Source organism: Pseudonocardia sp. P-1, assembly GCF_058111925.1.
On the sequence record NZ_CM176614.1, the window covers coordinates 797,284 to 1,024,586 of the forward strand.

Sequence of the window (227,303 nt, forward strand, 5' to 3'; positions counted from 1 at the left end):
GCGACCGTCCGCTGCACGCCCGCGGCCGACGGGTCGTCGAGGACCGTCCGGGCCCAGGCCCGGAGGGTGCCGGCGTCGGCGGCCTCGCCCCACTCGTCGAGCCGGCCCAGCAGGAGCCCGATCACCGCGCGCAGGGTCCGCGCACCGGGCCCGACCGCCTCGACCGCCTCGACCGCCGCCGACACCCAGCCGGTACCCCCCTCGCGCGGGGTGTCGAGGTCGAGCAGCGCGCGCACCGCGTCCGCGATCTCCGACGGGCGCATCCCGCAGTCCCGGCCGAGCCGGACCAGGGCACCGGCGACCGGCGGCGGGGCGTCCGGCAGCCGGTGCAGCGCGCCGTGCACCAGAGCGGTCCGGTCCGGGTCGTTCTCCAGCCGGGTCACGATCCACGGCTCGATGCCGCCCCGGTCCAGCAGCCGGCGGGCGATCTCGGCCGGCCGGAGCTCGAACACCTCCGGGTGCGCCGCCGGGTCCGGCAGCACCGTGCGCAGCCAGTCGTGCGCCTCGTCCCGCAGGTCGCCGGGCTCCAGCGGACGGCCCGGTCCAAGCAGCCAGTACCGCACGCGCCGGGCCCGCTGGTGCTCGTCCGGCTCGACCCGGATCAGCGCGTCGGCCAGGGTCCGGCCCCAGCCGGGCGAGTGCGCCGGGTCCAGCGGTGGCGGGCTCAGCCCGGGACCGGTGTCGGTCCGGTCCGGTCCGGGCCCGTCCGCGATGCCGGTGAGCAGCGCGGACAGCACCTCGGCGGCCCGGTCGGGGCGTCCGGCGGGCGCCGCCGTGACCGGGCCGACCAGCTCCATCGCCCGCTCCGGGTCCAGCCCGGCGAACTCGCGCACGGTCACCGCGGAGTCGGCCAGCCGCTCCCACTGCTGCCCGTCCGCGACCAGCGCGGGCACGTCGGCCCGGTCGACCGGCAGGTGGTGCCGCACGACGTGCCGGACCACCTCGGCCAGCGACGCCGACCCGGCGACGACGGTGTGCGCGTCACCCTGCCCGGCCCGGCGGGCCAGCCAGGACAGCGCCCGCTCGGTGCGCCCGTCCAGCTCGTCCGGTGCGGGCGACGGCGTCGCGGCCCCGTCCAGCCAGCGGTCGACGCTGGCCGCCGCGTCCGGCAGGTCCCGGCGCATCCCGTCCGACCAGCCGCCGGTCACGAACGACGACCGGTCCGCCGGGCCCGGCACCGAGGTCAGGCAGGACGCCCACACCCGCCCGTCGACCAGCGGCGACGGCAGCGCCGCAAGCAGCGTGCCGATGGCGGCGGAGGCCTCAGCCGGGGTGCCGGGGATCCGCAGCACCGGCGCGTCGGGCCGCTGGTGCAGGGTGCGCAGCACGTCGGTCACCCGTGCCGTGGCCGCGGTGTCCGCGACACCGGGCGGTGTCCGCGGCCACAGGTCCGCGGCGTCCGCCAGGTCGGCGGCGGCGAAGGTGAACACGCAGCCACCGGCCCGCCCCACGTCCTTCCCGACGAGCTGCTCGGTCAGGCACAGGTGGCTGCCGTGGCCGCCGACCTCGACCCGGCGCAGCGTGAACAGCGGACCCGTGGCCCGGGCCGCCAGGCCCTCCGGCGGCTGCATCCCGAGCCGGGACGCGGCGTCCAGGAACGCCCGCGGCACGTCGCCGGTGCGTTCCAGGTCGGGCACGTAGCCACGGGTCCTGTCGCCGAACCACACCCGCACCGGCGCCGGGGCGGTCACGACCGCACCCCCGACACGATCGAGAGCAACAGCTGGGTGAGCCCGGCCGACTCCCGGTTGAGCACCGGGAACACCGCGGCCGAGTCCAACGGCATCACCGCGGGCCGGTGGTCGGCGCCGCCGCCGTCGAGCTGCGTCGGCACCTCGCCGAGCGGCGAGCAGAGGAAGATCCGTACCTCGCATCCGGGCTCGTCGAGCAGCACACCGACCGCGGCGGTGTGCTCCAGCGCGGTCAGCAGCCCGCACCCGATCGCCCCGGCGACGACGTCGCGCAGCTGCAGCTGCGAGCCGGCCCCGCGCTGCAGCGCGTCGGCCAGGTGGTCCTGCAGCGAGGGCACCCGCAGCGGCACCGACGGCGGTACCCGGCTGTCCGAGCCGCCGGGCAGCTCGATGGCGGCGGCCGCGCCGTCGTGCACCAGACCCCAGAACCGGTCCGCGTTGCCGTAGTGCCGGTACAGCGCGCTCACCAGGCGGTCGACCAGCAGGTCGACCGTGTCCTCGTCGCTGGCGCGCAGGCCGTCCAGCAGCTCGCGCAGGCCCGGCCCAGGGTGTAGCGGGACCCCGTGCCGGTGCGCGTCCGGGCCGGTGCGGTCCAGCACGTAGTGCAGGTACTGCGTCATGCCCTCGCGCACGGCCCCGCTGCCGCCGTCGATCTCGTCGAACCCGCCCGCGCCGGTGGTCAGCGCGATCCGGACCAGGTCCGCCTTGTTCACCGCCACCATCAGGACGCGGCGCGCGCCGTCGGTCCCGAGCGGTCCGTCGTTGCCGGCCAGCGAGAGTGCGATCTCGGCCTGCAGTCCCTGGTGCACGCTCTGCACCTGCCGCACGTCCGCGGTGTCGGACCGGTTGCTGGCCGCGATCACCGCCCGCGAGTCGGTCCCCCCGCCCCGGGAGTGCTCGCGCAGCGCGGCCTCCACCAGATCGGTCAGCCGCGTGTCGACGGCCGGGTCGACCACCCAGATCAGCCCGCCCAGGCTGGCGAGCAGCTGTTCCTGGTCCTCGTCGCCGACCCGGCGCCGGTGCATCGACTCACCGGCGAGGTCGGCGATCCCGGTCCAGCCGTGCTCGGCCGGGGAACCGTCCCGGGCGGACAGCTCGGTCCGCAGCACGACGGGCTGGCGGATCTGCATGCCCCAGCCGGCGGCGCCGGGCCGCTCCGCCGGATCCGCGACCCCGGCGACGTCGGCGTGCACCTCGGCCACGTGCACCGCGAGACCGCGGTCGATGGCGGTCAGCAGCCGGACCGGCATCAGGTCGTCGAGGTTGGTGGGGCTCATCGGCTGGGAGAAGTCCCGGGTGCGGTTGTAGGCGGTGCGCAGCGCGCGGCCCGGGCGGTCCTCGATGTCGTCGGTGACCGAGGGCACCCGGTACCGCAGCGCGGTGTCCGCGCCGCGCCGGCGCCGGGCGGTCAGCACCGGTGTCTGGGCGATCGTGCGCGAGATCAGGTAGCTCTTCCCGCTGGCCACCGACCCGATCGCGGCCACCACGTTGCGGAACTGGGTGCGGGTGTCCGGGCCGCCGTCGCGCCCGGAGCCGACCAGGAACAGGTGGCCCTCGCCACACAGGTGGTAGCGGCGGCGCACCTGGTCCGGGTCGAAGCCGTCGCTGACCCGCTGGGCGACCCCGCCCGCGGCGTCCGGGAACGTCCGGACCCACCAGCCGGACACCTCGTTGTCCCCGGCCAGGCAGACGTCGAGCTGCACGCTCGGCGGCCGCCAGCCGGCCCCGGCCGAGGGCGGGGTGCCCAGGTCCGCCGCGCAGACCGGGCACCGCCCGAACACCGCACCGGGGGCGCTCACCGCAGCACCGCCAGCACGACTGGGACGGTCAGCAGAACCAGCAGCACCACCGGCACGCTGCACAGCAGCCCGGTCACCGCGCCGTGCCACTTACCGGCCCGCTCGGCCCGGGCAAGCAACGCCAGCATCTCCGACTCGACCGCGTCGGCCGCGCCGCGGGCGGGGGCCGCGCCGGGAGAGGCCCAGTCGGCCACCGGGATCGCGAGGTCGCCGACGAGCCGGTCTACCCCGCACTCCCGGTCGAGCCGCTCGGTCAGCACACGGCGCCGCAGCGCGTTCATCGGACTCCTCCGGTCGGGGTCAGCAGCGCCACCAGCACCAGCACGGCGACCACGCCGAGCAGCAGCACCAGCGACGACGTGTACAGCGCGTACCGGCGGGCGGTGTCCTCGGCCCGCCTGCGGATCTCCTCGGTGAGCAGGACGGCGGCCGCCGCCGCGCGGTCGGCGGCGCGGACCTGGTCGGCCAGTACCGCCCGGTGGATCCCGCGCAGCGACGGGTCGGGCTCCCAGGGCTCCTCGGGCCGGTCCCGCGGTCCCAGCTCGGCGTGGTCGGCGGCGGCTCGGTCGGCGACCCGACCCAGCCAGCCGGCGGCCGACCAGGCACCGCGCAGCACCGGCTCCGCGAACGCCTCCTGCAACGCCCCGATCAGTGCCGGACGTCCGCCCGGCCACCGGTTCCACAGCGTCGCCCCGACCTCGCCGGGACGGTCGACCCGCCGCTCCGGTGGCCGGTCCGGTGAGCCGCCGGCCACCGGGACCGCCGGCCGGTCCACGGTCTCGACCAGGGCGTCGGTGAGACCCTTGCCCCCCAGCGCGGTGAGCACCAGCAGCGCGAAGCCGAACCGGTCGTGCTCGCCGGTGTGTGCCCCACGGTCCTCGTACCCGGCACCGGTGCCCGCGGCGGGCCCCCGCAGCGGGGCGGTGACCGCCGCCGCCGGGTCGGCGCCGACCACCGGCATCAGTGCCTCGCGCACCGCCTGCGACGCGTAGGCCCAGGTCGGGCGCAGATCGTCGACCCGGCCGGTGCGGACCAGCGAGTCCGCGTCCACCAGTACGTAGCGCCCGCCGGGCTGCCAGCAGACGTTCTGCGGCTTGACGTCGCCGTGCGACCAGCCCAGCTCGTGCAGCAGGTCGATCGCGACCCCGACCGGGCGCAGCTTGTCCAGCTGCTCCAGCCCGGGGGTGGCCGGGTTGACCGTCCACTCCACCGGCGCGAACCAGCGGGACACGGTCACCACCACCCGGTCCGGGTCGAGGTTGTCGCCCCGGGCGAACCAGCCGACGAAACCGCTGCCCGGCCCGCCGACCAGCGGCTCCGCGACCGGGCGGGCCACCGTGTGCTCCACCGGCGCCGCCTCGGACGGCGGCCGCGCCACGTACACCGGCGTCATCGCCAGCTGCTCGCCGTCCACCGCGCCCGTACTGCGGGCGCGGGCGTTGAGCCGGCCGATCGCCTCGGACCGCTCGCCGAGGTGGCTGCGCAGCCCGGCGGCGTGCTGCGCGGTCGCGCACAGGTAGAGCTTCACGTGCCAGCGCTGGGTGCCACCGACGGTCACCCCGGTGGTGGTGAGCTGGTCGGCGACCAGCCAGACGTCCTCCTCCACCCAGACCGGGAACTGCGGCCGGGCCACGTCCAGGGCCGCGGGCGGGTCGACCAGGATATCGACCGGCTCGAAGTCGGCGCGCACCCGCACCGCCTCCGGCTCCAGGTCGCCCTCGACGGTCGCGGCCCGGTGGTCCGGGCCGGCCGCGTCCGGGGCGAGGAGCTCGTAGTCCAGCAGCACCCCGGCGGTCCCGCGGACCGCGGTGAACCGTAGCGTGCCGGACTCGCCGAGCCGGCGCTGCCCGCCGTCCGGGGCCAGCGGGACGCCGTCCACGGTGACCTCGACCCCGTCCCGCTCGGCGGTCCGGCGCACCGCGTGCCCACCGCCGTCCGGCACGATGTCGAGCAGGTGCCCGCTGGGCACCACCGCGAGCCCCGGCGGGAGCCGGATCGCGTCCGGTGCGGTGGTGCCCGACGACACCGGGCGCAGCAGCGCCACCGGGCCGCGCAGCGGCGGCAGGTGGAAGCCGAGCTCCGCCCCGTCCCACACCAGGCGCAGGTGCCGGGCCGGCGGCGTCGGGCCGGTTGCCGGCCGCGGCTCCCGAACCGGCGACGGCGCGGGCGCCGGTCCCCCGTGCACCGGGCGGACGTGCGCGCTGACCGACCGGGTGGCGCCCGCCCGGAACAGCACACCGACTGACTGCAGCGGTGGCAGCGCCCGGGGCAGCCGCTGCAGCTGCTCGGTCACGTCGGCCTCCAGGGCGTGCCCCAGTGCGACCGGGGTGCAGACCTCCACCTCGATCCGGGTGCCGTCCGGGCAGCCCGCCTGGCGGTACCGGGTGACGACGGCGGTCGCCGCGGCCACGGCGGCGACGCCGACCGATTCGTTCTCGTCCGCTCCATGGCCGGTCATCGGCGTCCCTCCACGACGGCGTCCAGCAGTGCTTCGGTGATCGCGCGGGCCCGGGCCGCCCCCGCGGCCTCGTCCCGCGTCTCCAGTGCGACGGCGAAGGCGACCGGCCCGCCGCCGGTCTGCACGAACCCGGTGATCCAGGCGACCTGCCGGGCGAACACCTCGCGCGGCGGGTCGGTCCCGGGCGGGAACAGCTCGTGGGTGCCGGTCTTCACCCAGGCCCGCTCACCCGCCGGCCGGTCCCGCAGGGCCGCGGGCAGCCGCAGCCGGGACGCGGTGCCCGACTCGACCGTCGCCCCCAGCGCGCGGCGCAGCTCACCGGCCTGTTCCGGGGTGAGCACCCGGCGCCGCTCCGGCTCGGTGGCCACCGACGGGCCGGACGTCCCGCTCGCCCGGGCGCCGCCGACGATGCCGGGCGCGGAGGCCGTGCCGTCCGCGGCGACGGTCGCCATCACCGAGGCCATCTGCAGCGGGGAGGCCTGCACCGTGCCGCCGCCGAGGGCCAGGTTCGCCAGGCCGGACGCGTCGTCGTCGGGGACCAGCGATGCGGCGCCGAAGTCCGGCCCGGAGCGCCAGTCCGCGGCCCGGGTCGGGGTGCCGAACCCCAGGTCGACGGCGGTGTCCCGGATCGCCGGCCAGCCCAGCTCGGCGGCGAGCGCGGCGAAGGCGGTGTTGCAGGACACCGCGAGCGCGGTGCGCAGGGAGATCCGGCCGTCGTCGCCGGTGCCGGCGCAGGCGCCGCGGCCCGCGTTGCGCACCGGCGCCGTCCCCGGGCGGTCGACCTGCTGCGGCGCCGGGATCCGGTCCTCGGCCCCGGTGCCGGGGCGACGCAGGTAGGTCGCGGCGACGACCACCTTGAACGTCGAGCCGACGCCGTAGCGCCCGGCCGTGGCCCGGTCCACGCCGGCCGCCGGGACCGTCGCGTCCGGGTCGTCGCCGACGTAGCGGCGCAGCTCCGCGGTGTCCCCGGCCGGCCCGGCCAGCCAGCGCCAGCAGCGCTGCGGGTCGTCCGGGACCCGGTCGTCCCGGCACGCGTCGGCCTCGTCCGGGGTCAGGTCACGGATGCTGCCGTCCGCGCGGCGCTCCCCATCGCCCGGCCGTCGTTGACCGCGTCCCTGGCCTCCTGCCGGGCCGCCTCCACCGCCGGGTCGGCGGCGTCCTGCACCGCGGCCGGCACCGAGGCTGCGGCCAGCACGTGCCCGGTGCGGGCGTCCAGCAGGACGGCGCCGCCGGCCAGCGGGGGCCGCCCGCCTCGGCGTCCAGCGCGGTCGCCGTGGCGTGCTGGAGCGCGGGGTCCACGGTCAGGTCCAGCTGCACGTCCGGGGTGCCGGTCAGCACCGGCGGCACCAGCCGTCGCAGGACCGAGGTGACCGGTACCCCGCCCGCCTGCTCGACGACGGCGGCGTCGACCATGCCGCCCCCGCCGTCGTCCAGGATCCCGGCGAGGTCGGCCCGGGTCACCGCGGGCTCGCCGACCGGGACCCAGCCCGCCCCGGCCCGCTCCTGGCGGTAGGCGGGCACCCCGGCCAGGGTGACGGTCACCGCGGCCCGCGCGGTGCGGAACCGGTCGGTGGTGCACCGGTCGGGGTCGACCGGGACCAGCGGGTCCCGGCACAGCGGGAGGTCCTCGGCGTGCCCGGAGTAGGGGCGGACCACCACCCAGCCGGTCATCAGGACGCAGGCGGCCAGGGCCAGCGCGCCCGCGGTGGCCGCCGTCGTGCGCAGCGCCGGCCGGGCCGGGCGCGGGTCGGGTGCGGCGGGGCGGCCGCCGCGGTAGCCGGCCGCGACGGCGAGCAGCACCACCAGGGTCACCGCGAGCGTCGACTGCCCGCCGCGGGACAGCCACGGCGCGGTGATGCCGGAGTGCGGCACCACGTTCAGCGTCGCCGCCAGCACGAACAGGTACTGCCCGACGAGCATCCCGGCCGCGCCGGCGGCCAGCAGCCGTCCGGGGTCCCCGGCGCGGGCGCCCGGGCGCAGGTCGCGGTACAGCGTGACCAGCGCGACCCCGAGCAGCACGACCAGCACGGACAGCGCGAGGACGGCCAGCCCGCCGAGCTTGTTCCAGGTCACCGCGAGGACGAAGTCGGTCGAGCCGGCCGGGATCCGGCCGGTGATCGTGTCCGGCAGCCCGCGACCCCACAGCCCGCCGTCGGCGACCGCGGCGAGGCTCTGCGAGATCTGCGAGAGCCGCCCCGCGACGTAGGTCTGCAGCGCCTCCTGGCAGGCGACGCTGCCGTCCGGGACCTCGAACGGCGGCGCCGACCCGGCGGGCGGCGGCACGCACGGCGACACCCACGGGTACACCCACGGCTCCCACCAGGTGCGCACCCGGTTCGCGATGTAGGGGTGGGCGAGGACCGCGAGACCGAGCGCCGCCAGCGAGCCCAGCGCCGGGATCAGCAGCGGTCGCCCGGCTGCCAGCGCCTCGCGGCGGACCCGGCGTCGCCCGGCCGCGTCGTCCGGGGCGCCCGATCGCAGCTGCGCGGCCCGAGCCTCGGCGCGCAGCACCGACCAGTACATGGCGAGCATCCCGGCCAGCGCCGGGACCAGCGGCCCCAGGTCGGACCGCGCGGCGCTACCGAACGCGACGATCGCCAGCGGCACGATCGGCCGCCAGGTCGACCGTTCGCGGGCCCGCCAGCCCTGCGGCGGGTGGAACAGCACCGCCAGGTTCGCCAGCAGCACCGCCAGCACGAGCAGGTAGAGCGGCTTGGCGTACTCCGGGGTCGCGATCCGGGCGACCGTCAGGTTCGGCGATCCCTCGACCAGCGGTGCCAGCACCGCCACCAGCAGCAGCCCCTCCAGCAGCAGGGTGGACTCCCAGCGCCGCCCGGTGGAGGCCCGGCGGCGCCGGGTCACCCGGTCCAGCAGGGCCGCCGCCCCGCGGCGGACGACCCGCAGCCGTCCGGCGCGCACCAGCAGCAGCACCGCGCACACCGCGGCGACCACGGCGAACGGCAGGACCAGGGTCTCCACCGCGGTCCGCACCGTGGGTCCCTCGACGATCGCGGACGTCGCGGCGTCCGGGTCGGGCACCACGACCAGCCGCACCACCAGCAGCACGCCGGTGACGGCCAGCGCGGAGGTCGCCCCGAGGACGGCGAGCGCGGCCGGCGCGACCCGGTCCTCGCCGCGGTCCCGGTGCGCCACCCGCAGCAGCCACGACGCCAGGCCGGCGCACAGCGCGACGAGCAGCACCCCGATCAGCGACCAGGCCACGTCCGAGGCGCCGGAGGCCAGGAACCCGGCCGTCACCAGCGCGGGCCCGGCGACGAGCTGGGCGGCCCCGCCCCGCCCACCGGGACCGCGCGGGAGGACCGCACCGGCCGCGGCGACCGCGGGCGCCGACCCGGGCCGTAGCAGCAGCCGGGCCGTGACCCCGGCCGAGACGACCAGCCCGGCCAGCACGACCAGGTTCGCCGCGGCGCGGAGCAGCAGCTGATCCACGAGCCAGGTCAGCACGTGCCGCGGACCCCCGCCCCCGGACGGTCTGCCGGTCCTGCGTCGGAACTGTCGATCACGTTCGATACGTCGGTCCGCGCGACGATCCGTTACCGGCGTCCCGGCCGCCGCCCCAATACTGGGGACGAGCCGCCGTGCCGGCGGCTGCGCCGCGGCCCCCGGACCGGTCCGAGCCGCACGCCGGGCGGCCCCGGGGATCCGGGACCGTCGGCCCGTGCGGCCGGGACACCGCGAACGGCATCCTGGGTGCCCGACCCGCCCTGCCGGAGGACTCCATGAGGCTGCCGCCCGAACCGCCCCACCGGGGCCGGTGGTCCCGGTGACGAACTACGCACGGCTGTACCGCATGGGGCTGACCCCGTGGGAGCGCTACGGGCGGCTCACCGCGGAGGGCACCGGCGCCCGGCTGGACCGGGAGGAGGCGGAGCGGGGCCGCCCGCCCGGGCGAGCGCTCGACCTCGGGTGCGGCCGGGGCCGGGACACCGCCGAGCTGGCCCGGCGGGGCTGGGACGCCGTCGGGATCGACGCCGTGCCGGCCGCGATCGACGCCGCCCGGCGGGACACCGGCGCGACCTACGTCGTGGGCAGCGTGACCGACCTGCCCGGGGCCGGTCTCGGCACGTTCGACCTGTTCCTCGACGTCGGCTGCTTCCAGGGGTTCGGCCCCGACGACCGCGTGCGACCGGCCGCGGGGTGACCGCGCTGGCCAACCCGGGATCGACGGTACTGATGCTCGCGTTCGGCCCCGGCCGGTTCCGGTCGGTGGTCGGCGGTGTGTCCCGGGCGGAGGTCGAGGAGGCCTTCGACGGCTGGGACGTCGTCGCGGCCGAGCCGGCCGGCACCGCGGGCCTGGGCTGGCCGATGAGCCGCACGGCACCGCACTGGTACCGGCTGCGGCTGCGCGACCGGGAGGGTCGACCGGCCTCGGCGCACTGACCCCGTGCGCGCCGATCAGCGGGCCGCGCCGAGCCCGGCGTCCCGGGCGGTCGCCACGGCGGCCGACCTGCTGCGCACACCGAGCTTCGCGAAGACCACGGAAACGTTGTTCCGTACGGTCTTCTCCGACAGGTGCAGCCTGCGGGCGATCGCGGCGTTGGTCAGGCCCTCGGCGACGAGCCCGAGAACCTCGCGCTCCCGGTCGGTCAGGTCGGGGAACGCCATCCGGGCCGAGTCGGGCGGAGGCTCGGCCCATCGTCGGCGCACTCCGCCCGCGACGCCCCGGCCGACGACCACACCACCCTGCGCGACGTGCCTGATCGCCCGGTCGATCTCGGCGCGGTCGGCGTCCTTCAGCAGGTAGCCGGACGCCCCGGCGCGCAGCGCGGCACCGACGGTCTCGTCCTCATCCAGCATGGTGAGCGCCAGCACCGCCGGTCCCGGTCGTGCGGCGCACAGCGTTCGTGTGGCGTCGATCCCGTCCACACCCGGCATCTGCAGGTCCATCAGCACGACGTCCGGCGCGATCTCCCGGGCGAGCCGAACGGCCTCGGCTCCGTCGGCGGCCTCTCCCACCGGCTCGATTCCGGCCATCGTGCGCAGCGCGCCGCGCAGGCCCTCGCGGTAGAGCGGGTGGTCGTCGACTATCAGCACACGGACGGGTGTCGGCAGCCCGGACGGCCCAGCGGGCTGCCCGCTCATCGGAGCGGCACCGGTAACGCCGCCTCGACGATGGTCCCCGGACCCTCCCACACCTCCAGGGTGCCGCCGAGCCCGTCGACCCGCCGGCGCAACGAGTGCAGCCCCAGGCCCGGCGAGGCGCCCGCGGCCGCCCGGGTGCCCCGACCGTTGTCGGACACCCGAACCAGCAGGAAGCCCTCGCGCCGGTGCGCGTAGACCCGCACCCGAGTGGCGTCGGCATGCCGGCACGCGTTCGTGACGAGCTCGGCCACCAGCAGGTGGGCCGCGAGCTCGACCTCCGCCGGCAGCGGACCGAGCTCCCCCAACTCGACCTCGACTGCGCACGCGGGTGTGCTGGACCGGGCACCCAGCTCGCGCAGCGCACCCTCCGGCCCCAGCTCGTCGAGCAGCGCGGGCCTCAGGTCCCGGGTGATCGCCCGGACGTCGCGGACCGCGTCCCGCAGCTGCGCACCCAGCCGGTGCAGGACCGCGCGTCCCTCGTCCGGGGACTCGTCGATCAGGTCCCGGACGCTGTCCGCCTGGAGGCTCGCTGCGGCGAGGGCGGTGCCCACCCCGTCGTGCAGCCGGCGGCGCAGCCGGTCCCGCTCCTCCTCCCTGGCCGCGGCCGCCCGTTCGCGCTCCCGGCGGAGCTCGTCGGACAGCGCGAGGGCGTGCACCGCGACCGCGGCCTGGGCCGCGACGTCGGTCAGCGCACGCCGTTCGGACCGGGTCAGCCCGCCTCGCACCGGTACGGCGCGCAACACGCCCACCCGCCGTCCGGCGTGTCGCAGCGCCAGCTCCTGCACCGGACCGTCGGGGGGCGAGCCGTCGGGGAAGATCCGGCCGTCCGCCGTCTCCAGCGACAGGTGCCGCAGGCCCAGCGTCCTGGAGACCTCGGTGAGGATGTCCGGCAGGACCGACGACGCGACCTGGTCGGCGGGCACGGCCGCGCCGAGCCGCATCGCCAGCCGGGTGATCACCCGATGGGGGTCCTCCGGCGAGCCGTGCACCAGCCGGTTCACCACCCGGCGCAGGACGTGGTGCAGCGGCAGCACCAGCATCGCCACGACCGCGGTACCCACGATCGGGGCGCCGGGGCCCACCCCGATCGCCCCGCCGAGCAGGCCGACGACGCCGGCGTAGGCGACCGCGACCGCCACCGAGAGCCCGCCGTAGACCAGCGACCTCCCGACCACCAGCTGCAGGTCCCACAACCGATGCCTGCTCACGGCGATCATGCAGCAGACGGGCAGCGCACCGACCGCGAGGGCCGCGGCGAGGACACTCGCGGTGGCCATCGCGACAACCTCGCACGCGACCGTCACCGCGACGCCGTACAGCATCCAGGACAGCGCCCGGCGCCCGTCCGGCCCGGCCCGCCGCCACCGCGCCACCAGCCCGGCGGCCGCCAGCACGACCCCCAGCGCCACCAGCGGGGCGGCGACCCCGCCGACCAGGGCGGAGGGACCCGGGGAAAGCGCCAGCGGGTTCGGCCCGATCGCCGCGTCCGTGGCGGGGCCGTCCAGCAGCTCATAGGGGGTGGTCGCCCACCGGGTCGTCGCGACCGCGATCGCGCACACGCCGAACAGGACGACCGGGCGCCACCGCTGCGAGGGCAGGGTCCCGTCGGGCAACAGCAGCGGCACGACGACCAGCAGCGCGAGCAGGCCCGGCACCCACGACCAGGTGTGCGACCAGAACAGCCACCGGTCGGCCGGCAGGCCGTCGACGACCTGCAGGCCGTACACGCCGTACTCGCGGCCGAACAGTGACGCGGCCTGGCTCAGCGCCACGACGAGGAAGACCGGGCCGAGCACACCCGCGGTGCGGCGGGCCACCAGCAGCCCGCCGACGACGCCGTAGGTCACCAAGCCCACGACCTGCATGGGCCAGAACCCGCCCCGGCCACTGCTCGACGGGGCACCCGCCGCGACGTTGACGGCCAGCAGTACGCATCCCGCCCCGCCGACCGCCAGCACGACCGCCGCAACGGTGCAGGCAGCGACCACACGGCCGTCCGGCGCAGGCGCGGTACGGAGCCCGTGCGACGCGAGAGTGGCCATCGAACCAGGCTCGCCCACGGGTGTCCCGTCGTTACGGGACCGGAGGTCCCGGACGGGACGGGACGGACGGATCGGGTGTACGGGGCGGCCCCGAGGTCAGGATCGGGCCGTCCGCCCAGCAGCTCCGGAGGTAACGCCGTGACCGTCCCCGTACCGCCCGCCACCGTCGCGTCCCGCCGCCCGCCCGTGCCCGTCGTCGTCGCGAGTGTCGTCGTCGCGGTGCGGATGGGGTTCGGCGCGTTCGGCCTCGTCTACTTCGGGGTGCTCGCGCCGCCGGAGGTCAACCCGGACGCCGGGAGCCCCGCCGCCACCGCCTTCGCCGCCGTCGGGCTGACCACCGTGATCACCGCCTGGGCGTGCCTGCCCGGTGTGTGGGCCGGCCGGCGCGCGCCGTGGCACCTGCTCACCTGCGTCCTCGCGGCATGGGTCTACTTCAGCTGCTACAAGATCCTCGCCGAGGGCGAGACCGAGTCGATCGCGTTCCTGGTGGTCGACGTGCTGGTGGCCGGGCTGCTCTGCCTGCCCACGTCCCGGCGGCACGTCGCCGCCGGGGACCGGTCCGCCGGATCCGCCCCGTCCCCGGCCGGCACCCGCTAGCTTGCCCCTGACGACGACCAGGGGCGGCGATGGTGTTCAAGAAGCTCAAGGCACGGTTCGGTGGGGGCACGACGGTCGACACGGTGGTGCACACCCCGGTCGCGCAGCCCGGTGGCGTGTTGGACGGCGTGGTCGAGGTCGTCGGCGGCGAGTTCCTGCAGCGGATCAACTTCCTCGCACTGCGCCTGGAGACCGTGGTCGAGGTGGAGTCCGGCGACAACGAGTACCGCTCCACGACGTCGTTCGCCGAGCAGCGGGTGACCGGGGCGTTCGAGCTGCATCCGGGCGACCGGCGGTCGGTCCCGTTCCGGTTCGGGGTGCCGTGGCAGTCGCCGTTCACCACGGTGCACGGGCGGGACCTGCCCGGGGTCCGGGTGGGCCTGCGCACCGAGCTGGACATCGCCGGTTCGTTGGACAAGGGCGACCTGGACCCGGTGCGGATCGAGCCGACCCGTCCGCAGCAGACCATCCTGGCCGGGTTCGAACGGGCCGGCTGCCGGTTCCTGCGCTCCGACGTGGAGAAGGGCCGGGTCCCCGGTGCCGAGTTCGGCTTCTACCAGGAGATCGAGTTCGCACCGCCGCCCGACCTGGCGCGCGGCCTGAAGGAGGTCGAGGTGTCCTTCCTCGCCGGACCGCACGCGATGGACCTGCTCCTGGAGGGCGACCGGCGGGGCGGCTTCCTGGACGCCGGCGGCGACCGGATCGTCCGGTTCACCATCCCCTACGACGTGCTGGACGCCCACGACTGGGCGGCCGAGATGCGCGGGCACATGGCGGAGCTGGCCCGGCGGCGCGGCCTGTTCGGCTGACCCTCAGCGTCCGGGCGACGGGACGGGCAGCCCGGCCGCCGCGAACAGCTCCGCCCACCGCGCACGCGGCAGCCGGTCGACGGGGTCGCGGGCACCGGCCCAGGCCTCCGGGACCGCCGACGCCAGCAGCGCGGGCGGGAGCAGGCCCGCGTCGTCGAGCTCGGCCAGCAGCAGCGGCGCCCGGTCCCGGCCGACCCGGGCGGCCGCCGCGTCCCAGCCGGCGGCGGTGAGCGGGCGGTCCCGGTCCAGCAACGCGTTCACGGTGACCTCGTACAGCGCCTGGCTCACTGCCCCAGCGTGGCACGCCGGGCTCCCCCGCCCGGGGCACCGCCCCGCCGGACGGCGCCCGGCACTCGGTGGCCGGTGCGGGACGCGCGACGTGCGGCACCCGAGCGGGCGGGGCCGCCGGACCGCGCGGCACCCGCGCGCCGACCACGCACGGTCAGCGTGACGGAGCGACCGGCCGCCGTGACTGCGCCAAACGGCCGCTGTGCGGGCCGCAACCCTCACCTAGCGTCCGATCGCGATGAGCGCTCCCCACGCCGACGACCGTCCCCCGCACCGTCCCGATCGGCCCGACCGGCCCGGCTCCGGCCCGCCCCCGCCGGACGGACGGCCCCGCAACGGGTACCGGCCCGCGGACCTGCTGGACCGGGCCGCCGTCCCGCCGCCGCGCCGTCCCGGCGACGGCGGTGCCGCCCCGGGGGCGGCCGTCCCCGGCCCCGGCGCGGCGGGTGCCGGACCCGCTCCGGGGCCCGCGGCCGGACCGCACGGCACGGTCCCGGCACCGCGACCGCCCTGGCTGCCGGGCGCCGCCGCCCCGGCCGCCCCGCTCGCTGCCGGGGCCGTCCCGGCCGGGGAGCCGGGCGACGGACCGCCGGCATGGGGCGGGCCGCCACCCGGCGTCGCACGCCCCGCGGCGCCCGGCGCGCCGTGGGCCGGACCGGCGCCGACACCCGGTCCGTGGTCCACCGCGTCGTGGGGCCCAGCCGCACCCGTGCCCCGGGGCGCCGCGACCGCGCCGCCGGCCGGGGGCGGGCACCCGGCGTCGTGGGGTGCGCCCGGGCACACCGCGCCGCAGGCCCGGCCACCGTCCGGTCCGGGTGCCGGGGCGTGGGCGGCGGTCGCCGTTCGGGCCGGCGGCGCCGGGGACCGGATCTCGCGGGCGGTGACCGGGCTGGACGGCGCCCTCGGCCGGGCCCTGCCCGGCGGCGCCGGGCACCGCGGGGCGGCCCTCGCCGTCGGCGCGACACTGCTGCTCGCGGTCGCGGCCGCCGCGGGCGCCGAGTCCCCGGGTGCCGACAACGGCCCGGCGCCGGGCACCGCCGCCCCGGCCGCACAGGAGCCGGTGCCGGCACCCGCCGACCTCGTCGCGGGGACCGCCCCGGCCGACCCGGCGGCGTTCGCCGGGTCCGGATTCCGCTCCCCCAGCGGCAACATCACGTGCCGGATCGACGGCGCCGAGACCCGCTGCGACACCCGTACCCGAGCCTGGTCCCCGCCGGACGACCCGGCGTGCACGTTCCGCTCCGGGACCGGGCTGGTGCTGCGCGCCGCCGGGGCCGGGCCGAGCTGCGGCGGCGAGCGGGTCCGCGCCCGCGGCACCGCCGAGCTCGGCTACGGCACCCACCTGACCCGCGGCGACGTCACCTGCGTGAGCCGCCGGACCGGCGTCGAGTGCCGGGACGCGCGCACCGGGCACGGCTTCGCGACCTCCCGCGAGGCGTACCGGATCTACTGACCCGCGCCGCCGCGGCCGGTCCGCCACAGATAGCGTCACCGGCCGTGACGGCGGTCGTGGAGATCTTCACCGACGGCGCCTGCGTGCCGAACCCCGGCCCGGGCGGCTGGGGCGCGGTGCTGCGCTACGGCGAGCACGAGCGCGAGCTGCACGGCGGGGAACCGTCGACGACCACGAACAACCGGATGGAGCTCACCGCCACCATCCGCGCCCTGGACTGTCTGACCCGGCGTTCGGTGGTGCACCTGCACACCGACAGCACCTACGTGCGCAACGGCATCACCCGGTGGCTGCCGCGCTGGCAGGCCCGCGGCTGGCGGACCGCCGCCGGGGAGCCGGTGAAGAACGACGACCTGTGGCGCGAGCTCGACGCCGCCGTCCGCCGGCACGACGTCACCTGGTTCTGGGTGAAGGGGCACGCCGGGCACCCGGAGAACGAGCGTGCCGACCGGCTCGCCGCCCGCGGCTGCGAGGAGGCGGGCGGACGGGCGTCCGGGAAGCGGCCGTCCCGCACGCGGTGACGCCGGGGAGATAGCGTCGGCCGCGTGGCCGACTCGTTCCCCCGCCTGCACGCCCGCACCCGCCGCTTCACCCTCGGGGTCCCCCGCGGGTTCACCGTCGCCCCGGACGGGTCGCGGGCGGTGTTCCTGCGCAGCCGGTCCGGTACCGACCCGGTCACCTGCCTGTGGTCGGTCGACGCCGCGACCGGCGCGGAGCGGCTGCTCGTGGACCCGGCGTCGGTACCCGGGCTGCCGGGCGAGGAGGACCTGCCCGCCGCGGAGCGGGCCCGGCGCGAGCGGGTCCGGGAGCAGGCGGGCGGCGTCGTCGGGTACACCACCGACGCCGCGGTCACCCGCGCCGTGTTCGCACTGTCCGGGCGGCCGTTCACCGTCGCGCTGACCGGGGAGCCGGACGTGCGCCCGCTCGACGTCGGCGGGATCGAGGCCGTGGTGGACCCGCGGATCGACCCGAACGGGACCCGGGTGGCCTTCGTCGCCGCGGGCGCGCTGCACCTGCACGACCTCACGACCGGCACGACGACGGCCGTGCTCACCCCCGACGGCGACGACGTCTCCTGGGGCCTGCCCGACTTCGCCGCGGCCGAGGAGATGGACCGCCACCGGGGGTTCTGGTGGTCCCCCGACGGCGGCGCGCTGCTCGTCGCCCGGGTCGACGAGTCGCCGGTCGCACGCTGGCACATCGCCGACCCGGCGCACCCCGACCGCGTCCCGACCACGGTCCGCTACCCCGCCGCCGGCACCCCGAACGCTCGGGTGGGGCTGGTCGTCGTCGCGCTCGACGGCAGCCGCACCCCCGTGTCCTGGGACGACGAGACCTACGAGTACCTCGCCACAGCGGGCTGGGACGCACACGGCCCGCTGCTGTCGGTCCAGCCGCGCGACCAGCGCGAGGTCCGCACCCTGGCCGTCGACCCCGCGACCGGGCGGACCACCACGCTGCACTCCCAGACCGACCCGGTGTGGGTGGAGAACGTGCCGGGCGTCCCGGCGCGCACCGCGTCCGGGGCGCTGGTGCGGGCCGAGGACTCCGGCGGGGCGCGCCGGCTCGTCGTCGGCGACGCCTACCTGACCGGCCCGGAGCTGCAGGTGCGCGGGGTCCTCGGCATCGACGGCGAGACCGTCCTGTTCCGCGCCTCGACGGAGCCGACCTCGGTCGCCGTCTGGTCGGTGACCCCGGGGTCCGAGCCGGTCGCGGTGACGCCGACGACCGGGGTGCACGCCGTCGCCGCAGCGGGGGGCACCACCGTGCGCGTGTCCCAGGACCTCGCGACGGCGCCGCACGCCGTGCTCGTCACCGCCGCCGGGGCCGAGCACCCGGTCGCCGGGCACGCCGTCGACCCCGGGTTCGACCCGGCCCCGGTGCTGCACTCCTTCGGTGAGCGGGAGCTGCGCACCGCGGTGTTCCTGCCGTCCGGCCACGTGCCCGGTACCCGCCTGCCGGTGCTGCTCGACCCCTACGGCGGCCCGCACTCCCAGCGGGTGCTGCAGGCCCGCAACGCGCACCTGACCAGCCGCTGGTTCGCCGAGCAGGGTTTCGCCGTGCTGGTCACCGACGGTCGTGGCTCCCCCGGCCGCGGCCCGGAGTTCGACCGCGCGATCCACGGCGACCTGGCGGGACCGGTGCTGGAGGACCAGATCGCGGCCCTGCACGCGGCCGCGGAGGCCTACCCCGACCTGGACCTGGGGCGGGTCGGGATCCGCGGCTGGTCGTTCGGCGGGTACCTGTCCGCGCTGGCGGTGCTGCGCCGGCCCGACGTCTTCCACGCGGGCATCGCCGGCGCGCCGGTCACCGACTGGACGCTCTACGACACCCACTACACCGAGCGCTACCTCGGGATGCCGGGCGGCGAGCCCTACACCCGCTCGTCGATCGTCGACGACGCCGCGACCCCGCCGACCGCGGACCGGCCGCACCGCCCGCTGATGGTCGTGCACGGCCTCGCCGACGACAACGTCGTCGCCGCGCACACCCTGCGGCTGTCCTCGGCGCTGCTCGCGGCCGGGCGTGCCCACCAGGTGCTGCCGCTGTCGGGCGTCACCCACATGACGCCGCAGGAGGTCGTCGCCGAGAACCTGCTGCTCCTGCAGGTCGGGTTCCTCCGGGACGCGCTCGGCGCCTGAGCGCGAACACGTGTTTCACCGATTCCGACGATCACCGACGCCGGCCGGAACTGATCTACGGGCACCGCGTCGTCGCAGGTGAGGGCGCCGCGCGTCCGTGCGTGACCGGACGCGCGGCGGTCACCGGTGCCCGCGACGGGGCTCCGGGCCCGCTTGCGACCCCGCTCACACTGTGGCTCCCTGGGCCGGAGGGACACCTCCGCCGGACCCGGCCACGGGCCACCGGCGGGCGTGGGCGACGACGCCGTGGGGAGCAGCATGACGATGTCCGACCAGGCCACGCGGTCCCTGTGGATCTGCGAGCCGTGCGGGTTCGTCTACGACCCGGACGAGGGCGACCCGGACAGCGGCATCGAGCCGGGCACGCCCTTCGAGGACATCCCCGACGACTGGATGTGCCCGATCTGCGGCGCCGCCAAGTCGGACTTCCGCCCGTTGGAGCCGGGAGAACAGTTCCCGGGGTGAGGACACCGAGACCATGGTCATGATCGCCGGATACGACCACTTCGTCCAGCTGGCCGAGTCGCTGCAGTGGGACGAGACCGACCTCGACCTGGGCCCGGACCGCGACGCGTGGGCCCGGCTCGCGCCGGACGAGGCGGCGACCGTGCGCGGGCTCGTCGCCGGCTTCTGCATCGCCGAGGCCTCGGTCGCCGGGCAGCTCGGCTCGTACCAGGCGGCGGCGCTCGACGACACCATGCAGGCCGCGTTCCGCGCCCAGGCCCGCGACGAGGCGCGGCACGCCCGGTTCTTCGACCTGGTCGCCGCGCAGGTGCTGGGCGTCCCCGGCGACACCCCGGCCGACCGGCTGGACGTGCTGCGACGCGAGGTGAGCTCCGAGCTCGTCGACCTGTTCGAGCACCGGCTGCCGGCGACCGCCCGTGGGCTCGCCGAGGACCACACCGGACTGACCGGGGCGGTCGGGCTCTACCACATGGTCATCGAGGGTGTGGTGCTGCTGGCCGGGCAGCACGCGATGCTCCAGACCCTGGACCGGCTGTCCGTCCCGCTGCCGGGCGTGCACCGCGGGACCGAGCTGGTCCTGCGCGACGAGCGCTGGCACATCGGCTTCGGCGCGCGGGTGGTGCAGAGCGCCGAGCTGGGTGGCGAGGAGGCCGACGCGCTGCTCGAACAGGGTGAGACCGCGTCGAAGGTCTGGGCCGGGCTCATCACCCCCGAGGCCATCGCGCTCGCGGTGAAGCAGCACCGCCGTCGGCTGAAGGCGGCGGGCATCAAGTTCTGGTGACACCCCCACGCCGGTCGCCGCCTTTCGGGAAACATGTGTTTCATTCCTCCGGGGCCGGCCGCGTGGCCTGCACGGAATGGGCACGGACGGTTCCGCGGGCGGGGACCGCGGGTGTCCACACCGGAGCCCACGGCGCCGTCCCGGGCGCGGCGTCGCACGTCACGGCGGGGACGGCCGCCCCGGCCCCCGCGACGGTGCTTGTCGCCGCACCGACGTCACCGATCTCCGGCGGCCACGATTTCCGGGGCACCCGCCCGCATTTCCCACCATTTCCCGGACGACCCCACGGCACGGTCCGCAGAAGTGTTCCGATTGTTCCCGGACAATCGTTTCCGGGCAACGGGGCGGCCCCGCGCAGCCGGTCCTGACCTGCGGAGAGATCGTCCGAGCCGAGCCCGGGACCCTCGCGGGAGATCATTCCGCATTCGAGCTCGCGCGTTCATGATCGTCGGCGCAGAATTGATGGACGCACGGGGTTGACGCTTACCACCGTGCGGTGTGAAGGTGATCACGTACCCACCGACGAATTGCGCTCGGGAGGAAAGTGTCAATGACGACCACCGAAGACGAACGCGCGGAACAGCTGGCCGCCGCGGGTCTCGACGGGCAGAACCGGCTCGCGCTGGGTCGGCTGCTCGGCAGCGGGACCATCGGCTACGCCGAGGAGGGACCCGACGGCGTGCTCCGGGCGACCATCCGGATCCCGGAGGACGAGATCTGCTACGAGCCCGGCGTGCTCATCCTCCCGCACGGCGGTGACATCGAGCTGACCCTCATCAACGACGACAAGAACACCCACTGCGCGGTGCTGCCCAGCAACGGCGACCCGAAGTTCATCTGGCTGGTGAACCACTCCAAGGGCACGGCGAAGATCAACCTCGACGGGCCGGGCACGTACTACTACGGCTCCGCGAGCGGCAACGACGAGGGCCGCGGTCTCACCGGCTCCATCGTCATCGGGGGCGAGGTACCCGACCACGCCAAGCTCGACCGTCCCCCGCAGCCGCGACCGTAGGAAGGATCCCGAGATGACGGACTACGTCGACGCGGGTGAAGCGATCCCGCACGTCCAGCTCAGCAACGTCCGGGGCGAGGCCCCGGCCACCTCCGCGGTGGACTACGACCGGATCCGCGGCGCACGCTCCGAGCCGCAGAACTGGCTGACCTACTACGGCACCTACGACGGCCAGCGCTACAGCGAGCTCGACCAGATCAACAAGGACTCGATCCGCAGACTGTCGCCCGCCTGGGTGTTCCAGGCCGGCGCCGTCGGGATGCAGTCCGGTGCGTCCACCTACTCGTTCGAGGCGTCACCGATCGTCGTCGAGGGCGTCATGTACGTCTCCGGCCCCGACGGCCGCGCCTGGGCGATCGACGCGAGGACCGGCGAGGAGCTCTGGCGCTACAAGCACGCCTCGCCCTACGACGTGTCGCTGTGCTGCGGCAACGTCAACCGCGGGCTGGCCGTGGGCCACGGCAAGGTCTACATGTACACGCTCAACGCGCACATCATCGCGCTCGACGCCACGACCGGGAAGGTCGTGTGGGACACCGTCAACGGCGACGTCCGCGCCGGGGAGAGCGGCTCGGTCGCGCCGCTGATCGTCAAGGACCTGGTGATCGTCGGCAGCGCCGGCGGGGAGTTCGGCGTCCGCGGCCACCTCGACGCGTTCGACGCGGAGACCGGTGAGCGGCGCTGGCGCTGCTACACCGTCCCGAAGCCGGGCGAGCCCGGCTCGGAGACCTGGCCCGACGACGGCGAGGCCTGGCAGCGCGGCGGCGCGAACTGCTGGGTGACGCCCACCTACGACCCGGAGCTGGAGCTGCTGTTCCAGGGCACCGGCAACCCGGCCCCGGACTTCGACGGCGGCGTGCGCCCCGGCGACAACCTCTACACCGACTCGACGATCGCGGTCGACGTCAACACCGGCGAGATCAGGTGGCACTACCAGTTCACCCCGCACGACCTGTGGGACTACGACTCCACGATGGAGAACGTCCTGTTCGACGCGCCGGACGGGCGCAAGCTGCTCGCCCACGCGGACAAGAACGGCTACTTCTTCGTGCTCGACCGGACCAACGGCGAGCTCGTGCGGGTGTTCCCGTTCGTCGACCGGATCACCTGGGGCGAGATCACGCCCGAGGGCAAGGTGACGCCGAAGATCTACCCCGACGAGGAGGGCGTCCCGGTGCACTTCTGGCCGGGCCCGGCGGGCGGCAAGGAATGGACGCACATGTCCTACAACCCGCAGACCGGGTTGATGTACGTGCCCGTCCAGGAGGTCGGGGCGACCGCCACCCGGCGTCGCCGTGAGTTCAAGGAGTCCATCCCCTACTGGGGCGCCGGCGTCGCCGTCGACATCGAGGACTTCTACGGGTTCGTCGCCGCGATCGACCCGCTCACCGGCGAGGAGAAGTGGCGCTGGAACAACGAGTACCCGATGTGCGCCTCGACGCTCACCACCGCGGGCGGCCTGGTCTTCCAGGGGACCCCGACCGGTGAGTTCGTCGCGCTCGACGCCTCGACCGGGGAGAAGCTCTGGTCGTTCCAGTGCGGCAGCGGGCACCACTCCAGCCCGACCACCTTCGAGGTCGACGGCAGGCAGTTCATCGCCGTGCCGACCGGGTGGGGCGGCTGGGTCGAGGGGTTCCTGCCGGGCCTGCTCGGTGCGGCCGCGGGCGACGCGTTGTTCTGCTTCGCGTTGCCCGAGCAGTAGATCCGGCCGACCCCGGGGACCCGAACGCTGTGAGAAGGGAGGTGATCGCATGGAGTCGACCACCGAGTGGGAGGCGCCGGAGTTCGAGGAGATCGGCTGCGCGCCCGAGGTGACGATGTACATCGCCCGGACCGAGGCGTGAGGTGACCGACGGCCGGGGGCGCGCGCAGCGCGCCCCGGCCGTCGCCGTGGAACAGGGGGTGCCATGAGGATCCGGATCCTCGGATCGGCGGCGGGCGGTGGCTTCCCGCAGTGGAACTGCGGCTGTCCGGGCTGCCGGGCGGTGCGCGACGGGTCGCGACCGGCGACGCCGCGCACCCAGTCCTCGATCGCCGTCTCCCCCGACGGGCGGCGGTGGTGGCTGGTCAACGCCTCCCCCGACGTCCGCACCCAGCTCGCCGACGCTCCCGCGCTGCACCCGACCGGCGACCGGACGACCCCGCTGCAGGGTGTGCTGCTCACCGACGCCGAGATCGACCACACCCTGGGGCTGGTGCTGCTGCGCGAGGGCCGCGGGGTGTCGCTGCACGCGACCGCGGCGACCGAGCGGACCCTGCGCGAGGGATCCGGGCTGCTGCCCACCCTGGAGCGGTTCTGCCCGGTCACCTGGACCGAGGTCGTCCCCGGCGCCGACCACGACCTCGGCGGCCTCGTCTACCGCGCGTTCGAGGCGCCGACGGGCAAGCACGACCGGTTCGGCGTCGCCGAGGGCCTGCCCGGGCGGGTGGTCGGGTACCGGTTCACCGACACCGCGTCCGGCCGGTACGCGGTGTACCTGCCCGGCGTGCAGGAGCTGACCCCCGCCGTGCAGGACGAGATCGACGGCGCCGACCTGCTGCTCGTCGACGGCACGACCTGGCACGACGACGAGCTGGTCCGGCTCGGGCTGGCCGCGAAGACGGCGCACGACATGGGACACCTGCACGTCGGCGGCCGGGGTGGCAGCCTGGAGGTGCTCACCGCCCTCGGTGTGCCCCGGATCGTCTACGTGCACGTCAACAACACCAACCCCGTCCTGCTGGAGGACTCCGCCGAACGCGCCGCGGTCACCGCCGCCGGGGTCGTCGTCGGGTTCGACGGACTGGAACTGGAGGTCTGACATGACCGCTCCGGACACCGCGCTGGTGCGACGGCTGCGGGCGCACGCCGCGCAGTACCACTCGGCGCACCCGTTCCACGTCCGCATGAACGACGGCACCCTCACCCCGGACCAGATCCGCGGCTGGGTCGCGAACCGGTTCGCCTACCAGGAGGCCATCCCGGTCAAGGACGCGGCGATCCTCTCGAACTGCCCCGACGTCGGGGTCCGGCGGCGGTGGATCCGCCGGATCACTGATCATGATGGAGTCCACGACGGCCGGGAACCGGGCAGCGGGAACTCCGGACAGGGGGGTATCGAGGCGTGGCTGCGGCTCGGCGAGGCGTGCGGGCTGAGCCGGTCGGAGATCACCGACCACCGGCACGTGCAGCCCGGGGTGCGGTTCGCCGTCGACGCCTACGTGGGCTTCGCCCGCACGAGGCCGTGGGTCGAGGCGGTCGCGTCGTCGCTGACCGAGCTGTTCGCCCCGGACCTGATGGCCGAGCGGCTGGCGGCGTTCGAGAAGTACTACACCTGGATCGACCCGGACGGGCTCCAGTACTTCCGCAACCGGCTGTTCCAGGCTCCGCGGGACTCCGAGCACGCACTGGAGGTCGTCGTCGCGCACTGCCGCACCCCCGCCGAGCAGGACGCCGCCGAGGCCGCGCTGTCGTTCAAGTGCGACGTGCTCTGGGCGATCATGGATGCGATCGACCATGCCTACGCGTGACGGGTCGACCGCCACCGGCGCGGAACGGGTCCCGGCGCCACGACGCGGCGAACGGGCCGCCCGCACACCCGCGGTCACCGGGGACTCCCGGCCCCGGCTCGGCCGGCACGTGCGGATGCGGCCGGACCGCCCGACCGGCGGGTGGGTGCTGCTCGGGCCGGAGACCGTCGTCGTACTGAACCGGACCGGGCACGCGGTGCTGCGCCTGTGCGACGGCGAGCGCAGCGTCGACGACATCGTCGCGGCGCTGGTCGCGGACTTCGACGAGGCCGACGCGCTGGTCGTCGGCGACCAGGTGCGCGACTACCTGACCCGGCTCGTCGCCCGGAACCTGGTGGCGCTCGGATGAGCGCCCCGCGCCCGTTCGGGCTGCTCGCCGAGCTCACCTACCGTTGCCCGCTGGCGTGCGCCTACTGCTCGAACCCGATCGAGCTGGCCCGCTACGACGACGAGCTGTCCACCGCCGACTGGCAGCGCGTGTTCGGCGAGGCCGCCGCCATGGGCGTGCTGCAGTGCCACCTGTCCGGCGGGGAGCCGCTGCTGCGGCGGGACCTGCCCGAGCTGGTCCGCACCGCCTGCGACCTGGGTATGTACACCAACCTCGTGACCAGTGCGATCGGGCTGTCCCGGCCGCGGGCCGAGGCGCTGCGCGCGGCGGGGCTGGACCACGTGCAGGTCAGCGTGCAGGCCGACGAGCCCGCCACCTCCGACCGGATCGCCGGGATCCGCTCGTTCGACAAGAAGCTGGAGGCCTGCCGGCTCGTCCGTGAGCTGGGCTGGCCGCTGACGGTCAACGTGGTGCTGCACCGGCAGAACATCGAGCGGATCGGCGCGATCGTCGACCTCGTGGAGCGCCTCGGCGCCGACCGGGTGGAGCTCGCCAACACCCAGTACTACGGCTGGGCCTGGCGCAACCGGTCGTCGCTGCTCCCGACCCGCGAGCAGCTCGACCGGGCCGAGGAGGTCGTCACCGCCGCCCGGGCGCGCCTGGCCGGGTCGATGGAGGTCGTGCACGTGCTGCCCGACTACTACTCCCGCTACCCCAAGCCGTGCATGGGCGGCTGGGCGCAGCGCCAGCTCACCGTCGCCCCGAACGGCGACGCGCTGCCCTGCCCGGCCGCGCAGACCCTGCCGCTGCCGCGGGCCTCGGTCCGCGACAGCGGCCTCGAGGAGATCTGGACCTCGGCGCCGCTGTTCACCGCCTACCGCGGCGAGGACTGGATGCAGGAGCCGTGCCGGACCTGCGACCGTCGCGAGATCGACCTGGGCGGGTGCCGCTGCCAGGCGTTCCAGCTCACCGGTGACGCCGCGGCCACCGACCCGGTGTGCCACCTGTCGCCCGAGCACGGGCTCGTCGAGGACGTGGTGTCCGAGGCGAACCGGCCGGCGCGGGTGGACCTGGAGCTGGCGCCCCGGCCGCACCGCTGAGGCCGGAGCGGCAGCGGGCCGCGCCCGGTCAGCGCAGGTGCGCGGCGTCCCAGAAGCGGTAGGCCCGGTCCGAGGGGTCGACGACCGCGTCGTCGACCTCCGGTCCGGCGGCGATCAGCCGGCGCAGGTAGTCCCCCACACCGGTCCCGACCACGCGGCGCTCGTCCTCGTCCGGACCGGCGACGACGATCTGCCCGACGGCGCCACCGGGCTCCGGGACGGTGTCGACGACCAGGGCGTTCCCGCCGCCGTCGACGGCCAGCGGCCACCACCCCGCGTCCCAGTAGTGGGCCAGCACCGGGTCCCCGGCGCGCACGGTCACGTGGTCGTGCCCCATGTCGGCGACGACGTCGAGCCAGCCGCGGTACTCCCGCGTCGCCTCGGCCAGGGGCACGAACCGGTAGGTCGCGGGGAACAGGCTCGTCGCGACCTCGGGGTGCGGGCCGGGGGCGCGCGGGTGGTCGGCCAGCTGGCCGTCGGCGAGCGCGTAGAGGGCCCGCAGCGCGGCCGGGAACTCCCGGCCGAACACCGCCTCGGCGTCGGCCACCGCGCCGGGCTCCGCGGGCGCGCGGAGGTTGGACGAGGCCGGGATCCCGGCCCGTTCCAACACGTCGAGCCAGCGGGGCCAGTCGGTCGCGACGCCGTCGTCGGGGGCGCCGCCGGAGAGGTCACGGTCACCGGTCACGGTGTGCAGCGTGCCACGACGGGCGGGCCCGGGACGCACCCGCCGGCGGGTTCTGGCAGGGTCGTCGCGCACCCACGGCCCGCCCCCGCGGGCCGTCCCCGTCCGTGAGGAGCACGTCCGTGTCCGCACCGCAGAAGCCCGCCGTCGAGATCGTCGACGGCCCGCTGCCCACCGACCTCGTGACCGAGGACCTGACCGTCGGCGACGGCCCGGAGGCCAAGCCCGGTGACACCGTCGCCGTGCACTACGTCGGGGTCTCGCAGTCCACCGGCCGCGAGTTCGACAACTCCTACGACCGCGGCCAGCCGCTGCAGTTCGGCCTCGGCGCCGGCCAGGTCATCTCCGGCTGGGACAACGGCGTCGCCGGGATGAAGGTCGGCGGCCGCCGCCGGCTCGTGATCCCGCCGCACCTGGGCTACGGCGCCCGCGGCGCGGGCGGCGTCATCGCCCCGAACGAGACACTGATCTTCGTCTGCGACCTGGTGGGCGTGCGCTGACCGCGCTCCTGCTGATCTCCGACACCCACCACCCGAGCCGCGGGGCCGCCCACTCCGGTGGGCTCCCCGGGCCGGTGTGGGAGGCCGTCGACGCCGCCGACGTCGTCGTGCACGCCGGTGACTGGTGCTCGGTGGAGCTGCTCGACCGGGTCGAGGGACGCGCGGCCCGGCTGCTCGCCTGCTGGGGCAACAACGACGGCGACGAGCTGCGCGCCCGGCTGCCGGAGACGGCCCGGGCGACCCTCGACGGGGTCCGGGTCGCGGTGACCCACGAGACCGGCCCGAAGCAGGGCCGCGAACGCCGGGCGCTCGCCGCGCACCCCGACACCGACCTGCTGGTGTTCCGGCACTCGCACATCCCGTGGGACTCCGCGGCGGACGGGCTGCGTCTGCTCAACCCGGGGTCGCCGACCGACCGGCGCCGGATGCCGACCCACACCTGGATGACGCTGACCCTGCACGACGGCCGGATCGACGACGTCGTGCTGCACCACCTCTGACGCCGCTCAGCCGCCGCTCAGCCGTCGTCGTCATCGTCGTCGGGCTGCTGTTGCTGCTGCCCCGGCGCCCGGTCCTGCGGGGCCGGAGCGGCCGGGGCCCGCTGGTCGTCGTCGTCCACCCGGGTGGCCGACGGCGGGCCGCCCGCCGGGGCGTCGTCGTCGTCGCGGGCGCCCTCGCCCGTGCCGAACACGAGCACGAGGCCGACCAGCGCGGCCACGACGACGAGCGCCGCGGCCATCCGGTCCTTCGTGAGCATCGGGTCTCCCTGCAGGTGCTCAGTCGTCGACGGGGACGCCGCCGAAGACGGTCAGGCTGAGGACGAAGTAGGCGACGTAGAGCCCCAGCAGCACCACGCCGTGCCAGCGGCGGATGCGTCCGGTGCCCAGGAACACCGCGGAGAGCACGGTGAGCCCGAGCAGCACCGGCAGGTGCCAGACCAGGGCCGTCGGGTCGACCACGATCGCCCCGCCGACCAGCAGGATCACGCCGAGCTTGCCGGTCACCGAGAACACGACGCTGCCGAGCACGTTCGCGACGGCGATCTCGGGCGCGCCGCGCCGGGCCGGCTCGACGGTGATCAGGATGTCCTCGAGGGACAGCGCGAGCGTCGCGATGGTGACCCCGAAGACCGTCCCGCTGATCGCCCAGGTCTCGAGGATGCCCTCGGTGCCCTGCCCGGCGATGAGCGCACCGACGACCAGCCCGATCAGCGCGATGACGGCGAACAGGATGGTCCGCCCGGGCGGCTGGGCGCGGGCCTTGAGGAAGCCGTCGTCGACGCGCAGGTCCTCGGGCAGCCGGAACCCGGGGCTGCCGGCCGCCGCGTCGGTCCGGGGCGGGCCGCTCGGCGCGACCGTCGCCGTCGTGCTCCCGCCCGCGGCGACCCCGGCCTTCTCCAGCTGCTCGTAGACCTCGGCGTTGCGCCAGACGGGCCGACGGGCGGAGTACTCGCGGTAGGCGATCCAGCCGACGAAGGCGACGAACAGCAGGATCAGCACGACGCCGGTGCCGGCGGTGAGCAGCCCGCCGAGCGCGAGCAGGAACATCACCACCGGGGCGGCGACGTAGAGCGCGAGGTAGTCGCGCGGGACCTCGACCCGGGTCGGCGCGATGATCGCGGCGAGCGCGAGCACGATGCCGGTCAGCGCGATCGTGGTGCCGATGACGGCGCCGAGCGCGACGTCGCTGAGGTCCTCCATGTTCAGCACGACCCCGAACGCGAGGTCGTCGAACTCGATCCCGGTGAAGACGACGGCGATCAGGAACAGCGAGATCGCCCAGCGACTCGCCACCCCGACCAGGTAGCCGATGAGCTTCTCCGCGCTGTACACCAGCACGGCGACGCCCAGGACGAACTCGATCACCGGGATCATGCGTCAGCCCCTCGCTACGACGCCAGGATCACCCGATAGTGAACTGGACCACGTGGCGAAGCAACACTTGACAATCACCAGGCAGGACGTTTCGCCTGGTCACAGGCGCGGCGCGCCGGGCGGGGCGGGGCCGACACGGCCCCGCCCCGGTGTCCGATGCGGATCCGACGGGCCGGGGGCCTCAGTCGCGCGGGGGCGCGCTCACCCGGTGGTCGGCCTGCTCGTCCTGGGCCTCGATCTGCGCGGCCTCCTCCTTGGTGCGGGCCAGCGGCGGCGCGGTGATCCCGCTGCCCTGCTCGGCCAGCTCGGGCTTCATCCGGACCGCCACGAGGCTGACGATCGTGGTGAGCGCGAGGACGCCGACGATGACGCCGAGCGAGAGTCCGATCCCGACCTCGGGGACCGGGACCGGCTCCCCGCCGTTGATGAAGGGCAGCTCGTTCTCGTGCAGGGCGTGCAGGGCGAGCTTGACGCCGATGAAGGCGAGCAGCACCGCGAGGCCGTAGGACAGGAAGACCAGCTTGTTGAGCAGCCCGCCGAGCAGGAAGTAGAGCTGGCGCAGCCCCATCAGCGCGAACGCGTTCGCGGTGAAGACCAGGTAGGGCTCCTGGGTGAGGCCGAAGATCGCCGGGATCGAGTCCAGGGCGAACATGATGTCGGTGACGCCGATGGCGATCATCACGATCAGCATCGGGGTCAGCCAGCGCTTGCCGTCGATCTTCACGGTGGTCTTGGCACCGTGGTAGTCGTCGGTGACCGGGAAGGCCTTGCGGACCCACTGCAGGACCCGGCCCTCCTTCCACTCCTCGTCGTCGCCGCCGGCAGCCTGCTTGACCAGCGAGACGGCGGTGTAGATGAGAAACGCGGCGAAGAGGAAGAACACCCAGCTGAAGCGGTCGATGACCGCCGCGCCCGCGGCGATGAAGATGCTCCGCATGATCAGCGCGATCACGATGCCGACCAGCAGCACCCGGTGCTGGTGGAGGACCGGCACCTTGAACGCGGACATGATGATGAGGAAGACGAACAGGTTGTCGACCGACAACGAGTACTCGGTCAGGTAGCCGGCGAAGAACTCGCCGGCGTAGGTGCCCCCGGAGAAGAACCAGACCCCGCAGCCGAACGCGACGGCCAGCGCCACGTAGAAGACGACCCAGCGGGTGACCTCGCCCAGGGTCACGGCGTGCGGCTTGTGGTCGTTGAGCCACAGGTCCGCACCGATCACCAGCACGAACCCGACGATGGTGACCAGCCAGACCCACAGGGGTACGTTCACGAAGTTCCTCCAGACCAGGGCAGCATCAGACAGCCCGAGGTCTCTCCCGCCACGGCAGCCCGCTGCTGCGGCTGCCGAGCGTGGCCGGTGGTGCCGGGTCCGCTCGCGAACCACGCTCGCGACGACACCGTGCTGACGACACCACCGCGGTAGGGATACTCCCCTGCGGTAGGTGAAGTGTCCTCCCTGGTCCGTTGCATGGCGAGTCGGGGTGACCCAGGGCACCCGGTCGGGGCCGGAAGTCGTCCGGTGTGTCCGGTTCAGCGGCGCGCACGACGGCTGAGCCGGACCATGTCGATCTCCTCGCCGAGGTCGGAGATCGCGTGCACGACGAGCCGGGAGTCGGTGCCGCCGGAACCGGGGACCACCGAGCAGCGCAGGTAGGCGTAGCCGAGGTAGCGGGCCCGCGACCAGGTGACGGTCTCGGTCTGCTTCTGGTCGTCGGGACCGGCCAGGAAGCTCGTGACCGGCGCCTGCTCGGTCTCGTGGCCGCGGAAGCTGTCGGTCTCGCCGGGCTGCCAGCGGTAGCGGGGCCGTCCGCCGGAGCCGACGCACACGTAGGTGGTGCCGTCGGTCTCCGGGTGGACGGTGGAGCGGTCCGGCGCCGGACGGGTGGGGCGGCCGTCGCGGATGGGGTCGGTGCGCTCGTACTGGTGGTTGTGGCCCTGCACGCACAGGTCGACCCGGTAGCGGTCGCACAGCGGCGCCAGCGCCCGTCGCACCCCGGCGTCGGAGGCGTGCGAGCCCGAGGTGGCGAACGCGCAGTGGTGGAAGAACAGCACGATCCACTCGACGTCCGGGTCGGCGCGCCAGCCGGCCAGGGTCCGCTCCAGCCAGGTCAGCTGGGTCCCGCCGGAGTAGCCGGCGTTGGTCGGGATCTCGGTGGAGAGGTCGTTGGCGTCCACGCTGACGACCCCGACGGTGCCGTGGGTGAACGCGTACACCGAGGGGCAGCCGCGGGGGCCGGTCCCGGACAGCGCGAGCCGGGCGGCGTGACCGGCGTAGCCGTGCGCGGGGCCGTCGGCCCGGTTCAGGTCGTAGAGCGCCTCCATGTCGTGGTTGCCGGTGGCGAACATCCACGGGGTCGACGCGGCCGAGCGTTCGATCGCGGCGAAGTAGGTGCTCCAGACGGTGGGGTCGAAGCTGTCGTGGGCCTCGTCGTCCTGCGGGGCGCCGTTGCGGACCGGCCGGCCGGCGCCGGAGGGGTCGGCGTAGCAGATGTCGCCGGCGAGCAGGTGGAACGCGGGTGCCTCCGCGGCGACGAGCGCGGTCAGCGCCTCCGCGGGCGCCGGGCTGCGGTGGGTGTCGTCGGGCTTGTAGTGGTTCGGCTCCCCACCGGTGCTCACGCCCTGGTCGGCGAAGGCGGTGAAGGTGAACCGGTGCCGGGTGCCGCGGGGCGCGGCCGTGCGGAAGGTGCTGGTGGCGGTGGTCGCCGTGGTTCCGCCGGGGGCCTCGATGCGGAACCGGTAGACGTAGCGGCTGCCGGGGGTGAGGCCGTCGGCGCGGGCGTGGGCGAACCACTGGCGGGTGCCGCGGATGCTGCCGTCCACCTGCGGGACGAGGCTCTCCAGCGGGCGGACCTGCACCGGGAGCGTGAGCCCGAACCCGGAGTCGGTGCCGACGTCGACGACCATCCGCCCGGGCGGCGGGGCCGCGGTCAGCTCCCCGGAGAACGACATCGAGCGGGCCGGGTCGGGCCCGTAGGCCAGGTGCCGTCCGACGACGGTCACCGGCGCGGGTGCGGCGGCCGCGGCCACCCCGCGGGCCCAGGGCGACCCGGACGCCGCGAGGGTCGCCAGGACTCCGGCGCCGCCGCGCAGCGCGGTGCGCCGGCTGACGGGGTGGCGTCGCAGGAAGGCGGCGAGCCAGTCCTGCTGGTCGGCGATCGTCATGTCGACGGCGAGTGCCCGCGGGACTCCGACGCCGGGGGTCTCTCCGGTGGGGTTGACGCTCACACCCGGTGACGGTGCCGGGCCGCGGCTTCCGGTCGGCGTTGCACGGCGGAACGTCGGGTGAACGCCCGGCGACACCCCGGGGTCACGCGCCGTTGGTGCGGCCTTCATCCCGGGTGCCCGGTTCGCCGGGGCCGGTGCCGGTTCCCGTGCCGGACCGGTGCCGGGCGGCGGGCGTGGCGGGACGCACCCGCCGCCCGGCGACGCGGTCGCGGCGATCTGCGTAGTTTCGATGACGTGCACGTGCTCCCCCGGACCCGGTGGGTCCGTACCCCGATCGTGGCGACGACGGTCGCCGCCCTGGTGCTGGCGTTCGCCCCGGCCGCGTCGGCCGCACCCGGTGTCCCGGTCGCCGCGCCGGCGCCCGCCGCGGCGGCGGCCGACGACGGCGGCGCGGTCGCCGTGACCGAGGAGAAGGTCGCCGTCCCGGCAGGCCCCGGGCAGCCGGGCACGATCGACCTGGACACCTCGCTCTACGTCCCCGCCTCGGCGACCGCGGCCTCCCCCGCACCCGCGGTGCTGGTGGCGCACGGCTTCGGCGGCAGCAAGGCCTCCGTCGACTCCGACGCCCGCGAGCTCGCCGCCCGCGGCTACGTGGTGCAGACCTGGACCGCGCGCGGGTTCGGCGCCTCCGGTGGCTCGATCGGGCTGGACGACCCCGACCGCGAGGTGGCCGACGCGTCGCGGCTGGTGGACCGTCTCGCCGCGCGCGCCGACGTGCAGCGCGACGCCGACGGCGACCCCCGCGTCGGTGTGACCGGTGGGTCCTACGGCGGTGGCCTCGCCCTGCTGCTGGCCGGGTACGACCGGCGGATCGACGCGATCGTGCCGGTGATCACCTGGAACGACCTGGGCCAGGCGCTGTTCCCCAACAACGCCGTCCCGGCCGGTGCGACGCCGCCGGGCACGCCCGCGGCCGGTGCGGGCGCCGGCGACGGGGTGTTCAAGAGCGGCTGGGCCGGGGTGTTCTTCGGCTCCGGTGGCCGGGTGCCCGCAGGCGGGGACTCACCGGCGGGTGCCGCCGCCGGCTCCTCCGGCGGGCTCGGTGGCTCCGGTTCCGGCGGCTCCGGCGGTGGGGGCGGTTTCGGCTCGTCCTCGGGCGGGGCGTCCTCCTCCGACGGCACCGCGGGCGCGTCCGGACCGGACGGCGCCGGCACCGCGGGACCGGGCACCGCCGCCGGCACCGCGGCCGGCCCGGGAGGCGCCACGGCGCCCGGCGCGGCCACCGGCCGGGCACCGGACGCGTCGCGGCCGGCGTCGGACCCGATCTGCGGACGCTTCGCCCGCGACGTCTGCGCCGCCTACGGCGAGGCCGCCCGCACCGGCCGCGTCTCCCCGGAGCTGGCCGAGCTGCTCCGCCGCTCCTCCCCCGCGACCGTCACCGACCGGATCACCGCCCCGACGTTGCTGGTCCAGGGCGAGCAGGACACCCTGTTCGGTCTCGACCAGGCCGACGCGAACGCCCGCCAGATCGCCGCGAACGGCACCCCGGTGTCGGTGCTGTGGTTCGCGGGCGGCCATGACGGCGGCGGCCCCGACTCCGAGGTCCGCGCCCGCATCGCCGACTGGTTCGACCAGCACCTGCGGGGCCTGCCCGCGGCGGAGGGCACGACCGGTGGTCTCGCCGAGGCCCCCTTCGCCTACCAGGTCCGCAGCACCGTCCGCACCCGCGGCGACACCCCCACCGGCCGGACCGTCCTCGCCGGGGCCTACCCCGGCCTGACCGCGGGCTCCGGCCCCGCCCCGACGACCGCGCTGCCCCTGGACGGCGGCGAGCAGACCGTCGTCCACCCGCCGGGCGGGAACCCGTCGGCGCTCACGTCGCTGCCGGGCCTCGGCTCGGCGCTCGGGTCGCTGGGCTCGCTCGGCGGCCTGTCCGGCCTGACGACGCCGGGCCAGTCCGCCCGGTTCCTCACCGCACCCGTCGCCGACGCGATGCAGCCCTCCGGGGCGCCGCGGGTGACGGTGCGCGTCGCGCGGATCGCCGGACAGCCCGCCCCGGACACCGCGGTGCTGTTCGCGTCGCTCACCACGCTCACCCCCGACGGGCGCAGCACGCTGCTGGGCAACGCCGTCGCGCCGCTGCGGATCGCCGTCCCCGCCGACGGCTCCCCCGCCGAGGCGACGGTGACGCTGCCCGGCGTCGTCGCGCCGGTGCAGGCGGGCAGCCGCCTGCTGGTGCAGCTGTCGACGACCGACCAGGGCTACGACTCCGGCGCCGACCCGGCCGTGTGGCGGGTCGGGCTCGCCGGGGACACCGCGCTGTCGGTGCCCCAGGTGCCCGGCCGCACCGAGTCGGCGGGAACCGTCCCGCTGTGGCCGGTGCTCGGGATCGCCGCGGTGCTGGCCGCGGCACTCCTGGTGTGGCTGGTGGCGCGGCTGCGGTCGCGCCGGACCGAGCCCTCCGACGACGACGTGCCCGGCGACGCTCCGCCGCTGGTCGTCGGCGGGCTGGCGAAGACCTACCGCAACGGGTTCGCCGCGGTGTCGGACGTCTCGTTCACCGTGCCGCGCGGCGCGGTGCTCGGCCTGCTCGGCCCGAACGGCGCCGGCAAGACGACCGTCCTGCGCATGCTCATGGGCCTGATCGCGCCCACCGCCGGGACGATGACGGCGTTCGGCCGTCCCATCCGTCCCGGCGCGGCGGTGCTGTCCCGGATCGGCGCGTTCGTCGAGGGACCCGGGTTCCTGCCGCACCTGTCGGGCGCGGAGAACCTGCGGCTCTACTGGGAGGCCACCGGGCGCCCGCCGGAGCAGGCGCGGATGGAGGAGACGCTGGAGATCGCCGGGCTCGGCGACTCGGTGCACCGCCGCGTCGGCACCTACTCCCAGGGCATGCGGCAGCGCCTCGCGATCGCGCAGGCGATGCTGGGCCTGCCCGAGCTGCTCATCCTCGACGAGCCCACCAACGGGCTCGACCCGCCCCAGATCCACGCGATGCGCGAGCTGCTGCGCCGCTACGCCGCGGGCGGCCGGACCGTGCTCGTGTCCAGCCACCTGCTGTCGGAGGTGGAGCAGACCTGCTCGGAGGTCGTGGTCATGCACCGCGGCACGGTCGTCGCCGCGGGGACGGTCGCCGAGCTGATGGCGGCCGGGGGCGGCTCGTCGTTCACCGTGGACGACACCGGCCGGGCCCGGGCCGTGCTGGCCGCCCTCGACGGCGTCACCGACGTCGTCACCGGGGACCAGCCGGGCGTCGTGCACGCCCATCTCGACGGCACCGCCCGCGCCGACGCCGTCGCCGCGCTGGTGTCCGGTGGGGTCGCGGTCAGCGCGGCCGGGCCGCGTGGGCGGCTGGAGGACGCGTTCCTGGAACTGGTGGGCCCCGAGGGGCGCGACGTCGGAGGTACCTCGTGAGTGACGACCGTCAGCTCTCGACCCGCCGCGGGCACGTCGGCGACCTCGTGACCGGCCGGGCCGCGCCGCCCGCCGTCCCGGGACGGACCATGCCGCTGCGCACCGAGCTGGTCCGCCAGCTCCAGCGCCGTCGCACCCAGGTCGCGTTCGCGCTGGTGGTGGCGATGCCGATCATCCTGTGGGCGGCGTTCTCCCTCGGCGACGACGAGCCCGGCGCCCGTGGCCCGAGCCTGGTCGACCTGGCGTCGGGCAGCGCCGCGAACTTCGCGGTGTTCACGCTGTTCGCCTCGGCGAGCTTCCTGCTGGTGGTGCTGGTCGCGCTGTTCTTCGGCGACACGGTGGCCTCGGAGGCGTCGTGGTCGTCGCTGCGCTACCTGCTGGCCGTCCCGGTGCCGCGGGCGCGGCTGCTGCGGCAGAAGGCCGTCGTCGCGGGGGTGCTGTCGGTGGCGGCGCTGCTGCTGCTCCCGGTCGCGTCGCTGGTGGTGGGGGCGATCGCCTACGGCACCGGGGACCTGGTCTCGCCGATCGGGGAGTCGCTGCCGTTCTGGAGCGCGGCCGGGCGGGTGATGCTCGGCGCGCTGTACGTGACCGTGCAGCTGAGCTGGGTGGCCGGGCTGGCGCTGCTGCTGTCGGTGAGCACCGACGCCCCGCTGGGCGCGGTCGGCGGCGCGGTGATGGCCTCGATCGTCTCCCAGATCATCGACCAGATCGAGGACCTGGGGATCATCCGGGACTTCCTCCCGACCCACTACGGCGACGCCTGGTCGGCGCTGCTGGCGACCGATGTCGACTGGTCGGACATGACCTACGGGACGTTCTCCGCGGTCTGCTACGCCACCGGATTCCTGGGGCTCGCGGCGTGGCGGTTCCGCACCAAGGACATCACCAGCTGACCGCGGTGCCGGGCCACCCGCGCGGCCCGGCACCCGGTGGGCCCTCAGACCATGACCACCCCGCCGTCGATCATGACGGCCTGGCCGGTCATGTAGTCCGAGTCCGGGCCGGCGAGGTAGGAGACGAAGGCGGCGACGTCGTCGGCGGTCTGCACCCGGCCCAGCGGGATACCGGCCGCGTACTGCTTGAGCGTCTCGCCCTTCCCCGCGCCGCTGCGGGCGCCCATCTGCTCGTCGATCAGGTCCCACATGTCGGTGCCGACGATCCCCGGGCAGTACGCGTTCACGGTGATCCGGTGCGGCGCCAGCTCCTTGGCCGCGGCCTGGGTGAGGGCACGGACGGCGAACTTGGTCGCCGAGTAGTGCCCGAGGAGGTCGAAGCCCTGGTGCCCGGCGATCGACGCGGCACTGACGATCTTGCCGCCGGTCCCCCGGTCGATCATCACGCGGGCGGCGGCCTGCAGGCAGAAGACGACGCCGAACACGTTGACGTCGAAGATGGTGCGCAGGTCGTCGGGTGTCACCTCGAGCAGGGGCTTGACCTGGGCGATACCGGCGTTCGCGACCATCACGTCCAGACCGCCGAGCTCCTCGGCCACCTGGCCGACCATCGCGGTGACCGCGTCGGGGTCGGTGACGTCGGCCGGGTAGGCCACCGCGGTCCCGCCCGCCGCGCGGATCTCCTCGGCGACGGCGGTGGCGCCGTGGGCGTCCCGGTCGTTGACGGCGACGGCGTGCCCGTCCCGTGACAGGCGCAGGGCGATGCCACGCCCGATCCCGCGTCCGGCTCCGGTGACCACGGCGACACCCATGTCGGCCTCCCAGTTCGCTCGCGCGGGCCGCCGGGGTGGCGTCCCTGCCGCGGCGGGACGTTCCCGCGACCCCAGTCCAGCCGGTGACACGGGTCACGGACAGCGTTGCAGCCGGGTTGCAGCGACGGGGTCGCTCAGTCGCGACGCAACGCGGCCACGCCCGGTGCGATCGACTCCCGCACGACCCGGCTGCCGGCCAGCCCCGTCAGGTCCAGCTCGACCTCGGGGGCGATCCGGTAGGGGCGGGCCAGCAGGATCCCGCCCAGGTTCCGGCGCAGCCGCGACATCTCGGCGCGGACGGTGACCAGGTGCGCCCGGTCGCCGTAGAGCCCCTGGGACAGCGTGGCCGCGTCCAGCCCGCTCGCCCCCGCACGGGCGAGCAGCACCAGGACCTCGGCGTGCCGGGTCGACAGCGGGTGCACCCAGCGGGTCGTGCCCTCGATGACGGCCTGCGGCGGACGGCCGTCCAGGTCCAGGCGCAGCCGCATCCGCCTGCTCCCGCCGGACGCCGGGCGCAGCAGCCAGCCGCCGGGCACCGGCTCGGGCAGGCACGGCCCCAGCCCGTGGACGGCGATCAGGCGCTCCGGCACCGGTGCGGCGACCCGTTCGACACCGGGCAGCCCGGACGCGGCGGCGACCCAGCCGTGGTCGTCGACCACCAGGCCCGGCCCGGTGTCGCCGGCGAGCATCGGGGCGCCGATGGTGCGCAGCGCGTCGAGGCGGGCCTCGTGACGCTGCCACAGCCCGGCCTCGGCGAGCCGCACCGCGGTGTCGACGAGCGCGACGGTCGTCGGGTGGATGGTCTCGGCGGGCCCGGACAGGTCGACGACGCCGAGCAGCTCACCGCTGCGCGGGTCGTGCACGGGGGCCGCGGTGCAGGTCCAGCCGTGGTGGCTGCGCACGAAGTGCTCGGCGGAGAAGATCTGCACCGGCCCGCCCTCGGCGAGCGCGGTCCCGATCGCGTTGGTGCCGACCGCCTGCTCGGACCACTCCGCGCCCTCGGTGAACCCGAGCGCGTCGGCGCGGCGGCGGACGGCGGTCGAGCCCTCCCGCCACAGCAGGACCCCGTCGGCGTCGCAGACGACCATCACGTGCCGCGCGTCCTCGGCGACCGAGGTCAGCGCGGCACGCAGTGCGGGCAGCACCGGTACCAGCGGTGACGTCGCGCGGCGCTGCTCGACGACGGCGGCGTCCAGCGGGCCGGGCGGCTCACCGGCGTCGGGGTCCACGCCCTGGGCCCGTACCCGGTCCCAGGAGCGGGTGACCAGCCGACGTCCGCGCGCCGTGTCGTCGGGGCGCGCGTCGCCGGACAGCACCGCGTCGTGCAGCCGGGACAGCATCCGGGCGTGCCGACCGAGGTCGGTCCCCGGGCGGACGGCGCACACGCCTGCCCGGTTCCGGTCGTCGTCGACTGGCTCCACCGGCACCTCCGGCTCCCACAGTAGGCGGGTGTCCGTGACCCGCGCCATAGTCGCGGGCGGTCGTGCCCGGGCCGGACCCCGCCGGAGGGTCAGGATCCGACGTGACGCCGCTCGGGGTGCGGAGCCCGCGGACCGCCGGGACGGCCCGGGCCCCGGGTGACGTACCAGCAGCCCAGTCCGAGGGTCAGCGCGGCGGGGATGACGTAGCTGGCCCCGAGGACCTGCTCCCAGAGGCTCCACTTCATCTCGACGCCCCACACGTTGGGCATCCAGCGGAACGGCGCGATGTAGAAGATCGCGGCGATCACCGCGCCGACCGCGGCCCACCCGGCGCTGCGGTACCGCAGGGCGTGCGCACCGATCCCGATCAGCGCGGGCACGACCCACACCCAGTGGTGCGACCAGGCGGTCGGGGTCGCCATCAGCACGACGGCGGCCGTCGCCGACATCCCGATCACCGGCTCGGAGCGCCGGACGACCGGCACGGCCAGCGCCAGCAGGACCGCGACGATGCCCAGCCACAGGATGTGGAACCAGGGGTCGGGGACCTCCTGGCGGGCGAGCACGGCCTGCACGGTCTCGTTGGAGAAGAACGTCGAGCCGCTGACCCCGGCCGCCGGTCCCCCGACGAACCAGTACCGCACCGAGGAGTCGAGGTCGACGACGAACCCGAGGCCGGTCGCGAGGATGCCGGTGACGACGGCGACGCCCGCCGCCTTCCAGTCCCGCCGCACCAGGAAGTACAGGACGAACCCGCCCGGGGTCAGCTTGATCGCCGCGGCCAGGCCGAGCAGCAGCCCGCGCGGCCACCAGGTCCGCGGGGCCAGCAGGTCGACCAGCACGAGCAGCATCAGCACGAGGTTGATCTGGCCGAAGGCGAAGGTCTGCGCGACCGGCTCCATGAGCAGCGCCGCGGCCAGCACCGGCACGCCCAGCACGAACGGGGCCCGCCGCCCGCCCGCGGGCCACGCGACGCGGATCGTGAGCGCGATGCAGACCGCCAGCGACAGCACCGAGGCGACGAACTGGGCGGTGAACGCGACGGCGTAGGGCACCACGGTCAGCGGCACCATCGTGATCGCCGCGAAGGTCGGGTAGATGAACGGCAGCTCGGGCCCGTGCAGGGGCAGCGGGAGCCGACCGTACATGTCACCGCCGTCCAGCCAGACCTGCACGCCGATCCGGTAGACGTCGAGGTCGAGTGCGTAGTCGCGCAGCCGGAACCAGGACCAGTACAGCGCCGCGGCCAGCAGCGGCACCGTGACCACGAGTGTCCAGGGGGTGAGTGCCGCCGTCCGCAGCCGTCCGACGAGGACCGCGGCGGCCCCGCCGCGAGCGGCGGGCACGTCGGGGTCGTGCGGGGTGCGGGTGACGGTCACGCGGGCTCCTCCGTGTGCGGCCGGGCCGGACGGGTACGGGCCGCGCGACGGGCGGAGCCCGGCGGCCGCTTGGGGACGACGGTGGACCACGGTAGCGGGGCGCGACCCCGCGCCCCGCCGCGGGACCCGCCTACGACACCCCGGCCGCGTCCATCCCCCGCAGCTCCTTCTTGAGGTCGGCGATCTCGTCGCGGAGCCGGGCCGCCAGCTCGAACTGGAGGTCCCGTGCGGCGGTGAGCATCTGGTCGTTCATCTGCTGGATGAGGTCGGCCAGCTCGGCTCGCGGCATGCCCGCCGTGTCCTTCGCCGCCACCCCGGAGCTGCCCGCCGCGGCCGGACGGCCCTTCTCCCCCGCCGCCCGCTTGCCGCGCGAGGCGTTGCGGCCCGACCCGCCGACCGGGACGGCCTCGGTGTCCTCGGCCTCGCGGTAGACCTGGTCGAGGATGTCGGCGATCTTCTTGCGCAGCGGCTGCGGGTCGATGCCGTGCTCGGTGTTGTAGGCGACCTGCTTGGCGCGGCGCCGGTCGGTCTCGTCGATGGCGTACCGCATCGAGTCGGTGATCCGGTCGGCGTACATGTGGACCTGGCCGGAGACGTTGCGCGCCGCGCGGCCGATGGTCTGGATCAGTGACGTGCCGGAGCGGAGGAAGCCCTCCTTGTCCGCGTCGAGGATCGCCACCAGTGACACCTCGGGCAGGTCGAGACCCTCGCGGAGCAGGTTGATGCCGACCAGCACGTCGTACTCGCCGGACCGCAGCTGCCGCAGCAGCTCCACCCGGCGCAGGGTGTCGACCTCGGAGTGCAGGTACCGGACCTTGATCCCGAGCTCGAGCAGGTAGTCGGTGAGGTCCTCGGCCATCTTCTTGGTCAGCGTGGTGACCAGGACCCGTTCGTCCTTGGCGGTCCGGTCCCGGATCTCGGCGACCAGGTCGTCGATCTGGCCCTTGGTCGGCTTCACGACGACCTCGGGGTCGACCAGGCCGGTGGGGCGGATGACCTGCTCGACGAACTCGCCGCCGGTGCGGTTGAGCTCGTAGGGGCCCGGGGTCGCGGACAGGTAGACGGTCTGGCCGATCCGGTCGGCGAACTCCTCCCAGGTGAGCGGCCGGTTGTCCACCGCGGAGGGGAGGCGGAAGCCGTACTCGACGAGGTTGCGCTTGCGGGACATGTCGCCCTCGTACATGCCGCCGATCTGCGGCACGGTCACGTGCGACTCGTCGATGACCAGCAGGAAGTCGTCCGGGAAGTAGTCGATCAGGGTGGCCGGCGCGGTGCCGGCGCCGCGGCCGTCGATGTGGCGCGAGTAGTTCTCGATGCCCGAGCAGAACCCGACCTGGCGGATCATCTCGATGTCGTACTGGGTCCGCATCCGCAGCCGCTGGGCCTCGAGCAGCTTGCCCTGGTTCTCCAGCTGTGCGAGGCGCTCCTCCAGCTCCGCCTCGATGGCGCGCACGGCGCGTTCCATCGCCTCCGGGCCCGCGACGTAGTGCGTCGCCGGGAAGACCTTGATCTCGTCGACCTGCTCGACCTCCTCGCCCGTCAGCGGGTTGAGGTAGTACAGCGCCTCGATCTCGTCGCCGAAGAACTCGATCCGCAGCGCCAGCTCCTGGTAGGCGGGGATGATCTCGACGGTGTCACCCCGGACCCGGAACGTGCCGCGGGTGAAGGACATGTCGTTGCGGGTGTACTGCACGTCGACCAGCAGCCGCAGCAGCCGGTCCCGCTCGACCTCCTCGCCGACCCGCAGCGAGACGGACCGGTCGAGGTAGGACTGCGGGGTGCCGAGGCCGTAGATGCACGACACCGAGGCGACCACGACGACGTCGCGGCGGGACAGCAGGTTCATCGTCGCCGAGTGCCGCAGCCGCTCGACGTCGTCGTTGATCGAGCTGTCCTTCTCGATGTAGGTGTCGGTCTGCGCGATGTAGGCCTCGGGCTGGTAGTAGTCGTAGTACGAGACGAAGTACTCGACCGCATTGTTCGGGAGCATCTCCCGCAGCTCGTTCGCCAGCTGCGCGGCCAGGGTCTTGTTCGGCGCCATCACCAGCGTCGGGCGCTGCTGCTGCTCGATCAGCCACGCGGTGGTGGCCGACTTGCCGGTGCCGGTGGCGCCCAGCAGGACGACGTCCTGCTCGCCGGCACGGAGGCGCCGGTCCAGCTCGGCGATCGCGGTCGGCTGGTCACCGGCCGGGACGTGCTCGCTGACCACCCGGAACGGGGCCGTGCTCCGCTCGACCGCACCCACCGGGCGGTGCTCGGAGTGCGCACGCGGGGTGTCCGCCGGGGTGGTGCCCGCGTCCGGGTGTGCCTCGTCCTCCCGGGCACGGGAGTCCGCCGCGCTGCCCGGGACCTCGGTCGCGAATGCCATGACACCAGGGTACGAGCGACCCCCGACACTTTCCCCCCGTGCGCCCCGCCGGATCCTCCGGAGGAGGCAGGATGGGCGACCGTGCACCCGCCCAAGACGCAGACCTTCGACCCCGGACGGGGCGTCCAGATCGACACCAAGGGGACCCACCGCGAGATCGCCACACTGCGCGAGGAGACCTGGGGGCTGTACCTGTCCCGGCCCGTCGTCGCCCGGCCGAACGCCTGGTGGATCGAGACCTGGGTGCTCCCGGAACTGGGCGTGTGCCTGTCGGACTGGCGGTGGCGGCCGGGGCACGAACGCGACCAGGACGTGTACGTCGACGTCGCCGCGATCACCCGCGAGGGCAGGCGGCTGCACTTGACCGACCTCTACCTGGACCTCGTGGTCCGCCGCGGCCGCGGGACCGACGTCATCGACGTCGACGAGTTCGTCGCCGCCGTGGCGCAGGGGCTGGTCGGGACCGACCTGGCCGAGTACGCCCTGGAGCGGTCGCACGCCGTGCTCGACGGGCTGGTCCGCCACGACCACGACCACGTGGCCTGGCTGGCGTCCCTGGGGATCGACCTGGGCCCGCGGGACCGGCCGGAGGACGCTCGCGACTGACCGTCGCCACCGACCGGCGACGCGGGCGGTCCGTACGGCGCGCCCGGGGCACCGTCCGGCCGCGGCCGGACCGGCCCGGGTGGGTCAGAGCGCGGAGGACTGCGCCGGGCCGAGGCCGACGGCGCTGGTCGAGGTCTCCGGCGGCGTGCTCCCGGTGGTGGTCGTCGGGTCGGGCGAGGTGGTGGTCGGCGCGGCCGAGTTGGTGGTCGTCGGGACCGGGTCGGTCGTCGGCTCCGGGGTGCCCTCGTCGGTCGGCTTCGGCGTCGAGGTCTCCGGCGGCGTGGTCGGCGTCGGGGTCGTCGGCTTCGGCGTGGTGGGCCGGGGCGTCGTCGACGGCGGAGGCGTCGTCGGCTCCGGCGAACCCTCGTCGGTCGGCCGCGGCGGGGTCGTGTGCGACGGCGGGGACGGCTGACCGCCGCCGGTGGGCGGCGGCGGGACCACCGGCGCGCCGGGGGTGCCGGGCGCGGGGGCCGGACCGGGCGCGGGGGCGGCGGGCGAGCCGCCACCACCGGGCAGCGCGCCGCCCTGGGTCGCCGCGACGGTCGGGTCGAACGCCGGCGGGAGACCGCCCTGACCACCGGTGGCCGCGCCACCGGCGTCGCCGGTCCGGACCGGCTCCGGGGTCGGGGTCGGGCCGCTCTCCTGCGGCGCGGCGATGGCGAACGGCGGGCCGACGAAGCTGCCGCCGGGGGCGGCCGCGGTCGCGACGGCGGTGATGCCGCCCAGAGACCCGACGGTGAGCACCGCCGCGGCCGCGGCCGAGGTGGCCCGGCGCGCACCGGCGGCGCGGGAGATCACGTCGTCGACGGCGGGCAGCGGCACCGCCGCGGCCAGGACGTCGTCGAGCCGGTGGAACTCCCGGTCGATGTCGGCGAACCCGTTCATACCCGTCCCCCCTCGGTGGCGGGTGGGTACCCGCCACGCAGGTCGTACAGCGGCGCCCCGTGACCCGGCGGCGGTCCCCCGACCGCGTCACCCGCCGGTCCGATGATCTCCTCCAGCACCTCGGCCATGCCCTCGGTCACGACCTCGCGACCGCGGACGAGCCGGCGCCGCACCTCGTGCTCGGTGACCCGCTCGAGCTCGGCGACCGCGCCGGTCGACAGGCCGGCCATGTGGTGCAGCACCACGGCCCGGCGGTCGACGGGTGCGAGCCTCCCGAGCGCCTCCAGGAGCGCCCCGGTGCGCGGGTCGGTCTCCTCCGGCGACGGCCTGCGACGGCGGCGCAGGATCCGCCCCCGCATCGACGTGCGGATCGCGACCCGCCGGACCCAGCCGACGGCCGCGTCCTCGTGGTCCGGGCCCGCGGGCTCGGCGCGCAGCGCGGCCCAGCGCCGCCAGGCCCGCGAGTAGGCGTCCTGCACGGCGTCGTGCGCGTCGTGCGGGTTGAGTGTGATCGCGTAGAGCTGCGCGACCAGGCGCGGGTAGTGCGTCTCGAGGTGTGCGCCGAAGTCCGCACGGAGCTCACCGTGCGGGAGCGTGCGGTGCTGCTGGACGACCGCGCCGCTGATCGGCGGGGCCTCGTACTCGGCGCCGGTCCACGCGTCGTGGTCCGGTGCGCCCGGCTCCGGCGCACCGCCGTACTCGTCCGTGTGGGGGAACGCGGGCGCGCGCTCGGGCTCGACGAACTCGCCGTCCGCCCCGAAACGCTGGGCCACTGTGCTCAACCCCGTGTCCTCTCGTCGCCGTCACCGGACACTGCGGTCCGGTGCCGATCACCCCGGTGACCGGCCCGATCGACGGGTACCCGCAGGTACCGCGGCCGATCCGGGCAGGAACACCCTCTGCCCCGCCTGATCGACCAACGAGCGTGCGGCGTTACAGAAACGGGTTCGGCGCGACCCGATCGTCACGTTCCGCGTGATCGGCATCCCGGGACGCTCAACCGTTCGGGTCGGATCGCCACTCCGCCGTGTACGCACGGTAGTGGCGCGAGTCCGGGTCGTCGGCGTGCCGTTCCGCCGCCGCACGCTTGTGCGCGGCGTAGCCGGCACGGGCGGTCGCGTCGGCGCGCAGCCGGTCCCGCAGCTCGATCGCGTGCCGCCAGGCGGGCGAGCCGTGCACCCGCACGGCCACCACGGCGGCCCGCCCCGGGTCCGCCGAGCGGTGCACCCGCACCGTTCCCGTGGTCTCCTCCGGGGCGGCGGTGTCGACCGGGAAACCGGCCGCGACCAGGGCTTCGGTGATCATGCCGGCGTCGGCGGGCGACTCCACGGCGAGCTGCAGATCGAGTACGTCGCGGGCGGGGAGCCCCGGGACGGCCGTCGACCCGACGTGGTCCACCCCGCGGCCGGAACCGCCCGCAGCGACCGCGACCCGCTCGGCGAGCCGGTTTGCCTGCGCCACCCAGTCCGGGTCGTGCTCGACGAGCAGGGGCGGCCCGTCCGCGGCCGGGCGGCCCGTGCGCAGGTTCTCCTCGAACCCGGCGAGCCGTCCGTCCCACAGCGCGTCCACCCGGCGTCGGGTGTCGTCCGGTTCCCCCGAGTTGTCCAGCCAGACGTCGGCGACGGCGCGGCGCTGCTCGTCACCGGCCTGGGCGGCGATCCGGGCCCGGGCGTCCTGCTCGCTCATCCCGCGCGCGGACACCAGCCGCCGGACCCGCTCCTCGGCGTCCACCCCGACCACGACGACCAGCGGGAACGTCGGAGCCATACCGCCCTCGACGAGCAGCGGGATGTCCTGCACGACGATCGCGTCCGCCGGGGCGGCGGCGACGATCTCGTCGGACCGGGCCCGCACCAGCGGGTGCACGATGCCGTCGAGAGTGCGCCGTGCCCCGGCGTCGGAGAAGACGACGGCGGCGAGGGCGGGCCGGTCGAGCCGGCCGTCGGCGTCGAGGACGTCCCGACCGAAGGCCTCGACGATCGCCGACAGCCCCGCGGTGCCCGGTTCGACGACCTCGCGGGCGATCACGTCGGAGTCGACCAGCACCGCCCCGCGTTCGACCAGTCGCGTCGCGACCGTCGACTTGCCCGCACCGATTCCGCCGGTCAGCCCTGTCCGCAGCACGTGATCACCGTAGCGGGCCGTGCCGGGTCGCCCCGGCCGCGCTCAGGTGGTGCCGCGCGCGTTGCCCGCGGCACCGGTGCCGGCCTGCGGGGTGGTGGCCGCCGGCGGTGCGGCGGGCGTCGGCCGCGCGGACGGCGGCTGCGTCGGCGTCAGCGCCGGGATGATGCGCTGGGCCAGGTCGGGCAGGGTCTCGGCCGCGGACCGGGTCTGCCCGGGAGCGGCCACCGGCAGGGTGAACGTCAGCGTGTCGACGCCGTAGACCAGGGCGAGGGTGGTCTCGTCCGGCCGCTCGACGAGGACGCCGGGGACCGAGCCGACGGTGATGTCACGCGAGGCGGTGGCCGAGCCGCGCTCGGCGTTGGTGTTGAGCTGCCACTGGCGGGTCGCGGACGCGGTGTCGCCGTAGCGGCCGATGTTGAGCTGGAACAGCACCGGGCCGGAGTTGCGCGCCCCGCCGAAGGCCTGGGCCTGGCCGCCCGCGCGGTAGGTGCAGGCGGTGCGCTCGGTGCGGTTCACCGACGCCTCGGGGACGCCGCGGACCGACTGGACCGACACCGACCCCAGGACCTGCCCGAACAGCGCTCCGGCCTGCTCGGGGTCCATCAGCTGCACGCAGTCGGTGGGCAGCGCGATCGGGATCGGTTCCCGCCCTGCCTGGGCGGCGCCGGACTGCTCGGCCGGGAACGTCGGGACCGCGATCCCGGTGTCCCCGGACGCCGTGCCGCATCCGGCGAGGACCGCGGCGAGCAGGACGCTCGCGAACGCGGACCGCCCGCGACGCAGGAACGTGCGGTCGTGGGACAGGGACTCGCCGGAACGCGTCCGGCGGACGGTACGGCCGGCCATGAGCCCAATCTAGGCCGACCCGAAGATCGACTCCGGACCGGTGCGCGCGCCGTGACCAACCGCGGCCGAACCGTGATCTGCACCTGGCGTGTCCGCTCTGACACGCCGGGCGACGTGAACGGGCATCGACCGGGACCCGGAGGGCCCCCGGAAAACGGGCCGGGCCCCGGTGACCGTGGCGGTCACCGGGGCCCGGTGTGGTGCTGTCGCCGGTCCGCGTGGGACCGGCACGGGACCGTCAGGCCCCGCCGGAGAGCTTCTCGCGCAGTGCGGCGAGCTGCTCGTCGCTGGCGAGCGAGCCACCCGACTCGGCCTGGCCACCGCCACCGCCGGTCGAACGGTCGTCGTCACCGCCGGAGGAGTAGTTCGCCGGCGCGATGTCGTTGCCGCCCTCCGCCTCGGCCTCGGCGGCCTTGCGGATCTGCGCCATGTGCTGGTCGTAGCGGGCCTGCGCCTCGGCGTACTGCTTCTCCCAGGCCGCGCGGGCCTCGTCGAAGCCTTCCTTCCAGTCGCCGGAGTCGACGTCGAAGCCCTCGGGGTAGATGTAGTTCCCCTGGTCGTCGTACTCGGCGGCCATGCCGTAGCGGGTCGGGTCGAACTCGGTGTCGACCGTCATGCCCTCGTTGGCCTGCTTGAGCGACAGCGAGATGCGACGGCGGTCGAGGTCGATGTCGATGACCTTGACCATCGCGTCGTCGCCGACCTGGACGACCTGCTCCGGGATCTCGACGTGGCGCTCGGCCAGCTCGGAGATGTGGACCAGGCCCTCGATGCCCTCCTCGACGCGGACGAACGCGCCGAACGGGACGAGCTTGGTGACCTTGCCCGGCACGATCTGGCCGATCGCGTGGGTCCGGGCGTACAGGCGCCACGGGTCCTCCTGGGTCGCCTTCAGCGACAGGGAGACGCGCTCGCGGTCCAGGTCGACGTCGAGGACCTCGACGGTGACCTCCTGGCCGACCTCGACGACCTCGCTCGGGTGGTCGATGTGCTTCCAGGACAGCTCGGAGACGTGCACCAGGCCGTCGACCCCGCCCAGGTCGACGAACGCACCGAAGTTGACCACCGAGGAGACGACGCCCTTGCGGACCTGACCGCGCTGCAGCTGGTTGAGGAACTCGCTGCGGACCTCGGACTGGGTCTGCTCGAGCCAGGCGCGGCGGGACAGGACCACGTTGTTGCGGTTCTTGTCCAGCTCGATGATCTTGGCCTCGATCTTGCGGCCGACGTAGGGCTGCAGGTCCCGCACGCGGCGCATCTCGACCAGCGAGGCCGGGAGGAAGCCGCGGAGCCCGATGTCCAGGATCAGGCCGCCCTTGACGACCTCGATGACGGTGCCCTCGACCGGCTCGTCGGCCTCCTTGAGCGCCTCGATCGTGCCCCAGGCGCGCTCGTACTGCGCGCGCTTCTTGGACAGGATCAGACGGCCCTCCTTGTCCTCCTTCTGGAGGACGAGGGCCTCGACGAACTCGCCGACCTCGACGACCTCGGCGGGGTCGACGTCGTGCTTGATCGACAGCTCACGCGAGGGGATGACGCCCTCGGTCTTGTAGCCGATGTCGAGCAGGACCTCGTCACGGTCGACCTTGACGATGGTGCCCTCGACGATGTCGCCATCGTTGAAGTACTTGATCGTCTGGTCGATGGCGGCGAGGAAGTCCTCCTCCGACCCGATGTCGTTGATAGCGACCTGCGGCGTGGTCGGGGCGGCGGTGGTGTCGGTGGACATGTAGTGAGGTGCTCCGATGGATTTCTCTGGCATGGTCGGCCCGGTCGGCTCTGCTGCAGCAGCGCGCCCCGGTTCTGGTACGTGTAGCTGTGACGTTGTAACAGTCACCCTCTGGCGTCGATTCCCGTGGTCGGGAACATCGGTGCACGGACACCCGCGAGACCGGCGCTGGAGTGGCGCCGCGCGGTCGGCCGACACGTTGACCACGGTGCGGGAAGAATGCTACGCGGCCCGCAAACCCCCCGGCAATGCGGGTCCGCCATCCGCGGGCGCGCACGGGCTTGCGACGATCGGGTGGTCATGAGCAGCCGCGACGAGTACTTCTCCGCCGAGGACGCCGTGGGGACCGCCGGTGTCGCCCGGCGCCGCGTCGGCAGCGCCGAGTCCGAGGCGGCCGGGCGCCGCTGGTGGGACGCCGACGCCGACGACTACCTGGCCGAGCACGGTTCCGACATCGGCGACGAGTCGTTCGTCTGGTGCCCGGAGAACCTGCACGAGGACGAGGCGGGCCTGCTCGGCCCGCCCGCGGACCTCGCCGGGAAGCGGGTGCTGGAGGTGGGCGCCGGCTCCGCCCCGTGCAGCCGGTGGCTGGCCCGCCGCGGGGCGCACCCGGTCGCGCTCGACGTCTCCGGCGGGATGCTGCGTCACGCGGCCCGGCTGAACGACGCGCTCGGGCTGCCGGTGCCGCTCGTGCAGGCCGGCGCCGAGCACCTGCCGTTCGCCGACGCCACGTTCGACCACGCCTGCTCGGCGTTCGGGGCGATCCCCTTCGTCGCCGACCCGGGCCGGGTCATGCGCGAGGTGCACCGGGTGCTGCGTCCCGGCGGGCGCTGGGTGTTCGCGGTGAACCACCCGATGCGCTGGGTCTTCCCCGACGACCCCGGCGAGCAGGGGCTCACCGTCGTCCAGTCCTACTTCGACCGGACCCCGTACCTGGAGGTGGACGGCGACGGCCGGGCCACCTACGTCGAGCACCACCGCACGCTCGGCGACCGGGTGCGCGACGTCGTCGCCGCCGGCCTGGTGCTCGACGACCTGGTCGAGCCGGAGTGGCCGGAGGGCCACGAGCGGGTGTGGGGACAGTGGTCGCCGCTGCGCGGCGCGCTGTTCCCCGGCACCGCGATCCTCGTGACCCACCGGCCGGGCTGAGCCGTCAGACCTCGAGGACCGCGCCGGTCTCCAGGTCGTAGCGGGCACCGATGATCGTGAGGTGGTTGTTGCAGACCGCCCCCGACAGCGACGGGTCGGAGGTCAGCTGCGCGACGACCCGGCGGACGTTGGCGTCGACCGCGCCGGCCACGGCGCCCTCGCCCTCCCCCTCGCACACCGGGACGATGTCGCCGACCAGCGCACCCAGCGTCGACGGCGCCGGCGCGGGCTGCCCGGAGGCGACCGACACGGCCGCCTTCACCGCGCCGCACTGGGAGTGGCCGAGGACCACCAGCAGCGGGATGCCCAGCGCCCCGGCGCCGAAGGCCAGCGTGCCGAGCACCGCGTCGTCGACGACCTGACCGGCCGTCCGCACTACGAACAGGTCACCCAGACCCAGGTCGAACACCAGCTCCGCCGGGACGCGGGAGTCCGAGCAGGAGAGGATCATCGCGGCCGGGGTCTGCCCCGCCACGGCGGCGGAGCGTTCCTCCGCGGACCGTCGCGGGTCCTCGCGCTCGTCGCGCTGCCAGCGCCCGTTGCCCTCCAGCATCATCTGCCACGCCTGGGCCGCGGTCGGCCTGCTGTCGTTCGCCATAGGGTCTCCCTCGGTCGGCTTCTCACCGACCAAGATCGGCGAACGGGTCCGTGCGGGCAAGCATGCACGCCGCTGCACCCCTCCCGTGTGACGAGACCCGCACGGCAGGCGGCCCGGAGCGTCCCGAGCCGCTCCATCCGGCCGGTGGCCGGGTCCTGGCGGGCACCGGCGACCGGGACCACGGGGCGCCATGTCGTCCCGGGCCGCGGCGCGTCGTAGGGTCGGTGGGTGCCGATCACCCCCGACCAGCTGCCGGAGCTGAGCTCCGAGCACGCCGACGAGCAGCTCACCGACCGGATGGGCATCGAGATCCTCAAGGCCGACCTCGACGAGGTCGTCGGCCGGATGCCGGTCGCGGGCAACCGCCAGCCCTACGGGCTGCTGCACGGCGGCGCCAGCGGCGTCCTCGCCGAGACCCTCGGGTCGACCCTGTCCGCGCTGCACGCGCTGCCCGAGCGGTTCCCGGTCGGGCTGGAGCTGGCCTGCACCCACCACCGTTCCGCCACGTCGGGCTGGGTCACCGGGACCGCGCGGCCGATCCACGTCGGGCGGTCCACCTCGACCACCGAGATCGTCCTCGTCGACGACGACGGCCGCCGCGTCTGCACCGCGAAGCTGACCTGCCTGCACCGCGACACACGACCGCCGGTGACCTGACGCTCGCCCTGCGACACCGTCGCGTTACGTCTCGGCTACGTCCTGGTCCGAGACGTCCGTACCAGTTCTCTCCTCGGCTACGTTCGCCCCCATCACCCATCAGGGTGTCGCACAGAGTCGTGTCCGACGACCCCCCGAGGACGAACGTTGTCACCACCCCCGCTCCCGCGCCGACCGCGCGCCGATCGCGCGGCCACCCCGCCCGTCGGTGCGTCCCGGCCCTCCCCGATCCCCACGACCGCCCGGTGGCTGGTGGGCCTGCTCATCACCCTGCTGGGCGCGCTCGTCCTGTCCGGGACGGCCGCCGCGGCGACCGCCCCCGCCGGCCCCGTACCGGCCTCCCCCGGTGCCGTCGCCCCGTTCCAGCAGGCAGACGGCATCGACGTCAGCGGCACGCTGCGGAACCAGGACGGTCAGCCGCTGCCGGACGTACGCATCACCGCCGAGCGCGACGGTGCGCCGGCCGGTGAGACCCGTTCCGGGGCCAACGGCCGCTGGACCCTGACGGTCCCCGGCGCGGGCTCGTACCTGTTCCGGCTCGACGAGGCCTCGCTGCCGCCCGGCACCGAGGTCCTGCAGGGCGAGACCACCCGCGAGGTGACCGCCGGATCGCTGAACACCGTGGTGTTCCGCTTCGGCGCCGAGGTCGAGGGCGCCGACACCGGCGGGTTCGCGACCTTCCTGCGGCTGCTCGTCGACGGCATCCGGTTCGGCCTGGTCATCGGCATCTCGGCGGTCGGCCTGTCGCTGATCTTCGGCACCACCGGCCTGACGAACTTCGCGCACGGCGAGATGGTCACCATCGGCGCCGTCATCGCCTGGTTCATCAACGTCGGCGGCGGCGTGCAGCTGATCCCCGCGACGATCGTCGCGATGCTCATCGGCGCCCTGCTGGGCGCCGCGAACGAGCTCGGCATCTGGCGGCGGCTGCGCCGGCGGGGCGCCGGGCTGATCGCCCAGCTCGTCGTCTCCATCGGCCTGTCGATCGCGCTGCGCTACCTCGTGCTGATCATCTTCGGTGGCCGGTCGGAGTCCTTCGCCGACTACACCGGGCAGACCGTCCGGAACTACGGCCCGGTCGCGCTGACCGACAAGGACCTGTCGGCCATCGTCATCGCGATCGTCGTCCTCGTCGCGGTCGCGCTGCTGCTCCAGAAGACCCGGATCGGCAAGGCCATGCGCGCGGTGTCCGACAACCGGGACCTCGCCGCGTCGTCGGGCATCGACGTCGACCGCGTGGTGCTGTTCGTCTGGATGCTGGGCGGGGCGCTGGCCACCCTCGGCGGCGTGCTGTTCGCGCTGTCGGAGCTGTCCTCCACCGTCCAGTACGAGATGGGCTTCCGCCTGCTGCTGCTCATGTTCGCCGGCGTCATCCTCGGCGGCCTCGGCACCGCCTACGGCGCACTGCTCGGCTGCCTGATCGTCGGCATCCTGGTGCAGCTCTCGACGCTGGTGCTGCCGCTGGATCTCAAGTACCTGGGCGGGCTGGCCGTGCTGATCGTGATCCTCGTGTTCCGGCCGCAGGGCCTGCTCGGGTCCCGGGCACGGATCGGCTGAGGGGGCGGACATGATCGACTTCGGACAGCTCCTCACGGTCGGGCTCTCGCAGCTGATCGGCCCCTCGGCCATCTTCTTCGCGCTGCTGGCCCTCGGCCTCAACATCCACTTCGGCTACACCGGGCTGCTCAACTTCGGCCAGATCGGCTTCGCGCTGGTCGGCGCCTACGGCATGGGCATCTCGGTCGCGAACTACGGCGCCCCGCTCTGGCTGGGCGTCCTCATCGGCATGGCCTGCGGGGTCGCGCTCGCCCTGGTGCTCGGCATTCCGACGCTGCGGCTGCGCGCGGACTACCTGGCGATCGTCACGATCGCGGCGTCGGAGATCCTGCGCCTGATCACCCGGTCGACCTCGCAGACCGGGTTCACCGGCGGCACCCAGGGCCTCACCGGGTTCGCCGACTCCTTCGCCCGCGCCAACCCGTTCGGCACCGGCACCTACGACTTCGGGGTGCTGTCGCTGCGGGGGCCGGACCTCTGGTCGATCCTCGTCGGCTGGACGGTCGTCGGGCTGTGCGTGCTGCTCACCTGGCTGCTCGTGCGCAGCCCGTGGGGCCGCGTGCTCAAGGCGATCCGGGAGGACGAGGACGCAGCCCGCGCGCTGGGCAAGAACGTCTTCGCCTACAAGATGCAGGCGCTCGCCCTCGGCGGGGTGTTCGGTGCGCTGGGCGGCATCGTGTTCGCCCTGGCGACCCAGTCGCTGACGCCGGACTTCTACTCGCCGCCGCAGACCTTCTTCGCCTACGCCGCGCTCATCCTGGGCGGCGCGGGACGGGTCTTCGGCCCGGTGGTCGGCGCGATGGCGTTCTGGTTCCTCCTCTCGGTCGCCGACGCGTTCCTGCGCCAGGCGACGGCCGGGGAGTCGCCGCTGCTGCCGTTCATCTCCTCCCAGGACGTCGGCGCGATCCGCTTCGTGCTCGTCGGCCTGTTCCTGGGGCTCATGATGGTGTTCCGACCACAGGGCATCTTCGGACGCCGCAGGGAGGTGCTGGGCGATGGCCGCTGAGGACACGACCCCCGACCCGACCGTGACCGACCCGGCCCGCACGCTGACCGGCGTCGCCCCGGAGCCGGGCGTCGCCAAGCCGGACCCGGTGCTCACCGTGGACGGCGTGACCCGCACGTTCGGCGGCCTGAAGGCCGTGGACGTCGCCCACCTGGAGTTCCAGCGCGGCGCCATCACCGGCCTCATCGGCCCCAACGGCGCCGGGAAGACGACCCTGTTCAACCTGCTGACCGGCTTCGACCGGGCCGACACGGGCTCCTGGATCTACGAGGGCAGCCCGCTGCAGAAGCTGCCGCCGCACCGGGTGGCCCGTAAGGGCGTCGTCCGCACGTTCCAGCTCACCAAGGCCCTCGCGGGCATGACGGTGCTGGAGAACATGAAGCTCGGCGCGGTCGGGCAGCGCGGCGAGAGCTTCCTCGGCGCGCTGTTCACCGGCTGGGGCGCGCAGGAACGGCGGATCACCGAGCAGGCCCGCGAGCTGCTGGCCCGCTTCAAGCTCGACACCAAGGCCGAGGACCTGGCCGGGTCGCTGTCCGGCGGGCAGCGCAAGCTGCTCGAGATGGCGCGGGCCCTGATGATGGACCCGAAGGTCGTCATGCTCGACGAGCCGATGGCCGGGGTGAACCCGGCGCTCACCCAGAGCCTGCTGGGGCACGTGAAGTCGCTGCGCGACGAGGGCATGAGCGTCGTGTTCGTCGAGCACGACATGGACGTCATCCGGGACATCTCCGACTGGGTCGTCGTCATGGCCCAGGGGCAGGTGATCGCGGAGGGGCCGCCCTCGGCGCTGTCGTCGAACCAGGCCGTTGTCGACGCCTACCTCGGTTCGCACCACGACCAGGTCCTCGAGTTCGACGAGCACGGCAACCCGGCCGGGCAGACCGCGGAGATCGTCGCCGAGATGGAGGCCGCCGAGAGCGAGGGCGCCCTCGCCGACGACGGCACCGGCCCGGCCCGCCCGGATCACGAGGGGAAGCGCACATGAGCGAGCAGGCACCCGGTGCCGACCGGGCCATGACACCGGAGCAGGCCGCCACCCCGGAGGTCCACCGCGCGCTCGCCAAGGGCGCCGTGCTGCGGGTCGACACCCTCGTCGCCGGGTACGTGCCGGGCGTCGACATCCTGACCGGCAGCGACTTCTTCCTCCGCGACGGCGAGATCGTCGGCATCATCGGGCCCAACGGCGCCGGCAAGTCGACGCTGCTGAAGGCCATGTTCGGGCTGATCCCCGTGCGCAGCGGCACGGTCCGGCTGCGCGACGCCGAGATCACCGGGGCCAAGGCGCACGCCCTGGTCACCAAGGGGCTCGGGTACGTCCCGCAGCGCGACAACGTGTTCCCCTCGCTCTCGATCGAGGAGAACATGCAGATGGGCGTGTTCCTCCGGCCGAAGACGTTCGCGAGCCGTTTCGACGTCGTCGCGGACCTGTTCCCGATGCTGGGGCAGCGCCGGAAGATCAAGGCGGGGTCGCTGTCCGGCGGTGAGCGCCAGATGGTCGCGATGGGGCGGGCCCTGATGATGGAACCGTCGGTGCTGCTGCTCGACGAGCCGTCGGCGGGCCTGTCCCCGATGCTCCAGGACGAGGTGTTCGTCCGTTGCAAGCGCATCAACGCGGCCGGGGTCTCGGTCATCATGGTGGAGCAGAACGCGCGTCGCTGCCTGCAGATCTGCGACCGCGGCTACGTGCTCGACCAGGGCCGCGCGGCCTACACGGCGGGTGGCCGGGACCTGCTGAACGACCCGAAGGTCATCGAGCTGTACCTGGGGACGCTGGCCGGCAGCAGCGAGAAGAAGTGACCTGACGCGCCGGTCCCGCGACGGCCCCGCCCCCACCCACGGGGGCGGGGCCGTCGTGTTCCCGCCGCCGGTCCACCGGGGCCACCGCGCCGGTGCGCTCCGGGTGCCGCCGGGGCGTCATGCCCTGCGTCGCGCCGGGTGCCGGGCCGGTGCATCGTCCCGGTGGGGCGTGGCCGGTCCCGGGGACGACGAGGGGGCGGGCCGTGGCGGCCCGCCCCCTCGTGTCGGTCGTGTGGTGCGGTGTGTCAGCCCTGGGCGCCGACCCGGACGTAGGTGGTCGCCGCCTCGTCGATCTTGTTCTGGGCGTTGAAGGTCTGGACCCCGTACGACCCGGATCCCGGCTCACCGGCGTCGGTGAAGTCGAGCGTGCCGGTGGCGCCGTCGTAGTCGACGTCACCGCCCCGGTCGAGGATCGCCTTGCAGCCGGCGAAGTCGGTGCACTTCTCGCCGCCCTTGGTGATCCCGTTGATCTGGGTCGCGATGTCCGCGCCGTTGGTCGACTTCGCGGCCTCGGCGGCCAGCGCCGAGACCACGACGGCGTCGTAGGACTCGGCCGCGTAGTTGAAGTCGGTCAGGCTCGGGTCCTGCGCGGTGAGCCGCTGCCGGAAGTCACCCGACAGCTCGGTGAGCGGCAGGGTGCCCTTCATCCCGTTCAGCAGGCCCGCGGGCAGACCCTCGCCCAGGGCGTTGCCCATGTTGCCGTCGGTGCCGTACACGGCCTTCTGGGCCGGTCCGATCTGCACCTCGCTCATGCGCGACAGGATCCGCTTGGACTCGTCGAAGCCGATGACCGCGACGGAGTCCGGGTTGAACTGGGCGACCTGGTCGATCTCGGGGTTGAACGACGCCGCGTTCGGGTCGTAGATGATCTTGGTGATCTGGTCCTGCGGGATGCCGGCGGAGACCAGGTTGCGCTCGGCGCTGTCCGCCAGGCCCGAGCCGTACGGGTCGTTGCGGGCGAGCAGCGCCACCCGCTGGCCACCGTCGGAGGTGATCAGCTGCGCGAGCGCCTGCCCCTGCAGGACGTCCGGCGGCGCGGTCCGGAAGTACAGGCCGCGGTCCTGCCAGCAGGTGAACTCGTCGGAGGTGTTGGCCGGCGAGAACTGGACGACACCCGCACCGGTGATCTTGTCGATGACCAGCTTCGACACACCCGACGCGGCGGCACCGACGATGACCTGCGTCCCGGCGCCGAGCTGCCGGTCGACGGTCTGGTTCGCGATGTCGGTGGTGTCGTCACCCGAGTCACCGCGCAGGTGCTGGACCGGGTTGCCGAGGACTCCCCCGGCAGCATTGATCTCCTTGACCGCCACGTCGACCCCCGCGAACTCGGGCGGACCGAGGAACGCCAGGCTCCCGGTCTCCGGCAGCAGGGAGCCGATCTTCAGCGGCGCGGTGCTGGGATTGCCGGTGGCCTGTGCCTGCGGCGGGGTGCATGCCTGCCCCGCGGCGGCGGGCTCCTCCGAGCCGCCGGTGGCCCCCCCGGAACCGGTGTCCCCGCCACCGCATCCGGCCAGTACCAGCGACGCCGCCCCGGCGAGGGCGGCGAGTCGCCACGTCGTTCGCGTCATTCGAATCCCCTTCGGTTCTCCGCCCGCCCGAAGCAGCGCGGGAGGATGGCGGAAAAGTAGTACGCCCGAACCAGGAAAGGGGACACCGTCACCACTCGTGACAGGAATGTGATCCGCGGACACCAGCGTGACACAAGTGGATCTTTTCCGGTGCCCGGACGGCCACATTCGGTAACCGGAATTGTCTCGTGATGCATCGGAACGGGGGGGGCGCCGGTCCCGTCCACGGACCGTCGGCCCTCGGGGCCCGGCAGGGTGACCCGCCGCCCGGCACGGACGACGCCGGCCCCGCCGCGCGGTGCGCGACGGGGCCGGAACGACGGTGCCGGGCGGCGGTGGTCGACCGCCGCCCGCGCCTCAGGAGGACTTGGCCGGGGCCAGCCCCTCGACGACCGCCTCGGCGACGGCCTTCATGGTCGTCCGGCGGTCCATCGCGGTCCGCTGGATCCAGCGGAAGGCCTCCGGCTCGGACATCTTCTGCGCGGTCATGAGCAGGCCCTTGGCCCGGTCGACGACCTTGCGGGTCTCGAACCGCTCGTTGAGCGAGGCGACCTCGTCCTCGAGCGCCTTCTTCTCGGCGAACCGGGAGACGGCGAGCTCGATGGCCGGGACCAGCTCGTGCCGCGCGAACGGCTTGACCAGGTAGGCCATGGCGCCGGCGTCGCGGGCGCGCTCGATCAGCTCGCGCTGGCTGAACGCGGTCAGCATGACCACCGGCGCGATCTTCTCCTCGACGATGGTCGACGCCGCCTCGATGCCGTCCTTCTTGGGCATCTTGACGTCCATGATCACCAGGTCGGGCCTCAGCTCGCGGGCCTGGGTGATGGCGGCCTCGCCGTCGCCGGCCTCACCGGCGATGCGGTAGCCCTCCTCGGAGAGCATCTCGGCCAGGTCCATGCGGATCAGCGCCTCGTCCTCGACGACCAGCACCCGCCACCCGGGCTGCGGGCCGTCCTCGGCCGGCTTCTCTGCGGGAACGTTGTCGGTCACCGGAGAACTCCTTCATCGGTCAGTGGGGTGTCCGGAGCGCCCAGGCTACCGGCGGTATGGGTGCACAGCCGAACCACTTCGGCCTTTCGTGTGCGGAAACACGATCCGCCGACCGCATTACCCGTCCGATCGGGCAGGAGCGGCGGTGCTCGGGTCGTCGGGCCGATCGCGGCCTCCGGCGCGGCGACGGCGTCACGTCACGCGACCGACGGCGAGGTCGCGTGCGCCGGCCGGTGTGCGATCCCCGGCCGGTCCCGGGCCGCCGCCTCGGCGTGCCGCACGATGTCGTCGGAGGTGGTGCCGAGGAACCGGCGCACAGTGGCGTACTCGCGCAGGGAACCGTCGGACCGGCGGGCCCGGACACGGTTCGTGGCGCGACCGTCGTCGGAAGGGGGACAAGCCGCGCGGGAAGCGGTCGGGGTGGGCGTCGACGGTGTGGCGCCGCCTTTGCCGAGCCGGACCGGGAGGGTGTGCCCACCACGTCCATCCGGAGGAACATGCAGGCCAGACGGCGAAGGCACCCCGGGACGCGGGTGCCCGGAGCCGTGGGCCGACACGTCGGACGGATCGGCGAATGGTGCCCCCGGTGGGATTCGAACCCACACTGTACGGTGTTTGAGACCGCTTTCTCTGCCAGTTGGAATACGAGGGCGAAAGCAATTCACTGCATTCTGTGGTGAACCGATCCTAGCGGGTTCCGGGCAACCCGCGGCAGCCGACCCGCCTCACACCGGCCAGCTCAGGAACCGGCTGCGCGGCGGCCCGTCCCCGAGCACGTGCAGCACCCCACCCGGCGCCGGGACGGGGTCGCTCCCCCCGGTCCCGGGCACGTCCGGCCAGCGCAGGGCGGGCGCCACCGACGGGGCGACGACGAGCGGGTGCTCGGCGAACGTCGTCGCCAGCGGGGTGTGGACGTGCCCGCACACCACCAGCGTCGGGTCGCTGCGCGCGGCGAGCAGGGCCTCGAACACACCGGCCTCGAGCAGCCGCATCCCGTCGAGGACCGGGTGCCCGACCGCGACCGGCGGGTGGTGCAGGGCGACCAGCAGCGGCGCGGGGTCCCGGACGGCCTCGGCGAGCAGGGCGACCGCGGCGTCGGACAGCGCACCGTGCGGCGCCCCGGGGACGAGGGTGTCGAGCAGCGCGACGGTGGTCCCGCCGGTGCGGTGCAGCCGGTCGCCCACCGGTCCGACGGCGTCGGCCATCGCGGCGCGGTCGTCGTGGTTGCCGGGCACGTGCAGCGCGCCGAGGCCGTCGAGCAGCCGTGCCGCGGAGGCGTAGGACTCGGGGGCGCCGTCGTCGGCGAGGTCGCCGGTGACGAGCACGACGTCCGGCGCCGGGTCCAGCGCACGGACCCCCGCGACGGCGCGGGCGGCCCGGCCGTCGGTGTCCGGGCGGCCGAGGTGCAGGTCCGACAGCTGGACGACGGTGGTCACCGCGGGATCCGCTCCAGCAGGGCGGCCGCCTCCATGTGGTGGGTCATCGGGAACGCGTCGAACGCCCGCAGCGCGGCGGTGCGGTACCCGGCGGCGGCGAACAGCGACAGGTCCCGGGCCAGCGCGGCCGGGTCGCAGGCGATGTGCACGATCCGCTGCGGGGCGCGGGCGGCGAGGTCGCGCACCGCGGCCTTCCCGAGCCCGGCGCGCGGCGGGTCGGTGACCACGACGTCGGGGTCGGGGCCGAGCCGGCTGATCTCGCGCTCGGCGCGGCCGCGGACGAACTGGACCTGCGGCAGGTCGGCGAGCGCGGAGGCGCCGTCGGCGACCGCGGACGCGGCGGACTCGACGACCAGCACGGTCCCCGACTCCCCCACCTGGCCGGCGAGGACCGAGCCGAGCAGCCCGACGCCGCCGTAGAGGTCCCAGGCGACGCCGCCGGTGGGGGCGTCGGCCCAGTCGCGCACGACGGACGCGAGGGTGTCCGGCAGCGCAGGGTGGACCTGCCAGAACGTGCCGGCCGACAGCTCCCAGGTGCGGTCCGCGGCGTGCACGGTCGCGCCGGAGCCGACCCGGGCGGCGCCGTCGCCGACGACGGTGACGTCGAGCTCGGAGTCGGGCCGGAAGCGGCGCTCCAGCACCGGCGGCAGCGCGCCGGCCGGGACGAGCGGGCAGTCGCCGATCTCGCACACGTCGTGGCTGCGGTGGGCGCGCAGGCCGGGGACGCCGTCGTCGTCGACGGCCAGCCGCACCCGGGTGCGCCAGCCGAGCGGACCGCCGGGGAGCTCCTCGACCTCGACGGCGGCGAGGTCGGCGGTGGCGACGACCGCGGCGCCGGCGCCGAGGCGCTCCAGCTGCTCGCGCAGGACCGTCGTCTTCAGGGCGCGCTGGGTGGCGTGGTCGGTGTGCTGGAAGTCGCAGCCGCCGCAGCCCCCGGGACCGGCCCACGGGCAGGCGGGCTCGACCCGGTCCGGGGACGCCTCCAGCACGGCGACGGCGTCGGCGCGGCAGAACGCCCCGCCCGGGTCGTCGGTGACCACCGCACGGACCAGCTCACCGGGCAGTGCGTGCCGGACGAACACGACCCGGCCACCGTCCCCGTCGCGGGCCACGCAGTGGCCGCCGTGCGCGACGGGGCCGACCCGCAGCTCCAGCATGCGGTCGGTCCAGTCGGTCGCCGTGTCGGCGTTCACCGGTTCTCCTTCCTCGTCACCCGGGGTGCGGACGGGGTGCCGCCACCCGTCCCGACGCCCGCGCCGTCGCGGCGTTCGCCGGGCAGCTGCTCCATGCCCGGGTAGCCGCGCCGGGACGCCCCCGGCGCCTGCAGCGGCGACAGCGCCCGTGTGCGCGACGACGACGGCAGCTGCCACGGCACGCTGGTCACCATCACCCCCGGCTGGAACAGCAGCCGCGTCTTGAGCCGCAGCGCGCTCTGGTTGTGCAGCACCTGCTCCCACCAGTGCCCGACGACGTACTCCGGGATGTAGACGGTGACGACGTTGCGCGGGGAGTCGGTGCGGATGCGCTTGACGTAGTCCAGCACGGGCCGGGTGATCTCCCGGTAGGGCGACTCGACGACCTTCAGCGGGACCGGCAGGTTCCGCTTGTGCCACTGCTCGACGAGCTTCTTGGTCTCGGAGTCGTCGACGTTGACCGTGACCGCCTCGAGGATGTCCGGGCGGGTCGCGCGGGCGTAGGCCAGCGCCCGCAGGGTCGGCTTGTGCAGCGTCGAGACCAGGACGACGGCGTGGTTGCGCGAGGGCAGGACGTCGTCGGACTCGTCGGCGACCAGCGCGGCGGCGACCCGGTCGTAGTGGAGCTGGATCATCCGCATCAGCACGAAGAACCCACCCATCGCGACGATCGCGATCCAGGCGCCGAGGGCGAACTTCGTGACGAGCACCGTGACCAGCACGACGCCGGTCATGCAGGCGCCGAACCCGTTGATCGACTGGGCGCGGCGCATCCGGCGGCGTTCGGACGCCGAGGGGTCCAGCGCGAGCTCCCGGTTCCAGTGCCGGACCATCCCGGCCTGGGACAGCGTGAACGACACGAACACGCCGACGGTGTAGAGCGGGATGAGCCGGGTGACCTCGGCCTGGAACCCCACGACCAGCAGGATCGCGAACAGCGCGAGCGCGACGATGCCGTTGGAGAACGCGAGCCGGTCGCCACGGGTGTGCAGCTGACGGGGCAGGTAGCGGTCCTGGGACAGGATCGAGCCCAGCACCGGGAAGCCGTTGAACGCGGTGTTCGCGGCGAGGACCAGGATCAGCGCCGTCATCACGATGACGAAGAAGTAGCCCGGCGGGAAGTTGTCGAACACGGCGTCGGCGAGCTGGGCGATCATGGTGTGCTGCTCGTAGCCGGGCGGCGCGTCGGGGAACTGGCGGGCCGGGTCCTCGGCGATCTGGACGTGGGTGAGCTGGGCCAGGGCGATCAGCCCCATGAACAGCGACACCGACATCACGCCGAGCAGCAGCAGCGTGGTGGCCGCGTTCCTCGACTTCGGCTTGCGGAAGGCGGGCACCCCGTTGGAGATCGCCTCGACACCGGTCAGCGCGGCGGCGCCCTGGGTGAAGCTGCGCAGCACGAGCAGCACGAGCGCCAGGCCGGTGAACGCGTCGCCCTCGGCGACCAGGCGCAGGTCGGCACTCTCCGCCCGCACGGAGTCGCCGAGGATCAGCACCCGGGTCAGGCCCCAGATGATCATCGTCGCGACGCCGATGACGAAGGCGTAGACCGGGATCGCGAAGGCCGCGCCGGACTCGCGGATGCCGCGCAGGTTGATCGCGGTGAGCACGACGATCGCCGACACCGCGAACAGCACCTTGTGCTCGGCGACGAACGGCACCAGCGCACCGATGTTGGCCGCGGCCGCGGAGATCGAGACGGCGACGGTGAGGGTGTAGTCGACGAGCAGGGCGCTGGCGACGGTCAGTCCGGCGTTCTTGCCGAGGTTCACCGTCGCGACCTCGTAGTCGCCCCCGCCGGAGGGATAGGCGCGGACGTTCTGCCGGTAGCTGGCGACGACCGTCAGCAGGACGACGACGACCGCGAGACCGATCCACGGCGACATCGCGTACGAGGCGACACCGGCGACCGACAGGGTCAGGAAGATCTCCTCGGGGGCGTAGGCGACCGACGACATGGCGTCGGAGGCGAACACGGGGAGGGCGATCCGCTTCGGGAGCAGGGTGCTGGTCAGGCGGTCGCTGCGCTGCGGTCGTCCGACCACGAGCCGCTTGAGAGCGACGGCGAGCTTGGACACGGGGCGCAGCCTATGCCCCCGCTCCGTTGCGCTTCGCGATAGCGTTCACTCCGCGTCGTCGGCGTCCGCGTCGCCGCGTACAGAAGGAACGAACCGTACATCCCGGGCCCCCCACCCGGCGGAAGGACCCCTGACGCCATGCACGTCGTGATCATGGGATGTGGCCGCGTCGGCGCGTCCCTGGCCTCGGGCCTGGAGCGGCTCGGCCACGAGGTCGCGGTGATCGACCGCGACCCGCAGGCCTTCCGCAGGCTCGGCCCGGACTTCCGCGGGCGCCAGGTCGTCGGTTTCGGCTTCCACCGCAGCGTCCTCGACGAGGCCGGGCTGGAGTCGGCCGACGCGTTCGCCGCCGTCTCCTCCGGGGACAACTCCAACATCATCGCCGCCCGGGTGGCGCGCGAGAGCTACGGCGTCGGCAAGGTCGTCGCCCGGATCTACGACGCGAAGCGTGCCGCGGTGTACGAGCGCCTGGGCATCCCGACGGTCGCGACGGTCCCGTGGACGACCGACCGGCTGCTGCGCATGCTGCTGCCCGACGGCGTCGCCACCGCCTGGCGCGAGCCCACCGGCACCGTGGCCGTCCTGCCGCTGCCGCTGCACGGGGACTGGGTGGGGCGCCCGATCCGCGACCTGGAGCGGGCGACGAGCTCGCGGGTCGCGTTCATCGTGCGGTTCGGCACCGGGGTGCTGCCGACCAAGGACACCACCGTGCAGCACGAGGACACCGTCTACGTGGCGGCGGTCTCGGGCACGGTCAGCGACGTGACGGCGGCCGCCGCGGCGCCGCCCGAGGAGGACTGATGCGGGTCGCGATCGCGGGGGCGGGCGCCGTCGGGCGGTCCATCGCGCTGGAGCTGGTCGAGTCCGACCACCGGGTCATGCTGATCGAGCGCGAGCTGACCCACATCGACCCGAACGCCGTCCCCGAGGCCGAGTGGGTGCACGCCGACGCCTGCGAGCTGTCCTCGCTGGAGGACGCCGGCATCGAGGGCTGCGACGTCGTGATCGCCGCGACCGGCGACGACAAGGTCAACCTGGTGGTCTCGCTGCTGGCGAAGACCGAGTTCGGGGTCCGTCGGGTGGTGGCCCGGGTGAACGACCCGCGCAACGAGTGGCTGTTCGGCGAGAACTGGGGCGTCGACGTCGCGGTGTCGACGCCGCGGCTGCTGGCGGCGCTGGTCGAGGAGGCCGTCGCCGTGGGTGACCTGGTGCGGCTGCTGACGCTGCGTCAGGGGCAGGCGAACCTCGTCGAGGTGACGCTGCCCGAGGACACCCCGCTGGCCGGACGGCCGGTGCGGGTGCTGGAGCTGCCGACGGACTCGGCACTGGTGACGATCCTGCGCGGCGGCCGGGTGATCGTGCCCCAGCCCGACGACGCCCTGGAGGGCGGCGACGAGCTGCTGTTCGTGGCGACGACGGCGGTCGAGGAGGACATCCGCGCCGCCCTCATGTGACCCTGCCCGGGACCGGCGCGCGGACGTCGCGCGCCGGTGCGGGTCAGGCGGTCGCGGTGCGGGCGCGCTCGGCGCGCCGCACGATGAGGATCGTGGCCAGGATCGCGATCCCGGTGAGCGGGTAGCCCATCGCGAGCCGCGCGACGCCCAGCCAGGTCTCGGAGTCGGCCAGGTACAGCCCGCCCTGCACGACGACCTTCGCGAGGAAGGTCGTCGCCCACACCGCGGTGGCCCAGCCGTAGGCACGGACCAGGTGGGGGTCCCGGCGCCACTCGGTGCCGTGTCCGTTGATGCCGTGCCAGATCACCCCGGCCAGCGGCCAGCGGGCGATGATCGAGATCAGCGCGACGATCCCGAGGGCGCCGCTGTAGAGCAGACCGGGTAGGTAGAAGCCGCGGGCCTCGCCGGTCCGGCTCGCGACGAGCGCGCACACCCCGACGCCGAGCAGGCCGGAGATGGCCGGCATCACCGGGTCGCGCCGGACCAGGCGCCACAGGAGCACCAGCACCCCGGCGCCGAGCGCGGCGTACAGCGCGGTCCGCAGGTCGCCGAGGACGTTGGCGACGACGAACACCACGACCGGGATCGTCGAGGCGACGATCCCGGTGACCCCGCCCATCTGCTCGAGCAGGGTGGGGCCCGGAGCCCGGCCGCCCGCGTCCGTCGCCGGTGCCGCCGCGGACCCGGTCCGGTCCGGCTCGGGCCCGGCGGCGTGCGCCGGTGCCGTCACCGGCCGGCCGAGGGGCGCGGCCCGGTCCTGCGGGTCCACGTCGGGGACACGCGGGATCCGGGTGGTCGGGGCGTCGTGGTGGTGGTCGTTCAAGCCGGTCCGATCCGTCGGCTCAGGAGCAGACCGCGCGGGTCCCGCGGGTCACTGCGCCTGGCAGATCTCGTAGTACGGGTTGTAGAGCACCTTGCGACCGTCGCGGACCGAGATCCGGCCGCGGACCCGCATGGTGCGCCCGGCCTCGATGCCGGGGATGCTGCGCCGGCCCATCCAGACCAGGGTGACGCCGTCGGTGCCGTCGAACAGCTCGGCCTTCAGCGTGGCGTCGGCACTCTGCGGACAGAGGTCGACGCTGCGGATCCGGCCGAGCATCGTGACCTCCTCGCCGCAGGCGCAGTCGCGGGCCGGGCGTGCCCCGGTCTCCTCGACGTCCTCGGCGAGATCGCGCGCGTCGAGCTCGTCGACGTCGCTGGTGAGTTTGCGGAGCATCCGGCGGAACGCTCCGCCATCCGTGCTGCCCATGTCTCTCCTCGGCCCGCATCCGGTACCGGCCCGGGGTCACCGGACCCTCCGGTGACCCGCACTCGCGTGGCGACCCGACAGGGTGTCGTGGTGGCGCCGAGAGCGTAACGCGCGGACGCTCCGGTTTGTGCCCGTGGCGGCCCTGACCTCCCGGTCACCGCCCCGCCGACCGGTTCCCGGGCCGCGCCCGGTGGTCGGCGGGCGGGCGCGGGCCGGGCGTACCGGACACCCGCGCCCACCGCGCTCCGGCTCAGTCCCGGCGGTGCCGTCCGAGGTCGCGGGGACCGGTGCCGCCCGCGCGCCGACCGGACGACCACTGGCCGGTCAGCCCGGACCCGCCCGCCGCACGGCCGGCGTCGAGCGCGTCGGGGACGTCGTCGGTGTCGTCGTCCGCGGTGCGGGCCGGGTCCGCGTCCGCGGGGTCCTCGGCGGCGCGGGCCGCGGCCCGTCCGGCGGCGGCCCGGCTGGCCCGGTAGTCGGCCAGACCGGTGACGCCGCCGTGCCCGTTGCTGCGGTCGGCCCCCCGCCCGTCGGCGTCGGGTCCGCGGTCGGCCGACGCGCTGCGGAGCAGGTCCTGCAGAGCGCTGCGTGCCTCGTCGGCCGAGGTGGGACCGCCTCCGTGCCAGGGTCGGCCCGCGTCGCCCGCGGCCCGGAACAGGTCGTCCCCGCCCGGGCCCGGTTCGGCCCGGCCGTTCGTACCCGGCTCGGCCCGGCCCGATTCCGGCCGGCCCGGTCTCGCCGGGTCGTCCGTTTCCCGGCCGGACGGGCCCGGCGCTGCGGGGCCCGGCACTGCAGGGCCCGGCGCGGCGGCGTTCGCCGACCCGGGGCTCGCCGACCCGGGGTTCGGCGACGCGGGGACGGCGGGCGCGGGACCCGCGGTGCTGCTCCCGGCGTCGGGGGCGGCGTCGGGTTCGCGGCGTCGTCCCCCGCCCGCGGGGGCGTCGAGGGCGACGGCGGCGAGCAGGTCGGCCACCGAGGTGCCCGCCCCCGCTCCATGCCGGCCGGAGCGGCGGCTGGCGGCGATCTCGGCGGACAGCCAGCCGTCGTCGTCCGGGGTGGGGTCGGCGGGTGCCGTGTGGCCGGGCGCGTCCGCGGTGGGGCGGGCGCCCCGCCGACGACGGGTCGCCGCGGGCGCGGCGGGCTCCGGCGGGGCCGGGAGCCGGTCGAGCGTGGCCTCCAGCAGCGGCACGTCCGACAGCGGGATGTCCTCGATGGCCCCGGTGGGCTGCGCCGCCGGTTCGGGGGTGGCGGCCGGGGTGTCCCGGGTGCGCCCGGCGAGCAGGTCCGCGGCGTCGACACGGGTGGCGTCGGCCGCGCGGTCACGCCGGGAGCGCCGGCCCGCCCCACCGGTGCCCGGTACGGCCGTGCCCGCGGCACCGCCGGCGGTGGTCGCGCTGCCACGGGTCTCGCGCCCGTCCGCGGCGTCACCGTCCCCGAGGCCGGTACCGGTCCCGATGTCGGTACTGCCGCCGAGGGCCGAGCCGACACCGGGAGCCGTGCCGGGGTCGAGAGCCGTACGGCCGTCGAGGGCGGTGCCGGACAGGGGGGCGCCGTCGTCGAGGGCGGGGGCCGGCACGGGGGTGCCGGTGTCCAGGATGTCGCCGCCCGACGCGCCCCGGCCGAAACCGGTGAGCGGGGTCGCGGACCGGTCGTCCTCGGCACCCGCGAGCAGGTCGGCGACCGACAGCGCGGTCACCGCCGGGTCCCGGCGGGCCGGGGTCTCCACCGGCTCGGGCTCGGCGGCCCGGACCGGGGCGGCCGCGGACGGCGCCGGGTCCGGTGCGTGCAGCGGCGCCGGGGCGTGGATCGGCTCGCGGCCGGGCAGCGGGCGCGCACCGGTGTCGGCCCCGGGCCGGGCCGGGCCGGCCGCGGGGGCGACGCCACCCGTCGTCGGGATCGCGCCGGTCGGGGTCGCGCTGCCGGGGACGCCCCCGGCCGGGGCGCCGCCGAGGCGGTTCGCGCCGGTCCGGTCGGGCCGGGCCGGACGTCCGCGACGGCGGCCGGGCCGCGCCTCGGCCCCGGGGGTGACCAGCGGGCCGCCGGTCAGCGCGGTGCGCTCGGCGGGCGACTCGTCGGCGCGGACGGCGGGGGTGAGCTCCGTGCGCTCCGCGGGCAGCTCGGCCGGAGCCGCCGCGGCGGGGCGGCGGACCTGCGGCAGCGCGCGGGTGCGCGGGTCGGCGTCCTCGACCGACGGGCGGGGGCCCACCGGCCCCGCGGGGGGCTGCGTGGCCCGGGCCGCGGGGGCGGCGGGCGCGGTGCGGCGCGGACCGGCCGGGCGGGCGGGCTCCACCGGCGTCGCCGGTTCCGCGGAGGCGGCGGCCGGCACCGGGCGGGCGCCGGTCGCCGGGCCGGACGGCACCGGGGTCGCGCCGGTGCTGCCCGACGGCACCGGGGTCGCGCCCGTCGCGCCGGTGGGGGCCGGGACGGAGACGGTGATGCTGGGCTTCTGGGGCGCGACCTCGGGCTGCTGCTCGCGCAGGTGCTCGGGCAGCTCCAGCGGCAGGACCGTCCGCGGCGGGTACGGCGACTTCCCGCGGACGACGATGATCCCCCGCAGCACGCGGCGGAGCTCGACGTCGAGGGCCTCGACGGTCTCCAGCGACGCCGTCGCCACGCCGTAGACCATCCAGCGCGGGCCGTCGCAGCCGACGAACACCGAGGCGGCGTTCTCGGTGCGGGCATGGAGCTCGCGGCCCCAGTCGCCGCGGGCGTTGCGCACCCGGGCGCCGCCCTTGCGCAGGGACTGCTCGATCTCCGCGGACAGGTCCGCCCACAGACCGGACGACCGTGGCGCGGCCAGCGCGCTCACCGCGATCCGGCCCTCGGCCAGCAGCAGGTGCACGGCCTGGGGGCGCTCGGCACCCGTGGGCTCCAGCTTCAGCTCGGCGCCGTAGGGCACCGGGACCTGCAGGGCACCGAGGTCGACGCGGGCGAGCGCGTCGGTCATCGACGGGTCGAGCTCCTCGACGTCGGCCGGGCCCAGCGGGCGGCCGCCGCTGCCGGGCGGCGGGACCGAGAGCGGGGCGTCGCCGACGCCGTACTCGTCCTCGTCGTACTCGTCCTCGTCGTCGTAGTCGTCGTACTCGTCGTCGAGGTCGTCGGACGGCGGCGCGGAGGGGCGCCGGCCCCAGGACGGGTCGTCGGGGTCGCCGCCGTCGAAGCCCTGCGGGGTGCGGTCGCGGGCGTAGGCGAGTTCGTCGTCCTCGGCCCGGTGCGACAGCAGCGGCGGCTCCTCGTCGTCCCAGCGGCCGTCGGGGGCGACCCGGTCGTCGTGCGCAGCGGGTGCGGGATCGGGCAGGCGCCCGGAGGCGCCGGCGGCGGGCGGGCGGCCGGTGGTGTCGCGGCCGACCGCGCGCACCGCCGTCGTCGCCGCGGCGGGGCCGTCGGGGGCGGGGACGGCACCGGTCCGCGGGCCGGCCGGGCGGCCGTTCGCCGGTACCGGACGGGGACCGGCGGTGGGCACGGAGCCGTTGCGCCCCGGCGCGGGCGGCCTGCCGTTCGGCGCAGCGGGTCCGGAGCCGTTGCGCGGGGCCGCGCCGTTCACCGGCGGCGCCCCGCGACGGGCGTCCTGCTCGGCGTAGTGGTCGGCGTAGTCGTCGTAGTCGTCGATGTCGGAGTCGCCGTAGCCGGGATAGCCCGGATAGGCACCCGTCCCGGTGTCCTCGACCCCGTCCTCGGGACGGATGTCGAACATCCGACCGCGTGCGCGTCCCGGCATCTACTGGTCCCCTCCCCCGGCGACGAGCGCGGCGTTCCCGCCGGTCGAGCCGTGACCGGCAGCGCCGCGTACCGACGCGGGCAGCGCGGCCACCTCCACGAACCGGGCCGTCTCGACCCGCTGCACCACCAGCTGCGCGATGCGGTCCCCCCGGCGCAGCTCCACCGGCGTGTCCGGGTCGGTGTTGACCAGGCACACCGTGATCTCGCCGCGGTACCCGGCGTCCACGGTGCCGGGTGCGTTGACGATCGACAGCCCGCAGCGGGCCGCGAGGCCGGACCGCGGGTGCACGAACCCGGCGTAGCCCTCGGGCAGCGCGATCGCCACCCCCGTCCCGACGAGCGCCCGGCGCCCGGGCTGGAGGACCACGTCGGTGGTCGTCACGAGGTCGGCCCCGGCGTCCCCCGGCCGCGCGTACGCAGGGTGGGGGACGCCGGGGTCGAGCCGCGTCAGCAGGACGTCGACGGACGCTGCTGCCGGCGGCTGGTCCGGGGGAGCGGGCACGGAACCGGGCACGGCGGGCGACGCTACCCTGGGCCCCGTGAGCGAACGGGTTCCGGAGACCGACTCTGCGACGGCTGGCCCTGCTGCGTTCGACGAGCGGTTGTCCGTCCCGGTGTGGTGGTACCTGCTCGCCGTCGGGCTCGGTGTCCTGATGGGCGCGCAGATCCACATGGGCTATCCCGGCCTGCGGGCGTGGCTGGGCTATCTGGTCATGGTGCCGCTGTGCGTCGGCGTCCTGTGGTGGATGGGCCGCAGCCGCACCACCGTCCGCGACGGCGTGCTGATCTCGAACGGCCGGGAGCTGCCGCTGTCCGCGGCCGGGGTCACCGACACCGTCGCGCGCGCCGACAAGCAGCAGGCGATGGGCCCCGACCTCGACCCGCAGGCCTACGTGCTGCACCGGGCGTGGGTGGGGCCGCTGGTGCGGGTCCAGGCGACCGGCCGCGAGGAGCCCTACTGGGTGCTCAGCACGCGCCGTCCCGACGCGCTGCGGGCGGCGATCGCCGCGCAGGCGCCGCACCCCCAGCAGAGCTGACCCCGCGGACGCACGACGGGCCCCGGCGGAGTCCGCCGGGGCCCGTCGTCGTGGTCCCGCAGTGCGGGCCCGGTCAGGCCGCGCAGTCGCGGCAGAGGAACTGCCCGCCCGAGGTGCTGGCGAGACGGCTCCGGTGGTGCACCAGGAAGCAGCTCGCACAGGTGAACTCGTCCGCCTGCTTCGGCAGGACGTTCACCGTCAGCTCCTCGCCCGACAGGTCCGCGCCCGGGAGCTCGTAGCTCTCCGCGGTGTCGGTCTCCTCGACGTCGACGACCGCGGACTGCGCCTCGTTGCGGCGCTGCTTGAGCTCGTCGAGCGAGTCCTCGGCCATCTCGTCGGCCTCATTGCGACGTGGGGCGTCGTAGTCGGTCGCCATCAGGTCTCACCCTTGCCTTACGTCCGTGCTGCTCGATTCGGCCCTCGAACAGCGGTACTTCGCATCGGTTGGTCGTCGCGTGCCGCTGAGGAACGTCGCGGGAAGCGGGTTTGTGCCCGGCGCCCGGAGTGACGCCGGTCTCACCTTCCCCGGTGGTCCGGGTGGCTCGTCCGCCGTGCGTCCTGTCGCGGCCGGTCCGGCACCGGCGGCGGGGAGGGTAGCCCAGCGTCCGGCGGGCGTCGCAGCGAGTCCCCCGATCACGCCGGGTGTCGCCCGGGCGCGGGCGCCGCCGGGCGCACTAGTGTCGCCCGGTGTGACGACGAGCGCCCGCACGCCCACGCCCGGTGCCGACCCCGCCACCGTCGGCGCGTGGCTGTCCACGGCCCTCGGCGACGAACGGTGGCGCGAGGCGCAGCTCACCTCGATCGGCGCCGGGCGGTCCAACCTGACCTATCGGGTCTCCTCCCCCGCCGGCGCCGTCGTGCTGCGTCGTCCGCCGGTCGGCGAGGTCGCCGCGACCGCCCACGACATGGGCCGCGAGCAGCGCGTGATCTCGGCTCTCGGGCCGAGCGCCGTGCCGGTCCCCGCGGTGCTGGCCGCCGACGACGGCGACGTGCTCGGCGCCCCCTGCTTCGTGATGGAGCTCGTCGACGGCGTCGTGCCGCTGGACGACCTGCCCGACGGCTGGGCGTCCACCGCGGCGCAGCGCCGCGCCGCGGGCGACGCACTGGTGGACGTGCTGGCCGCGCTGCACGCCGTCGACCCGGCCGCGGCGGGGCTGGGTGACTTCGGTCGCCCGGACGGCTTCATGGAGCGCCAGATCCGCCGCTGGGGCACGCAGTGGGCCGCCGCCCGCGACGGCGACGACCCGGTCCCCGTCGACGCCGACGAGGAGTCCGAGCTCACCCGGCTGTCCGAGCGGCTGGCCGCCGACGTCCCCGCCGCGCAGCGGCACACCGTCGTGCACGGTGACTACCGGCTCGACAACTGCGTGTTCGACGCCGAGGACCCCGGCCGCATCCGCGCGGTGCTGGACTGGGAGATGTCCACCCTCGGCGACCCGCTGGCCGATCTCGGGCTGCTGCTCGTCTACTGGAAGCAGGACGGCGACGACGCCGTCTGGTCCGCGGCCCAGCCGCTGCCGAGCCCGACCGGCCTGCCCGGCTTCCCGACGCGGCGCGAGCTCGTCGCGGGCTACACCGCGCGGACCGGCCTCGACGCCGGTCCGCTGCCCTGGTACGTCGGGTTCGGCGCGTTCAAGCTGGCCGTGGTGCTCGCCGGGATCCTGGCCCGGGTCCGGGCCGGGTCGGTCCCCGAGGAGATGGCCGAGGGCCTCGACGGGTCGGTCGGCCCGCTCGTCGCGCTGGGGCACCACGTCCTGGACGGAGGGTCGTTCTGATGCTTCCCACCCGTACCCGCGGCGACCGTCCCTACGAGCGGCGCAGGACCCGCCCCATCCTGGTCACCACCGCGCTGCTGGCCGTGCTGGCCGTGGCCACGTGGGCGGTCGTGCTGGGCACCGCCTCGGACGGCTCGGCGTCGACGAACTGCCCGGCGCCGTCGTCGGGGACTCTGGCGGGCTCGAAGGTCGACCGCACCGAGCTGGAGTCGGCCGCCCCGACCGCGCCGGACGACGTCCGGTTCCAGGTCCGCAACGCCGGCGGGCAGCGCGGCCAGGCCAACCTGGTGTCGGCCGAGCTGAAGGATTTGCAGTTCGGCGAGGCCGGTACGCCGGGCAACGACACCGTGTTCCCCGACGGCGACCTGGACTGCATCGGACAGCTGCGGTTCGGCCCGGACGGTGCGGCGTCCGCGTCGACGCTGGCGCTCGCGCTGCCGTGCGTCGAGCTGATCCGCGACGACCGGCAGGGCGCGGTGGTCGACGTCGTCGTCGGGTCGGCGTTCACCGACGTCGCACCGGGCCGCGCGGCCCGCGACGTGCTGGACCAGCTGTCCGCGCCGGGGACCGAGGGCGGCCCGCGGGCGGACCCGGGCCTGCTGGCCCAGGCCCGCGCCGCGGTCTGCTGAGCCGCGACCGTCCGGGCGGGGGGTCCGGACCGCTCAGACGGTGTCGGCGCCGCTGCGGCGGGCCAGTGCGGCCAGGTCGGCGGCGACCCCGGGCGCGGCGGCGAGGGTGACGTCGGCACCGAGGGCGTCGCCGTCGACGGGACCGCGGACGCCGGGGCTGCCCGCGACGTGCACGACGGCGCCGGCCTCGGTCGCGATCAGCGCACCGGCCGCCCAGTCCCACCAGTTGCAGCCGTGCTCGAGGTAGCCGTCGAGCCAGCCGGCCGCGACCGCGCACAGGTCCAGCGACGCCGCGCCGGCCCGGCGCACGTCGCGGACCTCGGGGAGCATCGCCGCGACCATCCGGGCCTGGCGGGCGCGCCGCTCGGCACGGTAGGCGAACCCGGTGCCGACGAGGGACTGGCCCAGCTCGGTCGTCGCCGCGGCGCGCAGGGGGCGCCCGTCGAGGGTCGCGCCGAGCCCGCGCCCGGCCGACCAGAGCCGTCCGGAGGCGGGCTCGGACACGGCACCGGCGACGCCCTCCCCGTCGAGGACGGCGGCGATCGAGATCCCGTACCAGGGCAGCCCGTAGAGGTAGTTCACGGTGCCGTCGATCGGGTCGACCACCCAGCGCGCGGCGGCGGCGTCGCCCGCACCCTCCTCCCCGTACACCGGCTCGCCGGGGCGCAGCTGCGCGAGCCGGTCCCGGACGAAGCGCTCCACCGACGCGTCGGAGGCGGTGACGACGTCGGTGGGCGAGGACTTCGTCGTGACGCCGTCGTCGTGCGGTGCGGGCAGGCCGCGCAGGTGCTCCGCGGCCTCGGCCGCGACCTGCTCGGCGACGGCGCGCAGGGTGGCGGGATCGCTGCTCTCGTGCGGGCTCACCACCCCATCCGACCACGTGCGGAGCCACCCGGACGCGCGGGGCGGCGTGAGGTGCGTCCCCCCGGCCGGTACGCAGTTACAATGGAACGCGTACCCCGTCTCCGGGACGCGCGGCGACCACCATCGACGCCGGCGACCGAGGCGGTGGCAGGACAGGACATCCCGGCCGTCGTGGCCTCGTCTCCCCCGACGAGCGCGCCGCGACCGGGCCGCGTAACGACTCCAGCGCACGTAGCGAGAGGGCCCAGGTGGCAGCCGCAGACTCCGCAGCACGCAGCGACTCGACCGTCGAACCGACGTCGGGTACCGCATCCCGCAGCCGCCGTACTTCCGGCACCACGAGCACCGCGTCGGCGACGACCGGCACCGCCAAGAAGCCGGCCGCACGCACCCGCAAGCCCGCCGCGGCGGGCGGCACGGCGACCAAGGCCGCGCCGAAGACCGGCCCGCGCAAGGCCGCCCCGAAGAAGGCCTCCACCAAGAAGGCCGACGGCGACGAGCCGGACGCCGACGGCGACGAGGTCGTCCTCGAGGACGGCGAGGTCGACGCCTCGGACATCGAGGCCGATCTGGCCGAGGCCGCGAAGGAGGAGACCGCCGACGAGTCGTCCGACGACGACGATGACGACGACTCCGACGACGAGACCAACACCGGCAAGAACCGGGTGGCACCGACCACCCGGGCGTCGCAGCAGAAGTCGGCGGACTTCGTCTGGGACGAGGAGGAGTCCGAGGCCCTGCGCCAGGCGCGCAAGGACGCCGAGCTCACCGCCTCGGCCGACTCGGTCCGCGCGTACCTGAAGCAGATCGGCAAGGTCGCGCTCCTCAACGCCGAGGAGGAGGTCGAGCTCGCGAAGCGCATCGAGGCCGGCCTCTACGGCGCCGAGCGCATCCGCAAGGTCTTCGAGTCCAACGAGAAGCTGTCCCCGCAGCTGCGGCGCGACCTGCGCTGGATCGTGCGGGACGGCGAGCGCGCCAAGAACCACCTGCTCGAGGCGAACCTCCGGCTCGTGGTCTCGCTGGCCAAGCGCTACACCGGCCGCGGCATGGCGTTCCTGGACCTGATCCAGGAGGGCAACCTCGGCCTCATCCGTGCGGTCGAGAAGTTCGACTACACCAAGGGCTACAAGTTCTCGACCTACGCCACGTGGTGGATCCGGCAGGCCATCACCCGCGCGATGGCCGACCAGGCCCGCACCATCCGCATCCCGGTGCACATGGTGGAGGTCATCAACAAGCTCGGCCGCATACAGCGTGAGCTGCTCCAGGATCTCGGGCGCGAGCCCACTCCCGAGGAGCTCGCCAAGGAGATGGACATCACCCCGGAGAAGGTGCTGGAGATCCAGCAGTACGCCCGGGAACCCATCTCCCTGGACCAGACCATCGGCGACGAGGGCGACTCGCAGCTCGGTGACTTCATCGAGGACTCCGAGGCCGTCGTCGCGGTCGACGCGGTGAGCTTCACCCTGCTGCAGGACCAGCTGCAGTCGGTGCTGGCGACGCTGTCCGAGCGCGAGGCGGGCGTCGTCCGGCTGCGTTTCGGTCTCACCGACGGCCAGCCGCGCACCCTCGACGAGATCGGCCAGGTCTACGGCGTGACCCGCGAGCGGATCCGCCAGATCGAGTCGAAGACGATGTCGAAGCTGCGGCACCCGTCGCGGTCCCAGGTGCTGCGCGACTACCTGGACTGAGCACCACCCGTCGCACGACGAGGGCCCCGCCGGACGATCCGGCGGGGCCCTCGTCGTCCGTGGTCAGAACAGGTCCGGCGTCGCGGGTGCGGCGTCGTCGAGGAACGCGGTGACGGCCGGCACGAGGGTCGCCGTCTCCCCCACCAGGCCGATGTGCGAGGTCGCGGGCAGCACCATCAGGCGCGCACGGGGGACCTCCTGCAGCATCCCGGTCGCCGCGGCCCGTTCGTCACCGCCGCCGAGCAGGCGGAACATCTCCACCGCGTGCTCGGGCCGCACGCCGTCGGCGTCGCCGACGATCACCATGGACCGGGCCGTGATCGCACGCATCCGGTCGTCGGGGATCTCCTGGTCCTCGGCGTTGAGGACCTTCACCTTCTCCACCCAGGCCGCGAACGCGACGGGGTCCGGCGTGTGCTCCAGGAAGGCCGTCTCGACGGGCGAGCCGGCCAGTGTCGTCGCGTCCATCCCGGTGATCGCGGCGTGCACGGCGGGGTACCAGCCGTCGCGGCGGAACGTCGCGGCCATCACGACGAGCGTGCCGACGAGGTCCGGATGCCGGAGCGCCAGCTGCAACGCCACGCCGCCGCCCTGCGAGTAGCCCATCACGTCCGCCCGGTCGACGCCCAGGCCGCGGAGCAGCGCCGCGGCGTCGTCGGCGAACTGCTCGTAGGACAGCGCACGAGGCACGTCCGGTGTCCGGCCCTGGCCCTGCATGTCGGCGACGACCACGGTGCGGTCGCCGGCGAGCCCGGCCGCCCACGCCGCCATCGAGCCGGCGGCCATGAACGCGCCCGGGAGCAGGAGCAGCGGTGGCGACGTCCCGAGCTCGCCGTACACCTCGTGGTACAGGTCCACGCCGTTCACCGACAGGTGCCCGCTCGAGGTCGGCGACAGGGTGGTGGTGGCTGCTCCGGTCATGGTGTCTCCCGCGGTGGGTCGAGGGCCCGTCCCTCTACCGACCGTGCCGGGGCCGCGGACTCATCGGCCCCGGCAGCGCCGTCAGCCCGTCTTGGACAGCTGTCCGCGCACCGCGCCGGTCCGGTACTGCTCGGTGTGGGTGTCGACGAACCAGGCGGCCGGGTTGGCCTCCAGGTCCTTGACCGTGAACCCGGTGCCGGTGTCGAACCCCGCCGACGACCACACCGGTGGTGAACGGCCCCTGCAGGCAGCCCTTGCTGGTCATCGGGCCGCCGGGCGGGCCCTGCGGGTCCGGGAAGACCATCCGCGGGTTGCCGGACTCGTTCGGCTGCCCCTCCTGCAGGTGCGTGGCGGTCCGCGCGGGGCTGCTGAACGGCGGGGTGACCCCGGTCATCCGGATGTCGTAGCAGACGATGTCCTGCTGGCTGTTCAGGCGCAGGGTGAACTGTCCGGTCGCGCCCTGCTGGCCGGGCACCGGTGCGCCGTCGTCGGCGCGGACCGCGTCCGGGGTCAGGGTCGCGGTGAGCGTGCTGGTGAACGTGGGGGGCTCCGGTACGGGTGCGTCCTCGGCCAGCGCCGGTGACGCGGTGAGTGCCAGTGCCGCCACCGCGCAGAGCGCGCCCCCGGCCCACCTGGTCGACCACGGTCCCATCGGTTCCCCCTCGTGTTCCACGCGTCGCTGCGGGGCCAGCATGCGGACACCGGGGCCCGGACGCGCCCCCTCGGGGCGTTGTCGACCGCTTCGTGTGGGGCACCGCCCGATCCGGTTTCGACCGGCCGATCGGGGGCAGGGCCGCCGAAAACCGGGCGATTCTGTCGGGGGTCGCGGTTAACGTCGATCACCGACGGCGCCGGAGATCCCGTAGCGCGGTCTCGTCGGGGGTGTCGAGGGTGCGCGCGCTGTCCTGGCGTCGGCTGGGTGGACCGGTGTCGGTCGTGGCGGTGGGCGCCGCGGTGGTGGCCGCGGTCGCGGAGGCGACGGCGGCGACCGTGGTGGGGGCGGTGGTGAGCGGGCCGACGGCCACCCTGGTCGCCGTGCTGGCCGCGCTGCTGCTGGGCGCCGCCCTGCTGGACACCCTGGGCCGGGTCCTGTTCTCCGGGGTGGTCGGGCGCGCGGAGGGAAGGCTCCGGTCGGACCTCGTGGGGTCCGCGCTGGCGCAGCCGCTGCCCGCGCTGGAGGACCAGGCGGTCGGTGAGCTCCTCGACCGGGTCGACGACGACTGCCGCCAGCTCGCCCAGCTCATCCGGCGGATCGGCTGGGAGACGGGCCGCTCGCTGCTGCGCTCGGTCGTCGCGTGGATCGTCGCCGGACTGGTGTTCTGGCCGGCGTTCGTCGTGTTCCCGCTGGTCGCCGCCGTGATCGTGCTGGTGGCGCGGCCGTTGACGCCGCAGATCGCGCGGGCCAAGGTCGCCGAGGAGACGGCCTGGTCGGACCACGCGGCGCAGCTGGAGGAGGCGGTCGCCGGGCAGGACGACGTGCGCACCTCGCTGGGCCAGCCGCACGTGGTGGCCGGGTTCGCCCGCCGGGCCGCGACGGTCGTCGCACGCACCCACGAGGTGTGCCGGATCGCGACCCGGCTCGGGCTGCGGACGGGCACCGTCGCGCACGCGCTGCTCGGGGCGCTCGCGCTCGGCGGGGTGTGGCTGGTCGCCGGCGACCCGGGCGGGATCGCCGCGCTGGTCACGCTGTGGCTGCTGGTCACCGCGTTCGTCGGGCAGATCGACGCGGTCGTCGACCGGATGCCCGACATCCAGGCCGGTCTGGGCGCGCTCACCCGGGTGTCGTCGCTGCTGGAGACCGAGCGGGAGCCCGAGGGCGGCCGTCCGCTGCCGCCGGGGCCCGCGGCGGTGGAGCTGCGCGGGTTGACCGCCGGGTACGACGACGGGTTCCGCCTGGGCGGGATCGACCTGACCGTCCCGGCCGGGACGACGTGCGCGCTGCTCGGCCGCACCGGCTCGGGGAAGTCGACGGTCACCAAGGTGCTCTCGCGCGCCGTGGAGCCGCCGCGCGGGCAGGTGTTCCTGGCCGGGGTCGACGTGCGCGATCTCGACCTGGACGGGCTGCGCCGCGCGGTCGGGGTCGTCACCCAGCGCACCGAGATCCTGGCGGCGACGCTCGCGGAGAACATCACCCTGTTCGACCCCGCCGTCCCGCGCGGCGCGGTCGAGGCCGCGACGGCCGCGCTGGGTCTCGACGAGTGGGTCGAGGCCCTGCCCGACGGCCTGGACACCCGCCTCGGCACCGGCGGGATCGCCCTGTCCTCCGGCGAGGAGCAGCTGGTGGCCTTCGCCCGGCTGCTGGTGCGCGACGTCGCCGTCGTCGTGCTGGACGAGGCCACGGCGCGGATGGACCCGCGCACCGAGGAGCGGGTGACCCGCGCGTCGCGGGCGCTGCTCGCGGGCCGCACCGGGATCGTCGTGGCGCACCGGCTGTCGACGATCCGCCGCGCCGACGCCGTCGCGGTGCTGTCCGACGGCCGCCTGGTCCAGCACGGTGCGCGGGAGCAGCTGGCCGCCGAGCCGGGCCGCTACGCCGACCTGCTCGCCGCGGACCGGTCCCTGCCCGGGTCCACGGGCGCCCCCGGGGCCGTCCGGATTGGGCCCGCGGCGGCGCGGCGCGACGGTGCGGTCGCCGTCGCCGACCCGGGGTCGCCGCTGCTGCACCGGGCGGTCCGGCGCGCGGTGCCGCCCGTGGACCCGGTTCCCGCTCCCCCGTTGTGGCGGGTCGTGCTGCGGCTGGCGCTGGCCCACCCGCGCTGGGGGCTGGCCGGCGGGTCGATGTTCACCCTCGCCACCCTGGGCTCGGCCACCGGTGTGCTCACCGGCTGGTTGTGGGGGCTCGTCGTCGCGGCACTGGAGGGCGGCGGCACGCCGTGGGGGCCCGCCGTCGCGCTGACGGTGGTGCTGATGCTGTTCCCGGTGTGGATCGCCGTCGCGTTCCGCACCTACCCGCGCTGGTGGTCCGCGACGACGCTGCGGCTGCGGCTCGGGGTGCTGCGCGGGCAGACCATGCAGCGGCGTGGTCCGCGCTCCCCCGCGGGCGAGGTCGTGGCGCGGGCGCTGGACTCGGACCGGATGATCCTCTACGTGGACCGCTGGGTCGACGTCACCAACTCGGTGGTCGTCGTCGTGGTGGCCGGGCTGGTGGCGGCCGACGTGCGCGCGGCCGCCGTCATCGGCGGGTTCCTGCTGGTCTGCGCGGGCGTCGCGGCGATCGGGGCGCCGTTCGTGGGGCGCTCCGGGCGGATCGCGGCCGACGCACGGGCCCGGTTCGGCACTGCCCTGGGGTCGGTCCTGGAGTCGGTGCGCACGGTGAAGCTCGCCGCCGCGACCGGCGCGCTGCGGGCCCACCTCGGCGCCGTCGACGGCGACCGGGTCCGGGCCACGGTCCGCGAGTACCGGGTGCGCACCCTGCTCGACGGCGTCCCCGGTGTGCTGCTGCAGGGCGCGGTGGTGCTCACCTGGTCGCTGTACCTGGCCGGGACCTGGCCGCTGGCGACGGCGCTGCTGGTGTCGACCACGCTGAACGGGACCGGGTTCCTGGGGCAGGTGTGCGCGGCCGCGGTCACCGAGGCCCCGATCGCACGGCGCTGGCTGCGGGCCGTCGCCCCGTTCGCGGGTCCCGCGGACCTGACCCGGCTGCCGCCGGGGGTCGACCTGGCCACCGGGGCCGCCCCGGCCCCGGAGCCGGTGGAGCGCGAGCCGCTGCAGCGACTGAGCCTGGAGAAGGTCGCCGCCGTGCACGACGACGGCACCGTCGGCGTCGAGGGTGTGGACCTCGACATCGACGCGGGCTCGCTGGTGCTGGTCACCGGCCAGGTCGGGTCGGGCAAGTCCAGCCTGCTCGCGGGACTGGCCGGGCTCGTGGGGCACGAGGGCGTCATCCGGTGGAACGGGCGCGCGGTCGAGGATCCGCAGACGTTCCTGCGTCCCGGGCAGGTCGCCTACGTCGGGCAGGTCCCGCGGGTGCTCTCGGGCACGTTCGGCGACAACATCGCCCTCGGGCACGACCGGCCGGTGCAGGACGCGGTCGGCGACGCCCGACTCGACCGGGACGTGGCCGCGGCGGGCGGGCCGGACGCCGTCGTCGGACACCGGGGCATCCGGCTGTCGGGCGGGCAGGTGCAGCGGGTCGCGATGGCCCGGGCGCTGGCGACCGGCGCCGAACTCATCGTCGCCGACGACGTGTCCTCCGCGCTGGACGTCCGCACCGAGATCGAGCTGTGGGCCGCGCTGCGCCGCCGCGGCAGCACCGTGGTCGGCGCGAGCACGAAGCGGGCGGCGCTGGCCCGGGCGGACCGGGTGGTCGTGCTGGACCGCGGGCGGGTCGCCGACGAGGGCACCTGGGACGAGCTGTCGGTGCGGTGGTCGCACCTGGCGGGCTGAGCCCGGTACCGCGGGCCCGGCCGGCTCAGCCGGGCGGGAGCGGGTGCCGGACGAGGAACGTCAGTACCTCGTCGGTTGCGCGCCGCTCCAGGAAGTAGGCGTGCCGGGCCCCGGGCAGCACGACGAGTTCGGCGCCGGGGATGCGCCGGGCGAGGCGGAGCCCGTTGTCGGGCGGGGTGAGCTCGTCGTCGCCGCCGTGCAGCACCAGGGTCGGGGCGGTGATCGTGGCGACCGCGTCCCACGCGTCGTGCCGTGCGCTCGCGCGGCGGTGGCCCGCCCGCGCCGCCGGACTCATCGTGTCGTCGCCGAGGACGGGCAGCGGGTCCGGGATCCGTGGGCCGGCCATGAGGCGGCGCAGCTCGCCGGCGTGGGTCGACGGCTCGGCCAGCCGGCGCGGCACCTCCGGGTCGGGGGCGACGGTGCCGGGTCCGCCCGCGGTGGTGCAGCCGAGCACCAGCGCGCCGACCCGGTCGGGGTGGTCGGCGGCCACCCACTGCGCGACCCTGCCGCCCATCGAGGTGCCGTAGACGTGGGCGCGACCGATCCCGGCCGCGTCGAGGACGGCGACGACGTCGCGGGCGAAGCGGCGGGTGCTCCAGTCGTGGTCGGCCGCGTCGTCGCTGGTCCCGGTGCCGGCGGTGTCGACGGCGACGGTGCGGTACCCGGCGAGGCCCTCGCGTACGGTGCTCCACCAGTGCCGCGCGTTGGCCTGCCCGGCCAGCAGGACCAGCGGCTCGCCACTCCCCCGGACGTCGAACCCGATTCCGGTCCCGTCCGGTGCGACGGCCCGTGCACTCACCGGACCACCCCCGGCTCGGGCCAGCCGATGCTCGGGGTGTGGCCACGCATGTTCCGCAGCCACCAGGCGTAGTCGTCGGGGACGAGTGAGAACGGGTCGTCATGGCCGAGCTCGCGGGCGGCCCACACCGGCCAGTGCGGGTCGGCCAGCGCCGGCCGCCCCAGCAACACGACGTCCAGGGCGCCGGACCGGACGGCCTCGTCGGCGGTCTGCGGTACACCGAGGTTCCAGCTCGCCGCGACCGGGATGCCGATCTCCGCACGGATCCGCCGGGCCCGATCGACCCACGCGCCCTGCTCGCCGCGCATCGCGTCGCGCGAGTCGGGGGTGTTCCCGCCGAAGGACAGGTCGGCCAGGTCCAGGCCGTGCTCGCGCATCCAGCCGATCGCGGTGACGGCGTCGTCGAAGGTGGTGCCGTCGGGGTGCAGGTCGTCGGCGCCGAGCCGCATGGTCAGCGGGTACTCCTCCGGCCACGCCCCGCGGACGGCGTCGAGCGCCTCCAGCAGGAACCGCGCGCGGTTCTCCAGGCTGCCGCCGTAGGCGTCGGTGCGGCGGTTGGAGATCGGCGAGAAGAAGCTCGACCCGAGGTAGCCGTGGGCGAAGTGCAGCTCCATCCACCGGTAGCCCGCCTCGGCGGCACGGCGGGCGGCGTCGGCCCACGCGCGGTGCAGACCGTGGATCTCGGCGACGGTCAGCTCGTGGACGGCGTGGTCGTGCTTCGGCCCGCCGAACGGCACCGGCGACGGTCCGGAGGTCAGCCAGCCGTCGGGATGCTCGGGCGGGAGCTGGGCCTTGCCCTCCCAGGGGAGCTGCTCGCTGCCCTTGCGGCCGGTGTGGGCCAGTTGGATCCCTGCGACCCCGCCCATCGCCTCGACCATGGCGACGGTGCGGGCGTGCCCGGGGACCTGGTCGTCGCGCCAGAGCCCGGCGCAGTGCACCGAGGTGCGCCCCTCGGCGCTGACGGCGATCTGCTCGCCGAAGACGAGTCCGAACCCGCCCGCCGCCCGGGCCCCGAGGTGCATGAGGTGGAAGTCGCCCATGTGCCCGTCGTGCGAGCGGTACATGGTCATCGGCGACATCGCGATGCGGTTGCGCAGGGTCACGCCCTGGAGCGTGTACGGGCTGAACAGGTGCGCCATTCCACGGACTACCCCGGGCGGCGGTGGATCACCGCGGCTCAGCCGCAGTGGTTCTCGTGCCCGGTGTGCGCGGCGTGCTCGACCTGCAGGGTGGAGTGGTCGAGCCCGAACCGCTCGCGCAGTTCGTGCCCGGCGCGGTCGAGCACCGAGGAGTCCCCGCAGTGCGCGGAGACCTCCTCGTCGACGACGACGTGCGCCGACATCGCGGGGGTGCGGTCGTTGATCGCCCACACGTGCAGGTCGTGCACGTCGGCGACTCCCTCGACGGCCAGTAGCGCCGCCTTGACCTCCTGGGCGTCGATGCCCTTGGGCGCCCCCTCCAGCAGGACGTGCGCAGCCTCGCGCAGCAGCGACACCGCGCGCGGGAGGATCAGCGCGACGATGAACAGCGAGGCGACCGTGTCCGCGTAGGGCCAGCCGGTCGTCATCAGGACGACGGCGGCGGCGAGCACGCCCACCGAGCCGAGGGCGTCGCCGAGGACGTGCAGCATGGCACCGCGCATGTTCATGTTCCCGCGGTCGCCGCCGGCCAGGACGGCCAGCGACACCAGGTTGCCGACCAGGCCGAGCACGCCGATGACCAGCAGCGGCAGGCCCGGGATCTCCGCGGGCACGAACAGCCGCTGCACCGCCTCGACGCCCACCCACGCCACGACCGCGACGAGGGTCAGCGCGTTCAGCGCGGCGACGAGCACCTCGGCCCGGCCCATCCCGTAGGTCCGCGACGTCGTCGCCGGTCGGGTGGCGAGCACGCTGGCGATCAGCGCAGCGACCAGCGCCCCCGCGTCGGTCAGCAGGTGGCCGAGGTCGGCCAGCAGCGCGAGCGAGCCGGTGTACACCGCGCCCGCCGCGCCGAGGACCGCCGTGACCAGGGTGACGCCCAGTGCCGTCGCGAGCCGGCGGCGGTCGGTGCCCGCCCCGGCGTGCCCGTGGCCCGACCCGCCGCCGTGTCCGTGTCCGTGCCCCATGCCGCCACCATACATGCATACATTCGCATGTGAATCGTGCGCGGACGGGTTCAGCCGGTGGGGACCGCCACGGACTCGATGCTCAACGCCCCGGCCTCGACACCGACCCGGGCGGTGCGGCCCGCGCCGATCCGCCCGTCGAGCAGCATCGACGACAGCGGGTTGTCGAGCTCGCGGCGGATGGTGCGGCGCAGCGGACGCGCCCCGAACTCGGGGGCGTGCCCGTGCTCGGCGAGCAGCGCGACGGCGTCGTCGCTGATCTCGAAGCCGATGTCCATCCGGCCGAGCCGGTCGCGGGTGTCGTCGAGCAGCAGCCGGGTGATCCGGGTGAGCTGCTCGGCCTCGAGCCGGCGGAAGACGATGGTCTCGTCGATCCGGTTCAGGAACTCGGGCCGGAAGACCTCCCGCAGCCGCGGCATCAGCCGGTCGCGCAGCACCGCGTCCTCCCGCTCGGCGGGGGTGGTGCCCGGACCGGCGGCCGGGCCGAAGCCGAGCGTGGTGCCGTGCCCGGTGATCAGCTCCGACCCCACGTTGGAGGTCATGATGATCACCGTGTGCCGGAAGTCGACGGTGCGGCCCTGGCCGTCGGTGAGCCGGCCGTCGTCGAGGACCTGCAGCAGCGTGTTGAACACGTCCGGGTGCGCCTTCTCGATCTCGTCGAGCAGCAGCACCGAGTACGGCCGCCGGCGCACCGCCTCGGTCAGCTCGCCGGACTCGCCGTAGCCGACGTAGCCGGGCGGGGCGCCGACCATCCGCGCGACGGTGTGCTTCTCGCCGTACTCGCTCATGTCCAGGCGGACCATGCGGTCCTCCTCGCCGAACAGCGCGACGGCCAGGGCGCGCGCCAGCTCGGTCTTGCCGACCCCGGTCGGGCCGAGGAACAGGAAGCTGCCCACCGGGCGGTTCTCGTCGCCGAGCCCGGAGCGCGAGCGGCGGATGGCCTCCGCCACGGCGGTGACCGCGGCGTCCTGCCCGACGACGCGCTGGTGCAGCTCGTCCTCCAGCTTGAGCAGCCGGTCCCGCTCGGCCTCGGTGAGCTGGGCGACCGGGATGCCGGTGGAGCGCGCGACGACCTCGGCGATCTCCTCGACGCCGACGACGGGTGCGCGGCCGTCGGGGTCGGTGGGGTCGGCGGCCAGCTCCTCGCGGGCGGCGGTGATCTCGTCGCGCAGCTGGGAGGCCTTCTCGTAGTCCTCGTGCGCGACGGCCTGGTCCTTGTCGCGCTGCAGCGCGTCGAGGCGCTGCTCGACGGCCCGCCGGTCCACGGTGGGGGTGCGGGTGCGCAGCCGGACCCGGGCCCCGGCCTGGTCGAGCAGGTCGATCGCCTTGTCCGGCAGGAACCGGTCGGTGACGTAGCGGTCGGACAGCTCCACCGCCGCGCGCAGCGCGTCCGGGGTGTAGCGGACCTGGTGGTGGGCCTCGTAGCGGTCGGCGAGGCCGCGCAGGATCGTGACGGCGTCCTCCACCGACGGCTCGGGCACCAGCACCGGCTGGAAGCGGCGGGCCAGCGCGCTGTCGGACTCGATGTGGCGGCGGTACTCGTCGAGCGTGGTGGCGCCGATGACGTGCAGCTCGCCGCGGGCCAGCGCGGGCTTGAGCAGGTTCCCGGCGTCCATCGCGCCGCCGTCCCCTCCCCCGGTGCCCGCGCCGACCATCGTGTGCAGCTCGTCGATGAACACGATCAGCGCGTCGCTGTGCGACCGGATCTCCTCGATCAGCGTGCGCATGCGTTCCTCGAAGTCGCCGCGGTACTTGGTGCCGGCGACCACCCCGGCCAGGTCCAGCTGCACGACACGGCGTCCGCGCAGGGTGTCGGGCACCTCGCCGTCGGCGATGCGCTGGGCGATCCCCTCGACGACGGCGGTCTTCCCGACCCCGGCCTCCCCGATCAGCACCGGGTTGTTCTTGGTCCGGCGGGACAGGACCTCGACGGTCTGCTCGATCTCGTCGGCGCGGCCGATGACCGGGTCCAGCCGGCCGCCGCGGGCGGCCTCGGTGAGGTCCTGGCCGTACTGGTCCAGGGTCGGGGTGCCGGTGTCCGCGACCGCGCCCGGGTCCGGGGTGCCCGTCGCGCCCGGCCCGGCGGGGGCCTGCGGGGTCATCGCGCCGGGGCTGAACCGGGAGCGGGCGAGCAGCCGGCCCGCGGCGGAGTCCTCGTTGGCGGCGAGCGCGAGCAGCAGGTGCTCGGGTCCGATGTAGCTCGACCCGAGCGAGCGGGAGATCTGGTGCGCGTCGAGCAGCGCGCGCTTGGCCGACGGCGTCAGCGACGGCGGCCGCCCCGCGTCGTGGCCGCCGCCGGGGCGTGGCAGGCGCTCCTCCAGGATGCGGGCGATCGTGTCCGGGTCGCCGCCGGCCCGGGCGATCCAGCCGCGGGTGGAGTCGGTGCGGGCGCAGGCCAGCAGGATGTGCGTGGCGTCGAGGTCGGTGTCACCGCGTTCCGCGGCCTCCTGGGCGGCCCGGGCCATGATCTCGCGGGCACCGCCGCTCAGCAGCCGCGTCAGGTCGATCCGGTGCACCGGGCCGCGGGGGTCGCCGGGGCCGAAGAAGTCGGTCATCGTCCACCTCTCGTCGGGTCGGGGCGATCGACTGCTTTCCCGGTGCCGGGCCCGTCGAAACCGTCCGCCTCAGGAGGTGGCGAGCACGTCCGCGGCGACGTCGCGGCAGACCTGCCAGCCGTGCTCGACCCCGAGCCCGCCCGGGTAGGTGGTGAGGACGGCCAGCGCGCGGTCCTCCCAGGCCAGCACGCAGTGCACGTTCCAGCCGTCGCCGCCGTGCAGGGTCCAGCCGTTCTTCTCCGCGACGGCGCCGGACAGCACGGGCCGGATCCCGGACCGCCCGTCCGGGGTGACGGCGTCGAGGTCGGCGAGCAGCTCGGGTCCGCCGGGCAGGGCCGGGGCGCGCTCGCGCACGCAGGCGAGGACGCGGGCGGCGTCGAGCGCGCTGACCTGTGTGTACGACCACCACCCGGGCCGCGACGTCGACACCGTCACCCCGCACTCCGGGCCGAGCCGCGCGGTGCTCGCGTCCCGGCCGAGCGCCCGGTAGAGGCGTTCGGCGGCGGCGTCGTCGGAGGCGCGGACGGCGGCGGCGATGTCGGCACGTACGGCGGGCGGGACCGGGAGGCCCCGCTGCGCGGCGGCCCGCAGGGTGTCCAGGGCCAGCCAGGCCTTGATCGTCGACTCGGCCTCGCTGCGGCGGGTCGCGGCGCCCGCGGAACCGGTCCAGCGGCCGTCGCCGGTGTCCAGCAGCGCCCAGGACACGGCGAGCCCCTCCTCCCCCTCCCGGTCGACGGCGAGCGTGCCGGGCGCGAGGTCGAACGGGTCGGCCGTCGCCGACCCGGTGATCGCCGCGAGGAGCTCGCGCAGGGTGCCGGGCGGCTCCGCGTCGGCCGCGGGGGCGTGCTGCAGCCGGGCGACGGACGGGGGTGTCTCGGCCGGGCCTGCCAGGGCCGTCGACACCGGCCCGGCGGCCCTGGCGGCCCCGGCGGCCCCGGCGGCCGGAGCCAGCACGAGCGCGGCGACGACGGCGAGCACCGCTCCCCGTGCCGCCCGGGACCGTCGGCGTCCCGGCCTCCGCTCCACCACGGCTCCTCCGGTCGTGGGCACCCGGTCGGTTGCCCACGACCGACATCGTGCCCCGATCGTGGCCGACCCGGACAGGGAGAACAGAACGTTCACACGGGATTATCAGGATCGTCGACGCACCTCGTGCGGCGCGTCGTCACCCGGCGTCATACCGTCACGCAACGACCGGTCGACCGACGACGAGTGGGGGTGGCGGAGTGGGCTGGACGCGCACGATGCCGGTGGAACGGATCCTGGCCCGGAGCGAGCACGGGGACGGGGGTGCCGACGGGCACGGGACGCCGCTCAAGCGCACGCTGAAGGCCCGTGACCTGGTCGGATTCGGTGTCGGCATCATCATCGGCACCGGCATCTTCACCCTCGCCGGGGTCGAGGCCCAGCAGCACGCGGGCCCCGCCGTCACGCTGTCGTTCCTGATCGGTGCGGTCGTCGCCGGGCTCGCCGCCGTCTGCTACGCCGAGCTGGCCTCCTCGGTCCCGACGGCGGGCTCGGCCTACACCTACGCCTTCGCCACCCTCGGCGAGGTCTTCGCCTGGATCATCGGCTGGGACCTCCTGCTGGAGTTCGGCCTCGGCCTCGCCGTCGTCTCGCGGAGCTGGTCCGGCTACCTGGCATCGCTGTTCGGGCTGCCGACGGCGTGGTTCGGCGAGGACGCGACGGTCAACGTCGGCGCGGTGCTGATCATCGCGCTGCTGACGGTCGTCGCGGTCGCGGGCATCCAGCAGTCGGCGCGGCTGACGAACCTGCTGGTGCTGGTGAAGCTCGCGGTCTGCGTGCTGATCCTGGCCGTGGGCGTGTTCTACATCGACCCGGCCAACCTGCAGCCGTTCATCCCGCCGGCGCAGGCACCCGAGGACGGCGGCTCGGTGTTCACCCAGCCGATCATCTCCGGGGTGTTCGGGCTCGCACCGACCGTGTTCGGCGTGGGCGGCATGCTCACCGCGGCCGCGGTGGTCTTCTTCGCCTACACCGGGTTCGAGGCGCTGGCCAACCTCGGCGAGGAGGCGAAGCGTCCCAACCGCGACCTGAAGATCGGCCTGCTCGGCGCGCTCGCCATCTGCGCGGTGCTCTACGTCGGTGTCTCGATCGTGCTCACCGGGATGGTCCCCTACACCGAGATCGACACCGGCGCCCCGCTGGCGTCGGCGTTCGCCGGCGTCGGGCTGCCGTGGGTGGGCGCGCTGATCGCGCTCGGCGCGGTCACCGGGCTGACCTCGGTGATGATGGTGGAGCTCGTGACCATCGGCCGGATCGGCTTCGCGATGGGTCGCGACGGCCTGCTGCCGAAGGCCATCGGCACCGCGCACCCGAAGTGGGGCACCCCGCACCGCATGACCATCATCGGTGGTGTCGTCTGCGCGGTGATCGCGGCGTTCACCCCGATCACCGCACTGGCCGACATGGTGTCGATCGGCGCGCTCTCGGCGATGATCATCGTGGCGATCGCGGTGCCGGTGCTGCGCCGGACCCGCCCCGACCTCGACCGGCCGTTCACCGTGCCGTTCTCGCCGGTGGTGCCGGCGATCACCGCGATCGCGTGCCTCTACCTGATGCTGAACCTGAACCTGGACACGTGGATCCGGTTCGTCGGCTGGCTGCTGCTCGGCCTCGTCGTCTACGCCGTCTACGGGCGGAAGCACTCGTTCCTCGCGCGCGAGGAACGGGAGGGTTCCGGGGCCGGGCGGGACCGGGCCTGAGCCGGTCCCGCCGGGCCGCGGGTCAGCGCTGCAGGGCCTCGCGGGGGGTGATCTCCCCGCGGGCCAGCGCCCGGCGGACCCGGCGGGCCGCGGTCAGCCTGCGACGGACCTGACGGACCGGCTCGACCTGCGTCGCGCGGTGCAGACGCTCGTTGAGCCGGCCCTGGTCGTGCCGGCGGTCGAGCAGCGACCAGGAGAAGGCCAGCGCGTCGTCGGCGCCCTCGAGGCGCTCGGGGACGGTCTCGAACCACTCCATGCTGGCCCGGGCCATCCGCTGGATGGGCGCCATCGCGGCGCGGCGACGCGCGTCGTACCCGGCGAGGGCGGCCTCGACGTCGTCGGTGCCGCGGGTCCCCCGCGGGTACAGCTCCTCGGCCAGCGCGATCGAGTCGGCGACCGCGAGCACGGTGCCCGAGCCGATGGCGAAGTGCGTGGTGTGCGCCGCGTCGCCGGCGAGGACGACGTTGCCGTCGCGCCAGGACATGTTCCGGACCTCGCGGAACTGCAGCCACGGCGAGGACCCCATGCCGGGCGGGGCGATCAGCGAGTGCCCGTCGAGCGAGCGGGCGAAGACGCCCTCGAGCATCCGCATGGCCTCGTCGGGCGCCGTCGTGTCGAGCCCCAGACCCGTCCACGTCTCCGGCGTGCACTCCACGATGCAGGTGCTGACGCAGTCCGCCGCGGGGTAGGCGTGCAACCAGATCCAGCCGGCGTGGGTCTTCTCGAACGCGAAGGTGAACGGTCGGAACGGCTTGCTCGTCCCGAACCACACGTAGCGGTTGGCGCCGTGGGCGACCCGGGTGCCGAAGACGTCGGCCCGGGCGGCGCGGATCGCGGACCCGACCCCGTCCGCGGCGACGACGACGTCCGCGTCCGCGGTCAGCGGGTCGCGTGCGGTGTCACCGTCGGCGGCGACGGCGGTGTCGAACATGAGCCTCACGCCGACCTGGCGGGCCCGCTCCGCCAGCACCTCCAGCAGTCGCGCACGGCCGATGGAGTAGCCGTAGCGCCCGCCGAGGTGCACCGGGCGCCCGGACACCTCCACGACCTGGGAGTCCCACACGTGCGCCGCGGCCCGCACCTTCTCGGCGCCGAGGGGGTCGGTGCGGAAGAGCTCGTCGAGAATGTCCTCACCGAGCGTGACCGCGAAGCCGGAGGCCGTGCCGGGCGCGTTGCGCTCCGCCAGGACGATCTCGTCCTGCCCACCCGACCGGAGCCGGGCCAGGATCGAGAAGTACAGACCGGCCGGTCCACCACCGACGACCACGATCTTCACACCGGACCTCCATCGGATGTCATCGATCTGGGACGCAACGACCCTACGAACGTGGCGGACCTGTGTGGACATCGGGTCCGGCCACGATCGGTGACGGTGCGCATGCCGGCGGCGAGCGGTTTCGCGGCGGAACTCAGCTCTGCCGACCGCGCAGGGCCGACCGCCGGACGCGGCGGGCGGTGGTCAGACCGCGCCGCACCTGACGCAGCGCGGGCACCTGGGTGGCGCGGTGCAGGGTGCGGTGGATGCGGCTCATGTCGCCCCGGCGGTCGGTGAGCGACCACGCGAACTCGACGGGGTCGGTGACCTGCTCGAGCTGACGACCGGCCTGCTCGAACCACTGCATGTTGCGCCGGGCGGCGTCCTGGACCGGGCCGACCTCCGCACGCCGGCGGGCGTCGTAGGCCGACAACGCGGCGCCGCGGCCGTTCGGGCAGGTCAGGTCGGCCGCAGCCGTCCGGCCCGCGACGCCGTAGAGGGCGTCGACCAGACCCATCGAGTCCTGCATGGCCAGCACGGTGCCCGAGCCGATCCCGAAGTGCGTGGTGTGCGCGGCGTCGCCGGCCAGCACGAGGTCGCCGTCGCGCCAGGTCCGGTTGCGGACCTCGCGGAAGCGCAGCCAGGGCTTGTCCCCGAGCCCGCCGAGGGGCTCGATGAGCCGGCGTCCGGCCAGCGTGCGGTGGAAGACCGACTCGACGAGCCGGACGGCCTCGGCCCCGGACATGTGGTCCAGGCCCAGCGCCTCCCAGGTGACGGGCTCGCACTCGACGATGCAGGTGCTGACCCCGTTCGACGAGGGGTACAGGTGGATCCACATCCAGCCCGCGTCGGTCGGCTGGAAGTCCCACACGAAGGTGTCGGAGTCGCTGTCGGCGCCGAGCCAGACGTAGGGGTTCGTCCCCTCGTCGACGGTGGTGCCGAAGTGCTCGGCGCGCGCGGTGCGGATCCGGCTGCCGACGCCGTCGCAGGCGACGACCAGGTCGGCGTCGAGGTCCGCGCGGTCGACCGGGGAGCCGTACTCGATCGTCACGCCCAGCTGCTCGGCCCGGCGCGCCAGCACGTCGAGCAGGTCGACGCGGGCGATCGCGTAGCCGTACTTGCCGCCGACGTGCACCGGGCGGTGGTCGCCGACCCGGATCTCCTGGGCGTTCCACAGCCGCGACGCGCGACGCAGGGCCTCACCGCCCTCGGGGTCGTTGCGGAACGCATCGTCGAGCATGTCCTCGCCGTAGGTGACGGCAAACCCGTGGGTCCGCCCCGCCTCGTTGCGTTCGTGCACGACGACCTCGTCGCGTCCACCGGACCGGAGCCTGGCGAGGACCGCCAGATACAGACCGGCCGGTCCCCCTCCCGCGCAGGCGATACGCACGCGAGCCCCCTTCGGTTCATCAAGTCACCGGAATGGATGCACCGTAGCGCAGCGATTGCGCGCCACGACGGGGTGTGTATGTCCGGGGTGTCCGACCCCGGCCGGTGCCGGGCCGTCCGGGCCCCTCCCCCTGGTAACCGGGTGGTCGACCCCTGGTTAGCGTGGTGGTGTGCACGCACTCAGCGGGACGTCCCGCGCCGCCGTCCGGTGGTGCGCGCGATGAGCGTCGGGGAGATGGTCGCCGGCCGGGTCCGCTCGGTCCGCCGCGAGATGGGCAACCCGCTCTACCGCAACGCGTACGCCCTGATGCTCAACACCGTCGTCAACTCCGGCTTCGGGTTGCTCTACTGGGTCTTCGCCGCGCGCGTGTTCAGCACCGAGGACGTCGGCCGTGGCAACGCCATGGTCAACCTGATGATGCTGATCTCGGTCCTGACCTCGCTGAACTTCGGTCAGGCCCTCATCCGCTTCCTCCCGACGGCCGGACGCGACTCACGGTCGCTGGTGCGGCTCGCGTACGGGATCAGCGCCGCCATGGCGGTCGTCGGCTCGGCCGCGGTCATGACCTACTGCCACGTCGCATACGCCCCCGGCGACCCGCTGCACGTCTCCCCCGGCTTCGCCGCGTGGTTCGTGGTCTCGACCGCCGCGTGGTCCATCTTCAACCTGCAGGACCAGGTCCTCACCGGGCTGCGCTCGGCGATGTGGGTGGTGCTGGAGAACGGCGTCTACGGCGTCGTGAAGCTCGGGCTGCTCGTGGTCGTCGCGTTCACCTCGGTGTCCGACGGCGTGTTCACCTCCTGGAGCGCGCCGGTCATCGCGCTGCTGGTGCCGTTCACCCTCCTGATCTCGCGGCGGCTGCTCCCCCGGCACACCGCCGAGACCGCGGACCGCGACGACGCGGGCGCCCCGGACCGCGCCACGCTCGCCCGCTACATGGGCGGCGACTACCTGGGCCAGGTGTTCAACCAGGCCATGTCGTCGTTCCTGCCGGTGCTGGTGGTCATGACGATCAGCCAGGCGGCCAGTGCCTACCTGCTGCCGGCCCAGACGGTCTTCCTCGCGATGAGCATGCTGTCGATGGCGATCACCTCGGCACTGGTCGTGGAGGGCTCCCGGAACCCGGCGCACGCGCACGTGTTCGCCCGGGCGGTGCTGCGGCGGATCTGCCTGCTGGTGTGGCCCGCGTCGCTGGTCATCGCGCTGGCCGCGCCGCTGCTGCTGTGGTTCTACGGGCCGCAGTACGTCGAGAACTCCACGACGCTGCTGCAGCTGCTGATGGCCTCGATGTTCCCGCGCGTGATCGTGACGATGTGGATGACGAAGTCCCGTCTGGCGAACCGCACCTTCCCCCTGGCCGTCCAGCAGCTCGTGCACTGCGCGATCGTGCTCGGCGGGATCCCGCTGCTGGCCCCGATGCTCGGGGTCGACGCCGTCGGCTGGATGTGGCTCGCGGGCGAGCTGGTCCTGGCGATCGCCTTCCTGCCGTCGGTGGTGCGCTGGCTGCGCCGGCCGGTCCCGCCGCACCCGCCCGGCGACGGCGGCCCGGACGGCCCCGCCGGCCCGGACGTCCCGGACGGCCCGGATCCCCTCGCCCGGGACGACGACACCCGGCCCATCGGCGGGCCGGAGGCACGGACCCACGAGTTCCCCCGCGTCCGCGACTGACCCGCGGTACCGCGGGCTCCGGCGCTCCCTCCGACTCAAGGGCCTCGGGGCTCCGGAGGTCCCGGGGCTCGGATCCACCGAGCTCCGGGCTTCCGGGCCTCCGATTCACCGAGCTCCGGGCTTCCGGGCCTCCGATTCACCGAGCTCCGGGCTTCCGGGCTCCGATTCACCCGACCTTCCGGCATCCGGAGCTCCGATCCGGCGAGCTCCGGGCGTCCGGGCGACAGACCGGCCCGCGGTCCGCCGGCCACCCGGGGCACTGGCCACCCAGCGCTCCTACTCGCGGGCGACCACAGCCGCGACGCCGCGGCCCGGCCCGGCCCGGCACGCCGGCCCCGGGCCCACACCTGCCCCCGGCTCGGCGGTCCCGTCGCACCTCGGACGAGGTCGTCGCACCCGCCGCATGGGGTGCGACGACCCCGTGCGGGGTGCGGCAGGTCGCGCGGGGGAACACGTCGGCTGCTTCGATGCGGCGTGCGCCCTGCCGAACCCCGCGGTCGTCCGCACCCCACGGAATCGCACGCCGCGCGACGAGGGTGGTCCTCACCCACGCTCCGACGAGCGCCCCACCGGGCGACGTGCGGGACAGACCTGTCGATCAGTACCTGAGTGCTGTCCGACCAGGCGCCGGCAACGCTCAGGTACTGATCGATCGGCGGCGGGCGCCGTCGTCGCACGCTCTCCGCGGCTCGCATCCCGGTTCCGCCCCGACGACCGCCAGGACAGCACCTCGGGGACCGGCGTCGGCGGCACACCGTCCCGACGCGACACCCCTTCGCGGGCGGCCACACCTGTTGCAGGGGGTGTGGCCGCCCGCGAAGGGGTGTGGACGGGGCGGCGACCCGCGACGACGCACGGCGGCCGTCGCGTGGTGTGCCGCGGCCGGCGGCGGGTCACCACGGGGTCGTCGGGGATCGGCGCGGCGGACGGGTGGGGCGGAGGGTGTGGCGCGGCGAGGGCGGCGCAGGACCAGGGGCTGCGCGAGAGCCCGGTCAGGAGCGCTGGATGAACTTCTCCGGGATCGGGGTCCCGTTGCGCCACAGGTTCCCCAGCGCCCGGTCGAAGGCGCGGGGCCGCAGCCGGACGAGCCCGCCGCCCGGGTTGTGGGTGATCTCGCCGAAGTAGACGTGGCCGTCGACGTCGTAGAGGTCGACGCGGGCGAAGGTGAAGTCCTTGCCCAGCGCGCGGGCGATCTCCAGCATCCGCTCGTAGGACGCGGGCTTCTCCGGCAGCGCGTCGGCCTGGGAGAAGCGCCCGGAGATCCGGAACGGCACCCAGTCCGGGTGCAGCATCGTCGAGGTGTGGGCGACGAAGCGGTCCTGGTCGATGACGACCATCGCGGGCTCGCCGTGGAAGACGAAGAACTTGTAGTCGGCGGGCGGTTTGGTGCCGTCGCCGATCATCTCCTCGACGACGGCGCGCGGGGTGAGCCCCTCGTAGGGGCGCTCGCGCCAGCCGTGGGTGAAGAAGTCGGTGCGCAGCCAGCGGGCGACCGTCGACCGGATCTTCGCGTGGTCGGCGGCGGCCGGGTGGCGCACCAGGATCGTCATGTCGCAGCCGTGGGTGCCCTTGACGACGTAGGGACCCGCGGGGGCCTCCAGGTCGAGGTCCTCGGGCCGTTCGACCACCTGGATGAGCGGGATGAGGTGCTGGGCCCCGATCCGCTCGGCCACGTGTTCCCGGACGGCGTACTTGTCCGCGGTGACGTGCACCAGCTCGGGCTGGTCGTCGAGGTTCTTCTTCGCGAGCAGCTGGGACCAGGTCCGCGGCCGCCGGAACGTCGTCAGCTCCCCCTGGAACAGGGCGTGGTGGGCGATCGCGAAGGCGCGGTGCGGCAGGAACCGGAGCCGCCGGGACAGCATCACCCGTGCGTCGAACGACATTCTCCGGACGATAGCGACCCTCTCCCACCACCCGGCGCACCGGCCCCGGACCGGGTGGCCGGCCGCCCGGGGCAACCACGGATGCCGCACGGACGTCACCAACAGTGCGCAGGCTCGTTGCCATTCGCGAGGAATGCCCGCAGCACGGCCTCGGTCGAGGGCGTGCCGAATGCTCTGCGTCACCCCTTACGGTGAAGGCGGGGCCGACGGCGCCGAAGACCGGCGCACCCCGGAAGGAGCAGGCGACTGTGCCGATCGTGCGGAACCCCCACGTTCTCGTCACCGTGATCACCCCGGCCTACAACGTCGGTCCCTGGATCGGCGAGGCCATCGACTCGGTGCTCGCGCAGACCGAGTCCCGGTTCGAGTACCTCGTCGTCGACGACGGGTCGACCGACGACACCGCCGACGTCGTCCGCTCGCGCGCCGAGCGCGACCCGCGGGTGCGACTGATCCAGGTGGAGAACGGCGGCTCGGGTGCCGCGCGCAACCGCGCCCTGGCCGAGAGCGCCGCCCCCTTCGTCGCGTTCCTGGACGGCGACGACCGCTGGCACCCCGAGTTCCTGTCGCACATGCTCGAGACCATGCACACCGCCCCGCCCGGGGTCGGGATGGCGTACTGCCACACCCGCGTGATGCTGGAGTCCGGGCAGGTCGTGGCGCTGCGCTGGCAGCCGTCGGGCAAGGTCGACATCGACAAGCAGCTGGTGGAGAACAACCCGCCGCACAACGGCAGCTCGCTGATGATCCGCCGGGCCTGCTTCGACCAGGTCGGCGGCTTCGACTGCTCGCTGCCCTCCGCGGTCGACTTCGAGATGTGGCTGCGGATCGCCGCCGGCTCGAACTACCCGCTGATGTGGGGCACCCGCCGCTGGCTGCTCGACATGCGCCTGATGCGCACCGGGTCGATCAGCTCCAACCGGCAGCGGCGGTTCGAGTGCCTGGACAAGGTCATCGCCGACTACGCCCCGCGGATGGGCCGCCAGCACCCGGGCATGGCCTACGTCCGGCCCGCGGTCTTCGCCTACCGCGACGGGCTGGACGACTTCGGCGACCGGTGGGCGCTCCTCGCCCGCGAGGCGGGCGCGAAGGAGCTCGCGAAGGACTCGTGGGGCCGGTCGCTGCTGGCCTGGAGCAGCGCGGGCCGCGAGCGTCGCGCGCAGCTGCGCAACGTCCGCGACACCGCCCGCAACGGTGCCTACAAGGGGATGTCCGGGGCGCTGCGGACCGCGGTGAAGATCAACTCGCTGCGGGGATGATCCCGGCGCGCGGCGGGTATCCCCCGGCGTGCGACTGACCAGGGCGATCCCGTACCGCGGCGGCCTCACCCGTCGTCGTCGGGGGCGGGGGTTCAGCTACCACGACGCGACCGGCGCCGCCGTCGCCGCGCCGGTGCGGGCCCGGATCGAGGAGCTGGTGATCCCGCCCGCCTGGCGGGACGTGTGGATCTCCGAGCGGGAACGCGACCACATCCAGGCCGTCGGCTACGACGACGCGGGCCGCCGCCAGTACGTCTACCACCCGCGCTGGCACGCCGACCGCGACACCGAGAAGCACGACCGCGTGCTGGAGCTCGCCCGCAGGCTGCCCCGTTTCCGTGAGCGCGTGCAGCGCGCACTCGACGGCCGCGGGACCGGCCGCGACCGGGTGCTCGGCGGGGCGATGCGCATCCTCGACCTCGGGGTGTTCCGTACCGGCGGCGAGCAGTACGCCGAGGAGAACGGCACCTTCGGGCTGTCGACGCTGCGCCGCGAGCACGTCCGGCTGCGCGGCGGCGGGTGCGAGTTCTCCTACACCGCCAAGGGCGGCATCCACCGGCGCGTCCGGATCCGCGACGACGGCCTGGTCCGCCTGGTCCAGGCACTGCGCCGGGCCCGCCCGGACGGCGACCGCTTCCTCGTCCACCGCGACGGGCGGCGCTGGCGCGAGATCCGCTCCGACGACGTCAACGACCACTTCCGGTCGCTCACCGACGCCGCGCACACCGCAAAGGACCTGCGGACCTGGAACGCCACCGTCGTCGCCGCGGTCGCGTTCGCCGAGCACGGCTCCGCCGGTGGCGCCGAGCTGTCCGCGACCGCGCTGAAGCGGGCCGAGGCCGCCGCGATGCGCCAGGTCGCCCGGGCACTGGGCAACACCCCGGCCGTCGCCCGCAGCAGCTACGTCGACCCGCGTGTGGTGCGGGCCTTCGAGGAGGGCCACACGGTCGCGGCCGGGCTGCGCCGCATCCCGCGCGGCGCCGACGAGCACCGCAGCCGGGTCGCCGTCGAACGGGCGGTGCTGCGTCTGCTCGAACGCCACAGCTGACCCCGCGGCCCGCCGGCGCCCGCCGGTCGGCGCATGATGGGGCCGTGGTGGCAGTCGAGGCGGGCCGGACGGAACGACGGGCCCGGGCGGCGGTGGCCTTGGTCTTCCTCACCAACGGCCTGGTCTACGCGAACCTGCTGCCCCGCTTCCCGCAGATCAAGGCCGATCTCGGCCTGTCCAACACCCAGCTCGGGCTGGCGGTGGCCGCGATGCCGTTCGCGGCGCTGCTGGCCGGGCTGACCGCGGGCCCGCTCATCGCCCGGTTCACCTCGGCGAGGGTGGCCTCGTTCGGGATGGCGGTGATCGCGCTCGGTGTCGTGCTGGTGGGGTTCGCGCCGTCCTGGGCGCTGTTCGCCACGGCGATGCTGCTGGTCGGGGCGTCCGACGCCGTCGTCGACGTCGCGCAGAACGCGCACGGCCTGCGGGTGCAGCGCCGCTACGGCCGGTCGATCCTCAACGGGTTCCACGCGCTCTGGTCGGTCGGGGCGGTCGCGGGCGGGCTGATGGGCTCGGCCGCCGCCGGGATCGGGCTGGCGCTGCCGGTGCACCTGGGGCTGTCCTCGCTGCTGTCGGTGGTGATCGCCGTCGCGGTGTACCCGCTGCTGCTGCGCGGCGACGACGGTGACGACCGCCCGGCCTCCGACGCGGTCGACGGTGCACCGCCGCGGCGGCCGTGGACCGGGCTCGGCCCCCGCACCGTGGCGCTGCTCGCCGTGTTCGGGCTGGTCGCGATCTCCGGCACCCTGGTCGAGGACTCCGGCGCCACCTGGGCGGCGGTGTACCTGCAGGGGCTCGGGGCCGGCGCGGCCGTCGCCGGCCTCGGGTTCGTGGCGCTGCAGGGCTGCCAGTTCGTCGGCAGGCTGATCGGTGACCGGATGGTCGACCGGTTCGGCCAGCGCGCGGTGGCCCGTGCCGGCGGTGGGCTGGTGCTCGCCGGGATGGGGCTCGCGCTGGCGTTCCCGACGGTGCCCGGGACCGTCGCCGGGTTCGGTCTCGCCGGGTTCGGGGTGGCGACGCTCGTCCCGGCCGCGATGACCGCCGCCGACCACCTGCCGGGGCTGGCCCCGGGGACCGGGCTGACGATCGTCACCTGGCTGATGCGGGTGGGGTTCCTGGTGTCCCCACCGGTGGTCGGGCTGGTCGCCGACGCGACGTCGCTGCGGGTCGGGCTGCTGGTCGTCCCGGTGGCCGGGCTGGTCGTCGTGCTCGTCGCGGGGGTGCTGGCCGGTCGTCGCGCCCGGATGTGAGCGCCGGTCGACACGATCACGACGGGAACGGACAGGATCTCCGGTGCGTCTCGACACGAATCGGACGACCCCATAGCGTCACCGCGCATGACCTCCACCGTCCCGCCGGCGTCGCCGGGACCCGCACTCCGGTCCTCCCGCAAGGTCGCCACCGCCAGCCTGGTCGGCACCACCATCGAGTGGTACGACTTCTTCATCTTCGGCACGGCCGCGGCCCTGGTGTTCAACCGGGTGTTCTTCCCGTCGGTCGACCCCGTCACCGGAACCCTGTCCGCGTTCGGCGCGTTCGCCGTCGGGTTCATCGCCCGCCCGCTCGGCGGGGCGGTGTTCGCGCACTTCGGCGACAGGGTCGGCCGGAAACCGATGCTCGTCTACTCGCTGCTCCTGATGGGCGCGGCGACCGTCGGGATGGGGCTGCTGCCCGGCTACGACACGCTCGGGGTCTGGGCTCCGGTCCTGCTGGTGACGCTGCGGTTCCTGCAGGGGTTCGGCGTCGGCGGCGAGTGGGGCGGTGCGGCGCTGATGGCCGTCGAGCACGCCCCGTCGCACCGGCGCGGGTTCTACGGCAGCTGGCCGCAGGTCGGCGTGCCGCTCGGCCTGGTGCTGGGGACGGCGACGTTCGCGGTGCTGTCCGCGACGCTGACCGACGAGCAGTTCCTGGCGTGGGGCTGGCGGGTGCCGTTCCTCGCCAGCATCGCGCTGATCGCGGTCGGGATGTGGATCCGGCTCGGCGTCCACGAGTCGCCGGTGTTCCGGAAGGCGATGGACGAGAAGGCCGCGAACCGGATGCCGGTGCTGGAGGCGCTGCGCACCTACCCGAAGGAGATCCTGCTCGCCGCCGGGTCGTTCCTGGCGACGAACTCGACGTTCTACGTCTCCTCGGTCTGGCTGGTCACCTACGCGACGCAGTCCCTGTCCTACGACCGCACGACGATCCTCGCGGCGAACTCGGTGCTGTCGCTGTCGGACATCCCGCTGATCATGGCGTTCGGTCTGCTGTCGGACCGGATCGGGCGTCGTCCGATGTTCGTCGGTGGGATGGCGCTGCTCGCGGTGTTCGCGGTGCCGTACTTCTGGCTCGTGTCGACCGGCAGCATCTGGCTGTTCCTGCTGGGCGGGCTGGTCGTGCAGGTGGCGCGCTCGGCGGTGTACGGGCCGCAGTCGGCGTTCTTCGCCGAGCAGTTCTCCACCAGCATGCGGTACTCGGGGGCGTCGCTGGCCTACCAGATCGCGTCGATCCTGGGCGGTCTCGCGCCGCTGCTGTGCACCGCGCTCGTCGCGCTGACCGGTTCGCTCTACGCCGTCGCCGGCTACGTCGTCGGGATCGCGCTGGTGTCGATGGTCTGCTCGTGGCTGATGACCGAGACGCTGCGGTCGGGGCTGCGCGAGGACACCGCCGCCGTCGCCCGGACCTGACCCCTACCGTCCGCCGGTCGCGGTCACCGGCGTGCCCCGTCCGCGGGCACGCCGGGCCGCGACCAGGTCGGTGACCCCGAGCACGAGGGCCAGCGCCACCAGCCCGACGGTGATGAGCAGGCCGTGCGAGATGGCGTCCGCCCAGTCCCCGCCGGACGCGGTGAGCCTGCCGAAGAACACCGCGCCGACCGCGGACAGCCCGATCGCCGTCCCGATCCGCTGCCCGGTCTGCAGCACCCCGCCCGCGGTGCCGCCGGAGGTGTGCGGGATCTCCGACAGCGCGAGGGTCTGGTTCGGCGCGATCACCAGCCCTCCGCCCGCCCCGGCGAGCAGCAGCGGCCCGGCGATCGCGAGCCCGGTCCACGGGCTGTGCGCGGTCGCGGCCAGGACCAGGTCGGTGACGCCGAGCCCGACCATCACCGTCGCCAGCCCGACGACGATCATCGGCTGCCCGAACCGCGCCACCAGGCGCCCGCTGAGTGCGGAGGTGACGGCCGAGCCGAGCGCGAACGCCGTCATCGTCAGCCCGGTCTGCAGCGGGGTGTAGCCCAGCCCGTTCTGCAGGTAGAGGGTGAGCACGAAGAAGATCGAGGTGAACCCGGCGAAGTAGACGGTGCCCAGCGAGGCCCCGACGGCGTAGCTGCGGGTCCGCAGCAGCGCGAAGTCGATCAGCGGGTGCCCGTGGACGCGCTTGGCCCGACGCTCCCACGCCACGAACGCCACCAGCGCCGCGACCGAGACCGCCACCAGCCACCACGGCGCCGACGCCGGGTCCCGCTCGGCGAGCACCAGCGGCAGCATCAGCGCGACGACGGCGACGCCGAGCAGCACCGAGCCGCCCAGGTCCAGCGGGCGCCGCTCCCCCGTGGTCACGGTGTCGGCGGGCAGCAGCCGGAACGCCGCGACCAGCGCCGCGGCGCCGATCGGGATGTTGATGAAGAAGACCCAGCGCCAGCCGTCGGCGTCGCCGGCCCAGGCCAGCAGCAGCCCGCCCAGCAGCGGGCCGACCGCGGTCGAGATCCCGACGACGGCGCCGAACATGCCGAACGCGGTGCCCCGCTCCGGGCCGCGGAACAGGTCCTGGATGAACCCGACGACCTGCGGGGACAGCAGGCCGGCCGCGACGCCCTGCACCAGCCGGACCGCGACGAGCACCTCCGGGTTCGGGGCGAACCCGGCGACCGCGCTGGTCAGGGTGAACAGGGCGAGGCCGGTGACGAACATACGGCGGCGGCCGCGGTCGTCACCGAGACGCCCGGACGCGACCAGGACCAGCCCGAACGTCAGCGCGTAGCCGGACACGATCCAGGACAGCTGCGCCGCCGAGGCCCGCAGGCCGGCCTGCATGGCGGGCAGCGCGACGTTCACGATGCTGACGTCGAGCAGGCTCATGAACCCGGCGACCAGGCAGACCGACAATGCCCGCCAGCGTCGCGGGTCGGGGGTGTACGCCTCGGGCGCGGTGCGGTCGTCGCTCACAGTCCCTCATTCCGCGTCCGGGCGATGCGGGCCGCAACTCGAACCCGGGTCCTGCGGACACGCGTCACATCGTGTGGACTCACCGGCATGTGGATCGAAGAGATCGGGAACCGGTCGTGAGGGGCGCCGAGGCGCTGGTCGGGTCGCTCACCGCGGCCGGGGTCGACGTGTGCTTCATGAACCCGGGGACCTCGGAGATGCACTTCGTGCAGGCGCTCGACGCGGTGCCGGAGATGCGCGGGGTGCTGGCCCTGTTCGAGGGCGTCGCAACCGGTGCCGCCGACGCCTACGCGCGCATCGCCGGGAAGCCGGCGGCGGTGCTGCTGCACCTCGGGCCGGGGCTGGGCAACGGGCTGGCGAACCTGCACAACGCGCGCCGGGCCGGGACGCCGCTGCTGTGCGTGGTCGGCGGGCACGCGACCGACCACGTCCGCTTCGACGCGCCGCTGGAGTCCGACATCACCGCGGTGGCGCGGACCGTGTCCGGGTGGGTGCACACCAGCGGCGACGTCCGCGACGTCGCCGCCGACGCGATGCGCGCCCTCGCCGCGACCGGCGAGCGCGGCGGGCAGGTCGCGACGCTGGTGCTGCCGGCCGACGTGTCCTGGTCGGAGGGCGCGTCGCCCGCCCCGCCGCTGCCGGCCGCCGGGCCGTTCCCCCCGGACCCCTCGCGGATCGCCGCGGCCGCCGACGCCGTCCGCGCGCCCGGTGCGACGCTGCTGCTGGGCGGACCCGCCCTGAGCGCCGCGGGGGTCGACGCCGCCGGGCGGATCGCCGCGGCCACCGGGGCCCGGCTGCTCGTGGAGACCTTCCCCCGGTGCTGGGAGACCGGCGCCGGCCGGACCCGCATCGACAAGCTCGCCTACTTCGCCGAGCAGGCGATCGCGCAGCTGGACGGCACGTCGTCGCTGGTGCTGGCCGGGGCGCGGTCGCCGGTGTCGTTCTTCGGCTACCCGGGCGTGCCCGGGGACCTGGTGCCCGAGGGGGCCGCCGTGGTGGGGCTGGCCGACCCGGCCACCGACGCGACGGCCGCGCTGGAGGCGCTCGCCGACGCCGTCGCCGGCGACGCGGCCCCCGCGCTCGCCCCGCACGAGGCGCCGGAGCCCGCACCGGGGGCGCTCGACGTGCGGGGGCTGTGCGCCGCCGTCGCCGCGACGCTGCCGCAGGACGCGATCGTGGTCGACGAGGCGCTGACGGCGGCGGCGTCGCTGGCGATGTCGTTGCAGACCGCGCCGCGACACACCCAGATCGCGCTGACCGGTGGCGCGATCGGGATGGGGCTGCCCGCCGCGGTGGGTGCCGCGGTCGCCGCGCCGGACCGTCCGGTGGTGGCGGTGCAGGCCGACGGCAGCGCGCTCTACACCGCCCAGGCGCTGTGGACGATGGCCCGCGAGCGGCTCGACGTCACCGTGGTGCTGATCAACAACGCGGCGTACTCGATCCTGCGGGTGGAGCTGGCCCGCACGGGGGCCGGGGAGGCGGCGCACTCCGGGCGGGCGGGCCGGATGCTGGACCTGTCCGACCCGACGCCGGACTTCACCGCACTCGCGACCGGGCTCGGGGTGCCCGCCGAGCGGGTCACCACCACCGAGGGCCTGCTCGACGCGCTGCGGAGGGCACAGGCCGAGCCGGGCCCGCACCTGGTCGAGGCGATCGTCCCCGCCCTGGGCTGAGCCCCCTCGTCCGGAGGGCGCAGCCGGACGCCGCACGGGCCCGCGGTGCGCCGCACAGGTTCTTCCCTGTGCGGCGCACCCGGAGCCCGTGCGGCGCGGCGTCAGAGGGACAGCAGGCGGTCGAAGAACTCGCGGTAGCGGGTGAGCGCCTGGCGCAGGTCCTCGGTCGAGGCGTCGTCGCGGGAGAACTGGGCCTCCAGGTCGTCGCGCTGACGACGGAACAGCGACTCCATCTCGTCGAGGATCTCCCCCACCAGCGCGTTCGCCCCGTGGACGGCGCGGCGGGGCTCGTCGACGAACTCGCCCTTCAGCGTCGACCAGCGGTCCTGGTACTCGCGGGCCCGGTCGGCCGGGAGCAGCGACGAGCCGCCGGTGGCGGGGTCGGTCGCCGCCGGGTCGGCCCCGGGTCCGGTCGCGCCGCTCCGCGGGTCACCGGGGTCGCGCAGGTCGTCGTGCCCGCGGCCGGGTGTCGCGTCGTGGTGACGGCCGCCGGGCGCGCCGTCCTCCCGAACCGGTGCGCCACGGGTGGTCGCCGCGGCGGCCACGCCGGCCGCGGTCCCGCCTGCGGCCGCGGCGGTCCCGGCACCGCCCGCGGAGCCGGGCGCCGCGTCGTGGGGCGGTGCGCCCGTCCCCGGTGCGACGTTCCCGACACCGCCGCCGGGCGGGACCCCGCCCGCGTCGGCCGGTCCGCGGCCGCCCGCCGCCGCGGGGTCGCCGAGGCTGTCGCGCCGTCCGGCTGGGCCGGCGTCGCGCGGGTCGGCACCCGGTGCGCCCGGGCCACCGTGGGGGTCGCCGCCGGGCAGGTGCCCGCCACGGGGGTCGGCACCACGCGGGTCCCCGCCCCGTACGTCCGCGCCGCGCGGGTCGCCACCGCGCAGGTCGCCGCCCCGCGGGTCCCCGCCTCGGAGGTCCCCGCCGCGCGGGTCGCCGTCCCGGGGGTCCACGCCGCGGGGCCCACCGGCACCCGGGTCGGTGCCGAGCGGGCCGGCGCCGCGGGGGTCACCGGCCCGCGGGTCCCCGCCGGGGTCACCGGCACGTGCGGCCCGCGGGTCCCCGCCGGCCGCACGGTCCTCGGCCAGTCGTCCACCGGGGGCGTCGCCCGGCCCGGCCCCGGGGCCCGCCAGCGGCGGGGCGTCCGGGTCGCCGTGGCGCCGGCCCGGGACGCCCGCGTCCTGCTCGGCCGTGCCCGCCGCCTCACGGCGCTCCCAGCCTGCGTCGCGCTCGTCCTCGCTGCGGCCGGTGAAGGCGTCCTTGATCGAGTCGGCCAGTCGGGCCGCCTTGCTGCTGCCCTGGTGCTCGCTCATGCCGTGGTCTCCCGTCGGGTGTCCTGGTCCGGTCCGCCCTGGCGGTGGCGGCCGTCGTTCTCGGGACGGCCACCGGAACCGGTGCCGTCGCCGTCGTCGAGCAGGGCGTCGATCAGCGCGCGGTAGCTCGTGACCGCGTGCCGGAGGTCCTCGGTCCCGGCTCGCCCGGCGGAGTGCTCACGGGAGATGGCCCGCGCCTCGCGGTAGCGCTGCGTGACGACCGGGTAGGCGACGGACAGGTCCTCCTCACGGCGGTCGACGTCCTCGGCGGGGTATCCGCGGGCCGCCATGACGTCGGCGACCAGCGCGTCGGCGTCGTGCACCGCCCGGGACGGGTCGTCGACGAACCCCTCCTGCACCTGCTGCCACCGGCGGCGGTAGCCGTCGCGCTCCTGCGGGTCGAGGGATCGCAAGGTCAGCGCGTCGTGGCGCTTGCGGCGCTGCGCGAGTTCCTTCTCCGCGTCGCGGGGGTCGTCCGCGTCGCGCACGGTGCGCTCGTACTCGGGTCCGAACTGGTCCCGGAGCTCGGCGGAGCGACGACGGCGCAGCATCGTCGCGGCGGCCACGGCGAGTACGGCGACGACGATCACCACCACGGCGACGACGATGATCGTTGTGATGTCGGTCATAGCGCGGGATACCCGATCGCGCGAGCCGGAAACACGGAGCGTGGTTGTTGATCACGAATGGTGATCACTGAATCGACTTGACCTGCACCGGGGTTCAGGGAGCAGGGTGGCGCCGTGGTCGAGGCGCGGACGGACGGGACGGGGGTCTGGTCCCACGGGCGCGCCCCGACCACCGTCGGCATCCTGCTGCTGATCAGCCTGACCGCGTTCGAGGCGATGGGCGTCGGGACCGCGATGCCCGCGGTCGTCGCCGACCTGGGCGGGGTCGCCCGCTACGCCTGGCCGTTCGTGCTGTTCCTGGCCGCGGCGGTCCTCGGCACCGTCGCCGGCGGCCGCTGGTGCGACGTCCGGGGCCCGCGGGTGCCGCTCGTCGCCGCGCCGGTCCTGTTCGGGGCGGGCCTGCTGGTCGCCGGGTTCGCGACGACGATGACCGGGCTGCTCGCCGGCCGGGTCCTGCAGGGACTGGGCGCGGGGGCCCAGGGCGTCGCGGTGTACGTGCTCGTCGCCGAGGTGTACCCCACGCGGGCGCGCCCGGTGGTGTTCGGGCTGATCTCCTCGGCGTGGGTGCTGCCCGCGCTCGTCGGTCCCCCGCTGGCCGGGCTGGTGACCGAGCACCTGTCCTGGCACTGGGTCTTCCTGGGACTGCTGCCGGTGGTGGGGCTGGCCCTGGTACTGGTCACCCCGGTGGTGCGCGTCCTGCGACCGCCCGCCGGACCGGCGGTGGGCGGCCACGGGGCGGGCCTGGTCCCCGCGGCGCTCGGTGCCGCGGTCGGCGTCGCCGGGCTGAGCTGGGCGCTGGAGAACCTCGACCCCGGCGGCGCGGTGGCCGGCGTCGTCGCCGTCGCGGCGCTGGTGCCCTCGCTGCGCAGGCTGCTGCCCCGCGGGACCGTCCTCGCGCGCCCGGGCATCGCCGCGGTCGTCGCGGCCCGCGGCCTGGTCGCCGCGGCGTTCTTCCCGGTCGTGTCGTTCCTGCCGCTGGTGCTCACCGCGACGCACGGCTGGTCGCCGACCGCCGCCGGGACGCCGCTGATCGTCGCCTCGCTGGGATGGTCGGCGGCGGCCGCCTGGCAGGCCCGCCGGCCCGGCAGCGACCGCTCGGTGATGCTGCGCGCGGGGTTCGCGACGACCGCCGCGGGCCAGCTCGCACTGGTCCCGGTCGCCGCGGGACTGCTGCCGGGCCGGCTCGCCGTCGGGTTCTGGGGCGTGTCGGGGCTCGGGATGGGTGTGGCGTTCTCCGCGATCGCCTACCTGCCCCTCGCCCACTCCGACGCCCACGACGTCGGCTCGCGCTCCTCGGCGGCCCAGCTGCTCGACCAGCTGGCGACGGCGGCGTTCGTCGGCCTGGGCGGCGCGCTGCTGGTGGCGCTGGGGTCACCGGCCGTCGCGCTGCCGGTGCTGCTGGTCGTGGTCGCGGTGCCCGCGGTCGCCGGTGCACTGACCGCGTCGCGGACGCGGGTACCGGGGCCCTGAGCCTCAGATCCCGGACGGGCGGGCGAGCAGCTCGGCCACGGCGGCGTCGATGAAGGCCGTGTCGACCGGGTTCCTCCCGCCGCCGGCGAAGTGGCCCCACACCCCGGGGATGACCCGCAGCTCGGTGCCGGCCCGCATGTGCGACACCGCCCAGGCCTCGTCCTCGGGCGGGAAGTACAGGTCCTTCTCCGCGGGCATGACGATCGCCGTCGCCCGGATCGAGGCCAGTGCCTCCTCGGTCGAGCCGGCGCCCGGGGTCGCGCCGACATCGCCGTGCCACCAGGTGTCGAGCATGGTCAGCAGGTTGTTCGGGTCACGACCGTCGAGGAAGAAGCCCTCCCAGAAGTCGACGACGAAGTCCTCCAGCGAGGTGTTGCCCAGCCGTCGCCACTCCTCCTGCAGGTAGAACGCCTGGGAGAAGCCCCAGCCGGCGTAGATCCGGGCGAACGCGCGCAGCCCCTGCGCCGGCGGGACCGTGTAGCGGCCGCCGTCGAACCCCACCGCGGCCATGAGCGCGGCACGCAGCGAGTCGAGGAACACCTGGTTGTGCGGCGCGGTCCGCGGCGACCCGCAGAACGGCAGGATGCGCTGCACCATCTCGGGGTGGCTGACCGCCCACTGGTAGGTCTGGCCCGCGCCCATCGACCACCCGAGCACCAGCGGCAGCGTGCTGATCCCGAAGCGCTCGGTGACGAGCCTGTACTGGGCCTCGACGTTGTCGCGCACCCGGACCGGTGGGAACGACGGGCCGTCGTGCGGCACCGGGGCGTTCGACGGCGAGGTGGACAGCCCGTTGCCCAGCATGTTCGGCACGATGACGAACCAGCGGTCCGGGTCGAGCGCCATCCCCTCACCGATCAGCCACTCGTTGTCCCAGTGCCGTCCGGAGTACCAGGTCGGGTAGACGATCGCGTTGTCCTTCGCCGCGTTCAGCTCGCCGTAGGTGCGGTAGGCGATCCGGGCCGGGCGCAGCGTCCGCCCGCAGTCGAGCGTGAGGTCGTCGATCTCGAAGACCTCGTAGGGCTCGTCGCGGCCGTAGCGGGGCCGGGCGATGGGCTCGGGCACGGGGATCCTCCGGGAGCGGCGACGGTCGACAGATGGTTTCCCAGGAAATATGTTCCTGGGAAACCATCGGTGTCAAGGCCGGAGGGTCCCGCGGCTCAGCCGTCTCCCTCGATGTCGCCCTCGGACTCCAGGTAGGCCTGGCGCAGCGCGTCCAGCGTCGCGGACTCCGGGCTCTCCCAGAGACCACGGTCGACGGCCTCCAGCAGCCGCTCGGCCATGCCGTGCAGCGCCCACGGGTTGGACTCGGCGAGGAACTTCCGGTTGTCCGGGTCCAGCACGTACTCAGCGGTCAGCGTCTCGTACTGCCAGTCCGCGATGACGCCGGTGGTGGCGTCCCAGCCGAACAGGTAGTCGACGGTCGCGGCCATCTCGAACGCGCCCTTGTAGCCGTGCCGGCGCATCGCGGCGATCCAGCGCGGGTTGACCACGCGGGCACGGAAGACCCGGGCGGTCTCCTCGTGCAGGCTGCGGGTACGCACCGCCTCCGGACGGGTCGAGTCCCCGACGTAGGCGGCCGGCGCGGTACCGGTCAGCGCGCGCACCGTGGCGACCATGCCGCCGTGGTACTGGTAGTAGTCGTCGGAGTCGGCGATGTCGTGCTCGCGGGTGTCGATGTTCTTCGCCGCCACCGCGATCCGCCGGTAGGCGTTCTCCATGTCGTCCCGGGCGGGGACGCCGTCGAGGCCGCGGCCGTAGGCGTAGCCGCCCCAGGTGGAGTAGACCTCGGCGAGGTCGGCGTCACCGCGCCAGTCACGGGAGTCGACGAGCTGCAGCAGCCCGGCGCCGTAGGTGCCCGGCTTGGAGCCGAAGATCCGGGTGCGGGCGCGACGGTCGTCGCCGGTGCGCTCGCGGTCGGCGTCGACATGGGCGCGGACGTAGTTCTGCTCCGGGGTCTCGTCGAGCTCGGAGACCAGCTTCACCGCGTCGTCGAGCAGGGCCAGGACGTGCGGGAACGCGTCGCGGAAGAAACCGGAGATGCGGACCGTGACGTCGACGCGCGGGCGGCCGAGCTCCGCGAGGTCGATGACCTCCAGGCTGCGCACGCGACGGCTCGCGTCGTCCCACACCGGGCGGACGCCGAGCAGGGCGAACACCTCGGCGACGTCGTCGCCGGAGGTCCGCATCGCGCTGGTCCCCCACACCGACAGGCCGACGCTGCGCGGGTACTCGCCGTGGTCGGCCCGGTAGCGCTCGACCAGCGACTCGGCCATCGCCTGCCCGGTCTCCCAGGCCAGCTTCGACGGGACCGCCTTGGGGTCGACGGAGTAGAAGTTCCGCCCGGTCGGGAGCACGTTGACCAGCCCGCGCAGCGGCGAGCCGGACGGGCCGGCCGGGATGAACCCGCCGTCGAGGGCGTGCAGCACCCGGTCCAGCTCGTGCGCGGTGGCGTCGAGCCGGGGCACGACCTCGTCGGCGGCGAAGCGCAGCACGGCCGCGACCGCGTCCACGTCGACGCCCGGGAGCCCCCCACCGGTGCCCCCAGGGGAACTTTCGTGGCTTAGAGCGCTACGAGAGTTCCCCTGGGGGCCACCGGGGACGGGGGCCAGGTGCTCGGCGACCACCGCGGGGACGGCGGAGGGGTCCCAGGAGCGGGCCTCCATCGCCGAGCACAGGGCACGGGCGACGGTCTCGACGGCGTCGGTGCGGGCGTTGGACTCCGAGCCGTCCTCGGTCAGGCCGAGCGCCTGGCGCAGGCCCGGGACGGACTGCTCGCCGCCCCACATCTGCCGGGCGCGCAGCACCGCGAGCACCAGGTCGACGCGCCGCTCCCCCGCCGGTGCCTGGGCCAGCACGTGCAGGCCGTCGCGGATCTGGACGTCCTTGATCTCGCACAGCCAGCCGTCGACGTGCATCAGCATGTCGTCGAAGACGTCCTCGTCGGGACGCTGCTCCAGGCCCAGGTCCTGATGCATCTGGGCCGCGGTCATCAGCGTCCAGATCTGCTGGCGGATCGCGGGCAGCTTCGCCGGGTCGAGCGCGGAGATGTTCGCGTGCTCGTCGAGCAGCTGTTCCAGCCGGGCGATGTCGCCGTAGGACTCGGCGCGCGCCATCGGCGGGATGAGGTGGTCGACCAGGGTGGCGTGCGCCCGGCGCTTGGCCTGGGTGCCCTCCCCCGGGTCGTTGACGAGGAACGGGTAGACCAGCGGCAGGTCGCCGAGGACGGCGTCGGTGCCGCAGGAGGCCGACATGCCCAGCGTCTTGCCGGGCAGCCACTCCAGGTTGCCGTGCTTGCCGATGTGCACGATCGCGTGCGCGCCGAACCCGCCCTCGGACTCGGGCGCGGCCAGCCAGCGGTAGGCACCGAGGTAGTGGTGCGACGGCGGCAGGTCCGGGTCGTGGTAGATCGCGACCGGGTTCTCCCCGAACCCGCGGGGCGGCTGCACGATCAGCGTGACGTTGCCGCGGCGCAGAGCCGCGACGACGATGTCGCCGTCCGGGTTCTGCGAGCGGTCGACGTAGTGCTCGCCCGGCGCCTCGCCCCAGTGCTCCTCGACGCCGGACCGGAAGTCCTCGGGCAGCGTGTCGAACCAGCTGCGGTACGTCGCGGCGGAGATCCGCACCGGGTTGCCGGCCAGCTTCTCCTCGGTCAGCCAGTCCGGGTCCTGCCCGCCGGCCTCGATCAGGGCGTGCATGAGCGCGTCGCCGTCGCCGGCCTCGACGCCCGGGAACGCCGCCTCGCCCTCGGTGGCGACCGCGTAGCCCGCCGCGGCCATCGTCCGCAGCAGCGCCACCGTCGACGCCGGGGTGTCCAGCCCGACCGCGTTGCCGATCCGCGCGTGCTTGGTCGGGTACGCCGACAGCATCAGCACGATCTTCTTGTCCGCGTTCGGGACACGGCGCAGCGTCGCGTGCTTCACCGCGATCCCGGCGACCCGGGCGGCCCGCTCGTCGTCGGGGACGTAGACCGACAGGCCGTCGGCGTCGGTCTCCTTGAACGAGAACGGGACGGTGATCAGCCGGCCGTCGAACTCCGGCACGGCGACCTGGGTGGCGACGTCGAGCGGGGACATCCCGTCGTCGTTGGCCTCCCAGGTGGCGCGGGAGCTGGTCAGGCACAGGCCCTGCAGGATCGGGACGTCGAGCGCGGCCAGCTCGGTGACGTCCCACTCCTCGTCCTCGCCGCCGGCCTGGGCGCCTGCGGGCTTGGTGCCGCCCGCGGCGAGCACGGTGACGACCATGGCGTCGGCCTCGCGCAGCCGCTCCAGCAGCGCGGCCGGGGCCTGGCGCAGCGACGCGCACCAGATCGGCAGCGCGCGGGCGCCCTTCGCCGCGATCTGCTCGCAGAGCGCCTCGATGTAGCGGGTGTTCCCGGCCAGGAACTGGGCGCGGTAGAACAGCACCGCCACCGTCGGTCCGTCGACCTCCGTGCCGGGCAGGGACAGCTCGCCCCACTCGGGCAGCTCCACCGGCGGCGCGAACCCCTCGCCGGTGAGCAGCACCGTGTCGGACAGGAACGCGTGCAGCTGCGCCAGGTTCTCGGTGCCGCCCTGCGCCAGGTAGGTGTGGGCCTCGGCCGCGACGCCCGCGGGCACCGAGGACAGCTCCATCATCTCCGCGTCCGGGGCCATCTCCCCGCCCAGGCAGACCAGCGGCGTCGCGCGGGCCCGCAGCAGGTCCAGCCCCTCCTCGAAGTAGCGGTACCCGCCGAGGACGCGGACGACGACGACGTCGGCCGCGTCGGCCATCTCCGCCAGCTCGTCGTGGGTGACCCGGTTCGGGTTCGCGAGCCGGTAGTCCGCGCCCGAGGACCGGGCCGAGAGGAGGTCGGTGTCCGAGGTGGACAGCAGCAGGATCACCGGACGGCTCCGGGGGCGGCGTGGGCGCGCGTCATCGACGTACCTTCCTCGGGATCCTCGTCCCGGGTGGGGTGGCGCGGCGAACGGGCGCAGTGTCTGGCTCCCCCTCGCCGGGGCGAGGGGTCACAGTGGCGGGACCGCGCCGGACTCGCACCGGCTTCCTGGGGTTCCGCTCGCCGTCTTCGGTTGTCGTGAGTCACCATCGGTGGCGCCACCGGGTCACGTCAAGGAGCGCTCGACCAGGGTGGTGATCCGCACGTGCGACGGCGTGGCGGGGGCCGAGCCGAAGCCGAACCGGACCGGCGGGACGACCGCGGCCAGCCCGCCGCAGTCGCCGTCGTCCCAGCGGGCCCAGGCGGCGGCGACCCTGTGCAGGTCGCGGGCCCCGTAGTACTCGCGCCGGCCGCCGCCGGCACTGCCGACGGTCCGTACCCCGGGCACGGCCCTGCGGGCGATCGGGTCGATCACCCGCAACCACCAGGGGTGCACCGCGAGCGGTCCCGGGACCGCGCGCAGCAGCCTGCCGAGCAGCGGGCGGCCGCCGATCCGCCAGCTCACCTCCAGCGGGCCCGCCACGACCCGTCGCCGGTCGTCGTCGACGGTGTGGGTCACCGGCACGACCCGGACCTCGTCGAAGGTGTAGGTGGCCGAGACGAACTCCGCGACCTCCTCGCTCGGGGCGAGCAGGGTGCGGTGCCCGTCGGCGGACTCGGTCATGACGTCGGTGAACGACCCCAGCGGGGTGTCCGGCCAGTGGCCGACCACGATCCGTCTGCCCGAGGTCGTGCCCAGCCCGCAGATCCAGCCGTCGAAGCGGTCCAGGACGGGGGATCCGGCGGTGGGCACCCCGCCATCAGAGCCGATCGGCGCCGTTCCCGCCCGGGGAGACCCCGTCCGTACCGGCCCGTCCGAGGTCACGGGCCTGCAGGGCGAGCCACAGCTCGTGGCGGTCCTGGGCCGCGGACAGGCGTCGTCCGCTGACCTGCTCGGCCGCGGTGATCCGGTTCCGCACGGTGTGCCGGTGCACGCCCAGCGCGGTCGCCGTCGCCTCCCAGTGGCCGTTGTGCTCGACGAACGCCGCCACCGCGCGCAGCAGCGCGGGGCCGTGCGGGTCGGCGTCGCACGGGCCGAGGACGGCGTCGGCGAATCCGCCGAGCCGCGCGTGGCCGAGCAGGGCGAGCAGCATCCGGGCTGGTTGCGATCGTCGCGGCCCGCTCGCAACCCGCCCCGTCGACGACGGCGTCCGCACCGGCTGGGACCGGCGGGTGGGCGCCGCCGGGGGCCGGGACTGAGGGACCCGGGCGGCGGCGCCCGGGCCGTCAGCCCAGCCGGGCGCCGTCCGCGGCGAACAGGTGGGTACGCGCCGGGTCCGGTGCCAGGTGCACCCCGGTGCCCCGCGCCGGGGGCCGGCGCCCGTCCACCCGGGCGACCATCGGGTGCTCGACGCCGTCGAGGCGGGTGCGGCCGTAGACGTAGGCGTCCGCGCCGAGCTCCTCGACCAGGTCGATCTCCAGGGGGATGCCGTCGTCGGCGAGGTGCAGGTCCTCGGGGCGGACCCCGAGGGTGACCGTGTCCCCCGCCCCGCGCGGCACGGCGACGTCGACACCGCCCAGCCGGACGCCGTCCGCGGTCACCGGCAGGCTCAGCAGGTTCATCGCGGGCGAGCCGATGAACCCGGCGACGAAGGCGTTGGCCGGGCGGGCGTAGAGCTCGCCGGGGGCGGCGCACTGCTGCAGCAGACCGTCCTTGAGCACGGCCACCCGGTCACCCATCGTCATGGTCGTGGGTGACGTAGACGGTGGTGACCCCGAGCCGGCGCTGCAGCGAGGCGATCTGGGTGCGGGTCTGCACGCGCAGCTTGGCGTCGAGGTTGGACAGGGGCTCGTCCATCAGGAACACCTGCGGCTGGCGGACGATCGCGCGTCCCATCGCGACACGCTGGCGCTGCCCGCCCGACAGCGCCTTGGGCTTGCGCTCGAGGTAGGCCTCCAGGTCGAGGATGCGCGCGGCCTCGGCGACCCGGTGGGCGATCTCGGCCTTCGCGGTCCCCGCCATCCGCAGCGCGAAGCCCATGTTCTCGGCGACCGACATGTGCGGGTAGAGGGCGTAGTTCTGGAACACCATCGCGGTGTCGCGTTCCTTGGGGGCGACGCCGGTGACGTCGCGCTCGCCGATGCGGATGCGGCCGCCGTCGACGTCCTCCAGACCGGCGAGCATCCGCAGCGAGGTGGTCTTGCCGCAGCCCGACGGCCCGACCAGCACGAGGAACTCGCCATCGGCGATCTCGAGGTCCAGGGCGTCGACGGCGGCCCGGGTCGACCCGGGGTAGCGCCGCGTCACCGCGTCGTAGGTCACGCCGGCCATGGTGGTGGTCCTTCCGGTGGGGGATCGGGCTCGCGGTACAGCGGCGGCCTGCGGTCGCGCAGGACGTGGTTGTGCGCGGTGAGGCGCTTGTCGCGGGCGGCGGCCGGGTCGAGCGTGGCCAGCAGCACGCCGGGCTCCCCCGGCGGCGGACCGCCGGGCCCGGCGAGCAGGTCCCCGTCGGCGCCTGCGATCACCGGCGCCCCGAACCAGGCGACCCCGCGCTCGGTGCCGCAGCGGTCCGCGGCCACCACGTGCACCCGGTACGCCCCGGCGACGGCGCGCACCTTCGCCACCTCCAGCGGGTGCTGCCCGCCGGGGGTCGGGCGCCACGGCCAGTTCACCGGCGCGGCGACGATCTCGGCGCCGTCCTGCGCGGCCCGGCGCACCCACTCGGGGAACTCCAGGTCGTAGCAGACCATCGGGGCGATCCGCCCGGCCGCGGTCGCGACCACCGGGGGTGCGGCGTCGCCGGGGGTGAACAGCGTGTGCTCGCGGTCCCAGAGGTGGACCTTGCGGTAGACCGCGCGGCGCACCCCGTTCTCGACGAGGACGGCGCTGTTGTACACGCGGCCGTCGTCGCCGAGCTCGGCGAACCCGGCGACGACGACGCAGCGCAGCTCCGCCGACAGGGCCGCGAAGCGGGCGATGGTGGGACCGTCGGCGGGTTCGGCGGCGGCCAGCGCCTCGGCGGCGTCGGCGAAGGCGTAGCCGCAGACGGTGAGCTCCGGCAGGACGACGAGCCGGGCCCCGCCGGCGACCGCCTCGCGCACCGCGCGCTCGGCGACCGCCGGGTCCGGGGCGTCGATCCGCGCCGGGATCCGGCACGCCGCCACCGTCACCGCACCGGCGGCACCCGGCACCACCGGTCCGGGCGCCGCCCCCGTCGGCCCCGTGGGTCCCGTCCGCGGCATCGGCCCGTCCTCAGTCGTCCTCGGCCGCGAACGCCAGCACGGCGGCCGGGGCGAGGTAGCCGTCGGCGTCGAGGACCCGGCCCCGGTCACGGGCACCGGCCACGACCTCGGGCGCCCACTGGTGCCGGACCCGGCCGTCGCCGCCGGTGACGACCAGCAGCTCACCGGTGCCGGGGGTGGCGGTCCGGCCGCCGTCGGCGTCGAGCGCGGTCATCGACCGCCAGGCGCCGGGCGGCACCGACAGGGTGTCCCGCGGGCCGAGCTCGACGGTGCGCGCGTCGTCGCCGGTGTTGAGGGTGACCGCCCAGTGCCCGGCCTTCACCGTCAGCACCTGGGTCGCGTCGTGCCGGTGGGTGAGCACGCCGTCCCCGGGCAGGGCGCGCAGCCACGCCAGCGCGAACCCGTGCGGGTCGAGCAGCCGCGGTGCCGCGGCCCGGCTCTCCGCGGTGCCCCAGCCGATGACCGGGGCGAGCTCGGCGCCACCGCCGGGCAGCCGCGAGCACAGGTAGGGCTCGGCGACCCACGGCCGGTCGGCGGCGTGCACCACGCGGCCGCGGAACTGCTCGGCGGTGTAGACGTCGAGCCGGTCGATCTCGGCCTGGTCCATCGGCCGGATCAGCGCGACGTCCTCGGGCAGCGGGTCCCCGGCGACGGTGTCGATGAGCCGGTTGTCCGCGGTGAGCCGGCCAGGAGCAGAGCCAGCACCGTCACGACGGCGGTGGTGATCCGGTGGGGGCGCACCGCACCATGAGAACCCACCCGTGTGGGCGGGGCCACTCCACCCGTCGTGGTGACCCGGCGGTGTGGCTGCTTGCCCCGGCCCATCCGGCTGTCGAGAGTCCCCGCCGTGCCCCGTGTCCTGTCCGTCCTGTTCGCCGCGGTGCTCGGCTGCGCCGTCCTGCCCGCGGCCGCCCTGCCCGCGGCCGCCGACGGACCGGGGCGCACGTTCGTCGCCGTGTCGGTCGCGACCGTGTGGACCTCACCGGACAGCCCGCGCCCGCGGGACCGGGCCGCCGTCGCCGCCCCGGCCGACCCGGCCGCGTGGATGGGGTCGATGAGCAGCGCGGACCGCCGCGAGCTCACCACCGCCTCGCGGACCCAGACCCAGGCGCTGCTCGGCGCCCCGGTGACCGTGACCGAGCGCCGCGACGGGTGGGCGCGGGTCGTCGTGCCCGGCCAGCCGTCGGGCAAGGACGGCCGCGGCTACCCCGGCTGGGTCCCCGCGGCCCAGCTCGTCGACGACCCCGCGTTCGGCGCGCTCGCCGCGGGGGCGCCCACCGGCACCGTCGACGGGGTCGCGACGGCCTGGCTGTACCGCGACCCGGCACGCACCGAACGGCTGCGCGAGGTCAGCGTGGGCACCCGGCTGCCGGTCGTCGGCGAGGCGGGCGACGCGGTCCGGGTCGCGCTGCCCGGCGGCGACCAGGCGTGGCTGGCGGCGGGTGAGCTGCGCGGAGGGGCCCCGCCCTCCCCGACCGGGGAGGGTCTGGTCACGACGGCGCGGCTGTTCCTGGACCGTCCCTACCTGTGGGGCGGGCGTTCCGGGTTCGGCCCGGACTGCTCGGGGCTGACCGGGCTGACCTACGCCCTGCACGGCATCACCGTCGGGCGGGACGCCTCCGACCAGTCCCGCGGCGGGCGCCCGGTCGACGACCCCGCCGACCTGCGTCCCGGTGACCTGCTGTTCTGGAACTCCCCGGCGACGCACGTCGCGATGTACGCCGGCGACGGCACGATGATCGAGGCCTTCGACGCGGCCACCCCGGTCCGGGTGACCCCGGTGCGGTTCGACGCGGCCTACTCCGGTGCCCGCCGGTACCTGCCGTGACCTGAACACCTGACGAGGTGTGACCGCCGCCCCGGGCGGGTCCCCCCACCGGTCGTGGATGCCTACAGTGTCCGGCGTGCCGTCGCCGACCACCCGTACCCGCGCCGACGCCTGCCCCGGCGTCGTGTCGCCGCACGCGGCGGCGGACGGGGCCCTGGCGCGGGTCCGGCTGCCCGGCGGGACGGTCACCGCGGCGGCGCTGCGTGCGGTCGCGGCGCTGGCCCGCGACGCCGGCGACGGCGCCGTCCACCTGACCTCGCGCGGGAACCTGCAGCTGCGCGGCCTCGACCCGGCCGACCCGCGCCCGGTGGAGCGGCTGACGGCGGCCGGGCTGCTGCCGTCGAGGACCCACGAGCGGGTCCGCAACGTGCTGGCCTCCCCCTGTCGGGGATCGACGGCGGCCTCGCCGACGTCCGCGGCCTGGCCACCGTGCTCGACCGCGGCCTGTGCGGGCGCCCCACGCTGTCGGCGCTGCCCGGCCGGTTCCTGTTCGCCCTCGACGACGGCCGCGGTGACGTCGCCGCCGAGCGCCCCGACCTGTGCTGGCGGGCGCGGGGCTCCGACGGGGGCGAGCTCGTCGTGGCGGGCGAGCCGACCGGCCTCTCCTGTCCCCCCGCCGAGGCCCCCGTGCTGCTGCTCGACGCGGCCGCGGCGTTCCTCGACCTGCGGGCCGCACACAGCGCCGACCCGGCCGCGCGGGCCTGGCGCGCCGCGGAGCTGCCCGGAGCCGCGACCGGGATCGCGGCCCGGCTCTCCGGCCGCAGGACGACGCCCGCGCCGGGACCCGGAGCCCGGTCCGCGGGCGACACCGGTGGTCGATCGGCACGTTCCCGCCGCGCGGAGGGCGGGAACGTGCTCGTCGGCGTGTCCGACGGCGGAGCACTGGGCGTCGCGCCCCTGCTCGGGCAGCTCTCGGCCGCGCAGCTCGACGTGCTCGCCGATGAGGCCCCGGGGCTGCTGGTCACCCCGTGGCGCACCCTCGTGCTGCCCACCCCGGCAGCCGGTGCCGCCGACCGGCTGGCCGGGGCGGGACTCGTCGTCGACCCAGGGCACCCCGCGCTGCGGGTGAGCGCCTGCGCCGGGTCGCCGGGCTGCGCGAAGTCCCTGGCCGACGTGCGTGCCCATGCGCTCGACCTGATCGGCCGAGGCGGCCCGCGGACGGGCGCGGGGCCGGACATGCTGCACGTCGTCGGCTGCGCCCGCCGCTGCGGCGCCCCGCACACCGCGCACCGCGACGCCGTGGCCACCGGGCCGGGCACCTACGTCATCGACGGACACACGATCACGACCGAGGAGCTCCGCTGAGCGGGTACGACTACATCACCGACGGCAACGAGATCTACCGCCGCTCGTTCGCGACGATCCGCGCGGAGACCGACCTCTCCGGGCTCCCGCCCGGCGTCGACGACATCGCCGTCCGCATGATCCACGCCTGCGGCCAGGTCGACCTCGTCGACGACATCGCCGCCTCCGACGGCGTCGTCGCGGCCGCACGCGCCGCGCTGCGGGCCGGTGCCCCGATCCTGTGCGACGCGATGATGGTCGCCTCCGGGGTGACCGCCGCCCGGCTGCCCGCGGACAACGAGGTGCTCTGCCTGCTGCGCGACGCCCGGGTGCCCGACCACGCGCGCCGGATCGGCAACACCCGGTCCGCGGCCGCGCTGGAGCTGCTCGCCGACCGCTTCGAGGGCGCGGTGCTCGCGATCGGGAACGCCCCGACCGCGCTGTTCCACGTGCTGGACCTCATCGACCGCGGCGACGCACCCCGCCCGGCCGCGATCATCGGCATCCCGGTGGGGTTCATCGGCGCCGCCGAGTCCAAGGCCGCCCTCGCCGAGCGGACCGACCTGGAGCACCTCGTCGTCCACGGCCGGCGTGGCGGGTCGGCGATCACCGCGGCGGCGCTGAACGCGTTGGCCCACGAGCAGGAGATCATCGCGTGAACGAGCGTGCGAGTGCCGCGCAGCAGCACGGCGTGACCGGCACCCTCTACGGCGTCGGCCTCGGTCCGGGCGACCCCGAGCTGACCACGATCAAGGCCGCCCGGCTCGTCCGCGACGCCGACGTGATCGCCTACCACTCGGCCCGGCACGGCCGCTCCATCGCGCGCCGGATCGCCGAACCGCACCTGTCGGGCACCGCGATCGAGGAGGCGCTGGTCTACCCGGTCACCACCGAGGCCACCGACCACCCCGGCGGCTACCAGGGTGCGATCGACGCGTTCTACACCGAGGCCGCCGCCCGGCTCGCCGCGCACCTCGACGCGGGCCGCGACGTCGTACTGCTCGCCGAGGGCGACCCGCTCTTCTACGGCTCCTACATGCACATGCACAAGAGGCTGGCCGGGCGCTACCCGACCGAGGTCGTCCCGGGGGTCACCTCGATCAGCGGCGCCGCCGCGGCGATCGGGCAGCCGCTGGTGGAGCGCGACGAGGTGCTCACCGTGCTGCCGGGCACGCTGCCCCGCGAGGAGCTCGCGAGGCGGCTCGCGGGCACCGACTCGGCGGCGGTGATGAAGCTCGGGCGCACCTTCACCACGGTCCGCGGGGCGATGGCCGACGCCGGCGTGCTCGACCGGGCCCGCTACGTCGAACGGGCCACGATGGAGGGCCAGCGGACCGGCTCGCTGTCCGACGTGGACCCCTCGGACGTGCCCTACTTCGCGATCGCCCTGGTCCCCGGTGAGGTCGCCGCCTCGGTGCCCGAGGAGGCCGTCGCGTCCGTCGTGGAGCCCGGAGGTGCGGCGGCCGAGGAGCGGTCGGTGCGCGGGCCGGGTGAGGTCGTCGTGGTCGGGACCGGTCCCGCCGGGCGGGACTGGCTGACCCCGCAGGTCGCCCGCGCCCTGTCGGAGGTGGACGACCTCGTCGGCTACGGCCCCTACCTGGACCGGGTGCCGCCGAACCCGCGCCAGGCCCGGCACGCCTCGGACAACAAGGTCGAGTCCGAGCGGGCGGCGCACGCGCTGGACCTGGCCGCGTCGGGGCGGCGGGTCGCCGTCGTCTCCGCCGGGGACCCGGGGGTGTTCGCGATGGCGACCGCGGTGCTGGAGGTGGCGGCGGAGCCGAAGTACCACGACGTCCCGGTCCGGGTGCTGCCCGGCATGTCCGCGGCGCAGGCCGTGGCGGCCGCCGTCGGTGCCCCGCTGGGGCACGACCACGCCCTGATCTCGTTGTCCGACCGGCTCAAGCCGTGGGACGTGGTCGCGGACCGGCTGCGTGCCGTGGCCGCGGCGGACCTGGCGATCGCGATCTACAACCCACGCTCGAGGGCCCGGCCGTGGCAGGTCGGCGCGGCCCGTGACGTGCTGCTGGAGCACCGTGCACCGGGGACCCCGGTGGTGCTGGGCCGCGACGTCGGCGGCGCCGGGCAGCGGATCGTCGTCACCACGCTGGGCCAACTGGACCCGGAGCAGGTCGACATGCGCACCCTGGTGGTGGTCGGCTCGTCGACGACCCGGGCGGTCGAGCGCGGCGGCACGACCGTCGTGTTCACGCCCCGGCACTACGGCCCCGGCGGCACGACGACCGACTGACCACATCCGCCGGTTGTCGACATCCTGACGGATGCCGGTTCCGCGCTAGCGTCACGCCGTGCAACTGCAGGTGCGGCGCTTCGGCCCCGACGACTGGGAGCCGGCCCGCGCAGCCCGGCTCGCCTCGATACGGGACGGCTTCGGTGAGGACAGCGACTTCTACCGCGAGCAGGCCTCCATGGAACCGGCCGCCTGGCGGGCGGTCCTGGCCGAGCACGTCCGCTTCGGCGCCTTCGACGGCGACCGGCCGGTCGGCACCGCCTGCTGGCGGACCGGTGACGACGGCGACGGGCAGCTCTACGGCATGTGGGTCCATCCCGACGCGCGCGGGACCGGGCTGGCCGACGCGCTCGTCGACGCCGTCGTCGCGGCCGCGCGCGAGCTCGGCTCGGCCACCCTGTCGCTGAAGGTCGAGCCGGGCAACGCCCGGGCGATCGCCTTCTACCTCCGCACCGGGTTCGTCGCCGACGGCGACCCCGGTCCGGGGCTGGTCGTCATGACCCGACCGGTCTGACCGCGTCGGCGGGCCCCGGCAGGGCCGTCAGCCCGGTCAGGCCCGCTGGGAGGATCGACCCATGCGAGCAGTACGGATCACCGCGTTCGGCGCGCCGCCCGAGGTCGTGGACCTGCCGGACCCCACCCCGCCCGTGGGTGGGGTGGTCGTGCGGGTGGAGGCGACCGGGCTGTGCGCCAGCGACCGGTTCGCCTGGGCCGGGCACGACGGCGACGTGACGCTCCCCCACGTGCCCGGCCACGAGCTGGTCGGGCACGTGGTCGCGACCGGCGCCGGGGTCACCCGGTTCCGGGCCGGTGACCGGGTCACGACGCCGTTCGTCTGCGGCTGCGGTGCCTGCCCGGACTGCCGGGCGGGCCGCGCGCAGGTCTGCCCGCACCAGCAGCAGCCCGGGTTCACCCACGACGGGTCCTTCGCCGAGCTCGTCGCGCTGCACCACGCCGACCACAACCTGGTGCCGGTCCCCGACGACGCCGACGCGGCCGGCGCCGCGCTGCTCGGCTGCCGGGTCGCCACCGCGCACCGGGCGCTCGTCGGGCGCGGCGGGCTGACCTCCGGGGAGCGGGTCCTCGTGCTCGGAGCGGGTGGGGTCGGGCTGGCCGCGGTGCTGATCGCGTCGGCGCTGGGCGCCGAGGCGGTCGTCGCGGACCCCTCGCCCGCGGCGCGGGCCCGGGCGGTCGAGCTGGGCGCGGTCGCGGCGGTGGACACCGCGGACGGCCCGGACGCGGTGCGCGGGGCCGTCGGCGACGGCGGCGCCCGCCTCGCGGTCGAGGCCGCGGGCCGCGCGGACGCCCTGGACCTCGGCGTCCGGTCGCTGCGCAGGCACGGGACGCTGGTGCAGGTCGGTCTGCTCACCCGGGAGCCGGTGGTGCCGGTGCCGCTGATGATCGCGCACGAGCTGACCGTCACCGGCAGCCACGGCATGGCCGCGGCGGACTACCCGGAGCTGATGGCGCTCGTCGCCGACGGGCGGCTCGACCCGGGCCGGCTGGTCACCCGGCGGACCGGGCTGGACGCGCTCGCCGAGGCGCTGGCCGCGGCTCCCGAGCCGGGCGGGATCCTCGTCGGCCTGCCCCGGGACCCGGCCGCGGACCGCTCGGCCCTCCCGGTGCAGCCGGTCCCCGGGTGATCAGTCCCCGAGCAGCCGGGCCAGCGCCGCGTCCACCGTGGGCTCCACCGCGACCCCGCCGGGCAGCGGCGGCCGGTCGACGACGAGGACCGGCACCCCGCGCTCCCGGGCGGCGGTGAGCTTCGGCGCGGTCGCCGCACCGCCGGAGTCCTTGGTGACCAGCACGTGCGGGACCACGGCCCCGAACAGGGCGCGCTCGTCGTCGAGGGCGAACGGGCCCCGGTCGAGCAGCAGCTCGTGCCGGGCGGGCAGCGGGCCGTCGGGCGGGTCGACCGCGCGGATCCAGAACGCCGCGTCGACAGCCGCGAAGTGCGCCAGTCCCCCGCGGCCGGTCGTCAGCAGGACCCGCCCGGCCGGGCCGGGGAGCAGGCCGGGCAGCGCGGCCGCCGCGGCGGCGACCGAGGCGACCCGGTGCCACCGGTCCCCCGGACCGGGCGTCCAGCCCGGCCGGCGCAGCACGACCAGCGGCACCCCGGTCCCCGCGCAGGCGGCGGCCGCGTTCGCGGTCATCGTCGAGGCGAACGGATGGGTCGCGTCGAGCACCGCCGCGACCCGCTCGGCGCGCAGGTGCGCGGCCAGCCCCTCGGCACCGCCGAAGCCGCCGATGCGGACCTCGCCGTCGGGCAGGGCCGGGCTGCGCACCGCCCCGGCCAGCGACGACACGACCCGGACGTCGTCCCGGCCGGCCAGCGCGGCGGCCGCGGCCCGGCCCTCGGTCGTACCGCCGAGGACCAGCACCGTGCGGGGAGCGCTCACACCCGTCAGGGTAGGGGGATGGCGATCACGACCGTGGTGTTCGACGTCAACGAGACCCTGTCGGACCTGACCCCGATGGGGGCCCGGTTCGCCGCGCTGGGCGCTCCGGAGGAGCTCGGGCCGCTCTGGTTCGCCGCGACCCTGCGCGAGGGCATGGCGCAGGCCACCGGTGGGGAGCTGACGCCCTTCGCCGAGCTGGCGACGGCGACCGCGGCCGGGCTGCTGCGCCGGCACGGCGTCGCCGACCCCGACGCGGGCGCGCGGCACGTCGTCGACGGCTTCCTGGAGCTGCCGGTGCACGACGACGTCCACGGCGGGGTCGCGGCACTGCGGTCCGCGGGGCTGCGGCTGGTGACGCTGTCGAACGGCGCCGCGTCGGTGGCCGAGCGGCTGCTCGGCGACCACGGCCTGCGCGAGCAGTTCGACGCGGTGCTGTCGGTGGAGGACGCCGGGATCTGGAAGCCGGCTCCCGCCTCCTACGCGTACGCGCTGCGGGCCTGTGGGGTCGACGCGGCCGAGTCGGTGATGGTCGCGGTGCACCCGTGGGATCTCCACGGCGCCGCCCGGGCCGGGATGGCGACGGCCTGGCTGGACCGCCACGGCGACACCTGGCCCGGGTACCTCACCCCACCGACCTTCACCGTCGGCGCGCTGCCCGAGCTGGCCGGCCACCTGGCCTGAGCCCGCGGGACGCCGGGAGCGGTGCCGTCCGGCCCGCTCCCGTCAGACCGCCGCCAGCACCGGCTCGAACGCGATCTCGGCCGCGCCGACCAGCGCGCCGTCGCGGCCGAGCGGGGAGACCGCGAGCCGGGTCCCGCCCGCGGCCCGGCTCACCAGGCTGCGCCGGCGCAGCTCGGACCCGATCCGCTCGACCACCGAGGGCGGCAGCGCGCCGAACAGGTCGCCCAGCACGACGAGCTCGGGGGCCAGCATGTTCACCACGGTGACCAGCCCGGCGGTCATCCACCCGGCGTAGCCCTCCAGCAGCCGGTCGGCCCGGCCCGGCACGACGGCCAGGTCGCGCAGCTCCGCGACGAGCACCCCGCGCGGGGTGTCCTCGGGCAGGCCGAGCGCGCGGCACAGCGCGGGCTCGCCGACCTCGGTCTCCCAGCAGCCGTGCGAGCCGCAGAAACACTCCCGCCCGTCCGGGCGGACCATGAGGTGGCCGAGCTCGCCGACGTAGCCGCCGGTGCCGCGCAGCGGCTGCCCGCCCGACACCACGCCGCCGCCGACGCCGACGTCGGCCGAGAGGTAGACCATGTCGGCGACGTCGCGGCCGATCCCGCGCAGGTGCTCGGCGAGTGCGCCGGCCTCCGCGTCGTTGGCGACCTGCACCGGCCGGGCGAGGACGGCGGCGAGCCGGGCCCCCAGCTCGACGTCGCGCCAGCCGAGGTTGGGCGCCTCGTGCACGAAGCCGTCGGAGCGCCGCACGACGCCGGGCACCGAGACCCCGACCGCCTGCTCGGCGACGCCCAGCTCGTCGCGCAGCAGGGCGGCGGACTCGGCGAGGTGGGTGATCACCTCGCCGGGCAGCCGGGTGGTGCGGTGCAGGTTCCAGCTGTGCCGGCCCAGGATCTGGCCGCCGATGCCGACCATCGCCAGCGCGACCTGCTCGACCCGGATGTCGACGGCGAGCACCACCGCCGCCTGCGGGTCGGGCAGCACCAGCAGCGACGGCCGCCCGGCCCCGGAGCGCTGGGCCGGGACGGCCTCGGTGACGACGCCCGCCTCGGCGAGCCCGTCCACCACCGCCTTGATCGTGCTGCGGTTGAGGCCGAGCTCGCCGGCCAGCGTCGCGCGGGTGCAGGGACCCTCGACGTGCAGCCGGCGCAACAGGACGGCCCGGTTGTGCCGGCGCGCGTCGTCGGGTCGGGTCCCCGATCCGGGCTGGGTCATGTCACCGGCCGCTGGCCGCCGCCCGGCGCCGTGACGCCACGTCGACACCGGCCGCGAGCAGCAGCACCAGGCCGGTCACCACGAACACGACCGCGGCGGGCTGCTTGAGCAGGCCCAGACCGTTCTGCACCGTGGCGAGCACCGTGCCGCCGATGACGGCGTTGCTGATGCGGCCGCGGCCGCCGAACAGCGACGTGCCGCCGATGACCGCGGCGCCGACCGCGAACAGCAGGGTGTTGCCGCCACCGGCCGCCGGGTTGACCGACCCGATCTTCGACGAATAGACGATCGCGCCGATCGCGGCGAAGGCGGTGGAGATGACGAACACCGACGCCCGGATGCGGGCGACGTCGATGCCGGCCCGGCGCGCGGCCTCCCGGTTGCCGCCGACGGCGTAGACGTGACGGCCGAACCGGGTCCGGTCGAGCACCCAGGTGCCCGCGACGAGCAGCACCAGCACGACCGGGACGACGTAGGGGATCCCGGCGATCGCGATGACGCCGGGCGAGCGGTCCTGCACGAGTGCGAACGTCACCAGCCCGCCGAGCACCACCACCGCTCCGATCTTGAGTGCGACCAGCCCCGTCGGCGGCGCGACCAGCCCGCCGCGGAGCCGGGTCCGCAGGCGCACCACCTGGACGGCCGCGTAGCCGCCGGCGACGACCACGAACAGCACCCAGGACGCCGTGACCGAGAGATTGCCGTTCGCCACGGCGTTGATCAAGGGGTCGCGCAGCGCGATGGTGCCGCCGTCGCCGATGAGCTGCAGGATCACGCCCTGCCACGTGATGAACAACGCCAGCGTCACGACGAACGACGGCATCCCGATCCGGGCCACGAGGAACCCGGTGAGGCAGCCGATCACCACCCCGACGCCGACGGCGAGCCCCATCACGGTGAACGCGTTCGCCGGGACCCCGATCACGAGCACGACCGCGGTGAGCAGGCTGATCACCGACCCGGCCCACACCCGGACCAGCGCGGCGAGCACGGCACCGGCCAGCATCACCGCCACGAGCAGCACGAACACGGTGGTGCCGGTGGCGCCGAGCACGTTGCCGTCGCTCATCAGGTGCAGCGCCATCAGCGCCGCCGCCAGCCCGGACGCCGTACCGGCGGCCAGGTCGATCTCCCCGGTGAGCAGCACGAACACCAGGCCCATCGCGATGATGGTCGGGCCGGCGCCCTGCTGGAGCAGGTTCGCCAGGTTGAGCAGGCTCGGGAAGGTGCCGCCCGAGTCCAGCACGCTGAACAGCACGAACAGCGCGGCCAGGCCGAGCAGCGCCGGCAGCGAGCCCAGGTCACCGCCACGCAGGCCGCGCAGGTACGCCGTGATCGCCTCGCGGGTGGTGCGGGCAGTGGTGTCGATGCCGAAGTCGGCGGCCCGGTTACCGGGGTTCGCCCGGCGGGCCGCGCTCTGCTCCTGCTCGGGCGCGGGCGTCCGTTCGGTCACGGTGTCTCCTCCCGGGCCGGCGGGGCCGGACGGATCGGGGTGGGGGGCCATCAGGTCACCGCCTGCTCGGGCCGCGGCAGCCCGAGCTCGCCGGAGCGGCCCGCGGTGATGAGCTGGACGACGTCGGAGTGGGTGACCTCGCGGGTCGGGACCTGCGCGACCATCCGGCCGAGGTAGAGGCAGGCGATCCGGTCGGACACCTCGAACACGTCGGCCATGTTGTGGCTGATGAGCACGACGCCGAGGCCCTGCTCGGCCAGCCGTCGCACGAGGTCGAGCACCTGGCGGGTCTGGGCGACGCCGAGCGCCGCGGTCGGCTCGTCGAGCAGCACGACGCGCGAGTCCCAGAGCACCGCCTTGGCGATGGCGACGGTCTGGCGCTGCCCGCCGGACAGCGACGCGACCGGGGTCCGGACCGAGGTGACGGTGCGGACCGAGAGCGACGCGAGGGTGTCGCGGGCGGCCTGCTCCATCGAGCCCTCGTCCAGCATCCAGGAGCGGCCGCGCTCGCGGCCGAGGAACATGTTCTGGACGATGTCGAGGTTGTCGGCCAGCGCGAGGTCCTGGTAGACGACCTCGATGCCGAGCCGGGAGGCGTCCGACGGCCCGGCGACGGTCACCGGCGCCCCTTCGAACAGGACCTCGCCGGAGTCGATCGGGTGGATACCCGCGACGCACTTGACCAGGGTGGACTTGCCCGCGCCGTTGTCGCCGACGAGCGCGGTGACCTCGCCGGCGCGCACGGTCAGGTCGACGTCGTGCAGGACCTGCACGGCGCCGAAGCTCTTCGACACACCGCGCAGGGAGAGGATGGGGTCGGCCACTTCGGGCACCTTCCACGTGGGCGTCGGCCGGGCCGCGGCGGGGTCTCCGCCGCGGCCCGGTCCGGCTGCGGGTCCTACTTGATGCCGAGCTGGCCGCAGGCGGCCTGGGTCTCGGCGTTGCAGATCTCCGAGGCCTTGACGTAGCCGGCGTCGGTGACCTTCTTGACCGAGTCCTTGGTGATGAGCTGCGGCTCGAGCAGCACCGACTTGACGTCGCGGTTGCCCTTCGGGTCCTCGACCGTCTGGGTGGCGACGCCGTCGGCGGCCGCGGTGTCGCCCTTGGCCAGGGCACCGGCGAGCTTCGCGGCGGCCTCGGCCTCCTGCTCGATCGGCTTGAACACCGTCATGTACTGGTCCCCGCGCAGGATCGCGGCGAGCCCGTCGGCGGTGGCGTCCTGGCCGGTGACCACGACCTTGCCGTTCAGGCCGTACTTGGCCAGCACCGTGACGATGGCGCCGGCGAGGCCGTCGTTGGCGGCGACGACGCCGTCGACCTTGCCGCCGTTGCCTGTGAGGATCTGCTCGAAGGTGGTGCCACCGACCTGGTTGTCCCACTTGTCGATCTTCTGACTCTGCACCAGCTTCAGCGCCCCGGACTCGTACTTGGGCTTCAGCACGGTCTGCTGGCCGTTGTAGAACAGGGTCGCGTTGTTGTCGGTCGGCGCGCCCTCGATCTCGATGACCTGGGCGCCCGGCTTGTCGCCGATGCCCTGGACCAGGCCCTCTCCCTGCAGGGCGCCGACCTTCTCGTTGTCGAAGGAGACGTAGTAGTCGCTGACGCCGCCGAGGTTGAGCCGGTCGTAGTCGATGACCGGGATGCCCTGGGCCTTGGCCTTCTGGGCGACGGCGGTCCCGCCGTCGCTGCTGATCGAGGCGATGATCATGACCTTGACACCGCTGGAGATCATGCCGTCGGCCAGGGTGGAGAACTTCTGCTCGTCGCCCTGGGCGTTCTGGATGTCGGGGTCCATGCCCTGGGCGCGCAGCGCCTTGTCCAGCATGGGCTTGTCGAAGCCCTCCCAGCGGGCCGAGGAGTCGGTCTCGGGGAGGATCACCCCGACCTTCACCCCGCCGCCGGAGCCGCCGCCGGCGGCCTCCCCGCCGCCGCCGGCGCTGTTCTGTCCGCAGCCCGCGACGGCCAGCAGCAGGCCGAGACCCGCCGCCGCGACCGCCCGACGCAGCCGGGGACCGCGCCCCGTGTTCCGTGCCCCCATCGGGGTCTCCCTCCACCACGTTGTGGACCGCTCGCATGATCACGAACGGGTGAATGTTGCGAGCGCCAACGTATTGGGCGGAACCGGTTCCGCGACAGCTTTCTGAATCGAGACAGTTCCCGTTTCGTCATCACAATCCGGTCACGAACATCGACTTTGTTGCCCTGCGGCACGATCCGGACGGCCGCCACGGCACCAGAACGCGCCGTGGCGGGCGGTGACCACCGCTCCCCCGCCCCCGGGGTCGGGCCCGCCTCAGCCGCGCAGGGTCTCCAGCAGGTCCGCCTCGACCGCGGCCAGGGTCGGGTCGGTACGGCTGCGCGGCCGCCCGGCGTCGACGACGACCTCCCGCACCACGGTCGCCGGGCGCGGCGAGAAGACCAGCACCCGGTCCGAGAGCAGGACCGCCTCCCGCACGTCGTGGGTGATCAGGACCGTCGTCCAGCCGTAGCGGGCGCGCACCGACTCCAGCCAGTCCTGCATCGCGGTCCGGGTGAGCGCGTCCAGCGCGCCGAACGGCTCGTCGAGCAGCAGTACCTCGCGCCCCCCGACGACGGTGCGCAGCAGCGCCGCGCGCTGGCGCATGCCGCCCGACAGCGCACCCGGGCGGGCGTCCTCGAAGCCCGCGAGCCCGAACGGCTCGAACAGCGCGCGGGCACGCTCGCGGGCCTCGCGGCGCCCCACGCCGGCGACCTCCAGCCCGAGGGTGGTGTTGTCGAGCACGGTGCGCCACGGGAACAGGAGGTCCTGCTGGGGCATCAGGCCGAACGGGGCGCCGCGCACCGGGCCGCCGTCGACCTCGATCCCGCCGGTCACCGTCGCCCCGTCGAGGATGCCCGCCAGGGCCCCGAACAGCGTCGACTTGCCGCATCCCGACGGCCCGACGAGCGACACGAACTCCCCCGGCGCGACGTCCAGGCTCACCCCGGACAGCACCGGCAGGTCGCCGTAGGAGACCGACAGGTCGCGCACCACGACCTTCACCGCGCACCGTGCCCGTCGTGGTCGGCCACGTACCAGGGCGTGACCAGGCGCTGGAGCAGGAAGGTCAGCGCGAACAGCGTCACCGACAGCACCGCGGTCACGCCGACGGCGGCGAGCACCAGGTCGGTGCGGAACTGGTTCTTCTGCAGCTGCATGAAGATGCCCAGGCCGGCCCGGGCGCCGACGTACTCGGCGAAGATCGCCCCGGTGACGGCGTAGGTGATCGCGATCCGCAGCGCCGTGAAGAACGACGGCAGCGCCCCGGGCAGCCGCACGTAGCGGAACCGCTGCCAGCGCGAGGCCCCCATCGACCGCAGCAGCGCGGTCGCGGACCGGTCGGTCGCGGCGAAGCCCTCGATCAGCCCGACCGCCACCGGGAAGAACGTCACCAGCGCGATGACCAGCACCTTCGGCAGCAGACCGAACCCGAACCAGATGATGAGCAGCGGGGCGATCGCGACCACCGGCAGCGTCTGCGAGGCCACCAGCAGCGGGGTCAGCGCCCGGCGCAGCCACGGCGAGAAGTCCACCGCGACCGCGGCCGCCCAGGCCAGCGCCATCGAGACGGTGAACCCGATCAGCGTCACCTGGACCGTCGGCAGCGTGTTCGCCCACAGCTCGGCCCGGAACGCCCAGCCCTGCTCGACCACCCGCAGCGGCGAGGGCAGCACCTGGGGGCGGGTGCCGGCGACGGTGACCGCGACCTGCCAGGTGACCAGCAGGGCGGTGACCAGCGCCGCGGCCGGCCACAGCCGGCGGATCACGGTGCCAGGTAGTCGTTGGTGAACCAGGTCGAGAAGTCCGGCTTCTGCCGCACCGGGGCGCCGTCCGGCCCCGCGACGGTGCCGGTGTCGTAGAGGAATCCGGAGAACCCGGCCCACTGCTGCGGGGTCTGGAACCCGACGCGGCCCTGCGTGTCGCGCAGGAAGCGCTCGCTGAGCATCCGTGCGCCCCGGTCGACCAGCGCGTCGGAGGTGAACGCGCCGGGGTTGGCCTCCTTCAGCATCCGGGCCGCGGTCGCCGGGTCCTGCGCGGCCAGCGCGTAGCCCTTCTGGACGGCCTGCACGAACGCGCGGGCCCGGTCGGGGTTGTCGCGCAGCCAGGTCGAGTTGCCCAGCAGCAGCACGTTGTAGGAGTCCGGGAAGCCGTAGTCGGTGTAGCGGAAGGTGCGGATCGGCTCGCCCCGCAGCTGCGCCTCGATGCCCTCGACGTTGACGAACGGCTCGGTGAAGTCGGCCTGGCCGGAGTAGAGCGCCTCGTAGGCCGCGGTGGACAGGACCTCGGTGCGGAAGTCGCCGCGCCCGCCGTCGGCCCGGATCACGGCCTGCATCTTCTGGTTCTCACCGGGCCCGCCGAACCCGGCGTAGACCTTGCCGTCGAGGTCGCGCGGGCGCCGGATGTCGGTGCGGTCGGAGCGCACCGCGATCTCGGTCGCCCAGTGCTGCAGGATCGCCATCACCGAGGTGATGTCGGCGCCCGCGGCCTTCGAGAACGTGAAGGAGTCCTGGAAGCCGATGCCGAAGTCCGCGGCGCCGGAACCGACCAGGGTGTCCGGTGAGGTCTGGTTGTAGGGCAGGAACTCGACGTCGAGGCCGGCGTCGCGGAAGTAGCCCGCCTGCTGGGCGGCGAACAGCCCGATGTGGTTGGTGTTCGGCGTCCAGTCCAGGGCGACGCGGATCGGCCCGCCCCCGGCGGGGCCGCCGGGGCCGTCGGCCACGGCGCAGCCGGACAGGGCCAGCGCGAGCGCCAGCGCGACGGCGAGCGGACGGAGAGCACGTGACAGCACGGAGCGGCCTCCCTACGCCGGTGTGACCCGGATCAGGTTCGAACGGTCGGCGGCCGGTCCTGCCGCCCTCTCAGCCTCGGTGCGCGGGCTCCCGCGGTACGACCGTGAACCCTACGCGGTCCGCCGGGTCCTGCCGGGACGACGTCCGCCGCACCGGACCGGCCGGACACCCGCAGTCACCGTGGCCGTCCGATCCGGTCACCTGCGGTGATCGTCGGGACGGCCGGGCGAGCCGCCGTCCGCGGCGCGGACCACGATCGTTATCCTCGCCACCACACCCGCGACGCTGTGTCACGAACCCCGCTCGCGGGAGCTGACGCGGAAGGGACGAGATGGCGGCCTCGCTCTGGACCTCCGGCACGACCGGGCGGCCGACGCCCGACCCGGCCCCCGCCCTGGTGCGGGTCGCGTTGCAGGCCGGCGCCACCTCCGTGGCGCACGCCGACATCGCCGCGATGCTGTCCGGGATCTGTGTCGCGCTGGTGCCCGCCGCCCGGGTCGGGGGTGCGGCGCTGCTGCTGCGCGAGCCCGCCGACCCCCGCGACCCCGAGGCCCGGCGGGTGTTCGGCTCCGACACCGCCGCGCTGCGCCTGGGTGAGCTGCAGCGCCGGGCCGACGCCGGGCCGGGCCCCGCCGCCGAGCGCGGCGACCGCACGCTGACCACCCCGGACCTGACCCGGTCCGGACCGCCCGAGCTGGCCGCCGCCGCGGCCGACTGCGGCCTGGTCCGCTCGCTGTCGGTGCCGGTCCCGGTCGCCGGGCGCACCGCGGGCGTCCTGCAGCTGTTCGCCCGCGGCGGGCCCGACGACCCGCTCGGCGAGCGTCTGGTCGTCGCGCTGGCGCCGGTGGTGACCGCGCTGGCGGCCCGGCTCACCGACGTCCGCGAGCTGGCCCGGCTGCAGCTGCGCGCCGCGCCGCCGTCGGTGCCGGAACAGCCCGACGCGCTCGACCGCACCGCGCTGATCCCGGCGGCCCGCCGCTCCCCCGTGGTGCCGGTGGCGCCGCGAGTGCCCGCCCAGCGGCAGGCGCGGCACCGCAGGCACGACCAGGGCTGACCCGGGGTCAGGCTTCCGGCCGGTCCTGGCGGTCCGCACACCGTTCGAGGAGCTGCTGGTGTTCCTGCAGGTAGGCCGATACGCGCTGGCGGCTGACCCCGAACAGCCTGCCGATCCCGGCGATCGTCTCGCCCTCGCCGTGCAGCGCGACGGCCTCCTCGCGGCGGAACCGGCCACCGACGGCGCCCAGGCCGTCGAGGGTGCGGGTGAGGGTCTCCACGATCAGCGGCCGTGCCTCGCGCGGGACGATCGCCCGCCAGCTCAACCCCTGAGAGCGCAGCTCCTGCAGCTCGGCCACCCGTTCACGGGCCGAGGACAGCTCGGCGACCGACGCCTCCAGCTGGGCGGCGAGGGCGGCCAACGCGGCGTCGGCGTCGTCCGCGGCGGCATCGCGGAGGTCCGCTCCGTCCTCGGCGTCACGCTCGGTCGTCGTCACACCATCGAGCCTACGGGGGTGGCGGCGACGGCCGGTGGGCGCGGCGTACCGTGATCCACGCAAGGGGGGTTGCTCCCTCGAACAGGGCAACCCCGACAGTGGGTGTGGAGGGCGCGCATGGGCCGGTACGACGTCGTCATCGTCGGCGGGGGATCCGCGGGGGCGGTGCTGGCCGCCCGGCTCACCGAGGAGCCCACGCGCCGGGTGCTGATGCTCGAGGCGGGCCGGCCCGACCACCGCTGGGACCCGATCATCCGGATGCCCGCCGCGCTGTCGAAGGCGTGGGGCAACCCCCGCTACGACTGGTGCTACGTCACCGAGCCCGAGGCCGGTCTGGCCGGGCGCCGGATCGCCGTCCCGCGCGGGAAGGTACTGGGCGGCAGCAGCAGCATCAACGGGATGGTCTACCAGCGGGCCCACCCGGGCGACTACGACCGCTGGTCCCGCCTGCCCGGCTGCGAGCAGTGGAGCTCGGCCCACCTGCTGCCCTACTTCCGCCGCCTGGAGCGGCGGATGTCCGAGCGCGGCACCCCGCTGACCGACGGCGGTCACGGGCCGCAGGTCCTCGAGCGCGCCCCGGCCGCGGGCCCGCTGAACGCGGCGTTCCTGGCCGCGGCGCAGCAGGCCGGGCACGCGCTGCTCGACTCCACGAACGGCCCGGTCCAGGAGGGCTTCTCCCGTACCGAGCGCACGATCTCGCGCGGGCGCCGCTTCTCGGCGACCGACGCCTGGCTGCACCCGGTCGCCGACTCGCGGCCCAACCTGACCGTCCGCACCGGCGCCCTGGTCCGCGCGCTGCGCACCGACGCCCGCGGTACCCGGGTCATCGGCGTCCGCTACCGCGCCGCCGACGGCACCCTCCGCGACGTCGACGCCGGCGAGACCCTGCTCGCCGCCGGCTCCATCGCCACCCCGCAGCTGCTCCAGGTGTCCGGCTTCGGCGACCCGGAGCACCTTGCCGGGATCGGCGTCGAGACCCGGGTGGCGCTGCCCGGGGTCGGCGCGAACCTGCAGGACCACCTCGCGGTGCACCTACAGCACGCCTGCTCCCAGCCCATCTCGCTGGCCCCGCACCGGGCCCCGCACCGGCTGCCCGCCGCGGCGGCCCGCTGGCTCGTCTCGGGCACCGGGATCGGGGCCAGCAACCACTTCGAGATCGGCGGGTTCGCCTCCACCTCGATGGCCGGGGGCATCCCCGACGTCATGATGCTGTTCGCGCCGGTCGCGATGCGCTTCGCGCCGGACGTCCCGCCGGTCGGGCACGGCTACGAGATGCACGTCTCGGTGATGGCGGGCGACGTCCGCGGGACGGTGCGGGCGGTGTCCCGCGACACCGCCGTCCCACCGCGCCTGGTGCAGAACTACCTGGTCACCGACGGCGACCGGCGTCGCTGGGTGGAGGCCGTCGGCCTGGCCCGGGAGATCCTCACCCAGCCGGCGTTCGCGGGCCTCGACGCCGGGGAGACCTTCCCCGGCGACGGTGTCCGCTCCGACGCCGAGATCCTCGACTGGGTGTCCCGGCGCGCCCAGAACGGGCTGCACCCGACCAGCACCGCGCGGATGGGTACCGACGCCGACGCCGTCGTGGACCCGTCGACGCTGCGTGTGCACGGCACCGAGGGTCTGCGGGTCGTCGACGCGTCGATCTTCCCGGACGTGCCCAACGCCAACACCTACGGCCCGGTGGTGATGGTGGCCGAGCGGGCCGCGGACATCGTCACCGGCGCCACCCCGCTGCCCGCCGACCCGGCGCCGTCGCGGCCGGCCGGGGCGCACGGGGGCCCGGGCACCGGCCCGGAGCCGCTCGCACCGGTGTCCTGAACACCCCCGGACATGCCGAACGGGGCGGGGATCCGATCGGATCCCCGCCCCGTTCGCGGGTCTGAGTTGGGGGCGCGGGTCGCGCCCCGGGTGTCACTCCCCGGTCTGCACCTGCACCCCGGACTCACGCAGCTTGGCAGCGTGGGCATTGCCGTGGTGGTTGCAGAACAGGAGTTCCCCACCGGAGGGCAGGATCGCGCGCACCTTGGCAGCCGCACCGCAGCGGTCGCAACGGTCGGCAAGGGTCAGTTCGGGCCGGGTCAGCGTTTCGGGCTGCATAGCGGTCTCCCTCCGTCGCGGCGGCGGGCTTCGGGCGCTCGCCGCCGTATCACTGTGACGACCGCACGAGCGGCTCGCCCACACCTGTACAGACGCTCGAGGCCCCTGTACGTGTTCCCGGGATGCGTCGCGACGTCCGTCACGTGTGGCGTGCGCCGCACGGTTCGGTGGCGCCGCGATGTACCCGCGGTGACCGATTGCGTATGAAGTTGACTGCGTGTGAATCATGCGGGCAACTCGCCCGACGTGCAAGCGCGCCACGGTAAATACGGTGTGTCGCGGTCTACGTTGGCCGGGTGAGTCCCCGCCCGTCGCCCGATCGTGTTCCCGCTCCGTTGCTGTTCCTGGCCGGTGGGACCTCGATGTACGTGGGGGCCGCGCTGGCCGTCGGGCTGTTCGACCGGCTCGCCCCGTCGGCGGTCGCCGAGCTGCGCCTCATCGGTGCCGCGCTGGTCCTGCTGGCGTGGCGCCGTCCCGGCCGCGACGCCTGGCGTGGCGTCCGGCTCGTCCGCGCGGGGACGTTCGGGCTGGCCACGGCGCTGATGAACGTCGCCTACTACGAGGCGATCGCGCGGCTGCCGCTCGGCACCGCGGTGGCGGTCGAGTTCACCGGCCCGGTCCTGGTCGCGGCGCTCGCCTCGCGCCGGTTCCGCGACGTCGGCGCGGTCGGCCTGGCCGCGGCGGGCGTGCTCCTCATCGCCGACGTCCGCTGGTCCGGCAGTCCCGCCGGGGTGCTGTGGGCGCTGGGCGCGGCGGCGATGTGGGCGGCCTACATCGTGCTGGGCAAGCGGGTCGCGCGGGCCGGTTCCGGCATCGACGACCTGGCGACCGGGTTCACCGTGGCCGCCGTCGTCCTGGTCCCGCTGCTGTTCACCGGGGGTACGGGTGCCGCGACCGGGTTCGGCGTCGCGAACCTCGCGCCGCTCGCCGATCCGGTGGTGCTCGGCCTGTCCGTCGGGCTGGGTGTGCTCAGCTCGGTGGTTCCCTACGTGCTGGACCAGGTCGTGCTGCGCCGGGTCGGGCAGGCCCGGTTCGCGGTCCTGCTGGCGCTGCTGCCTGCCACCGCGACGCTGGTCGGGCTCGTCGTGCTCGGTCAGCTCCCGGGGCCGCTGGAGGCCGTGGGGATCGCGCTGGTCGTCGCCGCGGTGGCCCTGCGGTCCCGCGACGGCGACGAACCCGTCCCCGTCCCCGCCACGTCCGCCCGGGACCGGTCCGCCCCGTCCTGACCGTTCGGGCGGTGCCACGTCCGCTCGCCGACCCGCAGTCCGCGCGCCGACCCGCAGTCCGCGCGCAGATCCGCTCGGCGCGCGTGTCCGGACGCGCGCGCCGAGCGGATCTGCGCGCGCGGAACGGATCACCGGGTGGCCCGACGCGCCGTCGTCGCCGTCGCCGCGCCGATGTCGTGGTCGTCGCGGTGGCGCGGAGGTCCCGCGGCGGTGGCGGGCCGACCCCGCCGCGCCCGCACGGGCCGCGACGGCCTCCGGGCAGGACAGGGCCCGACGGCGACACGGCGGCCCGCCACGGCGGCTCTCAGCGCCAGGACCGCAGGGTCGCGATGCGTTCCTCGAGCTGCTCGATGGTCGCCATCGCCACCGGCGGGCCGCCGCAGTGTGCCCGCAGCTCGTTGTGGATCTTCCCGTGCGGCTTGCGGGTCTTGTGGTTGTGCAGCGCGACCAGGGTGTTGAGCTCCTTGCGCAGCGTCTGCAGCCGCTCCCGCACGCTCTGCCCGCGCTCGGCGGCCGGCGGCGGGGTGGGCTCGGTCGCCGGGGTGGCGCGGGCCTGGGCGCCGGTGCGCGGCGAGCCCTTCGCGATCCAGTCGGCCTGCCGCTGGGACAGCAGGGTGCGCACCTGGTCGGGCTCCAGCAGCCCGGGCAGCCCGAGGTAGTCCTCCTCGTCGGCGGAGTAGGTGGCGCCCTCGTAGATCAGCTGGTCCAGCTCGGCGTCGGCGCCGAGGGAGGTGAACGCCTTCTCCTGCTCGCCGGGCTCGTCCTTGACCTTGTTGGCCTCGTTGAGCTCGGCGTCGTTCCAGACCTCCTCGGGCCGCTGCGGCTTACCGAGGACGTGGTCGCGCTGGGCCTCCAGCTCGCTGGCCAGGCCGAGCAGCACCGGGACGCTGGGGACGAACACCGACGCGGTCTCGCCCTGCCGCCGCGACCGCACGAACCGGCCGATCGCCTGGGCGAAGTACAGCGGGGTGGAGGCGCTGGTGGCGTAGACGCCGACGGCCAGGCGCGGCACGTCGACACCCTCGGACACCATCCGGACCGCGACCATCCACCGCTCGGTGGAGCGGGAGAACTCCGCGATCCGGTCCGAGCCGCCCGCCTCGTCGGACAGGACGACCGCGGGCCGGACCCCGGTGATGCCGGTGAGCAGCGCGGCGTAGGCACGGGCGGCCGTCTGGTCGGTGGCGATCACGAGGCCGCCCGCGTCGGGCATGCCGCCGTCGCGGTGGCTCTGCAGGCGCCGGTCGGCCGCGGCGAGCACCGCGGGCATCCAGTCCCCCGAGGGGTCCAGCGCGGTCCGCCAGGCCATCGCGGTCTGCTCGCGGGTCAGCGGCTCCCCCAGCCGGGCGGAGATCTCCTCGCCCGCGCTGGTGCGCCAGTTGGACGTACCGGAGTAGGCCAGGAAGACGACCGGCCGGACCACGTTGTCGGCCAGCGCCTCGGCGTAGCCGTACTGGTGGTCGGCCCGGCTGCGCGGGGCGCCCTCGGCGTCGGGGACGTACTCGACGAACGGGATCGGGTTGTCGTCGGAGCGGAACGGCGTCCCGGTCAGGGCGAGGCGCCGGGTGGCGGGCTCGAACGCCTCGTAGACGCCCTCGCCCCAGCTCTTGGCGTCGCCCGCGTGGTGGATCTCGTCGAGGATCACCAGCATCCGGCGGTTCTCGGTGCGGTTGCGGTGCAGCATCGGGTGCGCGGCGACGCCGGCGTAGGTGATCGCGATGCCCTGGTAGTCCCGCGAGGTACCGCCCGCGGAGTTGCGGAACTCCGGGTCGAGCGCGACGCCGGCGGCCGCGGCCGACTCGGCCCACTGGTACTTCAGGTGCTCGGTCGGGGTGACGACGGTGATCGCGTCGACGACCCGGTCGCGCAGCAGCTCCGACGCGACGCGCAGGGCGAAGGTCGTCTTGCCCGCACCCGGGGTCGCGACCGCGAGGAAGTCCCGCGGCGAGGTCGCGAGGTAGCGGGCGAGAGCGCTGCGCTGCCACGCACGCAGCGGGCGGGTCTCGGGCGACACGAGCTGGGTCTGCGACACACGTCTCCCCTGGTCCGTGGGTCGTTCCCGGGCGGGAACCGGCGATCCCCGGCAGGTCCGCGCGTCGACGCCGACCGGGCTGCGGGGCGCGGATCAGGGTAGCCGGGGGCCGCACCGTCACCGCCCGGTGGGCGGGCCCGGGGTCTCCCCGGCGGCGACGGGCCAGGTCAGCCCCGGGGCTGCCGCGGACGGCGGGCGGTGAGGACGAACGCGGGCGGGACGTTGGCGAGCACCGTGCGGCCGTGCACGACCTCCTCGAACGCCGCGGCGAGCCGCCGCCGGAGCCGCCGGGCGGGCGGCAGGGCCAGGGTCACCGAGTAGCCGAACTGGGTCAGGGCGCCGTCGGGGTGCAGGCAGCCGGCGACGACGTCGGTCAGCCAGGGCTCGTCGCGCGGGTAGGCCGCCCACGGCAGCCCGGAGACCACGACGTCGGCGCCGCCGAGCCCGCGGGCGGCGAGCAGCGCGGGCAACTCGGCCGCGTCGGCGACGGCGACGTCGAGCCCGGGGTGGCGGGCCCGCAGCAGCGCGGCCAGTCGCGGGTTCAGCTCGACGGCCAGGTGGTGGCCGCGGCCGCCGAGCCGCTCGGCGACGACGTCGGTGAACGCCCCGGTGCCCGGCCCCAGCTCGACGACGACCGGGTCCCCGGTCGCGGGGACCGGTGCGGTGGCGGCGAGGGCCAGCGCCCGGGAGCTCGGCAGCGCCGACGCCGTGCGCAGCGGGTCGCGCAGGAACTCCCGCAGGAACGCACCCGTCCCGGCCGGGGACGCCTGCAGGGACGGGGTGGACGGGGCGACGGTGCTCATCGGGCTCCGGGGTCTCGTGCGGCGCGACCGGGTCACCGTGCCGGTCCGGTCCGAACGCCGTCCGACGACGGGGTGAACGCGCCGCGACCGGTGGCGGTGGGGATGATGGAGGTGATGAGCGAGCGCGACCGCACCCCAGCCGACGCCGGCCCCCTCGCCCTGCCCGCGGCGGGACTGCGGCTGGCGGCCGCGGTGTCCGCCCGGCCGCTGCTGCTCCTGCGCCGCGGCGGCGACTGGGTCGCCGAGCTGGGCCGGGTCGGGCTGGGCCGCTCCGCCCTCGCCCCGGACGTGCCGGCCGGTCCGGTCGCGCCGGTGGCGCGGTGCGCGGCCCAGGTGCTGCTCGCGACGACCGGGGCGGTCTCCGGGCTGCTCGACGACGCCGTCGCGAGCCCGGACGTGCCGCTGCCCGCCGCGGACGCCGAGCGGCTGCGCGCGACCCTCGCCGGGCTGACCGCCCTCCTGCTCCCCGGCCCGGGTCCCCTCGTGATCACCGGATCGGAAGGGAACGGTGCCATCGACGGCACCGATCCCTGCCGGGACGACGATCACGGTCGGGTCGCCCCGGAGGCCACTGCCCCAGGCCCCGGCCCGACCATGATCACCGGGTCGGAGGGGAACGATGCCACGGACGGCACCGAACCCCTCCCGGACGACGATCACGGTCGGGTCGGCCTCGGGATCGCAGGCACCCAGGACTCCCCGGCAGCGGCCGAGGTCGCCGACCGGGTCTTCACACCCCCCGGTGCCGACACCCCGCCGGTCCCCTTCGACACCGGCGCCCGCGACGCCCGGGGCGGCCCCGTCCCCGGCCGCGACGTCGCCGCCACGCCCGGCGCGGTCGTCCTGCGCACCCCGATGTTCGAGCTGCTGCAGTACCTGCCGCGGACCGAGAAGGTGCACGACACCCCGGTGCTGGTCGTCCCGCCGCTGGTGCACCGCTACTGGCTGGCCGACCTCGCGCCCGGGTACTCGCTGGTCGAGCACCTGCTCGGGAAGGGCCTGCAGGTGTTCGCGCTGTCCTGGCGCCCGGCGGGCCCCGCCGACGCCGACCGCGACCTCGACGCGCACGCCGCCGCCGTCCTCGACGCCGTCGACGCCTGCGGGCGCATCACCCGCGCCCCGCGGGTGTCGCTGCTCGGCGTGCGCACCGGCGGGCTGCTGACCGCGGCGGTGCAGGCCCACCAGGCCGCGATCGGGCTCGACGACCGGGTCGCCGCCGTCGCCTACCTGGCGACCGTCCTCGACCAGTCCGACGCGCTGCCCGGCTTCGCCCCCGACCCGGCGACCGTCGCCGAGACCGCGGGCCTCGCCGCCCGCGACGGCGTCCTCGACGGCGCGACGGCGGTGCGGGCCTGGGCGTGGCGGCGCGGGCCGGACCGGGTGCTGCCGTGGGCGGTGCCGCACGGTGGCGGGACCGCCGACCTGGACGGACGCGCCGCGCGGGCGATGCGGGCCTGGGTGTCCGACCTGCTGCCGCTGCCCGCCGGGCTGCACACCGACCTCGCCGCGCTGGCCGCGGCCTCCGGCGACGGCGCGGGCCCGGACCGGCCCGACGTGCGGGTCCTCGGCACCCCCGTCCGGTTCGCCGAGCTGCGTCGCGACAGCTACCTCGTCGCCGCCGACGACGACCCGGTGCAGCCCTGGACGGGCGGGTACCGCACCGCGCAGCGCCTCGGCGGAGCCTGCCGGCTCGTCCTGGCCCCCGGCGACCAGGCGGGCGCGCTGATCGCGCCGCCGTCGGTGGCGACCGGGTTCCGCGCGGCACCCTGCTCCACCGGCGACGGCGTGGCGCAGCGGTGGCGGGCCGGGGCCGAGGCCGTCGAGGGCTCCTGGTGGGACGACCTGGCCGCCTGGCTGGTCGAACGCTCCGGCACGATGCGCGACGCGCCCCCGGAGCTGGGCGGACGTCGTCTGCGCCCGCTGTTCCCGGCCCCGGGGACCTACCTGGGCGAGCCCGCCCCCGTCTGAGGGTGGGGTCCGGGATCGTCACACCCGGGGCCGTCCGCACCCCACCGCCCGGCCGTGGCACCTAGGCTCGGCGGTGATGACCACTTCCAGCTCCCGGCCCGTGGGCGGCGCGGGCCTCGAGGAGCACGACGTGCTCGTCGGCGGCCGTGCCCTGCGCGTCGTGCGTCGCCCCGCCTCCGGCCCGGGCCCCCGCCGCACCCCGCTGCTGCTGTGCAACGGCATCGGCGCCGCCACCGACGTGCTCGACCCGCTGGTCGCGGCGCTGCCCGCGGACCTCGACGTCATCCGGTTCGACCCGCCGGGCATCGGCGGGTCGGCGGTGCCGCGGATGCCGTACCACCTGACGTGGATGGCGCACCGGCTCGGGCAGGTGCTGACGAAGCTGGGTGTGCGGGAGGCCGACGTCCTGGGGTTCTCCTGGGGCGGGATGCTCGCCCAGCAGCTGGCGATCAGCCGTCGCCGCCGGGTGCGCAAGCTCGTGCTGGCCGCGACCGGTCCGGGGGCGCTGATGATCCCGGCGTCGCCGCGGGTGATGGCGGTCATGACCTCGCCGAAGCGCCACCAGGACCCGTCCTACGTCGACGCCGTCGCCGCCCGCATCTACGGCGGCTCGCTGCGCGACCACCCGGAACGGGCCGCGGAGGCGCTCGGCGCGGGGGCCCGGCGCGGCCCGATGCGCGGCTACTACTACCAGCTGATGGCGCTCTCGGGCTGGACCAGCCTGCCGCTGCTGCCGGCGATCACCGCGGACACCCTGATCATCGCCGGCGACGACGACCCGATCGTCCCGCGCGGCAACGCCACGATGCTGCACCGCGGGATCCGCCGCTCCCGGATCAGCCGCTACCCCGGCGGCCACCTGGAGCTGCTGCTCGACCCGGAGCCGTTCGCGGCGGAGATCGACGCCTTCCTGCGGTCCTGACCCCGCCACCGCGGCCCCGGCCGAGCGGGACCGCGCGGGTGGCCGCACGATGGCCGGGTGGTGACCCCCGCAAGGACGACCGGTGAACGCACGACGCCCGCACGCCCGGCCCGGGACGCCGTCCTGCGCCCGTGGCGCGGCCCGGCGGACTCCGCCGCACTGGCCGCGCTCGACGACGGCGCCCCGGGCATCGGCGTCGCCTGCGGACCGGAGTGGCACGACGACGCCGCGGCCGACCCGGCGCGGCTGCACCTGCTCCTGGAACGCCCGGGCGAGCCCGGCCCGGCGGGCTACGCCGTGCTGGCCGCACCCCGCGGCCCGGAACCGGGGGTCGAGCTGCACCGGCTCGTGGTCCACCGCGACCGGCGCGGCACCGGGGCCGGGCGGGCCCTGCTCGGTGCCGCCCTCGCCGTCGCCGGGGTACCCGGAGCGACCGGCGACACCCCCGGCGGACCGCCGTGGGCGGGCCCGGGGCGGCTGTGGCTCGAGGTGGCCGCGGACAACGTCGCGGCGCTGGCGCTCTACCGGTCGGCCGGGATGGTCACCGAGACCGTGCTGCGCACGGTGCCCGGCGACCCGTCCTCCACCCCGCTGCGGCTGCTGCTCGCGCGGGGCTGAGGGGTCTCACTCCCCGTCGCCGCCACCCGGGGGGAGCCCCTCGAAGATCTCCTTGCACTGCGGGCACACCGGCGATCCCGGCTTGGGCGACTTGGTCACCGGGAACGTCTCGCCGCACAGCGCCACGACCATGTTCCCCAGGACCGCGCTCTCGGCGATCCGGTCCTTCTTGACGTAGTGGAACATGTCCGGCCGGTCGTCACCGGTCTTGTCGGTGGTCTCGGGCCGGGTGTCGACCTCGGGCAGCGTCGTCGTGGACATGGCGTCCATGATGCCCGAGACCGGCCTCAGGGCGGGGAGGCGGTGCCGCCTCCCGTGGTCCCCGTGGGCTGTTCGTCGTCGGTGCTGGGCCGGGGGCCGGCGGGATCGTCGCCGCCCTGGTCGATCACCGGACGCGGCCCGGTCTCGATCGCCCGGTGGTCCTGCCGGTGCCGGTTGGGCGTCTCCGCCTTGCGCGGCAGCCGGTCGTTCGCGATGAGCACCGCGATCCACGGCAACGGCACCGAGATCGCGAGCAGGGCCACCGCGACCCACGGGATCTGGTAGAAGACGCCGGCGAGGATCATGCACGGGATCCGCATGCCCATCGTCCACTTGTAGCGCCGCTTGCGGATCTCCAGTTCCTCTTCGTAGGACATCTGCGCGTCCGTGATGAGAACGGGGTCCACGCGTCGCCGCTCAGCCACTGTCGAACCACCTCCCTTTCCATGGTGACACCCCTACGCGATCCCCGCGCGGGCGCCCGCCGGCCGCCTCGCGCACACCCGCGGGCCCGCCGTCGACGGTGGGGTCGAGCGTCTCCCAGCGGCGCAGCCGCGCGGCGAGCAGCCGCGACCACCAGACGACGTCGTCCGGGGTCGCCGCGATCGACAGTCCGGCCGCGGGCAGCCGCTCCCGCAGGGTCTGCGCGGTGGACTCCGGATGGCCCGGGTCCCCGGTCCAGGCCAGTACCTGCACCGGCACCGTGATCCGCTCCAGGTCCTCCGGTGCGGGGAGGTCGGTGGCGGCCGCGCCGCGCAGGATCGCCGGGAGCAGCTCGGCACGCACGTCGGGCCCGGTCCGCGGGCGGCCCCGGGCGGCCGGGGCAGGTCCGCGTCGTCGGCACCGGCGTCGAGCGCCGCGACACCGTCGGCCTCCACGGCCGACGCGGACCGCTCGTAGTCGCGGGACCGGGCGCGGCGGGTCCCCCAGGCGGTCGGCGGCAGCATGAGGGTGAGGCTGGCGAACCGGCCCGGGTCGGCCAGCGCGGCGTGCAGCAGCGTCCCGGCGCCCATCGACGGCCCGACCCCGTGCACCCGCTCCCCCGGCACGACGTGGTCGAGCAGCCCCAGCAGGTCCCGGGCCAGCGCGGGCCACCGGTAGTCCGCGGGATCGGCGGTACCACCGGAGCGGCCGTGGCCGCGCGCGTCGTAGCGCAGCAGCCGCACGCCCTCGACCCGGGAGGCGATGTCGAGCCGCATCAGGGCCTCACGGCGACGGCTGGAGGTGAGGCCGTGCAGCGCCACCACCGCCGGACCACCGGAGGTGTCGCGGACGTCGAAGTCCAGTGTCGCCCCGGCGATCCCGAACGTGGCCATGCGCTACGCCTCCCGATCTTCGTCGGCCTAGGTTATGGCCATGCGGCTGACGAGCGTGACGCACCTGCGCCTGCCCTACGGGACGCTGCTCGGCTACGACGTCGCCGTCGGCCGGACCGGGCACCCGGTCCCGGTCTCGTTCGACCAGCGCCGCCACGTCGGCCGCGGGGACCGGCCGGGCTCGTGGATGGCGATCACCTGCCGGCTGCCCGCGGTGGACCTCGACGCGCTGGCCGGGGCCTGGCTGGCGGTGCTGCGCCGGCACGGGACGCTGCGCACGGTGTTCTCCCCCGGCCCGGACGGCCCCCGGCTGCACGAGGTGGACCTGCGTCCCGGCCGCTGGGTCACCCACCCGGTCGCGCCCGGCCAGGCCGTCGACGACGCCGTCCGCCGGATGCTCGACGAGCGCTGCACCCCCTACGCGGCGCCGTCGCACCGGCTCTGCGTGATCCTCACCGCGGACCGGCCGACGCTCGTCGTGGCCGCCGACCACGCCCACGTGGACATGTGGTCGCTGCTGGTGGTCCTGCGCGACCTCGTGCAGGGCCTGGGCGGGACGCTGCCGCCCGGGACCGTGCGCCCCTTCGCCGAGCACACCGCCGCCCTGGCCGGCCGGGAGCCCGCGCCCGACGAGGTCCGGCAGCGCTGGGCCGAGATCCTGGCCGCGGGCGGCGACGTGATGCCCCGCTTCCCGCTGCCGCTGGGCGAGCTCACCCCCGCTCCCCCGGAGCGCGTCGAGGTGCGTGACGTGCTCGGCGTCGACGACTGCGCACTGTTCGAGCGCCGGGCCCGCGGGTCCGGGGTCTCGACGCTGGCACTGGTCACCTCGGTCATGACCCGCACCACCCGGGAGCTGGCGCACGCCCCGCTGCGCGCGGTGTTCCCCGTGCACAGCCGCTACGACGACCGCTGGCACGGCTCGGTCGGCTGGTTCATCACCAACGCGGTGATCGACGCGCGCGACCCGGATCCGCGGGCCTGCGCCGACGCCGTCCGCGAGGCCGTGCGGCTCGGCTCCTGGCCGCTCGACGACGTGCTGGCCCCGTGGGGCGGGATGCCCGAGGCGCCCGGCATGTTCGCGATCTCCTGGCTGGACCTGCGACGGCTGCCGGTGCGCATCGACCACGCCGGGCTGGACGCGCAGTACGTCAGCTCGGCGGGCGACGCCGACGGCGTGATGGTGTGGTTCATCCTCGACGAGGCGGGTCTGCACCTGCGCTGCCGCTACCCCGACACCGACGAGGCGCGGGAGAACGTCGGCGCCTGGCTGGACCGGGTCGTGGACGGCGTCCGGTCCAGCGCCCACCCGGCGGGCGCGGACGTCGTGCTGGCCGGGGACCGGCTCGTCGTCGACCGGGCCACCCGGGCCGACGTGGCGGCGGTCGTCGCGCTGCTGTCGGGTTCCGGGGACGCCGACGCCGACGACCCGGACCTCGCGCCCTACGAGGAGGCCTTCGACACCCTGGACCGCGACCCCGGCCGGTTCCTCGCGGTCGCCCGCGCCGGCGACGGCCGGGTGGTCGCGACCGTGCAGCTGACGATCCTGCCCGGGCCCGCCCTGCGCGGCGCGACCCGGTTGCAGGTCGAGGGGCTGCGGGTCGCCGTCGGGTGGCGACGGCGCGGGGTCGGGTCGGCGCTGGTGGAGTGGGCGCACGAGCACGGGCGGGCCCGCGGCGCCGTCCTGGCGCGGGCCGGGGACACCGCCGGGGACGGGCCGCACCGGTTCCTGGCGCGGCTGGGCTACGAGCCCGACCGGGCCGGGTACACGCGGCCGCTCTGACCCCCGCCGTCGCCCGGGCCGCCGGTCAGGCGCCGTCGGGCCCGTTGCCGAGCAGCGGCTCGTCGGCGGAGCGGACCTCGGAGCCGGGCAGGCCGTCGGGGTGCTCGTCGCGGACCCGGTCCAGCGCGTCCAGCGCGATCCCGAGGTGCTTGCGCTTGCTCGCCTCGTAGAACGCCCGCGCGCCGCCGGCCAGCTTGGGCTCGGCGTGCAGCGGCTTGTCCGACACGCACAGCAGGGTCGCGTTCGGGATCCGGTAGCGGAACCCGTTGGCGGCGATCGTCGCGGACTCCATGTCCACCGCCACGGCGCGGGCCAGCCGCATCCGGTGCAGCGTCGCGGCCTGGTTGAACTCCCAGTTGCGGTTGTCGGTGGTGTGCACGACCCCCGGCCGCCAGGTCGCCTCGGCCGCGCCGAGCGCGTCCATCAGGTAGCCGTTGAGCCGGATGCTCGGGATGACCGGCACGTCGGCCGGGAGCACCTCGTCGAGCACGTGGTCGGCCCGCTGGTAGGCGGTGGCCAGCACGAAGTCGCCCAGCTCCTGGCGGTTCCGCAGGCCCCCGCAGTGCCCGATCATGATCATGGTGTCCGGGCGGAGCACGGCGAGGTGGTCGGTGACGGTCTTGGCGTTGGCCGGGCCCACGCCGATGTTCACCAGGGTCACGCCGTCGCCGTCGGCGCCCGGGTGGTGGTAGGCGGGCATCTGGACGCCGGCGCGGTCGGGCCGCTCGGCGTCGGGGAAGCGCTCCAGGAACGACTCGACGTGCATCGCGTAGTTGGTGAACAGCACGTGCCGCTGGAAGGACTCGGCGGGGGTGCCGGTGTAGTGCGAGAGGCGGTCCAGCGAGAGCGCCATGCGCTCCGGGCCGAACAGGAACAGCTTCTTGACCCGCAGGTCGAAGCGGTCCTCGTCGAGCGCGGCGAAGAACTCCGGGTCGGTGAACGCCCGGGCCGGGCGGGCCGCGCGGGCGGTGACGGTGGCCCCGGCGGCGAGCAGGCCGCGCAGCTCCCGGTGCAGGTAGCGGCGGATCGCGCACGGCCGGGCGAACTCCCCGGAGATGCGCGGGTTGTGCGTCGACCACGGGCGCACGACCTCGAGCTCGGGGTACCAGCCGTCGTCGTAGACCGACTGGAGGGCGTCGAGCAGCCGGGCGATCTCGTGGTCGAGCTTCTCCGCCGGGACCGGCGGGCGGACCTGTTCGATCATCGCGGGCGTCACGACGCGTCCCCGTCGTCGGCGCCGTGCGCATGCAGCGCGCCCGGGGCGACGGCGACCGCCGACACGATCTCCAGCACGCGGCGGGCGAGCCCGTCGGTCAGCCGGTAGCGGACCAGCCGCCCCTCGCGGTGGGCGGTGACCATGCCGTGCGCGCGCAGCAGGCGCAGCGCGTGCGAGACGGCCGAGTCGCTCATCCCGACGGCGACGGCGAGGTCGGAGACGCAGAGGTCCCCGGCGTGCTGCAGCGCGAGCAGCAGCGACAGGCGGTTGACCTCGCCCAGGACGTCCAGGACGGTCGCGGCCTCGGCCACCTTGGTGGCGTCGGCGAGCACCGCGACGGCGTCGCAGACCTGGTCCGGGTCGATCACGCGTGCGCCGGCGAGCGCCTCCGGAACCTTGTGCACGGCTGTGATGCTAGCCCTGTCGGCGGATCACTTCGCCGCAGCGGCCTTCTTCTCGCGCGCCGCGGCCTTGATCGCCTTCTTCGTGTCGCGCACCTCGAGCAGGGTCCGGGAGTCGACGACGTCGGCCGCGGAGAGCCGGGTGCCGTCGGCGCCGTAGTCCCCGGCGGCCTCCCGCCAGCCGTCCGGGGTGACCCCGTACTGCTTGCCGAGGATCGCGACGAAGATCTTCGCCTTCTGCTCGCCGTAGCCGGGCAGCGCCTTGAGCCTGCGCAGCACCTCGCGCCCGTCGGGGTCGTCGCGGGTCCAGATCGCGGCCGGGTCCCCGTCCCAGTCCTCGACGATCGCGCGGCACATCTCCTGCACCCGCCCGGCCATCGAGCCGCCGTAGCGGTGGATGGCGGGCGGGGTGGTGGCCAGCGCCGCGAACCCCTCGGGGTCGTGGTCGGCGATGACGCGCACGTCGAGCCCGCCGAGGCGCTCGTGCAGCTTCAGCGGGCCGCGGAACGCGACCTCCATCTGGATCTGCTGGTCGAGCAGCATGCCGATCAGCAGCGCGAGGGGCTCGCGTTCCAGCAGCGCGTCGGCCTCCGGTTCCTGGGCGATGCAGATCCCGCTCATGCCGCACAGGATGGCACGCGACAATGGGCGGGTGCTCCCCCATCTCGACGCCGGTGACATCGAACGCGTCCGCGGCTGCCTGCTCGACGCCGGCTACACCCCGGACGGTGTGCGCGCCCTGCTGGGCCGCTCCGCGCACGACGCACTGACCCGCGGCGAGCCGGAGCCCGCGGCCCGGGCCAGCCGCGACGGCGGGGAGCTCGGCACCCTGGTGCGGCTGTTCCTGCTGGAGGACACCGAGCCCGAGCCGGCGGTGACCGCGGCGCTCGGCGACCTGGACCCGCTGCTGGAGGGCCGGATCCTGCGCCGCACCCCGGAGGGCATCCGGGCCGCGCTGGACGTGCGCCCCTACGGCGAGGGCCCCGGCGCCGACGGCGAGCCGGGCACCGACTGGTGGGTGGTGTCCGACATCGACACCCCGGCCGCGCGGCAGGACCGCGAGCACGTCACCGGCGTCGGCGGGGCGTCGCTGACGCTGGCCGCGGCGACCGTCCGCCGCCCGGTCGGCACCCTGCTCGACCTGGGCACCGGCTGCGGGGTGCAGGCGCTGCACGGCTCCCGGCACGCGCTGCGGGTCACCGCGACCGACGTGCTGCCGCGCGCGCTGGCGCTGGCCCGGCTGTCGCTGGGGCTGTCCGGGGTGGAGGTCGACCTGCGGGAGGGCCCGTGGTTCGCCCCGGTGGCCGGGGAGCGCTTCGACCAGGTGGTGTCCAACCCGCCGTTCGTGCCGGGCCCGCCGCGGGTGGACTACGTCTACCGCGACTCCGGTGCGGCCGGGGACTCCGCGCTGGCCGGACTGCTGGGCGAGCTGCCCGGCCTGCTCAACCCGGGCGGGGTCGCGCAGCTGCTGGGGTCGTGGCTGCACGTGCGCGGCGAGGACTGGCCGGACCGGGTGCGGTCCTGGCTGCCCGACGGCGTCGACGCCTGGGTCCTGCAGCGCGAGGTCGTCGACCCGGGCCTGCACGTCGGCACCTGGCAGCGCGACGCCGGGCTGGTCCCGACCTCCCGGGCGGCCCGCGAGCAGGCCGGGGCGTGGCTGGACTGGATGGCCGCCGAACGGGTGGAGGGGGTCGGGTTCGGCTTCCTCATGCTGCGCCGCACCGACAGCGAGCCGACCGTCGTGGTCGAGGACCTGCCCGGCGAGCTGGGCGAGGGCCTGGGCCGGGAGATGACCGGCTGGCTGGACCGGGTGGACTGGCTGCGCGCCCACACCCGCGACGAGGACCTGCTCGGCGCGCGGCTGCTGCTCGCCCCGGAGACGGTGCTCGAGTCGGCCTCGTCGGTCGACCCGGACGGCGGCTGGGCCGAGCTGTCGACGACCGTGCGCCGCTGGGGCGGCCCCGGCTGGGAACACCCCGTCGACGCCCCGGCCGCGGCGCTGCTGGCCGGCTGCCGCGGCGACCTGCCGCTGTCCGAGCTGCTCGCGCTGCTGTCCTACGCCCACGACCTGCCGGTCGACGCGCTCGTCGCGGCGACGCTGCCCGCGGTGCGGGAGTTCGTCCGGCACGGCCTGCTCCAGCCGGTCGACGGCTGGCCGCACCCGGTGCCCGCGCGGACCGCGGCCGCGTCGCCGTCGGGGCCGGTCGGGTGAGGGCCGTCGTCGCCCGCGTCCGACGGGCGTCGGTGACGGTCGAGGCGCCCGACGGCACACCGCTGCGGGTGTCCGGTGAGATCGGGCCCGGGTTGCTGGTGCTGCTCGGCGTGCACGCCGACGACGTCGGCACCGACCCCGCCGCGACCGCGCGGAAGGTCGACACGATGGCCCGCAAGCTGCACGAGCTGCGCCTCCTGCGCGACGAGCGCTCGTGCGCGGACGCCGGCGCCCCGCTGCTGGTGGTCAGCCAGTTCACCCTGTACGGCGAGACCCGCAAGGGACGCAGGCCGTCCTGGTCGGCGGCGGCCCGCCCGCACGACGCCGAGCCGGTCGTCGACGCGGTGGTGGCCGCGCTGCGCGGGCGCGGCGCCACCGTCGGGACCGGGGAGTTCGGCGCGCAGATGGCCGTGGAGTCGGTCAACGACGGTCCGTTCACGGTCCTGGTCGAGGTCTGAGCCCGGTACCGGGCCCACGTCTCAGCCGTCTCTCACCGGACTCTCAGCCGGAAAGGGGACGATGGGGACATGGTCGCCTACCTGCTGTCCTGGCTGTTGGGGCTGTTCCAGCTCGTGCTGGTCGCCCGGGTCGTCGTGGACTGGATCGACGTGCTCGGCTCCGGGCGCGGCGGCGCCGTGCTCGACACCGCCCGCCGTGTCACCCACGGCCTGACCGAGCCGGTCGTCGCCCCGATCCGCCGCCGCGTCCAGCCGGTCCGGATGGGCGCGGTCGGGCTCGACCTGTCGGTGCTGATCGTGTTCGTGGCCGTGCTGCTGGCGCGGCTGGTCGTGGTGCCGCTGATCCCGTTCTGACCCCGGCCGGGGTCAGGGGCGTGGCCCGAGCCGCAGCGCGGTGACCCGGCCGTCGTCGTCGAGGCCGGCCTCGGCCAGCCCGTCGGTGACACCGCCGTCGCGGTGCACCCGCACCGCCCACTCCGCGGTGTCGCGGGCGACCTGCTTGCGGGTCGGGTCGACGGTGAACTCCCCGTCGAGCAGCTCACCGAGGTGGGCGAGCAGCGGCACCGGGGACGGCCGCTCCCGGAACGGGGCGGTGGAGGTCAGGGTCGCGTCCGGGGTGACGACGGCCGCGAGCGCGACCGGGTCGCCGCCGCGCACCGCCCGTTCGAAGGCCAGCGCGCCGAGGAACCGGTCGGCCGCGGCGGCGCCCCGGCGCTGCAGGTGGTCCAGGAACGCGACGTCGCGGTCGATCTTGGAGGCGGCACCGATCAGCCGTGACCGCACCGTGCTGGCCGGCATCTCCAGCACCCGGACCGTCACCTGCCGGTAGCCCGAGTCCGGGCCGAGGCTCCCGTCGGCGAGCAGCCGGTCGATCGTCTCGATGAACCCGAGCTCCTGGTTGAGCGACAGGTTGCCGGCCAGTGCGTTGCGCCGGTCGGCGATCTCGATCGGGCTGCGCGGCTCGCCGTCGATCTCCGACGGGTTGATCTGCACGACCCACAGCTCGTCGGGGTCGGTGTCGAGCAGGTCGTGGGTGGGCGGGTTCTGCGAGAACAGCCCGTCCCAGTAGACGCCGCCCGCGGTGTGCACCGCGCGGAACAGGGTGGGGATCGCGGCCGAGGCGAGCACGGTCTCGGCGGTCAGGGTGTCGGTGCGGCTGGAGAACGCCCGGAACTCCCCCGTCAGCACGTCGACGGCGCCGAGCAGCAGCAGCGGCGCGGCGCCTGCCGGGTCCGGACCGATGGCGGCGAAGTCCACGTGCCGTGAGACCAGGTCGAGGAACTGGCGGGTGCCGTCGAACGGGCGCGGCACCAGGTACGGGGTGCCTGCCGGGACGAGCCCGAGCCCCTGCAGCGCGCCCGCCGTCACCACGCCCAGGTTGGTCAGGCGCTCCAGCGGGGTGCGGGCGGCGTTGTCGGCCCAGAACTCCTCCAGCGCCGTCGCCGCGGCCTCGCGCCGGTCGGGGGTCTGGCCGTCGCGCAGCCGGTCCCAGGCGACGAGTGCGCAGATCGCGCCGCCCGAGGTGCCCGAGATCGCGACGACCTCGGCCGGGTCCGCGGCGGAGCCGAGCGCGTCCGAGCGCAGCAGCCGGGCCAGGACGCCCGCGGTGAACGCGGTGTGGCTGCCCCCGCCCTGGCAGGCGATCGCGATGCGGCGGGGCCGGGTGCGGGGGCTCATGGGGCCACCCTCGCGCGGACCGGTGGGTAGGGACAGCGCGACCCGGTCACACACGACGACGGCCCCCACCCGGGGGCCGGGCGGGGGCCGTCGTCGCGCGGGGTCACTTGCCGGCGGCGCTCCGGGTGGCGCGCGCGGTCTTCTCCGCGGCGGCCTCGGTGCTGCGCCCGGCGTGCTCGGTCACGGCCTCGGCGGCCTTGGTCGCCTGCTCGGTGACCTGGTCGAACACCGAGGTGCCCGCGCCGACGACGGTACGGGCGAACTCGCGCTGGTGGCCGAGCACCTGCTCGTAGAAGTCGAAGGCGCGCTCGACGGCGGCACCCGCGTCGGGCAGCTGCGGGCGGTCACCGGCGCCGAACTGGCGGGCCAGGCCGCTCGCGGCCTCGGTCCACCCGCGGACGGACTCGGTGACCAGGTCCTGGCCGCGCTTGGCGATGTCGACGAACTGCTCGGTGGAGGCGGTCATCGGTACTTCCCTCCCGGGAGTCGTATCTCGGCGTGGACGGGGCGCCGACGAGCACCCCGGCATGCCAAGGAAACTACGCACACCCGTTAAGTATGTCAAGCACGGCAGCTCAGTCCCGCTGCACGAAGCTCCGGTACACCCCCAGCAGGGCCGCCTTCTGCTCGTCGGACAGCCGCGTGTCGGATTCGATCGCGGCCTCGACACCGGGCGGTGGCGCGGCCACGGGGGCGGCCTCCTCGACCGGGGCGGCGTCGCCCGCGGTGTCCGGGTCGCCGACCGACCAGCCGGCCCGGCTGAGCATCTGGTCGGTGTTGAGGTGCAGCGCGTCGGCGATCGAGCGCAGCACCTTCAGCGACGGCTGGTGCAGCCCCCGCTCGACCTGGCTGAGGTAGGCGTTGGACACCTTGGTCATCGCCGCCATCTCGCGCAGCGAGAGCTTGGCCATCTGGCGCTGCGCCCGGATGAACCCGCCCAGGGCGTTCACCTGCGCGCTCCACGCGTCCTCGGCGGCCCGGCGGCCGTTCTCACGCAGCTCGTCGGCGGCGGTCTCCCCGGCGGTCCGCGGCCGGTGCCCGCCGTGCGTGCGGGCCTCCCCCGCGCGGCTCACGGCGTCCCCACCCGGAGGGCCCCGCGCGGCGGTCGCCGGCACGCGGGCACAGAACGTACGCGGTCCATGGCGATGCATTCTCCCCGCCGGACGGCGGTTGCGCACGCATCCGATGCAGTGTCGACAGTGGACAGTACGGACCACCGTCCATCGTGGACAGGGCTCCGCCCCGGTGACCAGCGGTGATCACCGGGGCGGCGGCGGGGTGCGGGCGGCGGCTCAGCCGCTCAGCACGTAACGGCCGGGAGCGGGCTCCAGCGGCGGGTGCGCGTCCGACCCGATCTTCTTCGGCGCCGCGACCTCCTTGCCCGCGCGCTCGGCGATCCACGGCGTCCAGTCCTCCCACCAGGAGGCCTTGCGCTCGGTGGCGTCGTCGCGCCAGTCCTCGGCGCGGGCCGGGAGGTCGTCGCTCTCGCCGAACCAGTGCCGAGACTTCGGCGACGGCGGGTTGACCACGCCGGCGATGTGCCCGGAGTTCGACAGCACGAACCGCACCGTGCCGCCGAGCTTCGACGCCCCGGTGTAGACCGACTTCCAGGGCGCGATGTGGTCCGACTCGGCCGTGACGATGTAGCTGTCGGGCCGGATGTCGGCCACGTCGAGCCGCTCCCCCGCGAGCTCCAGCTTGCCCTCGGCGAAACGGTTCTCCAGGTACAGCGTGCGCAGGTACTCGGTCTGCATCGCGGCCGGCATGCGGGTGGAGTCGGAGTTCCAGGTCAGCATGTCGAACGGCTTCGGGTCCTCGCCGAGCATCCAGTCGTTGACGACGTAGTTCCAGACCAGGTCGGTGGCCCGCAGCAGGTCGAAGGTCGTCTTCATGCTGGTGGCGGGCAGGTACCCGTCCTTGCGCATGCTCCGCTCGAGCCGGTCCACCGTCTTCTCGTCGGTGAACACGCCCAGCTGGCCCGGGCCGGAGTAGTCGAGCAGCGTGTTCATCAGGGTCAGCGAGTTGACGCGCTGGTCGCCCTTGGCCTCCAGCCACGCCGTCATCGCGGCGGAGAGCGCGCCGCCCAGGCAGAGCCCGGCGACGTTGACCGTGTCCCGGCCGGTGATCTCGCGGACGACCTCCAGGGCCGTGACCGGGCCCTCCTGCAGGTAGTCGCTCATCGTCACGTCGGCCAGCGACGAGTCCGGGTTGCGGTAGCTGATCATGAAGACGGTGTGGCCGTGCTGCACCGCCCACTCCACCAGCGACTTCTGCGGCGCGAGGTCCATGATGTAGTACTTGTTGATCCACGGCGGGCTCATGAGCAGCGGGATCTCGTGCACCTTGTCCGTCTGCGGCTCGTACTGGATGAGCTCGATCAGCCGGTTGCGGAAGACCACGTGGCCCGGGGTGACCGCGAGGTCCTTGCCCACCTGGAAGGCGCCGGGCGTGACCTGGCGCGGCATCCCCTGGTTCTGCACGGCGTCGCGCAGCATGTTGCGCGCGCCCCGCACGATGTTCAGACCGCCGGTCTCGACGATCTTCTTCGGCCAGGCCGGGTTGGTGACGACCGCGTTCGGCGGGGCCAGCGCCTCGACGATCTGGCCGACCAGCCAGTCCAGCTTGCGGCGCGCGGTCGGCGAGACGCGGGCGGCCTGGGACAGCTCGGTCAGCCGGTCGGCGAGCAGGCTGTGCTCCTGGCGGGCCAGGTAGTACCAGGCGTTGCCCTCCCAGGCCGGGTCGGCGTAGCGCTTGTCCTTCTCGGGCAGCGACGCCGGACCGGTGGTCGTCCGGCCGACGGCGCGCGCGGCCGCGGCGGACACGGCCTTGGCCGAGTCGACGCCGAAGCCCAGACCCGTGCGCAGCACCGCCCCGGGCCGGGTGGCCAGCGAGCGGGCGGCCTCGCCGAGCGCCCCGCCGAAGCCGACCGGGTCGACCTTCGCGGCGAGCCCCTCGGGGCTGGCGAGCTCGCGCAGGTCCCGCACGAGACCGGCCGCCTGCCGTCGCAGCACCTCCGCGGCCTGGTTCGACGCGGCGGCGCTGCCGTTCTCGGACTCGGGCTGGGGTACGGGCTGCGTGGTCACTGTTCGTCACTCCTGACGGCCGGTTCGGTCTCCGTGCCTGGGTTCCCGCGCTCCCCGAGCGAACGGGAGGCGCAACGGGATGGACACATGGTGACCGCGTACTCACCGGTAGGCAGCCCCGGATTGTTGTAAGGCCTCTCACCTGCGCTAAGCGAAGCAAGCACTACTCCGGAGTAGGCCAGCGCTTGCTTGACATACCGAACGCGTTTTACCGTTCGGTAACCCGGATAGCCCCCGGTCATCAGAGTTGATGGGAGAGGCCCATGAGCACGGCGATCACCCGACGGTCCGCACCCTCCAGGGAGCACGGACCGCGTGCCCTTCCCGAGACCCCCGTGGCCGCGGCCACCGGGAGCGACGACCGGCCGGACCCCCTCCGGTACCTCGTGTCGTACAACACCCGGAACCTGACCAAGGTGGTGGCCGAGGTCGGCCGGGCCACCGGCGCCTACTGGATCGACGCGGTCCAGCGGATCGCCCGGCCCGGCGACGCCGCCCGGCGCGGGCTGCTGTGGATCTCGGCGATGGCCGACCGGCGCGAGCCGACCTGGCACCTGGCCAACGAGGTCGTGCTGTCGACGCCGTTCGCGTCGCTGCGTGACTTCACCGCCGCCGAGCACCGCGACGACGACGTGGTCCCCACCCTGGTGCTGCCGCCCCAGGCCGGGCACTCCTCGACCGTCGTGGACTACTCGCCGCAGCAGAGCCAGATCGCCATGATCCGCGCCTCGGGCCTGACGAAGGTCTACGCGCTGGACTGGCGGCCCGCCACGACCGCGACGAAGAACGTCACGATCACCGACTACCTCGAGGTGATCGACCGGTCCATCCGGCGGATGGGCGGGAAGGCCAACCTGGTGGGCGACTGCCAGGGCGGCTGGCTGGCGACGATCTACGCCGCGCTGCACCCGGACCGGGTGAACACCCTGACCCTGGCCGGGGCGCCGATCGACTTCCACGCCGGCGAGTCGGTGATCGCCGCCTCGACCCGGCTGATGGCGGGGACGATGGGGATGGCGCCGTACAAGGCGCTGGTCGCCGCGGGCGGCGGCAACATGCCGGGCTCGGCGGTGCTGTCGAACTTCATCTCGATCCAGCCGCAGTCGGAGATCTCCCGGCAGCTGCAGCTGCTGGAGAACATCGACGACCCCACCCACGTCGAGCGCTACCGGGTGTTCGAGGACTGGTTCAAGTACACCCAGGACATCCCCGGCGCGTTCTACCTGTGGCTGGTGGAGAACCTGTTCTGGAAGAACCGACTGATCAAGGGCACGCTCACCGTCGACGGCCGGACCGTCGACATGGGGGCGATCGACTGCCCGCTGCTGCTGCTGGCGGGCTCCGCGGACCACATCACCCCGGCCCCGCAGCTGTTCGCGGCGGCGGAGAAGGTCGGGACCCCGGCCGCGGACGTCACCTATCGGACGGCGACCGCGGGCCACCTGGGGCTGTTCATGGGCCGTGACGCGCTGCGCCACGACTGGCCGGTGCTGATGGAGACCGTCTACGGCCACTCGGTGCCGTCGAAGAAGGACACCGGGGCCGGCAAGGCGTCGCGGCGGCGCAGCAGCGTCCGCGCCGTGGCCGACCCGCGGGACACCCCGCGGGTGCCCGCGCCCTGACCGGTACGCCCGGCGGGGTCGCTCCCTAAGAGGACCCTGAGAGAACCGCAACTGCATGTGACCGACGACACGGCCCCGCAGGCACATTTCCCGGCCTGCGGGGCCGCGTCGTGGGAACGATCCCCGGAACGGATGCGTTGACCCCGTACAGGGCAAGCGGTGAGGCCCATCAATCGCCCGCCGCAGCCCGCGCAGGGGAGGAAATGCACATGACGGTGACCACGACCGCTCCGGCCGTACCCGGCCCGCGCCTCACGACCGAGGCCCCCGCTCGCGCCACCGTGTCGTCGTCCGGCGCGAAGCGGACCGCCCCGACGGTCGCTCGCAGCTCCCGCCGTCGCACCGACGGCGACGGAGGCACCGCACTGGAAGCCACCGTACCCGGTGCCGCGGCCGCGGTGGCGGAGGATCTCGACGCCCAGAGTCCCGCCGCGGACCTGGTGCGCGTCTACCTCAACGGGATCGGCAAGACCGCACTGCTGACCGCGGCGCAGGAGGTCGAGCTCGCCCGGCGCATCGAGGCCGGCGTGTTCGCCCAGCACCGGCTGGACACCGCCGCCGCCGACGGCACGCTGGACGGGCTGGACCTGCAGTACCGCCGCGACCTGCGCGCGGTCGTCCGCGACGGGCTGCTGGCCAAGAACCACCTGCTGGAGGCGAACCTCCGGCTGGTGGTCTCGCTCGCCAAGCGCTACACCGGGCGCGGGATGCCGCTGCTGGACCTGATCCAGGAGGGCAACCTCGGCCTGATCCGCGCGGTGGAGAAGTTCGACTACACCAAGGGCTTCAAGTTCTCGACCTACGCGACCTGGTGGATCCGGCAGGCCATCACGCGGGGCATGGCCGACCAGGCCCGCACCATCCGGCTGCCCGTGCACCTGGTCGAGCAGGTCAACAAGCTGGCCCGGATCAAGCGGGACATGCACCAGCGCCAGGGCCGCGAGCCCAGCGACGCCGAGCTGTCGGCCGAGTCGGGGATCCCGGAGCACAAGATCCAGGACCTGCTCGACCACGCCCGCGACCCGGTGAGCCTGGACATGCCGGTCGGGTCCGAGGAGGAGGCGCCGCTCGGTGACTTCATCGAGGACGCCGAGGCGACCGACGCCGAGAACACCGTGATCTCGAGCCTGCTGCACGACGACCTCCGCCGGGTGCTGGCGACCCTGGAGGACCGCGAGCAGAAGGTCATCCGGATGCGCTTCGGCCTCGACGACGGCCAGCCGCACACGCTCGACCAGATCGGGCGCGCCTTCAAGCTCTCCCGCGAGCGGGTGCGCCAGATCGAGCGCGAGGTCATGTCGAAGCTGCGGGTCGGCGAGCGCGCCGACAAGCTGCGCGCCTACGCGAGCTGACCCGGGCCGGCCGGGCGTCCCCCCACCCGGCCCCCGGCGACGGACGGCCGGCGGAGCGATCGCTCCGCCGGCCGTTGCCGTCTCGGGCACCCCGGGGCTCCCCACGAGTTCGGGATGCACGGCACGGGGAGTTCTACCGGATCGATTCCGCAGCGGTCACGGCGACACGGTGGCGGCCGCGGCACGGCACGGCGTGTTCCCCACCACCCCGGGCCGGATCGTTGGCCGAGCGCTCCGTCCCCGCCTAGGGTCGGGTCATGTCGCGTTCCCTCCCCGGCCCGGTCACCCCCGTCGTGACCCCGGAGTCCATGCGCGACGCACTGGGCGCGTTCGCGTCCGGCGTCGTCGTCGTCACCGCGATCGGCCCGGACGGGCCCATCGGGTTCACCTGTCAGTCCTTCGCGTCGCTGTCGCTGGACCCGCCGCTGGTGAGCTTCGCACCGTCACGGGGGTCCTCGACCTGGCCGCGCATCCGCGAGGTGGGCCGGTTCTGCGTGAACGTGCTGGCCGCCGACCACGAGCACCACAGCGCCGGGTTCGCCCGCTCCGGGGTCGACAAGTTCGCCGGGGTGACCTGGGCGGCGGCGCCGTCCGGCTCGCCGGTCCTCGAGGGCGTCGGCGCCTGGGTCGACTGCGCCCTGTGGAACGAGTACGACGGCGGCGACCACACGATCGTCGTCGCCCGGGTCGACGCGCTCGGCGCGGACCCGGACCGGCTGCCGCTGCTGTTCCACCGCGGCACCTACGCCCTCACCCCCCGGGCCGGCTCGTGAGCGGCACCGTGGGCCGGATCATCGGGGTCGTCGCGGGCCCGGAGCCGGGCGGGCGCACGGCGGCCGCCGTCGCCGGGATCCTCGCCGGCACCGGGGCCGACACCGCCCTGATCGAGCTGTCGCAGACCCCCGTCGCCGAGGTCACCGCGGCCTTCGCCGACGCCGACGCCGTCGTGTTCGGCAGCCCGGTCTACCGGGCCGGGCACACGGCGTCGCTGCGGGCGCTGCTGGAGGCCACCGAGCGCGGGAAGTGGGGCGAGAAGACCGCCCCGCTCCAGGGCAAGGCGGCCGCGGTCGTGCTGACCGGCGCGAGCGGGCACCACTTCCTCGCCGTCGACGGGCTCCGGTCGGTGTTGGCCGGGTTCTTCGCCGTCCAGGTCCTCTCCCCCGGGCTCTACCTCGACCACTCCGGCTACGTCGACCGCAACACCCTCACCGAGCAGTCCGCGGAACTCGCGGCGGCGCACGGGCGGGCACTGGCCGACCTGACCACGGCGGTACGCGGCTCCGAGGCGCTGCGGGCGATCACGCCCGTCGTCTGAGGCGGCACCGGCGCGTCACCGCCCGGCCAGGGCGGTGGCGATCCGGGCGCCCAGCGCCACGTTGTGCCGGTACACCGCGACGTTGACCTCCAGGCTGGCCTCGCCGGTCGCGGCGCGGACCCGCGCCAGCAGGAACGGGGTCGCGTCCTGCCCGCCGATCCCCGCGTCGTCGAGTGCGGCGAGGGCGTCGGCCAGGGCGGCGTCGTGCAGCGCGGGCGGGAGCTGCTCGGCGGCCGGGACCGGGTTCGCCACCAGCAGAGCGCCGGGCAGGCCGAGGTCGCGGGCGGCCCGCCAGGCCGCGGCGACCTGCTCCGGGGACTCCAGCCGCTGCCCGACCCGGTGCCCGGAGTCGGCCACGTAGAAGCCGGGGAAGGCGTGCGTGCGGTACCCGGCGACGGTCACGCCGAGGGTCTCCAGCCGCTCCAGGGTGGCCGGCACGTCGAGCACCGACTTCACCCCGGCGCTGACCACGACCAGCGGCAGCGCGGCGAGCGCGGGCAGGTCGGCCGACTCGTCGAAGGTGCGCGCGGCACCGCGGTGCACCCCGCCGAGGCCGCCGGTGGCGAACACCCGGATGCCGGCCCGGTGCGCGAGGTGCGCGGTCGCGGCGACCGTCGTGCCCCCGCTCGCGCCGGTGGCGACGGCGACCGGGAGGTCCCGGGCGGACAGCTTCACCACGTCCGGGGCGGTCGCCAGCCGGGCCAGCTCGTCGTCGGTCAGCCCGACGACGACCTCGCCGTCGAGCACCCCGACGGTCGCGGGGACGACCCCGAGCGCGGCCACGAGCTCCTCGGCCTCCCGGGCGACGGCGAGGTTGCGCGGCGCGGGCAGGCCGTGGGTGACGATCGTCGACTCGCACGCCAGCACCGGGCGGCCGACGGCCAGGGCGTGGGCCACCCGCTCCCCCACCCTCATGCGGCGGCCGGCGCACGCAGGGCGGCCTCGCCGCCGTCGACGGGTGAGGTGCCGAACGCGGTCACCGAGCCGGGCGCGTGCCGGTGCACCCGGTCCGCCACCCGCTCGAACAGCTCCGGGCACTCCGGGGGCGTGCGGAGCCCGCCGCCGCGGGCGGGCGGCGCCGCGATGACCCGCGGCAGCCCGCCGTCCGGGCCGACGAGGACCTCGGTCGACCCGGTCCCGGACGCGCGGTGGCCCTCGCGGCCCCGTTCCGGGGCGGCGGGCACGGGCGCCGGGTCGTACCCCGGGATCCGCGCCGGGTCGGAGCCGATCACCAGCAGCGTCGTCACGTCCCCGCACGCTGCTCGCCGCGGCACCGGCCGTCAACCCTGCGGCGCCGGGACCGGGGTGCGGGCTGCGGAGCGGGCACAGACCAGCGCGACGAGTGCGCCGAGCAACGTGAACCCGGTCGCGACCAGTACGGCGACGTGCCAGCCGGCCAGCAGCTCCGGCACCGGCTCGTCGCCCGCCGGTGAGGTCAGCACCGAGGTCAGCGTGACGCCGACGGCGGCGCCCAGGTAGCGGGTGGTGTTGTTGATGCCGCTGCCGGTGCCCGCCCGGTCCGGCGGTACCGAGGCGACCGCCTCGCGGCCGAGCGTCGCGTTCACGACCCCGGTGCCGACGCCGACGACGACGAGCGCAGCCAGGACCGCCCCGGTGCCGGACCCGGTCGCGAGCAGCCCGAGCTGACCGGCTGTCATGACCAGCAGGCCGACGCCGAGGCGGACGCCGCCGGTGACCCGTTCGCTGATCCGGCGGGTGAGCAGCGCGGTCACGATGCTGGTGCCCGACCAGCCGAGCAGCAGCAGCGCCGCCGTCGCGGGGGCGGTGCCGTGCACCGGGGCGAGCAGCGCCGGCAGGTAGGAGCTCAGCGAGATGATGCCGAGCCCGGTGGCCAGGCTCGCGACCGTCGCCGCGACCAGCCCGGGATGGCGGAACAGCTCCGGCCCCGCCATCGGGTGCGCGACGACGAACTGGACGGCGACGAACGCCGCCAGCAGCGCCGCCCCGGCGACCAGCAGCACGACGGTCGTGGTGGTGACCGGCAGCCGCCGGGCCTCGGTGAGGCCGGCGAGCAGCACCGCCAGCCCGGCGGCGAGCAGCACCATCCCGGCGACGTCGACCGGGCGCGGGCGCCCGGCGGTGGACTCGGTGAGCAGCGTGCGTCCGGCGAGGGCGAGCACCAGCCCGGCGACCGCGACGGCGACGTAGAGCACCCGCCACGGCAGCAGGCTCGCGAGCAGCGGGCCCGCCGCGATCCCCGCGGCCAGCGCCGCGCCCCACAGCCCGGTCGCGGCCGAGCGGCGCGGGCCCGGCGGCAGCGCGTGCCCGATCAGCGCGAGGCTGCACGCGACGACCGCGGCCGCCCCGACGCCCTGCCCGATCCGGCCGGCGACGAACCCGGCGGTGCCGGTGGCGAACGCCCCACCCGCCGAGGCCAGGGCCAGCACGACCGCGCCGGTCGTGAACACCGCGCGCCGCCCCAGCCGGTCGGCCAGGGTCCCCGCGGTCAGCAGCACCGCGGTGAGTCCCAGGCTCATCGAGCTGAGGATCCAGGAGCGCCCCGACGGCGAGGAGCCCAGGTCGGCCGCGATCGGGGCCAGGGTGGCCAGCGGTGCGGTGTAGCTGACCAGGGCCAGCGTCGTGCCGAGCGACGCCACCGCCACCGTGCGTCGGGCCACGCCGCCACCCCCTCGTCACCGCGGACCGCTCAAGATCAGGACGGACGCTACGCCGTCCGGGCTCAGCTGGGGAGGCCGAGCAGCGCGGGCAGGTCCGCGACCGAGTCGATGACGGCGTCGGCGCCCGCCGCACGCAGCCGCGGCTCGCCGTGCGCCCCGCCCCGCACCCCGACGGCGAGCCCCGCCCCCGCCCGGACGGCGGCGTCGATGTCGGCGGTCGCGTCACCGGTCACCGCGACCTGGGAGGGCTCGGTCCCGGCCCGCCGGGCGGCGGCGTGGAGCAGGTCGGGCTCGGGCAGGCCGCGGCCGTCGACGTCGGCGGGCGACAGGATCATGTCCGCCCGCTCGGTGAACCCCAGCGCCGATACCAGCCGATCCCGCAGGTCGGGGTCGAACCCGCAGGTCAGTGCCACGCTCAGGCCGGCGTCGCGGAGCGCGTCGAGGGTCTGCGCGGCGCCGGGGACCGGGCGGACGCGGCCCGCGTCCAGCGCGGCGTGCAGGTGGTCGGCGAACGCCGAGTGCGCGCGGCGGGCCCGGTACATGTCGCCGTCGAGGAGCTCACCGAGCACCGTCATGACCGGGCGGTCCATCGTCGCGCGGGCCTGCCGGTCCAGCGCCGGGTAGCAGGGGCCGTCGACGCGGACCCCGGCGGCGCGCAGACCGGCCCGCAGACCGGCAAGCACGAGCCCGTCGTCGGCCATCGTCGTACCCGCCAGGTCGAGCACCGCCAGTTGCACCGGTGAACTCCACCGCCGCCGGATGACGATCACCCGACTCCTGATCGACATCGGGGTGAACCGGCCGCGTCACTCCGGGGCGGGCGTCACCACAGCTCGCCGTCGCGCCAGTCGCAGACCAGCGCGCGGGCCGGGTCGAGCGGCGCGTCGACGGGCAGGACGTGCACGCTGCCGCGCTCGTCGGGGGTGTCGACGACACCGGTCGGTGTCAGCGCGCCCAGCGGTCCGTCCCAGCGGCGCCAGCCGTGCCGGTGGTAGAGCCGGGCGGCCCGTTCGGTGGCCCCGAGCGCGCCGAGCCGGTATCCGCCGCGCACGATCCGCCCGACCTCGCTCATGAGGGCGCCGCCCAGTCCCCCGCCCCGGTGGGCCGGGTCGACGGCGACGGCCTCGACGTAGCCGGTGCGCAGGGCGACGCCGTCGTGCAGCACGCGCCGGGTGACGACGGCGGCGTGGCCGACCGGTGCACACAGCGGACCGGCGAGGACGTGCACACCGCCCAGTGCGTGGTCGAACGCGTCGTCGTCGAACGGCTCCCCCGCGTCCGGGCCCCGGGCGTCGCCGGGGCCGAAGGCGGTGTCGAGCAGCCGGCGCAGGGCACGCAGGCCGGCGGGGCCGAGATCGGCGGTGCAGACGACGGTGAGGTGCACCCGGGAGATCCTTCCCGAGTGCACCCCGCGTCGCGCGCCCCGGATCAGAAGGTGGGCAGCATCCAGCCGAGGACCGGTGTCGACTGCAGGTAGACCAGGGTGCACAGCACGAGCAGCAGCCCGAGGCTCCACAGCACCGTGCGCCGGAACAGCTCGGACTCGCGGCCCGCGATGCCCACCGCCGTCGCGGCGATCGTCAGGTTCTGCGGGCTGATCATCTTGCCGACGACACCGCCGGAGGTGTTGGCCGCGACCATCAGGTGCGGGTCGAGCCCGGCCTGCTGCGCCGCGGTCTGCTGCAGGGTCGCGAACAGGGCGTTGGCCGAGGTGTCCGAGCCGGTGACCGCGGTGCCCAGCCAGCCGAGGATCGGCGAGAGGAAGGCGAACGCGGCGCCGGTCCCGGCGATCCAGGTGCCGATCACGATGGTCTGCCCGGACAGGTTCATGACGTAGGCCAGGGCCAGGACCGTCGCGACGGTGAGGAAGGCGAAGCGCATCTTGTGCGCAGTCGCGGCGAACTCCCGCAGCGCGGTGGCCGGCGACATGCGGTAGAGCGCGGCGATCACGACGCCCGACAGCAGCAGCAGCGAGCCCGGCGAGGACAGCCACTGGAAGGTGTAGGTCGTGCTCGACACGGCCTTGCCCGCCACGCTGAGCACAGCGCCGTCCAGACCCGGCCAGCCGATCTTGAGGTCGGTGCCGGACAGGAACGACGCGACCGGGGTGACCAGTTTGGCGACCGAGAACACCACGATGATGAGCAGGTAGGGCGCGAAGGCCATCAGCAGCCGGCCGGTGGTCAGCGCCTGCGCCCGCTCGGCCAGGGTGCGCTGCTCGGTGGCCAGCGAGCCGCCGCCGGCGCCGGGGGTCGGCCCGGTGGCGGGGGCGTCCTCGTCGCGCTCGATGCGCAACGCGTCCATGGCCTCGGCGCCGCCCCGCGGCTGCCAGAAGCGCAGCATGACCACACCGGCGACGAGACCGGCGAGCGAGGCGACGATGTCGGTGAGCTCCACCGACAGGTACGTGGCGGCGAGCCACTGGGCGACGGCGAACGCGACACCGATGACCAGGGCGACCGGCCACACCTGCTTGACGCCCCGGACCCCGTCGACCAGGAGCACGAGCAGGATCGGGACGATGAACGCGAGCACCGGGGTCTGGTGGCCGACGACGGCGCCGATCTCGGCGTAGGGGATGCCGGTCAGGTTGCCCGCGGTGATGATCGGGGTGCCGACGGCGCCGAAGGCGACCGGGGCGGTGTTGGCGAGCAGGACGACGACGGCGGCGCGCAGCGGGGAGAACCCGAGCGCCATCAGCATGACACCGGTGATCGCGACGGGGGCGCCGAACCCGGCCAGCGCCTCCAGCAGACCGCCGAAGCAGAACGCGATGATGATCGCCTGCACGCGGGGGTCGTCGGAGATCAGGTGGAACGCCGCGCGCAGGTCCTCGAACCGGCCGGCGGCCACCGTGAGCTGGTAGAGCCAGATGGCGGTGAAGACGATCCACATGATCGGGAACAGCCCGAACACCGCGCCCTCGGTGGCCGTGAGCAGGGCCAGGTGGACCGGCATGCCGAACGCCGCGACCGCGACGACGACCGCGACGGCGAGCGCGGAGAGTCCGGCCCAGTGCGCCTTCCAGCGCAGGGCACCCAGTGTCACGAAGATCGTGACCAGGGGCAGGAGGGCCACCAGTGCGGAGAGCCAGAGGCTCCCGAGCGGCTCGAGCTGTTGCTGGAACATGGTCACTCCGCAGGATCGGCGGTGATCGGGACGGTGACCGTGTGGCGGGGATTGCAGCGCGACACGACCTCGATGAGTGAACGGCACCGGACACTGCACAGTCAAGTAGCATTGTCAGACAAGTTGCCCTGTCAGCCAGAGATACTGTGAAATGACGATCGCGCTGCTCCCCCGGAGGCACCGATGACCGTCGAGCTCGACGTCCGCTCACTGGTGGACGCCGTCACCCGCGCCCTGCGCGAGCGGATCCTGCGGGGCGAGATCGTCCCGGGCACCCCGGTCACCGAGAAGTCGGTCTCCGACGAGTTCGCGGTCGCCCGGCCCACCGCCAAGGCCGCTGTCGAGCGGCTGGTGTTCGACGGGCTGCTCCGGCGGCAGGCGAACAAGACCGCACGGGTACCCGTGCTCACCCTCGCCGAGGTCGGCGACGTCTACTTCTCCCGGACCCTGCTGGAGCTCGGCGCGATCGAGGTCGTGGCCGCGCGCGGCGAGGTCCCCGACGACGCGCGGCTCGCCCTGGAGCGGTTCGACCTGGCCTTCGGGCGCGGCGACGTGTCCGCCGTCGTCGAGGCCGACGTCGAGTTCCACCAGGCCCTGGTCGACGCCGCGGGCAGCGCGCGGCTCTCGCGGATGTACGCCTCACTGATGGCCGAGTTCCATCTCTGCGTGGCCCGGGTCCAGGTACTGGGCCGGCTCGACCGGTCGACCCTGGCCGCCGAGCACGCCGCCGTCCTGGCCGCGGTCGAGGCGGCCGACCCGGCGCTGGCCTCGACCGAGCTGGAGGCCCACATCACCGGCGCCCGGGACCGGATCCTCGCCGTCTACGCCGCCGATTCCTGACCTTCCGGACGGTCCGGGCGAACTGAGAGCCAACCGTCAGTTATGCGTCTACGCTGGCGGACGTGACCGACACCGAGGAGTTCACGCTTCCGCTCCACATGCGCCGCGACCGGTTCCTGCCCGACGCCGAGCTGGAGCGCATCCGCGACTCGGGTGACATCCCACGGGTACGGACCACCTTCGGCGCCGAGGCCCACCTCGTCACCCGCTACGACGACGTGCGGCACGTGCTCGGCGACGCCGCGACCTATTCCAACGCCGGGAGCGCCGAGCTGACCCGCCCGGACGCACCACCGCTGTCGGAGCGCGAGCAGGAGCAGATGCGGGCCGGCCAGCTGCTGCTGCAGGACCCGCCGGAGCACACCCGGCTGCGCCGCTTCCTCACCCGCGAGTTCACCCAGCGCCGGATGGCCCGCCTGGAGCCGCGGATCACCGAGATCGTCGACGAGCACCTCGACGCGCTGGAGGCCGCCGGGCCGGGTGCCGACCTGGTCGCCCTGTTCGCCCTGCCGGTGCCGTCGATGGTCATCTGCGAGCTGCTCGGGGTGCCCTACACCGACCGCGACGAGTTCACCGCCCGCTCGACGCGTCTGCTCGACGTGTCCCTGCCCGCCCGGGAGCGGCTGGCCGTGGGCCGGGAGAACCGCGCCTACATGGCCCGGCTCGTCGACGCGGCGCTGGCCGACCCGGGCGAGGACATCCTCGGCATGCTGATCCGCGAGCACGGCGGGGAGATCAGCCACGACGAGCTGGTCGGGATCGCGTCGCTGCTGCTGATCGCCGGGCACGAGACGACGTCGAACATGCTGTCGCTGGGCACGCTGGCGCTGCTGGAGGACCCGGAGCAGGCCGCACTGTTGCGCAGCGACCCCGAGCTGGCCCGGCCCGCCGTGGAGGAGCTGCTCCGGTGGCTGTCGATCGTGCACACCGGGGTGGTCCGGGTGACGACGACCGACACCGTCCTGCGCGACACCCCGATCCCGGCGCGGTCGCTGGTGATGTGCTCGCTGCCCACCGCCAACCGCGACACCGGGTCCGGGTTCGACGACCCCGCCAGGCTCGACCTCACCCGCGGCGCGGCCGGACACGTCGCGTTCGGGCACGGCGTGCACCACTGCCTGGGCGCCCCGCTGGCCCGGATGGAGATGGCGACGGCGTTCCCCGCCCTGCTCCGCCGTTTCCCCACCCTCGCCCCGGCCGGGCCGGTCCCGCCCGAGGCCTTCCGGGCCTACCACTTCGTCTACGGCATGCACACGCTGCCGGTGACCTGGTGAGGCCGGGCGATACCGTGCAGTGATGACCGCTTCGTCGCTCGACGGCTCCCCGGCGGGCCGTCCGCTGCGCGCCGACGCCGCCCGCAACCACCGCCGGATCGTCGACACGGCGGCCGCGGCGTTCGAGTCCGACGGAGCGGACGTCCCGCTGGAGGAGATCGCGCGCCGGGCCGGGGTCGGCGTCGCGACGCTGTACCGCCGGTTCCGGACCCGCGACGTGCTGGTGCGGGCGGTCCTGGACCAGGTGTTCGTCGCGGAGATCGAGCCGACCGCGGCCGCCGGGGACGGCGACCCCTGGGCCGACCTGGCCGGGTCGCTGGGCCGGGCGGTGGAGGCGATCGCCGGACGGCGGACGATCCTGCAACTGGCCCGCGAGGCCGGCGCGTTCGACGTCGAGTCCGCCGAGCGCTACGGCCGGACGCTGACCCGGCTGCTGGACCGCGCGCGGGAGGCGGGCGCGGTGCGCCCGGAGCTCACTCCGCGGGACCTGTCGGCGGTGCTGGTCATGGCGCTGGCCGTCGCCGAGGGGTCGGACGCGGCGGAGACGGCGTCGGGCGAGGACCGCGCCCGCTACCTGGCGCTGCTGCTCGACGGGCTGCGACCGGGCAACCCGCCGCTCCCCCCGGGCTCGGAGGAGCCCTAGCAACGATCGGGGCACGGTCGCTGTCGCGGGCGGCGCGGACCCGCTACGGTTCCGGTCGTCCGCTCGGCAACGGCGCCGGGCGGATCCGCACTCCTTCCCCCGGAACCCGGGTGGTCGCCGGGCCCGCCGGTCCGACCGGCCGCGGTGCGGGCGCCGTCCTCAGCCGTCGAATCGGTCGGGGCGCAGACGTCGCTCTCAGCCCCCGAACCGGTCGGGGTGCAGCCGCCGGGCGAGCGTCGCGACCGCGTCGGCGTTGCGGATGCCGGGGCTGATCTCGGCGAAGGTCGTGGTGAACACCTTCCCGTCGCGGACCGCGGGGACCGTGGCGAGCGCCGGGTCGTTCCGCAGCCGCTCGGCCAGCGGCTCCGCGCCCTCCGGGCCGACGTCGCGCCCGCAGCAGGCCGGGATCACGATCACGTCCGGGCTCGCCGCGACGACGCCCTCCAGGGACACGGTGCGCTGCCGGCCGGCGATGGTGTCGAACGCCTGCCGCCCGCCCGCGGCCTCGATGATCGTCGTCACGACGTCGCCGGTGCCGAAGACCCGCAGCTCACCGGTACTGCCCGGGGAGTTCAGCATCGCCACCCGCGGACGGTCGGTGACACCGTCGAGCCGGGCGGCGACGTCGGCGAGGGTGCCGCGCATACCGGCGACGACCTGCGCGGCACGGTCCTCGGCGCCCAGCAGGCGCCCGAGGTCGGTGAGGTCGCGTTCGACGCCGGCGAAGGACACGTCGTTGTCGCCGATGCTCTGTTGGTCGCCGCCGTCGGCGGTCGGGCAGTAGGCGCTGAACAGGAAGGTCTCCGTGCCGGCGGCTTCGAGCTCGGCGCGGGTGCCGAGCCCCTCCCGGGTGAACGCGCCGGTGAAGCCGGAGACGACGAGGTCCGGGGCGACCCGCAGCACCTCCTCGCGCGACGGGTACTCCTCGGGCCAGTAGCTCTGCGGCCGGAAGTCCGGGTCGAGCCGTGCCGGCAGCGGGTTGTCCAGGTAGGCAGCGCCGACCAGCCGGTCCCCCGCTCCGAGCGCGAGGACGGCCTCGATGCCGTTCTGGAACATCGCGACGACCCGCTCCGGGCGCTGCACGGGCACGTCGACGCCGCAGTTGACGACCGCGTCGGCGGCGGGGCCCGTGCCGTGGTCGCCGTGCCCGGCGGGTGCCGCGACCGGGTCACCCGCGCCGCACCCCGCGAGGAGCACCAGTCCGGCGAGCAGCGGCGCCCAGCGGCGCGGGTTCCCGATCACCGCGACAGCATAGCCACGACACCTGAGCGACTCTTCAGATGTGCGGCTCTCGTCACGGTCCGGTCCCCGCGCCGCCCGGCGTCAGAGTGCGTGCTGCAGGCGCTCCGCGAGCAGCCCCACGAACCGGGACGGGTCGGCGAGCTCGCCGCCCTCGGCCAGCAGGGCCATGCCGTGCAGCAGCTCGACGGTGCCGCTCTCGTCCTTCCCCGCGGCGCGGGCGTCACGCAGCCCGGTGACCAGGGGATGCGACGGGTTGAGCTCGAGGATCCGCTTCACCTTCGGCGGCTCCTGCCCCATCGCCCGGTACATCTTCTCCAGGGTCGGGGTCATGTCGAACTCGTCGCCGACGAGGACGGCCGGGGAGGTGGTGAGCCGGGTGGAGAGCCGGACCTCCTTGACGTCCTCGGTCAGCACCTCGGCCATCCAGGTGCAGAGGTCGGCGAACTCGGTCTGCTTCGCCGCCGCCGCCTCCTTCTCCTCGTCGGTCTGCAGGTCCACCTGGCCCTTGGCGATGGAGCGCAGCGGGGTGCCGTCGAAGCCGTCGACGGCGTCGACCCACACCTCGTCGACCGGGTCGGTGAGCAGCAGGACCTCGTAGCCCTTGTCCCGGAACGCCTCCATGTGCGGGGAGGCCTCGATCGCGGTCCGCGAGTCCCCGGTCATGTAGTAGATCGCGTCCTGGCCCTCGCGCATCCGCTGTTTGTAGGCGGCGAGCGAGGTCGGCGCGTCGGCGTCGTGGGTGGTCGCGAACGCCGAGACCCCGAGGATGGTGTCGCGGCTGTCGGCGTCGGAGAGCAGTCCCTCCTTGAGGGCGCGGCCGCACTGCTCCCAGAAGGTCGCGTACTTCTCCGGCTCGTTGTCGCGCAGCGAGCCGAGCACCGAGAGCACCTTCTTGACCAGGCGCCTGCGGATCGCCGAGATCTGACGGTCCTGCTGGAGGATCTCCCGCGACACGTTCAGCGAGAGGTCCGCGGCGTCGACGACACCCTTGACGAACCGCAGGTACTCGGGGACGAGCGCCTCGCAGTCGTCCATGATGAACACGCGCCGGACGTAGAGCTGGACGCCGCGGCGGGCGTCGCGCATGTAGAGGTCCATCGGCGCGACCTTCGGCAGGAACAGCAGCGCCTGGTACTCGAAGGTGCCCTCGGCGGCGAGCCGGATCGTCTCCAGCGGCTCCTGCCAGTCGTGGCTGACGTGCCGGTAGAACTCGGCGTACTCCTCCTCGGTCACGTCCTTCTGCGGGCGGGCCCACAGCGCCTTCATGGAGTTCAGGGTCTCGGGCCCGGGCTCCGTGTCCGGCTCGGCGTCCGGCTCGGTGTCCGACCCCGTCTCCGACGTCGGGGCCTCGGCCGGCATGCGGACCGGCCAGGTGATGAAGTCGGAGTAGGTCTTGACGATGCGCCGCAGCACGGACCGGTCGGCGTAGTCGTGCAGCTGGTCCTCGGCGTCGGACGCCTTGAGGTGCAGCGTGACCGCGGTGCCCTGCGGGGCGTCGGCGACCGGCTCGATCGTGTAGGTGCCCTCACCGTCGGAGGTCCACCGCACGCCCTCGCCCGCGCCGGCCTTGCGGGTCACGAGCTCGACGCGGTCGGCGACCATGAACGAGGAGTAGAAGCCGACGCCGAACTGGCCGATCAGCTCCTGGCGGGCGTCGTCGCCGGCCTCCCGGAGCTTCGCGAGGAGCTCCGCGGTGCCCGACCGCGCGATGGTGCCGATCAGGTCGACGACCTCGTCGCGGGTCATGCCGATGCCGTTGTCGCGCACGGTCAGGGTGCGCGCCCCGGCGTCCGGCACGAGCTCGACGTGCAGGTCCTCGGTGTCGGCGCCCAGGTCCTTGTCCTGGTAGGCGGCGAGGCGGAGCTTGTCCAGCGCGTCGGAGGCGTTGGAGATCAGCTCGCGCAGGAAGACGTCCTTGTTCGAGTAGATCGAATGGATCATCAACCGCAGCAGCTGCCGGGCCTCGGCCTGGAACTCGATCGTCTCCCCGCCCGTCGTGTCGGAGTCGATCGTCTCGCTGGTCGACGGATCCGTGCTCACGTCAGTCGTCCTCTCTGGGTCGTCACGCTGGTGCGGTCGCGATTGTGCCGAACGGCGACCGGCCGCGCGCCCGGTGCCCGACCCCTGCGCCGTCGTCGCCGGCGCGGTGACCGGTACCGTCGCCGCAGGAAACCCCCGAACCGGACGGATCACCCTCGTGCGCACGACCCGCAGCCCGGCCCGCCGCCTCGTCGCGGTGCTGCTGCTGTCGCTGGTCGCTGCGCTCGCCCCGATCGCCGGGTCGCTGACCGCCGAGGCCGTCCCGGCCACGGCCGCGGCCTCGGTCGGGCAGGACGTCGCGCCCGCCGAGGCACCCCGGCCCGCGCTGCTGGGGCGCTCCGCGCACGACGGTCCGGTCGCCCCGGACGCGACCGGCCACCCCGGGCCCGCCCTGGACGTGCTGGTCCTCGACGCCGCGTGGCTCGGGCACGGTGCACCCGCGCCCGCCGAAGATTGGACGACGACCGCCGCCCCGGAACCCGGGAGCGGCGCGGACATCGGGTCGCGGGGTCCGCCGCGGGCCTGACCGGACGACCCCACCGGTCGCCGCCGTCCGCCACTCCCCCCGCACCACCCCGCCGTGCCCCGGTCCCGACCGGGGCGCCCGCCGCCGAGGATCCCCGTGAAGCCACGCCCCGTGCTCTGGCGGGCGCTCATCGCGCTCGCCGTGCTCGTCCTGTCCTCCGTCGTCGCGTTCACCACCGCCCCCACGCTGGGGCTGGACCTGCGCGGCGGCACCCAGATCGTCCTGGAGACCCGCGACACCCCCGAGGTCGCCGCCGACGGCGAGGCCACCGACCGCGTGATGGAGGTGCTGCGCGGGCGCATCGACGGGCTCGGTGTCGCCGAGCCCAGCCTGGCCCGGTCCGGTGAGAACCGGATCATCGTCGAGCTCCCCGGGCTGACCGACCCCGCCGAGGCCGCGGAGACCCTCGGCCGCACCGCGCAGCTGACGATGCACCCGGTGCTCGGGATCGGCGACCCCGCCGCCGGGGGCGCTCCCGGCACCGACGAGCAGGGCCAGCCGCTCCAGCTCGGGCCACCGGCGCTGACCGGCGACATGGTGGGCTCGGCGATGTCCTCGCCCAACCCGCAGGGCGTCGGGCACATCGTGAACATCAGCTTCGACGGCGACGGCCCCGCCCGCTGGCAGTCCCTCACCGGCCAGGCCGCGTGCGCGCCGCCCGGCGATCCGCAGCGCCGGGTCGCGATCGTGCTCGACCAGCAGGTCATCTCCTCCCCGCAGGTCGTCGAGAACATCCCGTGCAACGTCGGCATGCTCGGTGGGCAGACCCAGATCACCGGCAACTTCTCCCCCGAGCAGGCCTCCGAGCTGGCCGTGCTGATCGAGGGCGGCGCCCTCCCGCTGCCCGTGGAGATCATCGAGCAGCGGACCGTCGGACCGACCCTGGGTGCGGACGCGATCTCCGCGAGCGCCTGGGCCGCGATCATCGGCTCGGCGCTGGCCGGGGCGTTCCTCATCGTGGTGTACCGGCTCGTCGGGCTGGTCGCCGTCGTCGCGCTCGGCGGGTACGCACTCGTCGCCTACTCGGTGCAGACCGGGCTCGGTGCCACGCTGACGCTGCCCGGCCTGGCCGCGTTCGTCCTTGCGGTCGGCATGGCCGTCGACGCGAACGTGCTGATCGCCGAACGTTCCCGCGAGGAGTACGCGGCGAAGCCACGCCTGGAACGTGCCTCGGAGCTGGGCTATGCGAACTCGCTGTCCGCGGTCGGCGACGTCGCCGTGACCTCGCTGCTCGCCGCCGTGCTGCTGTTCGGGCTCGCCTCGGGCCCGGTCCGCGGGTTCGGCGTCACGCTGGTCATCGGCGTGGTCGTGTCGCTGTTCTCGGCGCTGGTGCTGTCCCGGCTGCTCACCCTCGCCGTCCTGAAGATCCCGGCGGTGAAGCGCAGGCCGGGGATCACCGGCATCACCGCGATCGGCCCGGTCCGGCGCAGGCTCGAGGCGAGCGACCCCGGGTTCCTGCGGCGGCCGGGGCGCTACCTCGCCGTCGCCGGGGTCGTGGTGGTCGTGATGGTGTCCGGGCTGTTCGTGCGCGGCCTGGAGCTCGGTGTCGAGTTCACCGGCGGCCGGCTGGTCGAGTTCACGACGACGGACCCGGTGAGCGTGGAGCAGGTCCGCGACGCCGTCGGTACCACCGGGATCGGCGGGCTCACCGTCACCGAGACCGGCGACGGCGCGGTCGCGCTGCGCTCCGGCGAGCTCACCGACGCCCAGGTCGGACAGCTGCGCGAGGTCGTCGGCGCGGCGGGCGGCGGCGCGGAGGTGCTGCGCGACGAGCTCATCGGCCCCAGCCTCGGTGCCGAGCTGGCCCGCGGCGGCATCATCGCGCTCGGTGTCGCGCTCGCCGCCCAGTTCCTCTACCTCGCGTTCCGGTTCCGCTGGACGCTCGGCGCCGGCGCGGTCGCGGCGCTGCTGACCAACGTGCTCGTGGTGGTCGGGGTGTTCGCCTGGACCGGGCGCACCGCCGACGGCGTGTTCCTCGCGGCGCTGCTCACCGTCATCGGCTACTCGGTCAACGACACCGTGGTCGTGTTCGACCGCGTGCGCGAGCACTGGGCACGCAACGCGAAGGTGCCGTTCCACCGGGTCGTGGGGTCGGCGGTGCTCTCGACGCTGCCGCGGACGGTGAACACCGGCATCTCGACGCTGACGATCCTGGTCATGCTGCTGTTCCTCGGCGGGGCGACCCTCGGGGACTTCGCACTGGCGCTGATCGTGGGCATCGTGGTCGGGACGGTGTCGACGATCGTCGTCGCCGGGCCGGTGTCGATCCTGCTGCAGCAGCGCTGGACCGGGCCCGCGCCGCGGACCTCCGGAGCGAAGCAGCCGGTCGGCAAGGCGGGACGGCGGCACCCGTCGAAGGCCGACCGGGCACGGCGCCGCGCCGGCGACGGCGCGGTCGTCTGAGTGCGGCTCCCTCACGTGCGGTCCCCGAGGTCGAGGCGTTCGCCGCAGCGGTCGATCCCGGCGCGGATCATCGCGCCGTAGCCGTCGTCGGGCAGCGCCCCCACCCGGTCCCGGGCCCGGGTCAGGTGGTGGCGCGCCCGGTCGTCGTCGCCGAGGCGGCGGTGCACGTCGGCCAGGTTCAGGTGCAGCGACGGCAGGAACCCGCCGACCGTCAGCCCGGCGTGGTGGCGCTGCGCCCGCTCGTCGGTCAGCTCCTCGGCGGCGGCCAGGGCGCGCTCGTCCCACAGCAGCTCGGCGTGCGGGTCGTCCTGCACGTCGGCGGCGTAGTGGGCCAGCGTGCACCGGTGGAACGGGTCGCCGTCGGCGGTCACCTGCTCCCACAGCGCGTCGAACCGGGTGCGGGCCCCGGCCCGGTCCCCGGCCCGGCCGGCCTCGACGACGGCGGCGACGGCGTCCATGACGGGGTCGGCGGGGGTGGGCTGGTCCACGGGGGCCTCCGGCGCTCGGGGTGGGTCGGGACGCATGCTGCACCGGACCCCCGACAGTTCCGCCCGAGCGGTTCCGCTCGCGCCGACGCGGACACCCGCTGTCCGCATCAGCGGCCAGGATGGTCGCCGTGACCCCGACCCTGCAGATCGCGTTCGACGCCGCCGACCCGCATGCCCTCGCGCGGTTCTGGGCGGCCGCCCTCGGCTACGAGGTGGAGGACCACACCGCCGTCGTCGAGGGACTGCTGGCCGCCGGCCACCTCGGCGAGGCCGACGTGCTCGTCGACGGCGACCGGCGTGGCTTCCGCGACGTCGCCACCGCCCGCGGGCCGGGTCCGCGGCTGTTCGTGCAGCGGGTGCCGGAGCCGAAGTCCGCCAAGAACCGGGTGCACCTGGACCTGCAGGTCGGCCCGGAGGAGGCCCCCGCGGAGGTGGAGCGCCTGGTCGCGCTCGGCGCCCGGGTGCTGTGGACGACCGCCGACCGCGGCCCGGTCACCACCACCCTGTGCGACCCCGAGGGCAACGAGTTCTGCGTGACCTGAGGTCGCCGCGACCGGCTCAGCCGGGCTCGAAGTCGTAGGTGCGCCCGCCGACCCGGAGCAGGTCGACGGCCGAGACCAGGCCGGCGTCGCCGCCGCCCTGGTTGAACCCGGCGGCGTAGGCGGTCATGTCCGGGTACGCGGCCATGATGTCGGGCAGCGTGCGCTGCTCGCCGCCGTCGCGGCACTGCCGGTAGGCGTCGACCCGGCCGATCTGCTGCGTCGTGCAGTAGGTGCCGGACCCGACGTCGTAGCGGGTCCAGGTGCCGGCCGGTGCGCGGTCGGGCAGGTAGGTGAGGACGTACAGGTCGCCGGCCTCCAGGGTGCCGCCGTTCACGTCGACGGCGATCGCGAACGACGGCATCGCCCCGCTCGACGACGCCGGGTCGCGGTACGCCCAGTAGCTCGCGTCGGTGAACCGGGACAACGGGCCGGCGACCTCGTCGGTGACGTACTGGCGCTTGTCCCCGTCGCCCGGGGTGCGCAGCTCGAGGGCGCCACTGCCGCCGTCGGGCGGGGCGCCGTGGCGGGCGGTGAACTCGCGGCTGCCGGAGCCCTCGTCGAGGGTCCCGGCGAACTGGTTCGACGCCGCCGGGGTGACGGTCACCCGCCCCGAGGGGCCGAACGGGCCGACCGCGACGGCGGGCTGCAGCGAGGCGAGCCCCACGAGCGCGACGACGGCCGCGGCCGTGGCGATCAGTCCGTTCCGTCGTCCTCGACGCATCCGCCCTCCCCGAGCCGGTCGTGGGGATCAACGACCGGGGACGCCCGGGGATACCGCCCGGTTCAGGCCAGCAGCGTGCCCGGCGCCGCCTCGTAGGGCTGGAAGAAGTCGTTGGCGGGCGCCCCGGCGAGGGTGAGCACCAGCGCGGGTACCGCGACGCCGTCGATCTGCTCGCGGAGGATGTCGGCGTGCCCGGCGTGCCGGGCGAACTCCTCGACCAGGTGCACCAGGTAGTAGCGGGCGTGGATCGGCCGCGCGTCGAAGATCCCGTGCCAGGGGGCGGGCGGGGCGGTCGAGTCGCCGGCCGGGTCGGTCTTCGCGACGGTGGCGAGCAGCTCGGCCCGGACCCGGTCGAACTCCTCGACGGTCGCCGCGACGGTCTCGTCGTCGCCGACGGTGAAGCTGCCGGTGAACAGGGCGACCGCGGCCGCGTCGAGCGGCTGCTCGGTGACGTCACCGGTCAGCCGGTCCAGCGCGCCGCGCATGCAGTAGGCGGCGTGCTTGACCAGGCCACCGACGGACAGCGCGCTGCGGCACGGGGTCGCGCGGGCCTGTTCCTCGGTGAGGCCGAGGAGCGCGGAGCGGATCGCCGTGAGCTGCACGTCGATGTAGTTCAGGAGGCCGGTGACCTCGTCGTGGCGGGCGGGTGCGTACATGGGGTCCTCCGGGTGCTCGGGAGCGGTTCGAGGACGACTGTGCCGCCCGATGCGGTCAGGTCCGGTCCTCGACGGCCGAGGGAGCTCCGACGGATCCGCTACCGGGCCGCGCCGATCCACGACAGCCACGCCGGCATCGCGAGCCGGGCGAGGCGGTCGTAGCCGTCGGCACCGGGGTGGGCTCCGTCTCCGTCGCGGACCCCGGTCGTCCACACCTCGTCGGCCGACAGCGCGTCGAACACGTCGACGAAGGGCACCCCGGCGGCGTCGCACACCCCGTGGAACCGCGCGGTCAGGTCCCGCACCCGCCGGTTCACCGCGGCGTCGGCGATCGGCGGGGGTCCGACGACGAAGGCCTGCAGGCCCGCGGCCCCGGCCCCGGCGAGCAGGCGGGTCAGGTTCGCGACCGTGACGTCCGGCTCCACCCGGCACCGGCCGTCCTCCTCGACGCCGTCGTTCACACCGAAGGACAGGACCAGGCGCTCGTCGCACCCGGGGGCACGGCGTGCGCCCGTCTCGCGCTCCCAGCGGGCGAGGACGTCGCAGCTGGTGTTGCGGCGGATCCCCAGGTTGTAGGCGGTCGTCGGGACGCCCCGGCGCCCGACCGCCGCCATGAGGCGGCCGAACCACCCCCGGCAGTCGGGGTCGCCGACACCGGCGACGAAGGAGTCCCCCAGCGCGACGACGCGGAGGTCGCGGGTGCTGCTCACCGGCAGATCGTCACACGTGCCCGGGGCGACCACGCCGCCACGCCCCGTCCGCGCGGGCCCCGGCCGGCGAGCCCGGTCCCGGAGTCGTCCGCGCGACACGGCACACCCGGGAATCCACTGGTCCGCGGGCCGTCGCCGTGATTCGCTCCCGATCACGAGCCGTTGGGTGCACTGGGCCCCGGCCCGGCGACGAGCCGACCCCGACCCACGCGGATCACGGGAGTCGGGCCGTCCCGGTCCTCCCCGGCGCCCCGGACGGCGTGGTCACGCCCTCGCGCCGGCGCCGGCCCCGGTCGCGCACCGGGTGCCCGGTGGGGATCGGACGACGGGCAGGACCGGGTGCGGACGAGCCGGTCTGTAAGCCGGATGTAGAGGTCGCTGCAGGTCAGAGACCCGCTATGCGCCGTGGGCCGTCTCCGGGCCGTCGGGTTCGGATTGGCCTAGGTCGAACACCGAACCCGCTGGCGACTACCAACACAGCAGATCTTTACCGACAAAACGGACAACAGCTACGTTCAATTTGACGAGGAAGATTAGCTTCATTCAACTATGCAATTTATCATCAAGTTTGACGATCATCAAATTCGAGCCTGATGCGATACGGTAACGCACTCCGAAATTCAAGAAAGGAGTCCGCGTGGGTAAGCGATTGGCGAGTGTCGTCGTCACTCTTCTAGCCTCGTTCGCACTCGTTCTAGGCGTGACCGGCACAGCTTCTGCGACCGCTCTCGGATACGCATACTGGGGTGTGCATGTCTACAAAGACATTCCGATTCCCTCAGGACAGCTCACAGCACTGATCAAGGGCAGTGGAACCAGGGTAGACGCGTGGTCTATGAACTGGGGATCACCAGGTAATCTATGCAACCATCACATGTCCGTTCAATTTCTTGATCGGAACAATGTGAACTACCAGACCTACAATCAGTCGAACCAAGGAAACTGCGCCAAGGGTGGCTCGTACACGGTGAATTTCGCGACACCCATCAAGGTGCGCGACGGTCGTGTCTGCATGCGACTGTACCGCGACTTTGGACGCGAAAACCTTGCGTCGGTCTGCCACGGAATTCATGGCTAGCTGCTGGTGATTGGCGGGTCCCGGTATAACGATCTGCCGGGATCCGCCACTCGCGTATTCACTCCTCGCGTCGATACCCGCTCATCCGATTCCCCATCTGGCCCTCCAAACTCGACGTCGATCGCTTGCCGGGTGCGGGCGGCGCTGGACGGCATCAGGTGGGTGTAGGTCCGGAGCGTGAAACCCGGATCGTGGTGTCCCAGATACTCCGACAGCGCCCGGATGCTCTCCCCCGCATCGGAAGTCCTCCGTATCGGCTCGATCTAGTACCGCTGAGGCAGAGGATCTGAGTATCGTCGACTTACCGCCGCAACCTCCTCTGATATCCTCGCCGCCCTATGATCCAGTAATAGCGTTCGAGCCGCCTGCATATTTGGCGCGGCGTGGCTCAGCGCTATCACGCTAATCAATGTTCTTGCAGATTCCACCATCCAATAGACATCTGCTGGATCCAGGTCGTTCGGCGAGTGCTTGGTGACGTTGTTCATCCAACTGAGCAGTTCGGCCCAGCGTCGAATCTCGACCGGCTCCAGCCATCGAGCAAAGTCACGCCCCGCACGCCGAGCCAAAGTCAACGGCTTCGGCTCACTCTTGTCAGACTGCCGCGCCCACTTCAACCTCTCCCGTCGCGACGTCGCGACATAGAACTCGATAGCGGCGCTCAACTCCAAAAGACGGGTCGTCACAGCCATACTGCCGAAAAGTGGCCGCATAGTAACCGGCCTAACGAAACGCGCATACTTTCGCGAGAATCGAAGCCACTTTGCTACCCCAGCAACCCCGCCAATTTGCTCATACGTGAATAACGGCATCGCGTTTCGTCCGATCGGATTGTCCCGCTCCTCCATGAGCTGCCGATCCCACAGAGGTGACCACCGATCGAAGCGATCAGCTGATCCCGGGTAATCGAGGCATGCACGACCTGACGTACACTGGGCAAATCCGTCCAATGCCAGCGACGCGAGCAACTGAACATCGCTCAACGGGTCAATAAACTGTTCGAACCCGATTGGCCGTCGAGCGCGGACGCCTACGACGAGTGGCGTATCTATTCGTGACCGCGCATCTTCTTCTGAGAATCCCCAATGCGGCCTGAGGTACACCTCCAGTCCGCCGTAGGCTCGTGCCGAATCCTCGCGACCACTCGTGTCCAAGTGGATAGTCATTGACTTATTGAGACCCCCCTCAGAGGAGTTCTCAATTCGCGCCGCCTGCATCCCGGCCCACCACAGAAGGTGTGGAAACCGCAACTCAACAGCCGACATGCGACCCGATCTCAGTTCCGTGACTGTGACATTAGCAAGAGCCGTCCGGTACCTGAATGTCTGCGTTGAAGCTCGCAGTCCCATCATATTCGTGTTTCGCGCATGCCCACTCGGCCTCAGCAATAGCCCCCCGGTCGAGCGTGACGCAAGCGCCGTAAAGTCGGGCGACTTCGCTCCATCGCTACTACTAGCCTTGAATGACTCCCAAGGGTCACCTTCATCGAAAACCTGACACTCCACGGCACCCGTTTCGAGGCGACGGACGAACCCTCGCAACGGCTCCGGCTTGATCGACAGTCGCTTGGCGAACGGCCAGGCGTACGCCAGTTGGCCGTCGAGCAGTTGGTCCAGTTTCGACTCAGACACACTCGATTCTCTCGCTCGGCGCGCATCTTCCGGAGCTCGACACACCGAAACGTCAAGCATCACCCGGGACTCGACACGCCGTTGGCCGTCGTTCTGCCGAATTTGCCTCTAAGGGATCAAGAGCGCCGCCTTCGGCGGCGCGGGGCCGGCCACGCCGGCCCCGTCGCTTCGCTCACTACACCTCCGGCCCGTTCGCGGCGCCGGGTCCGGCTACCCGGCCCCAGCCACGCAGGTGCGCCCCAGATCCATGAGGCGATCGACGACGAGCACCAGGGCGACGAGCTACGACCGCACGAGGGCGCCAGGACCGACGGAGCGTGACGAGATGCTGCCCCCTCGGCCGATGAGTGTCCACGCCGCAGAGACGGCCACCAGGGCGCCTACGGCGTCGCTACGCGATGGCGCAGGCGCCACCCTGGTCCCCGCCTCTACGACGAGCAGGCGGCCAGGACGAGGGAGCTGCCGGGAGAATGGGCACCAAGATCGTTCCGTGGGCCGTGGCTGGGCCGTCGGGCATCCGAGAGCGTCGAGAACTCGACAGAGGCCGCGAGACGGTTTTCCCTGGTCAACGCGGATACCCCGCTCCCCCGGTGCATGTCGGGGAGAGCGGGGCGGACGAGCCGGTCTGTAAGCCGGATCCTGTTCCCGGGCACCTCACGGTGCTCCGTTCGGCGACCATCCATCTCGGCCTGCCGTCGCCGGCAGGCTCCAGCGGTCCACCCGCAGGCTCGGGCGGGCAGCCCTCGAACGCCTGCGCAGCCGTACACGTACGGCCTCTCGACCTTGCTCCGGGTGGGGTTTACCGAGCCACCCCGGTCACCCGGGGTGCTGGTGGTCTCTTACACCACCGTTTCACCCTTACCCCGCGGCTCCGGGGAGCCGCGTGGCGGTCTGTTCTCTGTGGCACTGTCCCGCGGGTCGCCCCGGGTTGCCGTTGACAACCACCCTGCCCTGTGGAGTCCGGACTTTCCTCGGCGGGACCCGGAGGTCCCGCCGCGGCCGCCCGACCGACTCGTCCGCGTGCACGAGGATACTCACGCCGCGACGGCGGCCCGCACGACCTCCGCCAGTTCGTCGCGGCCGGGGCCGTCGGCGAGCGGCGTCCGCCATCCGCCCTGGTAGACGGCTCGGGCGAGCGGCTCCACCGGGTCGAGGGACTCCGGGCCCGCGAGCATCGCGAGGTAGGGCCCGAGCGCCGGCGCGATCCGCGGGTCGGCCGCGGCGGCGGCGAGGATCAGGTCGCTCGGGATGCGCCGGGTGAAGTCGACGTCGCCGCCGGACCACACGCGTCGCCAGTGGTCGTCGGAGCGGGTGTGGTCGTGCACCCACGGGAGCATCGCGGCGTCGCACCACGCCCCGAACGAGCCGGTGTCGCCGGTGTCGACGCGGTCGAGCAGCGCCCGGACCTGCATCGCGGTGGTGGCGAGGCCGCGGCCGAACATCGGGGTGGTGGTGCAGACGGCGTCGCCGAGCAGCACCAGCCCGCCGACGTCGGGCTGGGCGCGGTAGTGGTTGTACAGCCGTCCGCCGGGCAACACCGGGGTGATCGGTGCGGACCGGTCGGGGTCGGTCCAGTCGCACAGCCCGGGCACGGCGCGGCAGGCCGCGGTGAACGCGGCCTCGTGACGGAGGTCGTGCAGCGCGTCGGCCGGGCGGACGAGGAGCACCGAGAAGATCCCGCGCTCGTGCCGGAACACGATCACCTGGTAGCCGTCGAGCCGGGCCTCCCAGGCGAGCGGGTTGCTCATCGGGCCGGGCTCGGCGCCGTCGTGCAGCCGGTACTGGCGACTGACGTAGGCGATGCCGGTGTCGCCGCCCGCGACCGGTGCGGGGCCGAGGTCCCGGGTCACCCGGCCGTTGCGGCCCGAGGCGTCGACGACCAGCTCGGTGGGGAGGTGCTCGCCGTCGACGACGAGCCCGCGGGCCCGGCCGTCCTCGACGCCCACCCGGTCGACGTGGCCGCGGCGCAGGGTCAGGCCCGGCTCCCGGGCCGCGACCGAGCGCAGTGCCCGCTCGAAGGTCTCCCGCCGGACCCGCATCCCGGCGGGCAGGCGGGTGCCGTCGTCGAGGACGAAGGTGAGCGGCTCGGCGCCGGCGGCCAGGCAGGCGTCCCACGCCTCGGGCAGTTCCGCGCGCAGCGCCTCCCCCATCTGCTGGCGGACGCCGTGCGGGTGGTGGAACTGCATGACCCCGCGCCGCGCCCAGCGGTCGCCGGTGTCCGGTCCGGGGTCGGGGTCGACCGCGACGACCGCGTGTCCGCGGCGCGCCAGCGCGGCCCCGAGGAGCAGCCCCGCAGGGCCGGCGCCGATGATGCCCACCTGCACGACGACCTCCCGGCTACATTGACTGCACTCAGAGTGCACCGAATTGAGGGTGATGTCCAGTGACGCGGGCCTACCGCTCCACGACGCGCGACGAGCGGGCGCGCGCGACCCGGCGGACCGTCGTCGCGACGGCGGCGGAGCTGTTCGTCCGCGACGGATGGACCGCCACCACCCTCGACGCCGTCGCCGCGGCCGCCGGGGTCAGCCGCCGGACCGTCGTCAACGCCGCCGGGGGCAAGCCGGCGCTGCTGTCGCTGGCGTGGGACCACACCCTCGTCGGCGACGACGAGCCGGTCCCGATGGCCGAGCGGCCCGCCGTCGCGCGGATCCTGGCCCGCACCGACCCGGCCGGCGCGGTCGCCGCCTGGGTGGACATGGTCGTCGAGGTCCAGGGCCGCGCCGCGCCGCTGGCCGCGGTGGTCGACGCGGCCGCGGACGTCGACGCCGACGTCGCCGCCCTGCGTGACCGTGCCGAGACCGAGCGTCTCGCCGGGGCCCGGGCGTTCGCCGCCCACCTGGCGACGCTGGACCCGGACCTCGACCCCGGCCCGGTCGCGGACCTGGCCTGGACACTGAACGACGGCACGTCCTACCGGCGCCTGGTCGTGCTGCGTGGCTGGCCGGTCGAGCGCTACCGGGAGTGGCTGGTCACGGTCGCGCAGTGCTCCCTGCTCACGTCCCGCAGAACGTCGTGAACGGCGGCGCGTCCGGCCCCGCTGGCTGGGCGTAGCGCTCGTAACCCTCGCGCTCGGTGAACGGGTCCGCGAGGACCTGCAGCAGCCACTGCACCGGCTCCAGGTCCCCCTCGACGGCGGCGCCCAGCGCCTCCTCGACCAGGTGGTTGCGCGGCACGTAGACCGGGTTGACCCGGTCCATCGCGTCGGCGTCCGGACCGGCGGCCCGCCAGGACTCCAGCCACGGGTCCAGGGCGGCCGGGTCGGAGAGCAGGGCGCGGACCGGCCCGGCGTCGCCCCGGGCGGCCTCGGACAGCCGTCGGAAGAACAGGGTGTGGTCGGGCTTCTGGTCCTCGATCACCGCGAACAGGTCGGCGAGCAGCTCCGGGGTCCCGACGCCGATCTTGGCGAGGTAGCCGCGGTCCCGGGCGGCGAGGTAGGCGTCGGCGAAGCCCGCCAGCTCCTCGGTCGCGAGGCGCACCGCCTCCTCCTGGGAGTCGGCGAACAGCCCCAGCAGCGACTCGCCGAGCCGCGCGAGGTTCCACTGGGCGATGCCGGGCTGGTTGCCGTAGGCGTAGCGGCCACCGGAGTCGATCGAGGAGTACCAGGTCGCCGGGTCGTGGGCGTCGAGGAAGGCGCACGGGCCGTAGTCGATCGTCTCGCCGGAGATCGTCATGTTGTCGGTGTTCATGACGCCGTGCACGAACCCGATCTGCATCCAGCGCGCGACGAGCCCGGCCTGGACGGCGATCACCGCGCGGTAGAACTCCAGCGGGGACGACGCCTGCGGGTGGTGCCGCGCGATCGCGTACTCCGCGAGCCGGCGCAGCACGTCGACCTCGCCCGTGGCGGCCGCGAACTGGAAGGTCCCCACCCGCAGGTGGCTGGCCGCGGTGCGGGCGAGCACGGCGCCCGGCTCCGGGCCGCGGTCGCGCAGCACGGGCTCGCCGGTGGCGACGACGGCCAGCGACCGTGTGGAGGGTACCCCCAGCGCATGCATCGCCTCGGAGATCACGTACTCGCGCAGCATCGGCCCGAGCGGGGCCCTCCCGTCGCCGCCGCGGGCGAACGGGGTGCGTCCGGACCCCTTGAGATGCAGGTCGCGGCGGGCGCCGTCGGGGGTGACCAGCTCGCCGACCAGCAGCGCACGGCCGTCGCCGAGCCGTGGCGAGTAGTTGCCGAACTGGTGCCCGGCATACGCCTGCGCGACGGTCGTCGCCGAGTCGGGCACGGTCGTGCCGGTGAGCAGCGCGACACCCTCGGGCGTGCGCAGCTGCGCCGGGTCGAGGCCCAGCTCACCGGCCAGGGACTCGTTGAGCAGCACCAGCCGCGCGTCCGGCGCCGGGGCGGCCTGCCAGGGCAGGTAGAGCCCGTCCAGGTCGCGGACGAAGGTGTTCTCGAACGCGATCTCGGTGGCAGCGGTCATGGGTTCCAGGCTACGGACCCGCACGGTCGGCTGCCGGGGAGGACCGCGGCGTTGCACCGGGATACCGTCCGGTGGTGATCGACCTCTCCCAGCCGTGGGCGCTGGTGTTCCTGCTGGTGGCCGGGCTGCTCGCGGGTGCGGTGAACGCCGTCGCGGGCGGCGGGTCGCTGCTGGTGTTCCCGGCGCTGCTCGGGGTGGGGTTCCCGCCGCTGGCGGCGAACGTCACCAACTCGGTCGCCCAGTGGCCCGGCTACGCCGGGCTGGTGCTCGGGGCCCGCCGCGAGCTGCCCGGACAGGGCAGGCGGATCGCGGTCACCGCGGTCGCCGCGGCTCTGGGCAGCGGAGTGGGCTGCACCCTGCTGCTGGTGCTGCCCAGCAGCGTGTTCGACGCCGTCGTGCCCGTCCTGGTGATCCTGGCCAGCCTCACGATGGCGGTCGGGCCGTGGCTCAAACGCCGGATCGGCGACCCGGCCGCCCGGGGGCGGGACCGCACCCCGGCGCTGCTGGTCGCGGTGTTCCTCGCCGCGGTCTACGGCGGCTACTTCGGCGGCGCCCTGGGCGTGGTGCTGATCTCGACACTGTCGCTGTTCGCCCACGACGAGCTGCGCAGGCTCAACGCGCTCAAGGGCGTGCTGTCGCTGGTCGTCGCGACGGTGACGGTCGTCGTGTTCGCCCTCGGCGCCCCGGTCGACTGGCTCGCCGTCGCGCTGCTCGCCCCGACCACGCTGGTCGGCGGCTACGTCGGCGCCCTGGTCGCGCGGCGGATGCCGGAGGCCCTGCTGCGCTGGGCGGTGGTCCTGCTGGGCCTGGCCGTCGGCGTCGCGCTGCTGTTCACGTGAGCCTCCTGCTGGCGGTCGCCCTGCTGGCCGCGGTCCTGGCCGCCGCGACGCTGCGCCCGTTCGGGCTGCCCGAGGCCGTGGTCGCGGTACCGGCGGCACTGGTCGCCGTCGTCGCCGGGCTGGTGACCCCGGCCGGGGGGTGGACCGAGATCGGCGAGCTCGCCCCGACCGTCGGGTTCCTCGCCGCGATCCTGCTGCTCGGGCACCTCGCCGACGCCGAGGGCGTGTTCCGCTGGCTGGGCGCGCGGCTGGCGACGGCGTCGGCCGGGTCCCCGCGACGGCTGCTGGTCGCCGTCTTCGCCGCGGCGGCCGGGACGACCGCGGTGCTGAGCCTGGACGCCACGGTGGTCCTGCTGACCCCGGTGGTGCTGGCGACGGCGGCCCGGCTGGGGGTGGCGTCGCGGCCGCACTCGTTCGCCTGCGCCCACCTGTCGAACTCGGCGTCCGGGCTGCTGCCGGTGTCGAACCTGACGAACCTGCTGGCGTTCTCGGCGTCGGGGGTGGGGTTCCTGACCTTCGCGGGGCTGATGGTCGGGCCGTGGCTGGCGGTGATCGTCGTCGAGTACCTGGTGCTGCGGTGGGTGTTCCGGCGCGACCTCGCCGCGGAGCCGGAGCCGGAGCCGGAGCCGGCCGGTCCCGCGGCGCCCGCGCCGGCGGCGCCGGTCGTCGCGCTGGTGGTGCTCGGGCTGACCCTGGCCGGGTTCGCGGTGGCCTCGCCGCTGGGCGTCGAACCGGGCTGGGTCGCCGCGGCCGGGGCCGCGGTGCTGGCGGTGCGGGCGCTGGTGCGGCGCGAGACCGGGCCGCTGCGCCTGGTCGCCGCGGCCTCTCCCGGGTTCTGCCTGTTCGTGCTGGCCCTGGGCGTGGTCGTCGCCGGGCTCGGTGCCCAGGGGCTGTCGGGCTGGATCGGTGCGCTGCTGCCCGCCACCCCGGACCTGACCGGGCTGCTGGTCACCGCGGCCGTCGCGGCGGTGCTGGCGAACCTGGTGAACAACCTGCCCGCGACGCTGGTGCTGCTCACCGCGCTCGGCCCGGCCGCGCACCCCGGGCTGGTGCTGGCGATGCTGCTGGGCGTCAACATCGGGCCGAACCTGACCTACGCCGGGTCGCTCGCGACGCTGCTGTGGCGGCGCATCGCCACCGGCTACGGCGACCCGCCGCGGCTCGGCACCTTCCTGCGGCTGGGGGCGCTCACCGTCCCGCTGGGCCTGCTCGCCGCGACGACCGCGCTCTGGGCCGCGCTCGCGGTGCTTCCCCGGTAGAGGCACGGCCCGGACAGCACGACGGCCCCGCCCGGAAGGGGCGGGGCCGGTCGCGGACGGTGGGCAGGGATCAGAACTCGTGGGCCATGTCGTGGCCGAGGTCGGTGTCCGGGTCCATCTCGCGGGCCGGGACACCCATCGGGCGTGAGCTGCCGCGCCGCTGCTGGGGCAGCCGCGCGATCACCTTCATCTCGTGTGCCAGGTCGTAGCCGTAGTCGTGCTCGTGGATCTGCGACATCGCTGTCCTCACCGTCTCCCTGTTCCCCGCCGACACCGAGACTGCCGTTCACGCTCCGTAGGTTGACCACCCCGTACGGTGCACGCGAAGCATCGCTCAGGTGAGGAACGGGGACAACTGTCCGGAGTCGACACCGCCCGAACGGGTCAGGACGGTATCGATCCAGCAGGCGGTGACGGGCCGGTGGCTACCGGAGGTCGTCCAGGTAGGACGTCTCGTTGACCAGACGCACCGAGGCGCCCCCGTCGGGGTAGAAGTCGGCGATGTTGAGGCAGGCCAGGTCCAGGTGCATGCGGTAGAGCACCTCGTCGCCGGCGCCGAGCGCGGTGCGCAGCAGCATCTTGATCGGGGTGACGTGGCTGACCAGGACCACCGTCCGACCGGCGAACTCCTCGACGATCCGGGCACGCTCGGCCTCGACCCGCTCCCCCACCGCGCGGAAGCTCTCGCCGCCCGGCGGTTCGACGTCGGCGGATCCGAGCCAGCGGCCGTGCAGCTCGGGGTCGCGCTCGCGGGCCTCGGTGAAGGTGAGGCCCTCCCAGCCGCCGAAGTCGGTCTCGATCAGGCCGTCGCGGACCTCGAGGTCCGCCCCGGTCGTCTCGGCGACGGCGGCCGCGGTCTGGCGGGCCCGGCGCAGCGGCGAGGACAGCACCACGGCCGGTTCGACTCCCTGGCCCGACAGCCGGGTCTCCAGCGCGCGGGCCGCGGCGGCGGCCTGCCTCTGGCCCAGCTCGGTCAGCTCGGGGTCGCCGTGGCCGGAGTAGCGGCGCTCGACCGACAGCTCGGTCTGGCCGTGGCGCAGCAGGATCAGCCGCGTCGGGGAGCCCGTCTGCCCGGTCCACGCGGCCGCGGCGGCCGCGGAGTCCGTCGACCCGGTCGCGCCCGCGGTCGGCTTCGGCGCCGGTCCCACCGCCCCGGACGGGTCCAGGGTGGGGTTCGACTCCCCGTCCATCGCCCGGTTGGCGAGCGCGTCGGCGCGGGCGTTGTCCTTGCGCGGGATCCACACGAAGGTGACCGCGTCGAACTCCGCGGCCAGCTCGCGGGCGGTGTCGGCGAGCTCCTGCAGCGGCGGGTGCTTGATCTTCCAGCGCCCGCTCATCTGCTCGACGACGAGCTTGGAGTCCATCCGGGCCTCGACCTCGGTGGCCCCCAGGTCGCGGGCGGCCCGCAGCCCGGCGATCAGGCCGCGGTACTCGGCGACGTTGTTGGTGGTGGACCCGAGGCCGTCGTAGACCTCACCCAGCACCTGGCGGGCGCCGGCGTCGAGCACCACCGCGCCGTAGCCGGCGGGCCCGGGGTTGCCGCGGGAGCCGCCGTCCGCCTCGACGACCAGCTTCACCTGCCACGCACCAGGATCGCGCCGCACTCCTCGCAGTGGACGACCTCGTCGGCGGCCGCCGTGCGGACCTGCCCGAGGAAGGTCCGGTCGAGCTCGAGCCGGCACGCGCCGCAACGGGACTCGCGCAGCTGTCCGGCCGCGACCCGGCCGCCGGCGCGGATGCGCTCGTAGTCGGCGAGCAGGTCCGCGGGCAGCGCGGCGACGACCTCGGTGCGGGCGCGGTCGCGCCCGGCGCGGGTGGCGTCGATGTCGCCCTCGGCGGACTCGCGCTTCGCGGTCACCTCGCCGACCGCGGTCTCGGCCTCGGACAGCTCGCCCCGGGCGTGGTCGAGCTCGATGCCGACGGCCTCGCGCTCCTCCATGATCCCCAGCTGCTCGTCCTCCAGGACGCCCTGGCGGCGGGCGAGGGTGTCGAGCTCGTGCTGCAGCTCGGTGGCCTGCTTCGCGGAGATGCCCGAGCCGGCGAGCAGGGTGTGGTCGCGCTCGGTGCGGGCCCGGACACCGTCGATGTCGCGTTCGAGCCGGGCGATGTCGCGGTCGAGGTCACCGGCGCGGGTCTCGGCGCGGACCAGGGCGTCGCGCGCGGCACGGACCCGCTGCTCGGCCTCGTCCAGCTGCGCGAGCTCGGGCAGCGTCGAGCGCCGGTGGGTGAGCCGGCCGATCTCGGCGTCCACCTCGGCCAGCGTCACCAGCTTCGCCTGCGCGGTGGGATCGGCCTTCATGCACTCGCCTCCGGTTGTCCTGGTGTCGTGTCGGATCCGCTGCTCGGGGCGGCGGTGGTCCAGGGGTCGGTACGGGCCCGTGAGACCGCGACCGAGACGCTACCTGCGAGGGCCTCGGCCACGACCCCGGCCGCCTGCCCGCACCACGGCCACTCCGAGGCCCAGTGGGCGACGTCGACCAGCGCGGGGGTCGGGCCGCCGGGGCCGGTCCCGGCGAGCGCGTGCTCGGACGCGGGATGGTGGCGCAGGTCGGCGGTGACGAACGCGTCGACGCCGGCCCGGGCCGCCGAGTCCAGGGCCGAGTCCCCGGCGCCGCCGCAGACCGCGACCCGGCGGATCGGGCGGTCCGGGTCCCCGGCACCGCGCACCCCCCATGCGGTCGCGGGCAGCGCCGCGGCGACCCGGCGGGTGAACGCCGCGAACGGCTCGGCGGCGGTGAGCTCGCCGACCCGGCCCAGCCCCAGCGACGACGGCAGCGGCGCCATCTCCAGCAGGTCGAAGGCCGGTTCCTCGTAGGGGTGCGCGGCCCGCAGCGCAGCGACGACGTCGCGGCGCCGCGACCGGGGCAGCACCATCTCCAGCCGGGTCTCCGCGACGCGCTCCAGGCGCCCGACCGACCCGACGACCGGGGCGGCGCCGTCGAGGGGAAGGAACTGGCCGGTCCCGGCGGTGGCGAACGAACAGTGCGAGTAGTTGCCGATCGCGCCCGCACCGGCGTCGGACAGGGCGGTGTGCACGGCGGCGATCGACGGGCCGACCGGGACGAAGGTGACGATCTTGTCCAGGGCCGGGCCGGGCTCCGGTTCCAGCGGGCCGGACACGGTCAGCCCGAGGGCGGCGGCGAGCGCGTCGGAGACGCCCGGGTCGGCGACGTCGGCGTTGGTGTGCGCGGTGAACAGCGCGACCCCGGCCCGGATCAGCCGGTGCAGCAGGGCACCCTTGGGGGTGTCGGCGCCGACGCCGTGCACCCCGCGGAGCAGCAGCGGATGGTGGGTGACCAGCAGCTGGGCGCCGGAGGAGATCGCCTCGTCCACGGTCTCCGGGGTGGGGTCGACGGCGAACAGCACCCGGGAGACGGTGTCGTCGGGGTCGCCGCAGACCAGGCCGACCGCGTCCCAGTCCATGGCCAGTCGGGGCGGGTAGGCGGCGTCGAGGGCGGCGACGACGTCGCGCACCGTGCTCACGCCGACACCGCCAGCCGGCGCAGTGCGGCGTCGAGGGACTCGACGAGGCGGCGGACCGTCTCCGGCGGGCGGACCGCGACGCGCAGGTGGTCGGGCCCGAGACCGGGGAAGGTGTCGCCGCGGCGCACCGCGATCCCGGCCTCGCGCAGCATGCGCCGCACCGCCTCGCCGGTGCCGTCGGGCAGGTGCAGCAGCAGGTACGGGGCGGGCCCCGCCGACACGCCGACGCCGTCGAGACCCGACAGCGCCGCGGCCATCGAGACGCGGTGTGCGGCGAGCTCGCGGGCCTTCCGGTCCGCGGCGGAGACCGCGTCGGGCTCGCAGCAGGCGATGACCGCCTCCAGGGCGGGGGTGGAGACCGGCCACAGCGGGCGGGTCGCGGCGAGCCGGGCCAGCAGCTCGGGGGCGCCGAGCGCGTAGCCGGCGCGCAGCCCGGCCAGCGCCCAGGTCTTGGTCAGCGAGCGGAACACCAGCAGGCCGGGCACGCCGGCGTCGCCGGCGAGTGTCTCCGGCTCGCCGGGGACGGCGTCGGCGAACGCCTCGTCGACGAGCACGGTCCGTCCCGGGCGGGCGAGCGCGCGCAGCGCGGCGGCCGGGTGCAGCACCCCGGTGGGGTTCGTCGGGTTCCCGACGACGACGAGGTCGGCCTCCTCGGGCACCGCGGCCGGGTCGAGCGCGTGCCCGGTCGCGCCGTCGGTCAGCACCCGCACCACGTCCACCCCGCCGCCGCGCAGCGCGGCCTCCGGCTCGGTGAACCCGGGGTGCACGACGGCAGCGAGCCGGGGGCGCAGCGACGGGAGCAGCGCGAATCCCTCCGCGCTGCCCGCGAGCACCAGCACCTCGTCCGCGTGGCGGCCGTGCCGCGCCGCGACGGTGGCGCGGGCGCGGGCGTCGTGGTCGGCGCGCGGGTAGCGGCCGAGTCCGTCCAGGGTCGCGACGAGCCGGTCCCGCAGCCAGGGCGGGGGGCCGTCGCCGATCACGTTGACGGCGAAGTCGACGAGCCCGTCGGTGGCCTCGGCGTCGCCGTGGTGCCGCAGGTCGTGCCCGCCCGTGTGATCCGTCCCGGCCGCATGGTGATCGAACGGCATCGGGCCACCCTACGGCGCGCGCCGGTGCGCGGTGGACAATGGCCCGGCCACCCACCCGAGGCGTCAGGGTCGACGTCGGTACCCCCGCTCCCCGGAGGAACGTCGCAGTGAACGTCGTCTTCGTCTGTACCGGCAACATCTGCCGGTCCCCGATCGCCGAGAAGATCCTGGCCGCCGAGGTCGAGGCCGCCGGGCTGGCCGACCGGGTGCGCGTGACCAGCGCCGGGACCGGTCACTGGCACATCGGGCAGCCCATGGACTCCCGCGCCGCCCAGGTGCTGGCCGAGCACGGCTACGACACCGCCCACAGCGCCCGCCAGGTCGACTCGGAGATCCTCTCCGCGGACCTGCTGGTGGCGCTGGACATGGGGCACCTGCGGACCCTCGAGCAGTCGGTGCCCGATCCCAAGCGGGTCCGGCTGCTGCGCTCGTTCGACCCGGCGGCCCCCGCGGGTGCCGAGGTGCCCGACCCCTACTACGGCGGCCCGGACGGGTTCGCCGAGGTCCACGCCATGATCGTCGCGGCGGTGCCGGGCCTGGTCGAGTTCGTCACCCGGAACGCATGACCGACCGCGTCGCCCGGCTGACCGGCCGCGCCGTCCGGGACGGACCGGCCGGGCACCCGCCGCGCGCGACCCTGGACGACGGCACCGTCGTCGTGGTCAAGGACTCCTCGGGCGACCCGGGCGCGGCCACGGCCGAGGCCGCCGGGCTGCGCTGGATCGCGGTGCCGGGCGGGCCGCCGGTCCCGCGGGTGCTGGGCGCCGACGACGCGCTCCTGGTCACCGGGCTCGTCCCCCCGGGCCGGGCGACGCCGGCCGCCGCGGAACGGTTCGGCCGGGAGCTGGCGACGCTGCACGCCGCCGGTGCCGACGCGTTCGGTGCCCCGCCGCCCGGCGGGCCGGCGCGGGCGTGGATCGGGCACACGCGGATGGAGAACCGTCCGTACGACGGCCCGTGGGCCGACTGGTTCGCCGCCGACCGGGTGCTGCCCTACCTGCGGGCCGCCCGGGACCGCGGCGCCCTCGACCCGGCCGGTGCCGCCGCCGTCGACGACGTGTGCGGACGGATCGGCGCCCTGGCCGGTCCGGACGAGCCGCCGGCCCGGCTGCACGGGGACCTGTGGTCGGGCAACGTGCTGTGGGGTCCGCGCGACGACGGGGGCGGGGACGGCGCCGCGTGGCTGATCGACCCGGCCGCGCACGGCGGGCACCGCGAGTCCGACCTCGCGATGCTGGACCTGTTCGGGCTGCCGCACCTCGACGTCGTCCTCGCCGCCTACGACGAGCACTCCCCGCTCGCCGACGGGTGGCGCGAGCGGGTCGACCTGCACCAGCTGTTCCCGTTGCTGGTGCACGCCGTGCTGTTCGGGGGCGGGTACGGCGCGCAGGCCGCCGCGGCCGCGCGCCGTCTCCGCTGATCCCCCGGTCTCAGTACGCCCCGTGCTCCCCGCGCAGCGGGAACCCGGCGGCGCCGCCGTCGGCGAGCTTCACGCCCAGCACCTGGTGGAGCTGGATGTTGTTCAGCTCGAAGCCCAGCCGGCACGCGGCCATGTAGAGCCGCCACACCCGGGCCCGGCCGACCCCGACCTCGGCGACGGCGTCGGTCCAGTTGCGCTCCAGGTTCGCGCCCCAGTCCCGCAGCGTCATGGCGTAGTGCTCGCGCAGGTTCTCCTCGTGCCGGATCTCGAACCCGGCCTCGTTCATCGCGTCCACCAGCGCCGCGACCGGCTCCAGCTCCCCGTCGGGGAACACGTAGCGGTGGATGAACGGGTCGGTGTGACGGTGGTCGGGCCGGTGCGGCTGGGTGATGCAGTGGTTCAGCATCCGTCCACCGGGCCGGAGCTTGGCGTACATCGACGCGAAGTAGGAGTCCAGGTTGGCCTTGCCGATGTGCTCGGTGAGGCCGATGGAGGACACCGCGTCGTAGACGCCGTCGGGGACGTCGCGGTAGTCGAGGTGGCGGACCTCGGCCAGGTCGGACAGCCCCTCGCGGGCGATCGCCTCCTGCGCCCAGGCGGCCTGCTCCTTCGACAGGGTCACCCCGAGCGCGCGGACGCCGTGCTCGCGGGCGGCGTGGCGGACCATGCCGCCCCAGCCGCAGCCGACGTCGAGCAGCCGCATCCCGGGCCGGAGGTCCAGCTTGGTCGCCACCAGCTCGTACTTGGTGGCCTGTGCGGTCTCCAGCGACGCGTCGGCGTCGGGGTAGGCCGCGCAGGTGTAGGTCATCGACGGCCCGAGCACGAACTCGTAGAACCGGTTGGACACGTCGTAGTGGTGCGAGATGGCCTGCGAGTCACGCCGCTTGGAGTGCAGCAGCCCCTTGGGGCGGGCCTCCAGGTCCGGCGGCGGCATCCGGTGCTCGCGCCAGTAGGGCAGCAGCCGCCGCGCCAGCCACAGCTGCTCCCGGCGCGGGATCGAGTGCAGCGTCACCTCCGACATCGCGCGCAGCGCGGTGTAGAGGTCCCCCTCCACGTCGAGCTCCTCGGTCACGTACGCCCGGGCCAGCCCGAGCGAGCCCGGGGCGCTCACCAGCCGGGCCAGCGCCCGGGGCGAGTTCACCCGCAGCGTGACCGGGGCGTCGTCGGGTCCCGACCGCGACCCGTCGAACCCCTCCACCCGCAGCTCACGCGTGGAACCCAGGACGTGGGACAGGATCCCCGCCACCGGCTCGGTCGTCGTGGCCCGCCCTTCCAGTACTCCTGTCATCGCCGATCCCTCCCCTGTCGATCCCCGCGGTGCGCTCGTCAGCGGCCGGTGACCTTGGCGAACAGGTCGGGAGACCGACCGTCCGGGTCGTACCGCTGCTTCACCGCCCGGTAGGCCGCACCGTTGTAGTGCGACCAGAACTCGTCCTCGCCGTAGTGCACGGTCGAGTACAGCGACTTGTGCCCGCCCAGGTCGGCGACACACTCCTCGATCAGCCGGTTGTGTGCCCACCGGTCCCCCGGCTTCTCCGCCACCGAGGACCAGAAGCCGACGTTGACGTAGAGCCGGCCCGGCTCCATCGGGTACAGCGGCCAGCTCCGCTCCCCGCGCAGCTGCAGCGGGCACAGCCACACCGGCTCGATCCGGATCTCCCGGTGGAAGAACTCGAGGAACTCCGGGAGCCGCTCGACCGGGATCTCCACGTCCTGCACGACCATCTCCTCGGCGGTCCCGCCGAGCGCCTCCCGGACCCGGTTCGACGCGCCGTGACGCTGGTCGAGGGCGACGAGACGGCGGTAGACGTCCGAGCGGCGGAGCCGGCGTGGCCAGAACCGGCGCACCACCGGGTGCTGCACGCCGAACGCACGCGAGCACCAGAACCAGTCGGTGTCCCAGCGCCAGAGGTAGTCGTGCACGGTGAGGTGGTCGACCGGGCGGCGCTGCAGCGACCGGTAGAACACCTCCTGACCGGTGTAGTCGGAGATCCGGGCGCCCGGCATCGGAGTGTCGACGAACTCCCCGGTGGTCAGGTACTGCTCGTCGGGTCCGAACACGACACCGTCGAGGAAGTCCACCTCGCCCGCCGCCACGAACCGCTCGATCGCCGCCGACGCGGCGGAGGCGCTCGCGTACCGGTGGTGGGTGAGCTTCACGAAGGGCTTCACGGGCGCCAGCTCGACGACCAGGCGGACCGCGTAGCCGAGCGTGCCGTAGGAGTTGGGGAACGCCGCGAACAGGTCGGCGTGCTCCCCGTCGGGGGTGACGTGCAGCAGCTCCCCGGCCGGGGTGAGCACGTCCATCTCGAGCACCGACTCGTGCGGCAGCCCGTCGCGGAACGACGTCGACTCGACCCCGAGCCCGGTGACCGCTCCACCGAGGGTGATGGTCTTGAGCTGCGGGACGACCAGCGGCATCAGCCCGTGCACGAGGGTGGCGTCCACGATGGTCTCGTAGGTCGCCATCCCCTGTACCTCGGCGGTCCGCCGGTCCGGGTCCACACCGAGGACACCGTCCAGGGCGGAGGTGTCGAGGCGTCGCGCGGCGGCGCCGGTGTCGCGGTCGCCGAACCGGAACAGGTTCGACGACGGCTTCCCCAGCTGGACGGCGCCGGCTCCGGCGCGCGCCCGGCGCAGGTTCTCCACCGCGGCGTCGTGCGCGGTTCGGGTGGCGGTCCCGGCGAGCATGGCGGTGACGATAGACCCATATCGTTTGCGACGCTCATGATTAACGGAGGGTCCTCCGTCACAGGACGCAACGATCTTCCCGGCGGGCGGTACCGGCACCGTCGTGATGTCATCGCGCCCGTGGCACACACCAACGAGAACCCCGCGCAGAACGTCACCTTCCCCTCCGGCGGCGACACCGCGCACGGCTACCTGGCCCTGCCCGAGTCCGGGGCCGGACCCGGTCTGATCGTCATCCAGGAGTGGTGGGGCCTGACCGACCACATCGTCGACGTCACGAACCGGTTCGCCGCCGAGGGCTTCGTCGCACTCGCCCCCGACCTCTACGGCGGGCGCACCACCCACGACTCCGACGAGGCCGGGAAGCTCATGGGCGAGCTGCCCGTGAACGGCGCGGCGACCGACCTGGCCGGGGCCGTGGAGTTCCTGCTCGGGCGCGACGACGTCACCTCCTCGGCCGTCGGCGCGGTCGGCTTCTGCATGGGCGGCGGCTTCGTGCTGGTCCTCGCCGCGCAGCAGGGCGACAAGGTCGCGGCCGCCGTGCCCTTCTACGGCGTGCTCAAGGAGGACTACCCGTCGTTCGCGAACCTGACCGCGGCGGTCCAGGGCCACTTCGGGTCGGAGGACACCATGGCCCCGCCGGACGCGGTGGAGTCCCTCGCCGACCGCATCCAGGCCGAGTCCGGCACCCGCCCGGAGTTCCTGCAGTACCCGGCCGGGCACGCGTTCTTCAACGACGAGAACCACATGGGCACCTACGACGCCGAGCAGGCGGAGATCGCGTGGACCCGCGCGACGCAGTTCCTGCGCGAGCACGTCAAGTAGCGGCTCAGCGGGAGCGCAGCAGCTCCCGGGCCACGGCGGGCAGCGTGGCGGGTCCGGTGCGCAGCCGGACCCGCTGCGCGGCCGCGGTGAGACCGACGTACTCGTCGGAGGTCAGCACGATGTCCGCCGCGGCCACGTTGGACTCCAGCTGCGCCACGCTCGACGCACCGGGGATCGCCACCGTGTTCGGGTGGTACACCACCCACGCCAGCGCGACCTGCGACGGCGTCGCGTCGTGCGCGGAGGCGACGTCGCGCAGGGCGTCGGTGAGCGGAGCGAGTGCGGCCAGGTTCTCCGGCAGCCACTCCGGCTTGCTGCGGCGCACCGCGTTGGTGGGCCGGTGGCCGGCGTCGTACCGGCCGGTGAGCAGGCCCTGGGCGAGCGGGCTGTAGGCCATCACGATGCGGCCGTGCGCGGCGGCGTGCGGGACGAGGGCCGCGACGGGCCTGCGGCGCAGGAGGCTGAACTCGACCTGGTTGGACAGCACGGGTCCGCCGAGCGCCTCCTCCGCGGCCAGCCAGCGGTCCAGCGTGTACGACGAGACGCCGGCGTCGCGGACCAGCCCGGTCCGCTGCAGCTCGACCATCCCGCGCATCGCCGACGCGTCGCCGACCAGCGGGTGCGGCTTGTGCACCTGGTAGAGGTCGATCTCGGTCACCCCGAGCCGGGCGGCGGAGGCGGCCGCGCGGTGCCGCAGCACCGGGCCCAGGGGCAGGACCGGGAAGAACTTCGTCGCGAGCACGACGTCGTCGCGCCACCCGGGGCCACCGCAGGCACGCAGCGCGTCGCCGAGGATCCGTTCGCTGCGCAGCGGGCCGTAGAGCTCCGCGGTGTCGAAGACGGTGACGCCCAGCTCACGGGCGCGGGCGACGATCCGCCCGGCCTCCAGCGCGTCGCCGTAGCCCCACTCGCTCGTGCCGAACTGCCAGGTGCCCAGGCCCATCACCGACCAGCGTCGTGGGCCGGGACCGGGAGCGTCGAGGTAGCGCACCTGCGCCAGTGTCCCCGACCGTCCCGGTCCCCGCCCCGCGTCCGTCCCCTCAGCGGACCGGGGCCCCCGGGCCCAGCGGGATCCCCAGTGCCCACCAGGCGAAGAACAGCAGCGTCCAGACCGCCGTCATGGCGACGGCCAGGGGCAGCGTGTACGACGCGAGCGTCCCGATGCCCGCGTCCTTGCGGTAGCGCTGCAGGAACCCCAGCGCCATCACGAAGTACGGACTCATCGGGGTGATCGCCGTCGAGCCGGAGTCGGCGATCCGGAACAGCGCCTGGGTGGTCTCCGGCGGCACCTCGACCAGCATCAGCATCGGCACGATCACCGGCGCCGCGATCGACCACATCGCCGTCCCGCTGGTGACCATCACGTTCACCACGGTGAGCACGGCCAGCACCATCAGGAACACGACCGGGATCGGGACGCCGGTGGTGCGCAGCGCGTCCGCGGCGACGACGGCGAGCACGTCCCCGACGTGGGTCCAGTCGAAGTAGGCCAGGAACTGGGCGATCGCGAAGAACAGCGCCAGCACCGGGGCCATCTGCCGGATCCCGTCGGCCATCAGCTTCGGGACGTCGGCGGCGGTGGTGATCGTCCCGACCGCGCGGCCGAAGACGGTGCCGAGCAGGCCGAACAGCAGCGCGATGACCGCGCCGATGCCCTCGACCAGCGGGGACTCGACGATCGAGCCGTTCTCCCCGCGCAGCGGGGACCACTCCGGCGCCACGACCGCGACGAGCAGCACCGCACCACCCAGCAGCACCCAGCCGGCGCGGCGCAGGCCGGTCCGCTCGGCCGCGGACAGGCTCAGCCCGGCGACGTCGTCGTCGGGGGCGTCGGGGTCGGGGTCCAGGTCGGGCCGCTTGGCCAGGACGACCCGGGTGACCAGCGTGATCACCAGCGCGAGGACGACCGAGGAGGCGATGTTGAAGAACCAGTTGCCGACCGGGGTCACCACGACCGCCGGGTCCACGATCCGGGCCGCGGCGGTGGTGATGCCGGCGAAGATCGCGTCGTTCGGGGTGGGGACCGGGCTGGCGTCGTAGCCGGAGGCGATCGCGGTGTAGGCGACGACGATCCCGAGGATCGGCGAGCGCCCGACCGCCCGGAACGCGAGCCCGCCGAGCGGCACCAGGATCACGTACGCCGCGGCCGACGCGACGTGCGCGACGGTCCCGGCGAACGCGACCGCGAACACCACCAGCGACGCGGGCACCCGGGCGACGCCGGCCCGCATGGCCGCGGCGAGCAGCCCGCTGCGCTCGGCGACCGCGACACCCATGATCACCGTGACGATGGTGGCCATCGGCGGGAACTGCGCGAAGTTGTCGATCATCGACGAGACGGCCATCGCGAGGCCGTCGCCGGAGAGCAGGTTCCGCACCGCGACGGGCTCGCCGTCGGGTGCGACGACGGCGACGCCCGCCGCCGCCAGCCCGGCGCTGACCACGGCGAGGATCGCCGACAGCACCCAGAACAGCCAGAACGGGTGCGGCAGCGCGTTCCCGACCCGTTCGACGACGGCCATCGCCCGCACGAGGCGGGGCAGCTCCCGGTCCCGGGTGGCGGCGGGGGTGCTCATCGCGGTCCCCCGAGGCCGAAGAAGTCCCCGACCAGCGCGGTGGCGCGGACCGTCTGCGTGGTGACGCCGCCACCGGAGTAGGCGGTCGCGCCCGGCCAGGTGTGGCCGCCGCCGTCGACGGCGACGTGCTGCACCCGGGCGCCGTCGCGGCAGCCGCGCCAGGTCGAGATGGTCACGTCGGGCTCGATCCGGCGGGTCTGCGGGCGGGCCCGGCAGCCGTCACGGGCGACCCATTCGGCGACCTTCGCCGGGATCGCGGGCAGGCCGCGGCCGGCGTCGCCGGTGTAGGGGATGGTGGCGTCGCCGGTGCCGTGCACGAACAACGCCGGGACCGGACGGCCGGGCCGGCACGGCGGTTCGCCGTCGCGGTAGTAGGCGCCCGCGACCGGGGCGATCGCGGCGATCCGGTCGGACATCCGGCAGGCCAGGATCTCGGTGAAGCCGCCGCCGTTGGACTTTCCGGTGGCGAAGACCCGGCCGGGGTCGACGCAGAGGCCCGCCTCGAGGTCGTCGAGCAGGTCACCGGTGAAGGCGACGTCGTCGACGCCCGGCGAGGAGTACGGGGCGCCCTGCCAGGAGCGCTTCCCCTCACCGCCGGGGACCCCGTCGGGGTAGGCGACGACGGCGGGCAGCCCGGACAGGCCGGAGAAGTCCTCGGTGGTGGCGCCGTCGTTGCCGCGGCCGTGGAAGACCAGGACCACCGGGGTGGGCCGGTCGGGGCGGTAGCCCTCGGGCAGGTGGACGCGCACGGTGCGGGCCAGGCCGCCGCTGTCCACGGTGCGGACGGCGGTGGTGCCCGGTGCCTGCGGCGGGGTGAGGCCGCAGCCGGGGCTCCGTGCTCCGGGCGGGCCGCCCGCCGGTCCGGCCGCCACGCCGGGGCCGGCAGGTCCGGCGGGAGCACCGGGACCGGCGGGTCCGGCCGGCGACCCGGATGCGGTCGGGACCACGGCGGCGTCGGACGGTGCAGGGGCGACGGCGGCGCCGGTGGTCAGGGCGGCCGCGGCCAGGCAGGCCGCCGCCACGGCACGCAGGCGGCGTCCCCCGGCACGTCGCGTCGCGCCCCCGGTCGGGTGTCCCGGAACGGACGGTGTCGCTGCGGACGGTCTCGGTGCGGACGATCTCGGTGCGGACATGGGGTTCCCTTCGGACGGCGTCGTCGACGGCCGGTGCTGTGGCCCCGCCCGGGTCGCGGGCAGGGTCGTGCGACGGGGGCACCGGGTGGCGCCACCGCGGGAGTGCTGTGGGTGCGTGCGGGTCGGAGGGGCGTCAGGCCGTGAGCCAGGCCGTGACGAAGTCGGTGATCCGGTCGACGATCGCGGCGACGATCGCCTCCCCGTGCTCCGGATCGGCCCGGCGGGGGTCGCCGAGGACCCCGTTGCCGGACAGGCGGTCGTAGGGCGCGGTGAGCGTCGGACCACCGCGCCGCCGGGCCAGTGCGCCGAAGGCGTCGAGCTCGGCGAACCGGGTGGTCCCGGCCGTGAGCCGGTCGGTGTGCACCAGGTGCGGCGCGACGGCGAGCATCTGCGCCGTCTCGGCCTGCCCGCTGTGCCCGCTGACCTCGGGCGGCCCGGCCGCGGCGACGACGTCGGCGGCCAGCGTGGTGAGCGGGCTCCAGGCGAACTGCAGGTCCGGACGGGCCGCGAGGAGGTCCTGCGCGACCGTCGCGAGGGTGGCGTCGTTCCCGCCGTGGCCCGTGACCACGCAGATCCGGCGCCAGCCGTGGCGGTACAGGCCGTCGACGTACTCGCGTACGAGCGTGGCGAACGTCGTGGTGGTCAGGCTGACCGTGCCGGCGAAGGCCAGGTGGTGCGGCGACACCCCGACCGGCAACGACGGTCCGACGACCGCGGTGCCGCCCAGTGCCTCGGCGACGCGGTCGCAGACCGCCTCGGCACGGATCAGGTCCGTCGCGAGCGGCAGCCCCGGCCCGTGCTGTTCGAAGGCCCCGGCGGGCAGCAGCACCACCGGGCTGTCGACGACGGCGGCCGCGGCCTCGACCGTCGTCATTTCCCCCAGGCGCCGCGTGCTCACGCGCCCGCCGCCGCGGCGATCGAGGCGAGGTGCTCGCGGCAGAGCCGCTCCGCCAGGTCCGGGTCGCCCCCACGGACGGCTTCGAGCAGCGCGACGTGCTCGGCGTGGTCGCGCTCGCGGTCGTCGTAGCGGTGCCGGATCTCGACCTGGTCGCGCGCCCGGATGTGCAGCAGCGCCTCCACCGTCTCCCGGAGCAGCGCGTTGCCGCTGGTCGCGGCCAGTGCGACGTGGAAGTGCACCGCCGGGCGGAGATCGCCGACCGGCGGGTGCAGGGCGTTGGTGACGCTCTCCGAGAGCAGCGCGAGCCCGGCGGGGTCGCGCTCCCGGGCCGCGGCAGCCGCGATCGGCGGCTCCAGGACGAGCCGGGCGCGGATCAGCTCGTGCACGCCGTCGGGGGTCCGGGACGGCCGGTGCGGGTTGGCGAGCAGCCGCCGCCCGACCCCGGCGCCGACGTAGGTGCCCGAGCCGTGCCGGAACTCGACGGCCCCGGTGGCCTCCAGGCGTCGCAGCGCCTCGCGGACGGTCGGGGTGGTGACCTCGAACCGTCGCGCCAGGTCGCGGGAGGACGCGAGCTGGTCCCCCGGGCCGAGGTTCCCGGTCCGGATGATGTCCATGATGTCGTCGGCCAGGCGCTCCGACAGCGTCTCCCCTGCGGTCATAAAGTGACTAAATCACTTAGAGACATGACCGGTCAACCCTCCCCCACCGCCGGTTCCCGACGGTGGTGATCACGAATCCGCGCGCTGATCCGCGGGGCGCGCGCATCCGGACGCACGCGGAACGCGGATCACCGCGCGCACCGTGCATCACCGCGCGGACAGCGGATCACCACGCGGACTACGGATCACCGTGCGGGCGGGGGCAGCGGACGGACCAGGGACCGTCAGGCGGCAGTGGCCGGGGAGGGACCGATCACACGCCGCCGGCGCGGCCGGAGCGGGCCGGGTCGGGCCCGGCGGCCGACGCGAGCCGGTCCGGCCCCGGAATCGCCGCCGTCCGGTCCGGCCGGGCGAGCGGGCCGGTCAGGCCCCGGCGGCGGCCGGGCCGTCGGCGTCGGCGGGGGTGTCCGCGGCGGCGTCCCAGTCGGCCAGGGCCCGGTCGAGCTCGGGCCAGGTCGTGTCCCGGGCCCGGCGCCCGGTCAGCACGCCCAGGTGCCCGCCCGGCGAGGTCGTGAACCGCACCTCCGGGCTGCCGGTCAGCAGCGGCACGCCGGCGCGCACCGCCCGCAGCGGGGCGATGACGTCGTCCCGCCCGGCGACGACGAGCACCGGCACCCCGACGTCGGACAGCTCCACGTCCCGCCCGCCCAGGCGCAGTCCGCCGTCGGCGAGGTCGTTGCTGCGCAGCAGCAGGTGGAAGATCTGCCCGAACACCCGGCCCGGGTAGCCGTGCATGTTGCTCATCAGGTGGTCGACGGCCTCGATCTGGGCCAGGCAGTCCCGGTCGTCGATCCGCGACGCGATCGCCAGCGGCTTGGTGACGAGCTTGTCCACCGCGGTCAGCTGGAACGCCCAGCTCACCATCGGCGCCGGGAAGCTCCCGACACCCCGGTAGATCGAGGAGATGAGCCGGCCACCGGTGATCTGCGCGAGCGGCCGGATCGGCGCCACCAGCGGCACCCGGGAGATGTCGACCGGGGTGCCGATCGCGGCGACCGAGCGCACCGGCAGCGGGTCGCGCGCCTGCACCGCGGCGGCGACGGTGAGCAGGGCGAAGATCCCGCCGAGCGACCAGGCGACGAGGTGCACCTCGTCGTCGGTCTCTTCGGCGACCCGGCGGATCGTGTCGGGCAGCAGCTCGTCGACCCAGCTCTCGATGCCCAGGGTCCGGTCGGAGAACGACTTGGGGCCGTAGTCGATCAGGTAGACGGTCCGGCCCTGCTGCAGCAGGTGCTCCACCAGCGAGCAGCCGCGACGCAGGTCGTAGGCGAAGTCCGGGGCGCCCAGCGGCGGCACGAGCAGCACCGGCGCACCGCCGGAGGGGTCCACACCGGACAGCGGGCGGTACCGGAACAGGATGCCCTGCGGCGAGCCGACCACCGCGTCGCGCGGCATCCGTCGCAGGTCGGCGAGGTGACCGACCACGGCCCGGTCCCACACGTTGGCGACGGCGTCCACGAGATCCACGGCCGCACCCTACCGGCACGCGCGGGTCACCGACGGCCCGTGAGGACGACCGGAGTTACCGACGGGTATGTGAGACTGCCGGACATGCAGCGCGAGATCTTCGACGACGAACACGACGCGTTCCGCGACCTGTGCCGGACCTTCATCGCGAAGGAGGTCACCCCGCACCACGAGCAGTGGGAGGAGGACGGTCAGGTCGACCGGGCGGTGTGGACCGCCGCGGGCGCGGCCGGCCTGCTGGGCACCGCGGTGCCCGAGGAGTACGGCGGCGGCGGGGTCGACGACTTCCGCTACAACGCGATCCTGGCCGAGGAGATCGTCGCCGCCGGGGCCAGCGGGATCGGCTTCCCGCTGCACAACGACGTGGTGCAGCCCTACCTGCTGCGCCTGTGCACCGACGAGCAGAAGCAGCGCTGGCTGCCCGGGTTCTGCAGTGGTGAGCTGATCACCGCGATCGCCATGACCGAGCCCGGCACCGGCTCGGACCTGCAGGGCATCGCGACCAACGCCAAGCAGGACGCGAACGGCGACTGGATCCTCAACGGGTCCAAGACCTTCATCACCAACGGCATCCTCGCCGACCTGGTGATCGTCGTCGCCAAGACCGACCCGGACGCCAAGCACCTCGGCTTCACCCTGTTCGTGGTGGAGCGCGGCATGGAGGGCTTCGAGCGCGGCCGCCGCCTGAAGAAGGTCGGCATGAAGGCCCAGGACACCGCGGAGCTGAGCTTCACCGACGTCCGGGTGCCCGACGCGAACCGGCTCGGCGAGGTCGGCCAGGGCTTCATCTACCTCATGCAGAACCTCGCCCAGGAGCGGCTGTCGATCGCCGTCGCCTCGGTGGCCGGCGCCGAGGCCGCCGTGCGGATGACGCTGGAGTACACCAAGGAGCGCACGGCGTTCGGCCGCCCGGTGGCGAACTTCCAGAACACCCGCTTCGAGCTCGCCGAGATGGACACCGAGGTCTCCATCGCGCGGGTCTTCGTGGACCGCTGCATCACCGAGCACAACGGCGAGGGCGAGCTGTCGGTGCCCGACGCGGCGAAGGCCAAGTGGTGGTGCTCGGACCTGCAGAACCGCGTCGTCGACCGCTGCGTGCAGCTGCACGGCGGCTACGGCTACATGCTCGAGTACCCGATCGCCCGCGCGTTCGTGGACTCCCGCGTGCAGGCGATCTACGGCGGCACGAACGAGATCATGAAGGAGATCGTCGGCCGGTCGCTCATCGGCTGACGGGCGCCCCCGCACCGTCCAGGGCCCGCGCGATGTCGGCGACGAGATCGCGCGGGTCCTCCAGCCCCACCGACAGGCGCAGGTGCCCGAGACGGCGGAACTCCGGTGGGAAGTGCGCCGCCCGGCCGTCGCCACCGGCCCCGACGTGCACGATCAGCGACTCGTCGTGGCCCAGCGACACCGCCGAGGTGATCATCCGCAGGCCCGCGACGAAGCGGTTCTGCCGCTCCGGCGGCCCGTCGAGGGCGAAGGCGAGCATGCCGCCGTACCCGCCGTCGAGGGTGCGGGTCGCGAGCGCGTGCTGCGGGTGCGACGCCAGCCCCGGGTAGGCGACGTAGGCGACCTCCGGGCGGGACTCCAGGTACTCCGCGACCTGCCGGGCGCCGGCGCAGTGCGCGCGCATCCGCATCGGCAGGGTCACCGCGCCGCGGGCGATCAGCCAGGCGTTGAACGGGCTGATCGCTCCCCCGGCGTCGACCATCGCGTCGGCGCGGATCCGGTCGACCAGCTCGCGGCGGCCCAGCACGGCGCCGCCCATCGCGTCGCCGTGGCCGTTGACGTACTTGGTCAGCGAGTGCACGACGAGGTCCGCGCCCCGCTCCAGCGGCCGTTGCAGCACCGGGGTGGCGAAGGTGGCGTCCACGCTGAGCAGGGCACCCGCCTCGTGTGCGACGGCGGCGACGGCGTCGACGTCGGTGATCCGGGTCGTCGGGTTCGCCGGGGTCTCGACGTGCACCAGCCGGGTCTCCGGGCGGACCGCGGCGCGCACCGCCTCCGGGTCGCCGGAGTCGACCAGCGTCGCGGTGATCCCCCACCGCTCGGGCAGCAGCTCGGTGAGCAGCCGGTGGGTGGCGACGTAGGTGACGTCGGAGCTGACGACGTGGTCACCGGAGCGCAGGAACGTGAAGAACACCGCGTGCAGCGCCGCGACCCCCGAGGCGAGCGCGACCGCCGCGCAGCCGCCCGGGGACACCCCGTGCGGGTCCTCCAGGGCGACGAGCTTGTCCTCCAGCCAGCCCTGGTTCGCCCCGCCGTTGCGGGTGTAGAGCCGGGTCGCGGTGCCCGACCAGTCCAGCTCGGAGGGGTCCTCGGGCAGCGCGTAGGAGTTGGCCGCGACGATCGGGCGGCGGATCGCGCCGGTGCCGGGATCGACGTCGTTGCCCGCGTGCACCGCGCGGGTGGCGAGGAAGGGCGGTCGGTCGCCGGAGGTCACGCCGGAGATCATGCCTCGGCGATCGGCTCCGGGGCGCGCAGCGACGGGCCCGCGTCCGGCACGACCAGCGGGGTGCCGGTCACCGGGTCGGGCAGCACCCGGGCGCGCAGCCCGAACACGTCGGCCAGCAGCTCCTCGGTGACGACCTCGGAGGGCGACCCCGCCGCGACGATCCGGCCGTCCTTCATCGCGACGAGCCGGTCGGCGTAGCGGGCGGCCAGGTTGAGGTCGTGCAGCACCATGACCACGGTGCGGCCCGCCTCGGACTGCAGCCGCCGCACCAGCTCCAGCACGTCGACCTGGTGGGCCAGGTCGAGGAAGGTGGTCGGCTCGTCGAGCAGCAGCAGGTCGGTCTCCTGGGCCAGGGCCATCGAGATCCAGGCCCGCTGGCGCTGGCCTCCGGACAGCTCGTCGACCGGGCGCTCGGCGAGGTCGGACAGGCCCGTCCAGGTCAGCGCCTCGGCGACGGCGCGCTCGTCGTCCGAGGACCACTGCCGGTACCAGGCCTGGTGCGGGTGCCGCCCGCGGGCGACGAGGTCGCCGACGGTCAGCCCCTCGGGCGCCAGCGGCGACTGCGGCAGGATCCCCAGGACCCGGGCGACCTCCTTGGTCGGGGTGCGGTCGATCCGCTTGCCGTCGAGCAGCACCTGACCGGTCCGGGCGGGCAGCAGCCGCCCCAGCGCGCGCAGCACGGTGGACTTGCCGCAGCCGTTCGGGCCGATGACGGTGGTGACCGCGCCGGGCAGCACCTCCAGGTCGAGCCCGTCGACGATGGTGCGGTCGCCGTAGCCGAGCGTGACCTGCTCGGCCGACAGCCGGACCACACCGGGACGGACGGGGTCGCCCGCCGTCGTCGTCCGGGAGGTGGTGGCCTCCGCGACGCTGATGTCCTCGACGGTGCTCATCGACGGGCCTCCTGGCGGGTGCGGGCGAGCAGGTACAGCAGGAACGGGGCGCCGAGCACGGCGGTCACGATGCCGACCGGGAGCTCGACCGACCCCAGTGCGGTGCGGGCGATCAGGTCGGACAGCACGGTCAGCGCCGCGCCCAGCACGAGCGAGACCCCGATCGGCGGGGTCCCGACCCGGCAGAGCCGGCGCGCGATCTGCGGGGTGACCAGTGCGATGAAGGCGATCGGGCCGGCGGCCGCGGTCGCGACCGAGGCGAGCCCGACGGAGACGAGCAGCAGCGCGGTGCGGGCGCCGTTCACCCGCACGCCGAGGCCGCGGGCGGTGTCGTCGTCGAAGCGCAGGGCGCCGAGCAGGTGCACCAGGGCCAGCGCCGCGGGCACGAGCACCAGCATGGAGATCGACAGCGGGACGACCTCGTTCCAGCTGCGCGCGTTCAGGCTGCCGTTGAGCCAGACCTGGGCCTGGGCGGCCTGGTAGATCTGGGCGACGGTCAGCAGCCACTGCACCGCGGCGACGAGCACGGCCTGGATGCCGATGCCGATCAGCACGAGCCGGAAGCCCTGGATGCCCTTGCGCCAGGCCAGGACGTACACCGCGACCGACGACACGAGCCCGCCGATCAGGGCGGCGAGCGGGATGCCGAGCGAGGCGAAGGCGCCGCCGACCCCGGCCACGCCGCCCCCGAGCACGATGACGAACACCGCCGCCGCGCTGGCGCCCCACTGGACGCCGATGATGTCCGGGCTCGCGAGGGGGTTGCGGGCGACCGACTGCAGGATCGCGCCGGAGACGGCGAGCGCGCCGCCGACCAGCGCACCGACCAGGGTGCGCGGGAGCCGCAGCTCGAGCACGACGAGCTGCTGACCGGCGTCGCCACCGCCGAACAGCGTCGCCAGCACGTCGGTGATCGCGATCGGGTAGTCGCCGCGGCCCATGTTGACCGCGGCGGCGAGCACCAGCGCGACGGCACAGGCGAGCAGCACGACGGCGGTGCGGACGCGCAGCACGCCGGAGAAGCGGCCCGCGCGGACGGCGCGGCGGCCGGGGACGGCCACCGTGCTCGGCGGGCCGGGTTCGGTCACGGTGCTCACACGGCCCCCAGCTTGCGACGGCGCACGAGCGCGATGAAGAACGGCCCGCCGATCAGCGCGACCACGATGCCGACCTGCAGCTCACCGGGGCGGGCCACCACCCGTCCGACGACGTCGGCGAGCAGCAGCAGCACCGCCCCGGCGAGCCCGGAGGCGGGCAGCAGCCAGCGGTGGTCGGGCCCGGTGAACACCCGCACGACGTGCGGCACGATCAGTCCGAGGAACACGATCGGCCCGCAGGCGGCGGTGGCCGCCCCCGCGAGCAGCGTGATCGCGACGACGCCGACGACCCGGGTCCGGCGGACCGAGTGCCCCAGCGAGGTGGCGACGTCGTCGCCGAGGGAGAGCGCGTTGAGGGCGGGCGCGCTGGCCAGCGCCAGCGCCGTGCCCGCGAGGATGAACCACACCACCTGGCCGCCGACCGCGGCGTCGCGCCCGGCGAGCGATCCGACCACCCAGAACCGGTAGGCGTCGAGGCTGGTCTCGTCGAGCAGCACCACCGAGGAGGTGCCCGCCTGCAGCAGGAAGCTGACGGCCGCACCGGCGAGGGCCAGCGACACCGGGGTGGCACCGCCGGGTGCCCGGGTGCCGATCACGAACACCACGACGCTGGCGACCAGCGCCCCGGCGAAGGCGAACCAGACGTAGCCGAACAGCGTGCTGACACCGAAGACGTAGATGCCGATGACGACGAAGAACGCCGCACCCGCGTTGACGCCCAGCAGGCCGGGGTCGCCGAGCGGGTTGCGGGTGAAGCCCTGCACGAGCGCGCCGGCCAGGCCGAGCGCGATCCCGACGAGTACCCCGAGCAGGGTGCGCGGGATCCGCAGGGAACGGATGACCACGTCGTTCTCGCTGCCGGTCGGGGCGACCAGTGCGGAGAACACCTCGTTCACCGGGATGACCTTGGTCCCGATCGCGATGCTGGCGAGTACCGCGAGCAGCAGCGCCGTGGTCAGCGCGGCGAGGCCGAGCAGCCGCCTGCGCCGGAGCGACCGTCGAGGGGGCGACGGCTGTTCCGCCGACGGTGGTCGGACGCGGATCGCGTTCACCTTGCTCGTGGCCCCCTGCTCGACCGGATGGCCCCACCCGTCCGGTGCGGCTCCGCTCACCATAAGTGAGGCTGCCCTACGACAGAACACCCCCGTGCGTCACGTCGTCCGCGCGGCGGGATGCTCGGGCGGTGCCCGTCGAGCCCTCCGCGTCCGGTCCCCCGCCCGTCCGGCCGCGGGTCACCGCGGTCATGGTCAGCTCCGCCGACGGGGCCGTGACGGCGGGCGGAGCGGGGTCCGGCGGCCTGTCCACCCCGGCCGACCGTGACCTGTTCCGCGCCCTGCGACGGTCGGCCGACTGCGTGCTCGTCGGGGCGGGCACCGCGCGGGACGAGGACTACCGGGGCGTCCGGCCACGCCGTCCCGGGCCGGACGGGCGGCCGCCCGGGCCGCCCCGCCGGTCGTCGTCGTGAGCGGGTCGGCCGGGCTGGACCCGGGTGCGCGGCTGTTCACCGACACCGTCACGGCGCCGGTCGTGCTGACCACGGCCGCCGCCCCCGCGGACCGGCGCGCCGCGCTGGTCGCCGCGGGGGCCGAGGTCGTGCTGCTCGACGACCTCTCCCCCGCCGCGCTGCTCGCCGCGCTCGCCCGCCGCGGCCACACCTCCGTGCTGTGCGAGGGCGGGCCGACCCTGCTCGGCGCGCTGGTCGGGGCCGACGTCGTCGACGAGCTGCGCCTCACGCTGGTCCCGGTGCTGGTCGGGGGCCCGGAGGGGCGGATCGCGACCGGGCCGCGGTCCCTGCCCGTACCGCGCGCGCTGCACCTGGCGGGCCACGAGGCGGCCGCCGACGGGACCCTGCTGCTGCACTACGTCCGCGCCGCCCCCGGGACCCCGGCTCCGCCGAACGAGTGAACCACCGTGAGGGAGGGCCACGGACGGGCATCCCACGGGGGACACCACACGCACCGCGGCGGGCCCCCACCCGGGGCCGGCCCGTGAGAGGAGCACCGATGACCTCCGGCACCCCGACCACCACCCCCGCCACCACCCCGGCCGCGGCCCCCGCGGGACGCCTCGCCGACGGCACCGGCCAGGGCCGCACCACCATCGCCGCGTCCGTCGTCCAGAAGATCGCCGGCATCGCCGCGCGCGAGGTCTCCGGCGTGTACTCGATGGGCTCCGGCGCGTCCCGCGCCTTCGGTGCGCTGCGCGAGCGCATCCCCGGCGGCGGCACCAGCGGCGCCTCCACCGTCGCGGGCGTGGCCGTCGAGGTCGGCGAGAAGCAGGCCGCGGTCGACCTGGACGTCGTCGTCGAGTACGGCGTCGCCATCGCCGACCTGGCCTCCGCGGTCCGCCGCAACGTCGTCGGCGCCGTCGAGCGGATGACCGGGCTGGAGGTCATCGAGGTCAACATCTCGGTGAACGACATCCACCTGGCCGGCGAGGACGACAACCGCGACGAGGCCCCGGTGGCTCCCGCCCCGACCGGCCGCGTCGTGGAGTGACGGTGCCCGAGCCGACCCCGTTCGACGCCCGGTCCCCCGCCGCCGTCGTCACCGGTCCGCCCGGTGCGGCGGAGGTCGCCGCGCAGCGGCGCCGGGAACCGGCTCCGGCCGCGCTGGCCGAGCTGGTCGCCGAGGCCGTCGTGGCGCACCCGTCGGTGGTGCGGCTCGACGGCGGTGCCTTCGGGACCGTCGCGACCTGGCTGTCCGGGCGGCGGTTGGTCGGTGTGCTCGTCGGCCGTACCGACGAACCGGTCGAGATCGGGGTGGTGCTGCGTCTGGACCGGCCGATCCCGGCTACCGTCGCGGCGCTGCGGGCGTCCCTCGCGCCGTTGGTCGACGGGGTCCCCGTCGACGTGACGGTCGCGGACGTGGAGGTCCCCTGAGGTGGAGGTGGGTACGGGATGGACGAGCCGGATCCCGGCGGGCACGGGGGCCTGACCCCCGCTCAGCGGTCGGCCTACCGCTCGTTCGTCCGTACCCACCACCCCGACCGCGGCGGTGACCCCGAGGTCTTCCGCGCCGGGCTGGCCCGCTTCCGCGCGCTGGCGTCCGGCCGGGATGCCGGCCGGACGCCCGACCCGGACGACCGCCGCTACGACGCACCGATCGAGATCGTGCCCGACCTGCCGCTGCCGACCCGGGTCCTGGTGGCCCTGATCCGCACCATCCGACGTCGCACGCACCCCCGGGTCGACCGGCCCGGCCGGCACACCTACCGCTCCACCCGTCCCGGAGAGGACATCCCATGAACGCCACCCAGACCGGCCTGCTCGCGGGCCTCCTGCTGGGAGTCGCCGGTGCCACCGGCGGCTTCTTCGCCTTCGTCATCACCCTGGTGCTCGGCATCATCGGCCTGGTCGTCGGCCGCCTCCTCGACGGCGAGCTGGACCTGTCCGGCCTCGGCCGGGGCCGCGACCGGTGAGCACCCTCCCCGAACCCGCCGAGCGCGGTGTCCTGGAGATCGACCCGGCGGTGCTGCGCAAGATCGTCGAGTACGCCGCGGACACCGCCCCGGCCACCCGGCACCGCGCCCGGCGGGTCGCCGGGCTCGACGTCGGCGAGTCCGGGCCGACCGCACGGGTGACCCGGCGGCCCGGTCCGGCACGGGGCACGGTCGGGGCCGCCGTCGGCGCCGCGACCGGCGACGCCGGTGAGGTCGACGTCCGGCTGCGGCTCACCCTGGCCCACCCCGGGTCGGTGCGGGCCGCCGTCGCCGACGTCCGGGAGCGGATCGACGCCGACCTCCGTCGCACCACCGGGCACCGGCTGCGCGGCCTGGCCGTCGAGGTCGAGGCCCTCCGGCCGGAGGACGCCCGGCCGCGCCCGGACTCCCCGCGCGTGCAGTAGAACCGTCGGATCCTGAACGAGTCGGAAGAGGGAGGCCGGGCCCGTGCGTGTCCTGCTCCGCGTTCTCGCGCCGCTGCTGAGCCTGGCGGTGGCCGCGATCGGCGCGCTCGTCGTCGTCGAGGTGGTGGCCGCCTGGGTCGGCCGGGTCTCCGGCGCCGGGCTGCTCGTCCCCTGGCGGGACTGGCGCACCACCGTCCAGAACACCCTGTGGACCGCCCAGCCGGTGCTCTGGATCGCCGTGGGGGTGATCGTCGTCGGGGCCGTGCTGCTGCTCGTCGGGCTGCTCGCCCGTCGCCACGACGTCGCCCTCGACGCGCCGTCGCCCGGGCTCACCGTCGCCACCGCGCCGCGGGTGCTGGCCCGGCTGGTCGGCACCCGGGTCCGGGCCGCGGACCCGGTCACCGCGGCGTCGGTGACCGCGTCGGCCCGGTCGGTCGTGGTGAACGCCCGCGGCCGCGGCGACACCGACGCGCTGCGTGAGGCGGCCCGCGGCGCCGCCTCCGGCGTCCTCGACGCGCTGCCCCTCGCGCGGCGCCCGCGCCTGACCGTGCGCGCCACCCCGGAGCAGCCGGGTTCGAAGGGAGTGCAGTGATGGCCGACGCCGTGACCTCGACGGGGAGCACGCCGGGGACCGCCGGCCCGAATCCGCGCCGCGCCGCCCGGACCGCGCGGCGCGCCCAGTACCGCTCCGCGGGCGGCGCCCGCGGCGGGCTCGTCCTGCTCGGCGTGGCGCTGCTCGCCGTCGGCGTGCTCACCGTGCTGCTGGTGTCCGGGGTCTTCGGGCGGGGCCGCCCGCAGCGCCCGCTGCTGGACCCGGTGGTCGAGCAGTTCCTGCTGGCCAACGGCACCGCCGCCCGCCTGGTCGCGATCCTGGCCGGTCTCGTGCTGGTGCTGCTCGGGGTCTGGTGGACCGCGCGGTCGCTGCGCCCGGAGAGCCGGCCGGACCTGGTCCTGGACGGCGGCCCGGACACCGAGATCCGGATCGGCGCCTCCGCCGCGGCCGACGCCGTCGCCGACGGGGCCGCCACGCTGCCCGGGGTGACCCGGGCCCGCGCCCGGATGGTCGGCAGCACCTCCGCGCCCGCGGTGCGCGCCACCGTGTGGGTCGGCGAGGACGTCGCCGACGGGGAGGTCAGCGAGATCTGCCGCCGCCTCGACGCCGAGATCCTGCCCGGGATCCGCGACGCGCTGGGGATGGCGGACCTGCCCGTCGCGGTGCGCCTGGAGCTGGACGCGGCCCGCCGCGACGACCGCCCGCGGGTCTCCTGACCCACCGGCCGGGTCCGTGACCCGGCTCACAGGGTCCGGACCGGTCGGCGACCGTACGGTCGTCGGCATGAGCGCAGTGCTGGACGGCAGGACGGCCCTCGTCACCGGGGCGGGCAGCGGGATCGGGGCCGCCGTGGCCCGCAGGCTCGTCGCCGACGGGGCGAGGGTGTACGCGGTGGACCTAGCCGAGGACCGGGTGGCCCCACTGGCCGCCCAGAGCGACCTGGTCACGCCGCTGGGCTGCGACCTGTCCGACCTCGACGCCGTGGAGCAGCTGCCCACCGACGTCGACATCCTGGTCAACAACGCCGGCCGCCAGCACGTCTCGCGGCTGGAGGAGTTCGACCCGGAGATGTTCTCGAACATCCTGCGCCTGATGCTGGAGTCGCCGTTCCGGCTGATCCGCCGGTCGCTGCCGCACATGTACGCCCGTGGCTGGGGGCGGGTCGTGAACATCTCCTCCGCGCACGGCCTGCGGGCCTCGCCGTACAAGTCCGCCTACGTCTCGGCCAAGCACGGCCTGGAGGGCCTGTCGAAGGTCACCGCGCTGGAGGGCGCCGAGCACGGCGTCACCAGCAACTGCATCAACCCCGCCTACGTGCGCACGCCGCTGGTCGAGGCCCAGATCGCCGACCAGGCCCGCACGCACGGGATCTCCGAGGACGAGGTCGTCACGAAGATCATGCTCACCCCGGTGGCGGTGAAGCGGCTGATCGAGCCCGCCGAGACCGCGGAGCTGGCCGCGCTGCTGTGGGGGCCGGCGTCGGCGTCGATCACCGGCACGTCGCTGTCCCAGGACGGCGGCTGGACCGCCCGGTAGGGGGTGCGGGCGCTCACCGCGGCCACACCCCGGTACGGGCATGATCGGTGCTCGTGCGGCGGTGGAGTGTGCTCGGGGTCCTGCTGCTCGCCGTACTGCTGCTCGCCGGGTGTGCGGTCGGGCCGTCGCAGCGGCCGCCGGTGGCGGTGCGGGGCGAACAGCTGCCCGCCGCGCCCCCGACGTCGGCCGCGGGCCCGCCCGCCGACCCGGACCTGCTGCCCGACTCCGACCCGGTCCGCACCACCGGGTTCACCGACTGCACCGCCGACACGGCCGCGGCGCTGACCACGGCGGGCACCCCGCTGCCCGCGGGGCGCGTGCTGTCCGTCGGCTGCGCCCGGCTGACCGTGCCCGCCGACCGGGACCGTCCCGAGCTCGGACCGGCCCGGCTCGGCCTGACCCGGGTCACGACGCCCGGCGCGGCGGAGGGGCGCCCGGCGCTGGTCGTGCTGGGTGACACCGGCACCGACGGGTCCGCACGGGCGGCGGTGAGCCTCGCCGCCCGGCTCCCCACCGCCGTCCTCGACCGCTACCAGGTGATCGGCGTGGACCGCCGCGGCGCCGGGGAGGACCTGCTCGACTGCGCCCCGGTCGACGCCCGCGCCGCCCTGCTCGACGCCGGGCCGGACCGCCGCGACGAGGCCGCCATGACGGCGCTGCTGGAGCGGGCCCGCGAGGTCGTGCAGGACTGCAACCTGCTGCTGTCGGGCACGGTGACCAGCTACCGCGCCGCGAGCGGTGCCGACGACCTGGAGTCGCTGCGGTCCGTGCTGGGCGCGGCCCGGCTGGACCTGCTCGCCGTCGGCGACGGTGCCGACGCGGCGGCCGCCTGGATCGGCGCCCACCCGGGCTCCGTCGGGCGGGTCGTGCTCGACGGACCCGGTGACCCCACTCTCGACGAGCCGGCCCGGACCGAGACCACGACCGCGGCGGCGGAGAAGGCCTTCGACGCCTTCGCCGGGGCCTGCACCGCGTCGCCGACCTGCCCGCTGGGTCCCGACCCGCGCGGCTACCTCGACGAGCTCGTGTTCCGCCTGTCCCGCACCGCGCTGCCCGTCGGCGACGGCGACGCGGTCACCGCGGGCGCGACGCTGCGCGCGGTCCGGTCGGTCATGTCCCAGCCCGCGCGCTGGCCGGAGCTGCAGTCCGCGCTGGTCGCGGCCGGCGACGGCGACCCGGCGGGGCTGGTCCGCATCCTCGCCCCGCTCGGGGGTCCGCAGGGCCGTTTCGACGCCACCCTGGCCACCCGCTGCAACGACAGCCGGGTGCGGGTCACCCCGGGTGAGGCCGCGGACCTGGCCGGGCAGTGGGCGCAGCGCTTCCCGCTGTTCGGGGTCGCGGCGGCGCAGGAGCTCGTGGCCTGCGGGCCGTGGCCGTCGGGCGGGCCGGTCACCCCGGCGGCGCCGCGGGGCGCTCCCCCGCCCCGGTCGTCGTGATCGGGACCGCGCAGGACCCGCGGTCGCCGCAGAGCGGTGCCGAGCGGACCGCCCAGCAGCTCGCGACGGGGCGGCTGGTGCGCTGGCAGGGCAGCGGGACCGGGGCCTACCCGCGCACCCCGTGCGTCACCGACGTGGTCGACCGGGCGCTGCTGACCGGCCGGGCGCCCTCCCAGCCCGTGGTCTGCCCGCCGTAACCGCGTGCTCCGGGCGGCTCACCCTGGGTGGGTCCGGACCATGGCCGGGATGCGACGAAACCGGCACAGAAGGTCACGATTGCGTATCCGCGTTTTTCCGGTGCGGTTGCGGGAACGCCGTTGTCGCCCATCCCCACCTGCGACAACGGGCGTACGAAACGTTTCCGGAATGGCAACGGCATCGTCGCGGAACGGTCCCGTCGGCTGACCGGGGCCCCGTTCGGCGGCTAGGCTCCGTCCGGCGAGCGGGAGACCGCAGGTCGTTCCCACCACACCGGTGGGCGTACGCGAACTCCCGGTCACGTCGTTCGGGTGGGTGTAACGCCGAACGGACCCGACGACGAGTGGTGCGGAAGGACCGTGCTCCTGCCCCGAGCGGCGGGCACGGACCCCGGGCGGAAGGAGCACGGTGGATTTCTTCACCTATGTCGGCACCCAGCTGAACCAGTTGATGTTCTACGGCCAGCAGCATTTCCTGCTGGTCGCGATCTCGGTCGGAATCGCGGTCGTGATCTCGTTGGTGGCGGGCACCCTGCTGCACACCAATCGACTGACTCCCGACTCGTGGAGCCGGCCGGTCCGGGCGGGCTCCCGCGAGGCGTTGCTGATCGTGTTCTCCGCGGCACTGACGATCCCGTCGCTGGCGCTGTTCGGTCTGCTGCAGCCGATCCTGGGGCTCGGCGTCACGCCGTCGCTGACGGCGCTGACGATCTACGCGATCTACCCGGTGCTGCGTAACGTCGTGGCCGGGCTCTCCTCGGTGGACGACGCCGTCCTCGAGTCCGCCCGCGGGATGGGGATGGGCTCGGTCCGGCGGATGTTCACCATCCAGCTGCCGCTGGCCTGGCCGGTGATCCTCTCCGGCATCCGGGTCGCCGTCCTGATCATCATCGGTATCGCGGTCGTCGCCGGCGCCATCAACGGCCCGGGCTTCGGCTCCTCGCTCTTCCTCGGCCTGCAACGGCTGGGATCGGTCAACTCGTTCAACCAGGTTCTGGCGGCCACGCTCGGCTGCCTCGTCGTGGCTGCGGTCTACGAGGTCGTCTTCTGGATCGTGCAGCGTTTCACCACCCCGAGGGGGATCCGTGTCTGATTCCGGCAAGCCGATGATCGCTCTCGAAGGCATCAGCAAGACCTATCCGAAGTCCACCGCCCCGGCCGTGCAGGAGCTCGACCTGCACGTACCCGAGGGCACCATCTCGATGTTCATCGGGCCGTCCGGCTGCGGCAAGACGACCACGCTGAAGATGATGAACCGGCTCATCGAGCCCACCACCGGCCGCATCCTGCTCGACGGCGACGACGTCACCGACGTCAACGCCGACGAGCTGCGCCGCCGCATCGGCTACGTCATCCAGCAGGTCGGCCTGTTCCCGCACTTCACGATCGGCGACAACATCGCCGTCGTCCCGCGGATCCTCGGCTGGGACCGCAACCGGATCACCGCCCGGGTCGACGAGCTGCTCCACCTGGTCGGGCTCGAGCCGAAGATGTACCGCGACCGCTACCCCCGCCAGCTCTCCGGCGGCCAGCAGCAGCGCGTCGGCGTCGCCCGCGGGCTCGCCGCGGACCCGTCGGTGATGCTGATGGACGAGCCGTTCGGCGCGATCGACCCGATCACCCGCGAGCGCATCCAGGACGAGTTCCTCGAGCTGCAGCAGCAGATCGCCAAGACCATCTGCTTCGTCACCCACGACCTCACCGAGGCGGTCAAGCTCGGCGACCGGATCGCGGTGTTCGGGCCCGGCGGCACGCTGCAGCAGTACGACACGCCCGACATGATCCTGACCCACCCGGCCAACGACTTCGTCGCCGAGTTCGTCGGCGCCGGCGCCGCGGTCCGACGGCTGTCGCTGCTGGAGCTGTCCCGCCTGGAGCTGCAGTCGGTCGACCTCGACGGGACCGCCGCCCGCAACGGCTCCCCCACCTACGAGGCCGACGCCGAGGGCCGCCCGGTCCGCTGGGCGTACCTGCCGGGCACCGCCGACCTGCCGAAGCTGGTGACGGTCCCGCGCACCGGCACCGTCTACGACGCCGTCGACGTCATGCTCGACTCCCAGACCGAGCTGGTCGGTGTGGTCGACGAGCAGCAGAAGCTGCAGGGCGCGCTCTGGTGGCGCGACCTGGTCGAGGGCCTCAAGACCAAGGCCGGTTCGTGAGCGCCCCCGCCGCCGAGGAGACCGGCGCGGCCGCGCCGTCCGGGTCGCCCTCGGCCGAGCCGGTCGTCCGCAGGACGCGGCGGCTGGACCGGTCGCTCATCGTCAACCCGCTCATCGCCGTCGCCGGCGTGGTGCTGGTGCTGATCTACGCCGCGTCCCAGGGGCTCGACGACGTCGAGGCCTCGGTCATCAACGCGTCCTCGCTCGGGCAGCGGCTCGGCGAGCACCTGATCCTGACCGGGCTGTCCACCCTCGTCGTGATCATCGTGGCGATCCCGGCCGGCATCGCGATCAGCCGTCCGTCCGCGCGTCGTATCCAGCGTCCGATCCTGGCGTTCACCGGGTTCATGCAGGCGCTGCCCGCGTTCGGTGTGATCGTGCTGCTCGCGTTCTCCCCGCTCGGTCTCGGCCTGCCGACGGCCGTCGTCGCGCTCGCGCTGGCCGCGCTGCTGCCGGTGCTCACCAACACCGTCGTCGGTCTGCAGCAGGTCGACAAGGCGCTGATCGAGGCCTCCCGCGGCATCGGGATGTCGGCGCGGCAGACGCTGCTGCGCGTCGAGCTGCCGCTGGCGACGCCGGTCATGGTCGCCGGTGTCCGCGTCGCGCTCGTCCTGAACGTCGGCACCGCGGCCCTGGCCACCTACGTCGGCGCCGGCGGTCTCGGCGAGCCGATCAAGGGGATGCTCGAGCTCGGCCGCCCCACCGGAACCCTCGTCGCGGCGACCATCGTCGCCGCGCTGGCCCTGATCGTGGACTGGCTCGCCGGTCTCGCCGAGTACGCCGTCCGCCGCAACGCCGGCTGACGCGGGCCCCCGTTCGCCCCCGAATCCCCGCAGTACCGCATTCCCTGGAGGACACGTGAAGTTCGGACGATCCCGGCGTCTCGCCCTGACGGCGATGGCCGCCGCGGCGGCGCTCGCCCTGGCGGGCTGTGGCGGCCTGAGCGGCAGCGGCCCCTCGGCCTCGGGCGGCTCCCTGGCCCAGGCCGGCAACCTGAGCGGACAGAACTACGTCGTCGGCGGCAAGAACTTCGACGAGCAGCTGGTGCTCTGCCAGATCACCGTCGCCGCCCTCGAGTCGGCAGGCGGCAGCGTCACCGACCGCTGCAACACCGGTGGCACCGACGTCACCCGCCAGGCACTGCTGGCCGGGGACATCAACATCTACTGGGAGTACACCGGTACCGCCTGGGCGTCCTTCTTCAAGGAGACCCGCCGGATCACCGACGACAACGAGCTCTACGACCTCGTCGCCCAGCGGGACCTGCAGCAGAACCAGATCCAGTGGCTGGACAAGGCCAACTTCAACAACACCTACGCCTTCGCCATGACCGAGGCGAAGTCGCAGGAGCTCGGCATCACGACGCTGTCGCAGATGGCGGACTACATCAAGTCGGGCAAGGCACCGGCCGGCTCGGTGTGCGTGGAGACCGAGTACAACTCGCGTGACGACGGCCTGCGCGGCCTGGAGAAGACCTACGGCTTCACCGCCCAGAACCCGCAGGTGCTCGCCACCGGCGTGATCTACCAGGCGACCGCCGACAACAAGTGCCTGTTCGGCGAGGTCTTCACCACCGACGGCCGCATCCCGGGCCTGAAGCTCAAGGTCCTCGACGACGACAAGAAGTACCACGTCACCTACAACGCGGCGCCGACCATCCGGGCCGACGTCTACAACGCCAACCCCGCCGTCCGGGAGGTGCTGGCACCGATCGCCCAGGCCCTGGACTACAACACCATCCTCGACCTGAACGGCAAGGTGTCCTCCTTCGGCCAGAACGAGCGCGACGTCGCCCGTGAGTGGCTGACCCAGAAGGGCTTCATCGGCTGAGGTGTCCCGGTACGCCCACCGCGTCCCCGCCCCGGCTCCACCGGGTGCGGGGACGCGGTGTGTTCCGGGTCGATCACCGTGTGTGCGTGGGCGTTGCGCCGACGGACGGAACGTGGTCGGCTGGCCGGACCACCCATCCCCGCGAACCAGGACGATCCCGTGAGTCCCTTCCCCGGCCGCAGGCTGCGGACGCTGGTCCCGGCCCTGCTCGCCGTCGCGCTGCTGGCGGGCGGCTGCACCGGGCTCGCCGGAGGCGGGCCGCGGGCCTCCGCCGGATCGCTCGCCCCGCGCGTCGACCTGTCCGGCCGGACCTACGTCGTCGGGTCGAAGAACTTCGACGAACAGCAGATCCTCTGCCAGATCTCGATCGCGGCGCTGGAGTCCGCCGGGGCGTCGGTGACCGACCGGTGCAACGTCGGGGGCTCCGACGTGACCCGGCAGGCGCTGCTGTCCGGGGACATCTCGACCTACTGGGAGTACACCGGCACGGCGTGGGCGTCGTACCTGCGCGAGACCCGTCCCCTCCCCGACGACCAGGTCCTCGCCGAGCTGCGCACCCGCGACCGCGCGCAGAACGGCGTGGTGTGGCTGGACCGCGCCGGGTTCGACAACACGTACTCCTTCGTCGTCGACGGGGCGACCGCGGCGCGGCTGAACCTGAACACGATCAGCGACATGGCCGCCTACGTCCGCTCCGGACAGCCCGGCGACGTCTGCGTCGAGACCGAGTACGCCTCCCGCGCCGACGGCCTCGCCGGGCTCCAGCGCGCCTACGGCTTCGAGCTCCCCCGCGACCGCCGCGAGACCCTCGAACAGGGTCTGATCTTCCAGTCCACCGCCGACGGCGTCTGCCTGTTCGGCGAGGTCGCCGCCACCGACGGCCGCATCCCGGCGCTGGGCCTGAAGGTCCTCACCGACGACCGCGGCTACCACATCACCTACAGCGCGGTCCCGGTCTTCCGGGCCGACGTGTTCGACCGGGCCCCGCAGGTCGCCGACCTGTTCGCCCCGATCACCGCGGCCCTGGACCAGCAGACCATGCAGCAGCTCAACGGCCGGGTCTCCGCAGGCGGGCAGAGCCCCCGTGACGTCGCGCGGGCCTGGCTGGCCGAGCGCGGGTTCATCGGGAGCTGAGCCGTGGCGCGCCGGCAGGTCGACGAGGTCCGCGACGGCGTGGAGCTCACCAGTCTCGACGCCGAGGCCTTCGACGGCGCCGGCGTCACCAAACGGGCCCTGCTCGACCACCTCGACGCCGTCGCCGCGCTGCTGCTCCCCGCGCTGGCCGACCGGCCCCTGTCGGTGGTGCGGGCCCGCCCCGGCCAGGCGCCGTTCATGCAGAAGAACCTCCCGCGCGGGGCGCCCGACTGGATTCCCACCGTGGACGTGTGGGCGGACTCGTCGCAGCGCACCGTGCACTACCCGCTCTGCCACGACCGCCGCACGCTGCTGTGGTTCGGCAACCAGCGCGCCGTCGAGTTCCACCCGACGCTCGTGCCGCACGGTGCGACGACCACCGGCGAGCTCGTCGTCGACCTCGACCCGCCCGACGGCGCCGGCTTCGACCGGGTCGTCGCCGCCGCGCACCCGGTCCGGGCGGCGCTGGCCGAGCTGGGCCTCGCCGCCGCGGTGAAGACCAGCGGCGCGACCGGCCTGCACCTGGTGGTCCCGCTGTCGGAGCCGCTCCCGGTCGACGACGCGTTCGCCGCGACCCGCGCGGTGTGCGCCCGCGCCGCGGCGCTGGCCCCCGACGTCGCGACGACCGCGTTCATCCGGGACGACCGCGGCGGCCGGGTCTTCCTCGACCCGACGCGCGTGGGCGGGGCCACCCTCGCCGCGCCCTACAGCCCGCGCGCCCGCCCCGGCCTGCCGGTGTCGTTCCCCCTCACCTGGGACGAGCTGGACCGGGTCACGCCCGCCGACTTCACGGTGGGCACGGTGGCCGGGCTGCTCGCGGGCCGTCCGACCTGGGCGGAGCTGCGTCCCGCGCCGGCCCCGCTGCCGGAGGTCCTGCTCACCGAGGGCCGGGCGATCCCGGTGCCGCGGGTCGCGGCCATGCACGAGGGGAAGCGCCGCAAGCGCGCCCGCGAACGCGGTGAGTGATCACCCGTTGTGGAGGATCCGGCCCGCCTCGCGGACGCTGCGCTCCACAACCGGTGATCACTCGTCGACGTCGCCGCGGGCGCGCCGGTAGATCCAGCGGTCGGCGTCGGCGTGCGGGCCGATCAGGACGTAGCCCCTCGGGTCCCCGCCGGGGTCGGACAGCTCGATCGTCCGCGGCGGACGGCCGGTGGCGTCGGGGTCGATGCGCACCTGCTCGCCTGCGTAGGGGCCGTCGTCGAGGACCGCGTACATGGCAGACGATTGTGCCACCCCGGGTGCCCCGCCCGGCCCCGTCGGACGAGGGGGCCGGGCGGGGCGTGGGCTCAGCAGTTGCCGTAGGAGTTGGTGGTGCCGGCGCGGGTCACCACCCCGGTGGCGGTGTCGGCGACGACGACCGGGATCCCCAGTGGACCGTTGCCGTTGCGGTAGACGTCGCGCAGCTTGGTCGACGGGACGACCCCGGCGCCGTCGGCCCGCGCGACGCCCGCCCGGATCGTGCCGTACCCGGGGACCCCGACGCTCCAGAACCACTGCTCGGCGCCGGGGGTGGCCCGCCCGCTGCCGTACATGTAGCAGGACAGCTGGTCACGGCTGTTGGTGATCGACACCCGTCCGTACGGGACGCCGGCGGGGTCGGCGAGGTTGAGCACGCCGTTGCCGTTCTCGCTCCGCACCCGGTCCCGGGCCGCGCCGGAGAACGACACGCAGACGTGGTCGGAGGGCTGGGCCTCCCGCCACACGAAGCCCGGCTTGCAGGTGTCCGGGCCGTACGGTCCGGACCCGGCGCGGTTCGCGGGGCCCGCCGCGGTCTCGGCGCGGGCGGTGGTGCGCGAGGCGACGCTCACGCAGACCGGGTCGCTCGGCCCGATCTCCCGCCACACGAAGCCGCTCTTGCAGGTGTAGGGGCCGTAGGGCAGCGCGGCGGGCGCCGGACCCGCCGGGGCGGGCGTCGTCGGCGGGGCGGCGAGCGCGGTGCCGGCGCCGCCGGCGAGCAGCGCGGCACCGAGCGCCGCGGTCACGCCGAGGCGACGGACGGCACCGCGCGCCGCCCGGGGCCGTCGGGTCCCGGCCGGCCGGCCGGTGGTCGTCGTCGGTGTCGTCGTCGGTGTCGTCGTCGGTGTCGTCGTCGGTGTCGTCATCGTGGGTGTCCCCTCACCCCGGGCGCTCCGCCGGCGGTGTCGCCGTGTCCCGGTGCCGTCCGATCCTGGGCACCGGCGGCGCCCGCGGAATCGGCGCGGCGGCGTATCCCGGCGCTGCCGCAACGGTTCGACCGCACGTACCGCAGAGAGTTGATGACACCGGTCGGTGGGCCCGCGAGGCTGATCGACATGACCGACTCACTCGTGGCGATCCTCCTGCCGGGCGCCGGCGGCCGCCCGCAGCTCGGCGGGACCGGAACCCTGGTGACGCCCACCGCCGTCCTCGTCCACCCACCGCTGTCGCGACGGCTGCGGGACGGCGAGGGCCCCGCACCCGTACGGGTCGCGGTGTGCGGCTGGGACCCGGCCGGGACCGAGGTGATCGACGTCGCGGGGGTGCAGGTCAGCGGTCGGTCCCCGGCCGGGGCGGACGAGCCGGTCGTCGGGCTGGTGCTGGCGACGCCGTCGTCGCGGGCCGGGACGGACGGCTTCGGCAGCGAGGAGGCGGTCGCGGCGCACCTGCTCACCCCGTACGACGCCGTGACCCGCCCGGCCGCCCCCGCCGTCGACCCGGGTGCCACGGTCGACCCGGGTCCCGGTGGGCGGTCCGGTGGGACCGGTGACCCGTCCCCCGGTCGCAATGTCCCGGACTCCGGCGACGCGGAGGAGGACGGCACGGGCGTCGGCACCGGGCCGCCGGCCGGCCCGGGTGACGGCGAGGGCGGGCGTCGGCCGCCGCCGGAGTCCCCGTCGATCCTGTGCAGCTTCCTCGGGATCTTCTGCCGGTAGGGACGCGATGACCACCCGGCGCCGCTCGGTCGGCGAGATCCTGGTCGTCGGGCTGGCGGTCGGGGCCGACCTCTACGTACACGGCGGCGACAGCAGGCTGCGCGGCGGCGGGGAGCTCCCGGCGTGGGTGGTGCCGCTCGTCGAGGTGGTCGTACTGGCGACCCTGCTGCTCCGGTGGCGGTACCCGTACCGGGTGTTCGCCCTCCAGTGGTGCTGGGCGCTGGCCGGGCTGGTGCTGCCCGGGTTCGCGCCGTTCGCGGGGCTCCTCGTGGCGCTGCACGCCGTCGCCTGCCGGGCGCCGGCCCGGTACTCGCTCGCGGTGCTCGCGGCGAGCCCGGTCCCGCTCGCGGTGAGCAACGCCAACGCCGCCGGTGGGGTGGGGTCGCGCTTCTTCGCCGCGCTGTGCCTGGCCTGGGCCGTCGTCCTCGCCGCGGTCTGGGCGGTCGGGCGGCTCACCCACCTCGCCGAGCGGCGGACACGGCTGGTGGAGCAGCTGCGCGAGCGCGACGCCGCCGACGCCGTCCGGGCCGAGCGGCTGCACCTGGCCCGGGAGCTGCACGACATCGTGGCGCACACGGTCAGCGCGATGGTCCTGCAGACCGCGGGGGCCCGGGTCCGCCTGACCGCGGGCCCCGACGACGACCCGACCCGGGCCGAGGTGGTCGCCGCGCTGGCGGCGGTGGAGGCGAGCGGGGTGACGGCGATGACCGAGATGCACCGGATGCTGGGGCTGCTGCGCGCGCACTCCCCCGGCCCGGACCCGGCCGGGGACGGCGTCGTCGCACCGCGCCTGGCCGACGTGCCGCACCTGCTGGAGACCTCCCGCGCGTCCGGGCTCGACGTCGAGCACGTCGTCGACGGCGCTCCGGGCCGGGCCGACCCGAGCGTGGAGCTGACCGCCTTCCGGGTCGTGCAGGAGGGGCTCGCCAACGCGATCAAGCACGGCGGCGCCGGGGCACTGGTCCGGGTGCACGAGCTGTGGGAGCCCGGACGGCTGCGAATCACCGTGCGCAGCTCCCCGGGGATCGCCGGCCCGGACCACGGGCTGCCGGTCGGCGGGCACGGGCTGCGCGGGCTCGCCGAACGGGCCGCGCTGGTCGGCGGGCACATCGAGTCCGGCCCGGGCGGCGACGGGTTCGTCCTGCGTGCCGAGCTCCCGCTCGACGGCTCCGGGGCGGGGGCGCGGTGACCGTCACCGTGGTCGTCGCCGACGACGACCCGCTCGTCCGCACCGGTGTGGGCATGCTCCTGCGCAGCGCCCCGGACCTGGCCGTGGTCGGTGAGGCCGCCGACGGCGCCGCCGCGGTCGAGCTGGTGCGGCGCGACCGCCCGGACATCGTCGTGATGGACCTGCGGATGCCGGGCGCCGACGGGACCGCCGCCACGCGGGCGATCACCGCGGACCGGGCCGACGACCCGGACCTGCTGACCCGCGTACTGGTGCTCACCACCTTCCACGACGACGACGCCGTGTACGGCGCCCTGCGCGCGGGTGCCAGCGGCTACCTGCTCAAGCACGCGGCCCCGGCGGACCTGGTCCCCGCGGTGCGCCGGGTCGCGGCGGGCGACGCGTGGCTGGACCCGGCCGTCGCGAGCCGGGTGATCGCCGCGCTCGTGGCCACCGACCCCGACCGCGACGACCCGCCCCAGCTCCTGGCCCGGCTCACCGCGCGTGAGCGCGAGGTGCTGGCCCTCATGGCGCACGGACGGTCCAACGACGAGATCGCCGCGGGGCTCGTGCTGTCCGGCGCGACCGTCCGCACCCACGTCAACCGGATCCTCATGAAGACCGGGACGGGGAACCGGACGAACGCGGTGATCCTCGCCTTCCGCAGCGGGCTGGTGGACCCACGGCGGTGACGACGCTCAGTCCTGCTTCCGCGCCCGGCTCGGCTGCACCCGCGGCGGCTCGCCGGGCATCTTGGGGTACTCCGGCGGGTAGGGCAGGTCCCCCAGCCCCCGTTCGGCCTCGTCCTCGGCGTACCACTCCAGCGCGGTCGCGCAGCTCCCCCGGTCCTCGCCCGCGCCGGCGTGCGGGTCCCCGTGGCGCTCCAGCAGCCCGGGCACGGTGCGCAGGGTGAACCCGGCGGGGTCGACCTCGGGCAGGTCGTCCCAGGTGACCGGCATGGAGACGGTCGCGGCGGGCAGCCCGCGCACCGACCAGGCCGAGGCGATCGTGCGGTCGCGGGCGGCCTGGTTGTAGTCGAGGAACACCCGCTCGCCGCGCTCCTCCTTCCACCAGTCGACGGTGGCGAGCTCCGGGATGCGCCGGCAGACGCGGCGGGCGAGCGCGATGACCGCGTGCCGGACCTGCACGAAGTCCCACTCGGGCCGGATCGGGCAGGCGACGTGCACGCCCCGCCCGCCGGAGGTCTTGGCCCATCCGGTCAGCCCGGCCTCGGTGAGGACCTCGCGCAGCGCCTGCGCGACGACGACGGCGTCGCCGAAGTCGGTGCCCGGCTGCGGGTCGAGGTCGATGCGCAGCTCGTCGGGGTGCTCGGTGTCGGGGCAGCGGACCGGCCACGGGTGGAAGTCGAGGGTGTTGAGGTTCGCCGCCCAGACGATCGTCGCGGGCTCGGTGACCGACACCGACTCGGCGGTACGGCCGCTGGGGAAGGTCACCGTGCAGGTCCGCACCCAGTCCGGCGCGCCCTTCGGGACGCGTTTGACGAAGAACGGCTCGCCGTCCACCCCGGAGTTGAACCGCTTCAGGTTCGTGGGGCGGTCGCGCAGCGCGGCGGCCATGGGCTCCCCCACCGCGACGTAGTACTCGACCACCTCGCGCTTGGTGATGCCGAGCTCGCCGAACACGACCTTGTCCGGGCTGGTCAGGCGGACCTCACGCGGCCCGTCGGGCCCGTCCACCTGCAGCATCACGACCTCACTGCTCGCCACCCGGCGAACCTACCCCCGGCGTCTATCGTGTGCCCATGAGTTCCGACCGGTCCCCCCGGTTCGACGACGACCTGCTGGGCCTCGACCCGGACGACCCGGAGGCGCGGGCGTTCGCCGCGCACCTGGACCGCATGCAGCGGGTGCCGTCGTGCTCGGTGGAGGGCTACATCCGCGGCGTCGGGGACTTCGCGGAGTCGGCGAACCGGCTCCGGGGGCCGCAGCGCGCCGCCGCCGTCGGGGTGACGGTGCTGCTGCTGCTCGTCGCGGCCTGGGTCATCGCGAACGCGGCCGGGTTCGTCCTCGCCACCTGGGTCTGACGACCGGCGGCGCACGACCGATCAACGGGTTACCGTGGATGCATGGGTCTGTTCAGCCGCAACACCACCACCTCCGACGCCGAGCTCCCGGCGGCGCCGGTGCAGAAGACCGACGACGAGTGGCGGGCCCAGCTCAGCCCGGAGGAGTACCAGGTGCTCCGCAAGGCCGGGACCGAGCGCCCGTTCACCGGTGAGTACACCGACACGACCACCACCGGCGTCTACCGCTGCCGGGCGTGCGGGGCGGAGCTGTTCCGCAGCGACTCCAAGTTCGAGTCGCACTGCGGGTGGCCGTCGTTCTTCACCCCGCTCGCGGGTGAGGCCGTCATCGAGCGCACCGACTCCAGCCTCGGCATGACGCGCACCGAGGTGCTGTGCGCGACCTGCCACGGCCACCTGGGCCACGTGTTCGCCGGGGAGGGCTACGGCACCCCCACCGACCTGCGCTACTGCATCAACTCGGTGTCGCTGACCCTCGAGCCCGCCGCGGAGTAGGGGCCGCCGGGCGGCGGTCCCCACCCGCCGCTCAGGGCAGGGACGCGACGAGGTCGCCGACCTCGACCCGCGGGCCGGTGTAGAACGGGATCTCCTCGCGCACGTGGCGGCGGGCCTCGGTGCCGCGCAGGTGCCGCATGAGGTCGACGATGCGGTACAGCTCGTCGGCCTCGAAGGCGAGGATCCACTCGTAGTCGCCGAGGGCGAAGGCCGGGACGGTGTTGGCGCGCACGTCGGCGTAGTCCCGGGCCTCCTTGCCGTGGTCGGCGAGCATCGTCCGACGCTCGGCGTCGGGCAGCAGGTACCACTCGTAGGACCGCACGAACGGGTAGACGCAGAGGTAGCGCTTCGGGTCCTCACCGGCCATGAACGCCGGGACGTGGCTCTTGTTGAACTCCGCCGGGCGGTGCAGCGCGGTCTGGCTCCAGACCGGCACGCTCGCCCGGCCGAGCGCGGTGGTGCGGCGCAGGTCGGAGTAGGCGGCCTGCAGCGACTCGATCTCCGAGGCGTGCCACCAGATCATGTAGTCGGCGTCGTGCCGCACGCCGGCGAGGTCGTAGACGCCGCGGACGGTGACGTCCTTGTTGGCGAGCGAGTCGAGGTACTCGGTCGCCTCGCGGGCGGCGGCCGAGCGGTCGTCGCCGAGGCGGCCGGGCTCGGCCCGGAAGACCGACCACATGGTGTAGCGGATGGTGTCGTTGATCGCTTTGACGTCCACGCGGGCCATGTCCGGCATGGTACGCGGCCGGTGAGGGTGCCCTCAGCGACCGGTCCGTGCGGCGGGCAGGGCCGGGGCGAGCCGCTCGGCGGCGGCCCGGGCGGTCGCGACACAGGCGGGGACGCCGACCCCGTGCAGCATCGACCCGGCGATCTCCAGCCCCCCGACGGCGGCGACGGCGGACTCCAGCGCGTCGACGACCCCGCCGTGCCCCACGCCGTACTGCGGCAGACCGCCGCCCCAGCGCTGCACGAACGACGCGACCGGGACGGCGTCGACGCCGTCGAGCACGGCCAGGTCGGCACGGACACGGGCGACGAGCTCGGCGTCGTCGACCTGCAGGCCCGCCTCCTCGCCGAACCGGCCGATCGAGGCCCGGAGCCGGACCAGGCCGTCCTCACCGAGGTGGGCCCACTTCGTCGACGCGTGGGTGACGCCCTTGACCGACAGGGGCTCGTCCGCGGCGACCAGACAGCCGGAGGTGCCGGGCATGCCGGTGACGTCGGCGGCCCGGAAGGCGAGCGCGACGACCGCGGAGGAGGCGAGCTCGATCCGCCCGGCCGCGGCGGCCGCGGCCGGGGCGACCGGCTCCAGCAGCCGGCGGGCGGCGGGGGCGGGGACGGCGAGGACGACGGCGTCGACGTCGAGCGCCTCCGGCTGCGGGACCGGTCCGAGGACGAGCCGCCAGCCGTCGGGGCGGCGGTGCAGCTCCCGCACGGTGACGCCGGTGCGCACCCGGGCCCCGGACGCGGCGACGAGTGCGGCGATCACCTCGCGGTAGCCGCCGCGCACGGCACCGAAGACCGGTCCCGCGGCCACCGGCTGTGGCACCGCGGAGGGGCCGGCCCCGGAGCCCGCGGCGGCGGTCGGCACGGCGGCCCGGCTCCCGGTGACCCGGCTCCCCGCGACCGGCGGTGTGGTGGCGCCGACCCCGCGGCCGGTGTCCCGGCGGCGAGGGTGCCGCTGCGCTGGCCGGACGCGGCCATCCCGGTACTGGCCGCCTCGGTGAGCGACCCGGCCCCGGCGTCGAGCGCGGCGGCCAGCGCCGGGACGGTGGCGCGCAGGCCGAGCCGGTCGACCCGCCCGGCGTAGACACCGCCCAGGAGCGGGTCGGCGATCCGGTCGACCACCTCGGGGCCGAACCGGCGGCGCAGCAGCGCCCCGA

Annotated in this window: 212 protein-coding genes, 1 tRNA gene, 1 other RNA gene, 6 pseudogenes and 1 riboswitch (2 of these 221 only partly in view); of the genes and pseudogenes, 101 read left to right on the forward strand and 119 right to left on the reverse strand. The window is 74.9% G+C overall.

All coding sequences use genetic code 11. The features are described 5' to 3' along the window. The 6 genes from AC0GKK_RS03790 to AC0GKK_RS03815 all read right to left on the reverse strand — a co-directional run. On the reverse strand, window positions 1-1,691 hold the 5' portion of the coding sequence (locus tag AC0GKK_RS03790) for a hypothetical protein (RefSeq protein ID WP_489883172.1). Its footprint begins 1,228 nt before the window's first position; only the first 1,691 of its 2,919 coding nucleotides appear in the window; it begins with the start codon at window positions 1,689-1,691; the stop codon falls past the left edge of the window. Further along, entirely contained in the window at window positions 1,688-3,490 is a 1,803-nt protein-coding gene (locus AC0GKK_RS03795) for a hypothetical protein (protein WP_405417519.1), read from the reverse strand. The genes AC0GKK_RS03790 and AC0GKK_RS03795 overlap by 4 nt, the downstream gene beginning before the upstream one ends. Beyond that, window positions 3,487-3,771 (reverse strand): hypothetical protein, encoded by a 285-nt coding sequence (locus AC0GKK_RS03800; protein WP_345647545.1) that lies wholly within the window; start codon window positions 3,769-3,771, stop codon window positions 3,487-3,489. Before AC0GKK_RS03800 ends, AC0GKK_RS03795 begins: the two co-directional genes overlap by 4 nt. Continuing rightward, entirely contained in the window at window positions 3,768-5,948 is a 2,181-nt protein-coding gene (locus AC0GKK_RS03805) for a hypothetical protein (RefSeq protein WP_476654505.1), read from the reverse strand. The genes AC0GKK_RS03800 and AC0GKK_RS03805 overlap by 4 nt, the downstream gene beginning before the upstream one ends. After that, a complete protein-coding gene (locus AC0GKK_RS03810; RefSeq protein ID WP_489883173.1) occupies window positions 5,945-6,850 on the reverse strand; it encodes a penicillin-binding transpeptidase domain-containing protein in 906 nt (301 codons plus the stop codon). Before AC0GKK_RS03810 ends, AC0GKK_RS03805 begins: the two co-directional genes overlap by 4 nt. 154 nt (window positions 6,851-7,004) lie before the next feature. Then, window positions 7,005-9,413 carry an FtsW/RodA/SpoVE family cell cycle protein gene (locus AC0GKK_RS03815; RefSeq protein ID WP_489883174.1) on the reverse strand — a complete coding sequence of 803 codons (2,409 nt, stop codon included), beginning with the start codon at window positions 9,411-9,413 and terminating at the stop codon, window positions 7,005-7,007. Between the two features lie 319 nt (window positions 9,414-9,732). Here AC0GKK_RS03815 and AC0GKK_RS03820 point away from each other — a divergent pair, with 319 nt between their 5' ends. Both AC0GKK_RS03820 and AC0GKK_RS03825 read left to right on the forward strand, forming a co-directional pair. Beyond that, entirely contained in the window at window positions 9,733-10,110 is a 378-nt protein-coding gene (locus tag AC0GKK_RS03820; RefSeq protein WP_489883175.1) for a class I SAM-dependent methyltransferase, read from the forward strand. Continuing rightward, the gene (locus AC0GKK_RS03825) at window positions 10,107-10,349 is read left to right on the forward strand and encodes a hypothetical protein (RefSeq protein WP_489883176.1); all 243 of its coding nucleotides are present in this window, start codon (window positions 10,107-10,109) and stop codon (window positions 10,347-10,349) included. The genes AC0GKK_RS03820 and AC0GKK_RS03825 overlap by 4 nt, the downstream gene beginning before the upstream one ends. 15 nt (window positions 10,350-10,364) lie before the next feature. Here AC0GKK_RS03825 and AC0GKK_RS03830 read toward each other — a convergent pair whose 3' ends face one another. Further along, window positions 10,365-11,051 (reverse strand): response regulator transcription factor, encoded by a 687-nt coding sequence (locus AC0GKK_RS03830; RefSeq protein ID WP_476654503.1) that lies wholly within the window; start codon window positions 11,049-11,051, stop codon window positions 10,365-10,367. Further along, the gene (locus tag AC0GKK_RS03835; RefSeq protein ID WP_489883177.1) at window positions 11,048-13,093 is read right to left on the reverse strand and encodes a sensor histidine kinase; all 2,046 of its coding nucleotides are present in this window, start codon (window positions 13,091-13,093) and stop codon (window positions 11,048-11,050) included. The genes AC0GKK_RS03830 and AC0GKK_RS03835 overlap by 4 nt, the downstream gene beginning before the upstream one ends. Window positions 13,094-13,231: 138 nt before the next feature. On the opposite strand from AC0GKK_RS03835, the gene AC0GKK_RS03840 reads away from it, so the two are divergent. Together AC0GKK_RS03840 and AC0GKK_RS03845 are read left to right on the forward strand one after the other, a co-directional pair. Further along, the gene (locus AC0GKK_RS03840; RefSeq protein ID WP_345647527.1) at window positions 13,232-13,690 is read left to right on the forward strand and encodes a hypothetical protein; all 459 of its coding nucleotides are present in this window, start codon (window positions 13,232-13,234) and stop codon (window positions 13,688-13,690) included. Between the two features lie 29 nt (window positions 13,691-13,719). Next, window positions 13,720-14,499 carry a sporulation protein gene (locus tag AC0GKK_RS03845; protein WP_489883178.1) on the forward strand — a complete coding sequence of 260 codons (780 nt, stop codon included), beginning with the start codon at window positions 13,720-13,722 and terminating at the stop codon, window positions 14,497-14,499. 3 nt (window positions 14,500-14,502) lie between these two features. Here the strand turns inward: AC0GKK_RS03845 and AC0GKK_RS03850 are convergent, their stop codons facing one another. Next, complete coding sequence (locus tag AC0GKK_RS03850; RefSeq protein WP_345647521.1) at window positions 14,503-14,787, reverse strand: hypothetical protein; 285 nt, start codon at window positions 14,785-14,787, stop codon at window positions 14,503-14,505. 238 nt (window positions 14,788-15,025) lie between these two features. On the opposite strand from AC0GKK_RS03850, the gene AC0GKK_RS03855 reads away from it, so the two are divergent. The 12 genes from AC0GKK_RS03855 (at window position 15,026) to pqqE (ending at window position 26,081) form a co-directional block, all read left to right on the forward strand. Further along, entirely contained in the window at window positions 15,026-16,240 is a 1,215-nt protein-coding gene (locus tag AC0GKK_RS03855) for a hypothetical protein (RefSeq protein ID WP_349302375.1), read from the forward strand. Window positions 16,241-16,284: 44 nt separating this feature from the next. Further along, the gene (rnhA, locus tag AC0GKK_RS03860; protein WP_345654553.1) at window positions 16,285-16,761 is read left to right on the forward strand and encodes a ribonuclease HI; all 477 of its coding nucleotides are present in this window, start codon (window positions 16,285-16,287) and stop codon (window positions 16,759-16,761) included. 24 nt (window positions 16,762-16,785) lie between these two features. Beyond that, window positions 16,786-18,882: a prolyl oligopeptidase family serine peptidase gene (locus AC0GKK_RS03865; RefSeq protein WP_489883179.1), complete on the forward strand. Its 2,097-nt coding sequence runs from the start codon at window positions 16,786-16,788 to the stop codon at window positions 18,880-18,882. A gap of 258 nt (window positions 18,883-19,140) precedes the next feature. Beyond that, window positions 19,141-19,347 carry a rubredoxin gene (gene rd / locus AC0GKK_RS03870; protein WP_489883180.1) on the forward strand — a complete coding sequence of 69 codons (207 nt, stop codon included), beginning with the start codon at window positions 19,141-19,143 and terminating at the stop codon, window positions 19,345-19,347. A gap of 19 nt (window positions 19,348-19,366) precedes the next feature. After that, complete coding sequence (locus AC0GKK_RS03875; protein WP_476654498.1) at window positions 19,367-20,128, forward strand: ribonucleotide-diphosphate reductase subunit beta; 762 nt, start codon at window positions 19,367-19,369, stop codon at window positions 20,126-20,128. 550 nt (window positions 20,129-20,678) lie between these two features. Beyond that, the gene (locus AC0GKK_RS03880) at window positions 20,679-21,143 is read left to right on the forward strand and encodes an MSMEG_3727 family PQQ-associated protein (RefSeq protein WP_251786437.1); all 465 of its coding nucleotides are present in this window, start codon (window positions 20,679-20,681) and stop codon (window positions 21,141-21,143) included. Window positions 21,144-21,156: 13 nt separating this feature from the next. Continuing rightward, entirely contained in the window at window positions 21,157-22,845 is a 1,689-nt protein-coding gene (locus AC0GKK_RS03885; RefSeq protein ID WP_251786436.1) for a PQQ-dependent dehydrogenase, methanol/ethanol family, read from the forward strand. Window positions 22,846-22,894: 49 nt separating this feature from the next. Beyond that, on the forward strand, window positions 22,895-22,987 hold the full coding sequence (gene pqqA, locus AC0GKK_RS03890; protein WP_060712366.1) for a pyrroloquinoline quinone precursor peptide PqqA: 93 nt from the start codon (window positions 22,895-22,897) through the stop codon (window positions 22,985-22,987). Between the two features lie 63 nt (window positions 22,988-23,050). Next, window positions 23,051-23,944 (forward strand): pyrroloquinoline quinone biosynthesis protein PqqB, encoded by an 894-nt coding sequence (pqqB, locus tag AC0GKK_RS03895; protein ID WP_251786435.1) that lies wholly within the window; start codon window positions 23,051-23,053, stop codon window positions 23,942-23,944. Between the two features lies 1 nt (window position 23,945). Further along, entirely contained in the window at window positions 23,946-24,653 is a 708-nt protein-coding gene (gene pqqC, locus AC0GKK_RS03900; RefSeq protein ID WP_346109196.1) for a pyrroloquinoline-quinone synthase PqqC, read from the forward strand. Next, on the forward strand, window positions 24,640-25,002 hold the full coding sequence (pqqD, locus tag AC0GKK_RS03905) for a pyrroloquinoline quinone biosynthesis peptide chaperone PqqD (protein ID WP_405417552.1): 363 nt from the start codon (window positions 24,640-24,642) through the stop codon (window positions 25,000-25,002). Before pqqC ends, pqqD begins: the two co-directional genes overlap by 14 nt. After that, window positions 24,999-26,081 carry a pyrroloquinoline quinone biosynthesis protein PqqE gene (pqqE, locus tag AC0GKK_RS03910; protein ID WP_251786432.1) on the forward strand — a complete coding sequence of 361 codons (1,083 nt, stop codon included), beginning with the start codon at window positions 24,999-25,001 and terminating at the stop codon, window positions 26,079-26,081. Before pqqD ends, pqqE begins: the two co-directional genes overlap by 4 nt. 28 nt (window positions 26,082-26,109) lie before the next feature. Here pqqE and AC0GKK_RS03915 read toward each other — a convergent pair whose 3' ends face one another. Continuing rightward, entirely contained in the window at window positions 26,110-26,766 is a 657-nt protein-coding gene (locus tag AC0GKK_RS03915) for an SMI1/KNR4 family protein (RefSeq protein ID WP_489883181.1), read from the reverse strand. A gap of 119 nt (window positions 26,767-26,885) precedes the next feature. Between AC0GKK_RS03915 and AC0GKK_RS03920 the strand changes: the two genes are divergently transcribed. Both AC0GKK_RS03920 and AC0GKK_RS03925 read left to right on the forward strand, forming a co-directional pair. Beyond that, window positions 26,886-27,263, forward strand: coding sequence for an FKBP-type peptidyl-prolyl cis-trans isomerase (locus AC0GKK_RS03920; protein ID WP_226356486.1), 378 nt, complete (start codon window positions 26,886-26,888; stop codon window positions 27,261-27,263). Further along, on the forward strand, window positions 27,260-27,763 hold the full coding sequence (locus AC0GKK_RS03925) for a metallophosphoesterase family protein (RefSeq protein WP_489883979.1): 504 nt from the start codon (window positions 27,260-27,262) through the stop codon (window positions 27,761-27,763). The genes AC0GKK_RS03920 and AC0GKK_RS03925 overlap by 4 nt, the downstream gene beginning before the upstream one ends. 17 nt (window positions 27,764-27,780) lie before the next feature. Here AC0GKK_RS03925 and AC0GKK_RS03930 read toward each other — a convergent pair whose 3' ends face one another. From AC0GKK_RS03930 to AC0GKK_RS03945, 4 genes are all read right to left on the reverse strand, one after another. Then, a complete protein-coding gene (locus AC0GKK_RS03930) occupies window positions 27,781-28,020 on the reverse strand; it encodes a hypothetical protein (RefSeq protein ID WP_489883182.1) in 240 nt (79 codons plus the stop codon). 19 nt (window positions 28,021-28,039) lie between these two features. After that, window positions 28,040-29,137 carry a sodium:calcium antiporter gene (locus AC0GKK_RS03935; protein ID WP_489883183.1) on the reverse strand — a complete coding sequence of 366 codons (1,098 nt, stop codon included), beginning with the start codon at window positions 29,135-29,137 and terminating at the stop codon, window positions 28,040-28,042. A gap of 181 nt (window positions 29,138-29,318) precedes the next feature. Then, the gene (locus tag AC0GKK_RS03940) at window positions 29,319-30,413 is read right to left on the reverse strand and encodes a TerC family protein (RefSeq protein WP_208823910.1); all 1,095 of its coding nucleotides are present in this window, start codon (window positions 30,411-30,413) and stop codon (window positions 29,319-29,321) included. A 260-nt stretch (window positions 30,414-30,673) separates the two neighbouring features. Continuing rightward, window positions 30,674-32,368, reverse strand: a complete 1,695-nt coding sequence (locus AC0GKK_RS03945; RefSeq protein ID WP_489883184.1) for a metallophosphoesterase — start codon at window positions 32,366-32,368, stop codon at window positions 30,674-30,676. Window positions 32,369-32,602: 234 nt separating this feature from the next. On the opposite strand from AC0GKK_RS03945, the gene AC0GKK_RS03950 reads away from it, so the two are divergent. Both AC0GKK_RS03950 and AC0GKK_RS03955 read left to right on the forward strand, forming a co-directional pair. Then, window positions 32,603-35,722 carry an alpha/beta fold hydrolase gene (locus AC0GKK_RS03950; RefSeq protein ID WP_489883185.1) on the forward strand — a complete coding sequence of 1,040 codons (3,120 nt, stop codon included), beginning with the start codon at window positions 32,603-32,605 and terminating at the stop codon, window positions 35,720-35,722. Next, entirely contained in the window at window positions 35,719-36,615 is an 897-nt protein-coding gene (locus AC0GKK_RS03955) for an ABC transporter permease (protein ID WP_226369490.1), read from the forward strand. Before AC0GKK_RS03950 ends, AC0GKK_RS03955 begins: the two co-directional genes overlap by 4 nt. 44 nt (window positions 36,616-36,659) lie before the next feature. On the opposite strand, the gene AC0GKK_RS03960 is transcribed toward AC0GKK_RS03955, so the two are convergent. From AC0GKK_RS03960 to uvrB, 4 genes are all read right to left on the reverse strand, one after another. After that, complete coding sequence (locus AC0GKK_RS03960; RefSeq protein ID WP_489883186.1) at window positions 36,660-37,427, reverse strand: acetoin reductase; 768 nt, start codon at window positions 37,425-37,427, stop codon at window positions 36,660-36,662. Window positions 37,428-37,561: 134 nt separating this feature from the next. Beyond that, a complete protein-coding gene (locus AC0GKK_RS03965; protein WP_489883980.1) occupies window positions 37,562-38,767 on the reverse strand; it encodes a GAF domain-containing protein in 1,206 nt (401 codons plus the stop codon). A gap of 170 nt (window positions 38,768-38,937) precedes the next feature. Next, window positions 38,938-40,227 carry a glycosyltransferase 87 family protein gene (locus tag AC0GKK_RS03970; protein ID WP_489883187.1) on the reverse strand — a complete coding sequence of 430 codons (1,290 nt, stop codon included), beginning with the start codon at window positions 40,225-40,227 and terminating at the stop codon, window positions 38,938-38,940. Between the two features lie 130 nt (window positions 40,228-40,357). After that, entirely contained in the window at window positions 40,358-42,595 is a 2,238-nt protein-coding gene (gene uvrB / locus AC0GKK_RS03975; RefSeq protein WP_202968142.1) for an excinuclease ABC subunit UvrB, read from the reverse strand. A gap of 81 nt (window positions 42,596-42,676) precedes the next feature. Here uvrB and AC0GKK_RS03980 point away from each other — a divergent pair, with 81 nt between their 5' ends. Continuing rightward, window positions 42,677-43,201, forward strand: a complete 525-nt coding sequence (locus AC0GKK_RS03980) for a ribonuclease FAU-1 family protein (RefSeq protein ID WP_489883188.1) — start codon at window positions 42,677-42,679, stop codon at window positions 43,199-43,201. A gap of 84 nt (window positions 43,202-43,285) precedes the next feature. Here the strand turns inward: AC0GKK_RS03980 and AC0GKK_RS03985 are convergent, their stop codons facing one another. From AC0GKK_RS03985 to rpsA, 5 genes are all read right to left on the reverse strand, one after another. After that, window positions 43,286-44,086: a hypothetical protein gene (locus tag AC0GKK_RS03985; protein WP_489883189.1), complete on the reverse strand. Its 801-nt coding sequence runs from the start codon at window positions 44,084-44,086 to the stop codon at window positions 43,286-43,288. After that, complete coding sequence (locus AC0GKK_RS03990) at window positions 44,083-44,859, reverse strand: RNA polymerase sigma factor (protein WP_489883981.1); 777 nt, start codon at window positions 44,857-44,859, stop codon at window positions 44,083-44,085. The genes AC0GKK_RS03985 and AC0GKK_RS03990 overlap by 4 nt, the downstream gene beginning before the upstream one ends. Before the next feature lie 223 nt (window positions 44,860-45,082). Further along, window positions 45,083-46,210, reverse strand: coding sequence for a dephospho-CoA kinase (gene coaE / locus AC0GKK_RS03995; protein ID WP_489883190.1), 1,128 nt, complete (start codon window positions 46,208-46,210; stop codon window positions 45,083-45,085). Window positions 46,211-46,252: 42 nt separating this feature from the next. Continuing rightward, entirely contained in the window at window positions 46,253-47,056 is an 804-nt protein-coding gene (locus AC0GKK_RS04000; RefSeq protein WP_489883191.1) for a hypothetical protein, read from the reverse strand. 238 nt (window positions 47,057-47,294) lie between these two features. Next, window positions 47,295-48,785, reverse strand: a complete 1,491-nt coding sequence (gene rpsA / locus AC0GKK_RS04005) for a 30S ribosomal protein S1 (RefSeq protein ID WP_345652952.1) — start codon at window positions 48,783-48,785, stop codon at window positions 47,295-47,297. Window positions 48,786-49,085: 300 nt separating this feature from the next. Between rpsA and AC0GKK_RS04010 the strand changes: the two genes are divergently transcribed. Beyond that, a complete protein-coding gene (locus tag AC0GKK_RS04010) occupies window positions 49,086-49,934 on the forward strand; it encodes a class I SAM-dependent methyltransferase (RefSeq protein ID WP_482637303.1) in 849 nt (282 codons plus the stop codon). A gap of 4 nt (window positions 49,935-49,938) precedes the next feature. Here the strand turns inward: AC0GKK_RS04010 and AC0GKK_RS04015 are convergent, their stop codons facing one another. Beyond that, entirely contained in the window at window positions 49,939-50,532 is a 594-nt protein-coding gene (locus tag AC0GKK_RS04015) for a carbonic anhydrase (RefSeq protein WP_489883192.1), read from the reverse strand. A 228-nt stretch (window positions 50,533-50,760) separates the two neighbouring features. Here AC0GKK_RS04015 and AC0GKK_RS04020 point away from each other — a divergent pair, with 228 nt between their 5' ends. The 5 genes from AC0GKK_RS04020 to AC0GKK_RS04040 all read left to right on the forward strand — a co-directional run bounded on the left by AC0GKK_RS04020 (window position 50,761) and on the right by AC0GKK_RS04040 (window position 55,549). Next, complete coding sequence (locus AC0GKK_RS04020) at window positions 50,761-51,189, forward strand: PaaI family thioesterase (protein ID WP_062402733.1); 429 nt, start codon at window positions 50,761-50,763, stop codon at window positions 51,187-51,189. A 252-nt stretch (window positions 51,190-51,441) separates the two neighbouring features. Continuing rightward, a complete protein-coding gene (locus AC0GKK_RS04025) occupies window positions 51,442-52,746 on the forward strand; it encodes a branched-chain amino acid ABC transporter permease (RefSeq protein WP_476654489.1) in 1,305 nt (434 codons plus the stop codon). A 10-nt stretch (window positions 52,747-52,756) separates the two neighbouring features. Next, window positions 52,757-53,752 (forward strand): branched-chain amino acid ABC transporter permease, encoded by a 996-nt coding sequence (locus AC0GKK_RS04030; RefSeq protein WP_062402727.1) that lies wholly within the window; start codon window positions 52,757-52,759, stop codon window positions 53,750-53,752. After that, on the forward strand, window positions 53,742-54,737 hold the full coding sequence (locus AC0GKK_RS04035; protein WP_489883193.1) for an ABC transporter ATP-binding protein: 996 nt from the start codon (window positions 53,742-53,744) through the stop codon (window positions 54,735-54,737). The genes AC0GKK_RS04030 and AC0GKK_RS04035 overlap by 11 nt, the downstream gene beginning before the upstream one ends. Next, window positions 54,734-55,549: an ABC transporter ATP-binding protein gene (locus tag AC0GKK_RS04040; protein ID WP_489883194.1), complete on the forward strand. Its 816-nt coding sequence runs from the start codon at window positions 54,734-54,736 to the stop codon at window positions 55,547-55,549. Before AC0GKK_RS04035 ends, AC0GKK_RS04040 begins: the two co-directional genes overlap by 4 nt. A gap of 245 nt (window positions 55,550-55,794) precedes the next feature. Here AC0GKK_RS04040 and AC0GKK_RS04045 read toward each other — a convergent pair whose 3' ends face one another. The 6 genes from AC0GKK_RS04045 to AC0GKK_RS04070 form a co-directional block, all read right to left on the reverse strand. Continuing rightward, window positions 55,795-57,120: an ABC transporter substrate-binding protein gene (locus tag AC0GKK_RS04045; RefSeq protein WP_346105666.1), complete on the reverse strand. Its 1,326-nt coding sequence runs from the start codon at window positions 57,118-57,120 to the stop codon at window positions 55,795-55,797. 357 nt (window positions 57,121-57,477) lie between these two features. Beyond that, complete coding sequence (locus AC0GKK_RS04050) at window positions 57,478-58,017, reverse strand: ANTAR domain-containing response regulator (RefSeq protein ID WP_251786472.1); 540 nt, start codon at window positions 58,015-58,017, stop codon at window positions 57,478-57,480. 668 nt (window positions 58,018-58,685) lie between these two features. Then, a tRNA-Leu gene (locus AC0GKK_RS04055) sits at window positions 58,686-58,762 on the reverse strand. Window positions 58,763-58,835: 73 nt separating this feature from the next. Then, window positions 58,836-59,546 carry a metallophosphoesterase gene (locus AC0GKK_RS04060; RefSeq protein WP_489883195.1) on the reverse strand — a complete coding sequence of 237 codons (711 nt, stop codon included), beginning with the start codon at window positions 59,544-59,546 and terminating at the stop codon, window positions 58,836-58,838. Next, a complete protein-coding gene (locus AC0GKK_RS04065) occupies window positions 59,543-60,703 on the reverse strand; it encodes a class I SAM-dependent RNA methyltransferase (RefSeq protein WP_253068018.1) in 1,161 nt (386 codons plus the stop codon). The genes AC0GKK_RS04060 and AC0GKK_RS04065 overlap by 4 nt, the downstream gene beginning before the upstream one ends. A gap of 32 nt (window positions 60,704-60,735) precedes the next feature. Further along, window positions 60,736-62,817 (reverse strand): APC family permease, encoded by a 2,082-nt coding sequence (locus AC0GKK_RS04070; RefSeq protein WP_253068013.1) that lies wholly within the window; start codon window positions 62,815-62,817, stop codon window positions 60,736-60,738. A gap of 138 nt (window positions 62,818-62,955) precedes the next feature. On the opposite strand from AC0GKK_RS04070, the gene AC0GKK_RS04075 reads away from it, so the two are divergent. Both AC0GKK_RS04075 and AC0GKK_RS04080 read left to right on the forward strand, forming a co-directional pair. Beyond that, window positions 62,956-63,618 (forward strand): potassium channel family protein, encoded by a 663-nt coding sequence (locus tag AC0GKK_RS04075; protein ID WP_062402712.1) that lies wholly within the window; start codon window positions 62,956-62,958, stop codon window positions 63,616-63,618. Further along, window positions 63,618-64,271 (forward strand): potassium channel family protein, encoded by a 654-nt coding sequence (locus tag AC0GKK_RS04080; protein WP_073576990.1) that lies wholly within the window; start codon window positions 63,618-63,620, stop codon window positions 64,269-64,271. The genes AC0GKK_RS04075 and AC0GKK_RS04080 overlap by 1 nt, the downstream gene beginning before the upstream one ends. Before the next feature lie 43 nt (window positions 64,272-64,314). On the opposite strand, the gene AC0GKK_RS04085 is transcribed toward AC0GKK_RS04080, so the two are convergent. The 4 genes from AC0GKK_RS04085 to dut all read right to left on the reverse strand — a co-directional run bounded on the left by AC0GKK_RS04085 (window position 64,315) and on the right by dut (window position 69,754). Further along, window positions 64,315-65,094, reverse strand: coding sequence for a DUF3159 domain-containing protein (locus AC0GKK_RS04085; protein ID WP_489883196.1), 780 nt, complete (start codon window positions 65,092-65,094; stop codon window positions 64,315-64,317). 48 nt (window positions 65,095-65,142) lie between these two features. Further along, window positions 65,143-65,520 (reverse strand): OB-fold nucleic acid binding domain-containing protein, encoded by a 378-nt coding sequence (locus AC0GKK_RS04090; RefSeq protein WP_020622832.1) that lies wholly within the window; start codon window positions 65,518-65,520, stop codon window positions 65,143-65,145. A gap of 250 nt (window positions 65,521-65,770) precedes the next feature. Continuing rightward, the gene (locus AC0GKK_RS04095) at window positions 65,771-69,214 is read right to left on the reverse strand and encodes a DUF3710 domain-containing protein (protein ID WP_489883197.1); all 3,444 of its coding nucleotides are present in this window, start codon (window positions 69,212-69,214) and stop codon (window positions 65,771-65,773) included. Window positions 69,215-69,238: 24 nt separating this feature from the next. Next, window positions 69,239-69,754, reverse strand: coding sequence for a dUTP diphosphatase (gene dut, locus AC0GKK_RS04100; protein WP_489883198.1), 516 nt, complete (start codon window positions 69,752-69,754; stop codon window positions 69,239-69,241). Between the two features lie 25 nt (window positions 69,755-69,779). On the opposite strand from dut, the gene AC0GKK_RS04105 reads away from it, so the two are divergent. Continuing rightward, window positions 69,780-70,277, forward strand: a complete 498-nt coding sequence (locus tag AC0GKK_RS04105) for a DUF3093 domain-containing protein (protein WP_208819638.1) — start codon at window positions 69,780-69,782, stop codon at window positions 70,275-70,277. Between the two features lie 73 nt (window positions 70,278-70,350). On the opposite strand, the gene AC0GKK_RS04110 is transcribed toward AC0GKK_RS04105, so the two are convergent. After that, complete coding sequence (locus AC0GKK_RS04110; protein WP_010223990.1) at window positions 70,351-70,653, reverse strand: DUF4193 domain-containing protein; 303 nt, start codon at window positions 70,651-70,653, stop codon at window positions 70,351-70,353. Between the two features lie 313 nt (window positions 70,654-70,966). Here AC0GKK_RS04110 and AC0GKK_RS04115 point away from each other — a divergent pair, with 313 nt between their 5' ends. Beyond that, window positions 70,967-72,052 (forward strand): phosphotransferase family protein, encoded by a 1,086-nt coding sequence (locus AC0GKK_RS04115; protein WP_489883199.1) that lies wholly within the window; start codon window positions 70,967-70,969, stop codon window positions 72,050-72,052. Continuing rightward, entirely contained in the window at window positions 72,052-72,681 is a 630-nt protein-coding gene (gene cei, locus AC0GKK_RS04120; protein WP_224402768.1) for an envelope integrity protein Cei, read from the forward strand. The genes AC0GKK_RS04115 and cei overlap by 1 nt, the downstream gene beginning before the upstream one ends. A gap of 33 nt (window positions 72,682-72,714) precedes the next feature. On the opposite strand, the gene AC0GKK_RS04125 is transcribed toward cei, so the two are convergent. Then, window positions 72,715-73,545, reverse strand: a complete 831-nt coding sequence (locus AC0GKK_RS04125; protein WP_062404688.1) for an inositol monophosphatase family protein — start codon at window positions 73,543-73,545, stop codon at window positions 72,715-72,717. Between the two features lie 248 nt (window positions 73,546-73,793). On the opposite strand from AC0GKK_RS04125, the gene AC0GKK_RS04130 reads away from it, so the two are divergent. Beyond that, on the forward strand, window positions 73,794-75,236 hold the full coding sequence (locus tag AC0GKK_RS04130) for an RNA polymerase sigma factor (RefSeq protein WP_208819636.1): 1,443 nt from the start codon (window positions 73,794-73,796) through the stop codon (window positions 75,234-75,236). A 63-nt stretch (window positions 75,237-75,299) separates the two neighbouring features. On the opposite strand, the gene AC0GKK_RS04135 is transcribed toward AC0GKK_RS04130, so the two are convergent. The 3 genes and pseudogenes from AC0GKK_RS04135 to AC0GKK_RS04145 form a co-directional block, all read right to left on the reverse strand. Continuing rightward, the gene (locus AC0GKK_RS04135; protein WP_489883200.1) at window positions 75,300-76,157 is read right to left on the reverse strand and encodes an alpha/beta fold hydrolase; all 858 of its coding nucleotides are present in this window, start codon (window positions 76,155-76,157) and stop codon (window positions 75,300-75,302) included. An 81-nt stretch (window positions 76,158-76,238) separates the two neighbouring features. After that, window positions 76,239-76,382 carry a CHRD domain-containing protein gene (locus AC0GKK_RS04140; protein ID WP_489884086.1) on the reverse strand — a complete coding sequence of 48 codons (144 nt, stop codon included), beginning with the start codon at window positions 76,380-76,382 and terminating at the stop codon, window positions 76,239-76,241. 115 nt (window positions 76,383-76,497) lie between these two features. Further along, window positions 76,498-76,851, reverse strand: a pseudogene (locus AC0GKK_RS04145) (CHRD domain-containing protein); the annotation flags it as partial. Window positions 76,852-77,048: 197 nt separating this feature from the next. Here AC0GKK_RS04145 and AC0GKK_RS04150 point away from each other — a divergent pair. Next, a complete protein-coding gene (locus AC0GKK_RS04150; RefSeq protein WP_489883201.1) occupies window positions 77,049-80,543 on the forward strand; it encodes an ATP-binding cassette domain-containing protein in 3,495 nt (1,164 codons plus the stop codon). 25 nt (window positions 80,544-80,568) lie between these two features. Here the strand turns inward: AC0GKK_RS04150 and AC0GKK_RS04155 are convergent, their stop codons facing one another. From AC0GKK_RS04155 to AC0GKK_RS04175, 5 genes are all read right to left on the reverse strand, one after another. Then, complete coding sequence (locus AC0GKK_RS04155; protein ID WP_489883202.1) at window positions 80,569-81,342, reverse strand: alpha/beta fold hydrolase; 774 nt, start codon at window positions 81,340-81,342, stop codon at window positions 80,569-80,571. Beyond that, window positions 81,339-82,445, reverse strand: coding sequence for an oxidoreductase (locus tag AC0GKK_RS04160; RefSeq protein ID WP_489883203.1), 1,107 nt, complete (start codon window positions 82,443-82,445; stop codon window positions 81,339-81,341). The genes AC0GKK_RS04155 and AC0GKK_RS04160 overlap by 4 nt, the downstream gene beginning before the upstream one ends. 74 nt (window positions 82,446-82,519) lie before the next feature. Next, a complete protein-coding gene (locus AC0GKK_RS04165) occupies window positions 82,520-83,449 on the reverse strand; it encodes a cation diffusion facilitator family transporter (RefSeq protein WP_489883204.1) in 930 nt (309 codons plus the stop codon). Window positions 83,450-83,499: 50 nt separating this feature from the next. Next, complete coding sequence (locus AC0GKK_RS04170) at window positions 83,500-86,004, reverse strand: ATP-dependent Clp protease ATP-binding subunit (RefSeq protein ID WP_489883205.1); 2,505 nt, start codon at window positions 86,002-86,004, stop codon at window positions 83,500-83,502. A gap of 69 nt (window positions 86,005-86,073) precedes the next feature. Further along, window positions 86,074-86,982 (reverse strand): hypothetical protein, encoded by a 909-nt coding sequence (locus AC0GKK_RS04175; RefSeq protein WP_489883206.1) that lies wholly within the window; start codon window positions 86,980-86,982, stop codon window positions 86,074-86,076. Window positions 86,983-87,230: 248 nt separating this feature from the next. Between AC0GKK_RS04175 and AC0GKK_RS04180 the strand changes: the two genes are divergently transcribed. Further along, window positions 87,231-88,730: an amino acid permease gene (locus tag AC0GKK_RS04180; RefSeq protein WP_346102653.1), complete on the forward strand. Its 1,500-nt coding sequence runs from the start codon at window positions 87,231-87,233 to the stop codon at window positions 88,728-88,730. Between the two features lie 22 nt (window positions 88,731-88,752). Here AC0GKK_RS04180 and AC0GKK_RS04185 read toward each other — a convergent pair whose 3' ends face one another. Together AC0GKK_RS04185 and AC0GKK_RS04190 are read right to left on the reverse strand one after the other, a co-directional pair. Continuing rightward, window positions 88,753-90,006 (reverse strand): FAD-dependent monooxygenase, encoded by a 1,254-nt coding sequence (locus AC0GKK_RS04185; protein WP_489883207.1) that lies wholly within the window; start codon window positions 90,004-90,006, stop codon window positions 88,753-88,755. Between the two features lie 133 nt (window positions 90,007-90,139). Next, window positions 90,140-91,285 carry an FAD-dependent monooxygenase gene (locus AC0GKK_RS04190; protein ID WP_482637290.1) on the reverse strand — a complete coding sequence of 382 codons (1,146 nt, stop codon included), beginning with the start codon at window positions 91,283-91,285 and terminating at the stop codon, window positions 90,140-90,142. 309 nt (window positions 91,286-91,594) lie between these two features. Between AC0GKK_RS04190 and AC0GKK_RS04195 the strand changes: the two genes are divergently transcribed. Further along, window positions 91,595-93,043: a lipopolysaccharide biosynthesis protein gene (locus AC0GKK_RS04195; RefSeq protein ID WP_476654476.1), complete on the forward strand. Its 1,449-nt coding sequence runs from the start codon at window positions 91,595-91,597 to the stop codon at window positions 93,041-93,043. A 992-nt stretch (window positions 93,044-94,035) separates the two neighbouring features. On the opposite strand, the gene AC0GKK_RS04200 is transcribed toward AC0GKK_RS04195, so the two are convergent. Continuing rightward, entirely contained in the window at window positions 94,036-94,926 is an 891-nt protein-coding gene (locus tag AC0GKK_RS04200; protein WP_405417647.1) for an ATP-grasp fold amidoligase family protein, read from the reverse strand. A gap of 257 nt (window positions 94,927-95,183) precedes the next feature. Between AC0GKK_RS04200 and AC0GKK_RS04205 the strand changes: the two genes are divergently transcribed. The 4 genes from AC0GKK_RS04205 to AC0GKK_RS04220 all read left to right on the forward strand — a co-directional run bounded on the left by AC0GKK_RS04205 (window position 95,184) and on the right by AC0GKK_RS04220 (window position 99,896). Next, window positions 95,184-96,185, forward strand: a complete 1,002-nt coding sequence (locus AC0GKK_RS04205; protein WP_168172231.1) for a glycosyltransferase family 2 protein — start codon at window positions 95,184-95,186, stop codon at window positions 96,183-96,185. A gap of 28 nt (window positions 96,186-96,213) precedes the next feature. Further along, window positions 96,214-97,233: a DNA topoisomerase IB gene (locus tag AC0GKK_RS04210; RefSeq protein WP_178375090.1), complete on the forward strand. Its 1,020-nt coding sequence runs from the start codon at window positions 96,214-96,216 to the stop codon at window positions 97,231-97,233. Between the two features lie 44 nt (window positions 97,234-97,277). Further along, window positions 97,278-98,480, forward strand: a complete 1,203-nt coding sequence (locus AC0GKK_RS04215) for an MFS transporter (protein ID WP_405417652.1) — start codon at window positions 97,278-97,280, stop codon at window positions 98,478-98,480. Between the two features lie 87 nt (window positions 98,481-98,567). Beyond that, window positions 98,568-99,896: an MFS transporter gene (locus tag AC0GKK_RS04220; RefSeq protein ID WP_405417654.1), complete on the forward strand. Its 1,329-nt coding sequence runs from the start codon at window positions 98,568-98,570 to the stop codon at window positions 99,894-99,896. 3 nt (window positions 99,897-99,899) lie between these two features. Here AC0GKK_RS04220 and AC0GKK_RS04225 read toward each other — a convergent pair whose 3' ends face one another. Then, window positions 99,900-101,375: an MFS transporter gene (locus AC0GKK_RS04225; protein ID WP_489883208.1), complete on the reverse strand. Its 1,476-nt coding sequence runs from the start codon at window positions 101,373-101,375 to the stop codon at window positions 99,900-99,902. Between the two features lie 116 nt (window positions 101,376-101,491). Here AC0GKK_RS04225 and AC0GKK_RS04230 point away from each other — a divergent pair, with 116 nt between their 5' ends. Then, window positions 101,492-103,048 (forward strand): acetolactate synthase large subunit, encoded by a 1,557-nt coding sequence (locus AC0GKK_RS04230; protein WP_482637286.1) that lies wholly within the window; start codon window positions 101,492-101,494, stop codon window positions 103,046-103,048. 101 nt (window positions 103,049-103,149) lie between these two features. Here AC0GKK_RS04230 and AC0GKK_RS04235 read toward each other — a convergent pair whose 3' ends face one another. Both AC0GKK_RS04235 and AC0GKK_RS04240 read right to left on the reverse strand, forming a co-directional pair. After that, window positions 103,150-104,352 (reverse strand): hypothetical protein, encoded by a 1,203-nt coding sequence (locus AC0GKK_RS04235; RefSeq protein WP_489883209.1) that lies wholly within the window; start codon window positions 104,350-104,352, stop codon window positions 103,150-103,152. Further along, on the reverse strand, window positions 104,349-104,981 hold the full coding sequence (locus tag AC0GKK_RS04240; RefSeq protein WP_251786388.1) for a hypothetical protein: 633 nt from the start codon (window positions 104,979-104,981) through the stop codon (window positions 104,349-104,351). The genes AC0GKK_RS04235 and AC0GKK_RS04240 overlap by 4 nt, the downstream gene beginning before the upstream one ends. A 114-nt stretch (window positions 104,982-105,095) precedes the next feature. On the opposite strand from AC0GKK_RS04240, the gene AC0GKK_RS04245 reads away from it, so the two are divergent. Then, window positions 105,096-106,451 (forward strand): MFS transporter, encoded by a 1,356-nt coding sequence (locus AC0GKK_RS04245; RefSeq protein WP_489883210.1) that lies wholly within the window; start codon window positions 105,096-105,098, stop codon window positions 106,449-106,451. A 3-nt stretch (window positions 106,452-106,454) separates the two neighbouring features. Here AC0GKK_RS04245 and AC0GKK_RS04250 read toward each other — a convergent pair whose 3' ends face one another. The 7 genes and pseudogenes from AC0GKK_RS04250 to AC0GKK_RS04280 form a co-directional block, all read right to left on the reverse strand. Then, entirely contained in the window at window positions 106,455-107,516 is a 1,062-nt protein-coding gene (locus tag AC0GKK_RS04250; protein ID WP_489883211.1) for an alpha/beta fold hydrolase, read from the reverse strand. A gap of 95 nt (window positions 107,517-107,611) precedes the next feature. Further along, window positions 107,612-111,313, reverse strand: coding sequence for a cobaltochelatase subunit CobN (gene cobN / locus AC0GKK_RS04255; protein ID WP_489883212.1), 3,702 nt, complete (start codon window positions 111,311-111,313; stop codon window positions 107,612-107,614). 90 nt (window positions 111,314-111,403) lie between these two features. Then, window positions 111,404-111,477, reverse strand: a riboswitch (cobalamin riboswitch). 55 nt (window positions 111,478-111,532) lie between these two features. Next, the gene (locus tag AC0GKK_RS04260; RefSeq protein WP_251786381.1) at window positions 111,533-112,159 is read right to left on the reverse strand and encodes a hypothetical protein; all 627 of its coding nucleotides are present in this window, start codon (window positions 112,157-112,159) and stop codon (window positions 111,533-111,535) included. 7 nt (window positions 112,160-112,166) lie between these two features. Further along, complete coding sequence (locus AC0GKK_RS04265) at window positions 112,167-112,499, reverse strand: PucR family transcriptional regulator (protein WP_482637280.1); 333 nt, start codon at window positions 112,497-112,499, stop codon at window positions 112,167-112,169. Between the two features lie 133 nt (window positions 112,500-112,632). After that, window positions 112,633-113,677, reverse strand: a pseudogene (locus tag AC0GKK_RS04270) (ABC transporter ATP-binding protein). After that, window positions 113,665-114,588 (reverse strand): nitrilase-related carbon-nitrogen hydrolase, encoded by a 924-nt coding sequence (locus tag AC0GKK_RS04275; protein ID WP_476654468.1) that lies wholly within the window; start codon window positions 114,586-114,588, stop codon window positions 113,665-113,667. The pseudogene AC0GKK_RS04270 and the gene AC0GKK_RS04275 overlap by 13 nt, the downstream one beginning before the upstream one ends. A gap of 10 nt (window positions 114,589-114,598) precedes the next feature. Then, the gene (locus AC0GKK_RS04280) at window positions 114,599-115,195 is read right to left on the reverse strand and encodes a cupin domain-containing protein (protein ID WP_405417678.1); all 597 of its coding nucleotides are present in this window, start codon (window positions 115,193-115,195) and stop codon (window positions 114,599-114,601) included. 240 nt (window positions 115,196-115,435) lie between these two features. Here AC0GKK_RS04280 and AC0GKK_RS04285 point away from each other — a divergent pair, with 240 nt between their 5' ends. From AC0GKK_RS04285 to AC0GKK_RS04315, 7 genes and pseudogenes are all read left to right on the forward strand, one after another. Further along, window positions 115,436-116,416: a C40 family peptidase gene (locus AC0GKK_RS04285; protein WP_405417679.1), complete on the forward strand. Its 981-nt coding sequence runs from the start codon at window positions 115,436-115,438 to the stop codon at window positions 116,414-116,416. 58 nt (window positions 116,417-116,474) lie between these two features. Further along, a pseudogene (locus AC0GKK_RS04290) lies at window positions 116,475-116,672 on the forward strand (hypothetical protein); the annotation flags it as partial. Between the two features lie 173 nt (window positions 116,673-116,845). Next, complete coding sequence (locus tag AC0GKK_RS04295; protein ID WP_489883213.1) at window positions 116,846-117,721, forward strand: hypothetical protein; 876 nt, start codon at window positions 116,846-116,848, stop codon at window positions 117,719-117,721. Beyond that, entirely contained in the window at window positions 117,718-118,359 is a 642-nt protein-coding gene (locus AC0GKK_RS04300; RefSeq protein ID WP_062404674.1) for a precorrin-8X methylmutase, read from the forward strand. The genes AC0GKK_RS04295 and AC0GKK_RS04300 overlap by 4 nt, the downstream gene beginning before the upstream one ends. 32 nt (window positions 118,360-118,391) lie before the next feature. Further along, window positions 118,392-119,948: a precorrin-2 C(20)-methyltransferase gene (locus AC0GKK_RS04305; RefSeq protein ID WP_476654856.1), complete on the forward strand. Its 1,557-nt coding sequence runs from the start codon at window positions 118,392-118,394 to the stop codon at window positions 119,946-119,948. Window positions 119,949-120,006: 58 nt separating this feature from the next. Continuing rightward, a complete protein-coding gene (locus AC0GKK_RS04310; RefSeq protein ID WP_251786332.1) occupies window positions 120,007-120,462 on the forward strand; it encodes a GNAT family N-acetyltransferase in 456 nt (151 codons plus the stop codon). Window positions 120,463-120,523: 61 nt separating this feature from the next. Further along, a complete protein-coding gene (locus AC0GKK_RS04315; RefSeq protein ID WP_489883214.1) occupies window positions 120,524-121,591 on the forward strand; it encodes an alcohol dehydrogenase catalytic domain-containing protein in 1,068 nt (355 codons plus the stop codon). Here AC0GKK_RS04315 and AC0GKK_RS04320 read toward each other — a convergent pair whose 3' ends face one another. Then, complete coding sequence (locus tag AC0GKK_RS04320; RefSeq protein ID WP_307799115.1) at window positions 121,592-122,347, reverse strand: cobalt-precorrin-6A reductase; 756 nt, start codon at window positions 122,345-122,347, stop codon at window positions 121,592-121,594. 18 nt (window positions 122,348-122,365) lie between these two features. Between AC0GKK_RS04320 and AC0GKK_RS04325 the strand changes: the two genes are divergently transcribed. Next, window positions 122,366-123,028 (forward strand): haloacid dehalogenase type II, encoded by a 663-nt coding sequence (locus AC0GKK_RS04325; protein ID WP_405417686.1) that lies wholly within the window; start codon window positions 122,366-122,368, stop codon window positions 123,026-123,028. Window positions 123,029-123,070: 42 nt separating this feature from the next. Here the strand turns inward: AC0GKK_RS04325 and AC0GKK_RS04330 are convergent, their stop codons facing one another. From AC0GKK_RS04330 to AC0GKK_RS04360, 7 genes are all read right to left on the reverse strand, one after another. Further along, a complete protein-coding gene (locus AC0GKK_RS04330; protein ID WP_062404671.1) occupies window positions 123,071-124,243 on the reverse strand; it encodes an ROK family protein in 1,173 nt (390 codons plus the stop codon). Window position 124,244: 1 nt separating this feature from the next. Beyond that, window positions 124,245-125,747: a sugar ABC transporter permease gene (locus tag AC0GKK_RS04335; protein WP_208819569.1), complete on the reverse strand. Its 1,503-nt coding sequence runs from the start codon at window positions 125,745-125,747 to the stop codon at window positions 124,245-124,247. Continuing rightward, window positions 125,747-126,520 (reverse strand): ATP-binding cassette domain-containing protein, encoded by a 774-nt coding sequence (locus AC0GKK_RS04340; RefSeq protein WP_100880336.1) that lies wholly within the window; start codon window positions 126,518-126,520, stop codon window positions 125,747-125,749. Before AC0GKK_RS04340 ends, AC0GKK_RS04335 begins: the two co-directional genes overlap by 1 nt. 74 nt (window positions 126,521-126,594) lie before the next feature. Continuing rightward, window positions 126,595-127,734 carry a sugar ABC transporter substrate-binding protein gene (locus tag AC0GKK_RS04345; protein ID WP_489883215.1) on the reverse strand — a complete coding sequence of 380 codons (1,140 nt, stop codon included), beginning with the start codon at window positions 127,732-127,734 and terminating at the stop codon, window positions 126,595-126,597. A 255-nt stretch (window positions 127,735-127,989) separates the two neighbouring features. Next, window positions 127,990-128,718 carry an ABC transporter ATP-binding protein gene (locus AC0GKK_RS04350; protein ID WP_476654461.1) on the reverse strand — a complete coding sequence of 243 codons (729 nt, stop codon included), beginning with the start codon at window positions 128,716-128,718 and terminating at the stop codon, window positions 127,990-127,992. Continuing rightward, the gene (locus tag AC0GKK_RS04355; protein WP_405417696.1) at window positions 128,715-129,482 is read right to left on the reverse strand and encodes an ABC transporter permease; all 768 of its coding nucleotides are present in this window, start codon (window positions 129,480-129,482) and stop codon (window positions 128,715-128,717) included. The genes AC0GKK_RS04350 and AC0GKK_RS04355 overlap by 4 nt, the downstream gene beginning before the upstream one ends. Further along, the gene (locus tag AC0GKK_RS04360) at window positions 129,479-130,504 is read right to left on the reverse strand and encodes an ABC transporter substrate-binding protein (RefSeq protein WP_405417698.1); all 1,026 of its coding nucleotides are present in this window, start codon (window positions 130,502-130,504) and stop codon (window positions 129,479-129,481) included. The genes AC0GKK_RS04355 and AC0GKK_RS04360 overlap by 4 nt, the downstream gene beginning before the upstream one ends. A gap of 332 nt (window positions 130,505-130,836) precedes the next feature. Here AC0GKK_RS04360 and AC0GKK_RS04365 point away from each other — a divergent pair, with 332 nt between their 5' ends. Continuing rightward, window positions 130,837-131,559 carry a hypothetical protein gene (locus AC0GKK_RS04365; RefSeq protein WP_073577040.1) on the forward strand — a complete coding sequence of 241 codons (723 nt, stop codon included), beginning with the start codon at window positions 130,837-130,839 and terminating at the stop codon, window positions 131,557-131,559. A gap of 7 nt (window positions 131,560-131,566) precedes the next feature. Here AC0GKK_RS04365 and AC0GKK_RS04370 read toward each other — a convergent pair whose 3' ends face one another. Continuing rightward, window positions 131,567-131,995, reverse strand: a complete 429-nt coding sequence (locus AC0GKK_RS04370; protein WP_073577041.1) for a helix-turn-helix domain-containing protein — start codon at window positions 131,993-131,995, stop codon at window positions 131,567-131,569. A 117-nt stretch (window positions 131,996-132,112) separates the two neighbouring features. Between AC0GKK_RS04370 and AC0GKK_RS04375 the strand changes: the two genes are divergently transcribed. Continuing rightward, window positions 132,113-133,816, forward strand: coding sequence for a choline dehydrogenase (locus AC0GKK_RS04375; RefSeq protein ID WP_405417702.1), 1,704 nt, complete (start codon window positions 132,113-132,115; stop codon window positions 133,814-133,816). Between the two features lie 93 nt (window positions 133,817-133,909). Here AC0GKK_RS04375 and AC0GKK_RS04380 read toward each other — a convergent pair whose 3' ends face one another. Then, window positions 133,910-134,095 carry a DUF7455 domain-containing protein gene (locus AC0GKK_RS04380; protein ID WP_062402550.1) on the reverse strand — a complete coding sequence of 62 codons (186 nt, stop codon included), beginning with the start codon at window positions 134,093-134,095 and terminating at the stop codon, window positions 133,910-133,912. A gap of 362 nt (window positions 134,096-134,457) precedes the next feature. Here AC0GKK_RS04380 and AC0GKK_RS04385 point away from each other — a divergent pair, with 362 nt between their 5' ends. Beyond that, on the forward strand, window positions 134,458-135,321 hold the full coding sequence (locus AC0GKK_RS04385; protein ID WP_405421867.1) for an EamA family transporter: 864 nt from the start codon (window positions 134,458-134,460) through the stop codon (window positions 135,319-135,321). 304 nt (window positions 135,322-135,625) lie between these two features. On the opposite strand, the gene AC0GKK_RS04390 is transcribed toward AC0GKK_RS04385, so the two are convergent. Together AC0GKK_RS04390 and AC0GKK_RS04395 are read right to left on the reverse strand one after the other, a co-directional pair. Then, window positions 135,626-137,353 carry a DEAD/DEAH box helicase gene (locus tag AC0GKK_RS04390; protein ID WP_062402543.1) on the reverse strand — a complete coding sequence of 576 codons (1,728 nt, stop codon included), beginning with the start codon at window positions 137,351-137,353 and terminating at the stop codon, window positions 135,626-135,628. 167 nt (window positions 137,354-137,520) lie between these two features. After that, window positions 137,521-138,156, reverse strand: coding sequence for a class I SAM-dependent methyltransferase (locus AC0GKK_RS04395; protein ID WP_489883216.1), 636 nt, complete (start codon window positions 138,154-138,156; stop codon window positions 137,521-137,523). A 114-nt stretch (window positions 138,157-138,270) separates the two neighbouring features. Here AC0GKK_RS04395 and AC0GKK_RS04400 point away from each other — a divergent pair, with 114 nt between their 5' ends. From AC0GKK_RS04400 to AC0GKK_RS04410, 3 genes are all read left to right on the forward strand, one after another. Next, window positions 138,271-140,124 carry a hypothetical protein gene (locus AC0GKK_RS04400; protein WP_489883217.1) on the forward strand — a complete coding sequence of 618 codons (1,854 nt, stop codon included), beginning with the start codon at window positions 138,271-138,273 and terminating at the stop codon, window positions 140,122-140,124. A 76-nt stretch (window positions 140,125-140,200) separates the two neighbouring features. Continuing rightward, a complete protein-coding gene (locus AC0GKK_RS04405) occupies window positions 140,201-141,046 on the forward strand; it encodes an alpha/beta fold hydrolase (protein ID WP_062404658.1) in 846 nt (281 codons plus the stop codon). Window positions 141,047-141,103: 57 nt separating this feature from the next. Next, window positions 141,104-141,664, forward strand: a complete 561-nt coding sequence (locus tag AC0GKK_RS04410; protein WP_489883218.1) for a GNAT family N-acetyltransferase — start codon at window positions 141,104-141,106, stop codon at window positions 141,662-141,664. 6 nt (window positions 141,665-141,670) lie between these two features. On the opposite strand, the gene AC0GKK_RS04415 is transcribed toward AC0GKK_RS04410, so the two are convergent. The 4 genes and pseudogenes from AC0GKK_RS04415 to AC0GKK_RS04430 form a co-directional block, all read right to left on the reverse strand. Then, entirely contained in the window at window positions 141,671-141,925 is a 255-nt protein-coding gene (locus tag AC0GKK_RS04415; protein ID WP_062404655.1) for a DUF3039 domain-containing protein, read from the reverse strand. A gap of 26 nt (window positions 141,926-141,951) precedes the next feature. Then, entirely contained in the window at window positions 141,952-142,302 is a 351-nt protein-coding gene (locus AC0GKK_RS04420) for a DUF3099 domain-containing protein (RefSeq protein WP_489883219.1), read from the reverse strand. Between the two features lie 40 nt (window positions 142,303-142,342). Next, entirely contained in the window at window positions 142,343-142,711 is a 369-nt protein-coding gene (locus tag AC0GKK_RS04425; protein WP_489884087.1) for an alpha/beta fold hydrolase, read from the reverse strand. Between the two features lie 8 nt (window positions 142,712-142,719). After that, window positions 142,720-143,241: pseudogene (locus AC0GKK_RS04430) on the reverse strand (alpha/beta fold hydrolase); the annotation flags it as partial. A 40-nt stretch (window positions 143,242-143,281) separates the two neighbouring features. On the opposite strand from AC0GKK_RS04430, the gene AC0GKK_RS04435 reads away from it, so the two are divergent. Continuing rightward, entirely contained in the window at window positions 143,282-145,021 is a 1,740-nt protein-coding gene (locus AC0GKK_RS04435) for a GNAT family N-acetyltransferase (protein ID WP_489883220.1), read from the forward strand. A gap of 25 nt (window positions 145,022-145,046) precedes the next feature. On the opposite strand, the gene AC0GKK_RS04440 is transcribed toward AC0GKK_RS04435, so the two are convergent. From AC0GKK_RS04440 to AC0GKK_RS04450, 3 genes are read right to left on the reverse strand one after another with little or no spacing between them, the layout of a single operon-like run. Next, complete coding sequence (locus AC0GKK_RS04440) at window positions 145,047-146,237, reverse strand: AMP nucleosidase (RefSeq protein ID WP_100880327.1); 1,191 nt, start codon at window positions 146,235-146,237, stop codon at window positions 145,047-145,049. Then, window positions 146,234-146,641, reverse strand: coding sequence for an ArsR/SmtB family transcription factor (locus tag AC0GKK_RS04445; protein ID WP_489883221.1), 408 nt, complete (start codon window positions 146,639-146,641; stop codon window positions 146,234-146,236). The genes AC0GKK_RS04440 and AC0GKK_RS04445 overlap by 4 nt, the downstream gene beginning before the upstream one ends. Before the next feature lie 27 nt (window positions 146,642-146,668). Continuing rightward, on the reverse strand, window positions 146,669-147,259 hold the full coding sequence (locus tag AC0GKK_RS04450; RefSeq protein ID WP_405417720.1) for an HhH-GPD-type base excision DNA repair protein: 591 nt from the start codon (window positions 147,257-147,259) through the stop codon (window positions 146,669-146,671). A gap of 31 nt (window positions 147,260-147,290) precedes the next feature. Between AC0GKK_RS04450 and AC0GKK_RS04455 the strand changes: the two genes are divergently transcribed. The 3 genes from AC0GKK_RS04455 to AC0GKK_RS04465 all read left to right on the forward strand — a co-directional run bounded on the left by AC0GKK_RS04455 (window position 147,291) and on the right by AC0GKK_RS04465 (window position 149,662). Next, window positions 147,291-148,850, forward strand: a complete 1,560-nt coding sequence (locus AC0GKK_RS04455; RefSeq protein ID WP_251786295.1) for a DUF7782 domain-containing protein — start codon at window positions 147,291-147,293, stop codon at window positions 148,848-148,850. Continuing rightward, window positions 148,847-149,308, forward strand: coding sequence for a D-aminoacyl-tRNA deacylase (gene dtd / locus AC0GKK_RS04460; protein WP_179760276.1), 462 nt, complete (start codon window positions 148,847-148,849; stop codon window positions 149,306-149,308). Before AC0GKK_RS04455 ends, dtd begins: the two co-directional genes overlap by 4 nt. 69 nt (window positions 149,309-149,377) lie before the next feature. Further along, window positions 149,378-149,662, forward strand: coding sequence for a YggT family protein (locus AC0GKK_RS04465; RefSeq protein ID WP_224402809.1), 285 nt, complete (start codon window positions 149,378-149,380; stop codon window positions 149,660-149,662). Window positions 149,663-149,674: 12 nt separating this feature from the next. Here AC0GKK_RS04465 and AC0GKK_RS04470 read toward each other — a convergent pair whose 3' ends face one another. From AC0GKK_RS04470 to AC0GKK_RS04485, 4 genes are all read right to left on the reverse strand, one after another. Continuing rightward, on the reverse strand, window positions 149,675-150,985 hold the full coding sequence (locus tag AC0GKK_RS04470; protein WP_489883222.1) for a patatin-like phospholipase family protein: 1,311 nt from the start codon (window positions 150,983-150,985) through the stop codon (window positions 149,675-149,677). 103 nt (window positions 150,986-151,088) lie between these two features. Further along, window positions 151,089-151,451 carry a hypothetical protein gene (locus AC0GKK_RS04475; RefSeq protein ID WP_489883223.1) on the reverse strand — a complete coding sequence of 121 codons (363 nt, stop codon included), beginning with the start codon at window positions 151,449-151,451 and terminating at the stop codon, window positions 151,089-151,091. Between the two features lie 109 nt (window positions 151,452-151,560). Further along, window positions 151,561-152,058 (reverse strand): helix-turn-helix domain-containing protein, encoded by a 498-nt coding sequence (locus AC0GKK_RS04480; protein ID WP_489883224.1) that lies wholly within the window; start codon window positions 152,056-152,058, stop codon window positions 151,561-151,563. Between the two features lie 219 nt (window positions 152,059-152,277). After that, a complete protein-coding gene (locus AC0GKK_RS04485; RefSeq protein WP_179760279.1) occupies window positions 152,278-154,068 on the reverse strand; it encodes a PHA/PHB synthase family protein in 1,791 nt (596 codons plus the stop codon). 335 nt (window positions 154,069-154,403) lie between these two features. Between AC0GKK_RS04485 and AC0GKK_RS04490 the strand changes: the two genes are divergently transcribed. From AC0GKK_RS04490 to AC0GKK_RS04505, 4 genes are all read left to right on the forward strand, one after another. Next, window positions 154,404-155,690, forward strand: a complete 1,287-nt coding sequence (locus AC0GKK_RS04490; RefSeq protein ID WP_062402508.1) for an alpha/beta fold hydrolase — start codon at window positions 154,404-154,406, stop codon at window positions 155,688-155,690. 203 nt (window positions 155,691-155,893) lie between these two features. Next, window positions 155,894-157,042, forward strand: a complete 1,149-nt coding sequence (locus AC0GKK_RS04495) for a sigma-70 family RNA polymerase sigma factor (RefSeq protein WP_226369504.1) — start codon at window positions 155,894-155,896, stop codon at window positions 157,040-157,042. A 257-nt stretch (window positions 157,043-157,299) separates the two neighbouring features. Then, window positions 157,300-157,815 carry a flavin reductase family protein gene (locus AC0GKK_RS04500; protein WP_208819535.1) on the forward strand — a complete coding sequence of 172 codons (516 nt, stop codon included), beginning with the start codon at window positions 157,300-157,302 and terminating at the stop codon, window positions 157,813-157,815. Continuing rightward, window positions 157,812-158,357 carry an NAD(P)H-dependent oxidoreductase gene (locus tag AC0GKK_RS04505; RefSeq protein WP_224402814.1) on the forward strand — a complete coding sequence of 182 codons (546 nt, stop codon included), beginning with the start codon at window positions 157,812-157,814 and terminating at the stop codon, window positions 158,355-158,357. Before AC0GKK_RS04500 ends, AC0GKK_RS04505 begins: the two co-directional genes overlap by 4 nt. Window positions 158,358-158,372: 15 nt before the next feature. On the opposite strand, the gene AC0GKK_RS04510 is transcribed toward AC0GKK_RS04505, so the two are convergent. The 6 genes from AC0GKK_RS04510 to AC0GKK_RS04535 all read right to left on the reverse strand — a co-directional run bounded on the left by AC0GKK_RS04510 (window position 158,373) and on the right by AC0GKK_RS04535 (window position 164,125). After that, window positions 158,373-159,272, reverse strand: a complete 900-nt coding sequence (locus AC0GKK_RS04510) for a pseudouridine-5'-phosphate glycosidase (RefSeq protein WP_251786285.1) — start codon at window positions 159,270-159,272, stop codon at window positions 158,373-158,375. Continuing rightward, complete coding sequence (locus AC0GKK_RS04515; protein ID WP_489883225.1) at window positions 159,269-159,604, reverse strand: hypothetical protein; 336 nt, start codon at window positions 159,602-159,604, stop codon at window positions 159,269-159,271. Before AC0GKK_RS04515 ends, AC0GKK_RS04510 begins: the two co-directional genes overlap by 4 nt. A 33-nt stretch (window positions 159,605-159,637) precedes the next feature. Further along, a complete protein-coding gene (locus AC0GKK_RS04520; protein WP_489883226.1) occupies window positions 159,638-160,996 on the reverse strand; it encodes an MFS transporter in 1,359 nt (452 codons plus the stop codon). 62 nt (window positions 160,997-161,058) lie between these two features. Further along, the gene (locus tag AC0GKK_RS04525) at window positions 161,059-161,733 is read right to left on the reverse strand and encodes an HAD family hydrolase (RefSeq protein ID WP_062402492.1); all 675 of its coding nucleotides are present in this window, start codon (window positions 161,731-161,733) and stop codon (window positions 161,059-161,061) included. 86 nt (window positions 161,734-161,819) lie between these two features. Next, the gene (locus AC0GKK_RS04530; protein WP_489883227.1) at window positions 161,820-162,380 is read right to left on the reverse strand and encodes a GNAT family N-acetyltransferase; all 561 of its coding nucleotides are present in this window, start codon (window positions 162,378-162,380) and stop codon (window positions 161,820-161,822) included. A gap of 44 nt (window positions 162,381-162,424) precedes the next feature. Next, window positions 162,425-164,125 (reverse strand): L-lactate permease, encoded by a 1,701-nt coding sequence (locus AC0GKK_RS04535; RefSeq protein WP_489883228.1) that lies wholly within the window; start codon window positions 164,123-164,125, stop codon window positions 162,425-162,427. Window positions 164,126-164,308: 183 nt separating this feature from the next. Here AC0GKK_RS04535 and AC0GKK_RS04540 point away from each other — a divergent pair, with 183 nt between their 5' ends. The 3 genes from AC0GKK_RS04540 (at window position 164,309) to AC0GKK_RS04550 (ending at window position 166,882) form a co-directional block, all read left to right on the forward strand. Continuing rightward, a complete protein-coding gene (locus AC0GKK_RS04540; RefSeq protein WP_062402486.1) occupies window positions 164,309-164,965 on the forward strand; it encodes a GntR family transcriptional regulator in 657 nt (218 codons plus the stop codon). Window positions 164,966-165,027: 62 nt separating this feature from the next. Beyond that, window positions 165,028-166,239, forward strand: a complete 1,212-nt coding sequence (locus AC0GKK_RS04545) for a cytochrome P450 (RefSeq protein ID WP_489883229.1) — start codon at window positions 165,028-165,030, stop codon at window positions 166,237-166,239. Between the two features lie 22 nt (window positions 166,240-166,261). Beyond that, window positions 166,262-166,882: a TetR/AcrR family transcriptional regulator gene (locus AC0GKK_RS04550; protein WP_062402483.1), complete on the forward strand. Its 621-nt coding sequence runs from the start codon at window positions 166,262-166,264 to the stop codon at window positions 166,880-166,882. A gap of 195 nt (window positions 166,883-167,077) precedes the next feature. On the opposite strand, the gene AC0GKK_RS04555 is transcribed toward AC0GKK_RS04550, so the two are convergent. After that, window positions 167,078-168,124, reverse strand: coding sequence for an ABC transporter substrate-binding protein (locus tag AC0GKK_RS04555; RefSeq protein ID WP_489883230.1), 1,047 nt, complete (start codon window positions 168,122-168,124; stop codon window positions 167,078-167,080). An 81-nt stretch (window positions 168,125-168,205) separates the two neighbouring features. Further along, a complete protein-coding gene (gene htpG, locus AC0GKK_RS04560) occupies window positions 168,206-170,065 on the reverse strand; it encodes a molecular chaperone HtpG (RefSeq protein WP_489883982.1) in 1,860 nt (619 codons plus the stop codon). Window positions 170,066-170,321: 256 nt separating this feature from the next. Here htpG and AC0GKK_RS04565 point away from each other — a divergent pair, with 256 nt between their 5' ends. Next, window positions 170,322-170,690 (forward strand): hypothetical protein, encoded by a 369-nt coding sequence (locus AC0GKK_RS04565; protein WP_145983343.1) that lies wholly within the window; start codon window positions 170,322-170,324, stop codon window positions 170,688-170,690. A 96-nt stretch (window positions 170,691-170,786) separates the two neighbouring features. Continuing rightward, window positions 170,787-173,093, forward strand: coding sequence for a protein translocase subunit SecD (gene secD, locus AC0GKK_RS04570; RefSeq protein ID WP_489883231.1), 2,307 nt, complete (start codon window positions 170,787-170,789; stop codon window positions 173,091-173,093). Between the two features lie 11 nt (window positions 173,094-173,104). Here secD and AC0GKK_RS04575 read toward each other — a convergent pair whose 3' ends face one another. Beyond that, on the reverse strand, window positions 173,105-173,581 hold the full coding sequence (locus AC0GKK_RS04575) for a hypothetical protein (RefSeq protein WP_489883232.1): 477 nt from the start codon (window positions 173,579-173,581) through the stop codon (window positions 173,105-173,107). A gap of 128 nt (window positions 173,582-173,709) precedes the next feature. On the opposite strand from AC0GKK_RS04575, the gene AC0GKK_RS04580 reads away from it, so the two are divergent. Next, window positions 173,710-174,123 carry a VOC family protein gene (locus tag AC0GKK_RS04580; protein WP_308819897.1) on the forward strand — a complete coding sequence of 138 codons (414 nt, stop codon included), beginning with the start codon at window positions 173,710-173,712 and terminating at the stop codon, window positions 174,121-174,123. A gap of 16 nt (window positions 174,124-174,139) precedes the next feature. On the opposite strand, the gene AC0GKK_RS04585 is transcribed toward AC0GKK_RS04580, so the two are convergent. The 3 genes from AC0GKK_RS04585 to AC0GKK_RS04595 all read right to left on the reverse strand — a co-directional run bounded on the left by AC0GKK_RS04585 (window position 174,140) and on the right by AC0GKK_RS04595 (window position 176,210). Further along, window positions 174,140-174,844, reverse strand: coding sequence for a hypothetical protein (locus AC0GKK_RS04585; protein WP_062402472.1), 705 nt, complete (start codon window positions 174,842-174,844; stop codon window positions 174,140-174,142). 62 nt (window positions 174,845-174,906) lie between these two features. Next, window positions 174,907-175,500: a DinB family protein gene (locus AC0GKK_RS04590; RefSeq protein ID WP_489883233.1), complete on the reverse strand. Its 594-nt coding sequence runs from the start codon at window positions 175,498-175,500 to the stop codon at window positions 174,907-174,909. 98 nt (window positions 175,501-175,598) lie between these two features. Further along, window positions 175,599-176,210 carry a GDSL-type esterase/lipase family protein gene (locus tag AC0GKK_RS04595; protein WP_489883234.1) on the reverse strand — a complete coding sequence of 204 codons (612 nt, stop codon included), beginning with the start codon at window positions 176,208-176,210 and terminating at the stop codon, window positions 175,599-175,601. A gap of 637 nt (window positions 176,211-176,847) precedes the next feature. Between AC0GKK_RS04595 and AC0GKK_RS04600 the strand changes: the two genes are divergently transcribed. Continuing rightward, complete coding sequence (locus tag AC0GKK_RS04600) at window positions 176,848-177,288, forward strand: hypothetical protein (RefSeq protein WP_489883235.1); 441 nt, start codon at window positions 176,848-176,850, stop codon at window positions 177,286-177,288. Between the two features lie 98 nt (window positions 177,289-177,386). On the opposite strand, the pseudogene AC0GKK_RS04605 reads toward AC0GKK_RS04600, so the two are convergent. The 4 genes and pseudogenes from AC0GKK_RS04605 to AC0GKK_RS04620 form a co-directional block, all read right to left on the reverse strand. Further along, window positions 177,387-177,527, reverse strand: a pseudogene (locus AC0GKK_RS04605) (site-specific integrase); the annotation flags it as partial. Between the two features lie 24 nt (window positions 177,528-177,551). Then, complete coding sequence (locus tag AC0GKK_RS04610; protein WP_489883983.1) at window positions 177,552-178,979, reverse strand: ApeA N-terminal domain 1-containing protein; 1,428 nt, start codon at window positions 178,977-178,979, stop codon at window positions 177,552-177,554. A 552-nt stretch (window positions 178,980-179,531) separates the two neighbouring features. Continuing rightward, window positions 179,532-179,934, reverse strand: an RNA gene (rnpB, locus tag AC0GKK_RS04615) — RNase P RNA component class A. A 19-nt stretch (window positions 179,935-179,953) separates the two neighbouring features. Beyond that, window positions 179,954-181,243 carry an NAD(P)/FAD-dependent oxidoreductase gene (locus AC0GKK_RS04620; protein WP_489883236.1) on the reverse strand — a complete coding sequence of 430 codons (1,290 nt, stop codon included), beginning with the start codon at window positions 181,241-181,243 and terminating at the stop codon, window positions 179,954-179,956. A 59-nt stretch (window positions 181,244-181,302) separates the two neighbouring features. Here AC0GKK_RS04620 and AC0GKK_RS04625 point away from each other — a divergent pair, with 59 nt between their 5' ends. Further along, a complete protein-coding gene (locus AC0GKK_RS04625; protein WP_062402463.1) occupies window positions 181,303-181,938 on the forward strand; it encodes a TetR/AcrR family transcriptional regulator in 636 nt (211 codons plus the stop codon). On the opposite strand, the gene AC0GKK_RS04630 is transcribed toward AC0GKK_RS04625, so the two are convergent. Then, on the reverse strand, window positions 181,916-183,343 hold the full coding sequence (locus AC0GKK_RS04630) for a protein adenylyltransferase SelO (protein WP_489883237.1): 1,428 nt from the start codon (window positions 183,341-183,343) through the stop codon (window positions 181,916-181,918). The two genes, AC0GKK_RS04625 and AC0GKK_RS04630, sit on opposite strands and share 23 nt — an antisense overlap. A 74-nt stretch (window positions 183,344-183,417) precedes the next feature. On the opposite strand from AC0GKK_RS04630, the gene AC0GKK_RS04635 reads away from it, so the two are divergent. Continuing rightward, a complete protein-coding gene (locus AC0GKK_RS04635) occupies window positions 183,418-184,182 on the forward strand; it encodes a sulfite exporter TauE/SafE family protein (protein ID WP_178375153.1) in 765 nt (254 codons plus the stop codon). Continuing rightward, complete coding sequence (locus AC0GKK_RS04640; protein WP_489883238.1) at window positions 184,179-185,441, forward strand: SLC13 family permease; 1,263 nt, start codon at window positions 184,179-184,181, stop codon at window positions 185,439-185,441. The genes AC0GKK_RS04635 and AC0GKK_RS04640 overlap by 4 nt, the downstream gene beginning before the upstream one ends. A 70-nt stretch (window positions 185,442-185,511) precedes the next feature. Here the strand turns inward: AC0GKK_RS04640 and AC0GKK_RS04645 are convergent, their stop codons facing one another. The 5 genes from AC0GKK_RS04645 to cobC form a co-directional block, all read right to left on the reverse strand. After that, window positions 185,512-185,679 carry a hypothetical protein gene (locus tag AC0GKK_RS04645; RefSeq protein ID WP_020622575.1) on the reverse strand — a complete coding sequence of 56 codons (168 nt, stop codon included), beginning with the start codon at window positions 185,677-185,679 and terminating at the stop codon, window positions 185,512-185,514. Between the two features lie 187 nt (window positions 185,680-185,866). Next, window positions 185,867-187,012, reverse strand: coding sequence for a bifunctional RNase H/acid phosphatase (locus AC0GKK_RS04650; RefSeq protein ID WP_202968340.1), 1,146 nt, complete (start codon window positions 187,010-187,012; stop codon window positions 185,867-185,869). A gap of 2 nt (window positions 187,013-187,014) precedes the next feature. Continuing rightward, the gene (locus AC0GKK_RS04655; protein WP_178375155.1) at window positions 187,015-187,740 is read right to left on the reverse strand and encodes a zinc ribbon domain-containing protein; all 726 of its coding nucleotides are present in this window, start codon (window positions 187,738-187,740) and stop codon (window positions 187,015-187,017) included. Beyond that, window positions 187,737-188,864 carry a Nif3-like dinuclear metal center hexameric protein gene (locus AC0GKK_RS04660; RefSeq protein WP_489883984.1) on the reverse strand — a complete coding sequence of 376 codons (1,128 nt, stop codon included), beginning with the start codon at window positions 188,862-188,864 and terminating at the stop codon, window positions 187,737-187,739. Before AC0GKK_RS04660 ends, AC0GKK_RS04655 begins: the two co-directional genes overlap by 4 nt. A gap of 56 nt (window positions 188,865-188,920) precedes the next feature. Next, window positions 188,921-190,012: an Rv2231c family histidinol phosphate aminotransferase CobC gene (cobC, locus tag AC0GKK_RS04665; RefSeq protein WP_489883239.1), complete on the reverse strand. Its 1,092-nt coding sequence runs from the start codon at window positions 190,010-190,012 to the stop codon at window positions 188,921-188,923. A gap of 107 nt (window positions 190,013-190,119) precedes the next feature. Here cobC and AC0GKK_RS04670 point away from each other — a divergent pair, with 107 nt between their 5' ends. Both AC0GKK_RS04670 and AC0GKK_RS04675 read left to right on the forward strand, forming a co-directional pair. Continuing rightward, window positions 190,120-190,578, forward strand: a complete 459-nt coding sequence (locus tag AC0GKK_RS04670; RefSeq protein ID WP_062402446.1) for a low molecular weight protein-tyrosine-phosphatase — start codon at window positions 190,120-190,122, stop codon at window positions 190,576-190,578. Then, window positions 190,575-191,432: a fructosamine kinase family protein gene (locus tag AC0GKK_RS04675; RefSeq protein WP_357546521.1), complete on the forward strand. Its 858-nt coding sequence runs from the start codon at window positions 190,575-190,577 to the stop codon at window positions 191,430-191,432. Before AC0GKK_RS04670 ends, AC0GKK_RS04675 begins: the two co-directional genes overlap by 4 nt. A gap of 10 nt (window positions 191,433-191,442) precedes the next feature. On the opposite strand, the gene AC0GKK_RS04680 is transcribed toward AC0GKK_RS04675, so the two are convergent. Then, window positions 191,443-192,720 carry a class I SAM-dependent methyltransferase gene (locus AC0GKK_RS04680; protein ID WP_178375160.1) on the reverse strand — a complete coding sequence of 426 codons (1,278 nt, stop codon included), beginning with the start codon at window positions 192,718-192,720 and terminating at the stop codon, window positions 191,443-191,445. Window positions 192,721-192,758: 38 nt separating this feature from the next. Beyond that, complete coding sequence (locus AC0GKK_RS04685; RefSeq protein WP_178375161.1) at window positions 192,759-194,123, reverse strand: FAD-binding oxidoreductase; 1,365 nt, start codon at window positions 194,121-194,123, stop codon at window positions 192,759-192,761. A 120-nt stretch (window positions 194,124-194,243) separates the two neighbouring features. Between AC0GKK_RS04685 and AC0GKK_RS04690 the strand changes: the two genes are divergently transcribed. Beyond that, a complete protein-coding gene (locus AC0GKK_RS04690; protein WP_062402440.1) occupies window positions 194,244-194,948 on the forward strand; it encodes a dienelactone hydrolase family protein in 705 nt (234 codons plus the stop codon). A gap of 4 nt (window positions 194,949-194,952) precedes the next feature. Here AC0GKK_RS04690 and AC0GKK_RS04695 read toward each other — a convergent pair whose 3' ends face one another. From AC0GKK_RS04695 to AC0GKK_RS04720, 6 genes are all read right to left on the reverse strand, one after another. Beyond that, window positions 194,953-195,939: an aldo/keto reductase gene (locus AC0GKK_RS04695; RefSeq protein ID WP_482637231.1), complete on the reverse strand. Its 987-nt coding sequence runs from the start codon at window positions 195,937-195,939 to the stop codon at window positions 194,953-194,955. Window positions 195,940-195,988: 49 nt separating this feature from the next. Beyond that, window positions 195,989-197,524 (reverse strand): AbgT family transporter, encoded by a 1,536-nt coding sequence (locus tag AC0GKK_RS04700; protein ID WP_308819885.1) that lies wholly within the window; start codon window positions 197,522-197,524, stop codon window positions 195,989-195,991. Beyond that, window positions 197,521-198,546, reverse strand: coding sequence for a CE1 family esterase (locus AC0GKK_RS04705; protein WP_489883240.1), 1,026 nt, complete (start codon window positions 198,544-198,546; stop codon window positions 197,521-197,523). Before AC0GKK_RS04705 ends, AC0GKK_RS04700 begins: the two co-directional genes overlap by 4 nt. A 244-nt stretch (window positions 198,547-198,790) precedes the next feature. Beyond that, the gene (locus AC0GKK_RS04710; protein ID WP_489883241.1) at window positions 198,791-199,555 is read right to left on the reverse strand and encodes a creatininase family protein; all 765 of its coding nucleotides are present in this window, start codon (window positions 199,553-199,555) and stop codon (window positions 198,791-198,793) included. Next, window positions 199,552-200,214 (reverse strand): FadR/GntR family transcriptional regulator, encoded by a 663-nt coding sequence (locus AC0GKK_RS04715; RefSeq protein ID WP_489883242.1) that lies wholly within the window; start codon window positions 200,212-200,214, stop codon window positions 199,552-199,554. Before AC0GKK_RS04715 ends, AC0GKK_RS04710 begins: the two co-directional genes overlap by 4 nt. 363 nt (window positions 200,215-200,577) lie before the next feature. Beyond that, window positions 200,578-201,681 (reverse strand): alpha/beta hydrolase, encoded by a 1,104-nt coding sequence (locus AC0GKK_RS04720; RefSeq protein ID WP_489883243.1) that lies wholly within the window; start codon window positions 201,679-201,681, stop codon window positions 200,578-200,580. 84 nt (window positions 201,682-201,765) lie between these two features. On the opposite strand from AC0GKK_RS04720, the gene AC0GKK_RS04725 reads away from it, so the two are divergent. Next, a complete protein-coding gene (locus tag AC0GKK_RS04725; protein ID WP_489883985.1) occupies window positions 201,766-202,914 on the forward strand; it encodes an acyl-CoA dehydrogenase family protein in 1,149 nt (382 codons plus the stop codon). Here the strand turns inward: AC0GKK_RS04725 and AC0GKK_RS04730 are convergent. Genes AC0GKK_RS04730 through AC0GKK_RS04745 form a run of 4 tightly spaced genes read right to left on the reverse strand, consistent with a single transcriptional unit; the run spans window position 202,904 to window position 207,181 of the window. Further along, window positions 202,904-204,127: a trans-sulfuration enzyme family protein gene (locus AC0GKK_RS04730; protein ID WP_489883244.1), complete on the reverse strand. Its 1,224-nt coding sequence runs from the start codon at window positions 204,125-204,127 to the stop codon at window positions 202,904-202,906. The genes AC0GKK_RS04725 and AC0GKK_RS04730 overlap by 11 nt on opposite strands. An 8-nt stretch (window positions 204,128-204,135) precedes the next feature. Continuing rightward, window positions 204,136-205,032 (reverse strand): ABC transporter ATP-binding protein, encoded by an 897-nt coding sequence (locus tag AC0GKK_RS04735; RefSeq protein WP_224402842.1) that lies wholly within the window; start codon window positions 205,030-205,032, stop codon window positions 204,136-204,138. Next, entirely contained in the window at window positions 205,029-206,129 is a 1,101-nt protein-coding gene (locus tag AC0GKK_RS04740; protein WP_224402843.1) for a FecCD family ABC transporter permease, read from the reverse strand. The genes AC0GKK_RS04735 and AC0GKK_RS04740 overlap by 4 nt, the downstream gene beginning before the upstream one ends. Further along, a complete protein-coding gene (locus AC0GKK_RS04745; protein WP_489883245.1) occupies window positions 206,126-207,181 on the reverse strand; it encodes a FecCD family ABC transporter permease in 1,056 nt (351 codons plus the stop codon). Before AC0GKK_RS04745 ends, AC0GKK_RS04740 begins: the two co-directional genes overlap by 4 nt. Before the next feature lie 131 nt (window positions 207,182-207,312). Between AC0GKK_RS04745 and AC0GKK_RS04750 the strand changes: the two genes are divergently transcribed. The 18 genes from AC0GKK_RS04750 to ligD (AC0GKK_RS04835) all read left to right on the forward strand — a co-directional run bounded on the left by AC0GKK_RS04750 (window position 207,313) and on the right by ligD (AC0GKK_RS04835) (window position 219,785). Next, entirely contained in the window at window positions 207,313-207,594 is a 282-nt protein-coding gene (locus tag AC0GKK_RS04750) for a dihydrofolate reductase family protein (RefSeq protein WP_405417813.1), read from the forward strand. Further along, window positions 207,591-208,034, forward strand: a complete 444-nt coding sequence (locus tag AC0GKK_RS04755; RefSeq protein WP_489883246.1) for a dihydrofolate reductase family protein — start codon at window positions 207,591-207,593, stop codon at window positions 208,032-208,034. The genes AC0GKK_RS04750 and AC0GKK_RS04755 overlap by 4 nt, the downstream gene beginning before the upstream one ends. 98 nt (window positions 208,035-208,132) lie before the next feature. After that, on the forward strand, window positions 208,133-208,627 hold the full coding sequence (locus AC0GKK_RS04760) for an Asp23/Gls24 family envelope stress response protein (protein ID WP_062402422.1): 495 nt from the start codon (window positions 208,133-208,135) through the stop codon (window positions 208,625-208,627). Window positions 208,628-208,629: 2 nt separating this feature from the next. Continuing rightward, on the forward strand, window positions 208,630-209,010 hold the full coding sequence (locus AC0GKK_RS04765) for a hypothetical protein (protein WP_226369517.1): 381 nt from the start codon (window positions 208,630-208,632) through the stop codon (window positions 209,008-209,010). An 18-nt stretch (window positions 209,011-209,028) separates the two neighbouring features. After that, a complete protein-coding gene (locus AC0GKK_RS04770; protein WP_482637226.1) occupies window positions 209,029-209,376 on the forward strand; it encodes a hypothetical protein in 348 nt (115 codons plus the stop codon). After that, window positions 209,373-209,549 (forward strand): hypothetical protein, encoded by a 177-nt coding sequence (locus tag AC0GKK_RS04775; protein ID WP_168172228.1) that lies wholly within the window; start codon window positions 209,373-209,375, stop codon window positions 209,547-209,549. The genes AC0GKK_RS04770 and AC0GKK_RS04775 overlap by 4 nt, the downstream gene beginning before the upstream one ends. Further along, window positions 209,546-209,974 (forward strand): hypothetical protein, encoded by a 429-nt coding sequence (locus AC0GKK_RS04780; RefSeq protein WP_308819878.1) that lies wholly within the window; start codon window positions 209,546-209,548, stop codon window positions 209,972-209,974. Before AC0GKK_RS04775 ends, AC0GKK_RS04780 begins: the two co-directional genes overlap by 4 nt. Window positions 209,975-210,017: 43 nt before the next feature. Continuing rightward, window positions 210,018-210,566 carry a DUF6286 domain-containing protein gene (locus AC0GKK_RS04785; RefSeq protein ID WP_489883247.1) on the forward strand — a complete coding sequence of 183 codons (549 nt, stop codon included), beginning with the start codon at window positions 210,018-210,020 and terminating at the stop codon, window positions 210,564-210,566. Then, window positions 210,566-211,243, forward strand: a complete 678-nt coding sequence (locus AC0GKK_RS04790; protein WP_489883248.1) for an alkaline shock response membrane anchor protein AmaP — start codon at window positions 210,566-210,568, stop codon at window positions 211,241-211,243. Before AC0GKK_RS04785 ends, AC0GKK_RS04790 begins: the two co-directional genes overlap by 1 nt. A 67-nt stretch (window positions 211,244-211,310) precedes the next feature. Continuing rightward, the gene (locus AC0GKK_RS04795) at window positions 211,311-212,063 is read left to right on the forward strand and encodes a 3-hydroxybutyrate dehydrogenase (protein ID WP_178375173.1); all 753 of its coding nucleotides are present in this window, start codon (window positions 211,311-211,313) and stop codon (window positions 212,061-212,063) included. Window positions 212,064-212,116: 53 nt separating this feature from the next. Next, window positions 212,117-213,499, forward strand: coding sequence for an alpha/beta hydrolase (locus AC0GKK_RS04800; protein ID WP_489883249.1), 1,383 nt, complete (start codon window positions 212,117-212,119; stop codon window positions 213,497-213,499). After that, the gene (locus AC0GKK_RS04805; protein WP_168172226.1) at window positions 213,496-213,696 is read left to right on the forward strand and encodes an alpha/beta hydrolase; all 201 of its coding nucleotides are present in this window, start codon (window positions 213,496-213,498) and stop codon (window positions 213,694-213,696) included. The genes AC0GKK_RS04800 and AC0GKK_RS04805 overlap by 4 nt, the downstream gene beginning before the upstream one ends. A gap of 409 nt (window positions 213,697-214,105) precedes the next feature. After that, window positions 214,106-214,789 (forward strand): ABC transporter permease, encoded by a 684-nt coding sequence (locus AC0GKK_RS04810; protein ID WP_476654419.1) that lies wholly within the window; start codon window positions 214,106-214,108, stop codon window positions 214,787-214,789. Further along, complete coding sequence (locus AC0GKK_RS04815) at window positions 214,782-215,855, forward strand: ABC transporter ATP-binding protein (RefSeq protein WP_374231537.1); 1,074 nt, start codon at window positions 214,782-214,784, stop codon at window positions 215,853-215,855. The genes AC0GKK_RS04810 and AC0GKK_RS04815 overlap by 8 nt, the downstream gene beginning before the upstream one ends. Further along, window positions 215,852-216,658, forward strand: coding sequence for an ABC transporter permease (locus AC0GKK_RS04820; RefSeq protein WP_346107135.1), 807 nt, complete (start codon window positions 215,852-215,854; stop codon window positions 216,656-216,658). Before AC0GKK_RS04815 ends, AC0GKK_RS04820 begins: the two co-directional genes overlap by 4 nt. 55 nt (window positions 216,659-216,713) lie before the next feature. Further along, window positions 216,714-217,685: a glycine betaine ABC transporter substrate-binding protein gene (locus tag AC0GKK_RS04825; protein WP_489883250.1), complete on the forward strand. Its 972-nt coding sequence runs from the start codon at window positions 216,714-216,716 to the stop codon at window positions 217,683-217,685. Between the two features lie 159 nt (window positions 217,686-217,844). Next, window positions 217,845-218,819, forward strand: a complete 975-nt coding sequence (locus AC0GKK_RS04830; RefSeq protein WP_251786147.1) for a glycine betaine ABC transporter substrate-binding protein — start codon at window positions 217,845-217,847, stop codon at window positions 218,817-218,819. Between the two features lie 3 nt (window positions 218,820-218,822). Next, the gene (gene ligD, locus AC0GKK_RS04835) at window positions 218,823-219,785 is read left to right on the forward strand and encodes a non-homologous end-joining DNA ligase LigD (RefSeq protein ID WP_489883251.1); all 963 of its coding nucleotides are present in this window, start codon (window positions 218,823-218,825) and stop codon (window positions 219,783-219,785) included. A gap of 57 nt (window positions 219,786-219,842) precedes the next feature. On the opposite strand, the gene AC0GKK_RS04840 is transcribed toward ligD (AC0GKK_RS04835), so the two are convergent. After that, window positions 219,843-220,037, reverse strand: a complete 195-nt coding sequence (locus tag AC0GKK_RS04840) for a hypothetical protein (protein ID WP_226356320.1) — start codon at window positions 220,035-220,037, stop codon at window positions 219,843-219,845. Window positions 220,038-220,108: 71 nt separating this feature from the next. Continuing rightward, a complete protein-coding gene (locus AC0GKK_RS04845) occupies window positions 220,109-220,924 on the reverse strand; it encodes a hypothetical protein (RefSeq protein ID WP_489883252.1) in 816 nt (271 codons plus the stop codon). A 189-nt stretch (window positions 220,925-221,113) separates the two neighbouring features. Between AC0GKK_RS04845 and AC0GKK_RS04850 the strand changes: the two genes are divergently transcribed. The 3 genes from AC0GKK_RS04850 to AC0GKK_RS04860 are packed head-to-tail and all read left to right on the forward strand — an operon-like array spanning window position 221,114 to window position 223,573. Next, on the forward strand, window positions 221,114-221,713 hold the full coding sequence (locus tag AC0GKK_RS04850) for a hypothetical protein (RefSeq protein WP_489883253.1): 600 nt from the start codon (window positions 221,114-221,116) through the stop codon (window positions 221,711-221,713). A gap of 7 nt (window positions 221,714-221,720) precedes the next feature. Then, complete coding sequence (locus tag AC0GKK_RS04855; protein WP_405417844.1) at window positions 221,721-222,902, forward strand: sensor histidine kinase; 1,182 nt, start codon at window positions 221,721-221,723, stop codon at window positions 222,900-222,902. Continuing rightward, entirely contained in the window at window positions 222,899-223,573 is a 675-nt protein-coding gene (locus AC0GKK_RS04860; protein WP_489883254.1) for a response regulator, read from the forward strand. Before AC0GKK_RS04855 ends, AC0GKK_RS04860 begins: the two co-directional genes overlap by 4 nt. A gap of 6 nt (window positions 223,574-223,579) precedes the next feature. Here the strand turns inward: AC0GKK_RS04860 and ligD (AC0GKK_RS04865) are convergent, their stop codons facing one another. Continuing rightward, window positions 223,580-224,587, reverse strand: a complete 1,008-nt coding sequence (gene ligD / locus AC0GKK_RS04865) for a non-homologous end-joining DNA ligase (RefSeq protein WP_489883986.1) — start codon at window positions 224,585-224,587, stop codon at window positions 223,580-223,582. Between the two features lie 56 nt (window positions 224,588-224,643). Between ligD (AC0GKK_RS04865) and AC0GKK_RS04870 the strand changes: the two genes are divergently transcribed. Next, entirely contained in the window at window positions 224,644-224,925 is a 282-nt protein-coding gene (locus AC0GKK_RS04870; protein ID WP_489883255.1) for a hypothetical protein, read from the forward strand. Between the two features lie 42 nt (window positions 224,926-224,967). Further along, window positions 224,968-225,420: a peptide-methionine (R)-S-oxide reductase MsrB gene (msrB, locus tag AC0GKK_RS04875; RefSeq protein WP_083474690.1), complete on the forward strand. Its 453-nt coding sequence runs from the start codon at window positions 224,968-224,970 to the stop codon at window positions 225,418-225,420. A 31-nt stretch (window positions 225,421-225,451) separates the two neighbouring features. Here msrB and hemQ read toward each other — a convergent pair whose 3' ends face one another. Next, window positions 225,452-226,147, reverse strand: a complete 696-nt coding sequence (hemQ, locus tag AC0GKK_RS04880; RefSeq protein ID WP_489883256.1) for a hydrogen peroxide-dependent heme synthase — start codon at window positions 226,145-226,147, stop codon at window positions 225,452-225,454. A 33-nt stretch (window positions 226,148-226,180) separates the two neighbouring features. Further along, window positions 226,181-227,303, reverse strand: a pseudogene (gene hemG, locus AC0GKK_RS04885) (protoporphyrinogen oxidase); it runs 430 nt beyond the window's last position.

Coding starts and splice junctions, on each gene's coding strand:
- AC0GKK_RS03800 (WP_345647545.1), bottom strand. CDS start 3,771: ATGAACGCGCTGCGGCGCCGTGTGCTGACCGAGCGGCTCGACCGGGAG.
- AC0GKK_RS03805 (WP_476654505.1), bottom strand. CDS start 5,948: ATGACCGGCCATGGAGCGGACGAGAACGAATCGGTCGGCGTCGCCGCC.
- AC0GKK_RS03830 (WP_476654503.1), bottom strand. CDS start 11,051: ATGAGCGGGCAGCCCGCTGGGCCGTCCGGGCTGCCGACACCCGTCCGT.
- AC0GKK_RS03835 (WP_489883177.1), bottom strand. CDS start 13,093: ATGGCCACTCTCGCGTCGCACGGGCTCCGTACCGCGCCTGCGCCGGAC.
- AC0GKK_RS03845 (WP_489883178.1), top strand. CDS start 13,720: ATGGTGTTCAAGAAGCTCAAGGCACGGTTCGGTGGGGGCACGACGGTC.
- AC0GKK_RS03855 (WP_349302375.1), top strand. CDS start 15,026: ATGAGCGCTCCCCACGCCGACGACCGTCCCCCGCACCGTCCCGATCGG.
- rd (WP_489883180.1), top strand. CDS start 19,141: ATGACGATGTCCGACCAGGCCACGCGGTCCCTGTGGATCTGCGAGCCG.
- AC0GKK_RS03875 (WP_476654498.1), top strand. CDS start 19,367: ATGATCGCCGGATACGACCACTTCGTCCAGCTGGCCGAGTCGCTGCAG.
- AC0GKK_RS03880 (WP_251786437.1), top strand. CDS start 20,679: ATGACGACCACCGAAGACGAACGCGCGGAACAGCTGGCCGCCGCGGGT.
- AC0GKK_RS03885 (WP_251786436.1), top strand. CDS start 21,157: ATGACGGACTACGTCGACGCGGGTGAAGCGATCCCGCACGTCCAGCTC.
- pqqA (WP_060712366.1), top strand. CDS start 22,895: ATGGAGTCGACCACCGAGTGGGAGGCGCCGGAGTTCGAGGAGATCGGC.
- pqqB (WP_251786435.1), top strand. CDS start 23,051: ATGAGGATCCGGATCCTCGGATCGGCGGCGGGCGGTGGCTTCCCGCAG.
- pqqC (WP_346109196.1), top strand. CDS start 23,946: ATGACCGCTCCGGACACCGCGCTGGTGCGACGGCTGCGGGCGCACGCC.
- pqqD (WP_405417552.1), top strand. CDS start 24,640: ATGCCTACGCGTGACGGGTCGACCGCCACCGGCGCGGAACGGGTCCCG.
- pqqE (WP_251786432.1), top strand. CDS start 24,999: ATGAGCGCCCCGCGCCCGTTCGGGCTGCTCGCCGAGCTCACCTACCGT.
- AC0GKK_RS03930 (WP_489883182.1), bottom strand. CDS start 28,020: ATGCTCACGAAGGACCGGATGGCCGCGGCGCTCGTCGTCGTGGCCGCG.
- AC0GKK_RS03935 (WP_489883183.1), bottom strand. CDS start 29,137: ATGATCCCGGTGATCGAGTTCGTCCTGGGCGTCGCCGTGCTGGTGTAC.
- AC0GKK_RS03960 (WP_489883186.1), bottom strand. CDS start 37,427: ATGGGTGTCGCCGTGGTCACCGGAGCCGGACGCGGGATCGGGCGTGGC.
- AC0GKK_RS03965 (WP_489883980.1), bottom strand. CDS start 38,767: ATGCTGTCCCGGCTGCACGACGCGGTGCTGTCCGGCGACGCGCGCCCC.
- uvrB (WP_202968142.1), bottom strand. CDS start 42,595: ATGGCATTCGCGACCGAGGTCCCGGGCAGCGCGGCGGACTCCCGTGCC.
- AC0GKK_RS03985 (WP_489883189.1), bottom strand. CDS start 44,086: ATGAACGGGTTCGCCGACATCGACCGGGAGTTCCACCGGCTCGACGAC.
- AC0GKK_RS04000 (WP_489883191.1), bottom strand. CDS start 47,056: ATGGCCGGCCGTACCGTCCGCCGGACGCGTTCCGGCGAGTCCCTGTCC.
- rpsA (WP_345652952.1), bottom strand. CDS start 48,785: ATGTCCACCGACACCACCGCCGCCCCGACCACGCCGCAGGTCGCTATC.
- AC0GKK_RS04010 (WP_482637303.1), top strand. CDS start 49,086: ATGAGCAGCCGCGACGAGTACTTCTCCGCCGAGGACGCCGTGGGGACC.
- AC0GKK_RS04015 (WP_489883192.1), bottom strand. CDS start 50,532: ATGGCGAACGACAGCAGGCCGACCGCGGCCCAGGCGTGGCAGATGATG.
- AC0GKK_RS04030 (WP_062402727.1), top strand. CDS start 52,757: ATGATCGACTTCGGACAGCTCCTCACGGTCGGGCTCTCGCAGCTGATC.
- AC0GKK_RS04035 (WP_489883193.1), top strand. CDS start 53,742: ATGGCCGCTGAGGACACGACCCCCGACCCGACCGTGACCGACCCGGCC.
- AC0GKK_RS04040 (WP_489883194.1), top strand. CDS start 54,734: ATGAGCGAGCAGGCACCCGGTGCCGACCGGGCCATGACACCGGAGCAG.
- AC0GKK_RS04045 (WP_346105666.1), bottom strand. CDS start 57,120: ATGACGCGAACGACGTGGCGACTCGCCGCCCTCGCCGGGGCGGCGTCG.
- AC0GKK_RS04050 (WP_251786472.1), bottom strand. CDS start 58,017: ATGGACCTGGCCGAGATGCTCTCCGAGGAGGGCTACCGCATCGCCGGT.
- AC0GKK_RS04065 (WP_253068018.1), bottom strand. CDS start 60,703: ATGCTGGAGCTGCGGGTCGGCCCCGTCGCGCACGGCGGCCACTGCGTG.
- AC0GKK_RS04075 (WP_062402712.1), top strand. CDS start 62,956: ATGCACGTCGTGATCATGGGATGTGGCCGCGTCGGCGCGTCCCTGGCC.
- AC0GKK_RS04080 (WP_073576990.1), top strand. CDS start 63,618: ATGCGGGTCGCGATCGCGGGGGCGGGCGCCGTCGGGCGGTCCATCGCG.
- AC0GKK_RS04090 (WP_020622832.1), bottom strand. CDS start 65,520: ATGGGCAGCACGGATGGCGGAGCGTTCCGCCGGATGCTCCGCAAACTC.
- AC0GKK_RS04095 (WP_489883197.1), bottom strand. CDS start 69,214: ATGTTCGACATCCGTCCCGAGGACGGGGTCGAGGACACCGGGACGGGT.
- AC0GKK_RS04110 (WP_010223990.1), bottom strand. CDS start 70,653: ATGGCGACCGACTACGACGCCCCACGTCGCAATGAGGCCGACGAGATG.
- cei (WP_224402768.1), top strand. CDS start 72,052: ATGCTTCCCACCCGTACCCGCGGCGACCGTCCCTACGAGCGGCGCAGG.
- AC0GKK_RS04135 (WP_489883200.1), bottom strand. CDS start 76,157: ATGACCGGAGCAGCCACCACCACCCTGTCGCCGACCTCGAGCGGGCAC.
- AC0GKK_RS04165 (WP_489883204.1), bottom strand. CDS start 83,449: ATGGGGCACGGACACGGACACGGCGGCGGGTCGGGCCACGGGCACGCC.
- AC0GKK_RS04170 (WP_489883205.1), bottom strand. CDS start 86,004: ATGACCGACTTCTTCGGCCCCGGCGACCCCCGCGGCCCGGTGCACCGG.
- AC0GKK_RS04195 (WP_476654476.1), top strand. CDS start 91,595: ATGAGCGTCGGGGAGATGGTCGCCGGCCGGGTCCGCTCGGTCCGCCGC.
- AC0GKK_RS04200 (WP_405417647.1), bottom strand. CDS start 94,926: ATGTCGTTCGACGCACGGGTGATGCTGTCCCGGCGGCTCCGGTTCCTG.
- AC0GKK_RS04220 (WP_405417654.1), top strand. CDS start 98,568: ATGACCTCCACCGTCCCGCCGGCGTCGCCGGGACCCGCACTCCGGTCC.
- AC0GKK_RS04235 (WP_489883209.1), bottom strand. CDS start 104,352: ATGAGCGAGCACCAGGGCAGCAGCAAGGCGGCCCGACTGGCCGACTCG.
- AC0GKK_RS04240 (WP_251786388.1), bottom strand. CDS start 104,981: ATGACCGACATCACAACGATCATCGTCGTCGCCGTGGTGGTGATCGTC.
- AC0GKK_RS04265 (WP_482637280.1), bottom strand. CDS start 112,499: ATGCTGCTCGCCCTGCTCGGCCACGCGCGGCTCGGCGGATTCGCCGAC.
- AC0GKK_RS04275 (WP_476654468.1), bottom strand. CDS start 114,588: ATGCCGCGGACGGGACCCACGGGGCCGACGGGGGCGGCGCCCGGACCG.
- AC0GKK_RS04280 (WP_405417678.1), bottom strand. CDS start 115,195: ATGGACCAGGCCGAGATCGACCGGCTCGACGTCTACACCGCCGAGCAG.
- AC0GKK_RS04315 (WP_489883214.1), top strand. CDS start 120,524: ATGCGAGCAGTACGGATCACCGCGTTCGGCGCGCCGCCCGAGGTCGTG.
- AC0GKK_RS04325 (WP_405417686.1), top strand. CDS start 122,366: ATGGCGATCACGACCGTGGTGTTCGACGTCAACGAGACCCTGTCGGAC.
- AC0GKK_RS04330 (WP_062404671.1), bottom strand. CDS start 124,243: ATGACCCAGCCCGGATCGGGGACCCGACCCGACGACGCGCGCCGGCAC.
- AC0GKK_RS04335 (WP_208819569.1), bottom strand. CDS start 125,747: ATGGCCCCCCACCCCGATCCGTCCGGCCCCGCCGGCCCGGGAGGAGAC.
- AC0GKK_RS04345 (WP_489883215.1), bottom strand. CDS start 127,734: ATGGGGGCACGGAACACGGGGCGCGGTCCCCGGCTGCGTCGGGCGGTC.
- AC0GKK_RS04365 (WP_073577040.1), top strand. CDS start 130,837: ATGGCGGCCTCGCTCTGGACCTCCGGCACGACCGGGCGGCCGACGCCC.
- AC0GKK_RS04375 (WP_405417702.1), top strand. CDS start 132,113: ATGGGCCGGTACGACGTCGTCATCGTCGGCGGGGGATCCGCGGGGGCG.
- AC0GKK_RS04380 (WP_062402550.1), bottom strand. CDS start 134,095: ATGCAGCCCGAAACGCTGACCCGGCCCGAACTGACCCTTGCCGACCGT.
- AC0GKK_RS04385 (WP_405421867.1), top strand. CDS start 134,458: ATGTACGTGGGGGCCGCGCTGGCCGTCGGGCTGTTCGACCGGCTCGCC.
- AC0GKK_RS04395 (WP_489883216.1), bottom strand. CDS start 138,156: ATGAGCACCGTCGCCCCGTCCACCCCGTCCCTGCAGGCGTCCCCGGCC.
- AC0GKK_RS04400 (WP_489883217.1), top strand. CDS start 138,271: ATGAGCGAGCGCGACCGCACCCCAGCCGACGCCGGCCCCCTCGCCCTG.
- AC0GKK_RS04405 (WP_062404658.1), top strand. CDS start 140,201: ATGACCACTTCCAGCTCCCGGCCCGTGGGCGGCGCGGGCCTCGAGGAG.
- AC0GKK_RS04415 (WP_062404655.1), bottom strand. CDS start 141,925: ATGTCCACGACGACGCTGCCCGAGGTCGACACCCGGCCCGAGACCACC.
- AC0GKK_RS04420 (WP_489883219.1), bottom strand. CDS start 142,302: ATGTCCTACGAAGAGGAACTGGAGATCCGCAAGCGGCGCTACAAGTGG.
- AC0GKK_RS04435 (WP_489883220.1), top strand. CDS start 143,282: ATGCGGCTGACGAGCGTGACGCACCTGCGCCTGCCCTACGGGACGCTG.
- AC0GKK_RS04450 (WP_405417720.1), bottom strand. CDS start 147,259: ATGAGCGGGATCTGCATCGCCCAGGAACCGGAGGCCGACGCGCTGCTG.
- AC0GKK_RS04465 (WP_224402809.1), top strand. CDS start 149,378: ATGGTCGCCTACCTGCTGTCCTGGCTGTTGGGGCTGTTCCAGCTCGTG.
- AC0GKK_RS04470 (WP_489883222.1), bottom strand. CDS start 150,985: ATGAGCCCCCGCACCCGGCCCCGCCGCATCGCGATCGCCTGCCAGGGC.
- AC0GKK_RS04475 (WP_489883223.1), bottom strand. CDS start 151,451: ATGACCGCCTCCACCGAGCAGTTCGTCGACATCGCCAAGCGCGGCCAG.
- AC0GKK_RS04495 (WP_226369504.1), top strand. CDS start 155,894: ATGCACATGACGGTGACCACGACCGCTCCGGCCGTACCCGGCCCGCGC.
- AC0GKK_RS04500 (WP_208819535.1), top strand. CDS start 157,300: ATGTCGCGTTCCCTCCCCGGCCCGGTCACCCCCGTCGTGACCCCGGAG.
- AC0GKK_RS04510 (WP_251786285.1), bottom strand. CDS start 159,272: ATGAGGGTGGGGGAGCGGGTGGCCCACGCCCTGGCCGTCGGCCGCCCG.
- AC0GKK_RS04535 (WP_489883228.1), bottom strand. CDS start 164,125: ATGTTCCAGCAACAGCTCGAGCCGCTCGGGAGCCTCTGGCTCTCCGCA.
- AC0GKK_RS04540 (WP_062402486.1), top strand. CDS start 164,309: ATGACCGTCGAGCTCGACGTCCGCTCACTGGTGGACGCCGTCACCCGC.
- AC0GKK_RS04550 (WP_062402483.1), top strand. CDS start 166,262: ATGACCGCTTCGTCGCTCGACGGCTCCCCGGCGGGCCGTCCGCTGCGC.
- htpG (WP_489883982.1), bottom strand. CDS start 170,065: ATGATCCATTCGATCTACTCGAACAAGGACGTCTTCCTGCGCGAGCTG.
- AC0GKK_RS04585 (WP_062402472.1), bottom strand. CDS start 174,844: ATGCGTCGAGGACGACGGAACGGACTGATCGCCACGGCCGCGGCCGTC.
- AC0GKK_RS04590 (WP_489883233.1), bottom strand. CDS start 175,500: ATGTACGCACCCGCCCGCCACGACGAGGTCACCGGCCTCCTGAACTAC.
- AC0GKK_RS04610 (WP_489883983.1), bottom strand. CDS start 178,979: ATGCTTGACGTTTCGGTGTGTCGAGCTCCGGAAGATGCGCGCCGAGCG.
- AC0GKK_RS04630 (WP_489883237.1), bottom strand. CDS start 183,343: ATGACCGCTGCCACCGAGATCGCGTTCGAGAACACCTTCGTCCGCGAC.
- AC0GKK_RS04645 (WP_020622575.1), bottom strand. CDS start 185,679: ATGTCGCAGATCCACGAGCACGACTACGGCTACGACCTGGCACACGAG.
- AC0GKK_RS04655 (WP_178375155.1), bottom strand. CDS start 187,740: ATGAAGGCCGATCCCACCGCGCAGGCGAAGCTGGTGACGCTGGCCGAG.
- AC0GKK_RS04660 (WP_489883984.1), bottom strand. CDS start 188,864: ATGGACTGGGACGCGGTCGGCCTGGTCTGCGGCGACCCCGACGACACC.
- cobC (WP_489883239.1), bottom strand. CDS start 190,012: ATGCCGTTCGATCACCATGCGGCCGGGACGGATCACACGGGCGGGCAC.
- AC0GKK_RS04675 (WP_357546521.1), top strand. CDS start 190,575: ATGACCGACCGCGTCGCCCGGCTGACCGGCCGCGCCGTCCGGGACGGA.
- AC0GKK_RS04680 (WP_178375160.1), bottom strand. CDS start 192,720: ATGACAGGAGTACTGGAAGGGCGGGCCACGACGACCGAGCCGGTGGCG.
- AC0GKK_RS04685 (WP_178375161.1), bottom strand. CDS start 194,123: ATGCTCGCCGGGACCGCCACCCGAACCGCGCACGACGCCGCGGTGGAG.
- AC0GKK_RS04700 (WP_308819885.1), bottom strand. CDS start 197,524: ATGAGCACCCCCGCCGCCACCCGGGACCGGGAGCTGCCCCGCCTCGTG.
- AC0GKK_RS04715 (WP_489883242.1), bottom strand. CDS start 200,214: ATGACCGCAGGGGAGACGCTGTCGGAGCGCCTGGCCGACGACATCATG.
- AC0GKK_RS04725 (WP_489883985.1), top strand. CDS start 201,766: ATGCAGCGCGAGATCTTCGACGACGAACACGACGCGTTCCGCGACCTG.
- AC0GKK_RS04735 (WP_224402842.1), bottom strand. CDS start 205,032: ATGAGCACCGTCGAGGACATCAGCGTCGCGGAGGCCACCACCTCCCGG.
- AC0GKK_RS04760 (WP_062402422.1), top strand. CDS start 208,133: ATGACCTCCGGCACCCCGACCACCACCCCCGCCACCACCCCGGCCGCG.
- AC0GKK_RS04770 (WP_482637226.1), top strand. CDS start 209,029: ATGGACGAGCCGGATCCCGGCGGGCACGGGGGCCTGACCCCCGCTCAG.
- AC0GKK_RS04775 (WP_168172228.1), top strand. CDS start 209,373: ATGAACGCCACCCAGACCGGCCTGCTCGCGGGCCTCCTGCTGGGAGTC.
- AC0GKK_RS04790 (WP_489883248.1), top strand. CDS start 210,566: ATGGCCGACGCCGTGACCTCGACGGGGAGCACGCCGGGGACCGCCGGC.
- AC0GKK_RS04795 (WP_178375173.1), top strand. CDS start 211,311: ATGAGCGCAGTGCTGGACGGCAGGACGGCCCTCGTCACCGGGGCGGGC.
- AC0GKK_RS04840 (WP_226356320.1), bottom strand. CDS start 220,037: ATGTACGCGGTCCTCGACGACGGCCCCTACGCAGGCGAGCAGGTGCGC.
- AC0GKK_RS04845 (WP_489883252.1), bottom strand. CDS start 220,924: ATGACGACACCGACGACGACACCGACGACGACACCGACGACGACACCG.
- AC0GKK_RS04850 (WP_489883253.1), top strand. CDS start 221,114: ATGACCGACTCACTCGTGGCGATCCTCCTGCCGGGCGCCGGCGGCCGC.
- AC0GKK_RS04855 (WP_405417844.1), top strand. CDS start 221,721: ATGACCACCCGGCGCCGCTCGGTCGGCGAGATCCTGGTCGTCGGGCTG.
- ligD (WP_489883986.1), bottom strand. CDS start 224,587: ATGCTGCAGGTGGACGGGCCCGACGGGCCGCGTGAGGTCCGCCTGACC.
- AC0GKK_RS04870 (WP_489883255.1), top strand. CDS start 224,644: ATGAGTTCCGACCGGTCCCCCCGGTTCGACGACGACCTGCTGGGCCTC.
- msrB (WP_083474690.1), top strand. CDS start 224,968: ATGGGTCTGTTCAGCCGCAACACCACCACCTCCGACGCCGAGCTCCCG.
- hemQ (WP_489883256.1), bottom strand. CDS start 226,147: ATGGCCCGCGTGGACGTCAAAGCGATCAACGACACCATCCGCTACACC.